At 50.0% G+C, this 230,686-nt stretch carries 203 protein-coding genes, 5 tRNA genes and 4 pseudogenes (1 of these 212 only partly in view); 20 read left to right on the forward strand and 192 right to left on the reverse strand.

All coding sequences use genetic code 11. The features are described from left to right. Nucleotides 1–26: 26 nt before the first annotated feature. From ylxM to I2H39_RS01285, 32 genes are all read right to left on the reverse strand, one after another. The gene (gene ylxM / locus I2H39_RS01130) at nucleotides 27–371 is read right to left on the reverse strand and encodes a YlxM family DNA-binding protein (protein WP_138306976.1); all 345 of its coding nucleotides are present in this window, start codon (nucleotides 369–371) and stop codon (nucleotides 27–29) included. A gap of 83 nt (nucleotides 372–454) precedes the next feature. Then, complete coding sequence (locus I2H39_RS01135; protein ID WP_319638390.1) at nucleotides 455–2,191, reverse strand: hypothetical protein; 1,737 nt, start codon at nucleotides 2,189–2,191, stop codon at nucleotides 455–457. A 199-nt stretch (nucleotides 2,192–2,390) separates the two neighbouring features. Continuing rightward, nucleotides 2,391–3,254, reverse strand: coding sequence for a MerR family transcriptional regulator (locus I2H39_RS01140; RefSeq protein WP_195625613.1), 864 nt, complete (start codon nucleotides 3,252–3,254; stop codon nucleotides 2,391–2,393). 80 nt (nucleotides 3,255–3,334) lie between these two features. Then, nucleotides 3,335–3,661 (reverse strand): PH domain-containing protein, encoded by a 327-nt coding sequence (locus tag I2H39_RS01145; protein WP_195625614.1) that lies wholly within the window; start codon nucleotides 3,659–3,661, stop codon nucleotides 3,335–3,337. Between the two features lie 97 nt (nucleotides 3,662–3,758). After that, nucleotides 3,759–4,022, reverse strand: coding sequence for a DUF4177 domain-containing protein (locus tag I2H39_RS01150; protein ID WP_227146903.1), 264 nt, complete (start codon nucleotides 4,020–4,022; stop codon nucleotides 3,759–3,761). 65 nt (nucleotides 4,023–4,087) lie between these two features. After that, complete coding sequence (locus I2H39_RS01155) at nucleotides 4,088–5,446, reverse strand: citrate/2-methylcitrate synthase (RefSeq protein ID WP_138306967.1); 1,359 nt, start codon at nucleotides 5,444–5,446, stop codon at nucleotides 4,088–4,090. Nucleotides 5,447–5,552: 106 nt separating this feature from the next. Beyond that, nucleotides 5,553–8,939: an SbcC/MukB-like Walker B domain-containing protein gene (locus I2H39_RS01160; protein WP_195625615.1), complete on the reverse strand. Its 3,387-nt coding sequence runs from the start codon at nucleotides 8,937–8,939 to the stop codon at nucleotides 5,553–5,555. Next, nucleotides 8,924–9,691: a DUF4194 domain-containing protein gene (locus I2H39_RS01165; RefSeq protein WP_207746761.1), complete on the reverse strand. Its 768-nt coding sequence runs from the start codon at nucleotides 9,689–9,691 to the stop codon at nucleotides 8,924–8,926. Before I2H39_RS01165 ends, I2H39_RS01160 begins: the two co-directional genes overlap by 16 nt. Nucleotides 9,692–9,699: 8 nt before the next feature. Then, nucleotides 9,700–11,082 (reverse strand): Wadjet anti-phage system protein JetA family protein, encoded by a 1,383-nt coding sequence (locus I2H39_RS01170; RefSeq protein WP_195625617.1) that lies wholly within the window; start codon nucleotides 11,080–11,082, stop codon nucleotides 9,700–9,702. Between the two features lie 38 nt (nucleotides 11,083–11,120). Continuing rightward, nucleotides 11,121–11,612 carry an NUDIX domain-containing protein gene (locus I2H39_RS01175; RefSeq protein ID WP_195625618.1) on the reverse strand — a complete coding sequence of 164 codons (492 nt, stop codon included), beginning with the start codon at nucleotides 11,610–11,612 and terminating at the stop codon, nucleotides 11,121–11,123. Nucleotides 11,613–11,665: 53 nt separating this feature from the next. Further along, nucleotides 11,666–12,328, reverse strand: coding sequence for a helix-turn-helix transcriptional regulator (locus I2H39_RS01180; protein WP_195625619.1), 663 nt, complete (start codon nucleotides 12,326–12,328; stop codon nucleotides 11,666–11,668). Nucleotides 12,329–12,436: 108 nt separating this feature from the next. Next, nucleotides 12,437–12,811 carry a MerR family transcriptional regulator gene (locus I2H39_RS01185; RefSeq protein WP_195625620.1) on the reverse strand — a complete coding sequence of 125 codons (375 nt, stop codon included), beginning with the start codon at nucleotides 12,809–12,811 and terminating at the stop codon, nucleotides 12,437–12,439. A gap of 34 nt (nucleotides 12,812–12,845) precedes the next feature. Then, a complete protein-coding gene (locus I2H39_RS01190; RefSeq protein ID WP_195625621.1) occupies nucleotides 12,846–13,718 on the reverse strand; it encodes a DUF362 domain-containing protein in 873 nt (290 codons plus the stop codon). A gap of 205 nt (nucleotides 13,719–13,923) precedes the next feature. Continuing rightward, a complete protein-coding gene (locus I2H39_RS01195) occupies nucleotides 13,924–15,489 on the reverse strand; it encodes a hypothetical protein (RefSeq protein WP_195625622.1) in 1,566 nt (521 codons plus the stop codon). A gap of 117 nt (nucleotides 15,490–15,606) precedes the next feature. Beyond that, entirely contained in the window at nucleotides 15,607–16,365 is a 759-nt protein-coding gene (locus tag I2H39_RS01200) for a GH25 family lysozyme (RefSeq protein ID WP_195625623.1), read from the reverse strand. Between the two features lie 156 nt (nucleotides 16,366–16,521). Continuing rightward, nucleotides 16,522–18,237: a carbon starvation protein A gene (locus tag I2H39_RS01205; protein WP_347708565.1), complete on the reverse strand. Its 1,716-nt coding sequence runs from the start codon at nucleotides 18,235–18,237 to the stop codon at nucleotides 16,522–16,524. 443 nt (nucleotides 18,238–18,680) lie between these two features. Then, nucleotides 18,681–20,219: a uroporphyrinogen-III C-methyltransferase gene (cobA, locus tag I2H39_RS01210; RefSeq protein WP_227146909.1), complete on the reverse strand. Its 1,539-nt coding sequence runs from the start codon at nucleotides 20,217–20,219 to the stop codon at nucleotides 18,681–18,683. Nucleotide 20,220: 1 nt separating this feature from the next. Further along, a complete protein-coding gene (gene hemC / locus I2H39_RS01215) occupies nucleotides 20,221–21,129 on the reverse strand; it encodes a hydroxymethylbilane synthase (RefSeq protein ID WP_138311458.1) in 909 nt (302 codons plus the stop codon). Then, nucleotides 21,122–21,772: a bifunctional precorrin-2 dehydrogenase/sirohydrochlorin ferrochelatase gene (locus tag I2H39_RS01220; protein ID WP_227146912.1), complete on the reverse strand. Its 651-nt coding sequence runs from the start codon at nucleotides 21,770–21,772 to the stop codon at nucleotides 21,122–21,124. The genes hemC and I2H39_RS01220 overlap by 8 nt, the downstream gene beginning before the upstream one ends. Before the next feature lie 134 nt (nucleotides 21,773–21,906). Then, complete coding sequence (locus tag I2H39_RS01225; protein WP_195625625.1) at nucleotides 21,907–23,343, reverse strand: D-alanyl-D-alanine carboxypeptidase family protein; 1,437 nt, start codon at nucleotides 23,341–23,343, stop codon at nucleotides 21,907–21,909. A gap of 249 nt (nucleotides 23,344–23,592) precedes the next feature. Next, nucleotides 23,593–25,776 (reverse strand): GGDEF domain-containing protein, encoded by a 2,184-nt coding sequence (locus I2H39_RS01230; RefSeq protein ID WP_227146915.1) that lies wholly within the window; start codon nucleotides 25,774–25,776, stop codon nucleotides 23,593–23,595. A 99-nt stretch (nucleotides 25,777–25,875) separates the two neighbouring features. Beyond that, nucleotides 25,876–27,399 carry a xylulokinase gene (gene xylB, locus I2H39_RS01235; RefSeq protein WP_195625626.1) on the reverse strand — a complete coding sequence of 508 codons (1,524 nt, stop codon included), beginning with the start codon at nucleotides 27,397–27,399 and terminating at the stop codon, nucleotides 25,876–25,878. Next, complete coding sequence (locus tag I2H39_RS01240; RefSeq protein ID WP_138311454.1) at nucleotides 27,400–28,122, reverse strand: NAD(P)H-dependent oxidoreductase; 723 nt, start codon at nucleotides 28,120–28,122, stop codon at nucleotides 27,400–27,402. A 31-nt stretch (nucleotides 28,123–28,153) separates the two neighbouring features. After that, nucleotides 28,154–29,218, reverse strand: a complete 1,065-nt coding sequence (locus I2H39_RS01245; RefSeq protein ID WP_195625627.1) for an aminopeptidase — start codon at nucleotides 29,216–29,218, stop codon at nucleotides 28,154–28,156. Between the two features lie 22 nt (nucleotides 29,219–29,240). Then, nucleotides 29,241–30,203 (reverse strand): translation initiation factor eIF-2B, encoded by a 963-nt coding sequence (locus I2H39_RS01250; RefSeq protein WP_138311452.1) that lies wholly within the window; start codon nucleotides 30,201–30,203, stop codon nucleotides 29,241–29,243. Nucleotides 30,204–30,227: 24 nt separating this feature from the next. Beyond that, complete coding sequence (locus tag I2H39_RS01255; RefSeq protein ID WP_138311451.1) at nucleotides 30,228–31,055, reverse strand: carbohydrate ABC transporter permease; 828 nt, start codon at nucleotides 31,053–31,055, stop codon at nucleotides 30,228–30,230. A 4-nt stretch (nucleotides 31,056–31,059) separates the two neighbouring features. Then, nucleotides 31,060–31,950 carry a sugar ABC transporter permease gene (locus tag I2H39_RS01260; protein ID WP_138311450.1) on the reverse strand — a complete coding sequence of 297 codons (891 nt, stop codon included), beginning with the start codon at nucleotides 31,948–31,950 and terminating at the stop codon, nucleotides 31,060–31,062. A gap of 53 nt (nucleotides 31,951–32,003) precedes the next feature. Further along, on the reverse strand, nucleotides 32,004–33,401 hold the full coding sequence (locus I2H39_RS01265; RefSeq protein ID WP_195625628.1) for a sugar ABC transporter substrate-binding protein: 1,398 nt from the start codon (nucleotides 33,399–33,401) through the stop codon (nucleotides 32,004–32,006). A 55-nt stretch (nucleotides 33,402–33,456) separates the two neighbouring features. Continuing rightward, complete coding sequence (locus I2H39_RS01270) at nucleotides 33,457–34,269, reverse strand: BtpA/SgcQ family protein (RefSeq protein ID WP_138311448.1); 813 nt, start codon at nucleotides 34,267–34,269, stop codon at nucleotides 33,457–33,459. Nucleotides 34,270–34,325: 56 nt separating this feature from the next. Beyond that, entirely contained in the window at nucleotides 34,326–35,096 is a 771-nt protein-coding gene (locus tag I2H39_RS01275) for a DeoR/GlpR family DNA-binding transcription regulator (protein ID WP_138311447.1), read from the reverse strand. A 155-nt stretch (nucleotides 35,097–35,251) separates the two neighbouring features. Beyond that, complete coding sequence (locus I2H39_RS01280; RefSeq protein WP_171042725.1) at nucleotides 35,252–35,398, reverse strand: hypothetical protein; 147 nt, start codon at nucleotides 35,396–35,398, stop codon at nucleotides 35,252–35,254. 22 nt (nucleotides 35,399–35,420) lie between these two features. Next, nucleotides 35,421–36,266, reverse strand: coding sequence for a DUF368 domain-containing protein (locus I2H39_RS01285; RefSeq protein WP_195625963.1), 846 nt, complete (start codon nucleotides 36,264–36,266; stop codon nucleotides 35,421–35,423). A 234-nt stretch (nucleotides 36,267–36,500) separates the two neighbouring features. On the opposite strand from I2H39_RS01285, the gene I2H39_RS01290 reads away from it, so the two are divergent. Next, entirely contained in the window at nucleotides 36,501–37,385 is an 885-nt protein-coding gene (locus I2H39_RS01290; protein WP_195625629.1) for an MBL fold metallo-hydrolase, read from the forward strand. A 62-nt stretch (nucleotides 37,386–37,447) separates the two neighbouring features. Here I2H39_RS01290 and I2H39_RS01295 read toward each other — a convergent pair whose 3' ends face one another. From I2H39_RS01295 to plsX, 11 genes are all read right to left on the reverse strand, one after another. Next, nucleotides 37,448–38,566, reverse strand: coding sequence for a hypothetical protein (locus tag I2H39_RS01295; protein WP_195625630.1), 1,119 nt, complete (start codon nucleotides 38,564–38,566; stop codon nucleotides 37,448–37,450). Nucleotides 38,567–38,712: 146 nt separating this feature from the next. Then, a complete protein-coding gene (locus I2H39_RS29425) occupies nucleotides 38,713–40,422 on the reverse strand; it encodes an ammonium transporter (protein WP_347708566.1) in 1,710 nt (569 codons plus the stop codon). Nucleotides 40,423–40,665: 243 nt separating this feature from the next. Then, nucleotides 40,666–40,959, reverse strand: coding sequence for a hypothetical protein (locus I2H39_RS01305; RefSeq protein WP_195625632.1), 294 nt, complete (start codon nucleotides 40,957–40,959; stop codon nucleotides 40,666–40,668). An 18-nt stretch (nucleotides 40,960–40,977) separates the two neighbouring features. Further along, nucleotides 40,978–41,568: a hypothetical protein gene (locus I2H39_RS01310; RefSeq protein WP_138311442.1), complete on the reverse strand. Its 591-nt coding sequence runs from the start codon at nucleotides 41,566–41,568 to the stop codon at nucleotides 40,978–40,980. A gap of 34 nt (nucleotides 41,569–41,602) precedes the next feature. Beyond that, nucleotides 41,603–43,189: a ClC family H(+)/Cl(-) exchange transporter gene (locus I2H39_RS01315; protein WP_138311441.1), complete on the reverse strand. Its 1,587-nt coding sequence runs from the start codon at nucleotides 43,187–43,189 to the stop codon at nucleotides 41,603–41,605. 34 nt (nucleotides 43,190–43,223) lie between these two features. After that, nucleotides 43,224–44,456: a threonine ammonia-lyase gene (gene ilvA / locus I2H39_RS01320; protein ID WP_138311440.1), complete on the reverse strand. Its 1,233-nt coding sequence runs from the start codon at nucleotides 44,454–44,456 to the stop codon at nucleotides 43,224–43,226. A gap of 45 nt (nucleotides 44,457–44,501) precedes the next feature. Continuing rightward, a complete protein-coding gene (gene ftsY / locus I2H39_RS01325) occupies nucleotides 44,502–45,470 on the reverse strand; it encodes a signal recognition particle-docking protein FtsY (protein ID WP_138311439.1) in 969 nt (322 codons plus the stop codon). 81 nt (nucleotides 45,471–45,551) lie between these two features. Beyond that, nucleotides 45,552–49,112, reverse strand: a complete 3,561-nt coding sequence (smc, locus tag I2H39_RS01330; protein ID WP_195625633.1) for a chromosome segregation protein SMC — start codon at nucleotides 49,110–49,112, stop codon at nucleotides 45,552–45,554. An 11-nt stretch (nucleotides 49,113–49,123) separates the two neighbouring features. Continuing rightward, complete coding sequence (rnc, locus tag I2H39_RS01335; RefSeq protein WP_138311437.1) at nucleotides 49,124–49,828, reverse strand: ribonuclease III; 705 nt, start codon at nucleotides 49,826–49,828, stop codon at nucleotides 49,124–49,126. Between the two features lie 100 nt (nucleotides 49,829–49,928). Continuing rightward, nucleotides 49,929–50,159 carry an acyl carrier protein gene (gene acpP / locus I2H39_RS01340; protein ID WP_021870576.1) on the reverse strand — a complete coding sequence of 77 codons (231 nt, stop codon included), beginning with the start codon at nucleotides 50,157–50,159 and terminating at the stop codon, nucleotides 49,929–49,931. Between the two features lie 49 nt (nucleotides 50,160–50,208). Then, nucleotides 50,209–51,216 (reverse strand): phosphate acyltransferase PlsX, encoded by a 1,008-nt coding sequence (plsX, locus tag I2H39_RS01345; protein ID WP_138311436.1) that lies wholly within the window; start codon nucleotides 51,214–51,216, stop codon nucleotides 50,209–50,211. A 267-nt stretch (nucleotides 51,217–51,483) separates the two neighbouring features. On the opposite strand from plsX, the gene I2H39_RS01350 reads away from it, so the two are divergent. Beyond that, the gene (locus tag I2H39_RS01350) at nucleotides 51,484–53,181 is read left to right on the forward strand and encodes a GGDEF and EAL domain-containing protein (protein WP_138311435.1); all 1,698 of its coding nucleotides are present in this window, start codon (nucleotides 51,484–51,486) and stop codon (nucleotides 53,179–53,181) included. A gap of 117 nt (nucleotides 53,182–53,298) precedes the next feature. On the opposite strand, the gene I2H39_RS01355 is transcribed toward I2H39_RS01350, so the two are convergent. The 5 genes from I2H39_RS01355 to I2H39_RS01375 form a co-directional block, all read right to left on the reverse strand. Beyond that, nucleotides 53,299–55,404, reverse strand: a complete 2,106-nt coding sequence (locus I2H39_RS01355; protein ID WP_138311434.1) for a sensor domain-containing phosphodiesterase — start codon at nucleotides 55,402–55,404, stop codon at nucleotides 53,299–53,301. 14 nt (nucleotides 55,405–55,418) lie between these two features. Next, the gene (locus I2H39_RS01360) at nucleotides 55,419–57,938 is read right to left on the reverse strand and encodes a transporter substrate-binding domain-containing protein (RefSeq protein WP_195625634.1); all 2,520 of its coding nucleotides are present in this window, start codon (nucleotides 57,936–57,938) and stop codon (nucleotides 55,419–55,421) included. A 151-nt stretch (nucleotides 57,939–58,089) separates the two neighbouring features. Next, complete coding sequence (locus I2H39_RS01365) at nucleotides 58,090–58,719, reverse strand: CatB-related O-acetyltransferase (RefSeq protein ID WP_138311432.1); 630 nt, start codon at nucleotides 58,717–58,719, stop codon at nucleotides 58,090–58,092. Nucleotides 58,720–58,801: 82 nt separating this feature from the next. Beyond that, on the reverse strand, nucleotides 58,802–60,043 hold the full coding sequence (locus tag I2H39_RS01370) for a GGDEF domain-containing protein (protein ID WP_138311431.1): 1,242 nt from the start codon (nucleotides 60,041–60,043) through the stop codon (nucleotides 58,802–58,804). 19 nt (nucleotides 60,044–60,062) lie between these two features. After that, nucleotides 60,063–60,599, reverse strand: coding sequence for a V4R domain-containing protein (locus I2H39_RS01375; protein ID WP_138311430.1), 537 nt, complete (start codon nucleotides 60,597–60,599; stop codon nucleotides 60,063–60,065). Nucleotides 60,600–60,813: 214 nt separating this feature from the next. Between I2H39_RS01375 and I2H39_RS01380 the strand changes: the two genes are divergently transcribed. Then, nucleotides 60,814–61,683 carry a radical SAM protein gene (locus I2H39_RS01380; RefSeq protein WP_138311429.1) on the forward strand — a complete coding sequence of 290 codons (870 nt, stop codon included), beginning with the start codon at nucleotides 60,814–60,816 and terminating at the stop codon, nucleotides 61,681–61,683. A gap of 170 nt (nucleotides 61,684–61,853) precedes the next feature. Here the strand turns inward: I2H39_RS01380 and I2H39_RS01385 are convergent, their stop codons facing one another. Beyond that, nucleotides 61,854–67,235, reverse strand: coding sequence for a SpaA isopeptide-forming pilin-related protein (locus I2H39_RS01385; protein WP_195625635.1), 5,382 nt, complete (start codon nucleotides 67,233–67,235; stop codon nucleotides 61,854–61,856). 432 nt (nucleotides 67,236–67,667) lie between these two features. Between I2H39_RS01385 and I2H39_RS29570 the strand changes: the two genes are divergently transcribed. Together I2H39_RS29570 and I2H39_RS01390 are read left to right on the forward strand one after the other, a co-directional pair. Further along, nucleotides 67,668–68,048 (forward strand): hypothetical protein, encoded by a 381-nt coding sequence (locus I2H39_RS29570; RefSeq protein WP_330640939.1) that lies wholly within the window; start codon nucleotides 67,668–67,670, stop codon nucleotides 68,046–68,048. Further along, nucleotides 68,039–68,878: a collagen-like protein gene (locus I2H39_RS01390; RefSeq protein ID WP_347708560.1), complete on the forward strand. Its 840-nt coding sequence runs from the start codon at nucleotides 68,039–68,041 to the stop codon at nucleotides 68,876–68,878. Before I2H39_RS29570 ends, I2H39_RS01390 begins: the two co-directional genes overlap by 10 nt. A gap of 371 nt (nucleotides 68,879–69,249) precedes the next feature. Here the strand turns inward: I2H39_RS01390 and I2H39_RS01395 are convergent, their stop codons facing one another. From I2H39_RS01395 to I2H39_RS01455, 12 genes are all read right to left on the reverse strand, one after another. Further along, nucleotides 69,250–70,638: a GntR family transcriptional regulator gene (locus I2H39_RS01395; protein WP_138311426.1), complete on the reverse strand. Its 1,389-nt coding sequence runs from the start codon at nucleotides 70,636–70,638 to the stop codon at nucleotides 69,250–69,252. Between the two features lie 294 nt (nucleotides 70,639–70,932). After that, complete coding sequence (locus I2H39_RS01400; RefSeq protein WP_138311425.1) at nucleotides 70,933–71,301, reverse strand: response regulator; 369 nt, start codon at nucleotides 71,299–71,301, stop codon at nucleotides 70,933–70,935. Between the two features lie 90 nt (nucleotides 71,302–71,391). Beyond that, on the reverse strand, nucleotides 71,392–73,512 hold the full coding sequence (locus I2H39_RS01405; RefSeq protein ID WP_138310126.1) for a hybrid sensor histidine kinase/response regulator: 2,121 nt from the start codon (nucleotides 73,510–73,512) through the stop codon (nucleotides 71,392–71,394). After that, nucleotides 73,509–74,846: an extracellular solute-binding protein gene (locus I2H39_RS01410; RefSeq protein ID WP_195625637.1), complete on the reverse strand. Its 1,338-nt coding sequence runs from the start codon at nucleotides 74,844–74,846 to the stop codon at nucleotides 73,509–73,511. Before I2H39_RS01410 ends, I2H39_RS01405 begins: the two co-directional genes overlap by 4 nt. Nucleotides 74,847–75,013: 167 nt before the next feature. Beyond that, the gene (locus I2H39_RS01415; protein ID WP_195625638.1) at nucleotides 75,014–77,251 is read right to left on the reverse strand and encodes an EAL domain-containing protein; all 2,238 of its coding nucleotides are present in this window, start codon (nucleotides 77,249–77,251) and stop codon (nucleotides 75,014–75,016) included. A gap of 32 nt (nucleotides 77,252–77,283) precedes the next feature. Beyond that, complete coding sequence (locus I2H39_RS01420; RefSeq protein ID WP_195625639.1) at nucleotides 77,284–78,411, reverse strand: cobalamin-dependent protein; 1,128 nt, start codon at nucleotides 78,409–78,411, stop codon at nucleotides 77,284–77,286. A gap of 287 nt (nucleotides 78,412–78,698) precedes the next feature. Then, entirely contained in the window at nucleotides 78,699–80,396 is a 1,698-nt protein-coding gene (locus I2H39_RS01425; protein ID WP_195625640.1) for an ATP-binding protein, read from the reverse strand. Nucleotides 80,397–80,453: 57 nt separating this feature from the next. Beyond that, complete coding sequence (locus I2H39_RS01430; RefSeq protein ID WP_195625641.1) at nucleotides 80,454–84,662, reverse strand: PAS domain-containing protein; 4,209 nt, start codon at nucleotides 84,660–84,662, stop codon at nucleotides 80,454–80,456. Nucleotides 84,663–84,972: 310 nt separating this feature from the next. Further along, nucleotides 84,973–85,701: a flavodoxin gene (locus I2H39_RS01435; protein ID WP_195625642.1), complete on the reverse strand. Its 729-nt coding sequence runs from the start codon at nucleotides 85,699–85,701 to the stop codon at nucleotides 84,973–84,975. A gap of 235 nt (nucleotides 85,702–85,936) precedes the next feature. Then, on the reverse strand, nucleotides 85,937–86,752 hold the full coding sequence (locus I2H39_RS01440; RefSeq protein WP_195625643.1) for a GDSL-type esterase/lipase family protein: 816 nt from the start codon (nucleotides 86,750–86,752) through the stop codon (nucleotides 85,937–85,939). A 14-nt stretch (nucleotides 86,753–86,766) separates the two neighbouring features. Beyond that, the gene (locus I2H39_RS29015; RefSeq protein ID WP_240305473.1) at nucleotides 86,767–88,494 is read right to left on the reverse strand and encodes an MBOAT family O-acyltransferase; all 1,728 of its coding nucleotides are present in this window, start codon (nucleotides 88,492–88,494) and stop codon (nucleotides 86,767–86,769) included. A gap of 207 nt (nucleotides 88,495–88,701) precedes the next feature. Further along, nucleotides 88,702–91,467 (reverse strand): transporter substrate-binding domain-containing protein, encoded by a 2,766-nt coding sequence (locus I2H39_RS01455; RefSeq protein ID WP_195625644.1) that lies wholly within the window; start codon nucleotides 91,465–91,467, stop codon nucleotides 88,702–88,704. 311 nt (nucleotides 91,468–91,778) lie between these two features. Here I2H39_RS01455 and I2H39_RS01460 point away from each other — a divergent pair, with 311 nt between their 5' ends. Continuing rightward, nucleotides 91,779–92,708, forward strand: coding sequence for a diguanylate cyclase (locus tag I2H39_RS01460; protein WP_138310136.1), 930 nt, complete (start codon nucleotides 91,779–91,781; stop codon nucleotides 92,706–92,708). Nucleotides 92,709–92,808: 100 nt separating this feature from the next. On the opposite strand, the gene rpmF is transcribed toward I2H39_RS01460, so the two are convergent. The 21 genes from rpmF to I2H39_RS01565 all read right to left on the reverse strand — a co-directional run bounded on the left by rpmF (nucleotide 92,809) and on the right by I2H39_RS01565 (nucleotide 111,315). After that, complete coding sequence (gene rpmF, locus I2H39_RS01465) at nucleotides 92,809–92,991, reverse strand: 50S ribosomal protein L32 (RefSeq protein WP_002564324.1); 183 nt, start codon at nucleotides 92,989–92,991, stop codon at nucleotides 92,809–92,811. Nucleotides 92,992–92,994: 3 nt separating this feature from the next. Beyond that, complete coding sequence (locus tag I2H39_RS01470) at nucleotides 92,995–93,522, reverse strand: DUF177 domain-containing protein (RefSeq protein WP_138310137.1); 528 nt, start codon at nucleotides 93,520–93,522, stop codon at nucleotides 92,995–92,997. Nucleotides 93,523–93,578: 56 nt separating this feature from the next. Beyond that, on the reverse strand, nucleotides 93,579–94,607 hold the full coding sequence (locus tag I2H39_RS01475) for a response regulator (RefSeq protein WP_138310138.1): 1,029 nt from the start codon (nucleotides 94,605–94,607) through the stop codon (nucleotides 93,579–93,581). A 2-nt stretch (nucleotides 94,608–94,609) separates the two neighbouring features. Further along, entirely contained in the window at nucleotides 94,610–95,941 is a 1,332-nt protein-coding gene (locus I2H39_RS01480; protein WP_195625645.1) for a PocR ligand-binding domain-containing protein, read from the reverse strand. A gap of 178 nt (nucleotides 95,942–96,119) precedes the next feature. After that, nucleotides 96,120–97,235: a 1-propanol dehydrogenase PduQ gene (locus tag I2H39_RS01485; protein WP_138310140.1), complete on the reverse strand. Its 1,116-nt coding sequence runs from the start codon at nucleotides 97,233–97,235 to the stop codon at nucleotides 96,120–96,122. A gap of 47 nt (nucleotides 97,236–97,282) precedes the next feature. After that, nucleotides 97,283–98,698: an aldehyde dehydrogenase family protein gene (locus I2H39_RS01490; RefSeq protein ID WP_195625646.1), complete on the reverse strand. Its 1,416-nt coding sequence runs from the start codon at nucleotides 98,696–98,698 to the stop codon at nucleotides 97,283–97,285. A 21-nt stretch (nucleotides 98,699–98,719) separates the two neighbouring features. After that, nucleotides 98,720–99,544 (reverse strand): ethanolamine utilization protein EutJ, encoded by an 825-nt coding sequence (gene eutJ, locus I2H39_RS01495; protein ID WP_138310142.1) that lies wholly within the window; start codon nucleotides 99,542–99,544, stop codon nucleotides 98,720–98,722. Between the two features lie 25 nt (nucleotides 99,545–99,569). Then, the gene (locus I2H39_RS01500; protein ID WP_347563859.1) at nucleotides 99,570–100,205 is read right to left on the reverse strand and encodes a phosphate propanoyltransferase; all 636 of its coding nucleotides are present in this window, start codon (nucleotides 100,203–100,205) and stop codon (nucleotides 99,570–99,572) included. A gap of 65 nt (nucleotides 100,206–100,270) precedes the next feature. Continuing rightward, nucleotides 100,271–100,549 carry a propanediol utilization microcompartment protein PduA gene (pduA, locus tag I2H39_RS01505; protein ID WP_002568818.1) on the reverse strand — a complete coding sequence of 93 codons (279 nt, stop codon included), beginning with the start codon at nucleotides 100,547–100,549 and terminating at the stop codon, nucleotides 100,271–100,273. 45 nt (nucleotides 100,550–100,594) lie between these two features. Beyond that, entirely contained in the window at nucleotides 100,595–101,779 is a 1,185-nt protein-coding gene (gene metK / locus I2H39_RS01510; RefSeq protein WP_138310144.1) for a methionine adenosyltransferase, read from the reverse strand. Nucleotides 101,780–101,806: 27 nt separating this feature from the next. Next, nucleotides 101,807–103,129: an aldehyde dehydrogenase gene (locus I2H39_RS01515; protein WP_264469626.1), complete on the reverse strand. Its 1,323-nt coding sequence runs from the start codon at nucleotides 103,127–103,129 to the stop codon at nucleotides 101,807–101,809. Nucleotides 103,130–103,156: 27 nt separating this feature from the next. Next, entirely contained in the window at nucleotides 103,157–103,420 is a 264-nt protein-coding gene (locus tag I2H39_RS01520) for a EutN/CcmL family microcompartment protein (RefSeq protein WP_002568821.1), read from the reverse strand. A gap of 66 nt (nucleotides 103,421–103,486) precedes the next feature. After that, nucleotides 103,487–104,065 carry a BMC domain-containing protein gene (locus I2H39_RS01525; protein ID WP_195625649.1) on the reverse strand — a complete coding sequence of 193 codons (579 nt, stop codon included), beginning with the start codon at nucleotides 104,063–104,065 and terminating at the stop codon, nucleotides 103,487–103,489. A gap of 21 nt (nucleotides 104,066–104,086) precedes the next feature. After that, nucleotides 104,087–104,938: a hypothetical protein gene (locus tag I2H39_RS01530; RefSeq protein WP_227146516.1), complete on the reverse strand. Its 852-nt coding sequence runs from the start codon at nucleotides 104,936–104,938 to the stop codon at nucleotides 104,087–104,089. Nucleotides 104,939–105,023: 85 nt separating this feature from the next. Then, the gene (gene pduA / locus I2H39_RS01535; RefSeq protein WP_002583259.1) at nucleotides 105,024–105,302 is read right to left on the reverse strand and encodes a propanediol utilization microcompartment protein PduA; all 279 of its coding nucleotides are present in this window, start codon (nucleotides 105,300–105,302) and stop codon (nucleotides 105,024–105,026) included. A gap of 44 nt (nucleotides 105,303–105,346) precedes the next feature. Further along, the gene (pduB, locus tag I2H39_RS01540; protein WP_138310149.1) at nucleotides 105,347–106,138 is read right to left on the reverse strand and encodes a propanediol utilization microcompartment protein PduB; all 792 of its coding nucleotides are present in this window, start codon (nucleotides 106,136–106,138) and stop codon (nucleotides 105,347–105,349) included. Nucleotides 106,139–106,165: 27 nt separating this feature from the next. Next, entirely contained in the window at nucleotides 106,166–107,083 is a 918-nt protein-coding gene (locus I2H39_RS01545) for a glycyl-radical enzyme activating protein (protein ID WP_138310150.1), read from the reverse strand. A gap of 37 nt (nucleotides 107,084–107,120) precedes the next feature. Continuing rightward, nucleotides 107,121–109,688 carry a glycyl radical protein gene (locus I2H39_RS01550; RefSeq protein ID WP_195625651.1) on the reverse strand — a complete coding sequence of 856 codons (2,568 nt, stop codon included), beginning with the start codon at nucleotides 109,686–109,688 and terminating at the stop codon, nucleotides 107,121–107,123. Nucleotides 109,689–109,872: 184 nt separating this feature from the next. Then, nucleotides 109,873–110,445, reverse strand: a complete 573-nt coding sequence (locus I2H39_RS01555; RefSeq protein ID WP_195625652.1) for a DJ-1/PfpI family protein — start codon at nucleotides 110,443–110,445, stop codon at nucleotides 109,873–109,875. Next, nucleotides 110,417–110,908: a EutP/PduV family microcompartment system protein gene (eutP, locus tag I2H39_RS01560; RefSeq protein WP_195625653.1), complete on the reverse strand. Its 492-nt coding sequence runs from the start codon at nucleotides 110,906–110,908 to the stop codon at nucleotides 110,417–110,419. Before eutP ends, I2H39_RS01555 begins: the two co-directional genes overlap by 29 nt. A gap of 26 nt (nucleotides 110,909–110,934) precedes the next feature. Continuing rightward, on the reverse strand, nucleotides 110,935–111,315 hold the full coding sequence (locus I2H39_RS01565) for a BMC domain-containing protein (RefSeq protein ID WP_138310154.1): 381 nt from the start codon (nucleotides 111,313–111,315) through the stop codon (nucleotides 110,935–110,937). Between the two features lie 225 nt (nucleotides 111,316–111,540). On the opposite strand from I2H39_RS01565, the gene I2H39_RS01570 reads away from it, so the two are divergent. Genes I2H39_RS01570 through I2H39_RS01580 form a run of 3 tightly spaced genes read left to right on the forward strand, consistent with a single transcriptional unit; the run spans nucleotide 111,541 to nucleotide 113,929 of the window. Then, nucleotides 111,541–112,893, forward strand: coding sequence for a 4Fe-4S dicluster domain-containing protein (locus I2H39_RS01570; RefSeq protein ID WP_195625654.1), 1,353 nt, complete (start codon nucleotides 111,541–111,543; stop codon nucleotides 112,891–112,893). Nucleotides 112,894–112,909: 16 nt separating this feature from the next. Beyond that, on the forward strand, nucleotides 112,910–113,455 hold the full coding sequence (locus I2H39_RS01575) for a BMC domain-containing protein (protein WP_195625655.1): 546 nt from the start codon (nucleotides 112,910–112,912) through the stop codon (nucleotides 113,453–113,455). A 15-nt stretch (nucleotides 113,456–113,470) separates the two neighbouring features. After that, a complete protein-coding gene (locus tag I2H39_RS01580; protein ID WP_195625656.1) occupies nucleotides 113,471–113,929 on the forward strand; it encodes a heme-binding protein in 459 nt (152 codons plus the stop codon). A 167-nt stretch (nucleotides 113,930–114,096) separates the two neighbouring features. Here I2H39_RS01580 and I2H39_RS01585 read toward each other — a convergent pair whose 3' ends face one another. Beyond that, nucleotides 114,097–114,267, reverse strand: a complete 171-nt coding sequence (locus I2H39_RS01585) for a hypothetical protein (RefSeq protein ID WP_195625657.1) — start codon at nucleotides 114,265–114,267, stop codon at nucleotides 114,097–114,099. Between the two features lie 92 nt (nucleotides 114,268–114,359). On the opposite strand from I2H39_RS01585, the pseudogene I2H39_RS01590 reads away from it, so the two are divergent. Together I2H39_RS01590 and I2H39_RS29575 are read left to right on the forward strand one after the other, a co-directional pair. Next, nucleotides 114,360–114,878 (forward strand): annotated as a pseudogene (locus I2H39_RS01590) (peroxiredoxin); the annotation flags it as partial. A gap of 54 nt (nucleotides 114,879–114,932) precedes the next feature. Next, nucleotides 114,933–115,145 carry a glutaredoxin family protein gene (locus I2H39_RS29575; RefSeq protein WP_319638382.1) on the forward strand — a complete coding sequence of 71 codons (213 nt, stop codon included), beginning with the start codon at nucleotides 114,933–114,935 and terminating at the stop codon, nucleotides 115,143–115,145. Here the strand turns inward: I2H39_RS29575 and I2H39_RS01595 are convergent. The 6 genes from I2H39_RS01595 to I2H39_RS01620 all read right to left on the reverse strand — a co-directional run bounded on the left by I2H39_RS01595 (nucleotide 115,142) and on the right by I2H39_RS01620 (nucleotide 121,604). Continuing rightward, the gene (locus tag I2H39_RS01595; protein WP_330640942.1) at nucleotides 115,142–116,026 is read right to left on the reverse strand and encodes a hypothetical protein; all 885 of its coding nucleotides are present in this window, start codon (nucleotides 116,024–116,026) and stop codon (nucleotides 115,142–115,144) included. The genes I2H39_RS29575 and I2H39_RS01595 overlap by 4 nt on opposite strands. A gap of 272 nt (nucleotides 116,027–116,298) precedes the next feature. Continuing rightward, nucleotides 116,299–117,495 (reverse strand): acetate kinase, encoded by a 1,197-nt coding sequence (locus I2H39_RS01600; protein ID WP_138310159.1) that lies wholly within the window; start codon nucleotides 117,493–117,495, stop codon nucleotides 116,299–116,301. Nucleotides 117,496–117,519: 24 nt separating this feature from the next. After that, entirely contained in the window at nucleotides 117,520–118,515 is a 996-nt protein-coding gene (gene pta / locus I2H39_RS01605) for a phosphate acetyltransferase (RefSeq protein ID WP_138310160.1), read from the reverse strand. Between the two features lie 272 nt (nucleotides 118,516–118,787). Continuing rightward, a complete protein-coding gene (locus I2H39_RS01610) occupies nucleotides 118,788–119,120 on the reverse strand; it encodes a cyclic-di-AMP receptor (protein WP_002564328.1) in 333 nt (110 codons plus the stop codon). 91 nt (nucleotides 119,121–119,211) lie between these two features. Further along, nucleotides 119,212–119,904 carry a propanediol utilization microcompartment protein PduB gene (gene pduB / locus I2H39_RS01615; RefSeq protein WP_195625658.1) on the reverse strand — a complete coding sequence of 231 codons (693 nt, stop codon included), beginning with the start codon at nucleotides 119,902–119,904 and terminating at the stop codon, nucleotides 119,212–119,214. 197 nt (nucleotides 119,905–120,101) lie between these two features. Further along, nucleotides 120,102–121,604: a trypsin-like peptidase domain-containing protein gene (locus I2H39_RS01620; RefSeq protein ID WP_195625659.1), complete on the reverse strand. Its 1,503-nt coding sequence runs from the start codon at nucleotides 121,602–121,604 to the stop codon at nucleotides 120,102–120,104. Between the two features lie 260 nt (nucleotides 121,605–121,864). Between I2H39_RS01620 and I2H39_RS01625 the strand changes: the two genes are divergently transcribed. Beyond that, nucleotides 121,865–123,253: a nucleotidyltransferase family protein gene (locus I2H39_RS01625; protein ID WP_243281768.1), complete on the forward strand. Its 1,389-nt coding sequence runs from the start codon at nucleotides 121,865–121,867 to the stop codon at nucleotides 123,251–123,253. 72 nt (nucleotides 123,254–123,325) lie between these two features. Here the strand turns inward: I2H39_RS01625 and I2H39_RS01630 are convergent, their stop codons facing one another. The 10 genes from I2H39_RS01630 to I2H39_RS01675 form a co-directional block, all read right to left on the reverse strand. After that, nucleotides 123,326–124,564 carry an SAM-dependent methyltransferase gene (locus I2H39_RS01630; protein ID WP_195625660.1) on the reverse strand — a complete coding sequence of 413 codons (1,239 nt, stop codon included), beginning with the start codon at nucleotides 124,562–124,564 and terminating at the stop codon, nucleotides 123,326–123,328. A 9-nt stretch (nucleotides 124,565–124,573) separates the two neighbouring features. Further along, complete coding sequence (locus I2H39_RS01635; protein ID WP_195625661.1) at nucleotides 124,574–125,209, reverse strand: HAD family hydrolase; 636 nt, start codon at nucleotides 125,207–125,209, stop codon at nucleotides 124,574–124,576. Between the two features lie 54 nt (nucleotides 125,210–125,263). Next, nucleotides 125,264–125,905, reverse strand: a complete 642-nt coding sequence (locus I2H39_RS01640) for a histidine phosphatase family protein (RefSeq protein ID WP_138310165.1) — start codon at nucleotides 125,903–125,905, stop codon at nucleotides 125,264–125,266. A gap of 40 nt (nucleotides 125,906–125,945) precedes the next feature. Further along, a complete protein-coding gene (locus I2H39_RS01645; protein WP_138310166.1) occupies nucleotides 125,946–127,316 on the reverse strand; it encodes a PFL family protein in 1,371 nt (456 codons plus the stop codon). A 57-nt stretch (nucleotides 127,317–127,373) separates the two neighbouring features. Then, nucleotides 127,374–127,646, reverse strand: coding sequence for an ACT domain-containing protein (locus I2H39_RS01650; protein ID WP_002583283.1), 273 nt, complete (start codon nucleotides 127,644–127,646; stop codon nucleotides 127,374–127,376). 58 nt (nucleotides 127,647–127,704) lie between these two features. Continuing rightward, complete coding sequence (locus I2H39_RS01655) at nucleotides 127,705–128,502, reverse strand: MBL fold metallo-hydrolase (protein WP_138310167.1); 798 nt, start codon at nucleotides 128,500–128,502, stop codon at nucleotides 127,705–127,707. 21 nt (nucleotides 128,503–128,523) lie between these two features. Then, nucleotides 128,524–129,150 carry a dephospho-CoA kinase gene (gene coaE / locus I2H39_RS01660; RefSeq protein ID WP_138310168.1) on the reverse strand — a complete coding sequence of 209 codons (627 nt, stop codon included), beginning with the start codon at nucleotides 129,148–129,150 and terminating at the stop codon, nucleotides 128,524–128,526. A gap of 69 nt (nucleotides 129,151–129,219) precedes the next feature. After that, the gene (polA, locus tag I2H39_RS01665) at nucleotides 129,220–131,967 is read right to left on the reverse strand and encodes a DNA polymerase I (protein ID WP_195625662.1); all 2,748 of its coding nucleotides are present in this window, start codon (nucleotides 131,965–131,967) and stop codon (nucleotides 129,220–129,222) included. Nucleotides 131,968–131,992: 25 nt separating this feature from the next. Then, nucleotides 131,993–132,322 carry a zf-HC2 domain-containing protein gene (locus I2H39_RS01670; RefSeq protein ID WP_138310170.1) on the reverse strand — a complete coding sequence of 110 codons (330 nt, stop codon included), beginning with the start codon at nucleotides 132,320–132,322 and terminating at the stop codon, nucleotides 131,993–131,995. 151 nt (nucleotides 132,323–132,473) lie between these two features. Then, a complete protein-coding gene (locus tag I2H39_RS01675; RefSeq protein ID WP_138310171.1) occupies nucleotides 132,474–133,298 on the reverse strand; it encodes a helix-turn-helix domain-containing protein in 825 nt (274 codons plus the stop codon). A 171-nt stretch (nucleotides 133,299–133,469) separates the two neighbouring features. Between I2H39_RS01675 and I2H39_RS01680 the strand changes: the two genes are divergently transcribed. Continuing rightward, a complete protein-coding gene (locus tag I2H39_RS01680; protein WP_227146521.1) occupies nucleotides 133,470–134,390 on the forward strand; it encodes a hypothetical protein in 921 nt (306 codons plus the stop codon). Between the two features lie 82 nt (nucleotides 134,391–134,472). Here I2H39_RS01680 and I2H39_RS01685 read toward each other — a convergent pair. The 7 genes from I2H39_RS01685 to I2H39_RS01715 form a co-directional block, all read right to left on the reverse strand. After that, nucleotides 134,473–134,555: transfer RNA gene (locus tag I2H39_RS01685), tRNA-Leu, on the reverse strand. A 179-nt stretch (nucleotides 134,556–134,734) separates the two neighbouring features. Then, nucleotides 134,735–135,616, reverse strand: coding sequence for an aldo/keto reductase (locus I2H39_RS01690; protein ID WP_195625663.1), 882 nt, complete (start codon nucleotides 135,614–135,616; stop codon nucleotides 134,735–134,737). Between the two features lie 14 nt (nucleotides 135,617–135,630). Then, the gene (locus I2H39_RS01695) at nucleotides 135,631–136,635 is read right to left on the reverse strand and encodes a beta-methylgalactoside transporter (RefSeq protein WP_195625664.1); all 1,005 of its coding nucleotides are present in this window, start codon (nucleotides 136,633–136,635) and stop codon (nucleotides 135,631–135,633) included. Then, entirely contained in the window at nucleotides 136,632–138,161 is a 1,530-nt protein-coding gene (locus I2H39_RS01700; RefSeq protein WP_138310175.1) for a sugar ABC transporter ATP-binding protein, read from the reverse strand. Before I2H39_RS01700 ends, I2H39_RS01695 begins: the two co-directional genes overlap by 4 nt. Nucleotides 138,162–138,179: 18 nt before the next feature. After that, entirely contained in the window at nucleotides 138,180–139,328 is a 1,149-nt protein-coding gene (locus tag I2H39_RS01705; protein ID WP_138310176.1) for a galactose ABC transporter substrate-binding protein, read from the reverse strand. A gap of 24 nt (nucleotides 139,329–139,352) precedes the next feature. After that, the gene (locus I2H39_RS01710) at nucleotides 139,353–140,210 is read right to left on the reverse strand and encodes a class II fructose-bisphosphate aldolase (protein ID WP_195625665.1); all 858 of its coding nucleotides are present in this window, start codon (nucleotides 140,208–140,210) and stop codon (nucleotides 139,353–139,355) included. 15 nt (nucleotides 140,211–140,225) lie between these two features. Continuing rightward, nucleotides 140,226–141,173: a carbohydrate kinase family protein gene (locus I2H39_RS01715; protein WP_138310178.1), complete on the reverse strand. Its 948-nt coding sequence runs from the start codon at nucleotides 141,171–141,173 to the stop codon at nucleotides 140,226–140,228. 206 nt (nucleotides 141,174–141,379) lie between these two features. Here I2H39_RS01715 and I2H39_RS01720 point away from each other — a divergent pair, with 206 nt between their 5' ends. Further along, entirely contained in the window at nucleotides 141,380–142,141 is a 762-nt protein-coding gene (locus I2H39_RS01720; protein WP_195625666.1) for a GntR family transcriptional regulator, read from the forward strand. Nucleotides 142,142–142,222: 81 nt separating this feature from the next. Here I2H39_RS01720 and I2H39_RS01725 read toward each other — a convergent pair whose 3' ends face one another. From I2H39_RS01725 to I2H39_RS01745, 6 genes are all read right to left on the reverse strand, one after another. Then, entirely contained in the window at nucleotides 142,223–143,299 is a 1,077-nt protein-coding gene (locus I2H39_RS01725; protein WP_195625667.1) for a 5'-3' exonuclease H3TH domain-containing protein, read from the reverse strand. Between the two features lie 180 nt (nucleotides 143,300–143,479). Further along, nucleotides 143,480–144,010: an O-acetyl-ADP-ribose deacetylase gene (locus I2H39_RS01730; protein ID WP_195625668.1), complete on the reverse strand. Its 531-nt coding sequence runs from the start codon at nucleotides 144,008–144,010 to the stop codon at nucleotides 143,480–143,482. A 29-nt stretch (nucleotides 144,011–144,039) separates the two neighbouring features. Then, nucleotides 144,040–144,246 carry a hypothetical protein gene (locus I2H39_RS01735; protein ID WP_138310182.1) on the reverse strand — a complete coding sequence of 69 codons (207 nt, stop codon included), beginning with the start codon at nucleotides 144,244–144,246 and terminating at the stop codon, nucleotides 144,040–144,042. A 376-nt stretch (nucleotides 144,247–144,622) separates the two neighbouring features. After that, a complete protein-coding gene (locus tag I2H39_RS01740; protein ID WP_138310183.1) occupies nucleotides 144,623–145,117 on the reverse strand; it encodes a macro domain-containing protein in 495 nt (164 codons plus the stop codon). Then, on the reverse strand, nucleotides 145,086–145,217 hold the full coding sequence (locus I2H39_RS29430; protein WP_264469627.1) for a hypothetical protein: 132 nt from the start codon (nucleotides 145,215–145,217) through the stop codon (nucleotides 145,086–145,088). Before I2H39_RS29430 ends, I2H39_RS01740 begins: the two co-directional genes overlap by 32 nt. Nucleotides 145,218–145,263: 46 nt before the next feature. After that, complete coding sequence (locus I2H39_RS01745) at nucleotides 145,264–145,488, reverse strand: helix-turn-helix transcriptional regulator (protein ID WP_138310184.1); 225 nt, start codon at nucleotides 145,486–145,488, stop codon at nucleotides 145,264–145,266. A gap of 188 nt (nucleotides 145,489–145,676) precedes the next feature. Between I2H39_RS01745 and I2H39_RS01750 the strand changes: the two genes are divergently transcribed. Beyond that, on the forward strand, nucleotides 145,677–146,501 hold the full coding sequence (locus I2H39_RS01750) for a DUF4163 domain-containing protein (protein WP_138310185.1): 825 nt from the start codon (nucleotides 145,677–145,679) through the stop codon (nucleotides 146,499–146,501). A 116-nt stretch (nucleotides 146,502–146,617) separates the two neighbouring features. Continuing rightward, nucleotides 146,618–147,247, forward strand: a complete 630-nt coding sequence (gene upp / locus I2H39_RS01755; protein ID WP_138310186.1) for a uracil phosphoribosyltransferase — start codon at nucleotides 146,618–146,620, stop codon at nucleotides 147,245–147,247. A gap of 132 nt (nucleotides 147,248–147,379) precedes the next feature. Here upp and I2H39_RS01760 read toward each other — a convergent pair whose 3' ends face one another. Next, entirely contained in the window at nucleotides 147,380–148,126 is a 747-nt protein-coding gene (locus tag I2H39_RS01760) for a UDP-N-acetylglucosamine pyrophosphorylase (RefSeq protein WP_138310187.1), read from the reverse strand. Between the two features lie 3 nt (nucleotides 148,127–148,129). Next, nucleotides 148,130–150,247 (reverse strand): DNA topoisomerase, encoded by a 2,118-nt coding sequence (locus I2H39_RS01765; protein ID WP_138310188.1) that lies wholly within the window; start codon nucleotides 150,245–150,247, stop codon nucleotides 148,130–148,132. A 204-nt stretch (nucleotides 150,248–150,451) separates the two neighbouring features. On the opposite strand from I2H39_RS01765, the gene I2H39_RS01770 reads away from it, so the two are divergent. After that, entirely contained in the window at nucleotides 150,452–150,706 is a 255-nt protein-coding gene (locus tag I2H39_RS01770; protein WP_138310189.1) for a hypothetical protein, read from the forward strand. Here the strand turns inward: I2H39_RS01770 and I2H39_RS01775 are convergent. From I2H39_RS01775 to I2H39_RS01825, 11 genes are all read right to left on the reverse strand, one after another. Then, nucleotides 150,693–151,757 carry an aldose epimerase family protein gene (locus I2H39_RS01775; protein WP_138310190.1) on the reverse strand — a complete coding sequence of 355 codons (1,065 nt, stop codon included), beginning with the start codon at nucleotides 151,755–151,757 and terminating at the stop codon, nucleotides 150,693–150,695. The two genes, I2H39_RS01770 and I2H39_RS01775, sit on opposite strands and share 14 nt — an antisense overlap. A 47-nt stretch (nucleotides 151,758–151,804) precedes the next feature. Continuing rightward, complete coding sequence (gene asd, locus I2H39_RS01780) at nucleotides 151,805–152,890, reverse strand: aspartate-semialdehyde dehydrogenase (RefSeq protein WP_138310191.1); 1,086 nt, start codon at nucleotides 152,888–152,890, stop codon at nucleotides 151,805–151,807. Between the two features lie 187 nt (nucleotides 152,891–153,077). Beyond that, nucleotides 153,078–153,803: a purine-nucleoside phosphorylase gene (gene deoD / locus I2H39_RS01785; RefSeq protein ID WP_195625669.1), complete on the reverse strand. Its 726-nt coding sequence runs from the start codon at nucleotides 153,801–153,803 to the stop codon at nucleotides 153,078–153,080. Nucleotides 153,804–153,823: 20 nt separating this feature from the next. Further along, nucleotides 153,824–156,058: a DNA topoisomerase (ATP-hydrolyzing) gene (locus tag I2H39_RS01790; RefSeq protein WP_138310193.1), complete on the reverse strand. Its 2,235-nt coding sequence runs from the start codon at nucleotides 156,056–156,058 to the stop codon at nucleotides 153,824–153,826. Between the two features lie 18 nt (nucleotides 156,059–156,076). Further along, the gene (locus I2H39_RS01795; protein ID WP_138310194.1) at nucleotides 156,077–157,996 is read right to left on the reverse strand and encodes a DNA gyrase subunit B; all 1,920 of its coding nucleotides are present in this window, start codon (nucleotides 157,994–157,996) and stop codon (nucleotides 156,077–156,079) included. A 203-nt stretch (nucleotides 157,997–158,199) separates the two neighbouring features. Then, nucleotides 158,200–158,270 (reverse strand) — tRNA-Gly (locus I2H39_RS01800). A 158-nt stretch (nucleotides 158,271–158,428) separates the two neighbouring features. Further along, entirely contained in the window at nucleotides 158,429–159,160 is a 732-nt protein-coding gene (locus I2H39_RS01805; protein ID WP_138310195.1) for an amino acid ABC transporter ATP-binding protein, read from the reverse strand. Next, nucleotides 159,150–159,830 (reverse strand): amino acid ABC transporter permease, encoded by a 681-nt coding sequence (locus I2H39_RS01810; RefSeq protein ID WP_002583318.1) that lies wholly within the window; start codon nucleotides 159,828–159,830, stop codon nucleotides 159,150–159,152. Before I2H39_RS01810 ends, I2H39_RS01805 begins: the two co-directional genes overlap by 11 nt. Before the next feature lie 283 nt (nucleotides 159,831–160,113). After that, nucleotides 160,114–160,962, reverse strand: a complete 849-nt coding sequence (locus tag I2H39_RS01815; protein ID WP_138310196.1) for a transporter substrate-binding domain-containing protein — start codon at nucleotides 160,960–160,962, stop codon at nucleotides 160,114–160,116. Between the two features lie 164 nt (nucleotides 160,963–161,126). Beyond that, nucleotides 161,127–163,088, reverse strand: a complete 1,962-nt coding sequence (locus tag I2H39_RS01820) for a fructose-1,6-bisphosphatase (RefSeq protein WP_195625670.1) — start codon at nucleotides 163,086–163,088, stop codon at nucleotides 161,127–161,129. 32 nt (nucleotides 163,089–163,120) lie between these two features. Then, on the reverse strand, nucleotides 163,121–164,368 hold the full coding sequence (locus I2H39_RS01825) for an AI-2E family transporter (RefSeq protein ID WP_195625671.1): 1,248 nt from the start codon (nucleotides 164,366–164,368) through the stop codon (nucleotides 163,121–163,123). A gap of 204 nt (nucleotides 164,369–164,572) precedes the next feature. On the opposite strand from I2H39_RS01825, the gene I2H39_RS01830 reads away from it, so the two are divergent. After that, a complete protein-coding gene (locus I2H39_RS01830; protein WP_138310199.1) occupies nucleotides 164,573–164,881 on the forward strand; it encodes a DUF3837 family protein in 309 nt (102 codons plus the stop codon). Nucleotides 164,882–165,092: 211 nt separating this feature from the next. Here the strand turns inward: I2H39_RS01830 and I2H39_RS01835 are convergent, their stop codons facing one another. From I2H39_RS01835 to pyrH, 22 genes are all read right to left on the reverse strand, one after another. Then, nucleotides 165,093–165,419 (reverse strand): hypothetical protein, encoded by a 327-nt coding sequence (locus I2H39_RS01835; RefSeq protein ID WP_138310200.1) that lies wholly within the window; start codon nucleotides 165,417–165,419, stop codon nucleotides 165,093–165,095. 167 nt (nucleotides 165,420–165,586) lie between these two features. Beyond that, nucleotides 165,587–165,659, reverse strand: a tRNA-Thr gene (locus I2H39_RS01840). A gap of 67 nt (nucleotides 165,660–165,726) precedes the next feature. Further along, nucleotides 165,727–165,798: transfer RNA gene (locus I2H39_RS01845), tRNA-Glu, on the reverse strand. 10 nt (nucleotides 165,799–165,808) lie between these two features. Next, a tRNA-Pro gene (locus tag I2H39_RS01850) sits at nucleotides 165,809–165,882 on the reverse strand. Between the two features lie 107 nt (nucleotides 165,883–165,989). After that, complete coding sequence (locus I2H39_RS01855; RefSeq protein ID WP_195625672.1) at nucleotides 165,990–166,184, reverse strand: heavy metal-associated domain-containing protein; 195 nt, start codon at nucleotides 166,182–166,184, stop codon at nucleotides 165,990–165,992. 123 nt (nucleotides 166,185–166,307) lie between these two features. Beyond that, entirely contained in the window at nucleotides 166,308–167,405 is a 1,098-nt protein-coding gene (locus tag I2H39_RS01860; RefSeq protein WP_138310217.1) for a hypothetical protein, read from the reverse strand. A 57-nt stretch (nucleotides 167,406–167,462) separates the two neighbouring features. Then, complete coding sequence (locus tag I2H39_RS01865) at nucleotides 167,463–168,941, reverse strand: MBOAT family O-acyltransferase (RefSeq protein ID WP_195625673.1); 1,479 nt, start codon at nucleotides 168,939–168,941, stop codon at nucleotides 167,463–167,465. Between the two features lie 33 nt (nucleotides 168,942–168,974). After that, nucleotides 168,975–169,280 (reverse strand): metal-sensing transcriptional repressor, encoded by a 306-nt coding sequence (locus tag I2H39_RS01870; RefSeq protein ID WP_138310219.1) that lies wholly within the window; start codon nucleotides 169,278–169,280, stop codon nucleotides 168,975–168,977. Between the two features lie 51 nt (nucleotides 169,281–169,331). Further along, nucleotides 169,332–171,716, reverse strand: a complete 2,385-nt coding sequence (locus I2H39_RS01875) for an HAD-IC family P-type ATPase (protein ID WP_195625674.1) — start codon at nucleotides 171,714–171,716, stop codon at nucleotides 169,332–169,334. A gap of 152 nt (nucleotides 171,717–171,868) precedes the next feature. Then, nucleotides 171,869–172,339, reverse strand: a complete 471-nt coding sequence (locus tag I2H39_RS01880) for a hypothetical protein (RefSeq protein WP_195625675.1) — start codon at nucleotides 172,337–172,339, stop codon at nucleotides 171,869–171,871. A gap of 12 nt (nucleotides 172,340–172,351) precedes the next feature. After that, on the reverse strand, nucleotides 172,352–172,678 hold the full coding sequence (locus I2H39_RS01885; protein WP_243281769.1) for a hypothetical protein: 327 nt from the start codon (nucleotides 172,676–172,678) through the stop codon (nucleotides 172,352–172,354). Beyond that, nucleotides 172,629–173,117, reverse strand: coding sequence for a hypothetical protein (locus tag I2H39_RS01890; protein WP_138310222.1), 489 nt, complete (start codon nucleotides 173,115–173,117; stop codon nucleotides 172,629–172,631). Before I2H39_RS01890 ends, I2H39_RS01885 begins: the two co-directional genes overlap by 50 nt. 2 nt (nucleotides 173,118–173,119) lie before the next feature. After that, nucleotides 173,120–173,320, reverse strand: a complete 201-nt coding sequence (locus I2H39_RS01895; protein ID WP_138310223.1) for a helix-turn-helix transcriptional regulator — start codon at nucleotides 173,318–173,320, stop codon at nucleotides 173,120–173,122. 332 nt (nucleotides 173,321–173,652) lie between these two features. Further along, nucleotides 173,653–175,026, reverse strand: a complete 1,374-nt coding sequence (locus I2H39_RS01900; RefSeq protein WP_138310224.1) for a sodium-dependent transporter — start codon at nucleotides 175,024–175,026, stop codon at nucleotides 173,653–173,655. Between the two features lie 166 nt (nucleotides 175,027–175,192). After that, nucleotides 175,193–179,866 (reverse strand): PolC-type DNA polymerase III, encoded by a 4,674-nt coding sequence (locus I2H39_RS01905; protein ID WP_195625676.1) that lies wholly within the window; start codon nucleotides 179,864–179,866, stop codon nucleotides 175,193–175,195. A gap of 15 nt (nucleotides 179,867–179,881) precedes the next feature. Beyond that, nucleotides 179,882–180,952, reverse strand: coding sequence for a flavodoxin-dependent (E)-4-hydroxy-3-methylbut-2-enyl-diphosphate synthase (gene ispG / locus I2H39_RS01910; protein WP_195625677.1), 1,071 nt, complete (start codon nucleotides 180,950–180,952; stop codon nucleotides 179,882–179,884). Between the two features lie 33 nt (nucleotides 180,953–180,985). Next, nucleotides 180,986–182,035, reverse strand: a complete 1,050-nt coding sequence (gene rseP / locus I2H39_RS01915; RefSeq protein ID WP_195625678.1) for an RIP metalloprotease RseP — start codon at nucleotides 182,033–182,035, stop codon at nucleotides 180,986–180,988. A 69-nt stretch (nucleotides 182,036–182,104) separates the two neighbouring features. Beyond that, nucleotides 182,105–183,250: a 1-deoxy-D-xylulose-5-phosphate reductoisomerase gene (gene dxr, locus I2H39_RS01920; RefSeq protein WP_347708567.1), complete on the reverse strand. Its 1,146-nt coding sequence runs from the start codon at nucleotides 183,248–183,250 to the stop codon at nucleotides 182,105–182,107. A 49-nt stretch (nucleotides 183,251–183,299) separates the two neighbouring features. Next, complete coding sequence (locus tag I2H39_RS01925; protein WP_195625680.1) at nucleotides 183,300–184,100, reverse strand: phosphatidate cytidylyltransferase; 801 nt, start codon at nucleotides 184,098–184,100, stop codon at nucleotides 183,300–183,302. Nucleotides 184,101–184,121: 21 nt separating this feature from the next. Next, nucleotides 184,122–184,841 (reverse strand): isoprenyl transferase, encoded by a 720-nt coding sequence (locus tag I2H39_RS01930; protein ID WP_195625966.1) that lies wholly within the window; start codon nucleotides 184,839–184,841, stop codon nucleotides 184,122–184,124. A gap of 131 nt (nucleotides 184,842–184,972) precedes the next feature. Next, on the reverse strand, nucleotides 184,973–185,524 hold the full coding sequence (gene frr / locus I2H39_RS01935; RefSeq protein WP_138310230.1) for a ribosome recycling factor: 552 nt from the start codon (nucleotides 185,522–185,524) through the stop codon (nucleotides 184,973–184,975). A 52-nt stretch (nucleotides 185,525–185,576) separates the two neighbouring features. Then, nucleotides 185,577–186,278, reverse strand: a complete 702-nt coding sequence (gene pyrH, locus I2H39_RS01940; RefSeq protein WP_138310231.1) for a UMP kinase — start codon at nucleotides 186,276–186,278, stop codon at nucleotides 185,577–185,579. Between the two features lie 205 nt (nucleotides 186,279–186,483). On the opposite strand from pyrH, the gene I2H39_RS01945 reads away from it, so the two are divergent. Further along, a complete protein-coding gene (locus tag I2H39_RS01945) occupies nucleotides 186,484–187,863 on the forward strand; it encodes a bifunctional diguanylate cyclase/phosphodiesterase (RefSeq protein WP_138310232.1) in 1,380 nt (459 codons plus the stop codon). Nucleotides 187,864–188,100: 237 nt separating this feature from the next. On the opposite strand, the gene I2H39_RS01950 is transcribed toward I2H39_RS01945, so the two are convergent. The 26 genes and pseudogenes from I2H39_RS01950 to I2H39_RS02070 all read right to left on the reverse strand — a co-directional run bounded on the left by I2H39_RS01950 (nucleotide 188,101) and on the right by I2H39_RS02070 (nucleotide 212,197). Beyond that, complete coding sequence (locus I2H39_RS01950) at nucleotides 188,101–189,543, reverse strand: family 1 glycosylhydrolase (protein ID WP_195625681.1); 1,443 nt, start codon at nucleotides 189,541–189,543, stop codon at nucleotides 188,101–188,103. A 23-nt stretch (nucleotides 189,544–189,566) separates the two neighbouring features. After that, complete coding sequence (locus I2H39_RS01955) at nucleotides 189,567–191,450, reverse strand: glucose PTS transporter subunit IIA (protein ID WP_195625682.1); 1,884 nt, start codon at nucleotides 191,448–191,450, stop codon at nucleotides 189,567–189,569. 132 nt (nucleotides 191,451–191,582) lie between these two features. Next, a pseudogene (locus tag I2H39_RS29020) lies at nucleotides 191,583–192,346 on the reverse strand (aldo/keto reductase). A gap of 53 nt (nucleotides 192,347–192,399) precedes the next feature. After that, nucleotides 192,400–192,966 carry a flavodoxin family protein gene (locus tag I2H39_RS01970; protein ID WP_195625684.1) on the reverse strand — a complete coding sequence of 189 codons (567 nt, stop codon included), beginning with the start codon at nucleotides 192,964–192,966 and terminating at the stop codon, nucleotides 192,400–192,402. Nucleotides 192,967–193,081: 115 nt separating this feature from the next. Then, a complete protein-coding gene (locus tag I2H39_RS29580; protein WP_319638383.1) occupies nucleotides 193,082–193,303 on the reverse strand; it encodes an aldo/keto reductase in 222 nt (73 codons plus the stop codon). After that, complete coding sequence (locus tag I2H39_RS01975) at nucleotides 193,279–193,947, reverse strand: aldo/keto reductase (protein ID WP_319638381.1); 669 nt, start codon at nucleotides 193,945–193,947, stop codon at nucleotides 193,279–193,281. Before I2H39_RS01975 ends, I2H39_RS29580 begins: the two co-directional genes overlap by 25 nt. 104 nt (nucleotides 193,948–194,051) lie before the next feature. Further along, the gene (locus tag I2H39_RS01980) at nucleotides 194,052–194,348 is read right to left on the reverse strand and encodes a Dabb family protein (RefSeq protein ID WP_195625685.1); all 297 of its coding nucleotides are present in this window, start codon (nucleotides 194,346–194,348) and stop codon (nucleotides 194,052–194,054) included. Between the two features lie 13 nt (nucleotides 194,349–194,361). Continuing rightward, entirely contained in the window at nucleotides 194,362–194,835 is a 474-nt protein-coding gene (locus I2H39_RS01985; RefSeq protein WP_195625686.1) for a flavodoxin, read from the reverse strand. Nucleotides 194,836–194,887: 52 nt separating this feature from the next. After that, entirely contained in the window at nucleotides 194,888–195,400 is a 513-nt protein-coding gene (locus tag I2H39_RS01990) for a nitroreductase family protein (RefSeq protein ID WP_195625687.1), read from the reverse strand. Between the two features lie 17 nt (nucleotides 195,401–195,417). Beyond that, complete coding sequence (locus I2H39_RS29025) at nucleotides 195,418–195,570, reverse strand: hypothetical protein (RefSeq protein ID WP_240305478.1); 153 nt, start codon at nucleotides 195,568–195,570, stop codon at nucleotides 195,418–195,420. Continuing rightward, nucleotides 195,567–195,788 (reverse strand): NAD(P)H-dependent oxidoreductase, encoded by a 222-nt coding sequence (locus I2H39_RS29030; RefSeq protein ID WP_227146544.1) that lies wholly within the window; start codon nucleotides 195,786–195,788, stop codon nucleotides 195,567–195,569. Before I2H39_RS29030 ends, I2H39_RS29025 begins: the two co-directional genes overlap by 4 nt. A gap of 19 nt (nucleotides 195,789–195,807) precedes the next feature. Further along, nucleotides 195,808–196,545: an SDR family oxidoreductase gene (locus I2H39_RS02000; RefSeq protein WP_207746744.1), complete on the reverse strand. Its 738-nt coding sequence runs from the start codon at nucleotides 196,543–196,545 to the stop codon at nucleotides 195,808–195,810. A gap of 28 nt (nucleotides 196,546–196,573) precedes the next feature. Next, nucleotides 196,574–197,434, reverse strand: coding sequence for an aldo/keto reductase (locus I2H39_RS02005; protein WP_195625689.1), 861 nt, complete (start codon nucleotides 197,432–197,434; stop codon nucleotides 196,574–196,576). Further along, nucleotides 197,412–197,678, reverse strand: a complete 267-nt coding sequence (locus I2H39_RS02010) for a hypothetical protein (protein ID WP_195625690.1) — start codon at nucleotides 197,676–197,678, stop codon at nucleotides 197,412–197,414. Before I2H39_RS02010 ends, I2H39_RS02005 begins: the two co-directional genes overlap by 23 nt. Before the next feature lie 153 nt (nucleotides 197,679–197,831). Further along, entirely contained in the window at nucleotides 197,832–198,713 is an 882-nt protein-coding gene (locus I2H39_RS02015; RefSeq protein ID WP_195625691.1) for a LysR family transcriptional regulator, read from the reverse strand. Between the two features lie 177 nt (nucleotides 198,714–198,890). Then, nucleotides 198,891–200,033, reverse strand: a complete 1,143-nt coding sequence (locus I2H39_RS02020) for an ROK family transcriptional regulator (RefSeq protein ID WP_240305481.1) — start codon at nucleotides 200,031–200,033, stop codon at nucleotides 198,891–198,893. A gap of 38 nt (nucleotides 200,034–200,071) precedes the next feature. Beyond that, nucleotides 200,072–201,106, reverse strand: a complete 1,035-nt coding sequence (locus I2H39_RS02025) for a substrate-binding domain-containing protein (protein WP_138310233.1) — start codon at nucleotides 201,104–201,106, stop codon at nucleotides 200,072–200,074. Between the two features lie 17 nt (nucleotides 201,107–201,123). Further along, nucleotides 201,124–202,071, reverse strand: a complete 948-nt coding sequence (locus tag I2H39_RS02030) for an ABC transporter permease (protein WP_138310234.1) — start codon at nucleotides 202,069–202,071, stop codon at nucleotides 201,124–201,126. After that, nucleotides 202,064–203,572, reverse strand: coding sequence for a sugar ABC transporter ATP-binding protein (locus I2H39_RS02035; protein ID WP_195625692.1), 1,509 nt, complete (start codon nucleotides 203,570–203,572; stop codon nucleotides 202,064–202,066). Before I2H39_RS02035 ends, I2H39_RS02030 begins: the two co-directional genes overlap by 8 nt. Nucleotides 203,573–203,582: 10 nt before the next feature. Next, nucleotides 203,583–204,536: an ABC transporter permease gene (locus I2H39_RS02040; RefSeq protein WP_138310236.1), complete on the reverse strand. Its 954-nt coding sequence runs from the start codon at nucleotides 204,534–204,536 to the stop codon at nucleotides 203,583–203,585. Nucleotides 204,537–204,541: 5 nt separating this feature from the next. Then, the gene (locus I2H39_RS02045) at nucleotides 204,542–205,825 is read right to left on the reverse strand and encodes a M24 family metallopeptidase (RefSeq protein WP_195625693.1); all 1,284 of its coding nucleotides are present in this window, start codon (nucleotides 205,823–205,825) and stop codon (nucleotides 204,542–204,544) included. 213 nt (nucleotides 205,826–206,038) lie between these two features. Then, entirely contained in the window at nucleotides 206,039–207,010 is a 972-nt protein-coding gene (locus tag I2H39_RS02050; RefSeq protein ID WP_195625694.1) for a Gfo/Idh/MocA family oxidoreductase, read from the reverse strand. Between the two features lie 157 nt (nucleotides 207,011–207,167). Next, nucleotides 207,168–208,049, reverse strand: a complete 882-nt coding sequence (locus I2H39_RS02055) for a mechanosensitive ion channel family protein (protein WP_138310239.1) — start codon at nucleotides 208,047–208,049, stop codon at nucleotides 207,168–207,170. 174 nt (nucleotides 208,050–208,223) lie between these two features. Next, complete coding sequence (locus tag I2H39_RS02060; protein ID WP_227146551.1) at nucleotides 208,224–208,517, reverse strand: Smr/MutS family protein; 294 nt, start codon at nucleotides 208,515–208,517, stop codon at nucleotides 208,224–208,226. 125 nt (nucleotides 208,518–208,642) lie between these two features. Further along, entirely contained in the window at nucleotides 208,643–210,262 is a 1,620-nt protein-coding gene (locus I2H39_RS02065) for a hypothetical protein (protein ID WP_195625695.1), read from the reverse strand. A gap of 48 nt (nucleotides 210,263–210,310) precedes the next feature. Further along, nucleotides 210,311–212,197, reverse strand: coding sequence for an ABC-F family ATP-binding cassette domain-containing protein (locus I2H39_RS02070; RefSeq protein WP_195625696.1), 1,887 nt, complete (start codon nucleotides 212,195–212,197; stop codon nucleotides 210,311–210,313). Nucleotides 212,198–212,342: 145 nt separating this feature from the next. Between I2H39_RS02070 and I2H39_RS02075 the strand changes: the two genes are divergently transcribed. Then, nucleotides 212,343–213,101 carry a DUF434 domain-containing protein gene (locus I2H39_RS02075; protein ID WP_195625697.1) on the forward strand — a complete coding sequence of 253 codons (759 nt, stop codon included), beginning with the start codon at nucleotides 212,343–212,345 and terminating at the stop codon, nucleotides 213,099–213,101. A 144-nt stretch (nucleotides 213,102–213,245) separates the two neighbouring features. Here I2H39_RS02075 and I2H39_RS02080 read toward each other — a convergent pair whose 3' ends face one another. From I2H39_RS02080 to I2H39_RS02165, 19 genes and pseudogenes are all read right to left on the reverse strand, one after another. After that, entirely contained in the window at nucleotides 213,246–213,602 is a 357-nt protein-coding gene (locus tag I2H39_RS02080) for a hypothetical protein (protein WP_138310243.1), read from the reverse strand. 488 nt (nucleotides 213,603–214,090) lie between these two features. Beyond that, nucleotides 214,091–214,279, reverse strand: a pseudogene (locus tag I2H39_RS29585) (hypothetical protein); the annotation flags it as partial. A gap of 243 nt (nucleotides 214,280–214,522) precedes the next feature. Further along, nucleotides 214,523–214,930, reverse strand: coding sequence for an ASCH domain-containing protein (locus I2H39_RS02085; protein ID WP_138311071.1), 408 nt, complete (start codon nucleotides 214,928–214,930; stop codon nucleotides 214,523–214,525). A 68-nt stretch (nucleotides 214,931–214,998) separates the two neighbouring features. Then, nucleotides 214,999–215,646, reverse strand: a complete 648-nt coding sequence (locus tag I2H39_RS02090; protein ID WP_195625698.1) for a phosphatase PAP2 family protein — start codon at nucleotides 215,644–215,646, stop codon at nucleotides 214,999–215,001. Nucleotides 215,647–215,755: 109 nt separating this feature from the next. Then, nucleotides 215,756–216,361, reverse strand: coding sequence for a helix-turn-helix transcriptional regulator (locus I2H39_RS02095; RefSeq protein WP_138311073.1), 606 nt, complete (start codon nucleotides 216,359–216,361; stop codon nucleotides 215,756–215,758). 53 nt (nucleotides 216,362–216,414) lie between these two features. Then, on the reverse strand, nucleotides 216,415–216,633 hold the full coding sequence (locus I2H39_RS29590) for a DUF6199 family natural product biosynthesis protein (RefSeq protein WP_240305483.1): 219 nt from the start codon (nucleotides 216,631–216,633) through the stop codon (nucleotides 216,415–216,417). A gap of 53 nt (nucleotides 216,634–216,686) precedes the next feature. Then, nucleotides 216,687–217,181, reverse strand: coding sequence for an AAA family ATPase (locus I2H39_RS02100; protein WP_138311075.1), 495 nt, complete (start codon nucleotides 217,179–217,181; stop codon nucleotides 216,687–216,689). A 249-nt stretch (nucleotides 217,182–217,430) separates the two neighbouring features. After that, nucleotides 217,431–218,468, reverse strand: coding sequence for a GGDEF domain-containing protein (locus I2H39_RS02105; protein WP_138311076.1), 1,038 nt, complete (start codon nucleotides 218,466–218,468; stop codon nucleotides 217,431–217,433). Between the two features lie 78 nt (nucleotides 218,469–218,546). Beyond that, nucleotides 218,547–219,066: pseudogene (locus I2H39_RS02110) on the reverse strand (MBL fold metallo-hydrolase); the annotation flags it as partial. A gap of 7 nt (nucleotides 219,067–219,073) precedes the next feature. Then, nucleotides 219,074–219,658, reverse strand: a complete 585-nt coding sequence (locus I2H39_RS02115) for a flavodoxin family protein (protein ID WP_195625699.1) — start codon at nucleotides 219,656–219,658, stop codon at nucleotides 219,074–219,076. Between the two features lie 77 nt (nucleotides 219,659–219,735). Continuing rightward, the gene (locus I2H39_RS02120) at nucleotides 219,736–220,284 is read right to left on the reverse strand and encodes a CD3072 family TudS-related putative desulfidase (RefSeq protein WP_195625700.1); all 549 of its coding nucleotides are present in this window, start codon (nucleotides 220,282–220,284) and stop codon (nucleotides 219,736–219,738) included. A gap of 237 nt (nucleotides 220,285–220,521) precedes the next feature. After that, a complete protein-coding gene (locus I2H39_RS02125) occupies nucleotides 220,522–220,989 on the reverse strand; it encodes an immunity 22 family protein (RefSeq protein ID WP_195625701.1) in 468 nt (155 codons plus the stop codon). 944 nt (nucleotides 220,990–221,933) lie between these two features. After that, the gene (gene tsf / locus I2H39_RS02135) at nucleotides 221,934–222,869 is read right to left on the reverse strand and encodes a translation elongation factor Ts (protein ID WP_138311081.1); all 936 of its coding nucleotides are present in this window, start codon (nucleotides 222,867–222,869) and stop codon (nucleotides 221,934–221,936) included. A gap of 29 nt (nucleotides 222,870–222,898) precedes the next feature. Then, nucleotides 222,899–223,651: a 30S ribosomal protein S2 gene (gene rpsB, locus I2H39_RS02140; RefSeq protein WP_171042715.1), complete on the reverse strand. Its 753-nt coding sequence runs from the start codon at nucleotides 223,649–223,651 to the stop codon at nucleotides 222,899–222,901. A 279-nt stretch (nucleotides 223,652–223,930) separates the two neighbouring features. Further along, nucleotides 223,931–224,719 carry a GTP-sensing pleiotropic transcriptional regulator CodY gene (codY, locus tag I2H39_RS02145; RefSeq protein WP_138311083.1) on the reverse strand — a complete coding sequence of 263 codons (789 nt, stop codon included), beginning with the start codon at nucleotides 224,717–224,719 and terminating at the stop codon, nucleotides 223,931–223,933. Nucleotides 224,720–224,874: 155 nt separating this feature from the next. Further along, the gene (topA, locus tag I2H39_RS02150; RefSeq protein ID WP_138311084.1) at nucleotides 224,875–226,962 is read right to left on the reverse strand and encodes a type I DNA topoisomerase; all 2,088 of its coding nucleotides are present in this window, start codon (nucleotides 226,960–226,962) and stop codon (nucleotides 224,875–224,877) included. A gap of 86 nt (nucleotides 226,963–227,048) precedes the next feature. Beyond that, a complete protein-coding gene (dprA, locus tag I2H39_RS02155; protein WP_195625703.1) occupies nucleotides 227,049–228,221 on the reverse strand; it encodes a DNA-processing protein DprA in 1,173 nt (390 codons plus the stop codon). Continuing rightward, a complete protein-coding gene (locus I2H39_RS02160) occupies nucleotides 228,212–229,747 on the reverse strand; it encodes a YifB family Mg chelatase-like AAA ATPase (RefSeq protein ID WP_195625704.1) in 1,536 nt (511 codons plus the stop codon). The genes dprA and I2H39_RS02160 overlap by 10 nt, the downstream gene beginning before the upstream one ends. A 237-nt stretch (nucleotides 229,748–229,984) precedes the next feature. Next, nucleotides 229,985–230,686 carry the 3' portion of a TIGR03915 family putative DNA repair protein gene (locus tag I2H39_RS02165; protein WP_195625705.1) on the reverse strand. The gene runs 84 nt beyond the window's last position, so the window shows 702 of its 786 coding nt (coding positions 85–786); its start codon lies beyond the right edge, outside the window; the stop codon is at nucleotides 229,985–229,987.

The raw sequence follows: 230,686 nt of genomic DNA on the forward strand, positions 1-230,686 counted from the left end.
TGCACTGCTTACAATGAATCGCTCCATTAAAGCGTGCTGGTGATTTCCGCGGACAATCGCCGGATTTGGTCCACAAGGGCCATGTCCCTGGTGCGTATGCATTCATCAGAGAGACGTTCCAGCTCGCCGGCCATCTCCTTGACTTTCATAAACTTGGCTACCAGATGAAGCTTGGCTTCATAATCCTTCAGTATCTTGTCGCATCGTTTTATCAAATCGTGGACACCCTGACGGCTGATGCCCTGCTCCCCTGCTATCTCGCTGGGAGAAAGGTCGCCGAACACCACATCCTCGTATATCCTGCGCTGATGTTCTGTCAGCAGTTCTCCATAAAAATCATATAACAAACCCTGTTCCACAATCTTTTCCATTTCAACCACCTGTGATATCATACACGATAGAAAAAGGATTGTCAAGCATTTTTACTTGACAATCCGAAAAATCTAAAAAAGAATCAGTCGTCGGTTACTTCTATGGCCTCATAATCCTTAATGGTATATTTTTGCCCTCCAATCTTAACGGTGCCCGACTTTTTCAGCTTGCCATTTTTGTTCACGACCAGGAGGCAATTTTTATGCAGCCTGCTGCTGCCTTTTTCTGCAATCTCCAGACCGGGACCAATCTCAATGATTTTATAGGAACCATCCCGGCTCTCCAACCTCAGGCCGTCAAAGTCATACAGGCAGCCGTCAACAATCATGCCGGCGTAGGCCCTGCCGTCATTGCGCAGATAACAGTGGAATCTGTCCCCCTCGCATAGGAAGCTCTGTTTACCGGTCATCATCTGGCCTTCTTTGGACCCACTGTCTGCGTTAAAGTAGTAATTATAGCCATAATCCGGCGCTGTTTTATTGACGCCAAGAGTGGGGCCGCCTTCACAGTTAACGGATACTAAATAGTAATAGCCGGTCATCATCCTGCCGTTCTCATCAAATAGATACGTCTTTCCATGAATCACTTTTGCGGCCATGCCTGTCTCTGCTTCACCAAAGTATCCCCCATCGCCAAGCTCTTTTACAAAGCTATTGCCGGAAGAATCCCTTCCCTGGTCGTTGAAGGGCACGCCGTTCTTATCCAGATAGTACCAGCCCTCTTCACCAGACTCATCCTTATCCTCCGGACCATACCCATAGTACCATCCGCCTTCCAGACTGCCTTCCTCTTCCCTGTACCGGGCATTGCTGTCATCAGGTAAACTATCGGGGATGGCCGGCCGGCCGGAGAGCCATTTATCCTGCATGACGCCATCCTCATCAAAGGTATAGTAAGAACCGTCAATTTTCTTTCTGGTATCCCTGTATGCTTTTCCGCTGCCGGGATTGAAGTAAAACCATTCCTCCGAATCATCAGACCCCGATGCGTCATCTCCGGGTTCCAGGTTCTGCCAGCCGGTACGGGCCCATCCCTCATCTCCTGTCCCTAAATAGTACAGATTATCATCACCGTCATAGGACTGCCAGCCGGACAGCATCTGGCCGTCCTCATCAAATATGTAATACCTGCCGTCAATCTTTTTTTTCGTATCCTGGTACGAGATGCCGCTGGTTCCAAAATAATACCAATAGGTACCGGGTTCATTTTTATGGGATTCCAGATTCTGCCAGCCAATATGGGCCCATCCTTCGTCTGCGGTGCCCAGATAATACAGATTGTCATTATTTCCATAAGGCTGCCACCCGGATAGCATATGGCCATTTTCATCGAAGATGTAGTATTTTCCATCAATCCGTTTCCTAATATTCCTATATGCCTTACCTTTGGAACCGAAATAGTACCAGGCCGTGGCGGCCTGCGTTCCCACCTGGCTGTTGTCATCGGATATGGATACCCACTGGTTCACCGCCTTTACCCCATTTATATCCACATAGTACAGGTCCCCGTCAGTTTTAATCAGACATTCAGTAGCCATCTCACCCTTCTCATCCAGGTAATAATAGGAATTGCCATGCCTTATCCAACTGTTTGTTATATAGTCTCCACTTTGGCCGGAATATCTCCACGTGCCGTTTTCTTCCGCCCACCCGGCGGCGTAGGACGCAATGTCCATAGTGATGCAACATGCAAGCAAAACACATATTGCCGCGGGATATTTCATTTTTCTTGTATTTATACCCATCTCTGTACCCTCTCTTTCTCCTGCCGCAGCAGACCGCCTGGTTATGCGGGGCTGAAAATGAACAAATCTGTTCATCTTCCTTAAAACGCCGAAATGCAGACACGCTTATCACGGGTCTGCATTTCCAACTGTCTCTATATACCTTTATTATATTCAATTTTTCAACACTTGGCAAGGAGAATCATTCTCTGTTCTCTCCTTTTTCGCGTCTGCTCAGAGGCGCCCGAAGGCAATATACATTTCCATAGCCTGTTTTCGGTTCTTATCCGTCATGTCACTGGTAATACACATTTTTATTTACAGATATAAACAGCAGGGCAGCAATGAAGCATCCTATAATAAGCATCCGGTATATCCCGGAAAAACGGGCTCCAAACTGGCTGTCAATAAGGCAGAACAGGATACTGCCGAATATCAGTATGGTGGGCAGCAGAACAAAAAACAGATACTTTCCTTTTGAAACACCGTGGGGAGGAGGCGTACACCGGGTCAGCTTTATGAGAGGCAGCCTGGCCAGGCGGAAACAGGGACCAAATGTGAAGGAAGCCTGGTAGGCAATTCCCTCCAGCCGGACCAGGGCATAGGTGAATTCCAGCCGGATGGTCTCATAATCCAGATTCCGTTTGGCTGCATAGAGGGCTGTCTCCCGGGCAAAGTCCTCCGGCGACAGAACTTCCCCTTCAGGTTCAAAATAGATGAACTGGGAGTGGAGTTCCTTCTGAAACATCCTCCAGTCTTTCCGTATATCCTCAAGCCAGGTATTCCTGCCGTTGTCATGGCTGATTTCCTCCAGGCAGCTTTCCACAATGGAAGGTTTCAGTGTCTGCTGCTCTTCCAGTCTGGTACACATCTGTTCCAGCTTCTTTAACTGCGACATCTCACCGTCAATCCGGTCCAGTCGCATACGCATCAGCTCCCTTAAGGCCAGCCTTCCCTCAAAATATCCGCGTATATCCCGGATGGGGATGCCCAGCTGCCGCAGGAAACGGATTTCCAGAAGACGCTCTATGTCCTCCTCGCTGTAATCCCGGTAGCGGTTTCCCTCGGTGCGCCGGGGAGCCAGAAGTTCCTCGCTCTCATAGTATCGTATATTCTTCCGGTCCAGGCCTGTACGGGCTTCGGCTTCTTTCATCTTCATATGCTCATCTCCTTTCTGTTTCTAATCTGATTGTAAGGTATCCAGCAACTGTACAGTCAAGGGAAATGAGCAAAAATATCTTATTTTAATTTCGACTCGATGAATTCCACCACGGATTTTCGTTTCAGCACTGACAGCTTGTAGGATTTTCCTCCGTTGACGGTTATTTTGATTCCTGTGGGCAGGAACTGGAGCAGGGGGCCCACATTGCAGGTGCGGACCTGTTCAATGTCGCAGTAAGGGATGTCCAGGGCAGCCGCAAAACCTCCCCTGAAAATAATCCGTTCATTTGTAAACCAGTATGTGCCTGTCTTCTGGCTGTACATACACAGGGTCTTTTCCCAGTAATCGCCTTTCAGCTCTTTTTCAACAACTTCTCCTTCATGCAAATCCAATTCAACGGCCATGTTATGAATCCTCTTTTCCTAATTGTATAATTAATTGCGCATTATATCATTATACAATATCTGGGAAGGAATTGATATACAAAAAAGGGAAAACAGTTCAGTTTTCCCTTTCAAAGACAATTTCATAATTGCTGTTGCCTGTCAGCACCCTTTTTTCACCGGAAGGACTTATAATCTGGACCAGACGCCATCCCTGGGCAGACTCCTTCCGGATAATATCTTTACACTTTTCAATTGTTTCAACATTGCCATTTTTCAGATTTCCGTCAAATGGAACTTCCACAAAATTATATTCATATTTACCCATATCCATAGCTCTTTCTCTTTTGATATTTGCGTTTATTATAGCGCCTGATATCATAAAGATGCTATTAGAATTTATAAAGGGCATATAAAGATTGTATATAGATTCAGGAATAATTCTTATTATCGGTCGCAGAGAGGTTTGTAATCCTCTTCCTTCATGATGCTTGTATAGGCAGGACGGATGATTTTATCCATATTAATCAATTCCTCGATGCGGTGTGCGCTCCATCCCACAATTCTTGCTATTGCAAAGATTGGAGTGAACATTTCTTCCGGAATATCCAGCATGCTGTATACAAATCCGCTGTAGAAATCCACGTTGGCGCTGACGCCCTTGTAGATTCTGCGTTCCTCGGTGATTACCTTGGGACCCAGCTCCTCAATCATGGAATAGAGGGCAAATTCTTCCATGCGGCCCTTTTCCTCTGACAGCTGGCGTACAAAGCGTTTGAAAATCTCGGCACGGGGGTCTGACTTGGAATATACGGCGTGGCCCATTCCGTAGATAAGGCCCTTGCGGTCAAATGCCTCTTTGTGAAGCAGCTTCTTCAGATAAGATTCCACCTCTTCCCTGTCCGTGATATCCTTTACCTCGCTCCTTAAATCCTGCATCATTTCCACTACCTTGATGTTGGCGCCGCCGTGCTTGGGGCCTTTTAAGGAAGCCAGGGCCGCGGAGATGACAGAATAGGTGTCCGTGCCGGAGGATGTAACCACATGGGTGGTAAAGGTGGAGTTGTTGCCGCCGCCATGCTCCATATGCAGGATTAATGCCAAATCCAGTACATGGGCCTCCACCTGTGAGTACTGCATGTCAGGCCTCAGAAGACGCAGCAGGTTCTCGGCCGTGGACAGATTCTCGTCCGGGCGGTGTATGTACATGCTTCCGTCTCTCTCATAATGGTTAAAGGCATGATAACCATAGACTGCCAGCATGGGCATTACGCTTATAAGCATCATGCACTGTCTGAGCACGTTGGGAACGGAAATATCCCAGGCCTTCTCATCATAGGAAGCCAGGGTAAGAATACTCTTACTCAGGGATATCATCATGTCTTTTGTGGGTGCTTTCATTACTACATCTCGGACAAAATTTGTGGGAAGTGTACGGCTGAATGCCAGGCTTTCTTTAAATTTTGTAAGCTGTTCCGCATTAGGAAGTTCTCCGAACAGAAGCAGGTATGCAATCTCTTCAAAACCATAACGGTTCTCTCTCACTACCCCGCCAATCAAATCATAGATATTATAACCTCTGTAAAATAGTTTTCCTTCGCAGGGGACTTTAACACCATCCACTACTTTGTTGGCTTCGATTTTGGACACCTTCGTCAGTCCCGCTACCACACCGTTTCCGTTTTTGTCACGGAGTCCGCGCTTTACGTCGTACGATTCATACAGCTCCAAATCAATCCTCTCATCACTCAGACAAATGTCTGACCACTGGCTCAAGTTGTCCATAAATTCCTTTGTTTCAATCATGCAAAACCTCTCCTTTCGAATGTTTGATTTTCTCTTATAAAATTCCTCCTGTAAAAGTGGTATTTTTACTATTTTATTCCATTTTTAAGATTTTTGCAAACTTTTTTTACTTTTTTGTATAAATATAAGATTCCGTGTCCTGCATCAGCTCTGCAAAACGCTCCCGTTCAAATTCCTGGATGGAGATGGATTTCTTGTTGGGATTGGCAAATACAAAGGTCTTGTCCACGTTTTCCACGTAGTTCTGGATTTTGTCATTGGTTGCACTGATAATGGCCTGGAATCCCAGTCCGCGGATGAGCTCGATACAGCTGGCCACTTTCTCCCCGTCCATTTTGGAAAAGGCTTCATCCAATACCACCAGACGGATGGTTGGGCTGCGCTCCACCTTGGATGGGACGTTGATGCGGTAGGCCTGGGCAAAGCTGGCCAGAAGGGCCACATACAACGGGTTCTGGCCCTCTCCGCCTGAATTCTTTTTAATCATTTTGCTCAGTCGGATTTTTATAACCTCGTCCTTGTTCTGGATGAGCTGCTGCATATCAAAGGACAGATAGGTGCGGTAATCCGAATACTTATCCATGTTCCGCCTGGCCTCGTCCATCTGCTCCGGTGTGGCGTTTTCCGGGGGGATAAAGATGCTTATGAGTTCATTCATCAAATCCCCGTACTGCTTTTCATGTTCAATGGTAAACAGGTCCATCTGGTTTTCATAGGAATAGTTCAGGTCAGCCGGATTGATGTCCAGGGAGTCATCCATGAACATATCATAGAAACGGCCGTCCGGACCTTTATTGCGGCCAATGACGAACTGGTATTTATCCTTTCCGAAATCCAGGCGGCTGATAATGCGGTTCAGCTCATCCTTGCGAATCAGCGCCTCCCGGATGGCGCTGCGGATTTTATACATGAAGTCATCCTGGAAATGCTCTACCGCGGATTTGGCCTGTTCCGTGGCTTTTTGCTTGTATTCTTCCAGATTATCACATTTCAGTGCGTCAAGAAGGCGGTCATAGACAGCGTTATCCCTGGCGTTTACCGGGAAATTGCGGTTGGGATAGCTTCTGATATAGCCGGCCCTGACAGACAAAAGCTCCTGGAAGGCTGCTTCCCTGGCCTCAGTGAGTCTGCTGCATCTGGCAGCATAGGTATCCTTCTCCCTGTCATAGCGCACATTATCCCTGGCTGAGAGATAGGCTGCCAGCTCATTGTCATAGTCCGTATTCCGTACCAGCTCCCGTTCCTTTGCAGTGAGAATGGACTGGCTGTCAATGGACTTGCTCCGGTAGTCTTCTATCTCCCGCTCCTTGTCGCGGATGAGCACATTCAGGCTGTCCCTCTCCCGCTTTTTGCTGTCGCAGAGCGTGATGACTGCCTGGCGGTCCCGCTCCAGCTGGTCCACATTCTGTTCCTTTAAAAGCTCCAGCTTCTGCGTCAGCTTTTTCTTTTCCCGTTCTTTGGCCTTATAGCTGTTTATATCCTTCAGCCAGTCCAGGTATTCCTGGGGCTCGGCTGAGAGCCAGGGAAGGCCCAGGATTCTAAGGGATTCCCTGACCGTCTCTTCCAGGGGCTTTCTCTTTTCACCCAGGGAAACCAGTTCCTGTTCCAGAAGGCGGATACGTCTGCGGATGCTGTCCTTGCCAATATAGGCGAACTTGGTGTAGCTGTCCGGGTTAATGTGCTGCAGGCGGAAGGTGTGGTAGAGCATACAGCTGCTGGTGATGCCGATACGGCATTCCCTCAGTTCATCTATGGTACTGCACTTGATGACCTTTCCGAGCAGCAGGTCCATATAGGGTCCTAAGTAGGATTCCCGCACAGTCACTTCCTCTGAGAGAGCGCCTTTTAGTACCTGGGGCTGGTTCCGGGATGCTTTTTCCGTGTCCAGCACAGCTACATTGTAATATTCCTTTTTATCCAGTTCACCGTAGATTTCCAGGGCGGTCCCGGCATATTTAGGCGCCACCACCAGATTTAACTTGTTGTTTCCAAGGTAGCCCTCCACTGCGCCCCGCCACTCGTCCCTTTTTACATCCAGAAGGTCGGCCAGCACATGCACGTCCACGCTTTTACCTGTTTCCTCCAGAAGGCGGCGCTGGATGTAGCTCCTGGCATTTTCCAGGTATTTGGGATAGGCTTTGCTGCCGGAACGAAGTTTTTCCAGCTCATCCTTTGTCTGCTTTTCCAGCTTTTTGAGTTCCCTGACAGCGGAGGAAGCGTCCTGATGCTGTTTTTCCGTATCTGAGCGCATGGATTCCATGGATTTTCTCAGGCGTTCCAATGTCTCCAAATCAATGGTGCGGTTTTCAAATTCCTCTATATCCCAAAGCGTCTGGTTGGAGGTGATATCCTCTTCTTCCCAGCGTTTCAGGGCTGCCGTGGTCTGCTGCCATCGGGCCTCGCTTTTTCCCAGCTGTTCCAGCAGCTCATTCAGGCTTTTAAGCTGGTTTTTAAGGTCCTCATATCCGGTGGAGGCAATGCGCCGCAGCAGCTCGTCACTCTGCCGGGTCAGTTCAATGATTTGTTCATCCACCGAGCCTCTGGCCTGTTTTTGTTTTTCCAGGTCCTCCCCTGCCAGCCTGACCTTGTCAGCCAGGGTGCGGACCTCTGACTGAAGCTGAAGAATCTCCAGTTTCTGCACAAAGTAGGAGCATTTTTTGATTTGCAGTTCCTTTTCTTCGTAGCTTTGGAATCGGTCCTTAATCTGCTTCAGGGATTCAATCTCCGCACAGGTATCCTCGATTTTTTTCCGCATCCGGCCGTACTGCATCACGCTTTCCTGCATGTCCTCAATATGGATGTCCTGCTCCATGCAGATATATTCCTTTACAAAATCCTCCAGCTTAATGTTCATTCTGAACGGGATGGCCCGTTTAAACAGAAGGGGGAATTTTTCGGGGTCCAGGCCGCCCAGATAGGAGTCATAGAGTATCCGGCGGAAACGTTCGTTGTGGGAGGTCAGGAAATACTCCTCCCTGCTGTAATTCGTCTGAAGGTATTCCTCTGTCTCTGCGATGGACATGGTCCGCTTTCCGCCCCTGTATCCATTGTCCCACATGGGGCCCTTGTGCCAGAAGAAACGGCGGGATATTTCATTGGTGGCAGTTTCCACGTCAAAAACGATTCCCACGCACTGGCACTGGCCTGTATCGCTGCGTTTCAGCTCCAATACAATGGTGGAGGAAAAATTCTGGTTGCGCAGATAGGAAAACTCGTTGTTATCGCCGATGTTTACCATACCTCTTAGATATTCTATCAGGCTGCGGTCAGAGTCATCGGCTGCCGCCTTGTTGAAGAAGCCCCGGCCGTCCGTGTTGGCGTAGAGCACAATCTGCATGGCGTCTATGACCGTGGATTTGCCGCTGCCGGAATGCCCGGTGAAAAAGTTGATTTCATCGTTAAAGGACAGGGTCCTTTTTGTTATGTAGTGCCAGTTATTCAAACATATCCTGGAAAGGGCGAGAAAACGCTCGTTTGCTATCTTCTGTTCCATGGTTCTCCTTCCTCTGATGTCATTTCTTCCTCTGTTAATCCCTCATCTGCTCCATCCGCGCCTTCCTCCTCCAAATCAGCCTTCATTTGGATTCCGTTATCACCTGCATCCTCCTCAAAGGATGCCAAAAGCCGGCGCACATCGTCTCCCATGAGCACCACGTTGATGCAGGGATAGATAATCATGCGGCTTTCGCTTTTTAAATCCTCCATCAGGTCCAGGGGTTCAATGACCTGGTATTTTTTCAGAAGGGTGACTGCCCGGCGGATGTCCGTGGCAGCGGGCTGCTTCCTGAACAGTCTGTAGCTGCCCAGTTTTTCATGGATTTCACGCAGGGAGGTATAGACATTGATGCTGGTGGAAACGCTTTCCATCTGTTCGTCGTAAATCAGCTTCAGGACCAGCAGATACAGGGTGGCAAGGCGGGGCAGCTTATCTCCCACCACGTTTTCCCCCTGGATGTACATAACTCCCATCTGGCTGTTTTCACGCAGCTCCACGCCGCTGATGGCAAAATAATGTTTGATGAATTCCAGGTGCTTGCTGCATACACGGTAGTCCCTGTTGTACTGGAATCTTCCGGTACGCTTGTCATATTTATGCTCCAGCAGGAAGGTCTGGCGCCATAGGAGACGGATGATTTCCGTTACCTCCGACTGCTCCGACTGCATCAGATTATCATAGTAGGGGATGCCGTTTCCCGCATATGCGGATGCCGGCGTTATGTCCGTCATGCTGTTTTCCAATTCCATGTTTTCCACTATCTCGTCCTCCTGACAAATACCAGCCGCGGGTAGGTATAGCCGCCGCATCGTACCATTTCCGAATCCTCCTCTTCCACCCTGTAGAGACTCTTTCTCCTGGTGGAATAGTCATAGGCCAGTATCAGTTTTTCAAAGTCCTGGTCTGAATGTATGGTTTGTTCGTCCACCACCATTTTCCCGTCCACCATGTTGTCTCCTATGAACGCTTCAATCTCCTTCTGGCTGTAACGGTTCCTGACCTTGTTCAGGTTCAGGACCTCCTCCATGGAAAGCTCCTCGGATTCTTCCTCATCCTTTAACTGTTCTGTAAAATCAGCCTTGGTTTTACGGCGTTTATACAGGGATTTTTCCGACAGCAGGGTCATCTGGGACAGATTCATCCTGGCGCCCACAGCTGTCAGTTCCTCATCCGGGCAGCCGTATTCCGACAAATGGTTCAGGAGTTTGATTACAAGCCCCTTCATATTGTCCTCCTGGTTTAACAGGTAATTGAGACGCGTGACCGTTGCCTTGACATAACGGGAGTGTTCCTTGTCCATATTGGAAATGCGGTGTTCAATATCGTCAAAACCACGCTCCAGCTGGTCCAGCTTTTCCACGATATCGTATTCGGTCAGGGGAGGCTTTTTCTGGCCCCTGGATGAGGCCGCGCTTTTGGCGCACATCTTATAAATCCAGGAACTGTCCTCCCGCATGGCGGCTATCCAGGATTTGATATCTGTTTTATAGAGATAAAAATTGTCCGAAGTCTTTAATATATGGTATTTCCGGTTGACGATTTCCGTCACATAACCTTCCAGATGCTCCTTTAACAGGGTCCCGTAACTTTTCTGTTCCAGCAGGCTGCCAAAAAACTTATCCATGTTGTGAAGCATGTCCTGAAGGGATTTGTTCAGTTTTTTTGTATTTACGAGAGCCGTATTTAGAAGGCTGACGCTGGAGCGGGGGTCATTTTTCAGAGAAAATAGAATGGCATAGACATTCTGAATATAAACCTGGGTCTCGTCCTCATCGTCGTTTGACAAACGGGAGAATGCCTCAATCATCACTGCGGCGTAATCCGGAATAACGATGTTGACGGTCATACTGGCGTAATCATCCACCTTGCGCAGCCAGCCGGTCCTGAGCAGCCAGTTAAGGACTCTGGTGGCAGGCGGTTCCAGTTCATCCCAGTCATCCTCAGTCTCATCCTGCCATATGACATATTTCTTCTGGGAGAAATATTCGCTTAAAAGCTGGATGCAGACTTCCCGGCTGAGAAAATAATTGCTGTACTCATACTCCTCATTGATTTTAAGAAGGGCTTCTATGTAAGTAGACCGGTTGACAGAGCGGAACAGGCTCCAGAACCGGTCTGGTATTTCATGCATCAGTATCATTTACAAACCTCCGTATTTCCCTATCATTATAACAGGAATCACCGGAAGTGACAATCAGAAATCCATTCGCCCCCATTCGTCCCGTCCTGGCCTGGCCTGCAAAGCCAGGTTTCCAGATATCCAAGAAGGACAGGCTGTATGTCCGGATAAGTCCAGTTTCCAGGCGGGTCCCGGAACAGTTCTGTGCGTTCTATTTCATACCCCTCCGGTATGGGACCCAGCTCTGTTATGCAGCCGTAATAGAGCATTCCGCAGCTTATTGCGGGAGCTTCCAGGCCGTCAAAGGCCTCATGGACTGAATAGGCGCTTACCGGCGTCAGGGTGAAACTGACTGCTCCGGTTTCTTCATACAATTCCCTGCGGGCCGTGTCTTCTATTGCCTCCCCCGGCTCCCTGTGGCCTCCGGGACACTCGTAGGTATCCCGCTCTCTGTGTTTGCAAAACAGCCATTTTCCCTGGTATCTGGATATAATGACTGCAAATTTCAGCAGGGAATCATCCGCTGTGTCGAGAAATTCAACTTCCGTCATGCAGCATTCTCCTTATTCAATATAGTTTATAGTTGGAAACAGCGATGATTTATTCACATGTCAAACCCAAGGTAAAAGAGCATTCCAATGAAAAAGAACAGGACATGCGGGAAAATGGAATAGGACAGCCGCCATATCCACAATGGGGCGCCCACAGGCAATGGAAGGGGGAAAAACAGCCACAGCATACAGAGCAGGTAGAGAACGGTAAACAGTCCTCCGGATACCAGGAGTTTTTTTCTCACAGATGGTTCGGATATCCCCACAGAGCCAGGCACATTCAGGACATGCATCAGGCTGATGGCAGCGCCTGCGCTTACAGGGGGTATGAGGCAGGTCTGCAGCAGCATATACGGCATGGAATTATAAGTCCGTGTCCTGAGTTCATCCAGATACCTGCCAAGTGCCGCCAGAATAAAATATAGGGCCAGTGTCAGGATGCCCCATGCAGCAGCCTTTACCAGATAGCGCCTTCTGGCGGCGGACCTGGTTTCCTCATCCTCACCCGCAGGCATCTGCCCGTATATGACAACAAGGATGTCGGTTCCAAAGGCGCCGGCCAGGGCTTCCAGCATATCCAGGCCCGGCTGGCTTCGTCCTGTTTCCCAATTGGACACGGCCTGGCGGGTAACATGAAGCTTCTGGGCCAGCTGCTCCTGGGACATACCCTGTTCCTTTCTTGATTTTACAATATTTTTTCCTACAGTGCTTTTCATAGTGATACCTCCCGGGACCATTTTATCATGGTCTGTCTTCTGCTTTTACATTACATGTTTTTGGTCCCGGTGTCACGCAATAATCGGTTGCATCCTTATGGATACAGCCTATTTTAAATGTTCCTCGCACTTAAGCATCCGTTCCTCATAACCGTCCAGCTTCCAGTCCAGTCTTGCCAGCACCTGGTTCAGCTCATGGATGCGGGCCACAATCTGCTCACGCTGTTCCAGCAGGAGGTTCTTCCTGGCCTGGATGGTGGAAGCGCCCTGATGGAACAATGTCACATAATCCAGCAGCGTTTCCACGGAAACGCCTGCGCTGCGCATACACTTGATATACTCCACCCAATGGCAGTCATCCTCCGAATAGTTGCGGATGCCGCCGGATGTACGCCCTACATGGGGAAGCAGGCCGATGCGTTCATAGTAACGCAGTGTATCGGCCGATATGTCATATTGTCTGCTGACTTCTGCTATGGTCAAACCTTCATCACCCTCCTTTGATGCTGCAATTTGATCAGTCAATGCACCTGAGTTCATATCTGCGGCTGCCAAGGCCATGGGTTTCAGCGGCTTCCACGGTATGAATCCCGTTTCTGGATTCCATGCGCTCTATCAGGGCTGCCTTTCCCTCATCCTCGGAAGCATACACCGCATCCACACACGCCTGGTCCAGGGCCACTGGGTCAGCGGATGCAAAAATGCCGATATCCTTCATCTCCGGGTCATGGGGATGGGCGTCGCAGTCACAGTCCACGGATAAACGGTTGGCCACATTGATGTATACTATGTTTTCACGGCCCATGTAGTCCATGACGGAGCGGTCCGCGTCTGCCATGGATTCCAGGAATGAATCGTGGTCCGCTGTAAACACATCCTCAAACCGGGTGCTGGTACCGGAGGAATGAATCCAAATCTTGCCGTACGAGGATGCCAGTCCAATGGACATGTTTTTCAAGGCTCCTCCAAAGCCGCCCATGGCGTGGCCCTTGAAATGTGAAAGCATGAGCATGGAATCATAATTTTGAAGATGGGTGCCCACATAATTCTCTTTCAGATGATAGCCGTCTGTGACTGGCAGGGGCATGTGGCCGTCCTCATCCAGGATATCACAGGGGGCAATGGCTGCGAATCCATGGTCCCGTATAGTCTCCCAGTGAGCCCTGGAAGTGTTCCTTCTTCCCTCGTAGGCAGTGTTGCACTCCACAATGGTGCCCTTTAGTTCCTGTACAAGGTTTCCGATAAGCTCCGGCTGCAGGAAGTTGTGTCCTCCCGGCTCACCTGTGGAGAGCTTTACGGCAACGCTGCCGGATAAAGCAGCGCCCAATGCGTGGTAAATCCGGACCAGGCTTTCCGGCGTGATTTCCTTTGTCATGTAAACAATAGACATAATGATAAGCCTCCTTGAAATGTTGTTGTCAGACCGCAGTCTGAATGGACTGTGATTCAGAATGTCCGGGACAGATAATCTGGGGCAGATAATCCCTGGGATTAGTCCGCGCAGTATGCTGAACCCCGGATATAATGAGAGTCTACAACTTAAAGTCAACTCCAAGTCAAGAGGTTTTTGTATATTTGTTTGTAAAATGTGACCGTCAGGTCCCGCTCTTTTCAATATCCCTGATATGGAATTTCACCACATCTGCCCCGCTGGAGTCTGAATCGCGCGTGACATCAATGGCAGCCTCCAGCCGCACATCTGCTTCCAGATACTGTGGCGCTGCCATTCCGTCCATTACAAAACCGGGGGTAAATTCCATTGTAACGGTTTGATTTGGCTCAAATGACACAAAATCAGTGTATATGACATCCCGGATACGGCTGCTGTCCAGGTCATCCAGGGGTAAGGATGCTAGTTTCTCCGACTCATCGTAGAATGTGACTGTATTTTTTTCTTTATCAAGTTTATAGGACAGACGCCGGGACAGCTGCTTTTCATAGTCCTCCGCCCGGAACTCATATGGCTCCAGATGTCCTGTATCATACCGCAGGAAGGCATAAAACTGGTCCCTGGACAGGGAAGTGCCTGTCATGGTATGGAAGGAAGCCTCCAATATGCCTTGCTCCTGGTTCCATCCGATTTTGGGAAGAATCAGCTGGGGAGAGGTATAGGAAATGGAGGGAAAGGAATTCATGTTGCCATCCCGGTCCAGGATGTAAATTCCCTTATAGAGATTTTCCGGTCCCACATAGCCGTAGATGCGGAATTGGTTCTGGGAAAGGGCTGATAAGAATACAACGCCCCGGATACCAGACCCGTTTCCAAGTTCTTCAAAGGAAAAGGGCTGAATCTCGCTCAGGGCAAATGCCTCTTCTGTTTTCAGGAATCCATCTGCTGTCCTGCCGGTATCTGCGGCTGCCTTGTCCGGGACCTTAAGGACTTCACCCGGGCTGTCTGCGGCTGCGGTACCGGCTGATTCAGCGGCTTTGCCTGTTTCTTCTGTCTCTGTTCCCGCTGTCTCCCATGTCCCGCTGTCACCGGTTACAACCCTGACGCCATAAATAGTATTATCATAATCACTCATGTGCACAAAGCCGTCAATGGGGTCCATGGCCGTGATATCATAAGTATCCTTTTCCGTGCCGGTGAGCATAATCCAGTGTACTGCCCCGCTTTTCCGCCTTACCTTTACAATGGGATACTTTTTTTCTGCCAGCAGGCGGTTGATGCTCTCGCTGGTACTGCTGCAGTCCAGCCGGACCCTGGCGCCGGGCAATGCCTGTTCCAGCTGTTTCCATACAATGGAGCCATGGTCGTTATAGACTTTATTTTCATTGAAAATCTGATTTAGCTCCCCTGGTGAAAAACTTTGTACCCCCTGAGCTGTCAGGGAGGCGGCGATACAGCAGGTCAGGCATCCGGAACTTCCCATGGTGTCTCTTGAGCTGCCAAGAGGACTGCTGCTCCAGCGTGTATCATGCTGGAAATATGAGCTATAGATTTTGTCATCCACAGCAGGCTCATAATAATCCATGCCGGCAATTACACTGCTGTTCTCCCTGTTCCTTGTCATAAAAACAGCCAGCGCTGCGGTTAGTACCAATACAGCAGCCAGGGCAGCTGCAATCAGGGCTCTGCCCCTGCCCGGCCTGTTGGTCTTATGCCTGCCGGGTTCTGTTTCCTGTCTTTGTTCTGTTTTCTCTTCTGTTGCTGGTTCCATGTGAAATCTTTATTCCTCCTTGCCTGCCTTTTTGCATGTTTCCGAAATGGACTGGTCCTGATAATGGTCTTTGCCAAAAGTATAGCAGGAGGAAAAGAAAAAGTCTTTGGGCACTCCTTACGATTTATTACGATTCCCGTACCAGTTGTCCCACTGTTCACGGCTTCCGTAAAACACATTCATGTCAATAAATGTCTCGTCTCCCTTATAGCCGTCCAGACGCTGCCGGTTTGTATACTGCCACAGCAGCCAGGGTTCGCCGTCCGTGCGGGGCTTTGTTTTCACATTGCGAATCCAGAGCGGATACCGGTCAAATCTTCCGCGGATGTAAAGATTCCAGGATTCCTCTGTGCAATAGATGACAGGGGCCATACCGTACTGTGTTTCCATACCTTCCAGCAAGGCTGCAAGCTCCTGCTCCACGTCCCTTGGATTGGGAGGGTTCGCGGCCTTGTCCCCGTAAAACTCCACGTCAACTGCCGGCGGAAGCATTCCGTCTCTGGCGGGCAGGCATTGGGTGAAATGCTCCAGCTGGTCTTTTCCGCTGCTGTCAAAACTAAAAAAGTGGTATGCTCCCACAGCCAGACCACTCAGGTGTGAACCGTACCAGTTCTGAGAAAATTTCTCATCCACATGGGAACTGCCCTCCGTTGCTTTGATATAAGCAAAATCAATGTCCTGCTGTCCCAGCACATCCCAGTCGATTTCTCCCTGATAATGTGACACGTCCACACCGCGTACCGGATACCGGGTCCTGGAGGGATGATTTAAAAGTATCCATCCGTTCCATACCAGGCAAACAAGGATGCCGGAAGCTATAGCTGCCAGGACAGCGAGCGCTGTCAGTATGCCAGTCCATCTGTATCTGAGTTTCATGTTTTATCCTGCTTTCCGGAACCTGTATCAGAATATTTTCGGAATTATCATAAGGTTCATCCCTTATTATTATGCGTTATCAGACTGGGTTTTTCAAGTTGAAAAAGGATGCATCCGCCTTTTTCAGCTTTTGCATCCTTTAAACAGCCGCATCCTTTAAGCAGCCGCACCTTTGCCTGAAGCAGCTTTATCATCCTCCGTGTCCTTATCCATAAGCTTGCGGATGCCCTCAAAAGCAACAATCACGCCCAGAATCAGCAGAAGGACTGCAAACACCAGCTGAAGCGCGTTACCGAATACAAACTGGTTTGACAGGGCTGATACAAGGTCCTTGATTTTAAGGGTCAGGGCTGTGAAGGTAACGCCCAGCATGATGACCATGGGACCCCAGAGCATAACGCCCTGTCTGTGGGTCTTCTTTAAGAATACGGCGCAGGCTATCAGAGCCAGTGCGGAAAGCAGCTGGTTGGCGGAACCGAACAGAGGCCAGATGCTTGCATAGCCTGCCCTGGATAATGCGTAGCAGAGCGCCAGGGTCAGTATGGTGGAGAAATATTTGTTGGTCAGCACTTTGTTTAAGGAATTCTGATTGGCCGGGTCAATCTCATCATTGGTAAAGAATTCCTGGAAAGCAATACGGCCCACGCGCGCCACGGAATCCAGGCTGGTCAGGGCAAAGGCGGATATGGACAGCGTTATCAGCGTGTAGCTGATGGAATCCGGCATTCCCAGTGTGGTAAGGAACATGGCAATGGCCTTTGCAAATACCTGGGGAGGCGTACCTGCGGGCAGCCCTTCGCTGGTGGCCAGCGCGCCGACGGCAATCAGTGCCGTGATGGCCAAAAGACTTTCCAGCAGCATTGCGCCGAAGGAGACGGGAAGCATGTTCTTTTCATTCTTAATCTGCTTGCTGGCTGTTCCGGAGGATACCAGTGCATGGAAACCGGATACAGCGCCGCAGGCAATGGTCACGAACAGGGTTGGGAACAGATAGGAAATATTTCCCTTTGCATCTGTAAATACAAATGATGTAAAGGAGGGAAGGTTGATGGCCGGATTATAGACACAGATTCCCAGTACCGCACCGATAATCATGGCCAGAAGCAGGTAGCTGTTCAGATAATCCCTGGGCTGAAGCAGGGCCCATACAGGGGTCACGCAGGCAACAATCACATACAGGAATACGAATATAAGCCATGCGCCCTGGGGTACATAGACCGGAAAGGCCAGTCCCAGTGCAACGGCCAGCACAAGAAGGCCGATAGCAGCCAGTGTGTTTACCAGCTTGCTGCATTTTCCATATTTCAGGAAACATCCCAGCGCCACTGCAAACACAATGAACAGAAGGGATGTGGTGGCAACGGCTCCGTTGGCAACGATTCGCTCTCCGGTGGCGGCATCAAAACCATTGAAGGTGCCTGCCACGATGTCGGCAAAGGCAGCCACAACCAGGATGGAGAACAGCCAGGTGAATAAAAGAAACAGTCTCTTGCCAAGCCTGCCGATATAAACCTCGATTATGTAGCCAATGGAACGGCCCTTGTTCTTTACAGAAGCATACATAGCCGCAAAGTCCTGAACCGCGCCAAAGAATACGCCTCCCAGGAGAATCCACAGCATGACGGGCAGCCAGCCGAACATGGCGGCCTGGATGGGTCCGTTGATGGGGCCTGCCCCTGCAATGGAGGCAAACTGGTGGCCGAACACCACATTGGTATCAGCCGGAACATAGTCCACACCGTCCTCCATCTCATAAGCCGGTGTCTTTGCATCGGGGTCAACCCCCCATTTCTTTGCCAGATATCTGCCGTAAATCAGATAGGCGCCGCCTAATATGACTACGGCTAAAAGCATCATCACTAAACCATTCATCATCAAGTCTCCTCACGTATATAAAGTAGGTTTCAAAGAGTTTGCCCAGTAAAAAGAAAAGGTCCCTGCACCTTGCGATGCAGAGACGAATCAATCCGCGTTACCACTCTGTTTGCCGCCCTTAACAGGCAGCCCCTTAAGTTCCCGCTGCTCTCAGTCAGCCGGAATCTTTGTTAACGGAAAGAAACCCGTCCATCCCTACTATCCTCTCTCTCAGGAAAGGAGTTCAGGACAGAAGCTGTTGGGTGAGGCCATGACTCCTCTCGCGCGCCCTTCCACCAGCCGGGCTGCTCTCTGTGCCGGAATCTGAAACCATGACATTTCCCAGTCATTGCTTTTCTCAAGTATCAAACTCTTGATGCCAAGAAGTTTACCACTTTACCGCGGAGAAATCAATAATATTTTAACAATTTTTTTATACTTTATTTATATATTTTTCATAACTACAGGTTATACGCAAGCTTTCCCTCTGTTTTGCCGGATATGACATCCTCTTCAATGGCCTTCACCAGGCCCTGAATATGGTAAGTTTCAGCCACAATATCCGCCTTCATTCCATGTTTTTTCAACTCCCCTGCCGTTATGTCACCGATACATGCCAGCCTGGTCTGTCCTGTCCTCGGTCCGGGATTCACCCTCAGGCCGCTTGAAAGGTACGCCCTAACCCCGGAGGCGCTGGCAAAGGTAATATAGTCAAAGCCCTCTCCGGCGGGTATACTTGAGTCCGCGGGCTTACCTCCCACCTCATAAAGGACAATATCATCATAAACAATCCCGGCTTCTCCAAGTATTACGGTAAGAATCGGGGAACCGCCCCTGGAGCGGGCAATGAGGAGGCGGTCGCTGGGGGTAAGGATGGATGCCAGCCCCTTTGCCAGCGCCCCGGCACAAAAGGAATCCGGCATATAGTCCGCGTGAAAGCCGAAATTCGCCAGTTCCTTTTTGGTGCCGTCGCCAATGACTGCAAATTTTATATGCCCCAGCAGGCGGTAATCCCCGCCGGAATGCAGCAGTTCCTGAAAAAACAGGCGGACTCCGTTGGCGCTGGTGAATATAAGCCATGTATACGCGGCAAGGTTCCTGTAAGCTTCCTGCATGGCCGGACCTGCTGCATGGGAAACTACTTCCATATCCAGGATGTTAGATACGTCCGCCCCTTTCTGCTCCAGGGCCGTTCCAAGGCTGTCTGTAAAATGACGTGTGCCAATCATACCGATTCTGCATCCGGCCAGCGGACCCACAAGGCTGCATTTCATGTCAAAGGAGGCTGTTTGTCCCACAACAATAATTGCCGGGGTGCCAATCCCCTCCTCCGTTACCCTGGCGCAAATTCCGGAAAGAGGCGCTCTTACCACTCTCTGGCCGGGCAGCGTGCCCTTTTCGATGACGGCCGCAGGCGTATCCGGCGGCATTCCTCCCTCAATCAGCCTGGCTGTGATGGAGGGAAGCTGTCCCAGGCCCATTAAAAACACCAGGGTGCCGGGCAGGGAGCCATAGGCTTCAAACCCAGGGGGAAGGCAGTCTCTTCCGTCCTGGGTATGGCCTGTAATCACGTGGAAACTCCGGCTTATGCCCCTGTGGGTCACAGGGATTCCCGCACATTCCGGGACCGCTATGGCCGATGTCACGCCCGGAACGGTTTCATAGGGAATTCCCCGGGCCTCAAGCGCCTGGATTTCCTCGCCGCCCCGTCCGAATACAAAGGGGTCCCCGCCCTTTAGGCGGACAACCGTAAGCCCTGAGAGAGCCAGCTCCACCAGCACGGCGTTTATCTCATCCTGTTTCATGGAGTGATGCCCGGCCTGCTTGCCCACGTAGATTTTACGGCAGGCGGAGGGCGCCCATTCCAGGAACCGTCTGGATGCCAGATGGTCATAGACCAGGGCGTCACAGGAGCTGAGAAGCGCCTGTCCTTTCAGGGTCATCAGGGCCGGGTCCCCCGGACCTGCTCCTACCAGATATACCATTCCCTTCTTCTCCATATCACATCAATCCTTTCCATGCTTCCAACGCCAGTTTCTCCACATCCTCCGGCAGGGTCCCGCCGGTCAGATGAACCCTTTTCACCTCTCCATTACGGCTGCTGACGCCCCATACCTCCATCTGTCCGTCCCTGAGGACGGAGTAAATGCCAATGGGTTCATGGCATCCCGCGTCCAGCAGCTTAAGAACCCTTCGCTCCAGGTCCAGGCACAGCCGTCCGCCGCCATGGTCCATGGACTGGGTGAGCGTGTGGGCCCTGGTTCCGGTTTTGGCCTCCACGGCCATCAGCCCCTGTCCGCCCGCAGGAATGAATTCCTCCGGGTTCAGAAAGGTATACTCATAGGTGTCCTGTTCAAGCAGCCCCAGCCTCTTTAATCCGGCCGCAGCCAGGATGATTCCGTCAAAGTTCTCTTCTTCCAGTTTCCTGAGCCGGGTATGCACATTGCCTCTAAGGGTGCTGCATTCTGCTCCGGCAGCCTCCGGCCACAGTGTTTTCTGCATCATCTGCACCTGAAGCTGCCGTCTTGGGCTGGAGGTTCCGACCCGGACCGTGCTGCCCGGACAGACCCCGCGTCCTCTCAGGGTGACCAGCACATCCCTGGGATCCTCACGGGCGGATACAGCTGCAATGTCCAGTCCCTGTGCCAGTTCCATGGGAAGGTCCTTGGCGCTGTGGACTGCCAGGTCTATGACGCCCTCCTGTATGGCCTGTTCAAACTCGGAAACAAAGACCCCCTTGCCTCCGAATTCCTGCAGGGGCTTGTCCAGTATCCTGTCGCCCAGGGTATCCTTTGTGACGATTTCAACCTGTATACCAGGACAGACCTGCCTTAATTCATCAGCGACCAGCTGTGTCTGAATCAGCGCCAGGGCGCTCTTTCTCGTTCCAATACGGATGATATCATTCATGTCCTTGTTCCAGCTTTCTGTTTATTATAATTTGTATCTGTTCCCGGGAGAGACAGCCTCCATGGCTGAGTCCCTCCTCCGCCAGCTCATAAAACAGGGCTGAGCGGACCCTGGGAGAGTCCGGAAACAGGTCTTTGATTGTCTGTCGGCAGGCCCCCAGCTGGGCTGTCAGCGCTCCCAGGCTGTCCGGCATCACAGATTGGATTCTTGCCTTCAGGTACCTGGCAATGACAGGACTCATGCCGCCGGTTGAGATTCCCACCACCACAGGTCCCTCCCGGACGATGGAAGGAAAAATAAAGGAACATTCCTCCTTCACATCCACCACATTGACAGGAATCCGTTTTGACCTGCACAGGGTGGATATACGGCTGTTAAGGTCAGGCTCAGATGTGGCTGCAATGACAAAGTCGGCCCCATCCAGGTCCCTGTCCTCAAAACCCCTTCTGGTCAGCGTAAGGCAGTCCGCGTAAGTGCTGTCCGCAGCCATCTCATCCAGACCAGGGGACATGTCCGGTGATACCACTTCTATGACTGCGCCGTAGGGAAGCAAATCCCGCACCTTTCTCAGGGCCACGCCTCCGCCGCCTGCAATCAGCCATTTCATTCCCTCAATATCTGCAAAAAACGGAAAATATGCCATGATGTTCGCTCCTCCCATTCCTTCCCTGGACCGGTCTGTCCAGGGTAAGTACCGAAAAAGACGCAGACAGCCATTCACGAAACCTCTTGTCTGCGTCTCTTTCCTGATTAATTTTATCTGCCCCTTGATGCGTTTCAGCGCATATCCTGCTGCCTTCTCCGCTCATCTAACAGCCGTTCAAAATCCTCTTCCGTATAACCGATGTCAGCCAGACGCTGTCTGCGCTTTTCCCTGAGAATGCGCTGGCGTTCCCGTTCCGCTGCCTGCCGTCTTTTAAACCAGAGGACCCCGCCGCCTGCAAGCAATGCCAGGACCAGGGCCGCGCCGCCGCCTATAAGCACTGCCCTGGGAAGCTTAAAGGCGGTTTTGGTATCCTGACCGTCCTTTGGGGACTGGCTCTCCTGAGGGGTATCCTCGCCTGGCTCAGACGGAGTTGCATTGACAGCCTGGGCCCTGGAGCTGTAAATCCATGCATCTCCAATCCTGCGCTCATTATAGGTGTAGACCAGTCTGGCCACGGCGCCCTCAGGATGGCCGGCCGGCAAATCTGTCTCAAGTTCCTTATCGGCATCTGAGAACTGTGCGTCATTGGGCAGTGTAATGACCGCCCCGCTGTCAAAGGAGAGTTCCGAAGGCTCATATGTCTCCCCGGCAATGGTCACAGGCCCGTCGCCTGTAACATATTCAATTTCATTGTCCGCTATATTTACATTCCTGAATCTTGCAAAGCAGAAATCCAGTATGGTCTTTGTATCGGAATAGTGGGTTTTCTGGGTGCTCTTAAGGGTGACTGCAATCTGTCCTCTGTTATCCCGTCTGGCATAGGTGACAAGGGTCTGCCCGGCCTGGGATGTCCAGCCTGTCTTGCCTGCAATTGCATCCGGATAATAATTGGAATCATCCGGCAGCAGCATCTTGTGTTCAATGGAAAAGGTCCGTCCGTTGGGGTTGTTTGCAGTGGCCGGTATGGATGAGGTCCTGGCTGAGGCAATTTCCAGCACGGCGGGGTTCCTGAAACAGGCTCTGGCTATAATGGCCATGTCATAGGCCGTGGTGCGCTGGGTGTCGTCGTTGAGACCGGATGGATTGGCAAAGTGGCTTTCATTGCAGCCAAGCTCTTTAATCCTCTGGTTCATCATGTCCACAAAGGCCTGCCTGCTTCCCGCCACATGCTCTGCCAGGGCATTGGCAGACTGGTTGGAGGACTGGAGCAGCATGGCGTAGAGACACTGGCGGACGCTTAACACATCCCCTTCCTCCAGGTTGAACTTGTTGCCGGCCCCGGATTCCACATTGTATATGGCATCGTGTGAAAATGTGACCGGCGCGTCCAAATCACTGGTGTTTTCAATGACAACAAGGGCTGTCAGCAGCTTGGTAATGCTGGCCGGAATCTTTTGTTCGTGTATGTTCTGGGCAAAGAGCACAGCCCCGGAATCCATATCCATGACAATGCCGGCCTCTGACTGCACACCTGTATCCATGGGCCAGTCCGGTTTTGCAAAGGCAGTGATGGTGGTCATTGAAAAGACCATGATTAGACTTATGATTATGTAGGATATACGACGCATAATTACCTCTTCTTTTTCATCAAAATAAAACAGCCTACCCATGATTATATTTTAATAAAGGGCTGCTGTCAATGAATTAAAATTTCTAAATTGTATCTCGTTGAAAAACGAATTACGGTATGCAGGCAGGAAGCACCAGCTCCCTGCCGCCCAGACAGTTATCCGGATACAGCTGATGGGCTTTCCTTACCTGTGCCGTATCCACTTCCCTCCGGTCTGTGGCAATCATGTTGAATGCGGTGGGAAAGCTTATGTAGCCCTGCCGTTCTCCGGCTCATCCAGAACAGAATCAATATGGTAATTATTTTTTCCGTCTTCTTTTGCCTTATATAAGGCATTGTCTGCCATACGGAACATTTCCTCATAGGATATCCGGCCTGCCCGGCCCAGGGCAATCCCCATGCTGCAGGTGGCGCTGAAATCAGGATTATCCTTTAACGCCTGATAGATACGGTTTGCAAACCGTGTCAGCTGGTCCGTATCCTTGATTCCGGCCATGAACAGCATGAATTCATCCCCGCCGATACGGCCGGCCACATCATCCTGGCGCACGCATTTGTGTATGGTATCCCCGAAGGCTCTGAGCACCACATCACCGGCCTGATGCCCCCGCTGGTCGTTAATATGCTTAAAGTCATCCAGGTCCAGGATGAACAGGGCGCAGACCTCCCCTTGGGCCTGTTCCAGACAGGCGCGGCACAGCTCCTCAGTGGTGCTTTTATTCGTCAGCCCGGTCAGGGCGTCAGTCTGCGCCTTACGCCTCAGAAGGGTCTGCATGGCAATGGCTGCTTTTAACTCCTCATTCTTTTTCTGCAGAATCAGGTTCTGCAGTTTCTGGTGCCGGGCATCGTAACGCATGAACAGGATTCCCACGCCCAGCAGTGAGACCGCTATGACCCCAAAGGCAAAGTACAGGGGATAAGACTGTATGAAGTAACTGAAATCCTTATTTTCCTTACTTGAAAGAATGGTGGCGTACACGGCTTCATCCATGGCGCCCTCTCCTGCCTTTGCAATGGACTTGGAGAGGACCTGGGCCAGCAGGGGACTGGCATTCTCCGATACTCCTATGTATACAGGCGCAGCTGCAGTGCTGCCATCCACCACCACCAGGTTCATGCCCAGGAGATTCCGGTCCGCTGACAGTTTAATGGCAGATACCATGGCGCAGTCAGCATTTCCCTCCTCCACAGCGTTGAGGCAGTCTTTCGGTGTTTCATAAGCGACGATTTCCCAATTGGGATACTTGTCTTCCAATACCTCCTTCAGGCCGTTTACCTTTTCCACCATTGCAATCCGCTGGTGGGAAGACAGGTTCAGGGGCTCATCCTTTTTGCCCACCAGGCTGAAGCTGCAGTCGTAATAGGGAATGGTGTATTTAAGGCTGCCGGATACCCCGCCCCTTTGCTGTTTAAATACGCTCAGGCGAATCTGGGCATTTTCCCCAAACAATTCTCCGGCGGAATCCTCTGCCGGGGCAAGGGGAATAAATTCAAATTTCAGGCCGCTGACCTTGGACAGGTGCCTCATATAATCCACATAAGCGCCCTTGCAGGTTTTTTCCTTTTCATCGTACCATTCAAAGGGATAGTCAGACCGGGCCACCAGTACGGTCACCGGGCCGCTTTGCTTCACAAACTGGCTTTCCTCCCTGGTAAACTCAGCAAACTGTCTGTCCATCTCATGATAATACTTTTCATAAAGACCGGCTGAGTAATAGGGATTGTCTATGAAAATCTGCCTCAGGGCCTTATTGAGCCGTACCATCAGGCCCGGCTTATCCACGGATGTGATGAAGTAGGCCGGCATATAGTCGATTTTAGCCAGAAGCTTCTGGTTCATGTTGTATTCCATATTGCCGTTAATAATGGCATCTACCTCTTCCCGCTCCAGGGCCTCTACTATCTGGGTGCCGGTATCATAATATATGGCTTCATAGGAAAATCCGTGGTTTTTTGAATACTCGTCAAACAAACCATTGAGGAAATTGTCCTTAATCATGCCCACCCGGATTCCCTGGAATCCCTGGTAATCATCATAAAACAGGCGTTCATCTGATTTTCGGCCAATCAGGGCGGCAAAATCAAAGCAGCACTCGTAGCTGCTGAAAAGAAAGTCCTTTGCCCGTTCCTCGCTGTATTCGGCAGGAAGCAGTATATCCAGCTCCCCACTGCGCAGCATATCCAGGCACTCTCCCCAGGGTGCCTGGACATACTCATATTCCCATCCTGCATATTCTGCTATTTTATTCAGATAGTCTGCCCCATACCCAATGGCATAGCCGTCCTGGTCCAGCTGGATGAAATTCCCGATGTCAACACAGCCTACCCGCACTTTCTCCGCTGCCCTGACAGGAAAAGCGTAAAGAAGGCACAAAAGGAACGCTGACATAACCAGGAATATCCTGTTTTTAACCGCCGCCAATTTTTTCATCCCATCACCCTACAGGTTATATTTTATTTACTATTACGTTATGTTGATTATAACATGCAACTGTGGAGGATTCCAGTATTTCCGGTAAAATTATGCCGGTCAGCGGGTGATTTCCCTTAACCTGTAAAATACGTCCTCAAGCCGGACATATATATCACGGTAAATATCCCAGTACTTCATATAGTTCTCATGATTTTCCTGATTAAATCCATTGCTCTCATTGCGTTTCACCATGCATCCTGCCGCCTCTTCCAGGGTTTTGTACAGTCCGCAGCCATAGGCAGCCAGCACAGCCGCTCCCATGGCTGCGCCGCTGTCATTCTGTACGGTTGACAGGTTATGTCCGTATACATCGGCTATGATGGTTCTCCAGAGGCTCCCCTTTGCCCCGCCTCCGCAGAGCACATAGTCGTCCAAAGCCACGTCCAGCTCCCTGAGGACAGATATGCCGTCCATCAGGGAGTAGGCCACTCCTTCCATGACAGCGCGTATGAAGTGGGCTCTTGTGTGGCAGGATGAGGCGCCAAGGAAAACGCCTTTGGCGGCCGGATTTAAATGGGGAGTTCTGTCTCCCATCAGATAAGGGAGAAAAAGGAGGCCCTCTGAGCCTGCTGCTATTTGCGACGCCTGACGGCTCATCTCGTCATACACATCCGTGTGGCGGAGCCTGGCGGTTTCAATCTCAGGGGTGCAGAAATTTTCCTTCATCCATTTGAGGGCAAAACCCGAAGTGATGCTGCAGGTTATGACGGACCATTTTCCCGGAACAGCGCTGCAATAGGTATTGACCCTTCCCTTCCTGTCGGTTCTTATACGTTCTGTATTCGTGCAGATGATGCCTGAGGTCCCCAGGGATGTAAAACAGCTGCCTTCCCGGATAACGCCTGTCCCAACGGCAGACACTACGCTGTCCCCGCCCCCTGCAATGACCGGTATGCCCTGGGGAAGGCCTGTCTCCCGCCCTGCCCGGGCCGTGGTCCGTCCCGCCACTTGGCTGCATTCCAGCAACGGTCCTGTGATTGCACTGTCCAGGTCCAGCTTCCGGAATAAGTCCGGGGACCAGGCTCTCTCCGGCACATTTAAAAGCTGCATGCTGGAGGCGGATGTGACGTCGGTCACACACTCCCCTGTCAGCCTGAACCGGATGTATTCATGGGGGAGCATGATGTGCCTGCACTGTTCATAAATATGAGGCTCATATTTTCTCACCCATAAGAGGGAAGAAACACTGGAACCGGAAAGCGCAGGATTTGCAGTGATTGAGAACAGATTTTCTTCACCGACCCGGTTGGTGATTTCAGGCAGCATCTCTTCTCCCCTGTGGTCGCACCATAAGATGGCCTTCCTGAGAGGATGATAATCCTTATCCAGCATTACCAGACTCTGGAACTGTCCCGATACTCCGATGGCCAGGATATCCTTCTTTAATTCCTCTGTCAGAACAGTCCGGATGCTTTTTACCGCTGCATCCCACCAGACAGCAGGGGCCTGTTCCGCAAACCCCTCCTGTTCCTGGACCATGCCGTATTCAATGCTGCAGTGTCTCAGGATTCTGCCGTCCCGGCTGATTACAATTGTCTTTAAACCCGTGGTTCCCACATCAAACGAAAGAATACAGCCCATTTACCATCCCTCCAGTAAGTCTTCTTTTTCAAAATAGTACCGGTATGCCTTGTCTTTTTCCAGGATGTCCCTGAGGCTGCTGCTGCCGGAACGGATGATGGCCGCCATTTCAACGGAACGCTGTATGATGCTGTGCGCTGTTTCCAGGGTCAGGCGGTAATCCTCTGTCATAAGACCTGCTTTTTCCTTCATGGCATTGCTGTGGGAGTCCCAGACCCATCCGCCTGAACCTATATAGGAGGCATCAGGCGGAATATACACACAGTTCATCATAGCTGCGTGGCGCATGATGTCCATCATGCAGAGCTCTGCGCCGCCTCCGAAGAAATCCCCGCCCTGGGATATGACGCCGATGGTCTTCATATGGCGCGCGCCTCTGATTTCAAGCCCGTAATCCGCATTGCTCAAACGGTCCATCAGGCATTTCAGCTGTCCGGGTATTCCAGCCACGTACACCGGTGTACAGTATAATATGCAGTCTGCCCTTTTCCACAGCCGCCGGACGCCCTCAAAGTCATCCTTCAGGACGCAGCAGCCGCTGTTTTTATAACAGGCCAGACATCCCATGCACGGCCCCACCTTTTGTTCGGATAAGCTGATGCGCTTTACATCCACCTCAAATTTCAATGTTTTTGTATATTCCAATACAGTATCCAGTAAAAATTGGCTGTTGCCCTTTTTTCTGGGACTTCCGGATATTGCCAGCAAACGGACCGGACCCATTATGCCATCCCCTTTCTGCTGCGCCTCCTGTTTAAATCAGCCAGACGCCCTTCTCCATTACCTTTTTTCCATCCAGATACACGGCGCCCTCCTTCCGGGTATCCTTAATGATATCCCAGTGCAGCGCCGACCTGTCGTTTCCCAGACATTCGGGGTACCCGCGGCCCATGGCAAAATGAATGGTTCCGCCTATCTTTTCGTCGTAAAGTATATCCCCGCAATACCCGGTGATACCGTAATTCAGCCCTATACCAAATTCTCCCAGGGTAGAGGCCCCTTCATCTGTTGCAAGAATTTCCCTCAGCAGTCCCTCATTGGTTTCAGCAGAAGAACGGACTAATTTCCCATCCTGGAAGGTCAGCCGTATTCCTTCAATATAGTTTCCTGCATAAGCGCCCGGAAATTCAAAGTAGATGGTTCCGTTCACGCTTGTTTCAACCGGACACGTATAAACCTCGCCGTCAGGCATGTTGATATGGCCGTCTGCAACCGCATAAATCCGTCCGGATGTGGTAAATGTAATATCGGTCTCCTTTCCTGTCACCCGGACGCTGCTGCCGGCCGCCAGCAATTCCTTCACTTTTTGAAGAGCCGCGCTTTCTTTTTCCCAGTCCACAAGAGTTGAGTTGAAATAAAAATCCATCATATCTTCCAGCGGCATACAGGACTGCTGTGCAAATGCCTCGTTGGGCACGCGGGTCAGGACCCACCGGGTGCGGTTTCTCTCAGCAGACACCCTTCCAAGGGAACGCTTATGGGCAGACAGCCTGGCTCCGGGGATACCGCCCCATTCATAAGGATTTCTTGCCCCTCTGAGCCCTATGTAGCAGTCAGCCCAGTCCATACCCTTAAGACACATCTCATTGACCCATTCCACCTGGTCCATGGTGCCGTGCAGCATCAGGTCCTTCTCCAGGTATGCGGACTGGTATTCGATGAAGGGATAGCCGCCAGCCCTGACCGCTTCCCGGTAACAGGCCCGTGCCAATGGCTCTGTCTCTGTCTCCATCATGGTAATCAACACCCGGTCCCCTGGTTTGACCCCGATTGAATAGTTTACTAAAATTGATGCAAGAGCATCCCAGCGTTTATCCATTATCCTTTACCTACCCCATAATCTATTTTAATTTGTCGCAGTTTTCCCTCCATTGCTCCAGCTTATGAATCATGCGGGGACTCATGTTCTCCGGCTTCATCATAAGCCCCACTGCATGGGGGGAAATCAGCCCCTTTTCCGTAATGATTCCAGTAATCAGCTTTGCCGGAATCAGTTCGAAACTGATATTGATAATTTCTGATATCTCCGGCACATCCATGTCCGTCACTTCGCAGGCAGGGCGCAGGCTGTCCTTGATGGGGAATCCCAGCAGGGACAGCGGGTCAAATTTACTGGTATCCGCTGCCACATAAAAGGGAATCCCAAATTCACTGCAGACCAGGGCAGCCAGATAGGAGCCTGTTTTTGCATATACCTCCCCGGTGGAAGTAATGGCATCCGCGCCTATAACAAACAGTTTGCTGCCAGGTACTAATTTACACAGCAGTGCATCGCATCCAAAGGTGACCGGAATGCCTAATCCGCTGATTTCCCGCAGCGTCCGGTATCCCTCTGCATTGGGTCTGGCCTCAAAGGCAGCAGCCGTTATCTCCCTGCCCTCTCCTGCTGCGCATGTAAGAATCTCCATGACGGACCCGCTGGTAGAGAATGTGGCCACCTTATCCCCACGGGCAATGAGCCTGGCCCCCACCTTTCCTATCTTTTCCACGCATTGGCGCTGTTCCTGCCTGATGTCCTCCAGCAGCTCCAGGAAAGCCGTCTTAAGTCCGCTGTTGTCCCGGCTCCCCGCAGCGTGCGCTTCCGCAAAACACATACAGCGGTTCAGCAGATGAATTAACGGAAGAATGGGCGATGTGACGGCCAGAATGCTGTCCACATACCTTTCTATCCCTTCCAGGATATCGTCCGGTTCCTCTGCCTCAATCTCACATGCCATGGCTGTGATGCCGTCTTCCACCAGCTCCACGCTTCCGCCGTAAGCATCATCCCGTACCCTGTCACAATATTCTTTTAATCTCAACATATCAATCTTCTCCTAATCCCTTTATTATCCTTTAATTCCGCCTGCGGTCAGTCCGCCTACAATAAACCGCTGGATGGCTATAAACATTATGATTGCAGGAATGGACGCCAGCATGGCTGTTGTCATGAGCCATCCGTAATCCACGCCGAACTGGGTGACTGCAGATGCAATGACTGCTGTTACCAGCTGCATGTCATTGGAGTTCATGAACGTGGTGGCAAACAGGTATTCATTCCATGTGAGGATGAACACGTAAATGGCGGTTGCCGCCAGACCCGGCGTCGCCACCGGCACAATGATTTTCCATATTACAGCCGAGCGGGACAGGCCGTCCACCATGGCGCTCTCTTCCAAATCCTTTGGCACCCCGTCAATGACTGTCTTGACATTCCAGATGGCAAAGGGCAGGTTCATCATGGTGTTGGCAAGAATCAGCGGTATATATGTGTTGTATAATCCGGCCTTTACCGCCATCACATACAGGGCGATGGCCAGAAGCAGGGCCGGAAATGTCCGCAGGTTGACGAGAAAGCTTAACAGGAATTCCCGCCCCTTAAAATAATATCTGGAAAAACCATATGCAGCCAGCAGCGACAGTATCATGGTTATGACGGTTGCCCCCACAGCCACCACCAGCGAATTGAAGAACGGCCGCAGCATGTTGGCGCTGCGGAATATATTTGCGTAATTGGACAGCGTAAGCTGTCCGGGAAGCACAGAGTTGGTGAAGGGGTCATTGGAGGCCCTGAAGGAAGAGATGAGCAGCCACAAATAGGGCAGCAAATCTATGAATAATATGAGGGCCAGTGCAGTCCCCACCAATATCCTCTGTCTCTGTTTCTTTTCATCCATGGCTTTACTCCTCACTCATCATCTTCATTGCCATCGTGGTAAATAGTATGGATATCAGGAAAATCAGCACCCCCACAGCCGAACCTTCCCCGAACCGGAAGTTCTGGAACGATGTCCGGTAGGCCAGGGTTGACAGTACCTCTGAAGAATTGAGAGGACCGCCCTTTGTCATAATCCATGTCAGGTCCATATAGGCGGCAGTGCTTACAAAGTCAAACACAGCTAAGGTGATGATGTAATTCTTCATCAGCGGAAGGGTGACATCACAAAACTGTCTCCAGCCGGAGGCCCCGTCCATGCGTGCCGCTTCGTATAACCCGTCATCAATGGCCTGCAGTCCTGCCAGCAGAATCAGAAAATAAAAGGGTGTGAATTTCCATATGTTTGTCAGCGTCACGGTCAGCAGTGACAGGGAAGGACTTCCCAGCGGATTAAATGCGATTCTGGGATTGAATGTCCTTAAGATGATTCCCACCGGTCCCACCTTGGGATGAAGCATAACCTGAAACATAATGGCCACCACGGACGGCGATATGGCCCATGGTATAAGGAACAGGGACCGGCCGATTGTAAGGGTCCTTCTCTTCAGCACCTTATTGTTCAGGAGCACTGCCATAAACAAACCGATGATGATATGGAACGCGGTTGCAAAGAAGGAATATAACAGCGTATTTGACAGTATCTTCACGAAATTCCTGGATGAAAAGACGGTCATATAGTTTTTCAGACCGATAAATTCCGGTGCCAGTCCAAGTCCCTTCCCCTCTGTGAAAAGACTCAGATAAATGACATACCCGGCAGGATAGATGACCATGATGCCAAAGAACAGGATGCCCGGCAAGATGAATAAGACTCCCCTGCTGAATTTCAGGTTTCCAATTTTTATATAATCCATTGCACGCCTCTCTGTTTTAGAAAAACCTGCAAAAATTTGCAGGTTTTAGCCTATTATTTCCATATTAAGTCAGCTGCGCCGGGGTCATACTTTTCCAATATTTCATTCCACTCTTCAGCTGCCGCATCCAGCGCATCCTTGGGACTCATTTCCCCAATATAAGCTGCCTGCAGATAATTCCGCATAATCTGGTTTAACGCGATTGACTCAGGATAATGGTTGGCGGGCACAATGTATTCATTGTCCTGCATGGCCAGTTCCTTCATCACCTGCCAGTCCCTGTCCTCTGCGTAATATGGGTCATCCCATGCGCTGTAAACAGGCGGCGCGTTTCCGGTTCCCTTATTCCATTTGAGCAGTACTTCGTCTGAGGTCATGAATTCGATGAATTTCCATGCCTCCTCCTTATGTTTGGATATGGACGACATGCCAAGTGAGGTTCCTCCGGAAAGGTTTCCAAAGGTTTTTGCGGTTGTCATGGGCAGGACACAGATATTCTCTTCCGGATATGTATTCCTCATGGTTGAGAGCATCCAGGGACCGTCTGTCCACATGCATAAGGTGTGTGCAATCTGCATGTCCTGAAGCATGTTCAAATCCGTGGTGGTTATGCCGGGAGGAATCAAATCATCCTGAATCAGGGAGCACACGTACTCCAGTGCCTCCACGCCCTCCGGGCTGTTGAACACGGCTTTTCCGTTTTCAATTATCCTGCCTCCGGCCTGGAACAGGAAGGGCCAGAACTGCCACTCCGTGCCGTTGGTGTTGCCGCCCACAATGCCGATGCCGTATGTTCCGGCATCCGGGTTTCTTAAAGCCTCTGCGTATTCGCGGAAGGTATCCCAGTTCCATTCCTCGCCAAAGGCCGGGATTTCAAGACCTGCTGCGTCCAGCATATCCTTGTTTGCAAACCAGGAATCAGGACCGGCCCTGAATGGCACCGCGTACAGGTTCCCGTCGTATGTATCCATCTCACGGCATGATTTCACAAAGCGGTTCAGATAATCTGTTTCATCCACATAGCTGCCCAGCAGCGGTTCAAGCATTCCATTGGCTGCTGCGTCCGGGGACCAGAAGGTCATGATGACATCCGGCGGGTTTCCCGCGTTGTGTGACAGGGCAAGTTTGTTATAACATTCCTCTGTGGGAACATCATCTGCCTGGACCCGGATGCCCGGATTCTGTGCTTCAAACTCCTTGATGAGTTCGTCTTCCACCTGTGTGTTTCCGGCCTGCCGCATATAGACAATGGTCACTTCCGCGTCCTGCTGTTCCTGCTGTTCCTGCTGTTCCTGCTGTTCCTGCTGTTCCTGCTGCGTCTGTTCTGTCTGGTTTGCAGTCTCCTTTGCCGTGCTGCTATCAGCTGCGCTTTCAGGCGCGCCCCCTTTTTGGCATCCGAACAATGACAGCGCCATTCCGATTGAGAGCATTACCGCTAATGTTTTTTTCATATAACCCTCCTTTTCCGACCCCATAAGTCGTTTGATTCATTGTCTTCTCCTGATTTTATTCCTGACCCCTGAATTTCCTGACCACATCCATGAATTCCCTGACCCGTTTCTCGTCCACTCCGTTTTCGAACTTTCCGTCCACCTTAAATGTAGTCCCAACCACGGCACCGTCTGCCACAGACAGCTGTGCTTCAATGGTATCGGGCCTGCACCCGGTATTTGCCAGTACCACTGTATCCGGTACGGCATCCTTGACTCTCTTCAGTATCTGGGAATTAGTCTCAGACCCGGCTGTCAGGCCTGAAACGCACAGCGCGTCTGCTTTGCAGTTAAACACCGTGGACCTGGCAATCTCCACAATATCCCTGTCAGCCACATACTTTGCCGCTTCCGGAAGAATGTTGAATATCAGCCTTACATTCCCCGCGTCAATGCTTTTTCTGTGCCTGGCCACCCTGCCGAAATCCGTATTCCACAGCCCAAAGTCACTGGCGTATACCCCGGAGTAAATCTCGCGTACAAAATCAGCGCCGCACGCTTTGGCAAGGTCCAGTGTCTTCTCCCCGTCCCACAGTACATTGACGCCAAAGGGAATCCTGATATAGCGTTTCAGCTCCCCGATGGCTGTTGCCATGGCTGCCACAGTAATGGTATCCACCTTGGTCAGATAAGGAAGACTGAATTCATTTGAAAACATGACAGAATCGACTCCGCCGTTCTGCAGAGCAATTAAATCCTCATACATGTTTTTTATGACCCAATCCATTCCTTTCTGCCCATCGTACCCGGGGTCACCTGGCATGGCCTGCATGTGGCACATGGCAATGATTGCTTTCTCTGTCCCAATCACCTCTTTTAACCAACTCATTTACCTTCTCCTGCTCCCTTCTGTTTGTTTATTGCAAATCTTGACCTTGTATACCCCTATACTAAAATCAAGTTTGTTATCTGATGAATGGCCTTTTCCATACCGCTGTCCAATCCATTGTCAGTGACAATGCAGTCTGCCTCATCCAAATCAAATACCTTGGATAATGCGGTTTTGCCGAATTTGCTGTGGTCGGAGGCCAGGACCGTCATCCGCGCTGCCTGTGCAGCCAGACGCTTTATGACAGCCTCGTCAAAATTAGAATCAGACAATCCGAAATTCACATCCACTGCGTCGCAGCCCAGGATGCTGATGTCCACCTTTATGTTCCTGAGAAAATCCTCTGCAAGCCGTCCTGTCATCAGGTTGTAATCAAACCGCCGTTCCCCTCCGGTTACTATCAGGCTGCTGGTAGGATGGATGGGAAGGAACTGCGCAATGTACAGGTTGCTTGTTATGATGGTCAGATTCTCAAGCCCGGCAATTTCCCGGGCCACAAAGTACACGGTGGTTCCGGAACCCAGATAGACATTGTCGCCGTCTTTGACCATCTTCGCCACTTCCTTTGCAATGCGCGTTTTTTCCTCCCTGCGCAGCTCCATCTTGGTGTCATATGTATATTCGATTATCTTTTCCTGCGGCTGTACCGCTCCGCCATGGGTGCGTTCAATTTCCCCTGCCTCCGCCAGATTATCCAGGTCACGCCTTACCGTTGCCTCTGATACCTCCAGATAGGATGCCAGTTCTTTAATATTGGCTCCCTCCTGTTTCCTTATATAATCCAGAATCATCTGTTGTCTTTGTGCAGGAATTTGCAATGTTCTCATCTCATCATCCCTATCTTTTTATTTGTTACCTTATTTATATCATATTACTGCATATATTTCAATATAAATTGAAAGATTTTGTAATTATTTTTAAAATATATTGCAAAATCTTTCAAATACACAGGCTGCGGCTTACTATCCTGTTTTTTAGGCCCTCATGGCGCTGAAGCACAAAAAAGGCAGACGGCCCATGGGGGCCTGTCCGCCGGAAGAAAAGGACTGATATTGGAAGGATATTTCATCAGGTTATGGGCCGGGCAGAGCATTTCCTCCCATGGCGCCAGAAGCACGATTTTTCCCATACTGCTTCCCTCTTATACGTTTCTACTGGTCCAGACGCTTCTTTAAAAATTCCAGCCCCGCCAGAATCACGCCGCCCAGTATAAAAAACAGGATACTGAAGGTGGAAAAACGCATGGGCTCCCTGGGCACATCCAGGGTGGTCGGCCCCATGGTAATGGCATAGAGAGAGCCTGTCATCAGGCCGATGATGGTATAGATGGTCTGGGAACGGTACCGTTCCAGGCACATCTTGATGATTTTAATAATACCTACGATTCCGGTGATGACGCCCAGGCCGAATACCATCAGAATGGGAAAATAATCCATATTCATGTGCAGGAATTCCTTCACAGCCCCTATGATGGGCACATAAAGCCCGAATATGAGAAGCAGTGTGGAACCTGAGATGCCGGGCAGCACCATGGCTGTTATGGCAATCATGGCTGTGAAAAACACATACACCACCAGCCCCAGTGAAAGGTGTTCCACGGATACACGGATGCCCTCTCCGCCCGAGGGATTAAAATAGGTGATACAGAATACCAGCAGGACTCCTGCCAGAGTAAAGATAATATTTCCGTATCTGCCCTTTAACACTTCCTTTTCCTCGCGAATCACCATGGGAATGGCGAACAGGGTCAGTCCCAGAAACAGGGAGCTGATTTGATAGATATGTGCCTCAAAGAGGCTGGACAGAATCAGAACCGACATGCAGAAGCCGGCGACCCATCCCACTCCCAGCTTTACCAAGAACAAAAAGGCAGTCTTTCTTCTGCTGTTGTCCCGGCCCATAAGGTCATTCAGGGATTCAATGAAGGTATCATAAAAACCCAGTAAAAAAGCAATGGTTCCTCCGGACACCCCCGGAACGCTGTCCGCCAGGGCCATGCAGAAACCTCTTATTCCATTTAATAGCACGTAATTTTCCTCCTGTTATTTTTCCGCCGCCCGGTTATACCGGAAAGCAGCGTGATTTTCTCTGAATAATTATACAGGAATTGACAGAAAGTTCAAGCATGGTTTTTCCGGGCTGCACTCCCATTCCCTATTTTCTTTCTTTCCTTTAAGCTGTTCCTGTGGTATCATAGTACTAATTTAAATTGTGAAAGGAAGGGAAATCCCATGTATGAATTGATTCAGGCCGGACCCAGAAGCTTCTATATAAATTGTCCGGTCAAAATAGGTGTGTATCTGATTGATGATGAGAAAGTCTGTCTGATTGACAGCGGCAATGATAAGGATGCCGGCCGCAAGGTGCGCCAGATTCTGGAGCGGGAGGGCTGGGGGCTCCACGCCATCATCAACACCCACTCCAATGCGGACCACATTGGCGGAAACAAATATCTGCAGCAGCAGACCGGCTGCCGGATTTACGCCAGCAGCATGGAAGCTGCTTTTACCAGATACCCCATATTGGAACCGGCTTTTCTCTATGGCGGTTATCCCTTTAAGGACCTGCGGCATAAGTTCCTGATGGCCCAGGAAAGCGATGTGATGGATGTGACCCAGCTGTCAAAGGACCTGCTGTTAAAAGATTTGGAACTGATTCCTCTTCCCGGCCATTTCTTTCAGATGATTGGCATACGCACCCCGGATGATACCGTATTTCTGGCCGACTGTCTCAGCAGCCACGCCACCCTGGAAAAATACCGGGTGTCCTTTATATATGACGTGGCGGCCTATCTGGAGACATTGGATAAAGTGGCGGCCATGAAGGCAAACCTGTTTGTGCCGGCCCACGCCGAAGCCTCCGGCAATGTAGCTGCCCTGGCAGACTATAACAGGGAATGCGTCATGGAGATAAGGGACCTGCTTCTGGAGCTGTGCCGCGTTCCCAAGACCTTCGAGACACTGCTTAAGGAGGTTTTTGACCACTATGGCCTGGTCATGACCTTCCAGCAGCATGTTCTGGTGGGAAGCACCATACGTTCCTACCTGTCCTGGATGAAGGACATGGGTGAAACAGAGGCTTACATAGAGGGTAACTCCATGTTTTGGAGAAGCTGACAGGCGGGTCCTATATCAGGTCCTTGAGGCTCATCTGCTCTCCCGCTCCCTTGTCCTCACATTCATGATGACGGACTGTCAGGCTTCGCTGCCCTCTTTTTGCCTGGCCTCATTGACCCCAGCCCTTTATAAACCACGCATCCTATATAAATCAATCCCATATAGCCAACAAAGGGATAAAATACATTGATTAAACGGCTGAAGGGAAGCATCCCCAGCAGAAACGCAGCCGCTGCCGCCGCAGCTGCTGTCATCCTGTTTCTGGCTGGGGTAAGGGATGGGATACGGCTGCAGACCGTCCACATCATAGTGGAGCAGGAAGAAAACATGCCCAGGACCAGAACAATGGAGAAGACAGCGCCCAGCACATAGGAAATGTGTTTGGCCAGGTACAGGGTGGGAATGGCCAGGGCCCCGGCATCCTCTGAGTGGAGTAAAATGGCGGTGTTCATGATGGCGATGGCCAGTATCATGGTAAAGGCGCCCCCTATTGCGCCCCACCTGGCTTCCTTTCTGCTGCGGGCCGCCATTCCCAGGGCTGTGAAATAGGTGCTGCCGCTGAGAAAATTCAGGGATATGTAAAGGACAGAGCTGACCAGCCAGCTGGGGGCTGACCGGGATGCGCCCGGCACCGCCTTATATCCGGGGATTTGGGACAGGTTTCCAAAACCGCGGATTACGGTGGTCAGGCCGACCATCAGGGTGAATGCGATAATAACAGGTCCGATGGTGGAAACAATTCGAATCAGTTTTTCAAATCCGGTCAGATAAGCACATAGGACCATGACAGCCATTATCACGGAACCCAGATAACGGTTTATGCCGTAATACTCTGATAGGGTGGCCCCGGCTCCGGAAATAAGCACCGCCATAATCATCAGAAGAGTGACCGGAATCAGCCATGAATAAAATCTTCCTGCCTTCTTTCCGCAGAAAAAGATAAAATGGTTGAAATCCCTCTCATCCCTGTGGTCATATCCGGTGGTAAGCAGTACCTGACCCAAAAATAAAAAGCCAAGGAGATTCAGCAGTACCACACCATAGCTGCAGTATCCATAACTGGAAAAAAACTGAAGAATCTCCTGACCCGTAGCAAAACCCGACCCGATAATCCAGGCAATAAAAGCTCCTGCAAACTTTATCACTGCCCTGATATCACAACTGTCCCCTGTCTCCTTCATTTTAACTCCCCCTGAGTGTCTGTTCCTGATTCCGTTATATTATAGCAGAAGGAATACAAAAAATACAGCATTGGATGCCATAATTCATATCCAATGCCATATTTGTCAAACAGTTGACTTATTCTCACAGGAGCACATTGATTGTCTTATTCTCCCTGGAGCGCGTCATATCCCTGCTCTCCGGTGCGGACCTTTACCACGTTCTCCACGTCGTACACAAATATCTTTCCGTCTCCGATGCTGCCTGTGTATAGGGCTTTTCTGGCTGTCTCTATGACATCCTCCACAGGAATCCTGCTCACCACCACTTCCAGCTTTACCTTTGGAAGAAGGGCCGCCTCCTCCACCCGGATACCCCGGTAGTAATTCACATGGCCTTTCTGTGTTCCGCAGCCCATGACCTGGGTGATGGTCATGCCGGTAACGCCCAAATCCGTAAGGGCGTCCTTAAGGGCAGTAAACCTGGCCTGGTTGAACACCATCACCACCTTTGACAATTTGACATCGGCGGACGCTGGTTCGGATGATGGATAATGTTCCACCGGCACGACCTTTTCCACGGGTACCCTGTCCGCCCCCGCGCCTTCTGCCTGACCTTGCGCCTTTCCGGTAAACACCATGGGCATGAAATCCGCATAGGAGCTGGCCAGATTGTGTTCTGTGACATCCAGTCCCTTGGTTTCCTCCTCCACACTGGCCCTGAGGCCGATGGTGTGCTTCAGCACATAAAAGGTGATAACCATGGTCACGCTCACCCACAGGATAACGGAAACAACGCCTAAAAACTGTATTCCCAGGAAGGAAAATCCGCCGCCGTATACAAGGCCTCCGTCCACTGCAAACACGCCGGTGAGAAGCGTTCCGGCTGCTCCGCACATGCCGTGGACCCCGATGGCGCCCACCGGGTCGTCAATCCTGCACACCTTATCAATGAATTCAATGCCGAATACAACCACAAAAGCCGCTGTCAGTCCAATGAAAAACGCGCCCGCAGGGCTGACCATATCGCAGCCGGCCGTGATTGCCACCAGACCGGCCAGGGAACCGTTCAGCGTCATGGAAATGTCCGGTTTCCCGTAGCGGAGCCAGGTGATAATCATGGTAGCAACCGTGGCTGTGGCAGCCGCCAGGTTGGTGGTTACAAAGATATTGCCTGCGGAATATACGGCTGCATCGCTGTCCATGGCAACTGTGGAGCAGCCGTTAAAACCAAACCAGCAGAACCAGAGAATAAACACTCCAAGGGCGCCCAGGGTAAGGCTGTGGCCCAGAATCGCATTGGGCTTTCCGTCCTCCGTGTACTTACCGATACGCGGTCCCAGCACCTTTGCCCCAATCAGGGCTGCGACGCCTCCGCACATATGGACGGCCGTGGAACCTGCAAAATCGTGAAATCCCATCCTGGCCAGCCATCCGCCGCCCCAAATCCAGTGCCCTGACACAGGATAAACCACTGCGCTGATGACCGCGCTGTAGATACAATAAGAAATGAATTTGGTGCGTTCTGCCATGGCTCCCGACACAATGGTTGCTGCTGTTGCGCAGAACACGGTCTGGAAAATCAGGTAGGCAGGAAGGGGAACGCCTGCCGGAAGGATTCCGGAATAATCCCCCCGCACCAGCGGGTCAAATCCTCCTATATAGGCCCCTGTCCCTCCGAACATGATACCAAAGCCTGTAAGCCAGAATAAAGGGGTCCCAATAGCAAAATCCATCAGGTTCTTCATAATGATGTTTCCCGCATTTTTTGCCCTTGTAAAACCAGTCTCCACCATGGCAAAGCCTGCCTGCATGAAAAAAACCAGGGCCGCGCCTAACAGGACCCAAATTGTGTTTACCGCTGAAAATTCCATAATGCATTCCTCCTTGAGGTTGATTGTTAATGGGGATGCGCATTCGTGGGGGAATACGCAGAAAGAGGTGCATTGCCCGCCCGGTACCTGGCTGCGGCAATACACCTCTTTGTGTATCTGTTATCTGCACAGAAAATAGAGAAAGCGCCGGCTGTCTAAGCACCGGCGCTTTTCTTTATGTGGCTTATTATAGTGCCCGTTTTCAGAAAAGTCAATGGGAAATTAAGATTTTGTTAATTAATTACTTTAACTGCGGCTTACAGTCTTCCATCTGGCTTTCTGGCCTTCAAACTGCTCGTTCAGCCAGTCCACCCCTTTCGCTATGCCGTCCGTATCAAAGGTCAGGACTATTTGTTCCTTTTGGTCCTCGGGCGTGGCGTCATAGCCGTATGGCTCAGGCCATATGGTGACACCCAGGCGCGGTCCGTCCGCGCCTTCCACATCCAGTTTTTCCATGCGAAAACGCATTCCCTTGTGACTGCCGGTAAATTTCTCCTTTTTCAGGAAATTTACCGGCATAAAATTCTTCAGTTCCAGCATAAGCCAACCTCTTCCAGACTACTTTTCATACTGGCTCAGTTCCACCAGCTTCATAGTCAAATCCGTAATGGTGTCATCCTCCACCTGGGCTGCCGTATAGAGCGTGTACTTGGTGCTCCCCCATGCCCAGGAAGCCAGGCGTCCGCCGCTGTCCGTGGTCTTAATCAGGACCTCCAGGCTGGTGTCGCCGTAATCATAGTTCTGGGTGATGGTCTCGTCCTTAAAACGTTCAAAAATTCCCGCAAAGTCCTCGGCTGTGTCGGAAGCCCTGTAGGTATATGCCACGCCGTCCAAGGTAAACTGGGCATCAGCCACCTCCTGGTTGATGATGAAAAAGCTGGCGTCCTCAGCCCCCTCAGGCAGCACCATATGGACGCCTATGGCCTCAAAGGCCAGTACATCCTTTACCTCTGTCATGGGATTTGGCAGTTCCTGGGATCCGGTTTCTGTCTCAGCTGTTGTGTCTGTCTCCGCCGGGGCGGATGTCTCTGCCTCAGAAGCCTTTGCAGGCTCTTTCTGGCCGCCCCTGCACCCTGCCGCCAGCAGAGCTGTCAGAGCTACAGCCAGCAGAATCCCTTTCCTGCCGAAAAGCCGTTTAAATTGATTCATATAATTCCTCCTTCCATCCGCCCATGTCCAGGCATTAACGCCCCTTCTGCATGGGAGCCACTGTCTCACAATACTCCTGCAGCGCCCTGTGAAGCTGCCCCTGGGAAGTCTCGTCGCACAGCACCACAATCTTGTCCCCTGCCCTGAGCACGGTATCGCCTCTGGGCACAAACTCAGCTTCCCCGCGCATAAGCGACACCACCAGGGATGTCCTGGGCCAGGCAATGGCTGAAACCTTCCTGCCCTCAGCCGCGCTTCCATGGTATATCATGCCTTCCACCAGCACCTTTTCCCCTGTTAGCGTAACCTTCTTGTCCGGATTCTGTTTTGCCAGAAGACGGTGAAGGAGCTGGTCGTACACCGGCGCGCAGTGGACCATATCCGGCACCAGATAGGCTGCCAGTGAAACCATGGATAAGGTCAGCAGATGGGAAAAGGACCCGGTCATCTCACTAATCAGGATAATGCCTGTGATAGGCGCCCGCACAATGGCTGAGAAATAGCCCGCCATGCCCAGTATGATGAAGTTCCCCACCAGACCGCTCAAAGAGGGGCTGGCCAGGAGGGCTACATTGTAATATATACTTCCTATGATGGCGCCCATGACCAGCAGAGGCAGGAAGATGCCTCCCGGCGCCCCGGAGCCAAAGCTTACCATGCTGAAGGTAAATTTGACCACCAGCAGCAGGCACAGGGCACCCAGCGCCATCTCCCCGGCGGACAGTTCTTCCACCAGGGCATGGCCGCCTCCCAGTACACTGCGGTATGTGAAGCCGAACACGCCTGCCAGCAAAAAGGGAATCAGAAGCTTCACTGTCCTCCAGGGTATCTTCCCGTATAAATCCTGGGTTTTGGACAGGGTGGTATTATATACCACGCCCATGGCGCCCATGAGCACGCCCAGAACCAGCACATGGCCATAGGTGCCCAGAGGCATCATATGGGTGATGTGAAAGGAAAATACAGGCGTTAGGCCAAACACATTCCTGGATACGAAATCCGAAGTAATGGACGCTGCCATGGAGGAAAGGAGAAGCTCCGGTGAAAAATGCTTATGTACCTCCTCCAGTGAAAACAGTATGCCTGCGATGGGCGCATTAAAGGCAGCCGATAAACCGGCGCTGGCGCCGCAGGTGATAAGGAGCTTTTCCTCTGTCTTTACGCGTCTGGTAATCCGGGAAAAGCCTTTTGCCGTCATGGCTCCCAGCTGGATGCTGGGTCCCTCGCGTCCCAGGGACAATCCGCATCCCAGGGATATAATGCCGCCTCCCAGCTTGGCCAGCAGCACGCGCCACCAGCTTTCATCGATTTCACCTATGATCTCCCCCTCAATCTGGGGAATGCCGCTGCCTGATATCAGGGAATCCCATTTAAGGAGAAGGGATACCACACATGCGGCGGCTGTCAGAATCAGAATCCACACCGGCACAAACCAGGTATGGCTCTTACCATAGTCCAGTATCATGTTCAGCAGTACATCTGCGGAACCAATGAGATAGCGGAAGGCAACCACCACGGCGCCTGCCAGGGCGCCCACCACCACTCCTTCTAAAATCAACTCATAACGAAAACTCCGGTAACGGTTAATGGTATGAGTAACCGTATGTTCTTCCGGCTGCATAACGTTTCCCCCTGTATCCTGTCCGGCCTGATGCCTACATCTCACTGTAGGTGCCCTTGAACTTTACAAGCTTTGGGCGGTAGCCCGCGCTGGTAAGGGCAGATACAATCTGGTTCTTATGGTCTGTTCCAAATGCCTCCATGGTGATGCGCAGCTCCACGGCAGCATTGCGGTTGATGCTGATGAACTGGTTGTGCTCCAGCTTAATGATATTGCCCTGCTCTTTGGCAAGAAGGGCGGAAACCCTGGCCAGCTCTCCCGGCTTATCCGGAAGCAGCACGGACACGGTAAACACGCGGTCCCTCTCAATCAGGCCGTGCTGTACAATGGAGGACATGGTGATGACATCCATGTTGCCGCCGCTTAAGATGGATACAATCTTCTTTTTCTGTACGTTCAGGTGCTTTAAGGCAGCCACGGTCAGAAGGCCGGAATTCTCCACAATCATCTTGTGGTTCTCCACCATGTCAAGGAAGGCCACAATCAGCTCGCTGTCCTCAATGGTGATGATGCCGTCCACATTTTCCTGTATGTAAGGGAACAGCTTTTCGCCGGGACGCTTTACAGCCGTACCGTCTGCAATGGTGTTTACCTGGGGAAGCCCCACCACCTTTCCCTCTTTAAGGGATACCTGCATGCAGTTGGCGCCTGCGGGCTCCACGCCGATGACCTTAATCTTGGGATTCAGAAGCTTGGCCAGGGTGGACACGCCGGTGCACAGACCGCCTCCGCCGATGGGAACCAGTATGTAGTCCACGGTGGGCAGCTCCTTGATGATTTCCATTGCAATGGTGCCCTGACCCGTGGCCACATCCAAATCGTCAAAAGGATGCACGAAGGTATATCCGAACTCATCCGCCAGCTTATACGCATGTTCGCAGGCCTCGTCAAACACATCTCCTTCCAGCACCACATCGGCGCCGTAGCTCTTGGTGCGGTTCACCTTCATAAGAGGTGTGGTGGTGGGCATGACCACAGTGGCCTTTACCCCCGCCAGCTTGGCTGCATAGGCCACGCCCTGTGCATGGTTGCCGGCCGATGCGGTAATCAGTCCCTTGGACTTCTCATCCTCGGTCAGGGTGTGTATCTTATAGTAGGCGCCCCTTACCTTATAGGCTCCTGTATACTGCATGTTCTCCGGCTTGAAAAATACCTTGTTTCCTGTCTGTGCTGAGAAATATTCGCTGTATACCAGCTTTGTCTCTGTGGTCACATCCTTCACAAGCTCGGAGGCTTCTTCGAATTTCTCCAGTGTCAGTTCTTCCATATCTTGGTCCTTCTTTCCCTTACTTTTATCCTATACTATAGCACGTCAATGCATTAAATTCAAGGATGGATTGTCCTCCGCCTGCTTCTGTACGTGGAACAGGGCATTGACGAAATCATCTGCATTAAATTTCTGCAAATCGTCTATCTTTTCACCGATTCCGATGTATTTTACAGGAATTCCCAGTTCGGACTGGATGGCCACTGCGATGCCTCCCTTGGCCGTGCCGTCCAGCTTGGTCAGGATGATGCCTGTGATGTCGGCCACCTCCATAAACTGGCGGGCCTGGGCCAGGGCGTTCTGTCCCGTGGTGCCGTCCAATACCACCAGAGTCTCCCTGTAGGCATCCGGATACTCCTTGTCAATGATGCGGTTGATTTTCTTAAGCTCTTCCATCAGGTTCTTCTTGTTGTGAAGCCTTCCGGCCGTATCACAGATAAGCACGTCCGCCTTCCTGGACTTGGCCGCAGCCACTGCGTCGTAGATAACAGCCGCCGGGTCAGAGCCTTCCTGCTGGGCAATGAGCTCCACGCCCGCCCGGAAGGCCCACTCGGTCAGCTGCTCAATGGCAGCTGCGCGGAAGGTATCGGCAGCTGCCAGTATGACCTTGCGCCCGTCGTCCTTAAGCTGTCCCGCCAGCTTGCCCACGGATGTGGTCTTGCCCACCCCATTGACGCCGATGACCAGGACAACGGACTTCCTGTGCTCAAATTCGTATGCATTTTCCCCTAAATCCATCTGCTCCTTGATGCTGTTGATTAAAAGCTCCTTGCACTCCTCCGGTTCCCGGATGTGCTGCTCCTTCACCTTCTTGCGCAAATCCTCCACAATGGACATGGTGGTCTGGATTCCCAAATCGCCCATAATAAGGGTTTCCTCTATCTCCTCATAGAAATCATCGTCAATGGCGGAAAAGCCGCTGAAGATGGAATCTATTCCCGACACAATGTTGTTGCGGGTCTTGGCCAGGCCCTCTACCAGACGCCCGAAAAAACCCTTCTTTCCCTCAGCCATAAATCATTCTCCTTTAACGTCTTATACATATTAGGTCTTATAATATATGAATATATATGAAACATCATATCACAACCTGCGCTATTTATCCAGGTCATCTGCAATGAGGTTCACGCTGACCAGCGTGGACACTCCCTTCTCCTGCATGGTAATTCCGTAGAGACGGTCTGCCGAGACCATGGTGCCCCTTCGGTGGGTGATGACAATGAACTGTGTGTTCCTGGTCAGCTTGTGAAGGTAGCCCGCGAAACGGTCCACATTGGAATCGTCCAGGGCAGCTTCAATCTCATCCAGAAGACAGAACGGGGAGGGCTTCAGGTTCTGGATGGCAAAAAGCAGGGAAATGGCTGTCAGGGCCTTTTCACCGCCTGACAGCTGCATCATGTTCTGCAGCTTCTTGCCTGGCGGCTGGGCTATGATTTGTATGCCTGCCTCCAGGATATCCTCCTCTTCCATCAGTTCCAGTGTGCCCCGTCCTCCTCCGAACAATTCCTTAAAGACCTTGTCGAATTCAGCACGGATTTCACCGAATTTTTCCTCAAACTGCCGCCGCATCCCGGTATCCAGTTCCTCTATGATTTTTTCCAGCTCTCCCTGGGCCGTGACCAGGTCCTCATGCTGTGTCCGCATGAACTCGTAGCGCTCCGACACCTCTTTGTAATCCTCGATGGCATTGACATTGATGTTTCCCAGACCCTTTATCCTGGATTTCAGCTCATCAATGAGCTTCTTTACCTCCGGAACAGACTGGTATTCCTCCCGCTTAAGCTCCTGGGCCGTGGAATAGGTCATCTCATATTCCGACCACATATAGGCAGTGGATACCTCCAGCTTTTCTTCCAGTTTTTCCTTCTGGGCCTGGATGCGGAACATATCCTTGTCCAGCTCTGCCAGGCGGGCGGTCAGTTCCTCACGCTTTGCCAGAAACGCCTTCTGTCTGGAGGTCATCTCCTCCTTCTCGGCCTCATAGCCCGCCATGACCTGCTCCAGCTCCTTCATACGCGCCTGGTTGTTCTGAATCAGTTCTCCCAGATGGGCAATCTCCCGGCGCTTGCCCTCAATTACCTGTTCGGAATTACCCGTTCCCTGGGCCAGGGAATCAAACTCCTCTGTCAGCTTCTTTATTTCCCCGGACACACGGTCTGCGTTCTCACGGATAAAGTCCTGCTTCTGGCGCAGGTTGGACGTCTCCATCTGCAGGGCCGACAGTGCCGCTGCAAGGGTTTCCCTCTCTTTACGGGAAGTTTCCAGGAGAACCGTCTTTTCCTCAATCTCCTGGTTGGCCTGGGTGCTCACCTGCTCCAGTTCCCGGGAGTCCTGGGTCAGGGCTGTACGGCTCTCGTTGATTTCCTTTACCTGTTCCTCCAGCTGGCCGTGCTCGCGCACCAGGTCCGTGGATGACTCCGCTATCTCTGCCTTCTTATCCTCCAGCTGGGATATGTTCATCCGGATGGTATTCTCACGGATGGCCATGGACTGGATATCGGTCCGCAGCTTTTCCAGCTCGCCCTTTTTCTCCTGGGCCAGGGACTCTTCCAGGTTCAGTTCCTTTTGTATCTTCTCCACCTGGACCAGCGCTTTGCTGCAGGCGTTCTCCAGTTCCTCAATCTCCCTGCGGCGGCCCAGCAGGTTGCTGGAATTCTTAAAGGCGCCGCCTGTCATGGAACCGCCGGCGCTTAAAAGCTCGCCCTCCAGAGTGACGATACGCAGGCTGTACTTATATTTCCTGGCCAGCGCAATGGCATTGTCAATGGTGTCAGCCACCACAACCCTGCCCAACAGATACCTGGACAGGCCCTCATACCTGGAATCCACCTGGACCAAATCGCTGGCCAGTCCCAGGACCCCCTTTTCCTTAAGGGCGGCCGGCTGGGAAAATGTCTGTCTGCCGTTTATGCTGGTCAGCGGAAGGAAGGTAGCCCTGCCGTATTTATTCTTTTTCAGATATTCAATGAGCTGTTTGGCCGTTGCCTCTGAATCCGTCACAATGTTCTGGATGCTTCCGCCCAGGGCTGTCTCAATGGCTGTCTCATATTTCTGGCTGGTGGTGATGATATCAGCCACCACGCCGTGGATGCCGTGTACCCGGTCCCGCACCTCCATGACCCTGCGGATGCTGTTGCCGTAGCCGTCGTAGCGCTCCGCCAGGTTCTTAAGGGATTCCAGCTTGGTATAAGCCATATGGTATTCCTGCTGGGTATCGTTTAAGTTCCGGTTCAGGCGGCGGGATTCCTGTTCCGCCTTAAGGAGGGCGTCCTCGGCCTCCTGGGCAGCGAACTGCTTCTGCTCCATCTCCTCATTCAGCTGGTCCAGCAAAGCCCGTTCCCTGCCTATAAGCTCGTCCTGCACCGACTCGTCGCTCTTGAACCTGAGAAGCTTCTGGGACACCTCGCTGCGCCGCAGATTCACCTGCTCCAGCATGGTCTCATAGCGCTGCTGCCTGGCTGTCAGGGAGGCCCGCTCGTTAAGGGCCTGTATGATGCTGGTCTTAGCCCCTTCGATGGCTTCCTCCAATCGGCGGATAGCCTCGTCCTGTCCCGCCAGGTCTGCGCCGGCTTCCTCCTGGCGCTTTAAGGCATCCCTTACCTGGCTGCCCATGGCTGTTAATTCTTCTTTGTAGGAGGCCAACTGCTGGTTTTTGGCAGCCAGTTCACCGGTAATCACGTCCCGCCTGTGCTCCAGATGCTCCTGGTTCATTTCTTCCGTATGTATCTGTTCGTTCAGGACATTAATCTGTCCTTCCAGATTGCCTTTTTGCACCGTGCCCCGGCTCAGCTCATCCCGGCCGGCCGCCATGCGGCGCTCCAGGTCCGCCAGGGTATGCTCCAGCTCCTGGTATCCGGCCTTCAGGCGCTCAGACTCCCTGCCCGTGTCCTCCATATCGCCGGAGAGAACCTGATAGCGCTTTTCCACCTCCTCCAGCTGCTTTCCTGTTCCCTCTGTCTCCATGAGGAACAGGTTGGCGTCGCATATCTTAAGGCTGTCCTTTAACTGAAGATACTCTCTGGCTGCCCGGGACTGGCGTTCCAGGGGACCCACCTGCTTCTCCAGCTCAGACAGAATGTCGCTTACGCGGACCAGATTGGCCTGCTCATCCTCCAGTTTTTTCTGCGCAATGGCCTTACGGCGCTTAAATTTAACGATACCGGCAGCTTCATCAAAAAGCTCCCGGCGTTCTTCCGGCTTGCCGCTGAGTATTTTATCAATCTGACCCTGTCCGATGATGGAGTATCCTTCTTTGCCGATACCCGTGTCATAGAACAGCTCGTTGATATCCTTAAGTCTGCAGGCGCTGCCGTTAATCATATACTCGCTCTCGCCGGAACGGTAGAGGCGGCGGGATACCGTCACCTGGTCATAGTCTATGGCCAGCTGATGGTCGCTGTTGTCCAGGGTAATGGCCACATAGGCAAACCCCTGGGGCTTTCTCATTTCGGTTCCCGCAAAGATGACATCCTGCATGCTGGCGCCGCGCAGCTGCTTGATGCGCTGCTCGCCCAGCACCCAGCGGACCGCATCGGCCACATTGCTCTTGCCGCTGCCGTTGGGGCCCACGATGCCGGTAATGCCGTTATGGAATTCAAATACCAGCTTATTGGCAAAGGATTTAAACCCCTGAATCTCAATACTTTTTAAATACATAGTCCACCTGCTTATTCTTCTGCTGCGGCCTCCTGGGCCTTAAGCTTCAGGATGCCGTTATAGGCAGCCACCTGTTCCGCCGCCTTTTTGGTACGCCCCGCACCGCGGCCCACCTCCTCATCCCCGATTTTGGCGCAGACCTCAAAGGATTTATTGTGGTCCGGTCCCTCCTCACGGATGATTTCATAGGACAGAGGCGCCTCCTGGCGGCTCTGCACCATCTCCTGTAAGATAGTCTTGCTATCATAAAAGAGCTGTTTGTGTTCAATGTCGTTCAGGATAAAACGATGAATGAACTCTTTTGCATTAGCAAAACCACCGTCCAGATAAATTGCGCCAATCAGTGCCTCCATGGCATCTGATACCACGGAATTGCGTCCCCGCCCGCCGGTGGCATCCTCACCCTTGCCCAGGTACAGGTACTGGCCCAGTTCAATGTCCCCTGCGCAGTACGCCAGGGTGGGTTCGCACACAATGCTGGCCCTGATTTTCGTCAGGTCCCCCTCCGGCAGCGTCTCATACTTGCGGTAGAGAAATTCGCTGGTCACGATTTCCAGGACAGCGTCCCCCAAAAATTCCAGGCGCTCATTACACCTGCTGTGGTCCAGACGGTGCTCGTTGGCATAGGAGCTGTGGGTCAGGGCCTGGGTAAACAGGTTCTTATTCTTAAACTCGTATGAAATCCTCTCTTCCAGTTCTTTTAAATGACTGTTCATAATTGTTCCTTCTTTCTTCAAATACCCCTGGGACAGGCATCCAAAACTTGCCTCTCAAACGCACAAAAAGGGCTGTGCTTACAGCCCCTGTGCCTGTCCGTTAGTTTAAAGCGTTCTTAATCTGCTCAACTGCATCGCCTACTGTCACAATCTGTTCTGCAGCTTCATTTGGAATCTCAATGTCGAATTCCTCTTCAATTCCCATGATAATCTGGAAAATGTCCAGTGAATCCGCACCCAGGTCATCTACGAATGTAGCTGCCATTGTCACATCCTCCGGTTCAATGTTCAACACTTCTGCGATAATACCCTGTAATTTCTCAAATTCCATCTCTTAGCTCCTCTTTCTTAAATCATGTTTTTTACTTCGTCCTTCGGACTTATTCTTCGTTCTGAACGTCCAGGCACTGACGGATTTTTCCATTGATATCCTGTTCCTTAAACGTCACACATTGAATAATGGAATTGCGCACCTCCGTGCGCTTTGAATTGCCGTGGGTCTTGACCACAAGGCCTTTCAGACCCAAAAGGGGTGCTCCGCCGTACTGGCTGCCGTCAAAGGACTTTAGCGTCTCCTTGAGGGCCGGCTTCACCAAAAGGGCGCCAATCTTGCTGCGCATGGTGGACATCATACCGCCCTTCACCATACTGATTAAAGTGGCCCCAACCCCCTCATACAGCTTCAGGATTACATTGCCCACAAATGCCTCACAGACAATGACATCCGCTCCGCCATGGGGAATTTCCCTGGCTTCAATGCTTCCGATGAAGTTGATTCCTTTACATTCCTTTAACAGCGGAAATGTTTCCTTCACCAGCGCATTGCCTTTTTCTTCCTCCGCACCGATATTGACAATGGCCACCCGCGGGTTCTTAATACCCATCACGTGCTCCATATAGACGGAACCCATCTGGGCAAACTGCACCAGGTGGGACGCTCTGGCATCCACATTGGCACCACAGTCAATTAAAAGTGATACGCCCTTCTCCGTAGGGATGAGCGGTGCAAGGGGCGGACGTTCCACACCCTTAATGCGGCCCACTATCACCTGTCCGCCTACCAGAATTGCACCGGAGCTTCCGGCGGACACAAAGGCATCGGCTTCCCCCTGTTTTACAAGGTTCATGCCTACCACAATGGAAGAGTCCTTCTTCTTACGGATAGCGTTAACCGGCGGCTCCTCGGTGGCAATGACTTCCGTGGCGTTCACCACCTGAATCTGGTCCTTGTCATAGGTGTGCTTTGACAGTTCGGAAACAACTGCCTGCTTCTGTCCCACAAGAAGTACCCGGATACCAGGTTTTGCGTTCACAGCCTCCACTGCTCCGGCTACCATCTCGCCTGGCGCATAATCCCCGCCCATGGCGTCTACCGCTACTTTAATCATAATGACTCTCCTTTCGGTCCTGCATACAACTTATAATATACTAGATATCATTCTATAAATCAATATGTTTTTTCACTGGTTTCAGGGGAATTGCAAGCCCCCGGATATGTCCGCCCGGGACGCACATACGGCAGAAATATACATACCCGCACAACTTTACAAAGTCGTTAGACAATCTGCCCATAACATGGTAAAATAGGTGCAATAGACCTTATGGGGGCATCTTTGCAGCAATGCCCCTCCCACTCCATTTTGCAGGTGAACGATATGACAAATGATAGAACAGATATTCTGGGACAATTCGGATTTGAACTGGATGCAGCCCTATTCTACGATGCCATTGTAAAGAGCACAGATGATTATGTCTATATCATCAATATGAAGACGGACACATCCCTGGTATCGGAAAACATGGTCAGGGATTTTGAACTTCCGGGCAGAATCGTGACCGGACTGGTGCCTCTCTGGGGCGGCCTGATTCACGAACGTGACAAGGCACGCTATGAAGAGTCCATAGAACAGATGCTGAACGGCCTTACGGATGTGCATGATGTGGAGTATCAGGTCCGCAACCGGAAGAACGAGTACGTGTGGGTTATATGCCGCGGTATCCTCCAGAGGGACAGGAATGGCAGTCCCGTAATGTTCGCAGGCATTGTGACAAACTTAAGCCACAGGGGAAAGGTGGACTATGTCACTGGCCTGTTCATGCAGCAGGAGTGTGAACGCGTGGTGGAGGAATGCCTGTGCGAAGGACAGGATGGCGGAATCCTGCTCTTGGGCCTGGATGATTTCTCAGGAATCAACAATCTGAAGGGCCACATATACGGCGATTCCGTCCTGCGCCAGTTTGCCCAGAACGTCCAGAGGCTGCTGCCGGATTACACCAGCATATACCGCCATGACGGGGACCAGTTTGTCATCGTGTGCAGGAACATGTCCTACGGTGAGATAGAACTGCTCTACGAGGTTATAAACAGCTACAGTGACTGCCGTCATGAGGTGGACGGAATCCAGTACTACTGTACGGTATCCGGCGGAATCGCGGTGTTCCGGCAGGATGGCTCCAGCTATACGGAGCTTTTGACCTGTGCCTCCGGCGCCCTGGAGGCTTCCAAGCACAAGGGCAAGAATAAGTGCACCCTCTACGACGAGGAGCTGACCCATACCAGGCTCCGCTCCCTGGAAATCATGGACCGTCTGAGAAGCAGCGTCATGAACCGTATGGAGGGATTCTCCGTGGTCTACCAGCCCATTGTGCGCTCAAGCGACACGAAAGTTGCGGAGGCCGAGGCGCTGCTGCGCTGGTCCTGCGAGGACATGGGGCCTGTCTCTCCCTTTGAGTTTATCCCCTTACTGGAATCCAGCGGCCTCATCATCCCGGTGGGAAAGTGGGTGCTGGAACAGTCTGTCCGCCAGTGCTGCCGGTGGCTTGCCTGCGCGCCTGACTTTGTGATGAATGTCAACTGCTCCTACCTGCAGATGCTGGATGAGGACTTTGTCCGGTCTGTCAGGGAAATCATTGAACGGTACGGCCTGGACCCCTGCCATATTGTGCTGGAGCTGACGGAGAGCCGGTTTGTCACGGACCAGGACCGTTTAAACGATACCTTTAAACGCCTGCGCAGCCTTAACATCCGGCTGGCCATGGATGATTTCGGCACCGGCTACTCTTCCCTGAGCTGCCTGTCCTGCACACCGGCCGACATTGTGAAGATTGACCGGGAATTCATACGGGGAATCTGCGACCAGTCCCATACCTTCAACCGTTCCTTCATCGGGTCTGTGATTAATCTCTGCCACAGCGTGGGTATATCCGTATGCGCGGAAGGGGTGGAAGAAAAAGGGGAACTGGAAACCGTGCTCAGCCTGCAGGCTGATTCCGTACAGGGATTTTATTTCTCAAAGCCTGTGAGCCCTGAGGAATTTGAGGAGCGGCATATGAAGCATATGGATAAGGGTTAACCGTACACAGGTTAAATATACAGAATCAAAGGCCCACTTCCGGCATTTTACTGCGGGAAAAGGGCCTTTTTGCAGTCCGTCCTATATTTTATTCTTGGTTTATATCTGCCTTAACCTTTAAATCCGTTCAAATTCTTCTATATCCAGAGGTCTGCTGTAATAGTAACCCTGGATGGCCGTGCATCCAAAGGAGGTCAGAAGCTCCAGCTGTTCCTGGTTCTCCACTCCCTCTGCCACACATTCCACCTGCAGGCTGTGGCACATCTCAATGATGCACTTTACCACGGTCTGGTTGGTCCGGTTCACCACCAGGTCATCCATCAGGGATTTATCCAGCTTCACCTCGTCAAACTGCATAATGGAAAGAATGGACATATTTGCATAGTTGGCTCCGAAATCATCCAGGGAAATCCGGAATCCGGCTTCCCTGAGCTTGGAACCAATGGATTCAATGACCTTGCGTTCAATGTCCCCTATGCTTTCCGTAATCTCAATCATCACCAGCCGGGGCGGTATATCGTATTTTTTCTGCATATCCGTAAGCACCTGGAACAGGTCCCGTTCAAGCAGCGTGATTCGGGAGAAGTTGACCGACACAGGAATAAGCTCCCTGCCCCTCTTCTTCCAGTCGGTGAGAAGCTTAAATACCTGTTCCAGCATATAAAAATCCAGATACCGTATCAGCTTTGATTTCTCCAACAGGGGCACAAAATTCAACGGCTGCCTGGACTCCGCTCCGGCAGACCGATACCGTACCAGGGCCTCGGCGGAGCATACCTTTCCGGTCAGGGGATTATACTTTGGCTGGAGGTAAAGGTGGTAACAGCCGTCTTCCATGCCCTGGAGCAGACGGTTCAGGTCCTCCGGCGAATAGTGTTTGCGCTCCTGGCTGCTGTCCTTATAATAAAGCTGTTTGTTTACCAGCATCAGCTCTTCCGCGTGACGCATCAGCCGGTCAAAGTCAGTCAGATGCTCCTCCCATGTACATCCCAGGGAGACGCCGTTGGGGGTGCGGTTATCCAGCGCCCATTCCATTTTCCTGACCTGTTCCATGAATTCCTCGTATCCTGATTCCAGGCTGACAATGATAAACTCATCCCCGCTGAGCCGGAATATGCTGCCGCCGGCAAAGTAGGAAGCCATGATGGACGACACTTCTGTGATGGTCAGATCCCCTTTTCTTTGGCCGTAATCCCGGTTTAACTGCTTTAAATCATTGATATCCCCGGCCACAATGCCGCAGGAAACCGTGGTGCCGCTTCTCACCAAATCATCCCGGAAATGCACGAAGCTGTCTCTGTTTAACAGGCCGCTGAGGTCGTCATGGGTAGCCTCATACTCCAGCCGTTCATAGAGCCGCCTCTTTTTTATCTCATTCGCAATATTGTAGGCAATGGAATCCAGCAGCCGGATAGTATCCTGGTTGATGTTGGGATTGTCGATTCCAATATATCCGCTGAAGGTAGACTCGTCTTCAAAGGGCACTGCAAAAAGGCTGCTGGTATTTCTGGCGGTCAGATACCGGTACTCGCTGGGATAGGAATCCCTAAGCTCACCGGTCCTGGAGATAATCAGATGCTGTTTCCTGTTAAAGGTCTCAAACAAATAGGGAATATCATCCAGGGGCACCCGCTGCAGGGCTGCTTTCTGGGATGGAATTCCGGCCCTGCACCATTCATAGGTATTGCGGGCATATCCCTGTACCCGGTCGATTTCTATGATATAGGCCCGCTCACCGTCGTAAAAACCAGCGATGATTTCCAGGGTCCGGTTGATGGCCTCATCCAGGCAGTCCGCGGTGTTCAGGACACGCAGCGTTTCCAGCATAACGGTCTCCAGGTGGTACTTGGATGTACGGTTATAGCGCTCCTTCATACGGTCACCCACATCCACCGCGATTTCCATGCGGGCAGACCTTCCCTGCCACTCCACCAGCTTATCCTTTACAATGAAGTTTTTGTTTAAATGGGGATTCTCATATTCCCACACATAAAAGCAGTCCTTATTCAGCTTGGCATTGGTACAGAAGGGGCAGGGTGTATCCCTTCCCTGAAGTACACTATGACATTTGCTGTTTATCACGTCTTCCTGCTTAAGACCCGTCAGTTCCCTGCCTGCCCGGTTAAGATAAAGCAGGCTGTAGTCACGGATATCGCTGACATAGATGATTTCTTCCAGCTCATCTAAAAGCGGTTTTTCATATAAATTCCTATCCTGCTCCATGATTCTCTCCCTCTTTACTGTACCGTGTGATGTTCCTGTTCCATGCCTGGATATGAATCCCTGTGCGCTTCCGCTTCAATCCGGTAACTGTTCTTGCCGCTCTTTTTTATTTCATAGAGCACGGCGTCCGCCCTCTGATAAAGGGAGGTATAGTCATCCTCCTTGCGGCTTATGGATATGCCCATGCTGACAGTTATGACCGGATGGCCTGCTGCCCTGCACCTGGCCTGCAGTGACTCAAACAGAGCATTACAGCGTTCCGTCAGAGGGCCGTTGCCTGTATAGGGGATACAGGCAATGAATTCATCACCGCCCAGGCGCGCAGTAACCGCCCCATCGCAAAAGGTTTCATTCAGTGCTTCCGCTGTATGAATCAGCACCTGGTCGCCTGTATAGTGGCCGTAGCGGTCATTGATTTCCTTAAAACCGTCTAAGTCAATAACAGCCAGCGCCAGTGCATGGGTGTGCTGGTCCATCATCTGCGTAATCTCTTTTTTTGCTGCTGCAATATTGTAGATTCCCGTAAGGCCGTCCCGCTTGCTCCGGTGTTCCAGGCGCTCCCTTTCCAGCTTCTCACCATGGATATTCTGCAGGCGGCCAATGGCTGAATCAGCCTGGTTTCCATCAAAAATCACCTTTATGACCGCGCGGTACCATTCAGGTCCCCTGTCCGGCAGCATAATCAGGATTTCCGCATCCACATCCTGTCTCTGCTCCAGAAGATGATACAGGGACGGAAGTCCCTCTCCCTCTATACTGCTGCTTTGATACCGGGAATACTGCTGTATGCTTTCAGCAGTACCGAAGATTTCAACCCCTTCCCTGGAAAGGGTCAGGATATCCCCTCCGTAGTCATAGGTAAAGGTTACCTCCTTCAATATGTCTGACAGGTAACGGTAACGCGTATTCTCCAGTTCAATCTGCTTTTTCATGCGCATCTGGCTCCTGTAGTGGGTATAAATCAGGGTCAGCAGGCCGGAAGCGGCCAGCAGGGTAAACAGCATGAAGGGAACCGAGTTATCCCTGATAAAGGTTCTGAAGGTCACCTTCTGTGCGCGCTGTGCATTGTTGTAGATATATTTTTCCAGTTCCCCTGTCTCAATAGAACGGATTCCCTTATTGAGGATTGCCAGAATCTGCTTGTCATCCTTTCTCAGGATACCGATGCTGTATTTCACGCTGTCGCCGCTGGCCTGGGGATAGACAACCACATGTTCATACTGATTACGGCTCTGATAATAGGAAGCCGTGTAGCTGTTGCTGTATGTGTAGTCACACTCCCCCTTCTCGACCGCGTCCAGGCTTTCCTCCAGGGAATCGTACAGACGCACATTATCCGTCTTATCCTCGGATTTGCGCGTACCCTTATAGACAGCCTGCACCTTACCGTTAAGGTTCAGCATGTCAACCCCTTCGTGGGCCACCAGCACGCTCTCTGTCTCCAGATATGGGTTGCTGAGGAGTGCCTCTCTTTTCTGGACCGTATCATAATCATACAGGATGGATAAGACCACATCCGCCTCGCCGTGGTTCAGAGCCTGTTCAAATGCGTCATAATCATCCGCATAGACATACTCCAGCTCCCATCCTGCCTTTTGGGCAATGCTGCTTAAAAGGTCCCTGGCCACTCCCTGTATCTTTCCCTCCTCATCGTAATACTGGATGGGACCAAACCCATCATGGACCAGGACTTTAAGCACAGGATGCTCCTGTATGTATTTCCGTTCCATGGCATTGAGAAACAGCTGGCTGCTGGACCTGGAAAAGTATTTATTATACAGATTCATCTGAAGGGTGGGGTTCGTCTCGCTGATATAGGAGATTGCCCGGTTCAGCTCGTTGATGATATGGGTGTTTCCTTTGGTGGTGGCAAAGTAAAACGGGGTCGGTGAAAACTTTGCCACAGGCCGGAATCCCTGGGGCAGGGACACGTCAACCGACAGCATGACATCCGCCTGGCCGGAAAGGACCAGTTCCGCCTGTTTTCCATCCTCCTGGCACCAGACCGGCTCATACTGTATACCGTTGAGCTTTGCATACTGGTAAAATTTTCCATTATGGTAATTCGCACGTTTAAAAAGGGCAATGCGCAGTCCCTTGAAATCAGAAAGATTATATTCATCAATGCGGTCATCATCGCCTCTGACCGCAATCACACTGTATGCATTGCCGTAGTTCTCGCTGGGAAAATCGAAAACAGCAGAAGTCTGCTCGTTATTATTCATGGCCCCCAGAAGGTCCAGTTCTCCCTTTTCCAGCATATCCATCAATTGAACCAGCTGCTGGTCCATGGAGCCTTCCGCTTCCACGAACTCATAGGTCCAACCGGTGTACTGGGCAATCTCCTTCAGATAATCGTAGGTGTAGCCGGTATAATTGCCGTTGTCATCCTTCATGGTTAGGCCTGACTGTGTGGGAAAACCCACCCGAATCACAGATTTTTCCTCTGCTCCGTAGGATACAGGGCCGCATGACAGCATCATACAAAACACCACAGCCAAAAACACCATATAGTTTCTAAACATTCGATTCATGGATATTCTCCCGGTCCTTTGCATCTATTATGTATGGACATAACATTCCATCCATTATATAACAGCTTCTTACATATAACAATGTAAATTATTCCCCATACAGTTAAGGCAGGAAGGGGGGATTCTCCCTTCTGGGAAAATCCCCTCTTTTTTATTTCAGCAAATCAATCCTGCCGGACTGTATCCAGCGCAGGTTTGCTGCTATCTGTTCTTTGGGCCAGTCCCACCATGCCAGCTCCAGGAGGGCATCCACGGTCTGCTGCAAAAAGCGCAGCCGGATAGGCCTGGCAGGTACGCCGCCCACAATCGTATATGGGGGCACATCCTTTGTCACCACTGCTCTGGCGCCGATGACGGCGCCGTCCCCAATGGTAACTCCTGCCATGATGACTGCCTCATAGCCAATCCATACATCATTGCCAATGACAATATCGCCCTTATTATCCCATGCTTGGGCAACATCCGTCCGGTCCAGTCCCCATTCTTCAAAGAACAGGGGAAATGGATAGGTGGAAAGGGAGCCCATGGTATGGTTTGCACTGTTAAACAGGAACCGGGCGCCACAGGCAATGGAACAAAATTTTCCTATGACAAGCCGGTCATGGTTGATGGGGTAATGGTACAGCACGTTGTTCTTTTCGAATAAAGCCGGGTCATTGACAAAATCATTATACATGGTGTAATCCCCCACTGTTATGGCGGGGTCTGTGATTACATTTTTTAAATAAATTGTTTCCTTATCTCCTGTGCGGGGATAAACTGTTTTCTCTGGAATAGTCACTTGAAATCCTCCTGTTATTCTTATAATCCCACTATAACCATTCCAGATAATGCAATGCAGAGCTTCATGGCGCTCCTTTCCTTCATGCTTTATGATATTTTTCTTTGTTGTTCTTTTTGCATTGATACATGGCGGCGTCTGCTTCCCTGATAATGCCGTCCATGGTCAAATTGCTGTTGGTTCCATCTATTTGTACCACCCCGTAGCTGAAGCTTACAGGGTATTCTTTGTCATTTTCAGCCACAAATTGTTCCAGCACCTCGGCAAACCTGCGCTCCACAGCATCCCTGTCGTTATTCGGCAGTATCACGCAGAATTCATCCCCGCCAATCCGGGCAAACACATCTGAGCTGCGGAAGGAATTTTCAATGACAGACACAAACCTGCGGATGTAGCAGTCACCTTCATTGTGTCCGAATTGGTCATTGACAAATTTTAAGCCGTCCAGGTCCAGATAACATAATGTAATGTCGGATTTCTTATTTAAGTGCGCCTCCATATATTCCTCAAAGAACAGACGGTTGCGGATTCCCGTGCCTGAATCGTAATATGCTTTGCTTGCCAGTCTGTTTTCCGTCATCTTTTCATTGGTAATGTCCACCACAATATGGGCAAAGGCGTTGTGGCCGGCCCATTCGATGGAAAAAGTGGTAATACGGTAAAAGCCGTGGTCCTCATCTCCGATTTCCCATATCTTATACTGTTCACTGTCCTGCCAGTTTAAAATACTGTTCCGGAAAAAGAAACGGTTGTTGCAGATTTCGCAGAAAGCAGGGTCAATTCGTATCTCATCCTTGCGTTTGTTACAATATGTGATATCGCGGGTGTCCGCATCCACCACCAGTATCCATTCATTCCTTTTCCTGGTCATCTCCACCAGAAGCTCATTGTACTCTTCGATGACCGCCGCCCTTTTTCTGGCGATTTCAGCCTCCTCTTTCAGAAGCGCTTCCCGTTCCTTGAGCTGGGCCGTCATGGTGTTGAATGCTTCGGAAAACTCGCCCAGATAGGATACATGCTGGGAATAATCCCCTGCGGCAACCTGTTTTGCCTGCCAGGTCAGATGATTTAAATTTGCGTGCAGGTTTTTCATGTTCACGCAGAGAAAGTTATCCCTGGAAGGACATGGACCCGAAAGATTTCCCTGTGATATATCGGCGGAAAAGGCAAGAAGCTCTTCCACGGCCTTCTGAAGAACCTTAAGTCCCTGCCCTAATTTACGGTATGGCTCATCCAGGCTTTCTATATCCAGGGTCTGGATATGACGGTCATATAAGATGCTTCTCAGGTATTCAAATAATTGGTCGCAATTATCATGTTCCATTTCCGTGCCTCATTATTCCTTATTCTTCCGGTTCTACGCAGAATCTGCATACCCGGTCGCCGGTCGCCCAGCAGTCAATCTCCACCGCAGAGTATTTGCGTTTCATGTATGTGGACATGATACCTGATATAAATCCCTCATCGTAATTGCAGACAGCTTCCCCCAGCAGGGGAAGGCCTGAGCAGTCTGCATCCTCGGAGACAGTCAGTATGAGTTTTCCGCTATTTTCCTCAAACCGTTCCACCCGCAGGACGCCTATCTTTAATTCCGCAAGCCGGGACTGAAGTGCTGCTATGAATGCGTTCAGCTCCTGGGATAAATCCAGCTGGTTTTTAACAAAAAACACGCCTGCACGGTATCCTGCACTGCGGAAAATCTGTTTCTGCTCTTCCGTCCCAAATCTGTCTTCCAGTTCCTCCTTCAGGGAGTATTCCATCAGACGGTAAACCGCCACCGGTATATCCCCGCCCAGGTTTCCGCGTCCGTCAGCGCTGAAATTCATGTAATCCGCCAGTTCTGGTTTCTTCTGCTCCTTAAGAAATATATTAGCTGTCATTTATCTGTACCCCGTATGATTTATATGTATATAAGCATATTGTACCCCTAATGTCTATAAACTTCAACGTGAAAATCCTTATGTTTCCAGTTTGGCCCTCCGGAAGGGTTCCGGCAGGGGTTTCCAAGTTTCGGATTGTGAACCGGCCTCCGGCGTGGTAAAATAAAAGCAGATAAAAACAGTGATACTTTTATGATTTTCAGGAGGGATTTCTATGAATTATGAAGGACAAATCTGCCGTGGTCCCATGGAACGTTCGTCCTATATGCTTCCGGTTGCCGTTGGCTGCTCCTACAACCGGTGTAAATTCTGCACTCTGTTCCGGCACCTGAAATACAGGGAACTTCCCATGGAGCAGATAGAGGCAGAGCTGGCGCGGGTCCGGAACCTGGGCGGCAATCCAATGCGCGTCTTTCTCGGAGACGGCAATGCCTTTGGGCTGGACACAGACCGTCTGCTGAAGATAACAGACCTGATTCACCGGTATTTTCCGGATTGCAGCGCCATCAATATGGACGCCACAGTAACCAATATACAAGCCAAATCTCAGGAAGAGCTGCAGGCCCTCCGGGCTGCAGGCGTATGTCATCTGTACCTGGGCATTGAGAGCGGTCTGGACGACGTCCTGCGCCGTATGGGAAAGGACCACAATCTGGACCAGGCATACCGTCAGATTGACCGGATTCAAAGTGCGGGATTCATTTTTGATGCCCATATCATGACCGGAATTGCAGGCCATGGAAGGGGGGCCGAAAATGCAGCTGCCACCGCAGAATTCTTCAACCGCACCAAGCCCAGGCGCATCATAAACTTCTCACTTTTTCTGTTTCACAGCGCCCCTCTGTATCAAGAGGCCCAGGCAAAAACCTTTGTTCCTGCCACGGAACTGGAAAACCTGCAGGAGGAACGGCTGCTTCTGGAGAGGCTGACTGCCGAAGAACCGCTGGAATATGACGGTTTCCACGACCGCATTGAATTCAGGGTGCGGGGAACCCTGCCCGGTGACAGGGAAAAAATGCTGGCCAGGCTGGAACAGGCCATTGAACAGTACCGGAACCAGGAGCCTGTAATTGCAATCGCTTAATATGGCTGCCTGTAAAATCTGCCCGGTACATGCTGAACCGTTTTGTGAAGTGCTATCGAAAATCCAGGAGGCGTTTGCTGACGCCTCCTGGATTGATTCATATAGCAACAACTTCCTGATATTTATTGCTATTATATACTATTTTGTGACCATAGTAAAGTATCATAAAGCTAATTCCTTCTCTTGGGGTCAGCCATCAGAAACAGCATTCCCATCAGGGATGCAGCAGCCAGACACCGCCACATGACGGTATTGTTGTTTTCTCCGGTCCTGGGCAGGGGGACAGGGCTGCTGTCCGTATCATCTGACATGGCGCTGTTAGGACCATGCCCTGGGGCCTGGTCCTGTTCCGGCGTCACGGCAGGTCCGGCCTGGGTTTGTGCGCCAGGGCCAGGTCCTGCATAATCCGTTTGCGCGGCCCCCTGTCCCGCCGTATGGCCGGATGAACCGGAACCGGAAGAACCGGAACCATGGGGCCGGCCGGAATCCTGTGAATTGTTTTCCGGGGTATCGGAGGGATTATCCCCATCCTCCGGAGCGGGAGGCGGCTCCGGCCTGCTGCTTTCCATCGCCACATGTCCGGACGCATCTGTCTCTGTGTTTTCACCTGTGGCAGCGCTATACACAGACAAATCAGGCAGATAACCTTCAGCCGGCTGTATTTCCATTATGTAGTAGGCGGTTCTGGGCTGCAGTCCTGTAAAGGTATGCATTCCATTTTCATCTGTCTCCGCCGCATCCCCGGCAGGTATTGTGCACGCAGGGTCATAAAACAGCTGCAGCTTTACACCTTTTAAAGGCAGGCCGGTCTTACGGTCCGTCTTAAGAATGGTCAGGGCTGCTTTGGCTCTTTCATTGTAAATCTCCACGGCTGCCGGAAGATTTTTTACCGCAACGGTTTCCGTTACACGGTCCGTCTTGACATAGCCGGCAGGAGCCTCCTCTTCCTTCAGCCAGTAGGTCCGTCCCGGATAAAGACCGGTAAAGACTGCTGTTCCGTCCTCACCGGTGACGGATGCCTCCCCGGCAGGCATGGCGCATGACGGGTCGGTATAGAGACAGAATACTGCATCTTTCAGGGCAACGGACGAATCTGCATCCATTTTTTTTACCAGAATGGCTCCTGCTGCCCCGTCTTCACTGGGAAGATTGGTAAATGTAAGCACCTCATCCTTTATCGCATCTGTTTTTATTTCATTCCACTGGTCATTGAGGGCGTAATGTTCAGGTGCTTTTATCTCTTTATAATAAATCCGGTCCAGGTTTCCAATCTGGCTCCTGGGCACCGCAAGGGTACAGATACCCGTGTTGTCGTCACATGGTGCGGACACCAGAAGGGCATCCTCGCTCCGGTCTGAATAAAGGCCGAACACAGCTCCCTTCAGTATACGCTGCTCTCCGTCAACCTTCCTGACTTGGATGGACAGGAATTTTTCCGAAGGCAGGGAAAAGCCGGCGGTGCCAAAGGATTTCTGGGTAAATGCAGCACTGGACCCGCTGTTGCCGGAATCCTCCGGGATTATACTTCCCACCAGTTTTACGGCATTGTTCAGCTTGACTCCTGACCGGACAACATAGGCACTGTAGGTAAGGATATAGCTTCCCTCTGCATCCGGTATCGGAACAGAGAATGAATTTTCCTTTGCATTGTAGTATATTTGGTCCAATGGCGGCGTCACGTCATTGCCCATGGTCAGTCCGGTCCTGTAATGGCCGCTGCTGTCCGGTGTAACCCTTTGGGACGGAAGGGCTTCATACAGTTTTACGGACTCCAAATCAATATAAAGCCCTGCATCCAGAGTGTCGTTGACGTACAGGTCCATATCCGGGTATCCTCCTGTCAGGCTGACGCCAAGAGGGTTGACCGATACCTGGTAGTTTACTGTATTTCCTGCATGGGATATATCCTTTTTATTTAAAATCTCATTTTCCAGTACCATCTTTGAAACAGCTTCCACGGTCTTTCCGGGATTGGCTGCAGCTGAAAGGACTGCTCTGTTTTCTACTGACACTTCCCTGCTATTGCGGAAATATGTATTATTTATATCAACCGTAACAGGAATGGTGATGGTATGTGCCTGCTTTACATCCTTCAGCCGTATAAGGATTCTCTTGTTGGGACTGCCTGAGTCATCCGGCCCAACGGTTATCCCCGCCTTTTGGCCAGCCTGAGAGCCGGCGTCTGTGCCTGTATCCTGCCCGGTATTTTCACCCTGCGGGAAAGCAGTATTGTCCAGCATGGCGTTTTTTACATTATCGGCGGTACAGCTTAAACCTTCAGGCAGGTCGTCCGTAATGGCAACATCACCCAGCGGAGCCTGGTTTTCATTGACCGTTAGCTTCCAGGTCAGTTCTCTGGTGTCCGGGCTATAGGATATGTGGGATTTTTTCAGTACATTGCTGGTGCAGGCGTACTGGGCAGCCGCTGTCCTGTCCTGACGGATGGGAGTATTTTCCACGGTTGTGCCGTCCCGTTTCATGGTTACCGTGTTATGGAATGTTTCATTTTTATTGGAAGCCCAGAAATCCGGGTCATCCACATAAGATGTAAGAGTAAAATCAAAGCTATTTTTTCCGATGTCTCCTAATCTGATATCCAGCAGGTCCAGTGCCAGGACAGGGGATGGATTACCGGACTGGCCCTGCACAGAGTCCAATGACACATTGTTTCTGTTAAAACAATCCGGATTTGCGCCGGTTATTCCTGCCTGTTCAAGCCCCTTTTCAATGGCGGCGCAGATAGCATCCAGGCAATCATCTTTGTTGGCCTCAACCTCTTCCGTTGAAGCCCCCGGAACAAACACATGCCTGTATTCTCCGGGAGCCGGCGGCGTAATCAGCTCATCTGTCAGATGTATGCTTGTCATGTTTACTTTATTGGGATTGACGGTCACGGTCCATGTGATTGTATGGGCCGATTTATCGTAAGCACGGGCTGATTTAAGTATCAGGTTATTATTAATGTTCAGGTCGCCGGGACCTTTGGAAACAGAAGGAGGCATCCGGTCGCTGCCAGGACCGCTGCCGTCCGGCCAGGCATAATCAAGGCTCACTTTATTGGACAGGTCCTCTGCTGTCAGTCCCTGTCCAGCCTGGCTATTCTGGTTGTTCTGGTCAAAATAATCCTGGTCAATGGCCGTGGTATAAGTTATTGTATAGACTGCTTCTGCTGTTTTGGGAGTACTGTTTTCTATCAGCTTGATTTCCAGCATTGTCTTTGCGCTGACCGGGTCAGCGGTTATTATTTTGTCTATTGTACTGATATCATCTGCGTTGATTCCATTTATTAAAATGCTGTCTTTGTCCAGTTCCAGTCCCTTACCCATTTCGTCAATCACATACAGGTGTTCAAAATCCCTGCTTACTGTATTGACGGTTACGGTCCAGTTGATTTTCCACTGGTCACCATCTGCTTGGGGTTCAATGGTTCTGCCGTGTTTTGCTATCATGTTCCGTCCCGGCCAGTCAGAGGGGACCTGAACTGTTTTTGCGGCCTGTATAGAAGGATTTACGGAAACGCCATTTTCATCCAAGGCCTCCGCTTGATTGGTAAAGCTTAAGCCTCCGCCTGGCCTTGCCCATATATTGGACAGAGTGTTATCTTTCAGTATGGTATCATAGGTGATTTCCACGGTCTCGCCGGGGGGCAGGCTGCTGATGTCACAGGTCAGGATTTGGGTATCCTTATCATATTGAGGGACGGATACTGTGTTTAAATGAGCCGCTGCCCGGGCTGTTCCGTCCGCATATTCCAATTCAGAAGGAATCCTGTCCCGGATGATTTTCGGAATGGAATCCTGGTTATCCTCTATATAACCTTTAACCGGCTGTGTGTATGTGATTTTCCAGTGTATTGTTCCGTCGGCATCCCATGTTCCGTCTTTTTCTAATTTGGGGGGCTGCGGTACACGTTCGGATATGGTGAAGGATACCTCCGTGCCTCCGGGCAGGCTGATTGTCACGATTCCCTTGTCGTCTGTATCCAGATTATCATGGTTCAGCTTACAGGAATAGTAGATTTCAACATCTCTTAAATCCTTATAGGTTATGGTCCCGCCGCTGACAGCAATTGGCCCGAAGTCAATAAATGTCACTTCCAGTACGGTGGAACCGGAGGTCCAGACAACTTCTCCGAATGTAGTGGATGATATTCCGTCCAGAACTTTTTCCAGGGACATACTTCCGTCGTCAACCGGAGAAAGGGCATCCGGAAGCGTTATCAGATATGTTGTTCCGGCATCCATATCCTTCAGGGATGGGATGGACATTTTAAGCCATAACGGGGTATTCAGACTGACAGCAGAGTTTCCCGTTATCCTCTCTCCCACTCCGCCATCTGAATCCTCTTTGTAAAGCTGGGATTTTAGTTCATTCAGGGCTGTTCCGTCCGCATCGTTTCCTGCGATTCGGATACTTAATCCTTCTATATTTATGGTTCCGTCCTCCGCGGCCTGTTCCGTATCAATGGTACAGGGCACTGTCAGGATATAATCCCATTCCCATGTGTCTGATTCTTCTGTCTTCTGGATGTTTTCATCATCTTCCTGTTTTATCTTTGCTGCCTGTGAATCTGTGCCGAGCGGAGCATCCTTCTCTGCTGATGTCAGAAGATGCCGGCCGCGGGGGCTTATAGACGCTTGAAGCGCCGGATGCGTGTGAATGGATGCAGAGTTACTGTATCCGGAGATTGTTTGGCTGTCATTGTTGTCCATTATGCCGCCGGATGAGCTTTCATTGCCTGGGTTTTCCTGGCTGTTGCCGGATGTGTTTTCGTTGCCTGGGTTTTCCTGGCTGTTGTCGGATGTGTTTTCGTTGCCGGGTTTTTCCTGGCTGTTGTCGGATGTGTTTTCGTTGCCGGGTTTTTCCTGGCTGTTGCCGGATGTGCTTTCGTTGCCTGGGTTTTCCTGGCTGTTGCCGGATGTGTTTTCGTTGCCTGGGTTTTCCTGGCTGTTGCCGGATGTGTTTTCGTTGCCTGGGTTTTCCTGGCTGTTGCCGGATGTGTTTTCGTTGCCTGGGTTTTCCTGGCTGTTGCCGGAGGCACTTTCGCTGCTGCCGTCATCTTCTGCGTTTCCTGGCTCCTGGCTTTCCGTCGGTGATATATTGTCTGATGGAAATAAATTATCCGGCGGGGTTATGATATCAGAATTCATTAATTTTTCATCTGACTTTTTCTGTCTCTCTTTCTTCTCATAATCCGGATTTTCCACAGTCAATATCCTTTGGTCCTCTGACAGGCTGGTTTTTGCCCTTACTGTTCCGTCCGGTCCTGCTAATGTGATAAGGGACCTGGCTTTGGAAAAGTAAAGCAGCCCTTCCGGTATCTCTATCTCCTCTGATTCCCCGGAAAAGCTTACTTCAGTGACCCATTCCAGGACATCCTGTTCTCTCACTGTATCCTGGTCCTTCAGATATCGGCCGTCCCTGTAGATTCCCGGTGTTCTGACGGTTTCGTCTGTACCGTAGTCTGCTCCTTTGGCTGTCAGCATGGTATTTTGCAGCATAAGAATTGTTACCAGCAGCCATGCAGCCACCTTCTTTATTGGTTTTTTCATACATTCCTCCTGTGTTTAAAAACCGGCTCCGCCTATGTGACAGGCCGGGCCGGTTTTTCTGTTACTGTCTGATTATATTATAAATAACAGGCGTAACATGACCGTTACATTTATGCAGTTAGAATGTTAGATTTGCGTTACTTATGATATAAACACCATCTTTTTGACAGACTGCTGTTCCCGCAGACCCATTCATATAGTTCCAAAAACACTAAAACAGGGACGCCCACATATAATATCTTAACTGATACCCTTGTCCTTACCAAATGGATTTTATGTGGTAGTTTTTATATGATGTTATGGATGTAAAAACGTCTAAGCGAATGGAAATTCAGACAGGTTAATTGTATTCAGTCTGCAATGAAATTGTGAAGGAGTGATATTGAATGAGATATGATTATGCAAACGGTATGAACTGCGGAGATTACCCTTATGGATGTAATTCCAACGGTTATTCCGAAAACAACGGCAGATATACAGAACCGGCAAATACAAATCTTAACTCTTTTTGCGGCGGATGCTGTCAGGGTCCAACCGGGCCAATGGGCCCCCGGGGCTGCCCTGGCGTTCCTGGTCCAATGGGTCCCCGGGGCTGCCCTGGAGCTCAGGGCCCCCAGGGGAATCCCGGCCCCAGGGGTATTCCCGGCCCCCAGGGTATTCCTGGCCCCAGGGGTATTCCTGGCCCCAGGGGTATTCCCGGACCCCAGGGTATTCCCGGACCCCAGGGTATTCCCGGGCCCCAGGGTATTCCAGGGCCAACCGGAGCCATGGGACCGCAAGGCTATGTGGGACCGACTGGCCCTATGGGACTAACCGGCGCAACCGGATTGACTGGTAGCACTGGTGCAACCGGAGCCACTGGTGTAACCGGACCGACTGGAGCTACCGGAGCCACCGGAATAACCGGGCCGACTGGTGCAACCGGAGCCACTGGAATAACCGGACCGACTGGTGCAACCGGAGCCACCGGAATAACCGGGCCGACTGGTGCAACCGGAGCCACCGGAATAACCGGGCCGACTGGTGCAACCGGAGCCACCGGCGTAACCGGACTGACCGGCCCCACCGGAGCCACCGGAATAACCGGGTCAACTGGTGCAACCGGGGCCACTGGAGCGACTGGCGTAACCGGCCCTGCTCCTCTATCCGCAGGCTGTGCCTGTGTACAACAGATGAGAAATATATTACAGCAGATAATCCAGCTTTACCCAACAGATAATGTAATTGTTGCCATGGAAAGCGGCAATAATGCCAGCGGAAGGCCGGGCTCGCTTTTGCCGGCGCCTGATACCAACCCTAATTCAGGGCTTTTCCAGCTGACCAATGCGCAGGGCGTTCCCCAGGAAGCACTCTCCATCTGCAGGATTGCCTCTGTCAGGGTCACAAGCGCTGAATATAATAACGCCATCACCTATCTTCCGGCACCCACCCCGGCACCCACAGGATGCGACGCTGACTGTCAGGCCGCCATACGCGCTTACCTGCCGGTTGGGACAGCAGGCGTAGATATCAACGCAGGAGGCCAGACCGTTGCACAGGGCACGGTCCTTCGAAATGAATTCGGTGTTTTGGTTCTGGCCGGATCAAATAACAGCGACCCCACCTTTGTCTCAACTTGCAAAGCTGAAATTATCACAACCTAAAATATGATGACCTTAACATAGCCACAGAGGATTACCAGTAAAGCGGTAATCCTCTGTGACTATCAGTTCTGCCCAGTTGATTCAAATCCTCAGGCATATCAGACTCTATTTGTTTAATAAGCTTGGGGTTATAGCGATACGTCAGAGAGATGGTTTCCTTGCTGCCAGTGTACGAGCAGACATGTGAGTAACCAAAAACCTCCGTCAAAGAGCATTCTGCGGGCATCCACCACCGTTACCTTGCCACTGTTTCAGGTCCGGAACCCGGGCGGAGCTGAAGCAGTGGACTCACTGTGCGAAGTTTCCCCGTATGTATTGCTGTTATATACTATTTTGTGACCATAGTAAAGTATCATAAAGCTAATCCCTACTTATTTTAGAAATGCAAATTTCAAATAAAAGTAATTTAACCTGTCCATAATAAAGAACTTCCATTCATCGGAAAACGAAGCCAAATCACCTGACTGTAAATCTTTTTCCAGCCGCCCAATAAAATCAGACAAATCATTGTCCAGCTGTCCGGTACTCATCAATACGGCAGATAAAATATATCCCCATACAGCCAGTTCTCTTAATTTATCATAGCATTCCCGTATCATTGCAGAAGGACATTCTCTGGAGATGAAGCTTAAAAGAACGTCAATGCACAGGATACTGCTGGTTTTTCCATGAAGTTTTCTGATTTCCTGCAGCAGTTCATCCCTCTTCTCCTTCGTGGCCGACTCCAATGTAAAGAGAGCCACGCCGCGGACCGTCAATGCCAGAATCTGCAATCCTTCTCCATGCAGCAGCATGTTTTCCCGGATTTCATCCTTCTTCAGGAGATTCAAATCCATGGGCTCCAGGCAGACTTTGGTTCCAATCCCCATATAGGTCCTGGTGACACCCAGAGAGTTCAGCACTGCAACCGTACGGCGCACCGTACTCAATGATACCTGGTACTGCTCTGCCATGTTAGGCAGGGACGGAAGATAACTCCCCACCGGATAACGCTCCCATATAATTTCACGTATGACCACAGTGGCCAGTGTATACCGTACCTGGGGACGGCTGCGATAAATATTCCACTTAAACGGAATCTGCGGAACCGCCTCAAGATGATACTCACCGCGTGCGGATTCAATGAAATCAATTACTTTATTTTGTGCGCTGTCAATATAGGAATCGAACTCCGTCTTTAAATCATCCATTGTTCGCACCGATAATACTTCCTCCGCTATGGTACCGGTTCTGATTTCACGTTTACTCGGATACAGAAAATTAAGGTAACGAAGGCATTGCCAGTAAAGGTTAAGAAGTAAATCATTGTGAAAGGTACGCAGGACATCCAGATACAGCTTTATGGGCATTGCTACCATCATTGCGCTTTCCGCTCCATGGATTTTCTTTAGATAATCCACTATGTCCGCATCAGGATTATGTATCGCTATCTCCCACATAGGATTAAATAGCAATTCACCTGCGTAGCAAAAATCCAGGATTCCTTCTTTGCGCGGCACAAAATACTTGGCGGTATTTTCTCTGAATACCTCTCTTGTTCCCCTGTATGCAACCCTGGCAATCTTCCGTTCCTGCGTTTCTATGTATCCGTTTTTTTCAAGCTTATCCAGTGCAGACTGAACCGTATTTCGCCCCATATGAAAGATATCTCGGAGTTGTTGTAACGACAGCAGCTGTTCATCGTATCTGTAAAATCCAAAGAGAATACGGGATTCAAAATACTCATATAGTAACTCATAAAGTTCGTTTGTCTTTTCCATCCCTCTCCTCCTGTGTGGAAATCATTTCACACTCTGTTCAGATAAAGTACTGGCATAATTGTATCACGATTAATAGAATGCTGCAATAAAGTGTGTTAACTATTGCGTATGCTCCCTGTTTCTTTGTACAGGATTTTACATACCCAGCTATAACTGTTCCCATTGCCTCTATATAATAAGTATATCAAAAAATCGCTGAAGTCACACGGCCTCAGCGATTTTTCTTTTGAGGGAGTTTTTTACAGCCCCAATCAGTCCTGCCCAGTTTATTCAAATTCTCAGGCGTATCAGAATCTATTTATTTAAATTGATAATTTCTTCAACCTCTCTTAAAAACAGCTTCCGGTCAATGGGATGTATGACAAAACGCGTATAGCCCTTTTTTATCAATCCCAAAATAGTTTCATCCACCTCACGATGAGGGGCCACAAAGAGCACAATCCTGCGCTGAGGACCTGAGAGAAATTTGAAAATATCTGTTAATTCACACGAAGGCAGTTCCAAATCAATGATGATAAGCTTGGGGTTATAGCGATAAGTCAGAGAGAAGGTTTCCTTGCTGTCAGTGGATGAGTAGACATGTGAGTAACCGGCTTGTGCTAAAAATGAAGACAGAAGATGGTGCAGTTCCTGGTTGTTTGAAGCGATTATAATGTTGCGCATAATCTCACCCTCTTTCTATTTACATTATACCACTTTAAAGTGAGTTAGTAAATAGATGCAGGCCGCACTGTGAACCATTCCTGTCCTATCTCACTGGTTTATATCCATGGGCGCTGTCCCGAGATATGTTTTAAGTATTTCGTACATATTTGCCAGTTCAATAGGCTTGGCCAGAAATGCATCAAAGCCCTCGTCAAAGAACATCCTGCGGGCATCCACCGTTGCATTGGCTGTCAGAACCACAATCGGAATGTGCCTGTACTTTTCCGCCTCTAATTTTTTAATCCGCTTCATAGATTCAACTCCATCCATACCGGGCATCATGTGGTCCATGAAAATCAAATCAAAATCCTGTTCCTGAATAAGGCGGATGGCCTCTTTCCCTGACTCTGCGCATACTGTTTCTGCACCAAAGGAATTCAGAAGAAGGGATGCAACCTCCAGGTTTATCCTGTTATCATCCACCACCAGTACCTTTCCGCTGTTTAAAGTCCGGAACCCGGACGGAGCTGAAGCTGCGGACTCACTGTACAAGGTTTCCCCGGACTCATTGCCGTCTCTATGTACCGGAACCTGGAGCAGCGTCACGGTGAATACAGAGCCCTTCCCGTATTCACTTTCCACCTGGATATTTCCTCCCATCATCTGACTTAAGGATTTTGAAATGGCCAGACCCAGACCAGTGCCCTCCTTGTTGTGGTTTTGGTAGGCATCCAGCTGGCTGAAGCTGACAAACAACTTTGATACATCCTGTTTTTTGATGCCGATGCCGGTGTCTGCAATCCTGATTCTGAGATAAAATTTTCCGTTTTCCTCCAAACATCCGGCGCTTAAGGTAATCTGACCCTGTTCAGTAAATTTGACGGCATTTCCAATCAGGTTCAGCAGAATCTGCTTAATGCGGTCCCGGTCGCCCACCAGACGGCACGGCAGTGCTTCGTCGATATCCGCTACAAAGTCCACCGGCTTATTGCCGATACGGGTTTCGGCCATGACCGCAAGCTCCTTTATCAGCTCCCGGATATCATATTCATCTGCCAAGATTTCAAACAGCCCCGACTCAATTTTAGACATGTCCAGGATGTCATTGATAATGGTAATCAGGCCGTGCCCGGAGTTCCGGATTCCCTGAACATACCGCTTCTGGACATCTGTTAAGTCGCTTTGGAGCAGCAGCTCGCTCATTCCGATGATAACATTCATCGGCGTTCGGATTTCGTGACTCACATTTGCCATAAATTCCGATTTGAGTCTGGAACGCTGACGCTGGTTCTGGGAATTCACCCAGGAAATGCCCGATGCAGCCAGAAGGAACATAAATACAACAATAAACACAATACACAGGGTTACAAGTTCCTTTGTAAGGACTGCGGTCTTCTGTGTAATGACTTTCCCGGACACAATGGTGAGAACCGTCCAGGAATCAAATCCCATAGGTGCATAATAGGCATATTGGGATGTTCCCAGCTGGCTGTATGAAAAAATGCCCGATTCGCCGGCGGCAATGCTTTCCATAATCTCCGCCTTGCTTTTCCCGTCTTCCAGCTGCACATTGTCCAGAACCTTATAAAAATTGTTGTAATCCATGCTCTTGTTATGGAGAAGAAGGCTGCCCTTTTCGTCAATGATATAAGAATACCCTTCCCCGCCAAAACTTTCAATATCCAGAGCTTCTTTTAACCGCGATGTTTCCAGCAAAGCAACCAAAGCGCCGATTGGTTTTCCATCCTTGTTTTTGATGGGGGCTGCCATGATGATTCCGGATACCGCACGGTCGGACAAAATACGCCGGACATGACCGGACATTGAGAATCTTCCTTCCATGGCCTCCTGATAGCAGGCCTCCCGGGAAATATCTGTATTCTGGGAAGGCTCTGTGGAGTGAAGCATACCGTCTTCCCAGGCATAACCCACATAGGCAAAACCGTGGCGGGATGCAACATTGTTCAGATAAATCAGCCTGTTTTCATCCCGGATAGCATAGGTTGCCAGCGCCGCTGTTTCAAGGGCATCCTGCGTATCGGTCACAATGGATTGGACATAGGCGGTGATATGGTCGGATATTTCCTCCAGACGCGCCTGGTTTTCCTCCTTCAGCGTCTGATTGAATTTTTTGATATAGGAGGCTGTGCACAGGATAAAACCCGCCAACATAACTGCGAAGAACAGAGCTGCCAGAACCACATACCATTTCTTATGCAAGTCTTTCATTGGGAAATCCCTCCTGAACCGTCTGCCGTCAGCTGGTTCAGGCGGCTGTCTCTCAGCATATCCATCTGTTTAAGGCATTCTTCTGCAGTCCATTTGTTATCCGGTTTCATATATTCCTGAATGACCGCTGCATCCATCTGGGAAAATCCCCTGATTCTCAGCCAGGCAGTGGATGACCTGTAGTTCCGTTCAATCAAGCGTTCCGCTTCCTGATATTGAGGGGTTGATATGCTGTTTATCTGGTTTTTGAATACAGGGGCAGTATAAATTCCTTCAAAGGCAGCGTTATAATTATAGGGGTCTGACAAAAAGGTAATGAAATTCAAGGCACTCTCAAGGCTCCTGCTGTTTTTATTTACAAGGAAAAGGCCAAGATTCGGCCCCTCATAGGTACCTTCTTCCGGTACGCCCACAAAAGCAGGCATAAGGCCAAACTCATCCGGATTCCCTTTGTAATCCGTATAAAGCCAGGTGTCCCAGCACAGCATCATGGCATATTGTCCGCTGCTCATTGCAGACTCCATGCCGGACCAGTCACCGGTAAGATAGGACTCTCCCATATATCCTTTATGGGCCATTGTCCTATACCATGAGACAATCTGCTTCATCTGCGGGATATCGCTGTAGGAAAGGCTTCCGTCATTCAGTCCATTAAGGATATCTGTATCCTCCACAATGGAATCCAGCGGAAACTGGTACAAAAACATGGATGGCTCCCTGCCCGGTATATAGAGCGGGGTGATTCCATGTTCTGAGAGAACGGCGCACAGTTCCATAAACCCCTCCTGGTTTTTGGGGATTTCCAAATGGTATTGCTTAAAAATGGTCTTATTATATAGGGTGCCTGAAATGGAAGCTTCCCAATGGGGAATGCCGATAATTCTGCCATTATAAACAGCCTGGTTAATGGAGGTATCAGTCAGGTCATCCACCCATGGGGCATCGGTAAAATCATAAAGGTTCTCATCGGGGTGATAAGCGTCAATATTGGTTCCCCCATAGCTGAGAATGACATCCGGCTCCTCTTCCAGCCCCTGGAAGCCCCTGGACATCCGCTGTTCAAACTCCTCACGGTCCACCTGGATAAGTTCCAGCTGATTGCCTGTAAGGGTTTCATAGCGTTTGAATGCCCTGTCAAGATAGGTTCTCTCCAAATCAGGATAAATGCCCAGAATCCTGAGGGGTTCGGGATACTCCTTCTGCCATTGGTACTGGGGACCTGAAAAAGCCTCAGCAGCCGGATTAACGCCGGAATCTGGCCTCCGGTTCCCACATCCTGTAATCAATGTGACGCCAATGAAAATGAGTGTAAGAAAAAATCCCCGTTTCTCCATCTTCCTGCTCCCTGCTTCCCTATTCTTTTTTAATAAAATATCAGGTCCCTGTTCACATAGGAACTAATGTCAGTATACCATAGCCACGTCAGCTCCGCAATCATTTAGGCATCACTGCCCTTTATTATGAGGCTTCCGTCACTGGAACAGGATGTGAGCCGCCGGTTTCAAGCTTTCCACAGACGGCATCCGCCCCGGCTTTCCCGCTTCACCTGGTACAATGCCTGGTCCGCCTTTTCAATTACTTCCTGAATCGGTTCCCTCAGATTCCAGATGGCGATTCCCGCCGAGCAGGCCGACGGTACCTCCTGGAACACCCAGTCCTCCTGGATGGCCCGGCAGATTTCCTCTCCCTTCTTAACTGCATCCTCCTCTGTCCTCATACATTTCATCACAACAACAAATTCATCGCCTCCATAGCGGGCCGCCACATCTGTTTCCCGGGTATGGGCGCGCAGAATTTCTCCAAACCGGCAGATTGCCTCGTCTCCTTTGCTGTGCCCATAGGTATCGTTGATTTTCTTAAGTCCGTCCAAATCAAAGAAAAATACTGCGCATGGCCCTTCTTCCATACGCACCATCTCCATTGCCATCATAAAACCTCTGCGGTTGAGAAGGTCCGTCATGTAATCCCTGTACGCTTCTTTCTGAAGGTCCAGCTCTCTTCTGCGGCATATTTCATCGGCAGCCAGCAGTATTTTCCTGTCATCATTGGGACAGGAAAATACCGCCGGTTCCAGGACCGACCGGCCTAAAAGAGTCTCAAATTCCTCACAGGGCATGGGCCTGGCAAAGTAGTATCCCTGGACATAATCGCAGCCAAACTGGCGGAGCCGTTCAAGCTGTTCTTTTGTCTCCACGCCTTCCGCTACCACATTTAAGTTCATGGAGCGAGCCAGTCCCATGATGAACCGAAGGATACCCTGGTGAACTGGTTTGGCTGTCTCATTCTGGATGAATTTCATGTCCAGCTTCAAAACATCCAGGGGCATCTGGTTAATCATGTTCAGGGATGAATACCCGCTGCCGAAATCATCCATTTCAATTACAAACCCCAGTTTGCGAAGGTGTGTTACCGTATCAATGATTTGTTTTGGATTTTCCGTATAAGCGCTTTCTGTAATTTCCAGATGAAGCCTTGACGGCGTAAGGCTGTATTTTTCCACCAGGCTCATCAGTACATCTGCAAGCTCCGCGTTATAGATATCAGCCCGGGACACATTCACTGATACAGACAGCTGAGGATACCCCTTCTGGTCCCATTCATGCAGCACGGCGCAGGTCCGGTCCCACACAAACTGGTCCAGCTTTGTAATAAAGCCGTTTTGCTCAAATATGGGGATGAACTGTCCAGGGGACTGAATGCCTAATTTAGGGTGGTTCCATCGTATCAGTGCCTCGGCTCCGGAAAGTGCATTGTCCCTGATTCTGTACTTGGGCTGCAGGTAAATCTTAAACTGCCCTTTTGCCAGGGCGGACTCCATGCTGTCTGTGATTGCCTGCTCAAGCAGAAGCCTGCTCCGCAGCTGGTCCCCGTAATAGGCGTAATATTTTCCATACTGGCCTTTGATGCTTTGGGCCGCCAACAGGGCCCAATCGCACATCTGCTCCACAGAAAGGCTTCTGTCCACCTTGGAATAAATGCCCCATTTCATCACAATATTTTTTACATTGGATAATTCATTGATTTTCCTTACTGCCTCCCTGAACCATTCCTCCCTGTACCGTGACTGGTGTTCAATCAGGCAGACAAATTTGTCCGAAGTCAGCCGTCCGCAGATTCCCCTTTCGCCTACCTGGTTTATGTACATATCAGCTATACCGCGGAGAATCTGGTCCCCTGCCGGAACACCGAAGATATCATTCACCAATTTAAAATTCTCAATATCGGAACAGATAATATCGTATTCCCGGTCTGGTCTTTGCTCTAAAAACGGCTTGACCCGCTGATAAAAAAATTCTTTGCTGAACAGCCCGGTGAGCCGGTCATACTGCAGGAGATTGACCATGGAGGCTGTTTCGCGCAGATTGATAATATTGGCTATCCTGTGAAGGATTACCTCTGCTTTATAAGGTTTGGTGACAAAATCCGTTGCTCCCCTGGAAAGTGCCGTAACCTCGTCGGACTCACTGTCGCTCTGGGTTGTGACAATCACGGGGACGGATGCGTATGCGGGGTCTTCTTTTATGATGGAGAGAAAGGTATATCCGTCCATAACCGGCATGACCAAATCCAGGAGAATCAGGGAAATTTCCTCCCCATACTGCTTTAGTATGCGAAGGGCTTCCTGTCCGTTCTCAGCTTCCAGCACTTCATAAATTGAGACGGATGTCACTATTTCACACAGCAGCATACGATTCATTTTGTTATCTTCTACCACCAGAATCTTCTTTTTAGAAATCATTTTTTACCTCTTTGCTGTTTGCCTTAAAGTAATTATATCGTTTCATCCGCCCATGTCACAAGTTCCTTGGCATCTTTTGTGTAGATATCAACATCCCAGTTTTTCCATATATCCGTATGTTCAAACGCCAGACCGCCCACCGCAATTCTCACCTGCGGACATGTTTTCCGCAGCTGTTCCACGGCAGCCCTGCACAGCGGCAGATGCTGGGGCATGGTGACGGATAAGGCAGCCAGGACCGGCTGATGCTCCATGATGGCGTTTTCAACCGACTCTACCGGAACAGCAGCGCCCAGGTAAATACTGTCCCAGCCATTGTATTCAAACATATCCGCCACCATGCGCGCGCCTATCTCATGGAGCTCACTGCCAATACATGCCACCAGTACCTTTTTGCCCTTCCGCTGCTGGTTGAAAATCAGCGGGTAAAGCTGGGACAGGGATAACTGGGTAATCGAGGTACAGTAATGCTCCATATCCACAGAAATCCGGTGGCTGTGCCACAAATCGCCTACCCTTCTCATTGCTTCGGCCACAATATCCACGCAGATGTCGCTCAGAGGAATACCGAGATTTACATATTCTGTTATAAGAGCCATGGAACCTTTCATATCGGACCGGAGCATGGAGGATAAATATTGTGTTATCTCCTGTTCATATGCTCCGCCCCGGTTTGTTTCCGTCCCCTTCGTTCCAGGCTCCTTTGTTCCGTCCCCCCGGCATCCCTCCTCCTGGTATCCGTCCTCCTTTTCATGGTAGCCGCCATGTTCATATTCCTCGGCCGTGACGCGGACAGCACAGTCCAGAAGGCGGTGAAGCTTGGGCCGTTTCTCTTCTTCCATGACTGCCTCCATGGAGCTGCGTATGAGCTCATAATGGTCCGTCATGATATCCTTCACCCTTTCCCTGGTGCAGTAGGGCATCAGCGGAACGAGAAGCTGGTAGAGCCATCTTGCGTACCGTTCAAAGATTCCTTCGTCCTCCAGCTCCATGGCAGTATAAAGAAAGTCCACATTATACTGTACATCCTGATACATTTTCTGCCTGGCACGGCCGTCCAGTTCCTTTTGCAAACGGGCGTCCTGCGAGAGCTGCCGGTTAAATATTTCATTTGTCAATCTCTGAAACTCCGGATTCTGCTTCATTAATAATAACCCCATAAATCCTCCGTTCTTTCGTTGAAATCGTATGATGTGCCACTGCCGTCCTCCTGCGGGACATCAGCCATCAGAGTTACAGTGACGGAGCAGATGGAAGGCAGTCATTCTAACTCTGCCCATGTATATTATACAAATTTTACCATAAGAAAGGCCCGGGCGCAAGCGTCCGGGCCAAACTTATGTCTTTTCCTAATCTGAAAGTCAGCGGAAACTGCCAGACTGAATGCAGGCAGGTTATCAGGCAGGAAAGAGGGAGCAATCCCTCTGGCCTGACCCACAGCGTCCTGTTAACATATATATTCCAGTATAGTCTGAATGAGCTTACCGACATCCACTGGTTTGGAAAGATGGGCATTCATTCCGGCTGCCCGGCTTTTTTCCCGGTCCTCGGTAAAGGCATTGGCCGTCATGGCGATGATGGGTATTGTTCCTGCTTTTTCACAGTCCAGCTTTCTGATGCTGCGGGCCGCCTCATAGCCGTCCATGACCGGCATACTTACATCCATTAAAATCAGGTTACAGGCCTCGGGCTGTAATTCCTGGAAACGGCGGACCGCCTCCTGTCCATTGGGCACAATTTCACATTCTGCTCCCGCTATGCGCAGAAGCTCTGAAAGGATTTCAGCATTCAGCTCATTGTCTTCAGCCGCCAGGATGCGGATTCCCTGTAATGGCAGGCTTCGGACCTCTGTTTTTTCGCCCTGTCCTCCTGCCCGCTGGCTGAATCCTGTCCCCCTTGTATCCTTTATGTCTGGACTATGCAGGTTTGAACTCCTCATATCTGAATTCTGCACATTCACACTCTGCAATTGGAACCGTACCGTAAATGTGCTTCCCTTCCCAGGTTCACTGTCCACTTCGATTGATCCGCCCATCAGGTCCACCAGATTTCTGGTTATGGCCAGTCCCAGCCCAGTTCCCTGTATCCCATCTACAAATTTATTTTTTTCTCTGGAAAAGGGCTCATATATGTTCTCCACAAAATCCCGTGATATCCCAATTCCGGTATCCCTGACCGTAAAACAAACCTCTGTCCTGTCCCCTGTCTGCAGCGGGGCTGTGCTGGCTATAAAATCAATCCGTCCTCCATCCGGTGTGTATTTGACTGCATTGTTTAAAATGTTCATCATGATTTGCGTGATACGAATCCTGTCTCCCAGAAGTACTGTATGGACTGTCTCTTCCAGTCTCACGCAAAATTCCTGCCTATGTTCCTGTGTCTGGGGACGTATCATGGTATCCAGTTCCTTCACCAGCTCCCCTAGGTCAATTTCCGATGTATTCAGCACGGTCTTTCCGTTCTCTATCTGGCTGATATCCAGAACATCATTAATGAGCGAGAGCAGCAGCCTGCTGGAACTGAGAATTTTCTCCGTATACTCCCGCACCCGTTCCTCGCTGTACGCCTCCTGTTCCAGAAGCGTGGCAAATCCCACTATGGCATTCATGGGCGTACGGATATCATGGGACATATTTAGAAAGAACAGGCTTTTGGCCTGATTTGCTTCTTCTGCTGTTTGTAAAGCCTTCTGCAATGCCTTTTGCTGCCGCTGCTGTTCCATATACAGGTCGGTCAGGTCAGTTCTGGACAGGAGCACCATCTGCTTATCCCGGTCATAATAACGGTATTCCAATTGTTTTCTTGTATATCCGCGCACCGGGTCCTCAACACCGCAGTAAATAACATGCCTTCCCCATTTCTCCAGTTCTTCAATGACCCGGCCCAGCCCCATTTCCCGGATTACATGCTCCCTGTCTTCCGGCACCACATAATCATTTGCATATTTGATAATTTCCGTGGAGTAATCCTGGCATTCAGTGGGAGGAAGGGGTGTTCCGGACTGACTGCCGCTGAACATGGTATAACGGTTGTTCTTCACATCCAGATAAATAAAATAGTCGCAGTTATTGTATACAAATAAATTGATAATGCTTCTTAAAAGGTTTTCCTGTTGATGCTCCATGTCCTCAAAATCTTTTATCATATGTGTTCCTTTCAGGGAAAATAAAATCGCAAATCAGCCGGATATATCCAGCCTCTTCTAATCTGCCAGCGCTGTTTTCAGCGTTTCCCGCAGTATTCCTATGTCAATGGGTTTTGCTATATGGGCGTCCATACCGGCCTCCATGGCTGCATGGATGTCCTCTGCAAAAGCATTGGCGGTCATGGCAATGATGGGGATTGTACCTGCGTCCGCCCTGGCGGCTGCGTATGCTCCCGCACCGGCACGCACGGCTTCAGCATCCAAACCAGCTCCCCCACGGATAGCCCGGGCAGCCTGGTAGCCGTCCATTTCCGGCATTTGTATATCCATCAGAATGGCATCATAGGTTCCCGGCTCCGCGGCAAAAAAGGCCTGTACAGTCAAGGCACCGTTTTCTTTTACTTCTGATTCCGCCCCATACATCCGAAGGATTTCACATAAAATCTCAGCATTTATCTCATTGTCCTCAGCCACCAGAAACCGTTTTCCTGCAAAGGGCTGTCCTGACGGTTCCTCAGGCTTCCTGATTTCAGCTGCCTCAGGAGCCGCGGCAATCTTCCCCTCCAGTTCCACTATAAAGGTGGAGCCCTTTTCCAGCTCACTCTGAACGGATATGGTTCCTCCCATGAGGTCCACCAGTCCCTTGACAATGCTAAGGCCCAGTCCTGAGCCTTCCACCCGGGACACCGCCCTGCTGCGCGTAAATGGCTCAAACAGATGTGCCAGGGTTTCCTCCGACATTCCAATCCCTGTATCGCTGACCGTAAAACGGTAGCGCACCCACTGTTTTCCCTTTACAGAGGGAATTTCTTCAACGGAAAAATGTACTGAACCGCCTTTCGGAGTAAACTTTACCGCATTTCCCAGTATATTAATCAAAATCTGGCTGGTGCGCAGCGCGTCCCCGCAGCAGCAGGGGTTCCGCATCCCGCTGATTCGGGCTTCATACTGCAGTCCGGCCGCCTCCGCCTGGGGCGCGATAATCTCCGTGGCCTGGGCAGCCAGCTCCGGCAGACAGAATCGTTCCCGGTTCAGCTGGATTTTGGCCTGTTCAATCCGGCTCATATCCAGGATGTCATTAATCAGGCTCAGCAGATGTCTGGAAGACATGGCTATCTTTTGCAGACAGCTTTGTACCCGGATGGAATCACCAATATTGGCATTTGCCAGCGTTGTCATTCCCATAATGGCATTCATGGGCGTACGGATATCATGGCTCATTGCGGACAAAAAGTCGCTTTTTGCACGGCTGGCCTCCCGCGACAGCGCCAATGCCCGTTCCAGTTCTGTTTTTGCCGCCCGTTCAGCGGCCAGCATATCCGTCACATCGGAACGCACCAGACAAACTGTCTTATGGTTCTGGTCACCCCATAATACATTGACCTGCTTGTACCGCAGTCCTTCCCCTGACCAATAGGGCAGGACAAAATCATACCCATCCGGCCTTTCCTCCAGTTCCCTGCGCAGGGTTTCCAGGCGGAACTGCTGCTTCACCGTTTCACGGTCCGCTGCTTTCTCATAATAGCCAGCCAGATTGTCCAATACCTCATTATAGTTTCCTGCTGTATGAGGCGGCAGGTTTTCCAGGACCATCTGCCTGGTATACATGACAAGACCGCCTGTGGAGACATCAATAAAACCGGCCAGCTCACAGGTATAGGCAATGACCCGAAGCAGCCGCTGCTGTTCCCGGATGGATTCCGTAATATCTGTTCTGGACAGGCAGACCCGTCCCAACCGCAAATCAACCGGAGAAACCGTCATGTTTTTCGTCCTGATTTCCCCGTCATCATCAATAAGGGAAAAGGCAAATGTATAGGCCCCGCCCTGTTCCAGACGCTGGGACATGCATCCCAGGCTCAGGCCGTTCCAGTATTGCTCCCGGTCCCTGGGAACCACCCTGTTCTTCATCATATAGTCCATCCACCGGGAGTGAGGCCCCTGCCGCGGGGGGACAAAGCGGGCATTGGCGTCCAGGGACAGAATTTTATATGTATCCCGCTTCAAATCCAAATCCGCCGCAAAATCATAGCCGGTAACCGAAAGCTGATGGAGAATCCGGTCTGCTACTGTCTGCTCCGTAATATCCGTTACGGTTAATATTCCTGTAACATCGCCGCTGTCCGGCGTGGAAACCATGTGCATCTCAAACAGCACATACCGGCCGATGTCCTCGCCGGGCAGCTGTATATAGAATTCATGCTTTTGTTCTGTTTCTCCCCGTTTAAAAGCGGCAAGAGCCGGCTCACGCATGTAGATATCCTTAAAAGCCTGCCGCTGGTCCCCGTCCTCAATCAGGGTTGAAAGACCGGTAAAAAACTCTTCACGGACAGACCCGAAGGTTTTCCGGAGTTCCATACCCGTGCGGTCAATGATTTCTATTATATTATCCTGGGTGATGTTGCAGTGGCCAAGCACCAGGGCGTTGGGGTCAGGCCGCTGGTAATGCTGCAGTATCAGGTCATTGTACTGCTGACGGACATGAGCCCGTTCCTCGTGCTCCTTTGTCATATCGCTGTACACAGAATAAATTTTCCGGACGCCATCCTCGTACCGGATAAGAGACAGGGTATTCTTGACCCATACATATTCCCCGGAACCGTTCAGAAGCCTGTACTCAATCTCCCAGCGGTTCTTACCGCTTGCAAGGTATTCCGCCAGCTGCGACAGCGCGTGTTCCCGGTCATCCGGATGAACGCCCGTCAATGCGTCTTTCTGATAGAGCTTCCAGGCTTCTTCCAGAGTCATTCCGGTGGTTGCTGCCAGTCCCTCTGAAATATACTCAGGGACCAGGCTGCCATCCTTTTCATAGCGCACCACAGCCACCCCGCCGGGCAGATTTTTTAACATGTTCTGAAAATACTGTTCCAGGCGGTCCCGTTCCCTGCGGGTCCTGACCTCCTCTGTGGCATCCCGGATATATTTCACATAGGCCGGTATGCCATTCCAGTCGATTTCACGAAAATGGGTGGTAAAAACACGGCCAGAGTCGTCTGCCATCATTTCATGTTCTTTCCCATCCGGCTTATGGCTTTTCAGGGTGCAGAAACCGCAGGGTTCACTTTTTCCATGCAGGACGGAATAACATGCCTGTCCCAGACAGGAACGGCCTTTGGAAAACAAATCCCCGGACTCGTTTAGGTAGAGCAGCTCATAATTTTCTTTTCCAATCACATAGATGCCGTCCGCCGTATCATTGGCCATGTTCTGGAACAGACGCGCTTCCTCGGACATCCCCGTGAACACGGCATAAAATCTTGCTGTTTCAGTCAACGGGCCCATGCGGCGGCCTCTGACATGTATCCAGATTAGGGTTCCGTTCTTATGATACATCCGATAGGAGATATCCAGAACTTCCCCGCTGCGCAGAGCGGTTTTCACAGCCTCACTGACCCGCTCCCGGTCCAGCTCATAGACAGTGTTGAGCGTGTTGTCCGCCACCAGGGCATTAAGCTCTTCCTTGCTGTGACCTGACAGGGCCGGAACCCCGTCTGAATAAAAGACCGGAACCAGCTGCTGGCCTTCCAGCCGGTAGCTGGCAATGCCTCCGGGAATGGAATTCAAAAGCTGTTCCATTTCAAACTGGGCGTCCTTTATGTCAGAAATATTGTGGAACACACAGTGAAGAAGCGGACAGCCATTCTCCTCCCCCATCCACTTGGCCTGGGCGCGGACCCATACAACATGGCCGTCACGGTGCTTTTTGCGGAATTCCAGCATGGCCGTTCCACGGCTTTCTATCACCTCGTTTGCTTTGGCTTTCACTATCCCGATATCTTCCTCATAAATTAAATTGGCTGCGTCCTGTCCTGCCAGTCTGCGGTACTCTTTTGCCGAATAACCGGACAGGGCCGAAACCCCGTCTGAGAAATATACAGTCTCAAAAACATCCGTGACACGATAAATGGCAATGCCTCCGGGAATGGAGTTAATAATGTTCTGGGTTTTCTCGCTGGCGGAAACCATATCCGTAATATCTGAGATATACTGGATATGTGCCGGTTCACCGCCCCAGTCAATCCGCTGGACGTTGAACCGGTAGATGCGATGGTTCACCGGATGCCGGTACTCCCCTGCCATGGATTCTGGGCCTGCGGGGAAAAAGCCGTTTTCGCCTTCCTCCAAGTCCTTTAAAAATACATCCTTTGCCAGGCGGTTCGCATATAAAAGCCGGTTGTCTCCGGCTGAACTGACTAAAACTGCCATGGGCGCAAGGTCCAGCGCCTCTTTCATCTGCGCCCCGGACGCGGAAATTGCCTGATTCATGCTGCACGCTCCTTTCATTTCCGTTTTCGGCCGTCTGCGGCCTTTGCCTCATTCTGTTATGTTCACGGTGTTATTGACAAGGATACATGAGGACGAATTCTCTGTCTATATTTGTTTATTATAACATCTGCGGCAATAACAGACAATGATTCCATTAAAAAGCAGTCTGAAAATCAACTCTGTCTATATTTGTATTCATTGTCCGGAGACTATGGGAAACAGGGCAGAATATGCAGAAAATCCTGAGGAACCAAATTATTCAGGTTCCTCAGGATTATATATTATTCTGGCTTGAATTTCTATTCCGGGATTACATAGGCCCCATTCCATCAGAGGAATTGCGGGCCATATCAAGTCCAAGGCCCTCTACCCATGCCATAATTTCCTCCTGGGAGCTCCCGCCCTGGAATCTCTGCCCTGGCAGCCACTGGGCCTTATCTGTCAATTCCTCCAGGTTTGATGCGCTGGACCCTATGCCGCTGCTGCCTGAGGTGCAGAAAGGAACGATTGTCTTTCCAGAAAAATCATAGCTCTCCATAAAGGTGCTTACAATTTTAGGAGCCTCACCCCACCAGATTGGATAACCAATGAACACAATATCGTACTGCTCCATGTTATCCACTGCGCCGGATATAGACGGACGCGAGGACGGGTCGTTCATCTCAATCGTGCTGCGGCTTTTATCGCTGCCGTAGTCTAAATCCGCATCTGAATAAGGTTCTTCCGGAACTATTTCATATAAATCAGCACCCAGTCCGCTGGCTATATGTTCTGCCACGCCTTTTGTGGTATTTGTGGCGGAAAAATAAGCAACCAGGATATTACTGTCATTTCCGGTATCATCATTCCCGCTTGCCTCTGTGACGTCGGGTTTGTCCGCGGCGCTGTCCGGTGTATCTGTCCCAGCCTCCCCACCGGCCTTAGCTGATATATTTCCCGCAGTGCCGGCAGCTGTACGTTCCGGTCTGCTGCTCCCGGTGCAGGCTGCCAGAGATAAGGTCATTGAGAGCGTAAGCAAAAGGGCCGTGATTTTTTTCATATTCTCTTGTCCTCCGTTTCTATCTGTGTTTAAATTAATATGGGCATAAAGAAATATAAACCATCTCCTTACACCCATATTATAATTAACAGCGTTGATAATGTCTAATGCTTAGATTCACTGCCTGCATCATGCTTTTAGGGCATGGCGCCTGCCGGACCTTCCCACCTTCCCAGGAACCGCCTTTCATCAACCCATGCCGCAAAGTATCCTCCATCCCTCTGCTCATCAGGGACTATGATTCCGCTGAATTGGTCCGAAGCCAATCCGCCCATACGGAATAGTATTTCCCCAGAATATGGGCGCCGTCAGTGGAGTAAGCAGCGGACAAATTTCCATTCCCGTCGTCAAAAATGGGGTTGACATCCAAATAGAGACAGCCGGTGTCCTCTGCTATTTTCCGGATGGCATTGTTCAGCTCATCGATTCTCTGGTTGTTATAAATACTGCTCCTGGCAGCTTTTTCCCCGGTGACATGTAAATTGGCCTCCAATATCAGGATTGCCCCAGGCTGTTTTCCACGAATCCAGTCCACCATATCCCGGTATTGGGTGACAATGCTTTGAATGTCATATCCCAGCTCATTGATGCCCAGCATGAGATAAATGGTTTTGAAATCTCCTGACGATAAAACCTGGTCCAGATTCTGCCTGTCTCCATTTTTAAGTGAAACCCGGGTATTCAGAAGGTTAAATACCGACATGCCGGAATTGGCAAACACCTCTGCCCGGCCTAAATCCCCATACTCATAAAGCCCCACTGTCCGCGAATCACCGATAAACAGGGCCTCTGAAAAATCGGTTTCTATACTGATTCCATCGGTTTCCCGGGCGGTTGTTTCCCGGGCTGCTGTTTCCGTGACTGATATTTCCCGGGCTGCTGTTTCCGTGACTGCGGTTTCCCGGACTGCCATCCGCAGGTCCGGCCCTGAATCTGTCCTGTCTGCTGCCTGGCTCACGGAAATGCTGCCATGTCTGTCCGGTGACAGATTTGCGGTTGCCATGACGACGATGCTGCATGTCAAAAAAATGCTGTACCAATATCTTCTCATCTCTACACCTCTGCCTAAAATCTGAAATACAGAAATGGGTCATCCATCCCCATATGCATACAGTACACGCACAGCCAAAAGACAGCCAGAAGCCCAGCCGCCGTAACCATGGAATATCTGAACCGGGCATAAAACCTCATGGGGATGCCGGTCATAAACAGCAGTCCGGCTGCCAGGGAGAATGCATAGAGTCTTCCGTACTTCATATAATCGCCGCTGAAATAGAAACATTGTTCCTGATGAAACGGGAACAGATTTTGCAAAAAAGGAAACAGTCTCTGGACATACAGTGCAGTCTGCTTCATATCCGTGACCGCAAACACAAGCCAGGTCAGCGGAATCATGCACAGCATGTAGAGATGGCCAATCACCTTCCACCGTTCCAATATCCTGAGAAGGCCCAGCCGCTCCACAGATATAATTAAGAACAATAAAAGGCCCCAGACAATAAAATTCCAGCTTGCCCCGTGCCAGAATCCGGTCAGAATCCAGACCGCAAACAGATTCCGGAAGGTGAGAAAGGTTCCGCACCGGTTGCCGCCCAACGGAATGTAAACATATTCACGGAACCAGCTGCCCAGAGTCATATGCCATCTCCGCCAGAATTCCGTCATGGACAGGGACATATAGGGTTCATGAAAGTTATCCGGAAGCTGAAAGCCCATCAGAGAGCCCAGCCCCTTAGCCATGAGGGAATACCCGCAGAAGTCAAAATAAATCTGAAGACTGAAAGCCGCCAGACCAAGCCAGGCCATGGGTGTGGAAATACTGTCATAGCCGATTGCCTGAACCTCGTTCCACAGTCCGCCAATCCGGTTGGCCAAAAGTACCTTGAATAACGGAATGTAAACATATTCACGGAACCAGCTGCCCAGAGTCATATGCCATCTCCGCCAGAATTCCGTCATGGACAGGGACATATAGGGTTCATGAAAGTTATCCGGAAGCTGAAAGCCCATCAGAGAGCCCAGCCCCTTAGCCATGAGGGAATACCCGCAGAAGTCAAAATAAATCTGAAGACTGAAAGCCGCCAGACCAAGCCAGGCCATGGGTGTGGAAATACTGTCATAGCCGATTGCCTGAACCTCGTTCCACAGTCCGCCAATCCGGTTGGCCAAAAGTACCTTGAATCCCAGTCCGATTGTGAAATCCCGCAGACCGTCCTCAATGGACTGAAACGTAATCCGCCGGAATCCAATCTGACGCCGGACAGAGGAATAGGTGACGATAGGACCTGCAATCAGCTGCGGAAACATGCTGATATACATGCCGAACCCCACCAGGGAGCGTTCGTAAGGAACTGTTTTCCGGTACACGTCCGCCAGATAAGAAATGGCCTGGAATGTATAAAAACTAATTCCCACAGGCAGTACCGGCGCAATGACCGGCAGCTCCGCGGGAATCCGGGCCAAACTCAACATCAGGTTCAGGTTCTGAACCAGAAAACCGCAGTATTTAAAAAGAATCAGCCAAAAAAGATTATATATGACTCCGTAAATCAGCCACCGTCTCCGGAATCTGCCGATTCTGCGTCTCCCAATCAATATCCCAATCCGGTAGTTCACCAAAATGGACAGAATCAGGAGGACAAAATAAAACGGGGTGTCTCTGACCCCATAAAAGTAAAAACCCAGACTGCCCATAAGCAGCCACAGATTCTTCCCTTTGCCCGGAATGATATAGTAAATAAACAGAAACGCCGGAAGAAACCGGAAGATAAATTCCAAACTGCTGAAAACCATTTTCCCACCCTCTCTTTTGTACACACTCATATCTTTAGACTCATTTAAGCGGTCAAAAGTTGCAGGACAATTGTTTTTATATGGCAGGGCAGTCCTGAAGGCATGGATTTAAAATGGAGTGCCTGCAAATTCCCACTGCAGACACTCCATTTATTATCATATGAATCAGTTTATTCCGCTCAGGCGGCTTTGCGGATTGTGCCGCTTCTATCCCAGGAACTTCCTCAGCACCCGGTTCAGTTCCCCCATCTCAAGGGGCTTTGCCAGATAGTCGTCAATCCCTGCATTGGCAGCCTTCCTTCTGTCCTCTGCAAAGGCATTGGCTGTCATGGCTGTAATAGGAATAGTCACTCCCATACTCCGTATTTGACGGGACGCTTCATACCCGTCCATTCGCGGCATCATAATATCCATGAAAATCAAATCATAGGTTTCAGGAGATGCCTTTTCCAAAATTTCCACGGCTTCCAGGCCGTCAGAAGCATAATCAACAGCAAGCCCGGTATGTGCCAATATAGTCCCCGCAATCTCCCGGTTGATTTCATTATCCTCCACCAGCAGGACCCGCCGGTTTTCATAATGAAGCTCCTGGTCTGTCCGGGACTCATCGTTCCTGCTGCTGGTGTCAATCTCAAGACAAAAGGATACCGTAAATTCCGTTCCCTGGCCCAGCTGGCTTTCCACATGAATCTCTCCGCCAATCATATCCACGATATGCTTCACAATGGACAGTCCCAGTCCAGTGCCTTCCAGCTTGCTGTCCGTACTGCTGTGTTCACGTTCAAACGGCTCGAACAGGTGCTGCTGGAATTCCTTGCTCATGCCTCTTCCATTGTCGCTGACCTTCAGCTGATACGCAGCCTGGTTTTCCTGACTGCATTCCTGTTCAGTCACCCTGACTCGGACCCATCCCCCGGGCCTTGTGAATTTGATTGAATTATTAATCAGATTCATGACAATACGGTTTAGATGGTACATATCCCCAATCACATTGTCATGACGGATTCCGGACATATCCATCTCAAATGACAGGGATTTATCCCTGGCCTGCTGTTCCATCATGCTGCCCATCTCCTGCAGCATTTCCGATATCCGGAATGCATCTTCCTTTTGCGTGAATTTTCCTTTCTCAATGGCACTCATATCCAGCACATCATTGATAATGGAGAGCAGATGAATGGATGATTTCTTGATTTGGCGGACACATTTGCGCATCTGGTCCAGGTTATCCTCCTCCATCTCAGCTATGGTGGCCATGCCGATAATTGCATTCATGGGGGTTCGGATATCGTGAGAAACATTGGCCAGAAAATCCGTTTTGGCCTGGTTTGCAATTTCTGCTTCATTCAGGGCTATCCTGATTCTATGGTGATACCTTCTCTGAATAAAGGTGGCCGTACACAGGATTCCAAATACAGCCAAAAAGAAAAACATGCCCACAACCAAAAAGGGATATTCATAAAATAAGCGTATCAGACTGAAGGGCCGTTCCCCCAGTTCCGTATTTCTCCGAACCACACTTTCTGTATAGTACTCATCCAGACTATTCACACCCTTATTTAAGATGGTAAGCAGACATGAATCCAAATCATTTCTGACTCCGAGGCAAAAACGTTCGTAGTGAGGCGTAAGAACCGTTGCCAGTTCATTGTGCACATCGTCGTACACATACCGCTCCGCCTGATACGTATAAGTATAATATCCGTCCGCCGCCCCGGTCCGCACCGCATCCAGGCAGTCCTGGGCAGAATCATAATAACAGACCCGGGCATCTCCTATCAGACCAGATAAAGCTGTGGTTGACGCTGAGCCGGGACCAATGGCTGCTACCCGTTCCATTTTACCGTTAAACTGTTTGCGGATGACCCATGAAAAATCCGTGGTCAGATAGCTGTCCGTAATTTCCATGCCCATGGATTCTGCCTTTGAAAAATCATCGTGGACATCTATGCATATATCCGCCCGGCTGGTATTCAGCAGCTCCACATACTCCGTCCTGCTGGCTGTTTCCATGATTTCGTACCGGATGCCTCCCCTTCCTGCTATTTCGGCAAACAAGTCCGGCATGATTCCTCTGGCCTCCCCCTTCTCAAACCAGGAATATGGATAACGGTCCGGATTTACTGCAACACGGAACACCCGGTCCCCCTCACTGTCCAGAAAGTCCTGCTCATCCGCAGTCAGATGAAGCTGTCCTCCCATATCCCTCTGGTAATACTTACTGTAGAGCCGCTCCCTCCACTTAGGAGAATCCGCATCCAGCTTCATGACAGCGTCGTTTACCATGGCCAGCCGCTTTTCATCTCCTTTTTTCACCATCACATAAAAGGGAACGTCCTCAAATGTCTCTATAATCCATTCCTCTTTTAATGACCTGAGGTCGCTGGTCAGTGCGCTGTCCACAGTGCCGTCGTGAAGCGCCTTTATCAGCTCTGAATCAGATGGAAAATACTGGGTGACATAACCGAATCCATGGTCCCTGGCAAAATCCGCAAAACGCTGGTTTCTGATATTGTCAGATACCATTCCCACGCACATCCCGTTGTAGGTAGGATAGTTTCCTGCTGCTATTTTGTTGTTCCCGGCCCTGACCGTCAGGATGGTATTACTGGTTCCTATATCACGCTCGGAAAAATCAAACCTCTCCATACGGTCCGGCGTCTTTTCGGCCGAGGTAAGGATATCCAGCTCTCCGGACTCCAGCATTTCCAGCATTTCACTCCAGGTTTTTTCATAACCTGCATATTCGTATGTAACATACTCATAACGGGCCAGCAGCTGTAAAACCTCATAACCATAGCCCTTCCTGTTTCCCTGGGCGTCCATCTCATGATATCCCTCATGTTCAAAGAAGCCCACCCGAAGCCTGTCTGGTTTTCCGCTTTCCTGCCCGTAAGATACCATGTCCATGGCCAGCAATATAAATGCTGTACACAAAAAAACAGTCATCCGGATGCTGGATTTTTCTCTCATTCGCCCTCCTATATACCATGAATTCCTGTACATTTCTGAAAATAGTATAACATATCACTGGTAATAATAAAAATGTTATTTTATATTATCCGGATTCGCTGTCTCAGGACCCGTTGCTTTAAAGCTGGCTGCGTTTGCCATTTTACCCTCCGGCAGCTTTTCATTACAGAACATATCCTAAAAAGTAACGGCTTATTCCAATGTTCCCTGTTCCATACCAAAAATATTGAAATAAATATATTTTCATGATAAACTGATAAATAATCTTTGTTGCCCGATGGATGCAAAATGAAGGAAAAAGAGGAAATTAGATGGTAAATGCAGCTACAGCCATGGAAGCAGTACATCAGCTGATTCGCGCATATGAGGCATTGGATATAGAAGGGGTACTCCGTCTTCTGACAAAGGATGTTGTCTGGATTGGCACCGGATGGCACGAACATTGCTTTGGGAAGGCTGAGGTCCTGCCTCTGCTGAAGGATGATTTCCTTGGCAATCCAACGCCTTATTCAGTAAAAATCCTGGACATACGTGAAACAATGCTGAAGCCGGACGTGTCCTCCATCTTTGCGCTTATGAGCTTTTCCAGAGGCAGTGAACTGAGCCTGTCTGTTGAATCACGCTGCACCTATGTATGTGTTGAAACAGAGGATGGATATAAAATCTCCTCCTGGCACTGCTCCGTGGGCACTGCTCTGCTGGACAAGGATGAGTATTTTCCTGTTAAATTCGCTAACAACATTATGCAGAAGGCCAGAGAGGACACCCTGACCCATCTGATGAACCGGGCCAGTTTTGAAGAGCTTGCTTCCAGTTATCTCCTGACCCGTTCCGACTCCATGGCCTGCATACTGATTGACCTGGATAATTTTAAATATGTCAATGACCAGTACGGCCATAGCTGCGGCGACAGCGTCCTGAAACTGGCAGCCGCACAGCTGCTCCAATCCTTTGGGGACACTGCCTCCATTGCCAGGCTGGGAGGGGATGAATTTGTGGTGCTGGTTCCCTCCGTGGAAAAGGAGGAGGACGTAATCCAATGCGTGACCGGTTTCCTTTCCCGCTTTTCCCAGCCCATAACCCTGAACACCCAGCTCTACACACCTTCTGCCAGCATCGGGGTATTCTTCCGGCAGGAAGGACAGCAGATACGCTACAAACAATGCTATGAAAAAGCGGATGCCGCCATGTATCAGGCAAAAAAAGACGGGAAAAACACATGGAAAATCCTGAGGAACTGAATATTTTATACAAAAGGCTTTTAATGTAAAAGACCTCCGGGGTTTTCACCCTGAAGGTCTTAATTCTACTACATTTTTACGACGCAAAGATTATGAAAAATTAATCTTCAACGCTTACGATTTCTCTCTTGTTGTAAGAACCGCAAGCCTTGCAAACTCTATGAGGCATCATCAGGGCACCGCACTTGCTGCACTTTACCAGATTTGGAGCGCTCATCTTCCAGTTTGCTCTACGGCTGTCTCTTCTAGCTTTAGAAGATTTATTCTTTGGACAGATAGACATGGTTTACACCTCCTTCGACTGTTTAAAAATATCCTGGATAACTGACATCCTTGGGTCAAGTGGCCTATTATCGCAGTCACAAGTCTCATGGTTGAGATTTGTGCCACATCTATCACAGATTCCCTTGCAGTCTTCACTGCAGAGAACCGCCATAGGCAGGTTCAAGGTTAACTCATTACCAACCAGCTGGTCGATATCCAGTTTATAACCATTTACGTAGGGCTGCTCGTCCAATTCTTCCACCCGTTCTTCATCACTCTGGTTCATGTCCAGTTCCTGGTCAATCTCCAGATGGAAAGGAACTCTTACAGGGTCAAGACATCTGGCGCATGGCATAATCAGAACCAAATCAACGGTTCCGGCTATGGTCAGCTTCTTATCTCCTTTGTTTGTTATCACGAATGATAACGGTCCCTTCTCTGCAATGTCGTATACAGCGTCGGCCATCCTGAACTGGTTCATCTCAAGCTCAGGCGTATATGTTTTGGACTTTCCCTCAACAGGAAACAGCTCAGATAAGTTAATTAGCATATTAACCTCCTAATACGCATCTCTTGCATTATACATACCATTGCACATTTTGTCAACTATATTTCCGTTTTTTTTCCAGAAGATTGACGTCGAATTTTGTTCTTATACTGCTTTACCGTCATATTTTCAAACTTTTTGAAAACTTTGCTGAAATAGCTGCTTTCATTGTAGCCTAAACGGAATGCAACCTCTGCAATACTGTCCTCTGTAAAGTAAAAATAGCCCTTGGCCAGATGCAGTTTTCTCATATGAAGATACTCCGTGACACTGACCTTGAACTGCTCCCTGAATATACGGCTCAGATAACCCTGGCTGATTGCGCAGTTCTCAATAATACGGTTGAGGGTGATATCCTCTTTTATATGTTTCTCTATATAAATAAAAATATTCTCCAGCAGCGGATAACGGCCAATGCTGTTTTGCCGGAACAGATAATCCATGACCCTGAAAAGCCAGAGCTCAGATGTCTTTCGGTCCGGAATCAGCACCTCGTTGATTGGAAACAGCTCCGATATGTTCCCGCTGTCGCCGTACATGCTCCTGGTATTTAACAGGTTCTGCCCCAGATAGGTAAACAGTTTAATCAAACGGACGGAATCCTCTCCGGCAATTGCGTAAATCTCATCTATTACGTCGGATATCCCGCCATAAAAATCCCCGAAATCCTTATTCCGAAGATAGGAAGCAAGGGTTTCCAGCTGGTTCTGCACGGAATCCTCATGCTCTGTTTTATAGTTTTCCAGGATTTTCCTCAGGCAGCTGTATGTAATCGGCTTTTCCAGAACATCCTTAATCTGGCTCTGGGCCGCGCTGCGAATCAGGACATTGGCCGCATGGGCGGAAAGGATATATATACTAATCCCGGGATTGGACTGATGAATGATTCTGCTGGCCTCCAGGCCGGTGATTCCCGGCATCTGCATGTCCATGAATACAATATCAATTACATCCTCTTTGCAGGCCCGCACCGCACTCTCGCCGGTGCCTGTCATGGAAACCACTTTGAAAGCACTGTCCTTTGCAATCATCACATTCAACGCTTCGCGCATCAGTATATCATCATCTGCTATCAAAACCCTGTACATGACTACTCAGTCCTTTCTTCATAATGCTCCGGCCACAGTAAGATACTTTTCGAACCCTTGTTTCTGTAATTCTCTGTAATAATGCTGTACTCCTTTCCAAACAGTCTCTTCATCTTCTCCTTTGCGTATTCCATGCCTATTTTAATATAACGGCCTTCATGTTTTTCCTTGTAGGCTTCATACCTGATATCCAATTCAGCTTCCGTCAGTCCCGGTCCTGTATCGCTTATCTCCAGAATCACATTGCCGTTTCGCACATAACCGGACACTGTGATTTCCCCGCCTTCCTTTTTCAGCATCACGCCGTTATAAAAGGCGTTTTGCATAAAGGGCATTAATATATCCGAGGGCATCTTCTGCATATGCAGTTCCTTCGGCACCTGAATGGAATACTTCAGCCTGTCCCCTGTCTTCTTTTTCTGGAATAACAGATACTGCTCCGCATGTTCCAGCTCCCCTGAAATATGGACAAAGGTGCCTTTTTCCGTGTACTTATATTTTATATAGTCAATATAGGAGGTCAGCAGTTCATTTGTCCTGCCGGCTTCTTCTATGATAGTAAGATTGAGCAGCGATGTCAGCATATCCAAAAGCTCATATTGATTGCTCTGCATCTCCAGCTCCAGTACCTGCCTGTTAAGTTGTGTGATTTCCTTGGCATAGCTGTGGTTCAATGCCTGTATCTTTTTAATCCGTTTCTTTAGAATATCTTCCTGAAGGTGCTGGCTGACCTCATTTTCGCTCAGCTGGTTGATTACCAGAAATACCAGGTTTGCTATATCCAGAAATTTTTCATATGAATAGAAGGGAATCTCCTCCAGCAGGGGTCTGTATTCCGCTACTGCCTCGTCTGCCCTGGCGGCATGCATAACGGATGACAGTCTGCTGACAGATTCCGGGGCATCGCTGCATCGTATCTGCCCCCCGATAAAACCGCCCAGATAATGACCGCGGACAATGATTGGAATGGCCACTTCCAATAGTCCGCAGGGGCAAAAGTACACGTTTGTCTTTTGTGTAACCGCTGCCTGGATGGAGCCAAAGGCATCCGAGGATTTACACCGTTCCATTGCCTCCGGGTTATTGCGGACCTTTTCGCAGTAGCGTGAAAAGGAAGTAGCCGATGTAATAGGTTCCCCCTTGAAATCCACTGTGATAAAGGCCAGTCCGGTTGCCTTGGAAAGACTCTCCTGTATTGTCTCCAGCTTCTCTTTTCCGAACAGGTGGATGATATCCAGCTGATTGATACTGTTTTCCTCATTCATGCTGAGATATTCATCCAATGCATCTGGTTCCATCTCATCCATATGCATCATCTTATGATATTCTGCCATCTGATTAATCCCTCTCTCTATGCCTGTAATTGTTATTTTAGCATCTTTTTACCATTTAAACAATCATAATCCGACCAGGGGCAAAGCGGTGTAGCGGCGTATGGAAAAAGGCCGTGCCAGCTCCTTTTGGGCAGCACGGTCTTATGTCCAGCTCGTCATAAGGCATCTTTTCTGTCAATCAATAGATACTTAGTAAGATTTTCTTAATGGCCTCTGTTCCCGCTTCCCTCGGATTTCCTGCAAGGCAGTTGTCCATCAGGGCATTGTCCGTCATGTTCTGCAGCTGTTCTTCGTATGCCTCCCTGCTGATTCCCAGCTCCCTGATTGAGGACGGCATCTCCATGCACCGCATCAGGGCGCGAATCAGCTCCTTGAAGGCACTGACAGCCATTGCCGGCGGCTCATTCATGTCAACCAGCCGGACCTTATATGCAAGGCCTGCATATTTGTTCATGATATCATGGTTCACACTGTTGTAATCAATGACCTTATCCAGCAGCATGGCATTGGCCAGTCCGTGGGGAATATGGAAGGTGCCCCCAAGCTGGTGGGCAATGCTGTGGTTCAGGCCCAGACCAGCTGTGTTAAAGGCCATCCCCGCCAATGTGGACGCCTCATGCATAAGGGTTCTGGCCTCCAGGTTCTTCCCGTCCCGGTAGCATTGCAGCAGGGCTTTAATCAGCAGTTCAACCGCTTTTTCCGACAATGCGTCAGAGAACACATTGCTTCCGTTTGCAACATAGGCTTCCAGGGCATGGGTCAGCACATCCATTCCGGTGTTTGCCGTAATGGAAGGCGGTACGGACAGTGTCAGCCTTGGGTCCAGGATTGCCACGTCTGCCAGGATATCATCCGATGATATCAGATGCTTGCTCTTGCTCTCTGAATCTGTTATGACAGCGGCAGAGGTAACCTCTGAGCCGGTTCCGCTGGTGGTGGGAATGGTGATGAATTTCGGCTTGGGAACCAGGTTCCTCACTCCGGCAAAATAAATCATTCCCTTGGCCGTGTCAATGGCGGAACCGCCGCCAAAACCAATGACAATTTCAGGGCGTACCTTACAGATTACGCTGAGCCCCTTTCCCACCACCTCGATGGTGGGGTCCGGTATGGCCTGGTCAAATATATCCACGGTATTGCTGGAATCCAGCGCATCCGTTATGTAGCTGATTGCCCCGCTCTCTGCAAGGAACTTATCACATACCACCAGGATTCTTTTTTTTCGTATTTTCCGCAGATACTCCATTGCATAGCTTCCGCTGCGTATCTTTGTTTTTATATATACATTTGACATTTGCGCTTCTCCTTCACATTCAGTCCATTTACTGCCCCGCTTAGGATTTAACGGATACTAAAGGCATCGGCCATGACACATTTGCGCTTCCTGCAGAAGGACCTGGGGGAGGTAAGTCCCTCTCCGGTAGGTCCGGCAATGGTGAACGTGGTATACCCCTCGCCGCCCATACCGATTCCGGCATAGGAAGGGGCATTTTTTACAAAAATAGTGGTTTCCATGATTTTGGCCATCTTGCTGAGCTTTTCCACATTCCTGGAGTGCATCATGGCGGTGTGGCGGTTGCCATGCTCTGCCTGGTGGGCGTACTCAATGGCCGTATCCACATCGGAAACCCGCACCACCGGAAGAATGGGCATCATCATTTCCTCCTGGACCAGCAGATGCTCCCTGGGAACTTCCATGATAATGACTCTGACACCGGCATCCGCCGTAATTCCCAGCTTATCCAGGATATAGCGGGCGCTCTTTCCCACAAAGGATGTCTTGGGACCGCCCTTTTCCGTGGTTACCAGGGTTACCAGCTGTTCCAGCAGGGCCGGGTCCGTGATTTGATACGCTCCGTTTTCCTTCATGTGGTGAATCAGGTAGTCGCAGATGGAATCCACGGCAAACACTTCTTTTTCTGCAATACACGGAACATTATTGTCAAAACTGCATCCATCCACAATATCCCTGGCAGCCTTTGCAATATCAGCGGTCTCATCAACCACAACCGGAGGATTGCCGGCTCCCGCGCCAATGGCCTTTTTGCCGGAGGACAGTACCTTCCTGACAATGGATGGACCTCCTGTGGCCACCAGCAGGCGGACACTTGGGTTCTCAATCATCTTATTGGTATTTTCTATGGACGGCCCCTCTACCATGGTAATCAGGTTGGCCGGGGCGCCGCACTCTGTCAATGCCTTGTTCAGCAGCTTCACTGTCATCTGTGAAACCTTTTTTGCCCTGGGATGAGGGCTGAATACAACGGTATTCCCTCCAGCAATCATGGAAATGGAATTGTTGATGATTGTCTCGGTGGGATTGGTGGTCGGGGTAATGGCGCCTATAACGCCAAAGGGACAATATTCCACTAAGGTCAGTCCGTTATCACCGGTCATGGCCTCTGTCAGCAAATCCTCCGTACCCGGAGTCTTCTCAGCCGCCAGACGGTTTTTAATCAGTTTATGTTCATAGTCTCCTATCTCTGTCTCTTCCACCGACAGCCTGGATATCATCTCCAGATTCTCCCTCTTAAGAATGGTCTGGCGAATCACATCCACATATTTCTGCCTGTCTGAAATGTTAGAGAATAACAGCTTTTTCTGGGCTTCTTCTGATGCTGCAATCGCCTCGTCCATTGTCCGGAACACGCCGTAAGGCTCCACCCTGGGACCTTCAAATTTCCGGGGCTGTTCTGCCTTTATCTCTTTTAGAGCCTGCTCAACCAGCTGTTCAATTACTTTTATATCCATATCCAAGCGTATCACACCTTCTTTCATTTATGCGGGGTCAGCAGAGGCATTCCATGCAATCCCCAGAGGGGTAACAAGGAGCGCATCGTTGGTCTTGACCGTTGTTATACCCAATGCCTTCTCAAATGCCTTCTCAAACTCGTCAAAACAACTGGCTCCGCCTACCACATAGACACAGTCCACCTCATACCCGGAAAGGAATCCTTTGACGATTGAGGCCATTTTTTCAACTACGGGCTTTATAATCGGAAAAACATCCCGTTCCCTGTCCTTATCTGTTTTCAGCTTTTCAGCTTCCTCAATTGAGATACCGTAATAGCCTGCAAGAACCAGGGTCATATGGGTTCCGCCGGTCGGCTCATCCGCTGTAAAGATTACCTTTCCGTCTTTCAGTATGCTGATTCCGGTGGTTCCTCCTCCCACATCCACCACGGCCCCGTCCCTGATTCCCAGAACCGAGGCAGCTGCTGTGGGTTCATCTATCACATGAATCACTTCGAATCCGGCGCCTTCCACCACATTGGAAATGCACCGTACGTTTCCCTCTATGATTCCGGGGGGGATTGCTGCGGCCGCTGTTTCCAGAGGCACTCCAAGCAATTCCTCCAGCTGTGCCTTCAGGCGGCGCACGGTCTGCATTGCACCCACAAAGTCCACTACTATGCCGTCTTTTACTACTTTGGAGACAGCAGTGGCGCCTGCAACGGGATGATTATTCTCATCCGTAACAGCGATTACTATGTTGGCGGTTCCCAAATCCACACCTGTCTTCAGGGGCCCTGAAAAGGGATTGCATTTGTTCTCCCTTATCAGCTCCGCGAATTCAGACAGCACTTCTTTGGTCATGAGCATATAACCCCTCTTTTCTAAATTTTATTCATCGCCGGATAATTACATAATCATTGTTCTTAAGCGCACATGCATTGGCTTCATCCACATCCACATGCATCTCCAGTTCAAACTGTTCCGACACCCGGATTAATACATCTCCAAACACTCCGTGCCTTTCACCAAATGTTTCCACCTCTACGATATCCTTATCCCATACTCCCATGGCTTCTGCCTGCTGCGGAGTCATATGGATATGGCGGAGCGCTATAATGGCTCCCTGGGGCAGTTTGACCGTTCCCTTTGGACCTGCCATTTCCAGTCCGGGCGTTCCTGTCAAATCCCCTGATTCCCTGATGGGGGCTTTGATGCCCAGACGGAAGCTGTCTGTTTTGGATATCTCTATCTGGCTCTGCTTCCTGACCGGCCCCAGTATGCGCACCCGTTCAAACTCACCCTTTGGTCCGCGGATGGTCACAGTCTCATTGCAGGCATATTGCCCGGGCTGCTTTAAATCGCTTTTTTTGGTGAGCTGATATCCTTTTCCAAACAAGGTTTCCAAGTCTTCCGAGGTCACATGAACGTGCCGGTTGGAAACTCCCACAGGGATTTTAAATGCATCATATTTTTTTACTTTTTCCATTACCCGTTCAGTAATCAGCTTCAGCAGTTCTTCGTTTACCATCATGTTCAACCCCTTCCGGAAGTTTGTATACCGGCTCCCGGAGCCGGTATACACTTACTGGCATATTATAATGATTTCGGTAAGATTTTCTCTACATCCGTGTGTGGTCTTGGGATTACATGCTGGGATACAACCTGGCCTACGTTTGCTGCCGCTGCCGCTCCTGCGTCAACAGAAGCCTTTACTGCGCCCACATCCCCGCGGACCATGACGGTTACCAGTCCGGAACCAATCTTCTCATAACCAATGAGAGCCACATTTGCTGCCTTTGTCATTGCGTCTGCCGCCTCAATTGCCCCTACCAGACCCTTTGTCTCAACCATTCCCAATGCTTCATTCGACATATTATTTTCCTCCTGAATGTTATGTTTTATTTAAAATATGAAATGCTAAAAAGCCAACTGTTTCAGCAGCCAGGCCTTGTCGGTTTCTTCCCATCTGAAACCCTGGTCATCCCTGCCGAAATGCCCGTATGCTGCTGTCTTTAAAAACTGGGGTGTCCGAAGATTCAGCTCCTCTATGTAGTCAGCCACCCCAAATGAAAATACGGATTTGACCAGCTCCTCAATGTGGCTGTCCGGAATCAGGCCGGTTCCAAAGGTATTGATGGTAATGGCCTCCGGTTCAATGCCTCCGATTACATAGGCCAGCGCAACCTCGCACCGGTCCGCCAGCTCCGCTGCCACAATATTCTTAGCCACATAGCGGGCCATGTAAGCAGCAGAACGGTCTACTTTTGTGGGGTCCTTTCCTGAGAAAGCGCCGCCCCCGTGTTTGCCAATGGTGCCGTAGGTGTCAACCATGATTTTTCTTCCAGTGACGCCCGTATCCCCGGCAGGTCCTCCGATGACAAAACGGCCTGTGGGATTCACATGTATTCTTGTCTCCGGCCTAATCCACCGGGAATCAATGACCGGCTCAATGACGGTGCAGCGTATGAATGCCTCCAGCAGCTCACGGGATACCGCTTCGCTGTGCTGCGTGGATACAACAATGCTGTGAATGCACACCGGTTTTCCCGCCTCGTCGTACTTCATGGTAATCTGGGTTTTGCCGTCAGGATATAGAAAATCCGTTTTCAGCACCTTCCTCACATAGGCCAGACGTTGGGCCAGGCGGTTAGCCAGGTGGCAGGACAGCGGCATCAGGCTTTCCGTCTCATTGACAGCATAGCCATACATAATTCCCTGGTCCCCTCCGCCCAGAACCTCTTTCCCGGTTTCGCTGCTTCTGGTGACTCCCATGGAAATATCCGGCGACTGGTTGTGGATATTGGTCAGTATCATACATGTATCGGCGTCAAACCCTTTTCCATGTTCCGTGTAGCCAATGTTTCTGATAATCTCCCTGGCCTTTGCCGCCACATCCACACGGCCCTTTGATGTGACTTCCCCTGCCAGCATCAGCGTATTGGCAGATGCCATGGCCTCAACTGCAACCCTGGATTTGGAATCCTGTTCCAGATATGCATCCAGTATGCCGTCTGCAATCTGGTCACAAACCTTATCCGGATGGCCTTCGGTTACAGATTCCGAAGTCACATAATAAAATCTGTCATCCCGTCCTTCCATCATTTCATCAACCTGCTTTCCTAATTACAATCAGCGAATCGAAAATCCACTTGTCAACGTGCATCTTCTTCTGCGGGCAAAATGCCTTGCCGTGGTAGTTCCCTCTCCTGTGGTGGTTGCGATTGTAAAGCTGGTATGACCTTCTTTATCAAAGCCGATTCCCATAAAGGAAGGACCGTTTTTAACAAATACGGAAGTCTGCAATTCCTTGGCGGCCCGGTTCAGGTGCTCAATGGACTCCGAATGAATGGTTGCCGTATGTTTATATCCCTGCTCCACTTCCAAAGCAATCTCCAGGGCCTCATCAAAATCAGCCGCCTTTACCAACGGCACAAGAGGCATCATAAGTTCTGTGGTGACAAAGGGATGCATACGCCCTGTCTCTGCCACAATCAGCTTTATGTTCCCGCTGCAGGAAATACCGGCATATTCAAGAATCTCATTGGCGCTCCGGCCTTCCAGTTTCTTATTAATCACAAAATCCCCGGTGACTGCAGCATCCAGAAGCTTCCGGATTTCCGTCTCATTCCTGACATAGTACACACCGTTTTTCAGAAGCTCATATATAAAACGGTCCGACACCTTATCCTCCACTACCATACACTTTTCCGATGTACACATCAGATTATTGTCAAACGCAGCTCCCCGCACAATATCCCTTGCCGCCTTCTCCAGATTGGCCGTTGCATCCACAATTGTCACTGGATTGGCCGGGCCGGCCCCAATTACCTTTTTGCCGGACGTCATGGCCTGGCGAAGGGAACCGCTGCCCCCGGTGCATACCACCAGGTCAACATCCGGATGGCTCATGACCTCTGTGGTAAATCCCATAAGGCTTTCGTGAAGGGTGACTACCAGATTGTCGATGCCGCTGATATCGCGGATAGTATTGCTGATAATAGTGGTCAGGAACTGTGAAACCTTAACTGCTCTCGGATGTGGGCAATGGATGATTGCATTCCCTGCAGCCAGCATACCGATGGTGTTGCTGATAAGCGTTGCACAGGGATTGGTGCATGGCTGTACCGCGCATACAATACCAAACGAGGACAGCTCATAGAGCGTCATTCCATGGTCACCTGTATTGACTTCCGTAATCAGGTCCTCCACGCCGGGCGTTTTCTCAATGGCAAGCTTTATTTTCTGCGCCTTGTCAGGGACAATTCCCATGCCGGTTTCCGCAACTGTCATGGCGGCAAGCTCATTTGCAATAGGACGAAGTGCTTTTTTCACTCCTTCCAGTATTTCCTGGCGTTCATTCAGGGTCAGCTTTGTATATCTGCCATAGGCTCCCTTTGCAGCAGCAGCTGCATCGGTCACGCTGGAATAAATACTGCTTTTCATGTCATTCATTACCTCCTTTCCTTTAAAATGATTACACTATATATCCATTGTATCTACGATTCCGATAATTGCCATATCAATGACAGCCTCCCGTTTGGACTGGTCCACACGTACAGAAGAGCCCGAACCAATCAGGACGGTTTCACCAATTCCGGCTCCCACATAATCCACAGCCACTTCCTCTGAATCAATGAAATTACCGTGTCCATCAATCCGTCTGATAATCATCAGTTTGTAGCCCACCAGGGAGTTATCCTTTCTGGTTGCCACCACTGTTCCTATTATCTTAGCTAATCTCATGCCATTCACATTCCTTTCACGGAGAATCCGGCTGTCCCCTGCCATTACCGGTATTCCTGATTTCAACTAACTCTTTTTTTGCCTTTCAGTGCCTGTGCCCTTGGCCGCTGAACCGCGCCTGGAAGCCTTCTTTGGTTTTTCCGGAAGTGCTGCCGGTTCCGGCCCGGCCGGCTCAGTTTCAGCTGTCTCAGCTTCGGATTGAACCCCGGTTCCTGCTTCCGTTACTGGCCTGGCTTCGTTTCCTGCTTCCGGCACCTCCACTGGCTCGGCCTCGGCCGCGGTTTCCGGTTCCGTCACTTTCTTGGCTTTGGCTCCGTTTTCCGTCTCCTCCTGCGCTTCTTTCTTCGGAGGGGAAGGCGGTACCGGCGGCTCAGGGCAGCAGAACGCATGCTCCACATAATCAGACGGCCTTGGAATGACCTTCCATGAAACCAGCTTATTGTTAGCTGCTCCTATCTGCTTTCCTGCATTGACGGCTGCATTGACAGCTCCCACCTCCCCGGCAATCTTAATGGTCATATAGCCAAGACCTTTTGTGTTTTCAATCTCCAGAATGCGGATATTGGCTGCTTTGGCCATGGTATCGGCTGCCACCACTGCTGTGGACAGTCCGCTGATTTCAACTAATCCCAACGCCTGTTTCATCCTGTCACCTCACTCTCCTGTTTATCTGAATACTATCTTTAAAAATTTCGCCCTGTCTTTTGCCAGGTCTGTGACGATATCTCCGGGCTGAAGATATATGACGCCCTCAGACGCAAGCTGCTCCACATTGGACGATGCTATCACTCTTTTTTTCTTCGGCTCTGCCATACATGTACCGGCTTCCCTCAGGCCCTTTTCTGCCCCGCCGCCCGTTACCCGGCCTGCTGCCCGGCCGGGTATTGTCCGGCTGCCGGCTGCCTGGCCGGCTGCTGTCCGGTCCGGTTCTCCAGGAGGAATTTCACAGGGCTCCCTGCCTGAAAACTCCTCTGCGCTGCAGATTTCGATTCCAAACTCCAGAGTCTGCCTGCAATACTCCATGATACGGTTCCGGTAGGCTGGCTTTTCCTTTCCGGAAAACCTTGCCAGGCCGGAACGAAGCAATACGACCCGGCCGCCTTGTTCCATGCATTCCGCTATCCATGATGTCTCATATGTATCGCTGATGCACAATGCTGTTTTCACCAGAACATCCCTGGGAACCACCGGCAGAAGAGTCACCGCCCGGTCCAAATCAGCCGGCTTTTCACCGGAACGGTACCGGATACTGCCGCAGACAGAAGACTGGCGGAGTCTGGCCTCATATCCCATATCCTTCCAGGAAGACGGAATGACAGGCACCACATCATAGGCGCCGCATTCTTCCATTTCCTTCAAAAAGTCCATATATTGTTCGCTCCACGGGGATACGCACAGCATATACAGTTTTTGTCCGGGATGGTTGGTGCATTCCGCCCTTTTTTCCGCCTCCAGGTCCCTTAAGACACGCAGCACCAGTTCTTTCAACTGTTCCTCGCTGATATTCAATTCCTTCACCTCGTTTCAGGGAATGCCCCTATCCAACGGATAGGGGCATTCCCCGCTGCAACCGCTGACAGATAACTGCTTCTATCTGCTGCCTTTATTCAAGATGCGGAAGAATCTTTTCAACATCTGTATGAGGACGAGGAATAACGTGGGTGGATACAACCTCTCCAACTGCTGCTGCAGAAGCTGCGCCGGCATCGGTAGCTGCCTTAACCGCACCAACATCACCTCTTACCATAACGGTAACAAGTCCGGAACCGATTTTTTCATATCCTACCAGGGAAACATTGGCAGCCTTAACCATTGCGTCCGCTGCTTCAATTGCACCCACTAATCCTTTTGTTTCGACCATACCTAATGCATCTGCATTCATATTAGAACCTCCTTAATTGATTCACATTCTCCAGACCGGACTTACTAGATGTATGGAGTTGTTGTAGACTTCGGTTCAGCGCCCAATGCACCCAGCATCTTCTTGCCTGCTTCGATGGAAGCTTTCACTGCCTGGCGTACGGCTCCGGAATCACCGGTAAATGTAAGGATAACCTCGTTGGAATAGCTGGTGCCGCTGGTGGGTGAGCAGTATCCTACCACCTCCACATTGGCTGCCTTCACCGCAATATCAGCCAGAACCGTACCGATTGCAGCCGGCCCCGCGCATGTCATGCCGAATGCCCTTCCAACCGGCGCGCCCAGCGCCTTCTCAAGACAGTAGCTGGCTCTTGCGGTATACTGGAACTCCAGATGGCCTGCATCGTTCCCATATACGTCGCCGAAATATTTGGGAAGAACCTGAAGGGCAATCTCAACTGCTCTTCTTGCATCTGATACATCATCCGCACCAATATAAATCAGGCTGCCGTGTCCGGCTCCGCCCTTTGTATCCCTTGGAAGCTCCACGGAAATAATCTCAGTGTTGGTTGCCTTTACAGCCTCGTCAACCGCCCAAATCTGAGGACCGGCTCCAACCCTGCCGCCTACAATGCCGATGGAACGGTATTTGCCTAATTTCATCACATCCACCAGCATGGGGTCCACACTGGCAATCACCAGCCCGATTGTATCTCCGATTGCGGTTCCTACGAACTCGGTCAATCCGATATTGGTGCTGCATTCTTCCTTTGGCGCCTCTGCCTTACACTCCTCCTGCCTGATGCCAAGCTCGTCGGAAACCTGCTTCATTACTTTCTCAATTAACTGTTGGTCCATTCTTCTTCCTCCATTCTAAAATCGTGTCTAACCGCCAATGATGCATTGAAAACCATAACTCTCCACCACTGCCCTGCATTCCTCCAAATCTTCCGGGGTCAGCGGCTTAACCTGCTTCAGCGCATAATCCTGGCCTAACAATCCATACTTATTCTCGCCAAAGGAATGATACGGCAGCAGATGTATGGTCCGTATGCCCACCAGGTTTCTTGCAAATTCTGAGATTGCCCTTATGTCCTCCACCGAATAATTAAATCCCGGAATCACAGGAACACGGATGACAGTATTGCTTATCTTACAGATTTCAGGGGCATTTTTAATGACCCGTTCATTGGTAACGCCTGTAAACTTTTTATGCTGCCCGCTGTCCATGTGCTTGATATCCAAAAGCACCGTGTCCACATAAGGAATCACCTTTTCAATGGCTTCCCTGCTTCCCACACCCGTGGTCTCAATGGCAGTATGCCATCCCTGCCCCTTACAGGCCTGCAGAAGTTCAGAAGCAAATTCATACTGCACCAGCGGTTCCCCGCCGGATAAAGTGATGCCTCCGCCGGAACGCCTGTAGGTCGTGGCATCCTTCTTCAGTTCCCGGATTACCTGTTGGATTGACATTGTCTTTCCCTTGAGCACCAGAGCGCCTGCCGGACATGCATTGGCACATTCGCCGCATCCGCTGCACAGCTCCCTGCTGACCCAATTTTTATGTTCCGGGCTGATTGCCCCCCTCTTGCAGGCCGTCATGCAACGGCCGCAATGGAGGCAGTCATCTGCTTTATACATAATAACTGGCTTGATACTTTGGGATTCAGGATTACTGCACCACTTGCAGGAGAGAGGACAGCCCTTTAAAAACACGATTGTCCGGATACCCGGCCCGTCATGCAGGGAAAACCTTTGTATGTCGAACACGGTTCCTGTTAAATTATAATTGATTGAATCCATGCCGAACTCCCTTCACTGTATTTATGCTGAAACCTCACTATAAGGTCTGCTCTGTACGGCTGATGATATCATCCTGAACTTCTTTTGCCAGAACCGTAAACTGCGCGCTGTATCCTGCGACGCGGACAACCAGGTCCTTGTAATCCTCAGGACGCTCCTGGGCTGCAAGCAGCGTGGCTCTGTCAATAACGTTAAACTGCACATGCATTCCTTTGTGGTCAAAGTAGGAACGCACAATGGATGCGAAACGCTTTAAGCCTTCGTCTCCTGCAAGTGCGGATGGAAGGAACTTCTGGTTGTACAAGGTTCCGTTGGAATAGTTTGAATGGTCCAGTTTTGCCACGGACATGGCTGCTGCTGTCGGCCCGTTGGTATCCTTGCCCTGTCTTGGGGATACGCCGTCAGCCAGAGGAGACTTGGCAAGCCTGCCGTCCGGAAGGGCGCCTACGTCCTTGCCGAATAATACGTTGGCAGATACAGGATAGCATCCTGCCTGGAACTGTCCGCCGCGCGGATTCTTATATTTCTCTACCTCGTAGGAATAAATCTGTCCGCAGCGCCTTGCAATCATATCCACTTCGTCGTCATCGTTGCCAAACCATGGCGTATTCTCCATCAGTCTCTTAATGTGGGCGTAATCCGCATTTACACAGGCAGCTTCTGCCTTGGCAGGCTCTGCTGCTGACGGCCAGCGGCATGCCTGTGCCGGGGCGGACAGCTGTGCCTGAAGGTCTGCCAGGTTGATGGAGCCGTTATTGCTCAGGATTCGCTTCACTGCTTCATAAATCCTTGCCTCGTCCGTGCCCGGGTCAGCTGCTGCCGGGGCGGAGGCATTGCACGCATAGCCGAAGTTATTGGCCAGGGCTTCCTTTAACTGGGCCATGGTCACTTCCTTGCTCTCAAATACATGCTTCTTGATAGCGCACAGGGAATCGCCGGAATCAGCTACGCCGAATGCCTGCGGCCCTGTAAAGTTATAGATTGCTCCGCCTTCCTGAACGCTCTTTCCTCTTCCGATACAGTCGTCAACCAGTGCTGACAGGAATGGAAGGGGTGCTCTCTCCGCATGGGCGAAGTCAACACAGTTGTCAGCCTCAGCCAGATGATACACAAAGTATTCCATCTGTTTTTTGTAAGCTGCAAATATGTCTTCCAGGCTGCTAAAGGAAGTGATGTCGCCTGTCTGCGGCCCTAACTGCTTGTCGCCCACCTTGCCGTTATTCAGGGTGATTTCCAGAACCTTGGCAATGTTAAAGAATGCGGCATCATGCCATCCCTCTGTCTTATGCGGGCACTGCGGCTCCACGCAGCCGATGATGCAGTAGCTTCTGGCGTCTGCCAGGGATACGCCTCGGTTGCACAGCGCGGGAATGATAACCTCGTCGTTATACATGGCCGGTACGCCCAGACCCAGGCGGGTCACTTCGCAGGCCCTGTAAAGGAATTCATCCGGTGTATTCTGGTGAACACGGATGGAGAAGGACGGGGCCGGCAGCGCCACATGGGCAACTGCTTCCATACACATATAAGATACGTCGTTGGTTGCATCCAGTCCGTCCTCGGTCTGTCCGCCTACAATCAGGTTCTGGAATACCGCGTATCCTGCAAAGGCCTGTGCGGAAACCTCGTCGCGCGTCTTGTTCACATCATTTAACTTAACCCAGATACAGTCCACCAGTTCCTGCGCGAATTCCCTGGAAATGTTCTTATCCGCCGCCAGATGGGGATACATATACTGGTCAAAACGTCCTGGTGAAATGGAATGTCCGTTGGCCTCAATCTGAAGAAGAATCTGTACAAACCAGAATGCCTGGCATGCCTCGTAGAAATTGGTGGCTCCTCTTTCAGGCACCCGGTCGCAGTTGGCTGCAATCTGAAGCAGCTCTGCCTTTCTTGCGGGTTCCAGGCAGGCGGCCGCCATTTCCCTTGCCTTTGCAGCATAGCGGTGGGCAAAATTGATTGCCGCTGTATATGTAATCACCAGAGCCTCATAGAAGTTTTTCTTCTTAATATATTCCGGGTCGCTGGTATCCAGCTTATCCATTGCCTCAATTACCTGTTTGATGATTCCTGTAAAACCGATTTCCAGAACCTTGCCGTAGTCCACGCACACATGACCTACGCCGCCGTAGAAGTAGTTGCCCACTGTAAATACGCCGTTGGCAATACAGTCCTTTGTCTCCTGGGACATGTAGGAGTCAGCCAGGGCGCTGGTGGTCTTTCCTTCCCAGTATTTAAACGCCTCATGCAGCTCTGCCGCCGTATCTTTTGGTATCTGGAAGGGGTCAGCCATTCTGGTGCCCATTGTCTCAAATTCCTTCTCAACCCAGTCATAAGAAAATTCAGGACAAATCTCTGTTGAACGCAGATTCTTTGTGATTGCGCCTACCACCAGCTCATCATCATGGATGGTGATGGGAAGATTGTTGAAAATCTTCTCAGCAGCCTTGGCACGACGCATAATAGGAGACAGCCCCTCTGTCTCTTTGTAGGACTCTGTTACGAGAACCGCCCTCTCAGACTCAACGTATGGAGTTGCGTCGACAATGGCTCTCTTAAGACGTTTCACTCTCTCGGTTGGTTCTGTAAACCCCTTTGCTATCATACAAATATCCTCCTTTATTTTGTTTTCGATTTATGGTTTCCGGTTTCCAAGAATGCCCCGGCTCATTTCCCGGGGCGTCCCTCCTCCCCATAATATCCTATGGAGCCGGAAAACAGGACATATTATTAAAACGTAAAAAAAGTAAAATCCAGACTTTTTGATGATTAAAGACCAGCCATTTTCACTACAGTGCCGTGACGCCCAGCAGCTTCAGAAACCCTTTCAGAATTTCCACATTGCCCGGCCAGGCAGGGGAAGTTACCAGATTATCACAAACCACCGCCTCGTACGGCTCCTTTTCCATGAAAATACCTCCTGCTGCCAGCACCTCGGGACGCACAGCCGGATAAGCCGTAACCTGCTTTCCTTTGAGCACCCTTGCCGCAGTCAGAATCTGCACCCCATGGCAGATAGCTGCAACCGGTTTTTTCAAATCCATGAAATAATGCACCATATCCAGAACCCTTGGATTCAGCCGGAGATACTCCGGCGCCCTTCCGCCTGTGAGGAACAATCCGTCATACTGCTCCAGCTTCAGGTACTGGAAAGAAGCATTGAGCACAAAGTTATGTCCCGGCTTTTCAGAATAGGTCTGGTCACCTTCAAAGTCATGGATGGCTGTCCTTATGGTATCGCCCGCAGCCTTATCCGGGCAGACCACATCCACCTCCACCCCGGTTACCAGCAGTGCCTGGTACGGGACCATTACCTCATAATCCTCCGTATAGTCACCTGCCAGCATCAACACTCGTTTCATCTGTTTCCTCCTCTCTCTCCCACGGCATCACATCGCCCTCTTCCCTCAGGTAATTCAGAATATCCCCCACCCCTTCGCCGGTCACGGAGCTGACATAAAATATCTTTTTGCAGCCCGTAAGCTCCAGCCACATGGCGGCCAGGTCCGGCCTGGCATCAGGCTGGTCTATCTGGGTCACGATTCCTATGACCTCCCTGGTTGCCATGGACACAATATTAGGGCTGTATAATGAATAATCCTCAATGGCGCTCATCAGCAGTCCCACGATATCCGCCTCATAGGAGTACAGAATCAGCGCCCTTGCCAGGGTTTTGTTTTCCGCGTACTCCCCCGGCGTATCAATAATCACATCATAGTTATTAATGTACTGGGTCTTATGGTATGTTGTCTTCCTGCCCTTCATGGCCTGCGTCAGCGTTGTCTTGCCGGCGCCGCTGCGCCCCACCAGCATAATTTTTTTCATTGCCCCTCCCTGCTTCTGGTATGGAATCAGGCCTTTGTTATTTTGCATACGGTAAAACCCAGCTCCGAGGACGTATACTCCAGAATACGCTCAAAGGCAATATTGACATCGGAAATGGTTCCCGTGATAATGAGCGTGCCGCTGAACCGGTCAATGAAACCAATCTGTATGGCCGAAGCCTTAATGGCCAGGTCCGCGGTTATGATTGCTGTCTCGCTTGGTGTAAGTGTCAGCACTCCGATGGCCGACCGGTGATAATCAACCTTTGGATCCAGTCCCAATTTTCTGTAAATAATCTCATCCGGGCTGGCTATTATATGAGCCATGGTAATCTGTTTGCCCGGCACTGATTCCTGTATAATCCGCATCAGGCCTTCCTGACCAGCCTTCCAGTCCTTTATTTCCATCCATTTCCATCGCCTTTCCAACTTTATTTTTATATTGTAACATTACACAAAGGCTTTCCCTTAGTAATAGACAAACTGATTTACTGTATTATCCAGACGTATCCTCCGGGAAGCAGACAGTATTGAATAATACCGTTTTTTAGACTGGCCATTCATTGTATAGGATGTCTTTTTTCTTTATAATTAATAAAAAAGGACCTTAATGGTATATGAAGGGAGATATATATGACACTGCTGGAACAAATAAAAGAAGCTGGAATCGTCGGGTGCGGCGGGGCCGGCTTCCCTGCTCATGTCAAGCTGAACTGTACCGTGGAATATCTGATTATCAATGCCGCTGAGTGTGAGCCGCTTCTGCGGACCGACCGCTGGCTCATGATTCACAAAGCAAAGGAGATTGCTGCTGCCGCCGGCATGATTGGCGACATGGTGCAGGCGGACAAACGTTATATCGCACTGAAAGAGACATACACGGAGGAGATTGCTGCCCTGGAAGCCGCTATTGCGGACCTGGGCAGTCCTGTCAGGCTGTACAGGATGAAAAACTTCTATCCGGCCGGAGATGAACAGGTCATGGTCTGTGACATCACGGGCCGCACGGTTCCTCCTTCCGGAATTCCTCTTGACGTGGGAGCCGTTGTCTCCAACCTGGCCACGGTCCACACCATTTTCAACGCTGCCCAGGGACAGCCCTTTACGGAAAAATATCTGACTGTCACAGGCGCCGTCGCCTCCCCCTGTATTGTCCGCGCCCCCCTGGGGACATCCTTTGCAGAATGTCTTGCCCTGGCGGGAGGAAGTCTGCTTACCTCCTATCATGTAATTGCAGGAGGACCCATGATGGGTAAATGCCATGATATGGAGGAGGCTGCTGCACTCACTGTCACAAAAACCACCTCCGGTTATATCATTGTGGCAGACCAGACGCCACTTGTGGAGAAACATAACATTCCTGTGTCTGTTTCCCTGAAGCGGGCTAAAATGTGCTGTATCCAATGTTCCTGCTGCACCCAGATGTGTCCGCGCTACCTTACAGGCCATCCCCTGAAGCCCCATATGATTATGAGGAAGCTGGCCTATGCGCAGTCTCCCCAGGATGTCTTGGAGGATGAGCATGTAAAACAGACCATGATATGCAGTGAATGCGGGCTGTGTGAAACCTATGCCTGCCCCATGGGCCTTCAGCCCCGCCAGGTCAATATCCATATCAAAAACCTGCTCCGGCAGAATCAGTTCCGCTACCAAAAGCCTTCCGGGACCTTCACACAGCTGGAAGAGCGAAGCTTCCGGAAAGCGCCTTCCAAACGTATGGCGGTCCGTCTGGGCGTTGACCAGTACTACGATTATCACATTGACCGCTGCGTAACCGCAGAGCCTGATACTGTGCGCATTTCCCTCAGGCAGCACATTGGGGCGCCCAGCGTACCCATGGTACAGCCGGGCGGCAGGGTTGAGCGCGGACAGCTGATAGGAGCAATCCCGGACCAGGCCCTGGGCGCCAATATCCACGCAAGCATATCCGGAACCGTTACCCGGGTCACTCAAACAGAAATTGTCATCTCTGCCGGCAGGCAGTAGTCAGGAGGAAAATCTTATGATTACCATTGGTTTTTTAGAGTTAAACAGCATTGCCAGAGGTATCCTGGCAGCAGACATGATGCTTAAGGCAGCGGAAATCAGGCTTGTTTCTGCAAGACCCAGCTGTCCGGGCAAATACCAGATACTAATAACCGGAGAGGTTTCAGCCGTGGAATCGGCTTTGAGGATTGGAGAGGAGAGCGCGAAAATCAATGTGGTGGACCGGCTTCTCATCCCAAGGGTACATCCCCAGGTAATCGAGGCCATCAACATGTCCTCCATGCCTTCCAGCCTGAAGGCCCTGGGCATCCTGGAATTCTTCTCCGTCACCGGTGCAGTCATTGCAGCCGACGCAGCAGCCAAGGCGGCCAATGTTTCCCTGATTGAAATCCGGCTGGGCACGGGCATCGGAGGCAAATCCTTTGTCACCTTTACAGGGGATGTGGGCGCAGTTGAGGAAAGTGCGGAGGCAGGGGCGAAAACAGCGGAGAACAGCGGCGCCCTGGTGGCAAAGGTCGTAATTGCGCATCCGGACAGGGAACTGTACCGCAGCCTGCTCTGATAAGGAGGTAACACCATGAATGACACTTATGCAGCAAAGGAAATAACAGCCGCTCTGGTGGACGCCCTGAAGCATCAGGGATTATGTCTGAAGGAAGCCCTGAGGCTGATTGAAAAGGGCGAGGAAATGGCGGAGCGCATCCGGGTTCCCATGGTCATCACAGTGGTGGACCAGGGAGGGAATATGGTTGCCATGCACCGGATGGATGATTCCCTTCTGGCCAGCATCTCCATCTCCTGTTCAAAGGCCTACACGGCAGCCGCCCTCCGCGCGCCCACGGAGGACGCTGCCAGGGACATCCTGCCGGGACAGCCCCTGTACGGGCTTCAGCAGACCCACCCCGGCAGGTTCTGTATCTTTGGCGGAGGACTCCCCATCATGAAGAACGGACGCTGTATCGGCGGCCTGGGTGTATCCGGCGGCTCGGTGGAACAGGATGTGGCTGTGGCCAGATATGCACTGTCACAGGACTGACCCGATTTTATCTTAGAAACAACAGCAAAAAAGACAGGATACACGGGAATTGATACCGTGTTTCCTGTCTTTCTTGATGCCGGGTCTTATATGCAGTTTTCTTGCCGCTGGTACTGCGCGCAGCCCCTGCTGCCTGTCTTACATGCGGCATTTGGCCCTGCATACAGCTATTCCTGTTCTTCCTTCTTTTCCTTGTTGGGAATGTAATAGCAGTTCGGGCATTCATCCGGGTCCTTTTCTGCCTTCTTATTCTGATAGATGCAGCTTGGACAATCGTCCGGGGGTTCTTCTACTTTGTCCGTCTTGTAGAAGTTGCCGGAATATTTTTTATCGCTCATGCTGTTGCCTCCTTAAAAACGTGGTGTATTTCTCCTCTTTCTGTGATATCATTATAACAGAAACCATCATTCAGATAAAGGAGGAATCAAGATTGAACCGAATCATTGGAAAAAAAGCTCCTGATTTTCATTTAAAAGCTGTCTCCGGAGATGGAGAAGATTTTTTTGACGTAAGCCTTGACACCTATAAAGGCCATTGGCTGGTCCTGTTCTTCTATCCCATGGATTTTACATTTGTCTGCCCAACTGAAATTACCTCATTCAGCAATGACCTGCATCTGTTTGAAGAGGCGGATGCCAGACTGCTTGCCGTCAGCACGGACAGCGAGTACACCCATCAGGCATGGATTAGAAACGGCCTGGGCCCTATCGGATATCCCCTGGGCGCCGACAAGACCCTGTCCATGACAGCTGACTACGGCGTTCTCCTGGAAGACCAGGGGGTTGCCCTGCGGGGTCTGTTCATCATTGACCCTGACCGGATAATACGTTACAGCGTGATACATGACAACAACATCGGCAGAAATACCCAGGAGGTCCTGCGTGTCTTGAAGGCGCTGCAGACAGGCTCCCTCTGCGGGGCCAACTGGACCATTGGAAGCCGGCCCCTGAAGGAAGACAGGCCCTCGCTCCCTCACACGGTTTCCTCTGACAAAACAGTACGGATATATACCCTTCCGGGCTGTTCCTACTGCCGCCAGGTCAAGGAATTCTTATCAGACAACGGCATTTCCTACAAGGAAATCAACCTGGAAAACGACGCCGAAGGCCAGGCTTTCATGGACAGCAGGGGCTATACCGCTCTTCCTGTAACCGTCATTGGCAGCCATGAGATTTCCGGATTCCGCCTGGATAAAATCAGGGATTTGCTGCTTTAAACGCTGAAGAATCCGTTTCCAAACAGTATATTCACAATGAACGTAAAGAGAAAGATGGTGAATGCAGGAGGGTCTATATGGGTGTCGCAGCAGCTGTTGAATGTCTTGCCCACAAAGTCACCGAACAGCGAGGTCAGTATTCCGAATACAATACCCATAACGGGATTTTGGGAGGAAACAGCTGCCAAAGCCGAAATCAGCGCAATGTGATGGGTTGCAGGCATGGCAAAGCCGGTCTGGGCAAAAATCAGGGAAACGGCTGCTATTCCGAAGCAGAGCACGGGATAGCTGCCTATGGCAGCTGCTGACGCCCCGCCGTCCAGAAGGGCCTGATACACAAAACCGGTTGTGGTTCCCAGGCCAAGACCAAGTATTACATTACAGAGCATTCCCTTTCCGCCGGTAAAATACTCCCTGGTTTCACCAGGCGCAGCCTTTCCGATAAGGCCGCTGGTGCCGAACACCAGGCGCGCAATGACGGCTGACAGGATAACGGTAAATCCGGGAAGGTCCGTATTCAGATGAAGAACCGTCCCTATCAGATAATGAATGAGAAAACCAATCACGCCGAACACACCGCCTACCAGCAATGTGGCCGGGTCTGCCAGTCCATTAAGACAGGACAGGATATCGGTTCCGCTTCCCAGCTTCTTTGCCCTGCCTGCGTAGGCGGAAGCAGCCACACCGCCGGCAAAGGCAATGTGCGGACCAAGGTAGGAGCCAAAGGCAATGAAACCCACTGTCGTGTCCGCTCCTCCTGCCATGGCGGCCACCGACCCTGCAATTGCAATCACGCCGGTCAGTATAAATGCAGGCAGTGCTCCCATGTATGCGCCTATGATTCCTCCTCCAAATGATGCTACTAATGCAAACAAATTCATATGTTTGTATTCTCCCTTCTCTTTTTTATCTGCCTGAAGGCAGTCCCCTTATATGTACCCTTCCCTCCTTTCCCTACCTTTTTGTTATTATGATTTTAACATCCCCTGTGCTGTTTTCCCTTATCCTATTCATGCTAAAAAAAGGTACTTTCAAGACATTTTCTTCCATATCACCCCATAAATACGCCGCAAAAAAACCGGTGCGCATGTTTTGAAATTACATGCACACCGGCCTTTTGCTGTTTTACCATACTGTTTTAATTATTTCTTCCTTAATGCTCCACTAATGCAAGTGTTTCCCTTGCAATTGCCAGCTCCTCGTTGGTAGGAATAACAAGAACGCTTACCTTGGAATCAGGGGTCGAAATCACGATTTCCTGTCCTCTCTTTGAGTTGGCCTCATCATCAATCTCAATTCCCAGGAATGCAAGATATTCGCACACTTTCTTCCTGGTTTCCTTGTCATTTTCGCCCACGCCTGCTGTGAATGCAATGGCATCCACGCCGCTCATAGCAGCTGCATATGCGCCTACGTATTTAGCTACCCTGTAAGCAAATGATTCCAGAGCAACCTCTGCCTTTTTATTGCCGTCCTTTGCAGCGGTCTCCACATCGCGGAAATCACTGGAAACGCCGGACATTCCGTATACGCCGGACTTCTTGTTCAGCACGTTCAGCATCTGGTCAATGTCCAGATTCTCTTTGTGCATGATGAACTGCAGGGCGCCCGGGTCCACATCGCCGCTTCTGGTTCCCATAACAAGTCCCTCTAATGGAGTAAGTCCCATGCTGGTATCCACGGATTTTCCGTTGAGAACAGCTGAGATACTGGAACCGTTGCCCAGGTGGCAGACAACTGTTTTAAGGGAATCATAGGAACGGCCAAGAACCTCGGCTGTTCTCTTGGACACGTAGCTGTGGCTTGTACCGTGGAAGCCGTATCTTCTCACCTTGTATTTCTCATAATACTCATATGGAAGTCCATACAGGTATGCCTTCTCCGGCATGGTCTGATGGAAGGCTGTATCGAATACACCTGCCATTGGAGTATTTGGCATCAGTTCCTGGCAGGCACGGATGCCAATCAGGTTTGCCGGGTTGTGAAGAGGCGCCAAATCGCTGCACTCTTCGATAGCCTTAACTGCCTCTTCCGTAATCAGGGTAGATGCTGTAAATGCTTCTCCTCCATGTACGATTCTGTGTCCCACTGCCCCTACTTCGTCCAGGCTCTTAATTACGCCTGTCTTATCGTTGGTCAGGGCATCCAATACCATCTGAATGGCCTGGGTATGGGTAGGCATAGGTGAAACGGTTACTTCCTTTTCTCCCCCTGCCGGCTGATAGGTAATCTGGCTTCCCTCAATACCGATTCTCTCGCAAAGTCCCTTTGCAAGCACGGCCTCTGACGCGGAATCAATCAGCTGGTATTTTAATGATGAGCTCCCACAGTTAATAACTAATATATTCATTGATATCTCCTCCTATATTCCGGCCTATTCAGCCTGTGCCTGAACGGCCGTAATTGCTACTACACCCACAATATCATCTGCACAACAACCCCTGGACAAATCGTTAACCGGTTTTGCAATTCCCTGGGTAACAGGGCCGTAAGCCTCTGCCTTTGCCAGTCTCTGAACCAGCTTGTATCCGATATTGCCGGCATCCAAATCCGGGAACATCAGTACGTTTGCCTTGCCGGCCACTTCACTGCCCGGCGCCTTGGAGGAAGCAACCTCCGGTACAAGGGCTGCATCCAGCTGGAGTTCCCCGTCCAGCTTAAGCTCAGGATAAAGCTCGTTGGCAATCCTGGTAGCCTCCACTACCTTGTCCACATCAGGATGCTTTGCTGAGCCCTTGGTGGAATGGGACAGCATGGCCACCCTTGCCTCCTTCTGTACCAGCAATTCAAATGAATCAGCGGATGATTTGGCGATAGCTGCCAGTTCCTCCGGATTGGGATTCTGGTTCAGTCCTGAATCGGCAAAAATAAAGGTTCCTTCTGCTCCGTATTCGCAGTCCGGAACTACCATGAGGAAAAATGCAGATACAAGCTTTGTGCCTGGCTTTGTCTTGACAATCTGCAGGCATGGCCTTAATGTATCGGCCGTGGAGTGGCAGGCGCCGGATACTAATCCGTCTGCATCTCCGTTTTTAATCATAAGACAGCCGTAGTAGGCATAATCGGACAAAATGATTTCCCTAGCCTTTTCCGGTGTCATTCCCTTTGATTTCCTCAGCTCTACAAATAAATCAATATACTCCTGAGTCTTCTCATAGGTTTGAGGATTAATCACTGTTGCACCTGATACATCCAGTCCCTTGCTGTGGTCGGCAATGTCCTCCGGTGTTCCTATAATAATCAGATTGGCGATGTCCTCTTTCAATATCGTCTCGGCCGCCTCCCAGGTTCTCCTGTCCATAGACTCTGGCAGTACTATGGTCTTTTTGTCAGCCCTGGCACGAGCTTTAACTAAATCGATAAATCCCATGATAAATTTACCCCTTTCCTTGGTGTATTTAAGCATACATCTTTATTATATACTGACAGAATTGGAGATACAAGCCGATTTTATCCAAATATTGCACTTTTTCGTATACCTGAGGACATTTTGTGTTTATTTTCCACCATTTCTGCAGTGGCAGCCGGTATGCAGCAGGGCCTGTGCCATTTCCCATGACACAATCAGCCGTTCTGCTGTCCCGGAACGCAAAAAATCCGCGGGGCCCCTGTGTCCTGCCCGCGGATTCAGATACCGGATGATTAAATTTTCTCGTAACGGTCCACGTTAATCACGAAGATAGTGGCGCCGCCCACATCCACCGTCATCGGCATCGTTGCATAATTGACCATGGTGGTGCCTGATATATACGGCATGTTGACTGTCAGCTTCTGATGCTGTCCGCATTCCTGCTTAATCACATCAATCACTTCCTGCACCTTATCATCTTCTGCACCAATCATCAATGTTGTATTCCCTTTTTTCAGGAAACCTCCTGTGGTGGAGAGTCTTGTAACACTGTAATGATGCTGGGTCAGCTGGCTTACAACATCATCTTCATTATCATTTCTCACAATTGCATACACTAATTTCATAAGCTGTACCTCCTTGGCGAGTTTATATACGTTAGTATAGCACATTTTCCAGTTAAAATCTGTAATTTTTTCGCAAATGTTTCTTAATTCCCTAAATCCACGGGGTGCCCAGGGAATGGGGTTCCTCCCCCATGCTGCCCAGAAGCTGCCTGCCCGCGCGGACCGCTGTCCGCAGCGCCTGTCTTACGGCTGCTGATTCCCCTGTAAAACACAGCACCACTTCATTGGCAAAACAATTGTCAAGGGGATGATGATAGCCTGTGACGGTTACAGGCGCTGATTTTACCGCCAAATCCGATACAACACATCCAATGGCCGCCGGACCGCAGCATATGATACCAAAGGCTTTTCCTTCCACTGCTCCCAGGGCTTTGACGCAGCACTGTCCGGCTCTGGCCGTATAGCTGAAGGACAGATGGCCCGCCTCATTGACGTAAACCTCTCCAAACTGCCTGGGAAGCTGTTCCAGGGCAATCTCCACCGCCCGTCTTGCGTCCCATACATCGTCTGCCCCAATGTAGAACAGGGTGCCGCACCCTGCCCCGCCTTTGCTGTCCCGGCAGGCTTCCATGGATATCAGCTCCGCGTTTGCTGCCTTTACCGCCTCGTCCACTGCAATCACCTGGGGGCCCACTGCCACCCGGCCTCCGAATATGCCGATGGAACGGTATTTTCCCAGCTTCATGAACCGTACAAGAGACGGGTCGATTCCGGGAATCACCAGACCGATCGTATCTCCGATGGCGGTACCTACAAACTCCGTTAACTGGCTGTGTTCTGACATATGTATCCTCCTGTTGATAAGGAGCCGCCGGTCTGCCGGCGGCCCTTATCCGGCTTATGATGATGGAACATGAATATTATACCATAGCCGTTTATCCAGATACATGCACAATCAAAACCATAAATTTGTAAAATACATGTATCTGTGAAGGTACTGTACAGATACAAATACATTTCTTCAGAATCCGGAGAATGCCATCAGCTCTGGGCTGCCGGCCTGGTCCCCAGGGTCACCTGCACATCGTGCTCCACGTATGCCCCGTCCGTCAGTGACTGGACGGTCAGGGTGACGGAAGCGCCGCCCTCATAGTAAGTAAGCATCTGCTTCAGTTCTTCCATGCTGGTGACGGACTGGCCGTCAAATTTGGTGATGATGTCCTTTTCTTTTAAATCAGAGGATGAGGCAGCTCCGCCCTCCACGATTTTGTAAACATAGATACCCACCGGCATTCCGTACATCTGCGATGTGGCAGCGTCAATGTTGGTTCCCTGAATACCCAGATAGCCCTGAGCGTCCTCGGATACAGCCACACGCGTCTTCTTTGTCATCAGGCTGTTTAAAATGTCCTGGGCCTTGGAAATCGGAATGGCAAAGCCCATTCCCTCCACTTCCGTGGATGCTGTCTTGGCTGCGTTGATGCCGATAACGTTTCCATTTAAATCAATGAGCGCACCGCCGCTGTTGCCCGGGTTGATGGCAGCGTCTGTCTGGATAAAGGTTCTGCTGATTCCTTTTTCATCTGTAATCTCACGGTCCAGGGCGCTTACATACCCGACGGTGACGGACTGGCCGTAGCCAAGGGCGTTTCCGATGGCGATAACCTGCTGCCCCACCTTGATTTCATCGGAGTTGCCCAGGGTTGCCACCTTAATCTTGCTCATGGTGTCCGACGGGATGTCCTTTAACTGCACTGCAATGATTGCCAGGTCAGATGCGGAATCCGTTCCCTTAACAGCCGCGCTTACGTCCTTGTTGTCCACAAATGTAACCTTTAAGTCAGAGGCTCCGTCCACCACATGGTTATTGGTGGCAATGAGAAGCTCTGTGTCGGTCTGGTTCACGATGATGCCGGAGCCGCTGCTCTGCGCCGTGTAGGTCTGGGGCATTCCGAAGAAATCCCGCTGCTCCACGGTCATGGTGTCATTGATGGCCACAATGGACGGCATGGCGTTTTCCACGATGCCCGACACGTCGGTGACAGCGGACACGGCCGTGGTTCCCTGGTTTCCGGATGCCTGTGTATTGGCCGGTACCGCCTGGCCTATCTGGCTCTGTGCCTGTGTCTCAGCCATTGTGCCTGCAGCAGCGTATGCACCGGTAAGCCTGTTTCCCAGATAATTTACGCCTGTCATCACTCCGCCTGACACGGTTCCAAAGAGGACTGCTGCTGCCGTGATTCCGGCCACCCGTTTGGCGAAGCGTCCCCTGTTTGAACGATTCTGACGTTTATCGCCGCTGCCCTGACAGCCCTGATAGGAATTTCCTCCATAGTAATCCTGGCGTTGGGGCTGGCTGCCGTAAGGAGGAAATCCGCCCTCCTGTCCCTGGCTGTGCTGGAACCGGGCACTCTGATTTCCCTGGCCCTGCTGGTTCCTCCCATCACCTGGAGTCGTCCAGTTCACGGTTGTCTCCGGTATATCCCTGTGTTCCACCGTTTCATTTCCCAAACCATTCATATTCTTATTTTCATTCTCGTACATAGCAAAGTCTCCTTTCATACTTTTCTCTATTTTTTATTAACTGTAAGGGCTGTCTCTTAATTGCTCTTCCTTTTTACATTTATTAATATAGCCGTCATTTATGGTGGAATTGTGAAACGATTGTGGAGAATCTGTGTTCTAATTATTATAGATTTATAAACTGAACATGAACAAATGCCATCTGGACGGAATGGATGTTTGCAGATATAATGGACATGATAAAATAAACCGGTAAACAATCAGGACAGGGGTAAATAAATTTGGGACAGTCAGTAAACTTGGGAAAACCAGCGGATTTCGGGAAAACAGCAACATGGGAAAAACCTGCGAATTCAGGGAAAACAGCAAAACAGGAACAGCCCCTAAGGGTAATCGGCATCATTGCCGAATATAACCCGTTTCACAGCGGACACAGATATCAGATAGAGGAAGCAAAAAAGCGGACCGGCGCGGACTGGTGCATTGTGGCCATGAGCGGTGATTTTGTACAGAGGGGCGGGCCTGCGGTCTACAGCAAATACCTGCGGGCAGAAATGGCTCTTTCCTGCGGCGCAGACCTGGTGGTGGAGCTGCCCTCCGCCTTTGCGGTCAGCAGTGCAGAGGACTTTGCCGCCTGCGGTGTGGCCCTGCTCACAGGACTGGGGGCAGTGGATGTGCTTTGCTTTGGCAGTGAGGATGGGGAGATACACAGGATTCAGACAGCTGCCCGTATTCTGGCGGAGGAAGGCGGGGACTTTTCCGCTCTGTTAAGCCGGGGGCTGCGCAGCGGCCTGAGCTGGCCCCAGGCCCGCAACCAGGCTCTGCTGGAAATGGCGGAAAAAGACAGGGATTTTCCGCTGAAACCAGAAGAAATGGGCCGGCTTCTGGGCTCTCCCAACAATCTTCTGGGAATCGAATACTGCAAGGCCATCCTGCGCCAGAACAGTCCCCTTATCCCGCTGACCATCCTTCGCCAGGGCCGGGGATACCACGATAAGGAACTGGAAGAGGGTCAGGCCTCCGCCTCCGCCATCCGGCGGATACTCCAAAAACAGGAGCCGCCCCATGATAGGGGCCTGTCCTCTCATGGAAAGCTGGCCCAGGAGGCCAGGCCGCACATTCCCCGGGCAATCTGGTCCCTGTACGGCCAGGAACCGCCAGTGGAGGCCAATGACCTGTCGGAGGTGCTGAACTTTTGCCTCCTGTCCCTGAAACGGGAGGGACAGGACTATACCTTATACGGGGATGTGTCCCCGGAAATGGCCCGGAGGCTGGACAACTGCCTTCTTCAGCAGACCAGCTGGGAAGGCCGGATTGAACAGCTTAAGACCCGCCAGTATACTTATACACGAATCAGCCGGGCCCTTCTTCACATAGTGCTTGGCCTGACCGCTGTCAAGGTGCAGGCCTACAAGGCCGCAGGCCGCGCCCCTTACGCCAGAATCCTGGGATTCAGGAGGGAATCCAGGGAACTGCTGGCCCTGGTAAAACAAAAAACCTCCATTCCCCTGATTACCAAGACAGCTGATGCTCCCCATATTCTCACCGGGACAGCCCTGGACATGTTCACACAGGACATCTACGCCTCCCACATCCGCCAGGCCCTGCTTTCGGAAAAGCTGGGTAAGCCTGTACGCAACGAATTTAACCAGCCAATCTGTATTTTATGATATAAAGGACAAAAGGGCGTGTCCGCGGATGCTTTGCATTGCCGCTGACCTGCCCTATTGTTTTCTTAATTACTATTTCCCAGACAGCTCCCATAACTCCGGGGCCAGCAGTTCCACCACAGTGGGCTTCACATCCAGAAAATCCACCAGCTCCCGTATCTGCCGGCCGTTGTCCCGTCTCTTTCCCTGGCGCACAGCCCGAATCAGAATATTCTTCGGCGTGTGCTCCATGTCAATAAATTCCAGAATCTGGGTCCGGTATCCCCTGTATTCCAGGACCTGGGCGCGGATGGCATCCGTGTAAAGAGCTGCCATGCGCTCTTTTATCAGGCCGTATTGAAGTACCGGCTTAAGGAGGCTGTTGGCCATCTGCCCGTTCAGCTCATGCTGGCAGCAGGGAACCGACAAAATGACCCTGGCTCCCCAGTTCACTGCCTTTTCAAGGGCATAATCCGTGGCCAGGTCGCAGGCGTGAAGGGTGACCACCATGTCCACCTGCTCCACTCCCTCAAAGGAGGCAATGTCACCATGGCAGAAGGTAAGCCCCTCGTAACCATACTGCCTGCCAAGGCGGCTGCAGTGCTCTATGACATCCTTCTTAAGGTCCAGGCCTATGATTCGGACCGGATATCCCTTTAATTCCTTCAGATAATAATACATGGCAAAGGTGAGGTAGGATTTACCGCACCCAAAGTCAATGATGGTGGACTCCCTGTTCTGGTCCAGGTTGGGGAGAATATCCTCAATGAACTCCAGAAAACGGTTTATCTGCCTGTATTTGTCATAACGGCTGTTTACCACCCTGCCCTCTTTTGTCATGACTCCTAAGTCCACCAGAAATGGAACCGGTATTCCCTCTTCCAGGATATAATGCTTTTTCCGGTTATGGGACAGCAGGCCGGAAAGCCCTGGTTCCCTGGGAGACTGGGTTCCGGGAGAGTGAATCCTGGCAGGCTGGGTTCCTCCCGGCCTCGGATTCAACTTCACCTTCACAGTTACCTTTCCCTTCCTGCTCACCAGGATAAGGGCCTTTCCAAGGCCGGATGCAATCTCAGCCTGTCGGAAGGAGCCATCCAGAAGCCCTGTTACATAATCAGCTGCCTGGACCCGGTCCAGATTGCGGTGAAACGCCTGTCTGCCGCACTGCTCCTCTGCCTGGAACATCAGCCTGCCCTTCATGAGCAGGGGACGGATTCTGGACCGGGAAATTGTTTCGCTGTCAATTGGGTTGCTCATAAGAATCCGTTCCAGGGATTCATTTAAGAATAGCTCCAGCGCCTGTTTGATTTCGTTACATTCTTCCTGATTCATTTCCAGCTCCTAATCCAGAAGTTTCTTGGCAAGAACAGGAAGCTGGCTTAATGACTCGATGGAGCCAGCCGGCCGCTCTGCCCTGCCAAACCCATATGCTGCATGTACAAAGGGGATTCCTGCCACACCTGCCGCTTCCTCATCCATATGGGTATCTCCCACATAAAAGCAGCGGTCCAAATGGTTTCTCTGCACCACCATGCGGATGTTATCTCCTTTTGGAAGGCCGGTATTGCCGTAACACTCAATATCACGGACATATTCCCGGAGACTGCAGCTCTTAAGAAGCACCTCGATATATCCGCACTGACAGTTACTGACAATATACAGGCCATACTGGCGGCTGAGCCGCGCCATGATTTCCCTTGCCTCCGGATACAGGATTCCGGGATGGGCCAGCAGGTAATGGTTCTCATAGGTCATGCACTCCTCCATTACCCTTCTGCACGCATCCTGGGCCAGCCCCGGAAACAATGTCTTACCAATATCCATCATGGTCTTTCCCATATTGTCATACATATCCTGAGCCGTAATCCTGACTCCCAGATGGGGATAACGCTCCAGCACCTCATTCCAGGATTCAGCCACCTGGGCAGCTGAATCCCAGAGTGTGCCGTCCACATCAAATAGTATCCCTTTATTCATACCCTGAAACCATCCTTTTCACAATCATTTAAAACCAGCCCCGTCCTGCTGTCCTTAATTCTCCGCGCTGACCCAGCCTTTTCGCAGCAAATCCGGATAAGGCTCCAGATGGGCATAGTCGTTAAAGCGCTCCAGGGTGAACCGGTCTGTTTTTCCATCCCAGTTAAGCTCTGTTATGCTGCAGTTTTCCAGGCTTTTTCCAAGTATCCTCCATGTTTTCATGGGAATTCCCAGGTAGTGCGCTGTCATGGAACGGATAACGCCTCCGTGGGTCACCACTGCTATGCGCTCATAGCCGCTTTCAGCCATTTCCCTGAACACGGGTTCCGCCCGCCGGACCACGTCCCCGGCGCATTCCCCGCCCGGATAGGGAAGGTCTTCCTCCATAAGGGACTGCTGCACCTTAAAATCCCTGTATTTTACCGCAATGTCCTGGTCTGTCATGCCCTCCATGCGGCCAAAGGATATCTCCCTTAACTCCGGCCGTATGATATGCTCCACATTCCAGTAGAGATTGGCTGCCTGAGCCGTTTCCACGGCCCGCAGCAGATGGCTGGAATAAACCACCTGTATGTTTTCATGAAACAGGCGCTCTCCTAAGAGAGACGCCTGCCTGTAACCTTCTTCACTTAAATCCACATCCACGTTGCACAGCTTGCTGCACTGCCTGCCGTGGCGTATCAAAAATATCTTCATCTGTTTTCCCTCCGTCCGGCTGTTTGAATCCCGGACAGCATTAATTCTTAAAGCTGTGGATTGGCGCCGGAATCCTTCCGCCCCTGGTCACGAATCTCCTGCAGGAGAATGTGTTCACAGGCATGACAGGCGCATATCCCAGCAGTCCTCCGAACTCGGCAGTTTCCCCAACCTTCTTGCCCACCACGGGAATCAGACGCACCGCTGTGGTCTTCTGGTTCACCATTCCAATCGCGGCCTCATCTGCAATGATGCCTGCAATGGTGCTGGAGGGCGTATCCCCCGGAATGGCAATCATGTCAAGACCAACGGAACAAACACAGGTCATGGCCTCCAGCTTCTCAATGGTCAGGGCGCCCATGCTGACCGCGTCAATCATTCCCTGGTCCTCGCTGACCGGGATGAACGCGCCGCTCAAACCGCCCACATAGGAGGAAGCCATGACGCCGCCCTTCTTCACCTGGTCATTGAGCATGGCAAGGGCTGCTGTTGTTCCGGGCGCGCCCACGCGCTCCAGGCCAATCTCTTCCAGTATCTCGGCAACACTGTCTCCCACCGAAGGAGTGGGGGCCAGGGACAAGTCAATGATGCCAAAGGGAATACCCATACGCTTGGAGGCTTCCTGGGCAACCAGCTGGCCCACGCGGGTAATCTTGAATGCAGTCTTCTTGATGGTCTCGCAGAGCACTTCAAAGTTGGCATCCCTTACCTTTGCCAGTGCAACCTTCACAACCCCGGGTCCGCTTACGCCTACATTGATGATGGCTTCGGACTCAGTTACGCCGTGGAAAGCGCCTGCCATAAACGGGTTGTCGTCAGGGGCATTACAGAATACCACCAGCTTGGCACAGCCAAGGGAGTCATGGTCCCTGGTGGCCTCGGCTGTCTCAGTCACAATTCTTCCCATCAGTTCCACTGCGTCCATGTCAATACCTGTCTTGGTGGAGCCTACATTGACGGAGCTGCACACGCGCTCTGTCTGGGACAGCGCCTGGGGAATGGAGAGAATCAGGTTCTTGTCAGCCCTGGTCATACCCTTGCTTACAAGGGCGGAATAGCCGCCGATGAAGTTCACGCCCACTTCCTTTGCAGCCCTGTCCAGAGTCTTGGCTATGGTGACGAAATCCTCAGGGCGCTTGCAGGCAGAACCGCCCACCAGCGCAATGGGGGTGACGGAGATACGCTTGTTGACAATGGGAATACCGAAATCAGCCTCAATATCCTGGCCGGTGGAAACCAGGTCCTTTGCCAGGGTCGTGATTTTCTTATAAATCTTTTCATTGAGAGCCTCAAGATTGCTGTCCACACAGTCCAGAAGGCTGATGCCCAGGGTAATGGTACGCACATCCAGCTTCTCATGTTCAATCATGTTGTAGGTCTCATTTACCTCGTACATATTTACGTTAATCATAGTTCTTTCGTCCCTTTCTTCTGAATTACAGGCCCGCCCTATCCTCTGGGGATGCCGTTAGATACGGTGCATCTTGAGAAAGATTTCTTCCCGCTGAATCTTCACGCTCACGCCGATTTCCTCTCCCACCTGTTCCAGCTCCCGGGCCACTTCGCCAAAGGACTTGGTTATGTTCTCCACGTCCACAACCATCATCATATTGAAAAATCCCTTGACAATGGTCTGGGTGATATCCAGTATATTAATCTGGTTCTCAGCCAGGTACGTGCATACGCCTGCAATGATTCCTACCCTGTCTTTCCCTACTACTGTAATGATTGCCTTATTCATCTTCATTCTCCTCACGCTTTTGTTTTATTGAAATCCGGTGAACGGATATCCATACGTTTTACAGATATATGATTTCACTCATGCAGTCCCTGCTGGCCACGGAGATGGAAAAGTCAGAGGCCCCGTAAGGGCAGTCTCCCTCGTCAATCTCCAGCCGTACAGTCTCGTAGGCCAGCTCCTCGTAATTGTTTTCCTTGCTGAGATGTCCCAATAGAATCTTTTTCAGTTTGTCATGGAGGACGCAGTTCAAAAGCCTGCCCGCATTTTCATTGGACAGATGGCCGTGGTCCCCTAAAATCCTCCGTTTCAGGTAATAGGGATAGGGGCCTGTCTCCAGCATTCTCACATCGTGGTTGGATTCCAGAAGCAGGGCATCCAGCCCCTGCAGGTGGTCTATGATATACTGGTCAAAATGTCCCATATCCGTGGCCACTGCCACGGATTTCTCCCCGTTCTGTACGCGGTATGCCACCGGATTGGCAGCGTCGTGGTCAATCTTAAAGGGCTTCACAGTCAAATCCCCTACCATGAAATCCAAATCCGGGCATACCGGAGTCAGAAGCCCTTTGTCAAATTTGCCCAGACTGCCTGCGGACGCAATCTCATCCAGGGTTTCCCGGGTCCCGTAAATAGGAATCTCATACTTGCGTGACAGCACTCCCAGCCCCTTGATATGGTCCGAGTGCTCATGGGTGATGAGAATCCCGTCTACGTCATTTCCCGTAAGCCCTATCTCATTCAGTCCCTGCTGAATCCGCTTGTTGCTGATTCCCGCATCCACCAGTATGTGGGTGCTGTCGGAACCTATGTATATACAGTTGCCGCTGCTTCCGCTGGCAATACTTACCATTCTCATGTTTTACAGTCCTTTGTCTTATTATTGCATTCTGATTTTGTTTTTCAGGAGCTGGCGAATCTGGTTCCCTGTCTCCTCCACAGAGCCGTTGTTGTCAATCACTGCGTCGGAAAATGCCCGGAACCCGGATTCAGACGCCTGGCTGTCCATGATGCTCTCCGTCTTCTCCTTGGTGTAGCCGCGGCTCTCCCTGAGACGGGCCGTGCGGTTCTCCCTCGATGTATAAACATACCACATTTCCCGGCAGTTGTCACGGAATTCTTTTGATGGGACGGCTGCCTCTATAACCACCAGCGGTTCAGGGCAGTCCAAGGCCTCCCGGAAGGCTGTTTTCCACACCAGGGGATGGGTCAGACGGTCCACCTGGCTGCGTTTTTCAGGACAGCCGAAGATGACCCCGGCCATGGCAGGACGGTTGATGGTTCCATCCTCATTCAGGATGGAAGGGCCCAGGCAGTCCACCACTGCCCGGTAACTCTCCTGCCCCGGTTCCATCAGCTTCTTTGCCACCTGGTCCGCCTGGATAACACGGAAGCCGTACTCCTCTTTCAGTATCTCCAGCACCCGGCTTTTGCCGGAGCCAACACCGCCTGTGATTCCCAATATAAATTTACCGCCTGTGGCGGGTGCATTTCCTATCGATTCCATATCCTGCCGCTGCCCTTCCGATACGTTGGTTTTTTGCGCGCTGTTTTTTCCGCTGTTTTTTCCGCACCCCTACTTTGCGTCAAACCAGGATTTTCCCACTTCCGCTTCCACCTCCAGTGAAACCCGTAAATCCGCCGCATGCTTCATCTTATCGGTCAGTATATCCTTAACCGTCTCAATCTCGTCCACGGCTGTCTCAATCAAAAGCTCATCGTGAATCTGAAGCACGATTCTGGATTTCAGGTTTCTCTTCTTCAGTTCCCGGTCCACTGCAATCATGGCAATCTTCATAACGTCTGCAGCAGTTCCCTGAATCGGTGAATTCATAGCCACACGCTCGCCGAACTGGCGCTGCATGAAGTTGGCGGACTTAAGCTCCGGTATGGGCCTCCTCCTGCCGTACAGGGTGGTTACATAGCCCTGTTCCTTGCCCTGCTTGACCAGACTGTCCAGGAATATCTTTACGCCGGGGTATGTCTCGAAATATTTATCAATATACTCCACGGCCTCCTTGCGGGAAATGCTGAGTCCCTCGCTGAGTCCAAAGGCGCTGATTCCGTAAACAATACCGAAGTTCACTGCCTTTGCATTGCGGCGCTGGAGGGGAGTCACTTCCTCAAGAGGTACATGGAATACCTGGGACGCAGTGATGGCATGGATGTCCTGGGCGGAACGGTATGCCTCAATCAGCCGTTCATCCCCTGACATATGCGCCAGGATGCGCAGCTCAATCTGGGAATAGTCTGCATCCACGAACACGCACCCTTCCTTGGGAACAAATACCTTGCGGATTTCCCTGCCCAGGGCCATGCGCACCGGAATGTTCTGCAGGTTCGGCTCCGTACTGCTGATGCGTCCCGTGGCCGTGATGGTCTGGTTGAACTTGCCGTGTATCCTTCCGTCCTCACCAATATAGGCGGCCAGCCCCTCCGCATAAGTGGAATTCAGTTTTGTCAGCTGGCGGTAATCCAGGATTTTCTGGACCACCGGATAATCAGGGGCCAGCTTTTCCAGTACATCCGCTGCCGTGGAATAGCCTGTCTTTGTCTTCTTTCCCCCCGGAAGCTCCATCTGTTCAAAGAGAATCTCTCCCAGCTGTTTCGGGGAATTGATATTGAATTCATGTCCTGTCTCCTGGTAGATTTCCTGTTCCAGCTTGGCAATTCCCACCTTAAGCCGGTCCCCGTACTCCTTAAGCTCGGCCCGCTCCACCTTTACGCCTTCCTGCTCCATATGGAAGAGGCTGTAAATCAGGGGCATCTCTATTTCCGTATACAGGGCATACATTTCCGTGTCTTTTAGCTGGGCTGCCAGAGGGGCTGCTGCCTTCCAAGCAGTATAGCCCATGTAGCATACGCAGTCCACGGCGTTTTTCTCTCCCCTCCACAGGGCGTCTCCCAGGTCCTCCTTGGCCAGCAGGTCCGCCCTGGACGGCACAGTAAGCCCCAGATAGTCCCTGGCCAGGTCATCGTAGGCATAGGTATCCTTCAGAGGGTTCAGAAGATATCCGGCCACCCCGGCGTCATACACAGGGTCGGTATCCTTCAGTTCCAGATACGGAAGCATGGACTTTAAATCCAGCACCCAGAATTCCTTAGCATCCCGGTTATCTCTGCACAGCGCCCGGAGCTGTTCCAGCAGATACTCCCCTGTAATCTGTTCTCCTGCGGCCAGGCAGTATATTTCCTCCCCGCCCAGGCAGAGGGCCAGGCCTGTGACGGGGTTCAGCCCGGACCTGGCCTTTTTCCCGGCCTTTACTTCCCCGTTCTCGTCAAAGCTGAAGGACAGCTGCTCCGCTGTTTCCTTTAACGCCCCGTCCTTTCCCAGTATGAGCTGGAAGCCTGCCAGAGACGCGCCCCTGGCCCTGCCGAATACGGCATCCGCTGTCTTCACGTCCTTCACCAGGGTGAAATGGGTTTTTACATCCGGCGCAGAGGCTTCCCGGGCAGCTGTCCCATCGAACCGGGCCAGAATGGACTTAAACTCCAGACGCTTCATATATTGATATGCTTGCGGTGTGTACAGGTCCTCAATCCTGGCATCCTCGTAATTAAATTCCACCGGGCAGTCCGTACAGATGGCCGCCAGCTTCTTGCTCATTTGGGCCATGTCATAATGCTCCTCCAGAGCCTTCCTTGCCCTGGGCGGCTTAAGCTCCTCCAGATGGGCGTAGGCATTCTCTATGGACTTGTACTGGGCGATGATGCTGGTAGCTGTCTTTTCCCCAATGGAAGGCACCCCCGGTATGTTGTCGGAGGAATCACCCATAAGTGCCTTTACATCAATGAACTCCTCCGGCGTTACCTGATACTCCTGCATCACATCCCCGGGGTAATAATCCTTAATCTCGGTCACGCCTCTGCTGGTTCTGGGAATCCGAATCTTGATGTGCTGGTCAGCCAGCTGCAGAAGGTCCCTGTCGCCGGATACAACGGATACCTCAATGCCCTGGGCCTGGCACCTCTTTGCCACGGTTCCCAGTATGTCGTCCGCCTCAAAGCCCTCCAGGGTCATGATGGGAATTCCCATGGCCTTGAGCACTTCCTTCATCACCGGAACCTGCTCATGAAGTTCCTCAGGCATGGGCTTTCTCGTCCCCTTATAGGCATCATACATCTCATGCCGGAAGGTCGGCTCCTTTAAATCAAAGGCAACCGCTGCATGGTCCGCCTTTTCCTCCTCCAATATCTTCAGCATGATATTTAAAAAACCGTACACTGCGTTGGTATGCAGACCTTCCGAATTCGTAAGGTCCGGTACCCCGTAAAATGCCCGGTTCATAATACTGTGTCCATCAATCAAAACCAATTTGTCCATTAATATGAGTTCCTTTCTGTCTCTGTCACCACATCCTGAACTGAAGCACCAGCACCACCAGCACGGCCCAGAAGCACAGGGTGTTCACCGCATAGCGGGCTGTCTCCAGGATTCCCAGGGTGTGCACCCTCTGCCGGGACAGCTCCAGGGCTGTCTCCAGGGCTCCCTTGATGTTATAGGTGCCTGTTTCCTGGTCCAGCTGGCGGATTCCAACGTCCACTGTGAAGTAAATCTCCAGCTCTTCCCTGCATTCCCCACAGGTCTCAATGTGTTTTAAAAATTCTTTCAGTTCCTCGTCCGTAATGCTGCCGTTGATATACGGCATTACCAGACGCTCCGCTTCCCTGCAGGTCACAGCCGGCACCTCCTGTCTATCATTTTAATCAAATTCTCCTTACATCATACAATAAATCAGCTTACTTTTCAATGAAAGATTGGGACTCCCGGGACCTGATTCAGGGCCGCATCCGGAGTCAGGCCCCGGCACGGCCCAGACGCCGGACCGTCTATCCCTTCCTGTATTCCCTGGGAGAAACGCCTGTCAGCCGCCGGAATACATCCCCGAAATAATTGCCGTCCGAGAATCCGCAGGCCATGGCCACACCGGTCACGGAAAGGTCTGTGTTGCGCAGCAAATCCGATGCTTTCTGCACGCGGATGTAATTCAGATACTCCTTAAAGCAAAGACCGGTGGAGCTTTTAAATTTCTTTGAAAAATAGGTGGGACTCATGTTGGCAAATGCAGCCACCACCCCCAGCGTCAGCCCTTCCTGATAATGCTGGTTCATATATCTGGCTGCCCTGACCATGGTTTCCTCGGTCTCCTCCAGCATGTGCCCGTCCCCGCGGGCGCCCTGGCAGCGCCCTAATATGACCAGAATCTGGTGAAGGAGGCTGCGAAGCTGTATCTGGCAGTAGCTGTCCCCCTGCTTTTCCTCATCCTGCATCTGTGCCAGCAGTTCCTCCGTCTTTGGGCGGAATTCCGGGGGAATGGTCCGTTTGGGCTGTGAAAAGATATGGTCAAATGCATCCTTTCCGCAAAGGCTTAAAAAGGAGCTGACCGTGTCCTTTGAAAAATAGACGCCGAACCGTTCTGCCTGCCAGTTTGGCTCATACAGCGCCTTGTGGACCTCAAGAGGAGGGATGATGGTCATATCGCCCGGTTCCAGGTAGTAGATATCCTGATTGATAAACATCTTGCATTTCCCGGATAACAGATAATAAATCTCATAATAAGAATGGTAATGAGGGCGCTTCATCACAAAACTGGAGGACCTTCTGATACGGCTGACCTGAACGCTTTTATCCTTTAAAACCATGGTGTTGCTCATACATGCATTCCCTCCTTCATCTTCGCCTGCATCCTTCCTCTGCATGGCCGGACCGCCATGGCAAGAAAACTGTAATTTTCGAAAAATATCCCATAAAATCCGTATTATTCCATCTGTTTTTGTTATACCATAAAGCCATCCAAAGGTAAACAATGAAATGGAGGAATGACCATGATACCCATGGCTGTGATGGTTGCCAATAAAAAAAGCCGCTGCCTTCGGGAAACAGCCGCCGAACAAAAAGGCCTGGGCCTGGCGGAGGTTCCCATGGAGGAGGCCGATATCATATATCTTCCGGATTACAGCAGTCTGGATTTCCAGCAGGTCCTTGCACTTCTGAGAGCAGGAAAGCATGTCCTGTTCGGTGCCATGGGAGCAGCGGATGCCGGTTCCTTAAGGACGCTGGCACAGACAGCGGATGAGCACGGCGCGGTGCTGCTGGAACATATCCATCTTGGGTTTAACCCATGTATGGCTCCCTTAAAGACAGCAGTCAAATGCCTGGGCCCCATACGCCGGATTCGTCTCCATTCCTGTGAGTACGCCTTCACCTGCAAGGGAATCCGCAGCGCTTTTGTCCATGCTCCGGCCCGCCTTCTCCCGGGAGGCGCACTGTTTCAAAGGGGATTGGACTGCATCTATCCTCTTGTGCATCTCTTTGGCATACCGGAGCATCTGGATGCCCGGATGGTGTTCACGGAAAACGGAATGGACGCAGCCGGCGCAGTCAGCGGATATCTGGGCGCTGCCCGGGTGGAGCTGGTTTATTCCAAGATATCCGGCAGCCATGTTCCCAGCCTCATAGAGGGAGAAAAGGGAAGCCTGTTAATCCGTGATATACAGAATTTCAGGGAAGTAACCTATTTCAACCGTTTCGCGGCAGAGGAGCCGCTGGTCTCCTTTTCAGACAAAGCCTGCCGCAGCAGGGAGCTGGAACAGTGCATGGAATATATAGAAGGAAAAAGGGACTGGCGCAGGCACCTCGCAACCTCCTTCCTGGTCTTTCAGATGATGGATGAAATCCGCGGATGCCGGAATCCGGATGCTGGATATAGAAATCCATTCCAGGGGTCCTGTGCGTCTGCCATTTAGATGCGTATAGCGGAACAAACCACAAAACACAAAAAACCGCCGAATCCCTTGATTTCATCAAGGTTTCAACGGTTTTTTCTTATGCCGGCAGCGGGACTTGAACCCGCACGCGGTTACCCGCAACAGATTTTGAGTCTGCATCGTCTGCCATTCCGACACGCCGGCTTACAACGCTGATTATTTTATCACAGGATACATATTTTGGCAAGTGTTTTTTGAAAAAACCTGCGGGACTCTTCACCCCTGACCGGCTGCGCCGCAGGCTGACGGGAATGGACCGGCTGGAGAAAGACTGTCAGGACCGGCTGCTGCCCATTCCCAACAGTCCCCTTCTCACGTTTGTCCTACCGGATTGCCTGCTGGCCGCTGGCCTTGTATATTTCATACCACTCATAATGCTCCAGCCGGAGGTCCAGGGCCTTGACGGCCATATCCAGACGGTCCGGGCGGTTGCTGCCGGAAATAGGGATTGCCCCTGCGGGATGGTACATAATCCAGGCATATATGACAGTGGCTGGGTCTGTGTCATGTCTCTCTGCAATTTTCTTAATGGTTTTCATGGCTGCGGCGCAGAGGCTGTCATTGGGGTCAAACATCCTTCCGCCCGCCAGAGGCGACCATATCATGGGATGGATTCCGGACGCAGTCAGGTCGTCCATCATTCCTGAATTAAAATGCTCAAAGCAGACCGGATTCCACTCAATCTGGTTGGTTACCAGCTGTCCGCCCACTGCTTTGTTAAGGCCGTGGAATTTGCGGGGGTCAAAGTTGGAAACGCCCATCTCCCCAATCTTCCCCTCCCTCTTAAGCTCTGTCAGGGCTCTGGCCGTGGACTCAAAATCAATGCAGGGGTCCTCCCTGTGAATCAGATACAGGTCCAGACGGTCTGTGTGAAGCCGCTTCAGGCTTTCCTCACAGGACTTCTTTACCCTGTCGTATCTTGTGTCATAGTATCCGAACCCATTCTCATTGAAAATTCCGGTTTTGGATACCAGCTGGATTCGGTGCCGGATGGAGGCGTCCTGTTCAAAGGCCCGGCCCATCAGTGTCTCGCACAGCGTGCCGCCGTAGATTTCCGCTGTGTCAAAGGTGGTTACCCCCCGCTCAATGCATTCATTCATGAACCGGGCCAGCTCCTTTGCAGACCAATTCCAGCCGTCCAGTCTCCAGAATCCCTGTACCACGGCTGACAATGACAGCCCTTCTGATAATTTGACTTTTTTCACCTTGTTCCTCCTAATTAAGAATTTTTTCTCATATCCAGGGCAACAGCACTGCATATGATAAGTCCCTTTACAATCAGCTGCCAGTTGGAGTTAACCCCTATGTAGGCAAGTCCATAGCTGATGAAGGTAAATATAAGCACGCCTATGATAACGCCGGATACTTTTCCCACGCCTCCGCTCAGGGATACGCCTCCCACCACGCAGGAGGATATGGCATCAAATTCATATGCATTTCCATATGCTGAGTTGGCGCCTCCGGTCCTGGCCACTTCCAGGATACCGGCCAGTCCCACAAACATGGATTCAATGATGAACACAGTGATGATTACCCTGCTCACATTGATGCCGGATACCTTGGCTGCCTCCGGGTTGCCTCCCACAATATATATGTTCTTCCCGAACACGGTTTTATTGAGCAGGAACCATACCCCGGCAATGGCAATGATGGCAATGACCACCAAAAAGGAAATCTGCCCGAATACCTTGAAACTGCTGAGCACGGTCAAATCCTCCCTGATGCCTCCGATGGGCTGGGAATTGTTGGGCTTCTTGGCAAAATACAGACAGTTGATTCCGTATACAATGGTGCTCATGCCGAATGTGGCGATAAAGGGGGCCATCTTAAGCTTTGCAATCATGAAGCCGTTAATAGCTCCAATCACGGCAACCAGTGCCAGGGTCATGATGACCGGAATAATGATGGGAAGCTCAGGAAGGCCCGGCCAGAACTTGTTGGAATAGTGCACCATCTGCGACAGGGACGCCACCATAACGGCCGCCAGGCCCACCTGACGGCCGCCGGACAGGTCGGTCCCACCTAAAAGCAGGGCAAACATCAGTCCCAACGCACATATCATTTTAACGGCAGACTGGGTCAGTATGTCTGTCAAAACCCTTATCTGCAAAAAAGAAGGTTCAATTATGATGATTCCTATAATCATAAATACCAGCACGATGATAAGGGCTTTATCCATCATAATCTGTTTTATGTCCTTTGCTGTCAAATCCTTTCTTTTCATACCGACACTCCTTCTTTCGTCTTATCGTCAAATTGGGTGGCATACTTCATCACCTCAACCTGGGTGGCTTCCTTCCTGCCAAGGATGCCGGTCTGCTTTCCGGCACACATAATCATGATGCGGTCCGACATCCCCAGTAACTCCGGCATCTCAGAGGAAACCATTATGATTGCCTTTCCCTTTTTCACTAAATCCTGCATGATTCTGTAAATTTCGTATTTGGCTCCCACATCCACGCCCCTGGTGGGTTCATCCAGCATAATGACATCGCAGTTTGCCAGCAGCCATCTGCCAATCAGCACCTTTTGCTGATTCCCCCCCGACAGGTTCTTGATAAGGGTCTTTGTCCCGGCCATGCGGACATCCAGGTCCGTACACACCTTGTCAACGCTGGGAGACAGCTTTTTCGCATGGATGTATCCCAAGACATTGCCGGTCAGCTTCTTATAGGCAACCGCCAGGGTGTTGTCCCATACCGACAGCATGGGAATGATTCCCGTTGCCCTGCGTTCCTCTGTCAGAAGGGCAAATCCGTTGCGTATGGCGTCCTGGGGAGAATGGTTGACCACTCTTTTTCCGTTGACGGACAGCTCCCCGCTTACGATTTTGCGCAGGCCGAATATGGCTTCTATCAGCTCTGTCCTCTGTGCTCCCACCAGCCCGCCTATGCCCAGTATCTCGCCCTTATGCAGGTCAAAGGATACGTTCTTAAAGGAGCGCGGGTCCGCGCTGGTAAAATTCCTTACCTGCAGCATTATCTCGTCTGTCAGGGTCTTTTCACAGACAGGAAAGCGCTCGTCCATCTTCCTGCCCACCATCTGCCCAATAAGCTGGTCTATGGTAATGTCCCCGATATCCCATGTGCCTATGTACTGGCCGTCCCTCATCACGGTTATCTGGTCTGCTATCTCAAATATTTCCTCCAGCTTGTGGGATATGTAGATAATGGAACGCCCTTCCTTCCTCAGCTTGTCAATGATTTTGAACAGATGCCGGGTTTCCGCCACGGTCAGCGAGGAAGTGGGCTCGTCCATGATGATGATTTTTGCATTGTAGGAAACAGCCTTTGCTATCTCGATTGCCTGCATCTGTGAAACAGACAGGTTCTTTGCAAAGGTTGTCACGTCTATATCAAAATCCAAATCCCGAAGCAGGTTCCTGGTCTTTTCCATCATCTGGTTTTCATCCACCACAATACCCTTTGTCTGGAACCTGCCCGCCCATATATTGTCCACCACATTCCGGTAAGGAACCGGATTCAGCTCCTGGTGAATCATGGAAATGCCGCTTTTCAGCGCATCGTTGGGGTCCTTGATATCCATGACCCGGCCATCAATTTCAATGGTCCCGCTGTCAGGATGATAGAGGCCGAACAGACACTTCATCAAAGTGGATTTGCCGGCCCCGTTTTCGCCAATCAATGCATGTACACTTCCAGGCTTCACCGCAAGCTTAATATTGTCAAGGGCTTTTACTCCGGGGAAGGATTTAGACATGTTTTCTATCTTCAGCCTGTATTCTTCCATCTGCTTCCTCCAGGTTCCTTATTCGGACTGGGCCACTGCCAGCATGTCCTCCAGGGTTGCGCTTAAATTGCTTTCATCAACAATCACGTAGGGCACCCATACATACTTCCCGTCAACCGTGCAGTCCACGCCAACCACGTCCTCCGTGATTTCCGTTCCTGCATGCACTGCCTTGATTACATTGATAATGGCGTCGGACTGGCTCTTCCTGTCATTCAGCACAGTGCCCAGAAGGGAACCTGCCTTCATTGCCTCCAGGGCGTCAATATTTGCGTCGATTCCTACAATTGGAACAAATTTTCCGGCATCCCCTGAATTGTAGCCGTTGTTGATGCAAGCCTGCACCGCGCCCATGGCCATGGAATCGTTGTTGCAGAGAACGCCTTCAATTCCGTCGATTCCGTAGGCCGTAATCCATGCGTTCATCTTATCCAGCGCCTGGGCCTGGTCCCAGTTGGCTGTATCGCAGGCCAGAATCTCGTATTCAATCCCGTTCTTTTCCAGGGTTTCTTTATAGGCATCGGTACGCAGGGTAACGTCCTGCTGGCCGATTTCCCCCTGCAGGATAACCAGCTGAAGCTTGCCGTCCCCGTTTTTATCCGCAATGTCCTTTTTGCTGTTCCAGTAGTTAATCAGCGCCTGGGCGCACATTTCACCTGACTGCTTGGCCTGGGCGCCCACATAGCAGATGTTGTCGTACCGTTTCATGGTATCTTCCATTGGCTCCATGTTGAAGAATACGGCCGGCACGCCGTCTGCGTCGCATTTCTTCATCATGTTCTCAATGCTCTCCCTGTCAGGCGCGCATATGGCAACCACATCCGTTTTCTTGCTCAGGGCCACCTCTAATTTGGAATTGGCCGTGGATACGTCATTTGCAGCATCCTGCATATCAAGGGTAATACCGCCCAGCTTCTCGGCCTCGTTCTGCATGATGATGCGGAATCCGCTCTGGAACTGGTCGTCAAAAGCTCTCCAGATAACGGTGGCCTTCATATCCTCCCGGACCTCCCCCTGCTGTCCGGCGCTCTCTGCATCCCTGGCTGTTTCACTGCCTGCCGGCGGCGCTGGCTGTGTCTCCCCCTGACCTCCAAAACAGGCTGTCAATGTTCCCATCATCACTGCTGCTGTCATCCCACATACGATTCTGTTCATACTTTTTTTCATAAGTTATCTTCTCCTTTTAATAGATTAATCCATCAGTGCAAATTCTCTCATTTTCCCCTTAATGAACTCCCTGGCGCAGGCCTGGGAATTTACAAACATGCCTGTGTTGTACTTAAAGTCCGGCTTCTGCTTCATATCCCCAAAGGAATTGGCAACTGCAATCAGTACATCCGTAGCAATGTTGATTTTCCTGATGCCGTTCCTGATGGCTTCCTGTACCTGCTCCTTAGGAGTGCCTGAGCCGCCGTGAAGCACAATGGGGACATCCACTGCATCATGGATTTTCTTAAGCCGTTCAATGTTCAGGTGTGGAGCCGCCACATACACACCGTGCTGTGTCCCGATGCTGACAGCAATGCAGTCAATGCCCGTGCGCTCCACGAATTCCTTTGCCTGGTCCGGGTCTGTCTGGGCGGATTCAGGGTCGCCTTCCACCTTGAAGTTTCCTTCTTCTCCCACCAGCTTGCCCAGCTCGCCTTCCACTGTGATGCCGTAACAGTGGGCGTAATCCGCCACTTTTTTGGTCAGAGCCACATTTTCCTCAAAGGGCAGGGAGGAACCGTCTATCATGACAGAGGAATATCCGGCCTGTATGGCCTGTACGCATTCATCATATGTACGGCAGTGGTCCAGGTGAAGGGCAACAGGGACTTTGCAGTCAGCTGCCTTCATGGCCCTTCTGACGGTTTCCACGGTTCCCTCAAAACCTCCCATCAAATCACAGCAGTCCGTACCCGTGATAAAGATAACCGGAATATCCAGCTGGGTCCCTGCTTCAATTGCTGCCAGGGCAGTTTCATAGGAAACAGTCACATAGGCGCCGTAGGCAATGTTTCTCTCCTCAGCCATCTGCAAAATGTCTTTCATCGGTGATAATTTCATACTCTTTTTTCTCCTTTATTTATGATTTTTATGATGATTGTATAAATACAACTCTTCTTTATAGGGCAGGATGCCGTTTGCCGCCCCCATGTGCTGGACGCTGTGGGAGGCAACCGAGCTTCCCAGTGCCGCGCTTTCAAAAAATGTAAGTCCGTTAATCATGCCTGCCACCAGTCCGGCCATAAAGGAATCACCTGCCCCCGTGGTGTCCACGGCCCGGATTCCCCGGGGGCACTCTATGTATTGCTCACTGGTAAAATCCGTGGCATAGCATCCCTTTGCACCCAGCTTTATTCCAAAATATCTGAGCCCCAGAGGTTTTAAGGCCCTGCGGATTTCCGGTATCTCCCTGCATCCGGTTATGGCCGACGCCTCCTCGTAGCTTGGGAAAAAAATATCCGTATAGGGCAGGACTTCCTTAAACATATCCATCCAGCGGCAGCAGGATGCCCGCTGGTTAAAGGCCGCATCCATAACCGTCATACTGCCCTGGTTCCTGGCCCTTTTAAGGATTCTGGCAAGACCGCCCTGGTTCATCCGGTTAAAACTGCATGCAGAGCCAATGTAAACAATATCTGCATTTTCCATGGCTTCCTCCGGCAGGTCCCTGTCATCCACCTCGTCAAAAATGGATACATCCGACAGAAAATGCCGTTCCCCGTTTTCCTCAATCAGGGCAAAACTGGAAGCAGTCGCATGAACCGGGTCAGTCACCACATGGGAAACATCAATTCCCAGGGTTCTGCATTGGTCCAGAATGAACCTTCCGTTCAGGTCATCTCCCACCCGCCCCGCCATTGTAACAGGAATGCCCAGGCGCGATAAACCAATAGCTGTATTGAGAGCATCCCCGCCGCAGGCCTGCACCGGCTTTTCTATCATGGTGCAGTCTCTGCTTAAGACATCCCGGTCCACGGGTCTTAAAAGGGTATCGCACACCATCATTCCAAAACTAAGTACCACCTTTTAAACCACCCCTCCTTCATCCATATGTCCGTACATACATATAATTGCACAATGTGATATGTTTGTCAAGTACTTGTGGCAAAATTATGATAAAATGTTATTTTTTCAAATTTTCTCTTGCATTTTTCACAACATGCTTTACAATATAATTGATGTTTCGTTTGTACATACATATGCATCTAAAGCTGAAAGGATTTTAAATTATGACTATGTTCACGAAAGAAATAAATAAGGATGTGCCCATTCCCCTTTATTACCAGCTGAAAAATATCATCAAAACAGATATTGAAAACGGCAATCTGAAAACCGGGGATACCATCCCCACTGAGATGGAAATCATGAACCATTACAGCATCAGCCGTTTTACGGTGCGTCAGGCGATTTCCGAACTGGTAAATGAGGGCTACCTGGTCAGAAAGACGAGCAAAGGCACCTTTGTTACGGAACCCAATAAAAAGACCAGCTTCATCAAGTCCTTTGAACCCTTCCACCAGCAAATCCAGGAACTGGGCAAGACCCCGCACACGGAGCTGTTAGATATGTCCGTCATGACGCCGGACGACCGAATCAGGGGACTTCTCCGCCTTGGGGCCAATGAGAAGGTTATATCCCTGTTCAGACGGCGCTTTGCGGATTCAACGCCTGTGGTGACGATTCAGAATTATCTTCCCTACAGCCTCTGCCACTTTGTACTGAGTCATGACTTTAAGGACGTATCTCTATACAATCTCTTCATGTCCCGGCCCGAAACCTGCATTGACAATACCCGTACCATTGTCTCCGCCGAGACAGCCACGCCTGAGGATGTCAAGCTGCTGGAAGTAAAACCAGGCAGCCCCATGCTCTGCTTCAATAATATTTCCACCACCAGCGACGGAACCATAATCGACTATGCCTATGCCCATTACCGCGGGGATATGAATAAGTTTGAAATCAACGAAAGCCCCAAATACCCCCGTTCATAATACAATCCGTCATATACCCGCGCAAAAAAGCAGCGGGACCGGAATAACATCATCCGGCCCCGCTGCTGCGGTTCCCATATCTTAATTTTTCCCAAACACAGAAGCTGTCTTAATATCCAGCTTCCTGCACCACTCCTTCAGTACATCCTCCTTATAGAATGACACGGAAAAATCCTCCAAATCATGGTCAAGGGGTATGTCTGTCTTGATGGTGGCCAATTCCTTTGACAGCCTTGCGGCCGCTTCCCCGCACAGTTCCCCTTCCTCACCTGTTTTAGTCAGGGATTTGTAGGGAGAACGGCTGATTCCCAGGCTGTTCTTCCAGAAGTCCTGCAGCTCCTTCAGCTCCTTTTTGTCCTGCTCCGCCTCATGTATCACCTGGTAAATGTTCTCCACGGTGCCGTATTCACCCAGCAAAAGAGGGGCTGCGCTGGCAACGCCCCTGACTCCCGGAATGTTGTCGGAGGTGTCGCCCTGTATTCCCTTCAGGTCCGTAATCTGCTCTGGCCACACTCCCTCCTCGGAGTACACGGTTTCCGCCGTAAACTCAAAGGTTTTTTCCGGCAGGTTTACCGACGTTTTATCCAGACCGTAAAGCCCGTAATATTTTCCGTAAAGCTCCTCCGCCTTCTCCTGCCTGGCCTGGACCATCCAGGCCCTTACATTGTACGCGTCGTTTACCAGCTGCAGGTAGTCATGGTCCTTGGTCATCACCACCACAGGTACCTGCTCCCTGAATTTATAGACAAGGCTTCCGGCGTAATCATCCGCCTCATACCGGTCGCTGTAGAGCACCTTAAAGCCCGCCTCCTCCAAAATCCGCTCCATCAGCACAAACTGCTGCTTAAGGGGCTCCGGAGTCCTGCTTCTGGTGCCCTTATACTCAGGATACAGCTCCCTGCGGAAGGTATCCCTTGTCTTGTCAAACACAAAAGCCATGTAGGCCGGCTGCTGCTTTTTCAGCAGGGACGCCACGGCCTTCAGCACCCCCATGATGCCGTTGGTGTAGGTCCCGTCCGATGCGTGAAGGATTTTCCCGTAATGCTTTTCCTTCTCCTCGTCGGTCTTGGCAAACATAATTTCCCTGGGCAGTACTGCATAATAACAGGTTGACAGCAGGGATGAGCCGTCAACAATCACGAATTTTCTTTCTGACATCCTGATTCCATCTCTTTCTTGCGTATTCTGTCATTGCGCGGGTTCTCCATCCTTATCTGCGGTGATGCCTGTCCCAGATTCCTGCAAACAGCAGGGCGGCTACAATGAATACCAGCACAATCATCCGTTCCATCTGTCCCATATGGCTCCTCCTCCCGGAGACATGATTTTACCCGGAAGTCACAGCTTCCTCAAGACTGTATCATACACCAGTTTTGTCCTGGCGTCAAAGAGAACCCACAGAATCTCTTCCAGCTCACCCGGATGCCCTTCTGTAAATTCCCTGGCTGTCCCAATGGCGGTTTTGGCTGCCAGCTCCACCGGGAAGTGGTATATGCCGGTGGAGACAGAGGGAAACGCAATCCGCTTCACCCCGTGTTCCACTGCCAGCAAAAGGGAATTGCGGTAACAGGAGGCAAGCATTTCCTGCTCATTGTGCTCCCCTCCGTTCCACACAGGGCCAACCGTGTGGATGATGTACCTGCAGTCCAGATTGTAAGCCTTTGTAAGCCTGGCCTGTCCTGTCTTACAGCCGCCTAGCAGCCTGCACTCATGCAGCAGTTCCTTTCCCGCGGCCCTGTGGATGGCCCCGTCCACCCCTCCTCCTCCAAGGAGGGATGAGTTGGCCGCATTTACGATTGCATCCATTCCGGTTATCTTCGTTATATCACCTAATACAGTACCTATGACTGTGCTTTTTTCATTCTTCATGGCTGGCCTCCTCTGATACCTTTTTTTAATTATACCATATAACCCCTCAGTCCTGACAGCAGTAATTCCCCGATTTTTCCTGCCCCGCTGTCAGCCGCAAAGGTATGGACCAGACAAGCCTTATCTCTGCCCAGGATGTTCTCCAGTTCAGCAAAGGAAAGCAGGCCTTTGAGATACAATTTTACAATTTCCATGGGTCCGCTGCCGATTTCCGCCACCAGCTCTAAATGTGTCATGATTCACCTTCTTTCTGCCTTTTTCAACCCTCTGTTAAAAATGCCGGCCTAATAATATATGCATGCATTTTCCAGAATATTCCTGCTGGCAGCCATTTGATTCCTGTGAAATCATGAAAATCTTTCGTTTTACCTATGGTAAAGATTAATCATTCCATTGAAAAAAGTCAGCTTTTTGTAAGAAACATTACGCTTCATTACATTTCGCTGACTTCCGTTGCAATTCATCCTGAACTATGGTATATTCACATCAGGTCAGAAATGACGCTAGCCCGGCAGCTTCCACAGCCCCATGTTGTGGAAGCGCCGGGCTCCCCCCAAAAAGAATTCTTACCCGAATCTTTGCCGAAGGTTTCTTCCTTCAAATCACGGCCCGTTATTCTTCGTATTTCCAGATTTGCACCTCACCTGAATACCCCTCAAACGTACGCTTAATGATATCCTCCACAATATTCCAGTCGCCGCCTGCACTGCCGCATCCTATTTTGTAGGGAAACGCCACTGTCTCGTTTTTGTCCCTGGCTTCCAGAAAATTCCGGATTTCCCCCATGGCCTTTTCCAATGCATCATAATCGGTATAGACCATTTTTTTCCTGCCGTAATCATTCTGCCCGTACAGATTTCCAATGAGGAACCAGCGTCCGTCCTTTTCCACCGGCTGGGCAGATACCCTTCCCAGCAGTCTGGACGTGTCCCCGTGTTCTTTTTCAATCCACTGCTTTGTAATCCTCTTATAGGTTTTCTCCACCTCAGGAAACAGCTTTTTTACCTGTCCAGCGATGCCATAGCCGAATGCGCCCTGGCAGTTCACCTGATGGCACAGGATGTCTGCCTTTGAATCAAATATGCTGCCATTGTAATACTGAATCATATGTTCCTCCTCTGTCCGTTGTTTTCCATCGTATTTCTCTCTCCACATCCACGATTTCCGCTTCTGTATTTTCCTCCAAAAAACGCACAATTTCTTCCATAATACTGTCCGCCTGGGCATATCCTCCCTGTCCATAGCCCGCCGGTTCATGACATGTCCCGCTTTTCCGTCCTGCCCAGCAGGTAGTCCACGGAACAGCCGAAGTAGTCCGCCAGCTTTACCAGCGAAACCGCATTGGGCACGCTCCTTCCGTTTTTCCAGTCGCTGATATTTCCCATAGATACATCCAGCTCCCTGGATACCTGGCTGGTGCTGCCCTTGCGTCTGATTTCCGCAAACAGATTTTTCAAGTCAATCCTGTCCTGTACCACATTCCATCCCCCAATTCCAGTAAAAAGTTGTGTCGAATCTATCATAAATGCTGAGAGGAAAATTGTAAATGAAAATATGCACAAAAGTCCTTCAATAATTTGTAAGTATTTCTTCAAACTCCGTCCATGAATATCATGTATAATAATTACAATCCGGGTGCTGCCCGGAATACAAAGGAGGATTTATTATGGATACAAACAAGAAAATTTTAATAGGAGCCATTGGCGCTGCTGTTGTCATTGGCGGCGTTGCCATCGGTCTCCTACTCAGCAAAACGCCGGAAAAGGCAGACCTTTCCACCATACACACGGAGGCTCCCACGGAAGCTCCCACGGAAACCCTTCCCCCCGCCACCCAGGCTCCTGAGACAGAGGAGTCCCAGGAAAACCAGGAAGGCGCTGTTTCCAGTGTTTCCGCATCCATTGAGACCTATACATCCGGAAAGGTAACCATCCAGTATCCTGTGGTGGACCAGATGGATGACGCCTCAAAAAAGGACAGGATTAATGAATTATTAAAAGCAAACGCCCTGTCAGTCATAAAAGCCAATGACATTGACGAGGCCAGCGATACCCTGGACATCAAGTGCAAGGTGATTTCCGCGGACCGCAAGCGTCTCACCGCCACTTACACCGGCCTTCTGACTGCAAAAGGTGCTGCCCATCCGGTCAATATGTTCTATTCCAACACAGTCAACCTGCTCCAGGTCCAGAACCTGGGACTGGATGATTTTACCGATGCCTACACCATGGCCGGCTATGTGCTCAGCGACGACGTGAAGTTCTCAGGCATTTCCTCTGATGTGGAGGCCGAGGTCCTGAGCTACCGCTCTTCCCTGGATTTGGATTCCCTGACAGCTGTCTTTAACAGCGCGGATTTCCCCCTGTCCTCAGAATCCCAGTGGCCTGAATCCTTCAGCTATGAAAAACAGGGAACCATCTACTTTTCCCTGCCTGTGCCCCATGCCCTGGGAGACTACGTACTGGTGGCATTTGACCCAGCTACAAAATAGTCCCTTTGACGGGATTTGTCTTGTGCGTATTTAAAGACAAGCCCCGGGGTTGATATCATAAGATATTTGATATATAATTATCATTAATTCTAATAGATAAAGGAGCAGCAAAACTTATGGATAACGTAATGGTATTTGACCACCCTTTGATTCAGCACAAGATTTCCATTCTGCGCAATAAAGCCACAGGAACCAACGAGTTCCGTGCCCTCATTGAGGAGATTGCCATGCTGATGGGCTATGAGGCCCTCCGTGATCTTCCTCTGGAGGATGTGGAGGTGGAGACTCCCATCGAGACATGCATGACTCCCATGATTGCCGGCCGCAAGCTGGCCGTGGTTCCGATTCTCAGGGCGGGACTTGGCATGGTGAACGGCATACTGGCCCTGGTTCCCAGTGCAAAGGTAGGTCATATCGGTTTATACAGGGACGAGGTAACCCATGAACCTCACGAATATTACTGCAAGCTTCCCAACCCCATTGAGGAGCGCACCATCATTGTCACAGACCCAATGCTGGCAACCGGCGGCTCCGGCGTTGCTGCCGTTGACTTCATCAAGGAGCACGGCGGAAAGAAAATCAAGTTCATGGCTATCATAGCTGCTCCGGAAGGCCTTAAGCGTCTCCATGACGCTCATCCCGACGTGCAGATTTACGTGGGACATCTGGACCGCTGCCTGAATGAAAACGCTTATATCTGTCCCGGGCTGGGAGATGCCGGGGACCGTATCTTCGGAACAAAATAGCAGGTATCTTCGGAACAAAAATAACAGAAAGCCGGACGCTGCAATCACTTCGTCCGGCTTTCTGCTATTTACCGCTTATTGTTATTGTCGGATTTTCTGCTGAGTCTTAGGATTCCGTCTCTTCCGCCCGGTCTATTTTACTACCTTAAGCCCGCCTTTTCCCTTCTCAGGCGCCTCGGTAACTTCCGGCTCTGCTTCCACTTCCCTGGCCTCTTTCACAGCAATGTTGCCCTGGCCCTTATAAATGGAATCAGACGGAACACAGCCCCTTACGCTGGACAGCGGGTATACATTGGAATTACGTCCAATGACAGTTCCGGGATTCAGCACGCTGTTGCAGCCAATCTCAGCATGGTCGCCCAGGATGGCGCCGAATTTCTTACGCCCTGTCTCCACATCCCCATCCTCAGCATGGACCTTTACAAGCCCCTTGTCAGCCTTCACATTGGAAGTCACTGCGCCTGCGCCCATATGAGCCTTATATCCCAGGATGGAATCGCCCACATAGTTGAAGTGGGGGACCTGTGCCTCGTCAAAGATGATGGAATTCTTGATTTCACAGGAATTACCGATGACAACGTGCTGGCCGAGGATAACGCTGCCCCTTAAAAAGGCTCCGTTTCGTATCTGTACCTTTGGCCCGATAATCATAGGACCGCCCATGGCAGTGGTGGGAGCCATCTGAGCTGTCTTGTGAATCCAGATATTCTTTCCAATCTTCTTGTATTCGTTCTCCGGAAGGCTGGCGCCCAGACTCTCGATGAACCCACTGATGTCACCCAGAACTTCCCATGGATACTCATGGCCCTCAAACAGCTTTTCAGCGATTGTATGGCTTGTGTCTAAAAGTTCTTTGATTTTCATCTGTTCCAGTTTCATAAATTAATTCTCCTTTTTTGTTTTATAGAATGCGGCTGCCGCGTCAAAATAACCTCTCATGTTATATTGGTTATTCATGCGGATGACATTGACTGTCCTGCCGGCAACAAAACGATTCAGCTTTTCCATATATTCATCTGATGTTATGGACCCCTCCGCAACATAGGTGAGTCCCTTCTCCCAGCTGGCTGTCAGCTCCGGATTCAGAAGCTGCCGGATAGACTGGTCCACCACGTCGTATACCATCTCACCCAAAAGGGATGGGGTGATGACCTGGGTTTTCTTGTTCAGGTTCAGATACTTGATGTTAAACAGCTTCTTAAGTATCTCTGCCCTGGTAGCACTGGTACCAATGCCGCTGCCCTTTATCTGGGCCCGCAGCTCCTCGTCCTCTATGAGCTGGCCTGCATTTTCCATGGCCAGAATCATGGAACCGGAGGTATAGCGCTTGGGAGGCGATGTCTCGCCCTCCTTTATGTTCAGCTCCACCAAAGTAAGTATATCATTTTTTTTCAATTCTGCAAGCATCTGGAGCAATACTGTCCTGTCAACTTTTGGAGAAACAGCGTTTCCGGCGCCTTCCTGGCCCCGGTTTTTATCCTCGTCTGCTGTTTTTCCTTCCTCTGCCCCGTCTTTGGCATCTTCCCGGGACTCATCAAAGGATTCCTCCACCCCGTTCTTCTTTGCCAGGTTCACATCCGCCACCTTGAGATAGCCGGGCTCTGACAAAACCTTGAAATTGGCAAAGAAATGTTCCTTCTGCCGTTCCAGCTCCAGACTGTACTTCTGGTATATGGCCGGAGGATAAAATATGCTTAAAAACCTTCTGCATATAACCTGAAATACCTTTTCAGAAAGAGGCGTCAGCCCCCGCAGGTTCCCCAGCCCCTGTCCGGTGGGCACAATGGCATAGTGGTCCGTTATCTGCTTGTCATTGACATAACGGGTCTTGGCAATCCCCTTATATGAGCCCAGGTTCAGCACCTCATCCGCAAATGCCGCCATGGGGGCATAATTCTTAAGGCCGCCGATGTTCTTCTGAATCTCCTTGGAAACAGCTGTGGACAGAACCCTGGCATCGGTTCTGGGGTAAGTGACCATCTTCTTCTCATACAGCTCCTGGACCACCTTAAGCGTCTCATCCGGGCTGATTTTAAACATCTTGGAACAGTCGTTCTGAAGCTCCGCCAGGTTGTAGAGAAGAGGCGGGTTCTTTGTTTCCTTTTTCTTCTCCTTGGAGAGCACGGTGGCTGTGAGAGGCGGCTCCGCCGTCAGGAAAGCGGCCAGCTCCTCTGCCTGCTGCCTGTCCTTAAAGCCGTTGTCCTTGTACAGATAAGGGGTTCCGAAATAGCGGGAGCCTTCCACTGCCTTCCACTCCGCCTCAAAGGGAACCGGCTGGCCGTCCCTGCCTGCCGCCTCAAAGGAACCCATGACCCTGTAAAAGGGAGTTTTCACAAAACTGCGTATCTCCCGTTCCCTGCGCACCACCATTCCCATGACACAGGTCATGACTCTGCCCACGGACAGGACCGTGAACCTGGTTCCCAGGTAATTTGACAGGGCCGGGCCATATTTAAGGGTCAGCACCCTGGAAAAGTTGATTCCCATAAGGTAGTCCTCTTTTGCCCTTAAGTAGGCGGAGGCGGACAGATTGTCATACTCTGTTTCATCCTTGGCCTCACGGATTCCCCTGAGTATCTCTTCCTCTGTCTGGGAGTCAATCCACACCCGCTTCTGTTTCTTATCCTTTACCCCGGCCATCTGGGCCACCAGGCGGTATATGTACTCTCCCTCGCGCCCCGAGTCCGTGCAGACATAGATGGTATCAATATCAGCCCGGTTCAAAAGTCCCTTGACGGTTTCAAACTGCTTGGATACATTGTCTATGACTTCGTACTTGAATTCCTTTGGAAGGAATGGCAGTGTCTGCAGGCTCCAGCGCTTAAACTTCATGTCATAGGCCTCCGGATAACTCATGGTCACCAGATGTCCCACGCACCATGTCACAACTGCCTGGTCAGACTCTATATACCCGTCGCCCCGCCTTCCCCGTATCTTAAGTGCATCGGCAAACTGCTGGGCCACGCTGGGCTTTTCTGCTATGTATAATGATTTTGACATCCAATCCCTCATTTACTTTCTTCACACGCGCTCCGGTCCAGGTTCCTTCAACGGATTTTCCCGGCGGCAGAGCGCGTATTTTAATAGTATACCATTAAATTCCCTTTGTAGCAATCAAAAAAAAACCATGAAGCGCCGGCTATGGCGGAACCCTCATGGTTTTCCTGCATAAACTACTGTAACGACATTCCGGAGGTGACTTCCATGCCTGGAAGCTGGCAGTATCAGCCATATCTCACCACATATGATTCATTCATCTTTTACAATGCAATCGGGGAGCATCCCGATTACTTCTACCGGCCCATCGCCGTGGCAAAACAGGTGGTAAACGGAACCAACTACCGGTTCATGACCATAGCGGAGCCTGAGCAGCCGGACCTGACTCCCCATTTTGCCATTGTGGAAATCTATCAGCCCCTTAACGGCAAGGCCTATGCGACCAGCATCACGCCTGTTTAGCCAGGAATTTATACACGGTCCTGGTCCTGTACTCGTCCCCTGCCTTCAGTAAGGGGGACGGAAACTGGGGCTTGTGGACTGCGTCCGGGTAATACTGGGTTTCAAAACAGAATGCGTGGCGGCAGCCATAATGTGCTCCGCCCTTCCCCGGCATCTCATCCTGAAGGAAATTAGCTGTGTAGAACTGGATTCCGGGCAGATCCGTATAGCATTCCAGCACCCGGCCGCTTGCCGGGTCCATGGCCTTTGCCGCCAGGGCCAGCTCTCCTTCTTCCTTATCCAGCACCCAGTTGTGGTCATACCCTTTTCCGAATACAAGGGCCTCAAAATCAGCGCCTATATCCCGTCCAATGGCCTTCATCTCAGTAAAGTCCATGGGAGTGCCTGCCACAGGAGCAATCTCTCCCGTTGGAATGGAAACCTCGTCTGCCGGCGTATAGCAGGATGCATTGAGCCATACCTCCTGCTCCATCACCTGGCCGCTGTCATGCCCTGCCAGGTTAAAATAGCTGTGGTTGGTGAAATTGGCAACCGTATCCTTATCGCAGACCATGTGATAATCCAGTACAAGGCTGTCCTCATCCGTCAGGGTATAGCTCACTGTAATTCTGGCATTGCCAGGATATCCCTGGTCGCCGTCCGGGCTCTCCAGATAAAAGTCCAGCCTGCTGCCAGCCTCTGTCTCAGAGGAACTGCAGTCCCAGACCCTGTCATGGTACAGGTCCGGTCCGCTGTGGAGATTGTTGGGACCATTGTTGGCCTCCAGCTTATAATCCCTGCCGTCAATGGTGATGACAGCCCCGCCGATTCGGTTGGCATTGCGGCCAATGGGCGCCCCGAAGTGGGCTGGATTCCTGCGGTAGCTGTCCAAATCATCGTATCCCAGCACCACATCCGCCATGGTGCCCTCCTTATCAGGCACCACCATGGAAACCCATACGCCTCCCAGGGTGATGAATGATGCGGATACCCCGTTCTTATTGGTCAGTGTGTATCTGTAAACTTCTGTACCGTCGGGCATTTTCCCGAATGAATTTTTCTCAATTGCCATGATTGTCTGCACTCCTTCTCCATGATGATACGGAATCCTTCCGCGTCCTATTTAGGCTGGATATATCCCCTGGCAGTGAGCAGCTCTGCACAGAGTACGGCGCCGCCTGCGGCTCCCCTTACCGTGTTGTGGGACAGGCCGATGAATTTATAGTCGTATACAGAATCCTCCCTGAGACGGCCCACAGAGATACCCATGCCTCTCTCAAAGTCCACGTCTGCCGTTACCTGCGGACGGTTATCCTCTTCAAGGTACTGGATGAACCGGGACGGGGCGCTGGGAAGCTTAAGCTCCTGCGGAAGCCCCTTAAACTCTCTGAGCTTCTGAATCAGCTGCTCCTTTGTCACCTTATTCCTGAACTTTACAAATACGGCAGCCGTGTGGCCGTTAAGCACAGGCACCCTTACGCACTGGCAGGTGATGACCGGGCTTTCCGCCTTGACAATGACACCGTCTTTTATGGTTCCCCAGAGGCGAAGGGGCTCCTGCTCGCTCTTTTCTTCCTCGCCGCCGATGTAAGGGATGATATTCCCCTCCATCTCCGGCCAGTCCTTAAATGTCTTTCCCGCGCCGGAAATAGCCTGGTATGTAGTGGCCACCACCTCGTATGGCTCAAATTCCTTCCATGCCGTCAGTACAGGGGCATAGCTCTGGATGGAACAGTTGGGCTTTACTGCGATGAATCCCCTCTCTGTTCCAAGTCTCTTTTTCTGGAAGGGAATCACGTCAAAATGCTCCGGATTGATTTCCGGCACCACCATGGGAACGTCCGGCGTCCAGCGGTGGGCGCTGTTATTGGATACCACAGGCGTCTCTGTCTTTGCGTACGCCTCCTCAATGGCCTTGATTTCATCCTTTGTCATATCCACGGCGCTGAACACGAAATCAACGCCTCCCGCCACCTTCTCCACCTCATTTACATTCATCACAACCAGCTTTTTGACAGCTTCCGGCATGGGGGTGGTCATCTTCCAGCGGTCACCCACTGCTTCCTCGTAGGTCTTGCCGGCAGAACGGGGGCTGGCAGCCACTGTCACTACCTCGTACCACGGATGGTTCTCCAAAAGGGCGATGAAACGCTGCCCTACCATACCTGTTGCGCCTAATATTCCAACCTTCAGCTTCTTTTCCATCAATCATTCTCCTCATCATCCTGATTTTCCCGCCCACCGGAACTGCCGCATTTATTCACAGCAGGGGCGAATCTTTCCCTATCCTATACCAAACAACGGAAAAAATCAAGATTTATTCGCTAGAAAAATACATTTGTACGCAGCAGAAAGACATTTCCGTTTTTTTGTATGCAACATCCCCACTGCATCAGGGTACCAGGGACAATGCCACCTCCATCATCTGTGTAAAGCTGGTCTCCCTCTCCCGGGCAGAGGTGGCCTCGCCGGTGACCATGGAGTCGGATATGGTCAGCACCGCCAGGGCATTGGCACCGGCCGCCGCTGCATTGGCATAGAGGGCCGCTGCTTCCATCTCCACAGCCAGGACACCCATGTCCGCCCATGTCATTCCTCCCTGCGCCTGCTTCGCAGGGGCGTAAAACATATCGGAGCTGAGTACATTGCCCACATGGTATGTCAGTCCCATCTCCCTTGCCGCTGACACGGCCCGCTCCAGCAGGCGGTAGCTGCACACCGGGGAATAATCCCCCGGCAGGCCAAAAAGACGGACAAAATTGCTGGTGGTGCAGGCTCCCATGGCAAACACCATGTCCCGCACATGGACATCCGGCATCAGGGCGCCTGCCGTGCCCACCCGTATCAGGTTCTTACAGCCGTAAAAATGAATCAGCTCATAAGAATAGATGCCGATGGAAGGACACCCCATTCCCGTGCCCATGACAGATACCGGCCTGCCTTCATAAGTTCCCGTGTAGCCAAGCATATTCCTGGTGCCGTTAAACTGTTTCACGCCCTCCAGGAAATGCTCTGCAATGTACTTTGCCCGCAAGGGGTCTCCCGGAAGCAGGATAGTCCCGGCGATTTCCCCCTGGCCTGCCCCGATATGGGGCGTGGGTATGTTGGATGCTGACATGGATTATACCTCCTTTTCTGTTACAGACGCACTTTGCTGCCTTTCCCGTCTCTCTTAGCCAGTTTCAGACGGTTTAAATGGACTTCCTTGCCTTTGTAATCCACAATGGGATTCTCACCAATCAGATACAGCTTCTCCAGCTCCTCGTTCTTGGACAGCCGGATTCCCCGGACGCCCCTGGACGCTTTTTTCAGCACGGATATCTCCTCCAGGGCAAACCGCAGGAACACGCCTCCCGTTGTCTGAATCACCACCTCGGTCTGGCCCTCCACCGGTATGACGGCCGCCAGTTCATCCCCATCCTGGAGCTTGGTGGCTGCCACCACCCGGTTATTGGTTTCAAATTCTTCTGCCGGCACCTGTTTGACCATGGCCATCCTGGTGGCGAATATAAATGTCCTGCCCTTCATGTCCCCGGCGCTGGTCAGATAAACAATGGTATCCTTGGTGCCGTCGAATTTGCTCAGGTTTTCAATAGGAGTTCCCTTGTCCCTGAGCTTGCCGGCCGGCACGTCCATGGCCTTAATCTGGTACAGGCTGCCGCTGGCTGCAAAGAGACAGATTTTGTCCGTATTCAGGCATCTCACCACATGGACCTGTTCATTGTCCACGGTTTCCTGGTTCCGCTCATAGGTGGATTTGTCCAGCAGCTTGCAGTATCCGAAGCGGTCCATCACAAAGACCATCTCCTGAACAGCCACAGCGCTCTCATCGTACACTGCCTCAGGTCCGTCCTCTATCAGTGTGCGCCTGGGAGCTGCGAATTCAGCCTTGATGGCAGCCAGGTCTTCCTTTATGACACGGTCCATCTCAGCCCTGCTTCCCAGGATTTTCTTATACTCGGCAATCTTCTTTAAGGTTTCCTTGTGCTCCTTTTCCAGGGCCAGGATTTCCAGTCCGATTAACTTATAAAGACGCATTTCCAGGATAGCGGAGGCCTGGCGTTCCGTAAAGGCCAGCTTCTTTGCGTCCTCCTCAAAGCCGGGAACCCTGAATCTGATGTTGGTCACATCGCCGGTGGTAAGGCATGCCTTGGCATCCTTCAGGTTCTTGGACCCCCTCAGGATGGCTATAATCAGGTCTATGCAGTCGCAGGCTGTAATGAGACCTTCCTGGACTTCCTTTTTGTCCATTTCCTTCTGGAGCAGGACATTGTATTTGCGCTCCGTGTTCTCATACTGGAAGTTGAGGAAATTTCTCAGAATGCCCTTCAGGTTCAGGGTTTCCGGGCGGCCGTCCGCAATGGCCAGCATGTTGACGCCAAAGGTATCCTCCAGCTTTGTCTTCTTATAGAGGATGTTCTTTATCTTGTCAATGTCCGCGTCCTTGCGCAGCTCCAGCACAATACGGATACCTTCCTTGTTGGACTGGTTGGAGATATCCACCACATCCGTAAGCTTCTTGCTCTCCACCAGGTCAGCCACATCCACCAGGAATTTATTGATTCCGGCGCCAATCATGGTATAGGGAATCTCCGAAATGACCAGTTTATCCTTGTCTGCCTTGCGCTTGCCAAGCTCCACCTCGAACTTGCCCCTGAGCTTGATTTTCCCCATGCCTGTCTCATATATCTGCGGCAGCTCGCTCTTGTTGGCAATGACGCCGCCCGTGGGAAAATCCGGTCCCGGCATCAGCTCCATCAGCTCCTGTGTCGTCACCTCGGGGTCATCAATGTATGCCTGGACCGCGTCCACCACCTCCCCCAGGTTGTGGGGAGGAATACTTGTGCTCATACCCACGGCAATGCCCTCGGCCCCGTTAATCAGCAGGTTGGGAACCCTGACCGGAAGCACCTCCGGTTCCTTTTCCGTCTCATCGTAGTTTGGCACGAAATTCACGGTTTTGTCCAGGTCTTTTAAGTAGACCTCCTCTGCAAACTTCTCAAGCCGGGCCTCCGTGTAACGCATGGCAGCCGCCCCGTCCCCTTCTATGGAGCCGAAGTTGCCGTGTCCGTCCACCAGGGCCATGCCCTTTTTGAAATTCTGGCTCATAACCACCAGTGTCTCGTAAATGGAGCTGTCGCCGTGGGGATGGTACTTACCCATGGTATCGCCCACGATACGCGCCGATTTCCTGTGGGGCTTATCGTGGTCCAGGCGGAGCTCCCTCATATCATAGAGGACCCGGCGCTGCACCGGTTTCAGGCCGTCCCTTGCATCGGGGATGGCCCTTGCAGTGATGACGCTCATGGAATAGTTCATGTAGCTTCTCTGCATTTCCTCACTGTATTCAGTCCGTAATATCTTTTCAGCCATGTTCTAATTGTCTCCTGTCTATGCGTCAATCTCCGCTTCATCCGCATGTTCATAAATGAACTGGCGGCGCGGTCCCACCTCGGTGCCCATAAGCATCTCGGTTATCTCCGTAGCCATTCTGGCATCCTCTATCTCCACGCGCTTCAGGACCCGGCGCTCCGGGTCCAGGGTGGTCTCCCACAGCTGTTCTGCGTCCATTTCACCCAGACCTTTGTAGCGCTGCAGCGTAAAGTCGCCTGTATGCGTCTTGCGGTAGCGTTCCAGCTCCTTTTCATCGTACAGATACTGCTCCTCCCCCCGCTTGGGTATCACCTTGAACAGGGGCGGCATGGCAATATACACATGGCCGTCGTAAATCAGCTCCGGCATGAAACGGTAGAGGAAGGTGAGAAGCAGGGTGTCGATGTGGCTGCCGTCCACATCGGCATCGGTCATCAGGATGATTTTGTCATAGCGCAGCTTTGTGATGTCAAAGTCATTGCCGTAGCCTTCTGAAAAACCGCAGCCAAAGGTATTTATCATGGTCTTGATTTCCGCGTTGGCAAGAACCTTATCCATGGACGCCTTCTCAACGTTGAGGATTTTTCCCCTGATGGGCAGGATGGCCTGGTACTGGCGGTTTCTGGCAGTCTTGGCGGAGCCGCCGGCGGAATCTCCCTCCACAATGAATATCTCGCACCTGGATGCGTCCCGGCTCTCGCAGTTTGCCAGCTTGCCGTTGCTGTCAAAGGAAAATCTGGATTTGGTCAGCATGTTGGTCTTGGCCTTTTCCTCGGCCCGGCGAATCTTGGCCGATTTTTCCGCACAGCCGATAACCCCCTTTAGCACCTCCACATTGCGGTCAAAGTAAAGCTGCAGCTCATCCCCTGTCACGGTGAACACGGCCTTGGTGGCGTCGGCGCTGGCCAGCTTTGTCTTGGTCTGCCCCTCAAAAATGGGGTCAGGATGCTTTACAGCGATGACGGCCGTCATGCCGTTTCTGGTATCAGCTCCCGTAAAATTGGTATCCTTATCCTTCAGAATGCCCAGCTCCCTGGCATAGCTGTTAATCAGGGCCGTAAATTTAGTCTTGAAGCCGGCCAGATGGGTGCCGCCCTCCTGGGTAAAGATGTTGTTGCAGAAGCCCAGTATGTTCTCCTCAAAGGTATCCACAAACTGGATGGCGGCCTCCACCTCCACCTTGTCCACGGTTCCCTTGAAGTAAATCGGGTCATGGACAGGCGCCTTGCCGGAGTTCAGCTCCCGCACATAGGCAACGATGCCCTCCGGTTCATGGAAGGTCACCTTTTCTCCCTCTCCGGGCCGTTTGTTCTCATAGTAAAGGGTCAGGCTGGGGTTTAAGTATGCGGTTTCATGAAGACGGCTCTTAAGCCAGTCCGCCTTGAAACGTGTTTTCTCAAATATATCGCCGTCAGGCAGGAAATTGATACAGGTACCAGTCTCCCTTGTCTTTCCAATCACAGGGAGGAGCCCGTTCTCCAGCTTAATGACCGGCCTTCCCTTCTCATACACATCGTGATAGATGCAGCCGTCCCTGTAAACCTTAAGGTCCATATGGGCTGAAAGAGCATTAACTACGGAGGAACCCACACCGTGAAGTCCTCCGCTGGTCTTATAAGCGTCGTTATCGAATTTACCGCCTGCATGAAGGGTGGACAGTACGATTCTTGCAGCGGATATGCCCTTCTTGTGAAGTCCCACCGGAATGCCGCGGCCGTTATCACGGACCGTACAGGAACCGTCGGCTTCCAATGTCACCCATACGCTGCTGCAGAATCCGGCCAGGTGCTCATCCACCGCATTGTCTATGATTTCATAAATCAGATGGTTTAACCCCTTGGAGCCCACGCCTCCTATATACATACCAGGACGCTTACGGACCGCCTCCAGCCCTTCCAGCACCGTAATACTGTCCGCATTATATTGTTCCTTTGCCATTCTATTCCTCCATATTGCTATGTACAGATGCGTACATATGTTTCGTCTTATAGTATTAAACCATATTTAAATTGTTTTGGCAAGTTCCGGCCGTGAGAAATTCCCGCATACACCCCGCGGCGCCTTCTGTATCCCGGACTTACAGACCGGAATACCCTGTCCCGGGACAACAAAAAAGCCCTGCACACTTGCAAGGCCTTAAAAGCAGATGACGGGAATCGAACCCGCCTCCCCAGCTTGGGAAGCTGGTGTTCTACCGATGAACTACATCTGCACAACACTGATATTATACCATGTATTTTGGAAAATTCAAGTGTATTTTCTTATTTTTGTAAAATTTTCTGCATTATTTTCTACAAATCCGGTTCAGGCCCCAGGCCGGGATAAAAACAGGCCGTCCGGTCCGCCGGGACCGGGCAGCCTGTCTGCTGCCTAAAGCACCTTATCCAGAAAGCTCCTGGTCCGTTCCTCCCTGGGATTTCCGAACACTTCCTCGGGAGTGCCTTCCTCCACAATGTAGCCGTCATCCATAAACACCACGCGGTCCGCCACTTCCCTGGCAAATCCCATCTCATGGGTGACCACCACCATGGTCATTCCGTCGGCCGCCAGCTGCTTCATGACCTCCAGCACCTCCCCTACCATCTCAGGGTCCAGGGCGGATGTGGGCTCGTCAAAGAGCATAATATCAGGATTCATGGCAAGGGAGCGCGCTATGGCCACTCTCTGCTTCTGTCCGCCGGAGAGCTGTCCCGGATAGGCCTCCGCCTTATCCGCCAGACCCACCCTGGCCAGCAGTTCAAGGGCCTTTTTACCGGCCTCCTCTTTTCCCATGATTTTAAGCTCCGTGGGAGCCAGCGTAATATTCTCCCTCACCGTAAGGTGCGGGAACAGGTTAAAATGCTGGAACACCATTCCGATATTTTCCCGCACCTTGTTGATATTGGTGTTAGGGTCGGACATGGGATGGCCGTCCACCACCACATGGCCGGATGTAATCTTCTCCAGGCGGTTCAGACACCGCAGAAAGGTGCTCTTGCCGGAGCCGGAGGGGCCTATCATGCACACCACTTCCCCCTCCCTTATCTCAATGCTGATATCCTTAAGGACTTCCAGCTTTCCAAAGTTCTTTTTCAGGTTATGGACTGAAATCTTATTTTCCATAGGACACTCTCCTCTCCACATACTTGGCAATTCTGGACAGAATGGTGCAGACTACCAGATAAAACAGGGCCACGCAAATCCAGATGGGCATGACCATGGAAGCGGAATTGGCCGCAATGATTTTACCGTTCTGGGTCAGCTCCCTGGGGCCGATGACAGACACAAGGGATGTGTCCTTCAGGGAAATAATGAACTGGTTGATAATGGAGGGCAGCATGGTCCGGAAAGCCTGGGGCAGGATTACCTTGCGCATGGCCTTGCCGTAAGAAAGCCCCAGGCTTCTGGCTGCTTCCATCTGTCCCTTGTCAACAGCCTCTATGCCTCCGCGGATAATTTCCGCCATATACGCTCCCGCGTTAAGGCTCAGGGCCACACAGCCGGCTGTAAATGCGCCGCCTATATTGCTCCACTGGAAACCATAGGGCTTCAGGACGCTTCCCACGCCGTACATCATAATCATGACCTGTACCAGCAGGGGCGTTCCCCGGATGATATCAATATAGACATCGGCGATGAGTTTTAATATCTTAAAGTCAGAGACCTTGAACAGGCCGAAAATAACACCCAGCACCGTTGCGCAGAGCAGCGATATCACGGTCATCTGCAGGGTGATTCCCAGGGCCTTAAAAAATGATGGGTAATACTGTGTTATGATGTTTACTATCTGCATACTATCATCCTTTTCTGATTATTCGTTGACGTGCGTCATTCCAGGGAGGTGCTTTGCACACATGGAATGTTATAGCCAAATTTAAAGCACTTAAGCAAAGCCTGCCATGGCCTTCGTGTAATTGCTTTAAATTCATCCATAACCCGCCGGCATTGAAAAGACGGCATTCATAAGGCGGTGTTGAAACACCCGCCTTAAAAATACCGGCATTGAGGCGCCGGCCCTGCAACCCGCAGGAGCCGGCGTCTGGCAGCACTGCCTGACGGCTTTTGCCCGGCAGTCTTTATTTTGCAATATATGTATCCAATATCTCGTCGTACCTGCCGCTTGCCTTGATGTTCTCCAGTCCCTTGTTGAACATCTCCACCAGCTCCGGATTAGCGCCCTTTAAGGTTGCGAAACCATAGGAGGAACCCTTTTCCATTGGTGTGGGAAGGGTAAGTCCCAGTCCCCTGGATATCTCATAACCAATAACCGGATAATCCTCAAAGCAGGCAGCTGCCTCTCCGGCCAGTACGGCCTGATACATATCGGATGAGCTCTCATACTGTATTACCTCAAAACCATACTGGTCCGCAATGGACTCTGCAAAGGTGCAGCCCTCTGTACCAATCTTGGCAGCCACCTTACGGTCCTTTAACTGGTCGTAGGAGGTAATATCGGAATCAGACAGGACAGCCATGCCAACGCCGGAATCATAGTAGGGTTCTGAAAAATCATATTTCTGTACCCTCTCATCTGTGATGGACATGCCGGCAATCACGCCGTCGCACTCGCCGGCCTCCAGCGCGGTCACTGCTGCGGAGAATCCCACCGGAACCACCTCATATTCAAATCCCTGGTCCTGGGCAATTGCCTGTAAGATATCCAGGTCAACACCTACCATCTCGCCCTTCTCATTCTCAAACTCAAAGGGGGCAAAGGTGGTATCTGTATTGATGATATACTTCTTGCCCGGGGCGGCTGCGCTGGTTTCACCGGCCGCTTCCGTGTCTGCTGCCGTGGTATCTGCTTCTGCTGCAGTCTCTGCCGCCGTGGTGCCTGCTGCTGTTGTCTCTGCCGGCTTGGAGCCGCATCCCGACACAGTGAACGCCATGATGGCGGCCATGGATAACGCCATAAATTTCTTCATAATTACTTCCTCCTCTATTGATTTAAATAAAATAAGGGCGACTTTAATACATCATGTCTCCCTTGACCTGTGATGCACCTGCATCATCCTGATTACTATATCACAAAGATTTGTCAAAGTCAACTTATTGTGACGGCCACAATCTAAAAATTGTGCCTATCCTTTTATCTCACAGGAAAGCGTTCCACAATCGCGCCTGTGTGGTAGGCTTCCAAAAGCATTTCCAGGTCTTTAATCTTTGTCCTGAGCTGTTTGCCCACATCCGTATCCCCCACCAGCTTCCGGCTGGACACGCGTTTTACAATGGTACTCTCTGAGTGTATGTCACTCTCCTTCTCAATTGCAGCCTCCGTGGACTCAAAGGGCTCATGGGCAGCCAGAATCAGGCCGTAAGAATTATAAATCAGCGTATATCCTGCGATTCCTGTCTCCTTCTGGTATGCCCTGGAAAAACCGCCGTCAATAACCAGCACCTTTCCGCCGCATTTTACAGGATTCTCCCCATTTTTGGACTTGACCGGCACATGGCCGTTGACAATATGTCCTTCCTGGGGTGACAGGCCGAATTCCTCCAGGATGCGGCCCACTGTATTCTCATCCTCCAGCATACAGTAATATGGATTTTTCTCCTCCCTGTGGGTCTCCTTGTCCGCCAGGAAATAGCGCTCAAAGGTGGCCATCTTATCCTTGCCGAACAAGGGGGAGTCCTGATGAAGCCAGATATACCAGCATATATCCCTGCCCTTTGCCCGCTCCACCGGGTCCACTGCCATAAACGCCTTCCTCACATAACTGTCCAGACACTCATAGAGGGGCTTTCCTTTATATTTCCGGCCGTATATGTCCACCTCTTTAAAGCTGCCGTCCTTGTTTAAGGGGATGCAGCCGTGATACAGGAGATTGCCGTTATATACTTTGTAAAGGCTGCCCTTTGCCAGCAGGAAACGCATATGCTGCTGAAGCTTTTCACAGTTCTGGAACGCGGCCGCCAGGCGTTCCATGATGGCTCCCTCCTCAGGCGTAAGCCTGTAAGGGTCTGCCGGGTCAATGGTGGGAAAATGGCAGTCAAGCATCTCATGGTCGCCGCTTTCCAGCCGGACTGTCCCCTTGCCGAAATCAATGCGGTGGAGCATGTTACGGTCATCCAGGCAGAATTCCGGGTGCTCCTTTATAATCTGTCCCTCCACCTTGAACTGGATGACAGATATAGCTTTATGCATCCTGATATTCAGTTCCGTCTCACTGGGACTGCTGGCATTTGCCCCTTTAAGCTGGAAACAGGCACAGGGGTCATTTCCGTAGGTATCCAGGGCAAAGGTTGCCAGCGGCAGCAGGTTGATGCCGTATCCGTCCTCCAGGATATCCAGGTTGCCGTATCTGGCGCAGATGCGGATTGCATTGGCAATGCACCCCTTCTGGCCCGCGGCAGCCCCCATCCACAGCACGTCGTGGTTTCCCCACTGGATATCCAGGGAATGGTAGGTCATCAGCTTGTCCATAATCATGTGGGGCCCCGGCCCCCTGTCATATATATCCCCCAGAATATGTAAATGGTCCACAATAAGGCGCTGAATCAGTTCACAGAGAGCCACAATGAACTCTCCTGCCCTGCCCACCCGGATAATGGTCTGTATAATGGCATTGTAATAGGACTCCTTATCCCTTACATCCACTTTTTCCGTAATCAGCTCCTCAATCACGTAGGCAAATTCCTGGGGAAGGGCCTTGCGCACCTTGGACCTGGTGTATTTGCTGGCAGCGCGCTTGCTCACCTCAATAAGGCGGTACAGGGTAATCTTGTACCAGTCCTCCCGGTTCCTGGCATGTTCCAGTATCTGGGCCATCTTCTCCCTGGGATAATAAATCAGGGTGGCCAGGGTCTGCTTGTCCTGGCTGCTCAGGGTGTTTCCGAACACATCGTTTACCTTGCGCCGTACAGCTCCCGAACCGTTTCGCAGCACATGGGAAAACGCCTCGTACTCACCGTGGATATCCGTGAGGAAATGTTCCGTCCCCTTTGGCAGGTTTAAGATTGCCTCCAGATTAATCACCTCTGTGGAAGCGGCCGCTATGGTTGGATACAATTCAGCAAGCCGTTCCAGATACCTTGTCTGCAAATCACTCATTGCTTTCCTCCCTCAATACTTATATGATGTTTTTACTCCTCCCTCTCCCGGTCAACATAATGCCTGTCTTCTTCGTCAATATAATCCAGGCTCAGGTAATCCTCTGTCCTGGCTGATAAATCCTTCTTTTTCAGCGCGCTGCTCACATAGGTGGCTGTAAGCCTGTAAATGACGGCAAACAGCGGCACCGCAATAATCATTCCCACAAATCCGAACAAGCCGCCGAACAGCAGGATGGAAAACAATACCCAGAAGCTGGGAAGTCCCGTGGAATCCCCCAGGATTTTCGGCCCCAGGATATTGCCGTCAAACTGCTGGAGCACCAGGATGAAAATAAGGAAATACAGACATTTCATGGGGCTCACCAGCAATATGAGAAAAGCGCTGGGCACGGCTCCGATAAAGGGGCCGAAAAACGGAATCACATTGGTCACGCCTATAATCACACTGACCAGCAGCACATAGGGCATTTTTAAAAACTGCATGGCAAAAAAGCACATGATTCCTATAATCAGGGAATCCAACAGCTTTCCGGTTATAAAACCTCCGAATACAGTGTGGGCAAAACGCACCTCGCTTACCAGCCGGTTGGCGTCCTTAAGCTTCAGCAGGCTGTAGACAATCTTCTTGCTCTGGGCCGACAGGGTGTCCTTGATGTTGAGGAAATAAACCATGACAATGACGCCAATCAGTATGTTCTTCACAACTGTGACCACGCTTAAAATGCCGGTGGAGAGCTCGCCTATGATTTTAGACATATTGGGCACCAGGTCTGTGGTCAGCCAGTTCTGGAACTCCGTGGCGGCCTGCTCATAAAAAGGCATGATGGTCTGTTCAATGGCGGGGTTATCCTCAAACATCTTCATGAGCCAGAAACTCAGGTTATTGATGTTCTCTCCCAGGCTTTCCTGAAGGCCGATAATACTGGTGTAAATCTGGGGAATGACCATCCAGAACAATCCGCAGACAATGGCAACGAGCAGAAGCAGGCTTACCAGCGTACCGGCGGCCTTAGCCAGACCGTCTGCCGTGCGTGCGTCCTTAATACAGCGTTTCAGTTTTCCTGCTGTATAGGCCCTGGTCTTGTTATAGATAGGCAGCATCAGATAGGCCAGCACTGCCCCGTAGATAATGGGCATCAATATGGATACGATTTTTCCCGCTGCCCTTGATACAATTTCAAAACGCGACAGGAAAAATCCAAATGCAACGCTGCAGGCAACCACGGCCAGCGCCGTTGTTCCCCAGTATATATAATTTTTAAATCTTGGGTTTTTCATACATCTTTACTCCTATGTCTAAAGTATTCCGTCATTTCGGCAAGTCATTCACCCATATATCATATCATAAGCTGAAACTAACAGCAATTAGGATTTAAATTACTGCGCCTGTTCCCCAGGGATTTTTACGGAATCTTAACGGGGAGGACAAAGCGGGATTTTTGTGGTATGATATTCCTATCTTTGAAAAAGAGGTGTTGAGACATGTCTTATATCATAAAAATGGCCCTGGACATCAAGGCCCGGTTTGAGCCTCCCGCTCCCATGACGTCCCCGCTGGAAGCCTATTGCGCCATCGGGACCATTGCCAAGGCAATGAAGCTTCCGATGCCGGAGAAAAAGGATACGCTCTTTGAGATGCGCGACCAGCTGGATGCGGATATGGGCGGCAATGAACCGGAGGACAGCCGGACAGCCAGGATTCATTCCATCCTCAAGGGCTTTATACGAAATGAGGAAACCACGGACCAGATGATGGAGTACGTGAAATACGGCTATGAAAATGAGAGGTGAGGAAATGGCGGATTTTTTGGCGCCTGTGCCCGCCGGGGTAATGGCGCTGATGGAACGGCCGGAACAGTGGTATTGCTGCATCAGGCCGAAAAACAGAGCAGAATGTCAGAAAGGGGAATGCCGTTGTCATAGCATTCCCCTTTGATTTTATGGTGTGGTTATACGGCCTTTGGCTCTGCCGGCTTCCGCAAAACCATGATTTTAACCCTTCTCACATCCCCAATATGGAATCCGTATCAGGACGGATGATATTCCAGGCGGAAACCAGGGCCTCTTTCAGCTTTTCTTCCCCTGCAAACTCCTTTTGCCTCTTTAAAGCATATGCGGTTTTTTCTTCCGGCGGCAGTATGTAGTACTCACTGTCATCCCGGTATGTATCGCTTAAAAAGATATAGTTTCTCGAAGGCGGCCTCCGGTAGGCAATATCGGCTATGGACCACTGTACATGATATCCCTCGCTGTACACCTCATTGTAATCCACAAAAATAATGATGTCTTCCTTCTTGTCGGTCTGGTACTTTAATGCCTCTATTCTCATAAATTCCATCCTTCCTTGCAGCCGCTGGCCCCTGTTCATCCATTGCCCGTGCAGATGTATTAATTAGAATTTACCATATCACCCGGTATTTTTCAATACAATTTACATGGTTGGGCTTAAAGTTACAGAAAACAAAAAAAGCCCTTGATTTCACAAGGGTTTCACAGAGCCACTGGCCGGACTCGAACCGGCGACCCACGCATTACGAATGCGTTGCGCTACCAACTGCGCTACAGTGGCATCCGAACAGCAATTGCCATTCCTTTGATGCAACAAGGCTGCTGCCTAAGCAACAGCCTTGCCATCATGACCTGACCGGGAATCGAACCCGGGTTTACGCCGTGAGAGGGCGTCGTCTTAGCCGCTTGACCATCAGGCCTTAAGGTAAATCGAGGCGACGTGATTCGAACACGCGGCCTCTGCGTCCCGAACGCAGCGCTCTACCAAACTGAGCCACGCCTCGATACCTTTGGTAGTATAATACATTTATTCCAGAAAGTCAACTATAAATTGTCAAAATTTTTAAAATAACTTTGATAATTTCTGTAACCCCTGGCTGCAGGCTCAGTACTACACTTCCACGGCTGTAAATCCAAGGTCATCTAAAATCTCCACAGCCCTGGCTTCAGCGTCCGTGTCTCCGTCAACAGTCACTGTCTTGACAGATAAATCCACGGTATTCTTAATGCCGGCTCCGTCCAGCCCCTTCTTAATCCGGTTTACACAGCCCCCGCACATCATTTCCTCACACTTATACGTCTTCATATTCATTCTCCTTTACTATTTTTATTAACAGGCCTTCCCTGATTCCTGCTCCGGGGCGCCATCCTGTTTCACTGTCATCGCTGCATCTGCAAAAGACCCTGGCGGTTTTCGCTTATTCTTCCCTCATTCATAAATGCTGTCATAATCATAGTTTGCGTAAAAATCCGTGATTCTATCAAAATACCCATCCACATTTTCCCTGGTCAGCCTGTGCTCGCCAGCCGCCATCCATTCCAGAAGCCGGTCCCCTATGTCCTCCGAGTAGTGAATCACGTCCATGTAATGGTCCAGATTGCAGGTAATGTCAAACTGGTCGTCAAAAGCAAAGAGCCGGATATTGCTGCATTCCAGGAGCATGGAGGCCATGAGCCGGTATCCCTCCATCTGACGTTCAAACTCCCCCTTTACCATCAGTTCACTGTCCCACCAGCTGATGCTGTAGGGCGGAATGAAGTAATAAAAGGTGACCTGGGGATTAGCCCTTGCCGTGGCCAGCACATTCTGCTCCAGATTCTCCATAACCATCCGGCGGTCCTCTTCGGTAAAGAGGGCTGTTTCCTCCCTCCGGGGCTCCCGCTCGTATGTCTTTAAGACAGCCTCCCTGCCCCAGTCCCGTTCCGGCGCCCAGTGCATGTATTCGTCAAAGGTGGTGGTCTGCTCCCCCGCCCTTGTCCTGGCAAAAACGCCCGGAATGGTACCGAATATCACTTCTTTATTGAAAATATAGTTCACATCATTAAATGGGTTTCCATCCAGCAGATAAGCGGGAGAAGGGGCTGCCGGATTCCACTCATCCTTGGGATAAAACAGGAAACTCCTGTCCAGGCTCCTGCACACCACTCTAATCCGGGGCTGGTAGGCAATGGCCCGTCTGACAGCCTGGTCCACCTCCTTATAGTATCCCCCTGCATAAGGTATTTTGATGGATGTCACGCCGAAAAGACTGTCAAAACGGCTGGCCTTAAAATTCTCCATCATGGATGTTCCTGTGAGCACTGCATCATATGTAAAATTGCGGCTGATTCCGTCATTCTGGTACCGCTCGCTGTCAATGGGATATGCCAGATGCCCAAGGGGCTTATGATAATGGAAAAAGGGGTCCACATAAACCACCATTCCCCCAATTAAAACCAGCATGGCCAGTACGGTTCCCAAGGTAAACCGAAGCCATCTGCCATAGCTGTTATCTTCTGTCCCTTTCCTCTGCTTTTGTGTCTCCAATCCTATCTCTCCTGTAGCTGTATATTATGCCTTACTGTCTGTAAGCCGCAAACCTGTTTAAAATTGAAAATAAATAAAGCTGGATATCCCTGCCAGTGACAGAACCGACCACACCAGAAGAACCGCTGTTCCCGCCCCCCTGAGAAGGGTGGGGCGAAGCTCGGTCTCTCCCATATTCCTGGCATTCATCACCAGACAGAACACGGCTCCATACAGTCCCAGCACGGTAAATACCCGGTGCTCTGTCAGCCATAGAGGCAGCTCCGCCATCTTAAAACTGTCCATGAAGGATGGGTTAATCTGCATGTTTCCAAAATCCAGCAGCCGTTTAAAAAACAGCTTTGCCTGGGCTATGCTTTCTGACCTGAATATAACCCAGGTCAGGTTTACAAACAGAAAGGTGGCCATCCATTGAAACGCCGTGTGAAGATTCTCCCACTGCTGTTTCAACATCCGGTTAAGGGCCTGGGCAGCTCCGTGAAGGACTCCCCAGAGAATGAAGGTCCAGGCAGCTCCATGCCAGAAACCGCTTACCAGGAACACCACCATGATATTTATGCAGGTGCGCATAGGTCCCTTCCTGCTTCCTCCCATGGGAAAATAGATATACTTCCTGAGAAAACGGGTCAGTGTCATGTGCCAGCGCTTCCAGAATTCCACGGGAGACAGCGCCTTGTAGGGCGAATTAAAATTAAGGGGCAGTTCCAGGTTAAACATCCTCGAAATTCCCATAGCCATATCGCAGTAGCCGCTGAAATCAAAATACAGCTGGAAGGTATAGGCCGTCATAACCAGGAACGCATCCGTGGAACTGAGTATCTCCACCTGGGCAAATCCCCAGTTTACCGGTCCCGCAAAAAACTCTGCCAGGATAACCTTTTTAAACAGCCCCACTGCCAGTATCATCAGCCCCTCGGCCAGATGACCGGAATCCGCCTTCCGGCGGCGCGGTTCCCTGAGCTGGGGAATAAATTCCCCGTGCAGGAGAATCGGCCCCATGGCAATCTTGGGAAAATACACGGTAAACAGGAAATAATCCCAAAACCCATATCCCTCTGTCTCCATGCGGAAGGAATCCACCAGCCATGCAATCTGCTGAAAGGTAAAGAAACTGATTCCCACCGGAAGGAGAAGCCTTGTAAAGGCAATGTCCTTTCCCAAAAATGCATTCAGGTTTTCTATAAAGAAATTCATGTATTTAAAATAAAACAAAAGGGCCAGGTTGGCGAAGATGCCGGATATCAGCAGCAGCTTCCGGCCCTGTCCGCGGCCCGGGCCGCTGTCCGCTCCGCCATGCCCTGTATCTGTCCCCCTGCTTCCGTCACGCACCAGCATCCTGGAGACAGCCCAGTTAAACACTGCGCTGCCCACCAGAAGTCCCAGATACCATGGATTCCCGTATGCGAAAAATACCAGAGACATGGCGGCCAGAAATCCTCTGGCCCAGGTATAGCGCTTCATCCGGCACAATCCGAAGTATCCGGCCAGCACAGCCGGAAGGAACAACAATAAAAATAAATATGAATTAAACTGCATGTATCTTCTGTTTCCTTTATCTCAGGTTTCCTGTTATTTCATCATTTTCTGCAGGGTTCTGCAAAGCTCCTCCACCGTTGCGTCGCTGTCGCCCTTAAGTATGTCATCCACCACGCAGGTCTTGATATGGCGCTCCAGCAGCACCTTGTTAAAGCTGTTGAGAGCGGCCTGGACAGCGGCAACCTGGGTGATGATATCCACGCAGTAGCGCTCATCCTCCACCATGGATTTAATGCCTCTTATCTGTCCCTCTATCCGGTTCAGCCGGTTCATAAGCCCGCGTTCTTCCGAAACTTCCCTGTGTTTATGGCGGCAGCCGCAGCCTTCTTCCTGATTCATGTATTCCTCTCCTTCTGCCTTCCTGTTATCCCGGGCATGTTAAGACATACCCTACAGCTTCAGATTCCTGAGCCTCAGGGCATTTCCCACCACGCACACCGAGCTTAAGGACATGGCAAATCCTCCCAGCATGGGGCTTAAAAGAGGACCGCCCAGCAGGTACAGCACACCGGCTGCCACCGGAATGCCCAATGAATTGTAGAAAAATGCCCAGAACAGGTTCTGCTTGATATTGCGGATGGTTGCCTTGCTCAGTTTAATTGCCCTGTAAACATCCATCAAATCCGACTTCATCAGCACCACATCCCCGGACTCCAGGGCGATATCGCTGCCGTTTCCAATGGCGCAGCCCACATCCGCCTGTACCAGCGCCGGCGCATCGTTGATGCCGTCACCTACCATCATAACTGTTTTTCCTTCATTCTGCAACCGGTTTACAACCTGGGCCTTGTCTTCCGGAAGCACCTCAGCCACCACCTGGTCCACATGGGCCAGCTTTCCGATGTACCGGGCTGTTCTCTCATTATCGCCTGTAACCATGTACACAGCCACGCCCAGGCTCTTTATCTTTTCCACTGCCTCCACGCTGGTTTCCTTGATGGTATCAGCCACGCACACAATGCCGGCCAGCCGTCCGTCAATCACCACATACATAGGGGTCTTTCCTGTATTGGCGTACTCTGAAGCTCTCTTTTCCGTATCCTGGGATACCGGCACATGCAGATGGTCCAGGAGACGCCGGTTGCCCACCGCCACCTTCCATCCCTTCCATGTTGTGATGATGCCTGCTCCGGTAATGCTCTCAAAGGCCTCGGGCATCACCAGGTCCATCTGCTTCTCCCTGGCCGCCTGTACAATGGCCTGGCCCAGGGGATGTTCCGACATCTGCTCACAGGAAGCCGTGATTCCTAAAAGATGTTCCTTGTTCTCATCGCCGGAGGTCTTTGCTTCCTTGGTGCTGTCCTTTGCGGCTATTCCCTCCTGGTTCTCATCCGCGGCAGGCGGCACAGAGCCGGGCACAGAGGAAGATTCCAGCTTCCACACCTGCTCCACCACAGCAGCGCTGATTACATTCACATCCGTCACCCTGGGTTTTCCCTCTGTAATGGTCCCTGTCTTATCCAGTATGACAGCGTCCACCTTATGGCAAATCTCCAGGGCCTCGCCGCTCTTAATCAGGATGCCGTGTCCGGCTCCGACCCCGGTTCCCACCATGATAGCCGTGGGAGTGGCAAGCCCCAGGGCACAGGGGCAGGCAATGACCAGGACCGCCACAAATATGGTCAGTACAAAGGAAAGCTCCTTTCCTCCAAAAATCCACCACAGCAGCGCTGCTGCCAGGGCGATTCCCATGACAGCGGGAACAAAATATCCGGCCACCTTATCCGCCAGTTTGGAAATAGGCGCTTTCTTGCCCTGGGCATCCTCAATCATTTTAATGATTTTTGACAGGGTGGTATCGCTTCCCACATGGGTCACTTCCACCTCCATGGCCCCGTTGTAGTTCATGCTTCCGCCAATCACACTGTCCCCTGTCTGTTTTTCCACCGGGATGCTCTCCCCGGTCAGCATGGACTCGTCCACGCTGCTGTTTCCCTGTACAAGTATACCATCCAGGGGTATACGGCTGCCTGGTTTAATCAGAATATGCTGCCCGACAGCCACTGTGGATGTCTCCACTTCCCGCTCCGTACCGTTCTCATAGAGAATGGCTGTGTCCGGCGCCAGCTCCATAAGCTTGCGGATGGCCTCGGAGGTCTTGCCCTTGCTGCGGCTCTCCATGAACTTGCCCAGCATTACCAGGGTAACTACAACGGCTGCTGATTCATAGTACAGCTGATGGGCCTTCATGTGGTCCCCCGGAATACCTATGGTCATCACAAGGCTGTAGATAAATGCGCTTCCCGTACCAATGGCCACCAGGGAATCCATGTTGGGATTGCCCTTAAGCAGGGAACGGATTCCCACCAGATAGAACCTGCGTCCGCAAATCAGGACCGGCACAGTCAGTATAAGCTGGGCCAGGGCAAAATTAAGCGGATTCTTATCCATCTCCATGAACGCGGGTAAGGGCAGGGTAAAAGGCAGCATATGTCCCATGGAGATGTAGAGCAGGGGCACTGCAAAGCAGACAGCGGTAATCACCCTGCGCTTTACGGCTGCCAGCTGTTCCTCCTGCTGCTGCCATTCCTCCTCTTCCTTTTGCTTGTTCTGTTCTTCCTCCACAATCAGGCTGGCAGAAAAACCTGCCTTGGATACCTTCTCGCAAATCATCTCAGGCGTTACCTGTCCTTCATCATAGGTAATCACCATGCGGTTGGTAGTCAGGTTCACATTACTGCTCTCCACGCCGGTTAACTTTCTCGTAACGCGCTCCACCGCGCTGCTGCATGCCGCACAGGACATTCCGTCTATGTGATATTGTTGCGTAGTCATATGTTTCACTCCTTCCTTATACCCCACCTGGGTATATTGCAATTATAGAGCACTAACTGCACATTGTCAATAGGTAGTATGCCCAGGAATGAAAATCTTTACTATTTTTGCTGATTCTTATTGATTTTCCAAAAAAAACAGGCAGATGCCTGTCATTTCTTGGGCGCCGTCACTGCCATGCAATACCTCGCCAGCGCATAGAGGGTGAGGAGAACTGCTATGATGGTTTCCGCAGCAACGGCATATGCCAAAGCTGGCGCCGGATGCCCCATATTGCCAAGACAGGCCATGGCCATCTTAAGGCCAATGGCTGTGATGACAAATGGAAATGTGAATGCTGCATAACTGGGATAAAATTTCATCTTCAGATATGCCGGTGTCTTTATTAGCACTGCAATGTATATGACTAAGGTTCCTGAAACACTGGCCATGATGGGATTCTTCACGTCCTCGGCAAACTGGCCGGGGTATAATATGTTTTTAGCCACAATCAGAAGCCCCAGAACCAGGGATACTGCCCCGCACAAAAGGCGGACTCCCTCGGAATAGGACTGGAGCAGATTTCCCAGGGCCGCCATGCCCAGCATGACGCCTGTGGCCGGAAGAGGTATTCTTTTTATCATCTGCGTACGCTCCTATTCGTCAATATTCGTAAGACCCTTTTCCCATATAATCATCTCAGCCACCTTGCCTGCCACCAGGCCCGTGAAGCGGATGCACTGTTCCTTATGCTCTCCTGCGCCCATATCAAATTCCTTTGTGAGAATACGGCAGCACAGCGCATAATTGCTGCGGATGGTACAGACAACTGCTTCCGAACAGAAGAAGCCTCCCCGGAATAAATCCTCTGCGTCCTGTGTCCCATTGTTTTTAATAATACAAAACCAGATGCAATAGAGAAAAACAATGCCCTTACATGGCCTTCTCCAAAAGCCGTCTGAACACCAATAACAGTACTGCAAACAGTGCAGCCACAAATATCAGCGTCTTTGCAACTGTCATACTGATAAACCCGCTTACCAGGACGCCTATATAGAGCATGAACATCATGGTATATCCTGTGTAGGCCCAGCACCGCAGACCCAGCATACGGTTCCTCTCATCCGTCTCATATATCCTGCGTTTTTCTTTAAGCTCCGGGTTTCTCAGATACTGCAGGTTGCGGATAATGGATGCCGTACCGGCTGCAGCCAGGCCAAAGCCGGTCCCGCCGTAAAATCCCGGCATGAATTCCCGGTATCCCTGCTCCAGATACATCACCATGGCACGGTTCCTGACTGCAAAGGACAGCCCTATGGCCGCTGCGCCCAACAGGATAAAGCATATCCCAAATACAATCCTGTTCCTGCATCTCTTCTCAAAATCAATGGGATTTTCAATAAATAACTGGTTCAGCCACATATTCACTCCTCCTCTTCAAATAAAAATATATCCTCAATGCTTTTTCCGAAAAATCTTGAAATCTTAAAAGCCAGCTGCAGGGAAGCATTATACTTCCCGTTCTCAAGGGATATTATGGTCTGCCTGGTCACTCCCAGGGCAGATGCCAGTTCCTCCTGGGTGACCTTGTTCTGTTTTCTCAGTTCCTGTATCCTGGTCTTCAATCACACCACCCTTTCCTCTTTGTATTTTTACATAGGATTCCTTTCCGGTTTTGTATTGTCTGCTCCGGCCTTTTAATATTGCCTGCTGGGTTTTTGTATAGCCTGTTTCCCTTTCCGTGCAGCCGGCCGCATATCAAAAGTATGGTTTCCTTTACATTTTTAGTATAGTATACTTTACATCAAATGTCAAGCTGATTTTACATTTCGTTTCCTGTCCGGCTAAAATTCCACCGCACAAAAACAGCCCCCGGGGATTCCATTTACAGCGAATCCCCAGGGGCAGCCCTGCGCATCAATTCCGATTTTATCTGTTTATCCGTTAAAAATCACACCTAATTCCCCATAAACTTGGAAGCATATCCCTGTATAAATATGCCGAGCACAATCAATGGAAGGATATAGCTCACATAAACCCTGGCCCATGCAGGAAAAGGAATGCCCTCCCCTTCATTGGCCTCTGCCATGAATTTCTTAAAGCCCCACCCGTAACGGCTGGTGCAGAACAGCAGATAAAGCATGCTGCCGATGGGCAGCAGGTTGTTGCTGAGGATAAAATCCTCCAAATCCAGAACCGTGCTTCCCTCCCCCAGGGGAGCAAAGCCGCTCCACAGGTTAAAGCCCAGCACACACGGAACAGACAGGATAATGACGGCTGCTATGTTGCAGAGAACCGCCTTCTTAATGGTGCACCCCGTCAAATCCGTTGCAAAGGAAATGATGTTCTGGAACACTGCAATGATGGTGGAAAAGGCAGCAAAGGACATGAACAGGAAAAACAGCGTTCCCCAGATTCTGCCGCCTGCCATGTGGTTAAATACATTGGGCAGGGTAATGAAAATCAGGGACGGCCCTGCTTTGGACTCAATGTTATAGGCAAAGCAGGCCGGAAATATGATAAGTCCCGCCATGAAGGCCACCAGGGTGTCCAGCAGGGTGACGCTGATAGCTTCCCCTGTCAGAGTCCTCTCCTTGCCGATATAGCTGCCGAAGATGGCCAGCGCTCCGATACCGATGCTCAGCGTAAAAAAGGATTGTCCCAACGCGGCAAACACGGCTTCTCCGATGCCCGCCTCCACCATCTTGCCAAAATCAGGCTTCAGGTAAAACTCCAGTCCGGGACCTCCTCCCGGCAGAACCATGGAGTGAATGGCCAGAACCACCAGAAGCACCAGCAGACACACCATCATGACCTTTGTAATGCGCTCCACGCCCTTCTGAAGGCCCATGGCGCAGACCCCAAAGCACATGAGGACAACCACCACCATGAAACCGCCCATGAGTCCTGGATTGGCCAGCATGTTTCCGAATTCACCGGCCACTGCCTCTGAATCCATACCGCCGAAGTCCCCCTTAAGGGTCTTGAAGAAATAGAGCATCATCCATCCGCCCACCGTGGTGTAGAACATCATAAGGATGTAGTTGCCTGCCATGGCAATATACTTGGTCAGATGCCACTTGCTGCCCTCCGGCTCCAACAGGTCAAAGGACAGGGCTGCGCTCTTGCGGCTGGCCCTTCCAACTGCAAATTCCATGACTACGATGGGAAGTCCCAGTATCAGCAGGAATACCAGGTATACCAGCACAAAAGCGGCCCCTCCGTATTCGCCTACAATATAAGGGAACCGCCACACATTGCCCAGACCAATGGCGCATCCTGCGCTTATAAGGATGAAGCCCAGCCTGGACGAGAACTTTTCGCGTTCCATCTATATATCCCCCGTTTCGTAATATGACATGAGTTACCGGACTGTTTCGGACAGCCGGACTCAATAAAAGAGCCCTTAATCCTAAGGACTCTTTCATATACTACCATAATATTACACAAATATCAACCTGTCTCTGTCCTTTGTCATAGGGAACGCCGGAGGCTGCCTATAAATCAAACAGGGATAACTGATTGGATTTTGGAAGGTCCTTCAGCAGTCCCAGGTCCGACATCAGGGAACAGAGGGTGCCGTTTACCTTGGAACGGTTGCTGAAATCCTCGATGGACAGGAAGGCGCCGTCCTTGACCGCGTCCACCACAGCCTCCGCCGCCTTCTCACCCAGTCCGTCAATACTGCTGAGGGAAGGCATCAGCTTGCCGTCTATGATTTGGAAATGCCTTGCCTTTGCCCGGTAAATATCAATGGGCGTAAATTCAAAGCCTCTGGCATACATTTCCTGGACAATACGCATGTCCCTCAGGGTATCCTGCTCCTTCTTGGACAGGGTGTCCGCCCTCTTCTTATAATCCGCCAGATAGTATTCCAGCTTATCCCTTCCCTGGCACATGATTTCATAGGAAAATGCGCTGGCGCGGATACTGAAGAACGCAGCGTAATAAGCCAGGGGATAGAATATTTTACAGTAAGCAATACGCCACGCCATCATAACGTAGGCAGCCGCATGGGCTTTGGGGAACATGTACTTGATTTTCTTACAGGACCAGATATACCAGTCCGGAACCCCGTGGGCCTTCATCTCCTCCTCCCACTCCGGCTTTAATCCCTTTCCCTTTCGCACGCTCTCCATGATGGTAAAGGAAAGTCCCTGCTCCAGGCCCTGGGCAATCAGGTAGACCATGATGTCATCCCGGGTACAGATGGCTGTCTGAATGGTGGCCTTTCCCTCCTGAATCAGGGTCTGGGCATTGCCCAGCCACACATCCGTACCATGGGCCAGACCGGCGATACGCACCAGGTCGGAAAAGTACTTGGGCTTAGTGTCAAGAAGCATCTGCATGGCAAAATCCGTACCGAACTCAGGTACGCCCAGGGCGCCCAGAGGACAGCCCCCGATATCGTCCGGCATGATTCCCAGGGCAGATGTGTCCTGGAACAGGCTCATAACCTCCCGGCTGTCCAGGGGAATATCCTTTACAGGGTCAATGCCAATCAGGTCCTGCAGCATACGAATCATGGTAGGGTCATCGTGTCCCAGTATGTCCAGCTTCAGCAGGTTGTGGTCAATGGAATGGTAATCAAAATGGGTGGTGACCGTGGAGGTGGTCATATCGTTGGCAGGGTGCTGTACCGGGGTAAAGGAATAGATTTCCTCCCCCAGCGGAAGCACGATGATGCCTCCCGGGTGCTGTCCCGTGGTTCTCCGCACCCCCACACAGCCCTGCACAATACGGTTAATCTCACAGTTACGCTTCCTGGTTCCCCTTTCCTCATAATATTTCTTTACATAGCCAAAGGCTGTCTTATCCGCCAGGGTGCCAATGGTTCCCGCACGGAAGGTCTGGCCCTTTCCAAAGATAACCTCCGTATAGTCGTGGGCCTTACTCTGGTACTCGCCTGAAAAGTTAAGGTCGATATCAGGCTCCTTGTCTCCTTTAAAGCCCAGGAAGGTCTCAAACGGAATGTCAAACCCGTCCTTTTCCAGAGGTGTTTTGCACACAGGGCATTCCTTATCCGGCATATCGCATCCGGCCATACCGGAGAACTGCTTCACTTCTTCGGAATCAAAGTCATAGTAACGGCACTTGGGGCAGTGGTAATGGGGGCTCAGCGGATTTACCTCCGTGATACCGGACATAGTGGCCACAAAGGAGGAGCCTACGGAGCCACGGGATCCCACCAGATATCCGTCCTCATTGGACTTCCACACCAGCTTCTGTGCAATGATATACATAACCGCAAATCCGTTGGTGATGATGGAATGAAGCTCCCGCTCCAGCCGGTCCACAACGATTTTAGGCAGGTCCTCCCCGTACATCTCATGGGCCCTGTCATAACATATCTTGGTCAGCGTCTTGTCGGAATCCTCGATAACAGGCGGACACTTGTCCGGCCGCACCGGTGCAATCCGCTCGCACATATCCGCAATCTTCCTGGTGTTGGTAACTACCACCTCATGGGCCTTATCCGGCCCCAGATAGGAAAATTCCTCCAGCATCTCCTCTGTTGTCCTGAGATACAGGGGGGCCTGGTCATCCGAATCCTTAAATCCCTGGCCGGCCATAATGATTCTGCGGTATACCTCGTCCTGGGGGTCCAGGAAATGAACGTCGCAGGTGGCGCAGACCAGCTTGTTAAACTGCATTCCCAGTTCCACTATCTTTTTATTGATATCTATCAAATCCTCCTGGGTTTTCACCGTGCTCTTCTCGTCCCGGAGCATGAATGCATTGTTTCCCAGAGGCTGGATTTCCAGGTAATCATAGAAATTCACAAGCCGGGCAATCTCTGTGTCCGGTGCGCCGCGAAGCAGGGCCTGGTACAATTCCCCGGCCTCACAGGCTGAACCGATAATCAGTCCCTCCCTGTACTTCTCCAGCAGACTCTTGGGAATCCTGGGCCTTCTGGCATAGTATTCCAGATGGGACCAGCTCACCAGACGGTACATGTTCACACGCCCGATGTCATTTTTAGCCAGAATGATAACATGGTGGGTAGGGAGCTTGCGTATGGTATCCGTGTCCATGGTGCTGAGGGCATTGAGCTGGTTTAAGTCATTTACATCCCGGTCCCGCAGCATCTTCACAAAGGCGGCGAATATTTCCGCTGTGGCGCCTGCATCATCCACCGCCCTGTGATGGTTCTGCAGGGAAATGTTCAGGGCCTTGGCAACCGTGTCCAGCTTAAAACGGTTCAGGTTGGGCAGAAGAAGCCTGGCAATGGCAACCGTATCCAGCACCGTGGGATTGAAAGGAAGCTCCAGTTCCTCCGCAAAATGGTCTATGAATCCCACATCAAAGCTTGCATTGTGGGCTACAAGGACTGCATCCCCCACAAATTCCAGAAATTGCGGCAGAACCACATCAATTTTTGGGGATGGAAGCACCATGGAATCGTTGATGCCCGTCAGCTTCTCTATGTCGAAGGGAATGGGGACATCGGGATTCACAAAGGTGGAGAATTTATCCGTAATCCTGCCGTCCGTCACCTTCACGGCGCCAATCTCAATGATTTTATTCTTCTTGGGGCTGAAGCCGGTTGTCTCAATATCAAAGACCACAAAGGTATCCTCAAACCCCTGGCCCCTGGAATTCTCCACCAGCTGTTTGGTGTCGTCCACCAGGTACCCTTCCACCCCGTAGAGGATTTTAAAGGTATCCCCCTTGTCCAGGGCATGGTTGGCGTCCGGGAATGCCTGGACACAGCCATGGTCCGTAACGGCCACGGCAGGCATGCCCCACTGCCTGGCCCTTCCTATGATGCTCTTTACCTCGGACACGCCGTCCATGTCGCTCATCTTGGTATGGCAGTGCAGCTCCACCCGCTTCTCCAGGCTGGAATCCATGCGCTTGCTGGTAAAATCATCCGCCTTTTTAATCCCCACGATAGAGCCAAGGGTCAGCTCGCCGTCAAACTTATCAATGGTGGTAACGCCCTTTACCTTGATAAACATGCCCGGTTTGATGGCGGATTTCACCTCGTCAAATATCTCCGGGCGGATGAACATCTTCACTGTGATGGTATCCGTAAAATCCGACACATCAAAGGTAAGGATGAATTTGCCGCTTCGCAGCTCCCGGTTTTCACAGGTCAGCACCTTGCCTCTTAAGGTTACCTCGCCGATTTCCCCGTCAATCTTCTCAATCTCCATGGGCTCGTCCTCAAAATCCCGCCCATAGAGCACATCCGGGTTGTTGGAACGCTTGACGGAATATTTCTTATCATCGCCGAAACCATTGTCCTTATCCCTTCCCCAGCCTTTGCGCCCTTTGTTGAGCTGGGGCTTATCTCCCTTAAAGCCCTGCTTCTGGCCGCCGCCCTGGCCTGGCTGGCCTCCGTTTCCCGCATTGCCGGGCTGGGCAGCAGCGCCTGTCTGTCCCCCATTTTCTCCTGGTGCAGCTCCATCTCCCACGTCGCCGGAGGCAGCCTGGGCCATAAGCACATCCCATGGAGCGCCCTCCGGTCCCTGGCCCGCATCCAGATAGGAATCCTGACCGGACTTGCCGTCCTTTCCCGCCAGCAGCTCCTGGCCTTCCAGTCCCTGGGCGGAAAAGGAGGCGTCCATTGCTTCCAGCTCTTCCTTGTGGTTCTGCCAGTATATGGCCTGGGCCTCCCGCTCCATCTTAAGCTCAATCTGTCTCCTGCGGTCGCTGCCCTGAGGCTCCACATAAGCAAAGCGCACCTCCACAGGCAGCCCGCAGCGCTCCGCAAAGACCTTTTCCAGGACACGCTTCAGTTCCCCTGTCCTGTCCCGGTTCACCATGGTATCCTCCACAGTCAGAACCATGATATCCTCTTTTTCAAAGGTAATCTGAGCCTTGCGGAACATGGTATATTCGATGATGCTGTAATTTTTAAGTTCCAGAAGCAGGCTGTCCTTATACACATCCAACAGCTTCTTTGGCGTGTACTGGTCTGACAGCCTGTATTTTTCCTGAATCTTGATAGCCACCTGCTTGTCCGGGAACAGCTGGTCCCGTATGCCCTTTTCCAGGTCGTATATGTTCTGTTTATGTATCAGTCTTGCGCTCTTCAGATAAATGCGGATAGAGCTTCTATCCCTGGTGGTGGTCACCTTCTCCACCTGGGCCAGGCCTAAAAGCTCCTTTAATGATTCCGCTATATTGAGGGTTGGAAATACTTCCAGAAAATTCTTTGCCATATATCCGTCTTCCTTCTATACATCACGTTCCCGGCTCATGGATTGCAGTTCTTCCCGCAGCACTGCCAGAAGCTCAGACTCAGGCACCTTGCGTATGATTTCGCCCCTGCGTATCAGCAGGCCCTCTCCCACACCGCCTGCAATGCCTATATCCGCCTCCCTGGCCTCGCCCGGCCCGTTGACAACACAACCCATGACAGCCACCTTTACATTCAAGCTGTCAAACTCTGTCACCATGTTTTCCACCTGGTTTGCCAGACCAATCAGGTCAATCCGCGTGCGGCCGCAGGTGGGACAGGACACCACCTCAATGCCGCCTTTTCTCAGTCCCAGGGTGCGCAGAATCAGCTTGGCGCTCTTTATCTCCTCCACCGGGTCCCCTGTCAGAGATACACGGATGGTATCCCCGATACCCTCATGAAGAATGATGCCAAGTCCCACAGAGGACTTGATATTGCCGGACATCAGAGTGCCGGACTCCGTGATTCCCACATGGAGGGGGTAATGGGTCTGCATGGCAATGAGCTCATGGGCCTTTACGCACATAAGCACATCTGAGGACTTGATGCTGATAACCAGATTGTCATATCCCATGTCCTCAATAAGCCTCACCTTGTCCAGGGCGCTCTCCACAATGCCTTCTGCCGTAACTCCCCCGTATTTTTCCAGAAGCGGTTTTTCCAGGGAGCCGCTGTTGACGCCCACCCGTATGGGCACCCCGTATTCCCTTGCCCGGTCCACCACTGCCTGCACCTTGTGACAGTCGCCGATGTTGCCGGGATTGATGCGGATTTTATCGGCTCCGTTCTCCATGGCGGCAATGGCCAGACGGTAATCAAAGTGGATGTCCGCCACCAGCGGAATACGGATTTCCCTCTTGATGTCAGACAGGGCAGCCGCTGCTTCCATGGTGGGAACCGCCACGCGTATGATGTCGCAGCCGGCCTGCTCCAGCCTGTGAATCTGCTCCACCGTGGCCCTTACATCCTCTGTCTTTGTATTGCACATGGACTGAATCAGGACAGGGTTTCCCCCGCCGATGACCCGGTCCCCAATCTTAATCACTTTTGTATCTTTCCTGGTCATATATACCCTCTTTTCTGATATGGAACAATGTCTTTAAAATAATTTCCGGACATCGTTAAACATGATAAGCACCATAAGGGCCAGAAGGACCATCATTCCCGCCATGTGGACCATGCCCTCCTTTTCCTTGTCTATGGGCTTTCCCCTTACGGCCTCAATGATGAGGAACACAAGGCGTCCCCCGTCCAGGGCCGGAATAGGCAGCAGGTTCATGACACCCAGGTTGGCGCTTAAGAGTATGGTAAAGTTAATCAGCATGAGCACCACAGCCGACAGCCCATAGGGCGCGGTCTCATCCACCGTTGTGTCAATGGCGTTCACGATTCCCACGGGACCGCTGATGTCATTGACCGATACCATGCCGTGGAACATCATATAAAAGGTGTCGAACACATAGTGTATCCAGTACTGGACTTCGTAGGCGCTGTGCACCAGAAGCTGCCCTAAGTTCTCCACTGTATTGGGAACCGGGTCAAACTGGACACCCATCATATACTGGTTGTTCTCCGCTGAAAAAACAGGCGCCAGCTCTGTGCTGAAGCGCTCCGTCCCTCCGTTCTCCCCTGTCCTTTCCCAGGAAACCTTAAGGGATTTCCGGGGATGGGTAAAGAGATACCAGTTGATGTCCCTGTAAGAATGGACATTTCTCCCGTTAATGGATTTAATCACATCTCCGGCCTCCATACCGGCTGCCTGGGCCGGATATCCGTCCACTACGCCTGCCAGGCGGGTGGTGTCAAATCCAGTGATGCCGATGAGCACCATGGAAAGGCCGAAAGCCAGGATAAAATTAAACACAGGCCCGGCTGCCACCACGGAAATCCTGGCCCATACGGACTTGTTATTAAACGCACTTTCGTCTGTTACCCCCTCGTCTTCCCCCAGCATCATGCAGGAGCCGCCAAACGGCAGTATCTTAAAGGAATACCGGGTGCCGCCTTTTTCAAAGCTGAACAGCCTTGGCCCCATGCCAAGGGAAAATTCAATGACCCCTATCCCATTTAACTTTGCAAACAAAAAATGGCCGAATTCGTGAATCATGATAATGATTCCCAGCATCAGCATCGCAATAATCAAGCTCATCCGGCTCTCACCTGTCCATCCGGCGCACTGCCGCCCCTGGTTTCGTGCGGCATGCGCCTCCTTTCTGTCTTAATTCCATTTTGATTTTATATAATCGTATGTTTCCTGTTCCGCCTCCAGAATTTGTGCCACATCCGGGGCAGGCTTCACGCAGTGGTGCTCCATGGCTCCCTCAATCATATCCACAATGGTAAGGTAACTGATTTTCCGTTCCAGAAACATGGCGACCGCCATCTCGTTGGCTGCATTGAATACCGTGGGCAGGGTGCCGCCCCTGCGTCCCGCATCGTAAGCCAGCTTAAGCCCGCGGAAGGTATCCATATCCGGCACCTCAAAGGCAATCTGTGAAAGCTTTGTGAAATCCAGCCTGTCTCCCGGAAGGAAACGCCGTTCCGGATAATAGAGCGCATACTGGATGGGCAGCTTCATGTCCGGCGTACCTAACTGGGCTATAACAGCCCCGTCTTCAAATTCGACCATGGAATGGATGACGCTGGCAGGCTGTACCACCACCTGGACCTGGTCCATTTCCACCCCAAAGAGCCAGTGGGCCTCCATGACCTCCAGTCCCTTGTTGACCATGGTGGAGGAGTCTATGGTTATCTTATGTCCCATGGACCAGTTGGGATGCTTCAGCGCATCCTCCAGCCTGACCTTTGCCAGCTGGTCCCTGGTAAATCCGCGGAAAGGACCGCCGGAGGCAGTGAGCAGTATCTTGTGCAGCGCATTGCCTGCCGCCCCCTGCAGACACTGGAAGATGGCTGAGTGCTCTGAATCCACGGGCAGCAGCTTAACGCCCTTTTCCGCGGCCAGGGGCATGATGATATGTCCGGCCGTCACCAGGGTTTCCTTGTTGGCCAGGGCAATGTCCTTTCCCGCTTCCATGGCTGCAATGGTGGGACGGATTCCAATCATTCCCACCACAGCCGTCACCACCAGGTCTGTTTCCTCTGCCGTGGCAGCCTCCATCAGGCCTTCCATGCCGCTTGCAACCTTTACATCCAGGTCAGCCACCGCTGTGCGCAGCTGCTCTGCCTTTTCCCGGTCCCAGAGACAGGCCAGCTTAGGCTTAAACTCACGAATCTGTTCCTCCATAAGTGTTACATTGCCGCCCGCAGCCAGGGCTGTCACCTGGATATCCTTATTGTATCTTACCACTTCCAATGTCTGGGTGCCTATGGAACCAGTGGAACCCAGGATTGCAATCCTCTTCATCATAACTTATATTCTCCCTATCCTGAAGAAATACTCAAAAAGCCCATCCTTATTTTAAAAATGTGAGGGCAAAGTAAATGGCAGGGGCCGTGAATATCATACTGTCAAACCGGTCCAGGATGCCTCCGTGGCCAGGAATCAGATGGCCGTAGTCCTTAATGCTGTGGTTTCTCTTAATGGCGGAAGCCGCCAAATCCCCTATCTGGGAAATAACTGCCGAAATGGCGCAGGCAATGGCGCAGGCCGCCTGGGGATTCTCAAGCTCCGCCATGCTGCCCCCAAAAAGGGATGCGTAAATAAAGCCCAGAAGGGCTGCGCCGGCCACGCCTCCCACTGCTCCTTCTATGGATTTCTTCGGGCTCAGGACAGGCGCCAGCTTATGCCTGCCAAAAAGCATGCCTGTACAGTAGGCAAAGGTATCACAGCCCCAGGAGCTTAAGAATATAAGCCACACCAGATATGCCCCGTCGTTCATTTCCCTGGTCTGATACAGAAATGACAGCATAATGGGCACATAGCACACGCCGAAAAACGCGCCGGTCACTTCCTCTGTCTTATACTCAGGGAAGGTAAGCACGTAAAGAGCCATCATCGCCATCAGACAGGCGATAATCATAAGCGTCACATAACGCTGTCCCTCAAACCACAAAAGCCCGTAATAGGAGCAAGCAGTCACATAGCCCACAACAGCCAGGGAACGCCGCTGCATGCCAAGAGCCCTGTAAAGCTCAAATAAACCAATGACGGATATAAGGGCTGTAACGGCAAATAGCAGGATTCCTCCCTGCCCAACAATGACGATGGACAGAAGCACCAGTATGATACCGCTGATTAACCGGGTCGTAAACATGGCCTTCTCCTTTCCCTCTCCTTACTTTACAGCGCCGAACCGCCGTTCTCTTTTATTATACTGCACAATGGCCTTTTCCAATTCCTCCTGGTTGAAATCCGGCCAGAGACAATCCGTCACCACGATTTCCGTGTAGGCCAGCTGCCACAGCAGGTAATTGGAAAGCCTCAGTTCCCCGCTGGTGCGGATTAAAAGGTCCGGGTCCGGCATTCCCGCCGTATCCAGATAGGATGCAAAAAGCGCCTCATCCACCTGGTCCGGGTCCGCCTTTCCAAGTGCGCAGTCACTGGCCAGCCTGGCGGCTGCCCTGCGGATTTCGTCCCTGCCTCCGTAATTCACCGCTATGACAAAGGTCAGCCCTGTGTTATCCATTGTCTCGGATTCCAGACGGTTGATTCCCTCTATAATATCCCTGTCAAAACGGCTTCTGTCGCCAATCATCCTTACGCGCACATTGTTGGCAGACGCAATCTTTAAGAGCCGCACCATATAATAGCGGAACAGCTGCATCAGCGCTCCCACTTCCTCCGCAGAGCGTTTCCAGTTCTCAGTGGAGAATCCATAGACAGTCAGATAACGGATTCCCATCCTGGCTGCAATTTCAACGGTTTTCTCCACGGTGACGCAGCCTTCCTTATGCCCCATGGTGCGGGGAAGTCCCCTTTTCCTGGCCCAGCGGCCGTTTCCGTCCAATATCAGGGCCACATGCTCCGGTATAATCATATCCTTATCCAATGCCATTCTTTCTCTGCCTTTCTTGTCCAAATGTATCTCTCCCAAACAATATCTTTATCATGTCATATCGTTCCGGAATCAAAAAACAAATTAAGAGGCAGGAGTCCCTCCTGCCTCCCATATTCATTTATCACAGATTACACGGTCATGATTTCCTTGGTCTTCTCTTCCACTGCCTTGTCAACCTTCTCTGCCATCTTATCCGTAAGCTTCTGCATCTTCTCCGTCATCTCGGTCAAATCGTCCTCGGAAATTTCCCCTGCCTTCTCTGCCTTTTTAAAGGCCTCGTTGGCGTCACGGCGGATATTGCGCAGGGCTACCTTTGCATTGTCGCCCTTTTTCTTAACATCCTTGGAAACTTCCTTTCTGCGTTCCTCTGTCATCTCAGGGAACACCAGGCGGATGCAGTTTCCGTCATTGGTAGGATTGATGCCCAGCTCAGAAGTAAGGATGGCTTTCTCGATTGGCTTAAGAAGGCTCTTCTCCCATGGCTGAATCACAATCATGCGGGCTTCCGGAACAGAAACATTGCCGACCTGCTGGAGGGGCGTAGGCGTCCCGTAGTAGTCCACCTTAATCTTGTCCAGCACATGGGGATTGGCACGTCCTGCGCGGATGGTACCGTAGTCAGACAGCAGCACATCCAGTGTCTTATTCATCTTGTCCTCATAAAATTTTAATTCTTCCATAAGTTCCTCCTGTTAATGCAGCCTTCCCTGCTGCTTAATAATGTTCGCTTTATTACGCAGTAACGATGGTTCCGTTAATCCGGCCCTGCATGGCGTTTGCAATCCCGTCCTTCTCATTGAGACTGAACACTGCCATGGGCATCCTATGCTCCATACACATGATGGACGCGGTCAAATCCACCACGGCCAGCTGCTTGTCAATGACTTCCTGTATGGTAATCGTGTCATACTTCTTTGCCTGGGGATTCAGCTTGGGGTCGCTGTCATATACCCCGTCAATGGCCTTGGCCAGCAGGATGCAGTCAGCCTCCATCTCAATGGCCCTGAGGGCAATTCCCGTGTCCGTGGAAAAATAGGGATGTCCTGTTCCGCCTGCAAAGAATACCACCATGCCCTTTTCAAAATACTTATTAGCCCTGTCCTTGGAAAACAGCTTGGTCATGGAACCGCACTCAAAGGGCGTAAGAATCTGTGTCATCATACCGGCATTCCTGAAAATCTCAGAAACATAAATACAGTTCATGACAGTGGCCAGCATGCCAATCTGGTCTGCCTTTGTCCTGTCAATGGCCTCACTGGTGCGGCCTCTCCAGAAATTACCGCCGCCAATGACGATTCCCACCTGTATGCCTGCATCTACAGAGAGCTTTACCTGCCTGGCCACTTCCTTTACCGTGTCCTCGTCAAACCCGGTCTTCCTGGGGCCTGCAAGGGCCTCTCCGCTTAACTTTAAGAATACACGTTTCATCTTCATAAAGATTTATCTCCTTGCTGCAATATCTGTGGCTATTATAGCATAGTTAGGTCAATTTGCAAAGAAAAAGAAATTATTTATCCTTTTTTCCATTTCGTCTAACATTTCATAAATAAAAATTGAGATTTTCTGGCTTTTATATTATAATAAAGGAAATGCTAATGCAGACAAACGCTGTCTGTGAATGACAAAGGAGGAAACAATCATGGGTTTGTTTCAGCATAAAAAAGAAAAAGGGGCGGCAGAGCTTCCGCCGTCACAGCCTTCCTTTACCCCGTCTGAACCGGACGGCGCCGGCGAAGGCCGTGCTGCCTGCATCAGCAGGCTGGAGTCCCTGTTAGGCGCACCCTCGTCCAAAGGCGTGGTGTTAAAGCTTTATCTGGAGAATTTTAAGAGTCTGAATAAGACATTCGGATATGATTACTGCGAGGAACTTCTGTCCCAGATAAAAAGCTATCTGAAGGAAGTGGCTGAGGGTAATATCTACCGTTACATAGGCGTGGAGTTCATCATTATATTGGAACAGCTCTCAGAGGGGCAGGCTTCCGACCTGGCGGACGAGATACTGGAGCGCTTCGGTAACGTGTGGAAAATCCGCGGCGTGGACTGTCTGTGTTCCGCACAGATAGGCCTCTGCTCCTATCCCGGCCACGCCGCCAACACAGACGAGCTGCTCAAGCGCCTGGACCTGGCAGTGTCCGCTGCATCCGACTGCGGCCCCAACCAGATGGCTGTATATGACAGCAACATGCATACCCAGTTTGTCCGCCGCCAGGCTGTTGCCATGTATCTTCAGGCTGCCCTGGAAAAGAATGAGCTGGAGGTCCGCTACCGCCCCACCTATAACCTGAAGGAAGGCCGTTTTACAAGGGCGGATTCCTACATGAGGATTTTCATTCAGGGAATCGGACTGGTGGGCGCTGCTGAGTTTATGCCCATTGCAGAGGATTCCGGCCAAATCAGAGCCATTGGATACTACGCCCTGGACCACGCCGGCAAATGCATAAGCGAGCTGATGAAGACAGGACGGGACTTTGATTCCATCTGTATCCCTGTTTCCCCTGTGCTTCTGGTACAGGAGGATTTTCTGGACCAGGTTACGCAGGTCCTTGAGACCTACCAGATACCCAAGGGCAAGCTGGCTCTGGAGGTGGATGACAGCGCCCTGTCCAATGTCTATCTGAACGTTAACATCACCATGCAGGAGCTCTCCGACATGGGAGTGGAGCTGGTGCTCAACAACTTCGGCTCAGGATGCGCTCCTGTCAGCAGTATCCTGGACCTTCCCATCAACACCGTGAAGCTGGAGCGCATGTTTGTATGGCAGCTGGAAACCAATCCAAAGTCAGCCTCCATTGCCGGCGGCCTGATTCAGATTGCCAGGGAGCTGGGCATCCATATCATTGCTGAGGGCGTGGAGACAGAGAACCAGCTGAACGCCCTGAACAGCTACCAGTGCGAGTATCAGCAGGGCTTCTACTACGCTCCCACCATGGAGCAGGATGTGCTCATGAAGGTCATGGGTACCACCCTGGATGAATCCAGGGTTACCATTGAGGAAGAGAAGCTTAAGATGAAAATGTAAGGCTGAAGATGCATAAAGGGGATGTTGCAAAACTAGCATCAGCTAGTTTGAACCTCCCCCGTCAAGTAGACAAATAAAAAATATATCTTTTTTGCCGGCTGGATTTATTCCAGCTGGTATTTTAATGCTGCTTCGCGATATAACTGATGTTTTCCAATTTCAGTATTTCCTTTCTTATTTACTGAATCCGTTTTATTATCTGTTATACCTATAGTATATCTTTATGCACTGGTTATTTTACAAAGCCAAATCTTCTCCATTCGTCTTTATGACTTTCTGATACCAATAGAATGAATCCTTACGTCTGCGGGATAAATCCCCGGTTCCATCATCAAACTTATTGACATATACAAAACCGTACCGTTTTGCCATTTCCCCGGTAGACGCCGAAACCAAATCAATACAGCCCCACGGGGTATATCCGATTAAGTCAACCCCATCTTCCTCAACGGCCAGTTTCATCTGCTCAATGTGCTGCCGCAGATAGTCTATCCTGTAGTCATCATGGATTCTTCCGTCTGCCTCCACCGTATCATGGGCTCCCAAACCATTTTCCACTACCATCATAGGCAGATGGTAACGGTCGTAAATTTCATTCAAACTGTAACGCAGGCCGCTGGCGTCAATTCCCCAGCCCCAGTCTGAAACCTGAATATAAGGATTTCTCAGCCCTCCTACAATATTACCTGCTCCCTGCTCCACCGTTTCCCCTGCTCCCACACAGTTGGAGGAATAATAGGAAAATGTATAAAAGTCAACGGTTCCTTTTTTCAGAATTTCCAAATCACCCGGTTCCATATGCAGGCTCACTCTGTTTTCTTTCCAGATACGTTTCGCATAAAACGGATATTCCCCTTTACACTGGACATCGGAGCAGTACCAGTTCATGTACTGCATCTGGTGCTGTGCCTCCAAAATGTCCTCTGGCTTACAGGTATAGGGATAGGATACGATGCAGCAGACCATATTTCCCATCTTAAAATCCGGATAATGTTCATGGGCATATAAAACCACTTTAGCCGATGCGACAAACTGATGGTGCATTGCCTGAAAACGTGTCGGCGGGTCATCCGGGAAGTCAAACACGGTTCCGGAATATCCCTTTACCGTACTGGTGGAAAGGATATTTCCCATCTGCTGCATACCGGAATTGATTTCGTTAAAGGTCAGCCAGTATTTCACTTTATCCTGATACCGCTCAAATATCACCTTGCAGTAATGTTCAAAATATCCGATACACTCTCTCGATGCCCAGCTATTGTATTTCTCAACCAGTGCATAAGGCATTTCGTAATGGGAAATCGTAACCAGAGGTTCCATGTCATATCTCCTGCAGCAGTCAAATACCCTGTCATAAAATGCAAGTCCCTTCTCATTCGGCTCTCTCTCCATACCGGTAGGAAAGATACGCGTCCAGTTAATGGACAGGCGGAAGCACTTATATCCCATCTCGGCCATCAGGGCAATATCTTCCTCATAATGGTGGTAAAAGTCAACCGCTTCGTGGGATGGATACAGAGTACCTGTTTCTAACTCAGAAGTAATCCTCTTTGGCGAGGTAAGAGAACCGTTGGTACACAAATCGGAAACAGAGATTCCCTTTCCATCCACATTCCATGCTCCCTCAAATTGGTTGGCAGCCGTAGAGCCGCCCCATAAAAAACCATCTCTAAATGCCATAAATAACACCCCTTTCAACAGATTTATAATGTAATTATCTTATCTCCATGAACGGCAGTTCCAAGAATCACCTGCAGTTCCGGGTATTGAGCCGTATTGGAAACAACTACCGGAGTTACTATCGGAAGTCCTTTTGATTCTATGAAATCCATGTCAAACTCCAGCATAAGCTGGCCTGCGGTTATATGGTCGCCGGTCTTAATGTGTGCCTGAAACCCTTCCCCATTCAGCGTTACGGTATCCATGCCTACATGTATCAAAACCTCCGCTCCATTTTCTGCTGTGATACCAATGGCATGAAGCGTATCAAACAAGCAGGTGACTACGCCGTTGCAAGGCGCATACACTTTACCTTCCGATGGCTCAATTATTACACCCTTACCCAGAACGCCGGCTGAAAACACCCCATCCGGGCATTCCTTTAAATCCTTTATCTCTCCTGAAACAGGGGCAGTAATCACATTCTGTACAGAAAGCGCCTCTGCTTGTGTTTTTATATCTGAGTCCGGCTCCCCAGCCTCTGCTGAGTCCTTAAAGAAAATCAATGTAAACACAAATGTAAGAACAAAACCGGCAGCTACGGCAATTATTATAAAAACCAGATTAGAGATGCCCTTCTCCCCAATAAAGGTTGCCAGGCCCAAAAAACCATAACTCCCCGCAAAGGCATAACAGACACTCTTTGTTAATCCGGCAATCACACCGCCCAGAAAGTTGCCTGCCATAACTCCAATCAGTGCAGTACGGTATTTCAACACAATACCAAATAATCCCGGTTCCGTAACACCACAGACACAGGCGGTAACACCGCAGGAGGCCGCCTCGGTCTTTGTGTCCGTAACTTTGGATTTCATACTGATTGCCAGACAAGCAGCGCCGATATTGATGTTGTCGATAAAGGTTGCCGGAGACGCCAGCGCTTCAAAACCGGAAGATGCAAAGCTGCTGAACAGATACGGCCCCATGGCATGGTGCATACCGGTCATAACCATAAGAGGATGGATTGCCGCCAACAACGCAACCCCCGCAAAACCGGTCGTTTCATACAGCCAGATAATTGCATTGGCAATGTATGTACCAAGGACAGAGCCAATGGGAAACAGCAGGCACAATGATAACGGTGTCATAACCAGAATCGTGCCAAAGGGAACCAGCATGGTTCTCAGGAAATCCGGGGAGTGTTTTTTCATAAACCGTTCCACATAGCCGGCGGCCCAGACACTTAAAATAACCGGGAATATGGAACTGGTATAAGTACCCGCATAAACAGGAATTCCAAATACGGAGCCAGCCGCACCCTCTGCGCACATGCCCACAAAGGACGGATGCACCAATACGGCCCCGAGAAACATTCCAACAAACATGTTCATCTCAAATTTTCTGGCCGCTGCCGCACCTGTATAAACAGGCAGGAAATAAAAGGCTGCATCCGCGACAAAATTCAAAGTGGCATAGGTGTCCCCCTCCCCATGAATCAGGCCGGTCATCTCAAGCACCAGCATGACTACTTTCAGCATACCTGCGCCAATCAGAACCGGCAGAACCGGCGCCATGCAGCCAGATATCACATCTACAAGAGACATCGGAGAAAAATTCTTCTTTCTGGGCGCCGTACCTCCTTCGGATGCCGAAACCTGCGAACCCAGCCCCGTTTTCCGGCAAATCGCCGCATATGCTTCATCAACCGTCTGCCCAATGATAACCTGCAGCTGGTCGCCGCTCCACTGCACTCCCTTTACGCCTGGAAGCTTCCTGACTTTTTCGGCATCCACATTGGTTGTTTCCTTTAGCGTAAAACGCAGGCGGGTCATACAATGAGTAAAATAGGATACATTATTTACGCCGGCAATAAGCTCCGGAATCTGGTTTGCCAGTTCCTCATACCTGCTGTTGTTTTTATTATTCATGAATTTCCACCCCTCGAAATTGTGTTTTTGGTACAAAAAGCCTTCAGCACATAGACTGAATCCGTATCGTCCATAGGCTGAAGGCAATGTCATCATTATTATGTAATAGCCCTATGCCGCCCCTATCTGCTGCTATCTACCAAATACCGCCAAATCCATGGTGTCCAACAGCGTATGTATTTCTTTGGTTTCATAATCCTTCAGCATAATTTCTGCCGCTTTTGCATTTTCAATAATCCGTTCGGTTTTGGTCGAACCGGGTATCGGTACAATCCACGGTTTCTGGGCCAGCACCCATGCAAGAGAAATCTGGGCAGGGGTTGCGTCCTTTTCCACTGCCAGACGATTCAGCAGTTCCATCAGCTTACGGCTTTTTTCCATCTCTGATTTCTCAAACTGGGGCATTCTGGAACGGAAATCAACTCCCGTTTCATATACTTCTGCTTTCTGCACTTTGCCGGAAAGAAATCCGTTTGCCATTGGAGAGTAGGCCACAAAACCAATCCCTAACTCCTCCAGCATGGCAAACTTTTCTTCATTCCAGCGGGCCATCATGGAATAACGCTCCTGAACCGCCGTTACCTTACACACTGCATCTGCCCTGCGGATGTAATCATCGGACGCATTGGAAATTCCCCAATAACCTCAATGGATTTCCGGATAGAAGCCGGACTCCCATCCTGGTAAAGCTGATGATTCTCGTCCCAGAAGTTTCCAAACTTTGTAGCGAGGATTACTTTTTCACGGATTGGTTTCAGGGCCTCCCCAACCACCACCTCATTGGGAGCAGGTGTTCCGTCCGAAAACTGCCCCACATAAAGCTCCGCTGTATCAAAAAATGTATATCCCTGTTCATACGCTTCGTGGATGCGCTTCACAGCCACACTTTTTTCCACAGTCGTTCTCCCTTTTTTACGCGGATTCGCACCATCCTGATAACGTTCGATTCTTACTCTGAAAGCCAGGCCGCCAGCTCATGGAGCTGTGTCAGATATTCTTCATGGTCTCTTATCTCGCCCCTGCCCGGGATTCCTCCAAATATAAGAGATTTGAATTTTTCTGCTCCCATCTGGGATAAAGTTTCCACTGACCATGCGGCATACGTTTCGTAAATATCTGCCGGGCCGCCCCAAAAGGAAAGGATAAGCGCTGCCTTTTTTCCACGCTTGGAGGTATTGGACATATTTTCCTTCTCCACATGAAAGAACGGGTAGAGACGCTCGATAAACAGTCTGGCCATGGAACTCATCTGGTGATTATAAACCGGTGAAGCAAGCACAATTCCATCGCAGGTATCAATCAGCGGAAACAGGTCTGTGATGTCATCGTTCTGGATGCACTTCTGTGTCTCCTTTCCCTGACAGGCGCCGCAGGCAATACAATGATTGCACTTATGCTCACGCATCTTAAACACCGTCACTTCGCAATTTTTCAATTCCTCTGCCATTCGGTCCACGATGGTTTCCGAATTTCCATCCCTTCTGAGGCTTGTATCAACAAGCAATAATTTTCTCATAAAAAGCCGACTCCTTTTATATTTTATCCATAACGCTTGGGCTGCTTTTCCGGTCAAGAAGATGAGCCGTCCTGAACAGTTACATTCATTCGTTTAAATCCGTCTGTCCGCAATTTTAAGATTTTGCCGTATCAGGGTCAAACATATACCCGCAATATGGGATATAATCAATCACATCCATATCCTCCGCACTCAATTCAAAATCGAATATCTCCGTATTAGAAATCATTCGTTCGACATGAACGCTTTTGGGCAGCGGAACAATCTGTTTTTGCAGAAGCCAGCGTAAGGCGGCCTGTGCAGGCTGTTTTCCTATTTCACCGCAATACGGTTTAATTCTTCATTTTTCAGCACGGCAGCTCCGCCTCCGCCAAAGGGACTCCACGCCTCTACAATGATTCCGTTTGCCTGACAATACTCGGCTCTTTCTTTCTGTCCAAATCCCGGATGGTATTCAATCTGGTTTACCATGGGCTTTATTTCGCTGTCTTCTATCAAAGCCTTAACATGATGTGCCAAAAAATTGCTGACGCCAATGGCTCTAATCCGTCCCGCCTTATAAAGTTCCTCCAGCGCCTTCCATGTGGAGGCATTCAGTTCACGCCAATCCCTGTGCCATTTTGCATTTGCCGGCCAGTGAATCAGATAGAGATTCAAATACTCCAGCCCCAGTTTATCCATGGATTCTTCAAACGCCTGCAGTGTTCTTTCATATCCCCGATGGTCATGCCAGGCTTTGGTACTGATAAACAACTCTTCCCGCTTTACGCCAAATTCTTCGGCGGCCTGTCGTATCGCTTCTCCCACACTTCTCTCGTTCTGGTATGCGGCGGCGGTGTCGATGTTCCGATACCCTGTTTTGATTGCATTCTTTACGCCTTCCAGTGTGTCCCTGCCGTCAGGAACCGCACAGGTTCCATAGCCAATACAGGGGATTTTTATTCCATTATGTAACTCATAAGTATCCGTAATGCTGTTCATTAAACCCCTTCCTCCTTGTATTTATTTTTCCCTATGGAACGCCTACCGGCTTTTGCATGGAAACTGGTGCCGCCAGCCGGACACAAGCATTTTTAAGACATGCTCTAAAGTTCAATTTGCGCCATCACGAAATTATCGGTACGGAACGCCTCATCTGCTTTGTCTGCGACTTCACAATGTGCCGGGCTTGCAAGCAGCGCGTCAAATCCCGCCTTATCCTTTACATCAATAATCATGGTGACTACATTTGCAGGACCAGCCCAACCCAGATTCCTTGCCACAGTGATTGCCTGGATTGCAGGAACGCTGTCTTTCATTGCACGCATTTCATCCATTTTCCGATTGATTACTTCATCGGGAGTTCCTTCTTTTACAGTAGCCATAAAAATATGCCGTATCATTGGTGATTCCTCCTTAAAATTTTTCAGCCCAGGCTTTCAGCTCTGTGGCTTTTACATTTGTATTGAACCGCCTGCCATCGCAGAGTACGGCTCCTTTACAGGACTCCGTAAGTTCGGCATTGGTATTTCCCATACCGCTGCTCCCGGAGGTGGCAAACGGAATGACCTTCTTGCCGGTTAAGTCGTACTGCTCCAAAAAGGTATTGATGATTGTAGGGGCCACATACCACCATATGGGGAACCCTACAAACACCCGATTGTACTGTTCCATGTTCTCCACTTTGTTTGCAACAGCGGGGCGGGAGGATTTATCGTTCATCTCCACACTGCTGCGGCTCTTTTTATTCATCCAGTCTAAATCCGAGGTTGAATAAGGTTTTTCAGGCTGGATTTCATGCAGATCCGCACCAATCGTATCTGCTAACAATTTTGCCAGCTTTGCAGTTACCCCGCTGGCAGAGAAATATGCTACCAATGTTTTACTCATGATTATTTCCTCCGGTTTCTCCATTTTTTATTGTTTACATCACTTTTATTGTTTACATATAGCTGACGGTTTCAGAAATCTCTTTACGCTGACTGTGAGCTGCAAGGGGTTTTGTCCCCTCTGCTGCATATCCCAAATCCAGCAGCATCAGTACTTCTTCGTTTTCGGGAAGTCCCAGTTCCTTTGCCATTTCCTCCGGATCAAAGAAGTTAATCCAGCAGCTGTCCACGCCCTCAGCCTTGGCCGCAAGCATCATATGCGTTGCCACGATACTGGCGTCCTCAACTCCGGAATCCCGTTTTTCACCCGGATAAGTAAAGACATTGTTTTTATCAAACGCTACAACAGCAACCGTTGCCGCGCCATAGCGGCAGGGAGTTGCCTTGTCAAGTTTGGCAAGAGCTTCTTCAGACTGCACCACATAGATGCGCTGCTCCTGAAGATTTTTTGCGGTGGGGGCCAGCCGTCCTGCCTCCAGAATGGCATGAAGCTGTGATGATTCCACCGGGCGGCCGTCAAACTTTTTGCAGGCATAGCGTTCTTTCATTACTTTCTGAAATTCCATATCGTTTTCCTCCTGTTTTATAATGATTTACCAAGCTCATAGGCTTTTTTCATGTGGCTGGTTTTGCAGGTCATATCAGGGCTGCCGCATCCGGTTCCCAATATCATACCCATATCCTGAAAGTGCATATAGCCGCACAAACCGGTGTAGTAATCGCGAAGATAACTCATCGTTTTAGGGTCGGGATGATGATGTTGTCATCCTTATGGACACAGGCTCCATTTATGCCGCAATGCCCACAACCAAGACACGGATTAATTTCCATGTGTGCAGCATCCACAATCTGCACCATATGTCCCGCCTCCTCCGCGCCTTTGATAAACTGCTCCGCCAAAAGATTTGAGGATCCCTTTTTATGAGGGTTTCCCTCAAGTACTACAATTTTCATCGCAATTTTCTCCTTTCCATTAAGCGCGTACACCGCCGTCTACCGCAAAATCGGCTCCGGTTACAAACTTTGTTTCATCCGAAGCGAGGAACAGAACGGCTGATGCTACATCATTTGGTTCCCCATAACGTCCCATCGGAATTGTGCCAAGGACAAACTCTCTATGCTTTTGGGCACCTTCATCAGACAAATCCGTTTTATCATAGATAGGAGTTTCAATCGGGCCTACTATCACATTGTTAAAACGGACACCGTCTTTTGCCATCTCTTTAGCCCATGATTTGGTCAGGGCACTCATCGCGGCTTTACTTGCGGAATAAATGGACATATTGGGAATGGGCTTTTCGGCGGCAGTAGACGAAATATTGATGACATTACCCCTGACTGCTTTTAACATAGGAAGCGCCTGCCTCGTCAGGTCTACTACAGCGCGTACATTTGTTATAAATGCGGTATCATATTCCTGCAGCAAAACTTCAGCCAGCGGGGTAACCGGCGCAACTCCCGCGTTGTTTATCAAAACGTCCAGTCTGGCGTAGCGTTTCTTAACTTCATCGATGATAGCGGTTATGTTCTCGTCTATGCTGATATCCGAGACCAGATAAGAAATATTTTTATTTAGTTCTGCTGTTTCTTTTAAAGTGGATTCGGTTCTGCCTATAATCACCACAGTGGCACCAGCTTCCGCCAGATATTTGGCTATGGCCTGACCAATCCCGGAACCGGCGCCGGTAACCAGTGCAACTTTTTCCTTCATGTGTATCGTCATAGTCTATCTCCGTCCTTTACTTCACGCCAAACCGGGCAAAGAAATCTTCAATCTGAGCCGCATCTTCATGGTTCATAAATAGATTCACGCCTTGGTCCAGAGCCTCAATCTGCCCCATTTCTTCGGCATTCAACTGGAAATCAAAGATATCTAAGTTTTCAGCCATACGCTCTTTATGAGTGGACTTCGGAATCACAGGAATGCCGCTCTGTACAAGAAACCGCAGTGCAACCTGTCCGGTTGTCTTGCCATACTTCTGGCCAATGGATGTCAGAACCGGGTTTATAAAGATGCCTTTTTCCCCGCGGGCGAAAGGAGCCCATGCCTCCACCTTTGCTCCATATTTTTCTATAAATCTGCGGTCATTCTTATGCTGCTGGAACACATGGGTTTCCAGTTGGTTGACCATCGGTCTGACTTTGCTGAACAACGCTAAATCCATGAAGCGGTCGGGATAAAAGTTGCTGACACCGATGGCTTTCACCTTGCCGTCCCTGTATGCTTCCTCCATCGCCCGCCATGTACCATAATAATCACTGAACGCCTGATGGATAAGCAAAAGGTCGATATAACTGGTCTGCAGCTTGCGCAGGGACTCGTCAATCGAAGCCTTTGCCTTTTCATATCCGGCATTCATAATCCAGACCTTGGTGGTAATGAACAGTTCTTCCCGTTTCACCTTTCCTGCGGCAACCGCCTTGCTGACAGCGTTTCCTACCCCTTCTTCGTTGTAGTAAGCCTGTGCCGTGTCAATCGCCCGGTACCCGACCTCGATGGCATCTGTGACACAACGCTCACACTCCTGCGGGCTGATTAGGAAACAGCCGTACCCCAGCATCGGCATTGCTGCTCCGTTACTTAATGTGACATACTCCATTTGATGTTCCTCCTGACTGTAATTTTTTGTTTCTGATGTCATTTCGCATGGTGTCCATGCTCATGATAGCGCTCTCTAATCTGTGGATTTCATCCAAGGCTGCCTTACGTTTCTCGCCAAGAATCCGCAGCCTTTCGGGATTAGAGCATTCTCCGGCAGAAAACAGTTTCAGATAATATGCAGCTTCTGCTTTAGAAAATCCCATCTCCTGAAGTTGCCCTGCCAGTTTTTCCGTTTCGTCCATAGCACCTCTCCCCATAAAAAAAACTGTAGATGCACCGTTTTTCTTGGTACACCTACAGTATAAGATGATAATTTCAAAATGTAAAATGCCTATATTGAGTGCGTGGAAATTCATTTTTTGTATTGCGGTTTTTACTCCTTACCTTCTTCCCCTTTACCCCGCTTCTTCCTCCTGCTGCTGTAAAAATTGAAGGAAGGCTTTCGCCGCTCTGGAAACAATCCGCCCCTCTTTCCATGCAAGAGCGGAACCAACGGAAAGCTCCGGCTCTAACGGCAAAAACTTCATATCATCATAGTGGCAGTCCTGCTCCAAGCAAATGACCGCGCCTTTTCGTTCACGGGCAATAATAACCGCATTGTGCAGCACATTATAGTTGGCGGAAAAATCCATATCCTTTGCAAAATCTCCGGACCACTGGCGCAGTTCCGCATGTGCAGGAGTATTGACATGAATCGTCATGACAAGCGTTCCCACTAGGTCTCCAGGATGAATCGTATCCTGTGCAGCAAGGGCGGCTTCCCGATGAATGAGCGCGCCCCAACGCTCTTTCGTCTGCATGGAAAAGGTTGTATATTTCGTAAGGTTAAACGGTTCCAGAAATAAGCCAATGTCCAAAGATCCCTGTTCAATGCGTTCCTGTATTTCTTCATTGGAGCCGCTGTACAGTTCGAATTTCACCTTGGGGTAACGGCTTTGAAACGCAGTCATTGCCTGTGCTAATTCCTGAACGCTGCGAAGTTCGTTGCAGCCAATAGAAATAATGCCAGAAAGTGTTTCTTCATTCTGGGCCACCTCACTCTTTGCTTTTTCTGCCATAGCAACAATGTCCTGCGCTCTGCGCCGGAATAAGAATCCTTCATCAGTCAGCAGAACGCTGTGATTGGTTCTCTCAAACAGCTTTACACCCATTTCATCCTCTAACTGCATTAACTGACGGGAAAGGGTCGGCTGTGTCATATGGAGAAGCTGCGCTGCTTTTGTAATATTTTCTTCTCTGGCTGCCATGAGAAAGTATTCTAAAACGCGGATATCCATTGGATTACCTCCTTTTGAGAACACTATATCATGTTCGAAATTCAGAATCAACATGCAAGATGCCTTGGTATATATAAATTGTATTCCCATTTTTAATAAACTTTTAGGGGGATGCTACAAAACCAGCTGACGCTAGTTTTGCAACATCCCCTCTTGCATTGTTATGATTTTTATCACCTACGGCTTCCACTGGGCATAAATGGATTCATTGATGCCTGAATGTATGGTCAGCTCGCTGTGGTCATCCTTTACCAGCTTTACCCTCCTGTTGCCGTACAGGAAACAGCGTTCCTGCACCACCTGATTCATATTTGCAAACAATTCATCATAGATGTCCGTAATCTCCCCGCCTATGTAAATGTATTCAGGGTCCATCATGGTAATCAGGACAGAAATCAGCCTGCCCAGGTATCCGGCGGTTTCCAGAATCATATTGGCTGCCTTTGTCTCACCCTTCTTCGCATCAATAACAAACTGGTTCCAGGCTTCCAGAACATCCTCCTGCTCTTTTCCCCAATAATCCGCCACAATGTCGGGAATGGCAAGCTCATTCTCAATGCAGCCGTAAGCCCCGCATTCAGAACAATACTTATGGGGATTGCCCAAAGGTGTATGGGCCACCTCTCCGCCGTACCCGTGATGGCCCCTCAGCAGGGAGCCTTCACAGATAATTCCCACCCCCACCCCCTCGGAGATATGGAGGTAGACCAGGTTCCTGCACTCTGTTATGGTATGCTTTAGGCTTAAAGCGCAGAGATTGGCCTCGTTGTCAACATAGCCCGGCAGCTGGAAGGCTTTTTCTACAATGGCCTTCAGCGGCACGCCCTCATACATTTTCACAGCGCAGTTTACAAGTGTCTGGGTAGCCAAATCAAAGATTCCCGAAACCGCCGCCCCCACTCCGATGTACACACGGCCGCTGTCTTCCCTTGCAATCTCATCAAACCGCTTCCTGGCAAAATCAATGACTTCTTCAGGCGCATCCAAACCGGATATATCGTATTTTTGATGGAATACAATTTCATTTCTGATATTCAATACCGCGATTCCCAGCACGCCTTTCATCTGCAGGTTCAGACACACTGTACAGAATCTGTTATATGCCAGGTTAACCGTAGATGGAGTCCTTCCCACGGACATGGAGTTCTTCTTAACGATTTCAACAATTCCTCTCTCCAATAACTCATTGCACAGATTGGAAACCGTGGCAAAGCTCAATGCTGTTCTGTCAGCTATATCGCGCTTTGTAAGACCGCTCTCCCCTGCTGAAAACCTCAACACATTTACAATACTCTTAACATTGTGCTGTTTAATATCCATTACGTCTAAAGATTCCATCGTTTTCTCCATCTATCCTCTTAATTTACTGCTGGAGGATTCTGATATTTTGCCAGTACGGCCTCGTCCTTTAGCATCTCGCCTGTGAGCAATGAGCTGCCACCGTAAATAATAGGAGGGACATGGCCAAAAGGCGGATTTGCTGAAGGGATTTCTGTGGGGTGTGCCGCTGCATATGCCAGCATCATTGCCTCGTATCCAATTAAATACGGGTCGTCCACGATTGTCCCTTCAATATCCCCAGCCTGCAGCAGTTCAATAACCGCTGAACTGTAATCACTTCCAATTATAACAACATTTTCTAAAATATTCAATGTTCTAGCCGCTGCTGCCGCACCCGGCGCCCCATATCCATGGGTGCTGAATATTCCTTTAATCTGCGGATTTGCCTGGAACAGGGCTGCGCATACGGTTTCCGACTTTGCGACATCTCCTTCATCGTTTAATTCAGATACGACCTGGACCCCCGGCGCATTCTCTGCCAGCCATTCCTTAAAACCAGAAGCCCTTTCCTCCTGTGCAATGGAGCCCGGAACCAGGCATATAGCCACCTGTCCCTCTCCCCCAATCATCTCAGACATGGCCTTTGCTGCGTTGGCGCCAAAATCATAGTTATCCGTGCCCACATAGGACAGCCTTCCGCTGTCGGCAGCATCACTGTCAAAACCAATCACAGGCACACCGGCGCTTAACGCTTTTCCTATGGCTGAATTCAGGGTGGTTTCATCTGCAGCGGATACCAGTATGCCTGCCGGTTTTTTGGCTGTCACCTGCTCCACCGCCCTTGCCTCCAGTGACGCATCCCATTCCGCCGGCCCCTGCAGCTCCACACTTATATGGCTTCCCAGCAGCGTTGCCGCGTCCTTCATACCCGCATAACACCAATTGAAATATTCAGCTCCTTTTGTAAATACCACCATGGAGTAAAGCTCTTTTTCCCTGGCGGCCGATGCATCCTGCCCGGCCGGCGGCGCTGCTGCTCCCGATGCGCTGCTGCATCCCGCTGCACTTGCCAGCATGATTCCTGCCATACACAATGCGATAATTTTCTTCATGAAATTCTCCTCCTCTTTTATGAATGCCTCTTTTTTAATAGGTTCATCCCCTCGCTTAACAACACTGCCACAATCAGGAAGGCCCCCGTCACCACATCCTGATAATACGTGGAAATTCCGCTCATGACAAAGGCATTGTAAATCATGGCCATGAACAGGGTTCCCAGCAAGGTTCCCGTAACCGAGCCATATCCTCCGTGGGTCAGGCTTGTCCCGCCTATTGCCACTGTTGTAATTACCCTCAGGTCCGCATTGGTGCCGTAACTATAGCTTGCACTGCTGTAGGTCATGGCTGTGAGGATACCGGCTGCCGCTGCAAGAACAGCAGATATGATATATACATTCCGGTACACTCCCTCAACCTTTATTCCGGACAGACGGGCAGCCTCCTCATTACCGCCCACAAAATATATCTGCTGGAATGATTTTTTGTTTTTTGAAAAGTAAATAAAGACAGCTGCCAGCACAATGTACACAATCCAGCTCAAAGGCATTCCCGCAACCCTGCATGTGCTCCACTCAGAAAAACCTTCTGAAAAATTAGAAATTGCGCTTCCGCCGGTAAGGGTCAGATTCAGTCCTTTTAACACAGCTGCAATTGCCATTGTCACCACCATGGGATGCAGATTCAGTTTTTTTCTAAACAGATTGGTCACGCACCCAACGCCTGCTGCCGCTGCCAGCACCAGCAATATGGCTGCCGGGAATGGGACTCCCTGTATCATGAGCAGTGCAAGGATGATGGAAGAAAAGGGAAGGACGCCTGCCACGGTCAGGTCAATTCCCCCGGATATAATTACCAGGGTCATTCCCAATGCCATAATTGCCTCCATAATAAAATTATCCACCAGCACGCAGAGATTGGCCGCTGTGAAGAAATAAGGGGAACAAAATCCCATGAATACCCCCAGAAGTACAATAAGGAAAACCAGCACCGCATAATGAAGATTGATTTTTTTAGCCATTTCCTTCCACCTCCTCCCGGAACGCCGCCTTCATCACAATCTCCTCTGTCAGATTATCATTCTCCAGAACTGCCTGGCACCTGCCTTCGTGCATTACTATGACTTTATCTGAAACTCCCAGGATTTCAGGCAGTTCAGAAGAAATCATCCACACCGCCATCCCGCTGTCCGCCAGTTTTCGCAGAATTTCGTGAATCATAGCCTTGGCTCCCACATCCACGCCTCTGGTGGGTTCATCCACAATCAGCAGCCTGGGATTCGCGGCAAGCCATTTGCCGAAGAGTACCTTCTGCTGATTCCCGCCTGACAGATTGGATAACCGGTTTTCCATGCACTGCGCGGGATGGATTTCCAGTTCCTCAATATATTTTTCTGTTATACTCCTGCTTTGGTCCTCCTTTATAAACTGCATTGGGCTGCAGATGGATTTCAGACAGGCTGCAATGGTATTCTCCCTAACGGTCATGTCAACAAATAGCCCGATAGCCTTCCGGTCTTCCGACAGGTAGCACACGCCTTCTTTTATGGCCTGGGCCGGATTGGAAAATTTCACCTCCCTTTCCTCAAAAAATACGTTTCCTGAATCAATCTTGTCCGCCCCGAAAACTGAGAATGCGCACTCGGTCCGTCCTGCTCCAACCAATCCGAACATTCCTGCAATCTCACCATATCGGATTTCAAAGGATACATTTTCAAATTTATCCTTCCTGCTGATATGCTCTGTCCTAAGTGCACATTTCCCGTTTCTGTCCTTTGCTTTCGGAGGATACAGACTATCAATATTACGTCCTACCATCATTCTGATGATGGTCTGTACATCCATATCCTCCCTTGTCAGGGTCCCTGTGCAGGTTCCATCCCTCAGCACCGATACCTTGTCTGAAATCCTTGTGATTTCATTTAATTTGTGGCTGATAAATATAATCAGTTTTCCCTTTTTCCTTAAATCAAAGAGCAGCCGGAACAGATTCTCAATTTCTTTATCCGAAAGAGCGCTGGTGGGCTCATCCAGAATCAATATGCTGACATCCTTTGACAATACCTTTGTGATTTCTATCATCTGCTGCAGACCGACGCTCAGGGTTCCGGCCTGGACCCTTGGATTGATGCTGGCCCCTATTTTCCGAAACTCTTCCTCTGTATTTTTGTAGAGACGGTTCCAATCTATAAATCCCAGCCGGTTGACAGGCTCATTGTTCACAAACACATTCTGGGCCACAGTCATATTTCCTGCAATGCTCAATTCCTGATGGACAATTCCTATTCCATGGGCATAAGCCTCCGCCGGATTTTGCATGGATATGCTCCTGCCGTCCAAGAGGATTTCGCCGCTGTCAGCCTGGTATATACCTCCGATTATTTTCATGAGGGTGGATTTTCCGGCTCCGTTCTCACCTATGATGGAGTGAATCTCCCCCTTTTCAAAATCAATGGAGATATCTTCCAGTACTTTGTTATTTCCAAAGGACTTTACTACATTTTTGACTTGTAAATAACTCATACCCCATCTCCTATCTCGGCTTTCTTCTGCGGCGCAGGGCGTCAAAGGCCACTGCCGCCAGAAGCATCAGGCCGCTTATTGCAGATGACCAGTTAGGCGAACCGTTAAACATGATAAACACATTATTTACCAGTGCCACCAGTATGACCCCAAGAGCGGTTCCCAGAAAACTTCCGGAGCCTCCGTGCATATCAGCGCCGCCTATGACCGCCGCCGAAATCGCCTTCATCTCAAAAGAAATGCCATACCCTGCATGTCCCATACCAAGACTGCTGGTCATCAGTATGGCTGCTATTCCAGCCATGAGGCCGCTTATCATATATCCAAGAATAATTGTAAGCCCCGACGGAATCCCTGAGATAAAAGCCGCCTGCCTGTTGCCTCCCACGTAGAACATGTTGCGCAGGGGCCTGAAGCGCCTGGACAGAAATGCCAGCAGCAGCATGATAGTGATGGATACCAGTATCTTATTGGGTACTCCGGCCAGGCTGCCCCTGCCAATGTTGGTATAGGTATCTGTCAGTCCTGCCACAAAATAACCGCTGGTCAGAACATAGCAGGTACCCCTGCAGATGGACTGGCTGCCCAGCGTGGCAACAAAAGGAGCCACGTTGGCTTTGGAAACAAGAAGGCCGTTAACCGCCCCCACGGCTCCTCCAAAGAGAATGCCGGCGCCAACTGCCGCAGCTGTATTTACTCCCTTTTGAATCATTAAGGTACAGATGATTCCGGCCAGCGCAAGGACAGCTCCCACGGACAGGTCCACACCGCCCAGGATAATGACGAACGTCATGCCGCAGGCCAGCAGCAAATCATAGGCAAGGTTGGAAAATATGGCTTCAATGTTGCTTCTGGCGTAAAAAAGCTCTCCCTTGAGAATACACATTAAAACAAAAATAATTGCTATTGTAATAATTAATGTTCCTTCCCTGTTATTGACAGACAGTTTCATTTTGTCTTTCATTCACATCACATCCCTCTGCCTACCAGCTCCTGGACATCCACCGGCATATCAGAACACTTGACAGCAGTCCTTCCCCGTTTTATATATGCATCCTCAACACAGCCTCCTGCAATCTCAGTGTTGGGATAACCGTAACAGCCAAGGTCCAGCATGATACCTACATTCTCTCCGTAGGGTTCCTCCTTGTCCGGGGTAATGACCATTGGTTCCAGGCACTCTGTCAGCCCGGTTCCATGGCACGTACTATAAAAATGGAACTGCTTCATATTAAGCCCGTCAATGGTCTGTGAGGCAAAATAGTTCCTGGCTGCCAGGTCAATACGGTTAGACGGAAGATGTTCCCGGCAGACATGGTAAATTTCCTGTTCCGCCCTGCGGTAAGCCTCGTTCATGCATTCAAAATATGCATTCTGAAGCCGGCTTCTCTCTCCCATGACAAAAGACCTTCTGCACACACCCTTATATCCCTCAAAGCTTGGGCTGCAGCCTATCTGTACGATTTCACCTTCCTCTATTACTTTATTGGAGGCAGGTCCAATCACGGTTTTACAGCGGTCGCCTGAATTTACAATGGTGTCAAATCCGAATCCGGTTCCCCCAAGGGATTTGACGGTAAAATCTCCCACCGCCGCCACTTCGCTTTCCCTGATTCCCGGTCTGGCAACCACCAGCATGGCCCTGACTGCTGCACAGGCAATGGTGTCCGCCTGTTCCATGCACTTAAACTCATTCTCTGTTTTCTCATACCGCAGCTGCGACAGAATATCTGAGGCATCCGCCACCTCCACTTTTCCAAAGCTCGTGTGAAGAAAATCCATGAATTTGGCCGGAACAACATCATCACTTGTCATATAGCCGATACGCTTGATTTCATGCCCTATGTAACGGGAAATCACTTCATTGAGCTCATCCCTCTCCACTCCCTCATAATACTCATCGGGAATACTGAATTCATTTACAAAGCTGGTGTCCAGTCCCAATCCTGCTTCCTTTGAAAGGATACCGGATTCAGGTCCGGCCAGAAGGAGGGGACGTTTTCCGGGAGCAATCACTCCGCTGGCCCTTTCGATGGTTGGATTATATCCGGTCAGATAGATGCCGTCTCCCGGCATCTCCCTGTACCAAAAGAAAAAACCCATATCAATCTCCTTTTCCTCCAGCCTTTTCCATACATTCCGGTACCGCACTTCATATTCCTCCGGCGGAATCTTGAAATCCTTGTCAATGCGCCCTTCATACGCCTTCACAATTTTCATAACCCTCTCAAACTCCATTGTACTTATCCCCATAACTACCTCCTTGATTTATTTGTTTCTTATTATTTTAAACTAATTATTATAATACTTATTATAATTATTATATAAATATTTGTCAATACTGCGGGGGGATAAGAATCTGATTTCCGTAAATTTTCATAAATCGCGGCAAAAATCAGCAAAAAACAAAAAACCTGCTTGGATTTAACCCCAAACAGGCTTTCTTCTTAAACACAACACCTTTCTTTATTTCTCCATAGGATAAACCAGGCCCCACTGCCTGCGCAGCTCATCCATCCACCTCATCATACGCAGCGTTTCCTCATGAGGCATTTCAGGGCATTCCAATGCCCCCTCCCTGATTGCCCGCAGACAGGCTTCCACCTCATATTCATACCCGCTAATCTGCTTAGGTGTGTCATAGGATGCAATCAGATTCCTGGAACGGTCATAAACTTTGATGGCCTCACAGTTGTTGATGTTCTCAACTTCAATGAATCCATTGTCACCATAGATAATGCCACGGCGGTCGCTGAGTCCCATTGCGCTGCTGCACAGAACTGCCATCCTGCCATCCTTGTAGGTAATGGTGATGCTGTTCTGGGCATCCACGCCGGTTTCTGTCATCACCGCTGTACCGGTTATGGACTCCACCTCGTCCCCAAACACCATGGAGGCAAAATTAAGCGGATAGATTCCCACATCCAAAAGGGCTCCTCCCGCCAGCTCCGGACGCATGATGCGCTCCTTTCCGCTGATAATATACCCCAGATTGGCCGTAAGCATATAAGGCCTGCCTATGACGCCGACTGACAGCACGTCGTCCAGGGTTTTTCTCATGGGCATGTACCGGGTCCAGATAGCCTCTGTCAGGAGCAGTTTCTTTTCCCTGGCCATTTCAAGCACTTCCCTGGCCTGTGATTCATTGACCGTAAATGATTTTTCGCACAGCACATGTTTTCCGTGATTCAGGCATAATTTAATATGCTCATAGTGATGTGAATGGGGCGTGGCAATGTACACCAGCTCTACCTCAGTATCCTCCACCAGCTCCTCATAGGAGCCATAGGCTTTCTCAAAGCCGTATGTTTTTGCAAATTCAGCCGCCCTCTCATAGTCCCTGGCAGCCACTGCGTAGTTTTGCGCGCAGTCCATCTCTTTAATGGTTCCTGCCATGGTCCCTGCAATTGCTCCGGCTCCAATGATACCTACCTTCATATTTATAATCCTCCTGCCGCAATGTTTTTATGGACCTGATGCACAGGCCCGGTCATTATGCTCTTCTTTGTATTCCGGCTCTCTCTTATATTCCAGCCCTCTCTTAAATTCCGCATTCCTCCTAAATTCCGCTTTCCTCCTAAATTCCACTTTCCTCTTATATTCCGGTTTTCTCCGATATTCCGGTTTCCTCCGATATTCCGTACTCCGTTATCTTCCCGTTTTCCTGCGGTTCTCTACACGCATTCCCCGTAACCACATGGACATGCCTGTATGGAATGGAAATACCCGCAGCGTCGAAATTCGTTTTAATCAGGCGGCGGATATCACTGCAGGCGGTAAAATTGTCATCAATGTTCCGGGTCCAGACAGTGGATTTAAGGATGATTCCGTCGTCTCCCAGCTCCTTTACCGCCACATTGACCTTATTTCCCTCTGAGGGGTCCGGGCGTATGTCCACCACCAGCGGATAGGAGGCGATTGTCTCCCTCATCACTTCGATGGCCTGTTCCAGGTTGCTTTCATAGCTGACGGAGACCTCCATATAATTGCCAATATAGTCATTGTTGTAGTTGCTGTTTTCCACAATTGCCTTATTAATGACACTGTTGGGAATAATCATGCGGCTGTTGTGATAGGTCCTGATTACAGTATGACGCACCGTCATATCCTCCACTATTCCGGAGATACCCAGACTGCTTATATTCACCTTCTCGCCCAGATTAAAGGGGCGGGACCAGCTGAGCATGACTCCGCTTATAACATCTGCCAGAACCTGCTGGGCCGCAAAACCCACAATGGCAACTAACAGCGAGGAACTGGTAAGCAGGGTAGCGCTCAGCGCCTTTGTGGTATTGAAAAGGCCGCTGATGCAGATAAAGGCAATGATTGTCAGTATGACCTTTGACATGCTCCTGAGAAACTTGATGTGAATCTGTTCCTTCCGCTTCAATATCATCCCGAATATCTGATTGAGTGCGAACATTCCCCCACTCCAGAATACAACAATCACCGCTATCTTAATCAATAAAATCTGCATTCAAATATGTCCTTTCATATTATGTCTCTTATGTGCCATGGCCGCATTAGTAGTCTACCATACGGACCTGATTCTTGCAATCTCCAGATTCTGTCCATTATTGCAGCGCCATACCGTGCCTTCCATGCTTAAGCTCTTCAATCTCATCCGTAAATCCTTTATTCCTCATAATAATTAGAATTCCCTGAGCACCAGCTCTGTAATCCCCTGGTTGCTACCCATCTCGATTCGTTTCACCGCCGGCTCCCTGCCGTATCCGTACTCCTCCCGGAGCATGCTGCGAATCCGCGTACCGCCGTTATATCCATGAATGACACGAAGCCGGTAGATACTTTTACCGGCAGTATGTATCTGGATGTCAATTGCCTTTTTCGCTTCCTCTATGTTTTTCCCATGTACATCTATCTCTATAATTCCGCCTGTCATCTGTCCATCATCCCTCGCTTCTTCTGTCGCGTTACGGGGCATATCCTGTGAGTCCTGTATCTTGTGAGTCCTCTGTCCTGTGAGTCCTGCATCCTATAAGTCCTGCATCCTATAAGTCCTGCATCACATTAAGCTTATATTTTATCACACAAATAATCTCTGTCAAATCACGACACAAACTTTAAATCAAACAGAATATCCCCGGCTAACTCCTGAGGTACTGTATCCGCTTCCTCTGCCAACACCTGTTTAATAAAAGCAGCCTGTTTCCTGTCCACCCTTGCGTAAAGACTTCTGAACCGCAGCGCCCCCAGCAGCTTATCCCTGTATTCTTCCAGTGAGGCATCCTTCAGCAGATAAATCAGATAGGGCAGGCGGTCCCAGGAGTTCTCCTGCAGGAGAAGGAGTATCAGGTATCTTCTGACATGATATATGGTATACGGACCTGTTGCGTCTGCGCTCTGTGCTCCGGCTGCCGCCGCTGTTCCCTTTGATTCCCTCCATTTATCCTGTTCCTCATAAAGCATTCCGGCGCCGGGATGAACCCCATTTTTCCGGAGACACATGTAAGCTGCCTTGGATACGCAGGGCCTGGTGTCAAGAAGATACTTCCAGTATATCCCTTCCCCTTCCGCCCCCAGCAGCATACCTAAGGATTCCAGGGCGCTTCTAACCACTTTTTCTGATTCATGCTCCAAAAAAGGAAGGACAAGGCCAGTCACCTCCTGGTCCCCTCCCTGTTCCCCGATACCTAAAATGGCTGTTACCAGGTCTGGTCCCTTCAGATGGTCCTTATAAAATGCCAGTATATCCATCCGGCTGTGCTTCCTCATTATGTAGACCGCCAGGTCCCGTATACCGTGATTGGCGTCCAGCAGCAAATTCTCCGCCCCCGGCCAGGCGCATCCGAATACATGGTACTTATACTCCAATGCCTTTCTCCTGATACAGGAACTGCGGTGCATCAAGTAACGGTCAATCATTTCCATAGGGCATTGGTAATGAGTCAGCAGACCGGTCCATATGATGGACTGGCAGAAGCTGTGTCTTTCCCGGTCAAGAAGGTTTTCAGCGGTTTCCAGGTCCAGTCGTCTGCCCCCAAACAGGAAACGGTATACACTCTTTCTCATGTCATAATCCATGCCCAGAATGGATGGCACTGACAGGGCTCCCGCCTCTGCATCCAGCCGTTCCCCTATGGATTTCCCTATGCGCTCCACAGTCCGGTGGTCCTTTCTTCCGGAGCACCTTACCTTATCTAACGCCGTCATGGCCATGAACACTTCATTCAGCTGACACATTTCCAGGCGGTCTGATACTGCCCGGGCAGCAGCCAGACGCACCTGTTCCACCCAGTCGTTAAGGCGCAGTACCAGGAAAGGAAGGGCTCCAGGATAATCCGTCATTTCCTCCAGGCAGACCTGGCGGTAATATCCGTTGGGATGGAAGCTGCCCAGGGCCAATACCCAGTAATAATCCTCTTTTGACTGGAACCAGTCCCTTTTTTCTCTTATATCCAGGCTTCTCCAGTCAATTTCCCATTCCAAAGAAGTATACTGCCGGAATTTCTCACTGAGCTGTATCACCTGTCTCATGGTCATAGGCTCCATAACCAACCGTATAGCCCTTCCACCGCGCCGTATCAGCTCCCGGTCCTTTGACGCCATTGCACAATACGCCTGGGAAAGGCTGGACATATCCGTTTTTTCCAGTCTGGATATGGCTTGGGACAGTCTGGCATAATACCCTCGTTCCAACCGCTCCTTCCCGCATTTTTCCCAAAACATTAGGAAACCTCCCTTCTGACCATTACCTTCCGGTACATTGGCTTCTGTCTACAGAATCCCCACCTCCAGAGCTGTTTCCAGCCATTCCATACAGGCCCGGTGCCATTCCTCCCAGGCCTGTTTCAGACACTGGCATTGGTCTTCATATTCATCCATCTGCGCCCATACTCCGCCATTCCAGTATTCTCCGGAATCCTGCCACACGGACCGCAGTTCCGTCACCTGTCCCGCCAAATATTCCACTGCCTTTCCGGCAGGCTCCAGGCGCTGGGCGGCCAGACCCATTTTCCACTCCCTGTATGCATCTTCCTCCGGTATTTCCCTTAACCGGTGGCGTTCTGCTTTTGGCACGGCGCGGATGCCTGCTATCAGGGCCTGTTCCTCGGCCCTTATCTGCGCTGCCATGGAACCGCCCTGTTCCTCCCTGGACTTCCGCTCCAGATAGTGCTCATATCCAAAAGGATAATACATTACGGACTGGTTTTCAAATATCATCACTGCATCTGCAACCTGCTGTATAAAGTACCTGTCGTGCGATACAAATAAAACAGTTCCCTTATAAGCCCGGAATGCGGATTCCAGTGTCTCCTTTGCCTGAATATCCATATGGTTGGTAGGCTCGTCCAGAACCAGAAAATTAGGCCGGCTCTGCAAAAGTTCAGCCAGCACAAGCCTTGCCTTTTCACCGCCGGAAAGAGAGCTGACCCTCTTCTGGGCGTCTCTTCCCCAAAACAGATAAGCTCCAAGAATGCTCCTGGCCTCCTTCTCAGTCAAAGAGGGGAACTGGGCTGAAAAATGCTCCAGCACTGTCTGCTCCGACCGGATAGCTCCGCTGTGCTGGTCAAAATATCCAATAGTGGTCTGGTTTCCAAGGGAATAAATTCCTTCCAGCGCTGGCAGGAAACCTGCTATGGTTTTTAAAAATGTAGTTTTTCCTGCTCCATTGGGTCCCAAAAGGGCAATCTTCTGTCCGCGCCGTATGCGCATTGTAATTTCAAGCAGCGGTTTCTCATAGCCGATTTTCAGGTGTTCGGATGTGAACACCCACTTGCTGCCAGGTATCAGAGGATTAATCTCACCTGTAAAAATATGAACATCATCCTCCTGAGGTTTTTCCACCCGTTCCATATGTTCCATGGTCTTCCGCTTTGCCCTGGCAAATGCAGCTTTGTTTGGTTTGTGTTTAAAGCGTTCCACCAGATGTTCCAGACGGTCCAGCTCCTCCTGCTGGCGTTCATACGCCTTTTTTTGAATCCGAATCTGTTTCAGCTTTTCTTCCCGGTAATGGGTATAATTGCCCGGATAGCGCCTCAGTGATTTTCCGGACAGCTCATAGACAACATCCGCAACCTGGTCCAGGAAAAAACGGTCATGGGATACCATTACCACTGCCTTTGGGTAATGCTTCATATACTGTTCCAGCCATCCGGCTGTCTCCATATCCAGATGGTTGGTAGGCTCATCCAGCAGCAATATATCCGGCTTTTGAAGAAGCAGACGGATTAAGGCTATCTTGGTCTGTTCTCCGCCTGAAAACCGGCTAATGGGCTTTTTCTTATCTTCCTTTGGAAATCCGAAACCGGTAAAAAGGGTATCGTACTCACGCTCGTATTCAAACCGTTCCCGCTCAAAGGTGTCCCGGCAGGGACAGGCCTCCAGAAGCTCCTCCTCCACGGTCCTGTTTCCGTCCTTAAACGCCTGCTGGGACAGCATTCCCACAGTGAGCTGGCGGGAACACCGGATTCCCGGTCCCCGGCGTCTGTCATCCCGGTCCAGGGAAAGTTCCCCTGACACAAGCTTTAACAGGGTGGTCTTTCCAGCTCCGTTTCTTCCCACCACTGCTATCTTTTCATTGCCGTGTATCTCAAAATCAATGTGGGAGAGAATCACCCCGCCTCCCACTGATACGGTTCCGTTTGAAATTTGGTATAACATGACTGTATCCTCTATCTGTAATATTCTTATTTTGCTATCTGTATTATATCATGCCGCGCCTGGATATAGTATAACATACTTAAGATTGTAATTCCTTCCCAATTATTTTATACTATAAGCAGCTTGTATGAAAAGGAGAACTGATATGGAACAGGTCAGACGCGGCTATGTGCCGGAAGATGAAGCATTCTTTTACAGGGAGGACAGTCTGGGCAGGCTGCGTCTTGCCCAGGCAGACCTGCTCTACCTGATTGAGCGGGGCTATCCCATAAAAAACGCCTCTGTATTTACAGGAAATCACTATCTGCTCTCCGAACGGCAGCGCCTGGCGCTGGTGCGTGCAACCTCCTCCCGTCAGGCAGTGGCCGCACGCAGGAGCAGGGAAATCCCAGGTCCTGTTACGGGAAAGGAAGTTCACATAGACGGCTTCAATATTATCATCACCCTGGAAATCGCCCTTTCAGGATCCACCCTTCTCAAATGCATGGATGGCACAATCCGGGATTTGGCCGGACTTCGGGGAACATACCGAATCATTGACAAAACCCATGAAGCCATTGGTCTTTTGATGTGCCGGCTGAAGGAGCTGGAGGCAAAAAAGGCTTTCTTCTACCTGGACAGCCCCGTGTCCAACTCAGGCCGGCTGAAAAGCCTGATACTGGACACTGCGGCGGAAAACAGCCTGGATTGCCAGGTACACCTGGTTCCCAATGCCGATGCAGTCCTAAAGGAACAGGAGTATGTCATCACCAGTGATGCCATTATTCTGGACCACTGCAAAACCTGGACGAATCCCCTCCCCGGCCTTTTATCATCTTCTCTTCCCGGACTGCGTTATGTGGATTTGAGCATGCAGGGCACAGGGGCCAATTGGGATTGTGATTCCCGGCAGAAGGAGCAATGATAATACCATAGGCAGGCATGACAATATATTTGGTATACACTGAAACCAATTTCCTTCTCTCTTTCAGCTGTAATGATATGTCCATTCAAAAAAGAGAGGTCAGATAAACCATCCATCCCTCTCTCTGTCCGTCCTGCCAGCCGGTTATTTCTTTTTATCCCTGTCATTAAAGGATTTAAGCACCATCTGCGCCGGATAACAATAGGCATAAATACAGCTTTTCATAAGCTCCTGCTCCTGCTGGTTCTTACATACGCTGAGAATCATCTCTTTCTCATCTGCCTGGAGGTATGCCTCTCCGCTGTTGCCTCCCATTTCCCGGATTTCCTTATAAATACGGTATTTCTTGTAGTAATCCAGGCCGTTGAAATACTTTGCCTTCACTGGCTCCGGTACAATGTTCAGTTTATACCGTTCTGACATCCTTGCCAGTATGTTATGTATCTTCTCACAGTTTTCCCTGGTGTTGTTCAAATCAGGCATGCAATACAAATAGTCCATATGGAACCCCTTCTTCTGTAAACAAATTCTGATGATATTATGACAGATTTTTCCTTTGTATGCAAGGAGTTTTTTAAAGCCACATCAATGAGGCATTAAAAACTGCATTGAAAAGATTTCAGCACAGAGTCTGGCCGCAATAATATCCGCCAGTCCCATTCCTCCTCTGACTGCGTTCCCAGCCCCTCTTCTTTTGTTATTATTGTAAAATTATGGTATTATGGAGTATTAATAGTATCCGGAGTCAAGACCACCGGCTTAGCCGGTGGTCTTGACTTAATACTGAAGTATATTTTCTCAAATGTTTTGATTTTGTGGAAGGGTACTGGCTATGGAGCGTTTACGATTTGACGCTTACGTATTGACTCCATAACATTAAAAATAACTCCAGATAAGTAAAGGGTGCCAGATAATTAACATCCGGCGCCCTTTTAACTATTTGCCTCTGCAAACTGAAATTTGTCAATTTAATCGTTGTGGTTTAGATACTTTATATATTCACTTTGACTTCCGTCCCAATAACAATATATACATCTCCCATTTTTGAAAGTATGGATACAATTTTGGTAGCCATACAGAACATGCGTACATTTGGGGCACAACGCCGCCATTTTAGAACTTAATTTTATAAATTCACTTCCACATTCGTCACAAATAGAAACAGCATCTTCTTCCACTTCAAATACTCGAACCGACTTTGCTAGAATATTTAAAACCAAATCATCATTCGCATTAAAAAAAGCCCGCTTCAAGTATAATTCCAATTTTCCATTTTCCAAGCATAAGTTTGTAATTCGTTTTTGACCATATAAACTTTTCTATAAACGACACCTCCTACGCAGATTCAAATTTTTCTACCCGACAACCTGGGAGTTGACATTCCTAAAGGCTTTTGTGCAGAGTGTTACCTCTTTTATTCGTTACAGCACCTCAACAACTTCAAAACGCTCAAACGTAATAGGTGTTTGATTGGTAAAAGTATAACCGCGCCTGGCAGCGTCTCGTGTCCAATAACGTATATTGCCCGACTTCCATTGTTCAAAGTTTTCGTCCTCACCCTCAAGTTTGACCATATTCCAGGTTAAATCGCAAAACTTGACCGTATCAAGATACACCGTCTTTATCACACAGGCTGGATTGCCGCGCCCATCGAGTACAAGCGATAAATCGCCAACACTTGGGGTCTGTTCGTCCTCCAATACAACGGAGACTGTTGCAGTTTTCTTTCCGGTAAGTACCAGCGCCAAAAGTTCATCCGCCATTTCGGGACTATCGCCAAAAGCAAAGCATTCAAAATAGCTTTTATTTGTATTTTCTATCGAATCCATTTCTTATTTAATCTCCCTCAAATTCAAATTTTCTACCTATCAAATTGGGATTTGAGCATTTAGCACCTTTAATGCTTAAATTCCGTAATTAATGTCCTATATAACATAACTAATGATATACTCAATAATATTCCACCAATAATATCGGTCAGCCAATGAACCCCTGATATGGTTCTTCCTACCACCATAAATAATGTGAACACCGAAATCACTAAAACTATTATATTTTTAACTACTACACTTTTAATGCGATTTTTTAACTGAAGGATTGCTGTCGGCATTACACAAAGTATTAACAACGTTGTTGATGATGGATAAGAAGACTCTAGCCTGCCTTCGATGATAACTGGTCTATAATTAATAGCAAACTCTTCAAAAACCACATACCCAATTATTACAAGAATATAAAAGACCCCAAGTATTATTATATCTGAATCTACCTTGAACAAATTTCTACGTCTTATCAATTGAATTAATCCTAATACTCCAAATCCAAGTACAAATACAATAGCAACAAGCCCTAACCAATCCGTAACCTCATAATACCACAAATGCACCCCAGTCATTTTATGGAATGCATCATTTAATGTTGCAAATCCAACAACAGTTCCTCTTGGTCCAATTGCTTGCAAATCAATTTTTGTGATTGCCACCGTCCATAATACAAATGCAATAAAAGCAGTTAAAGTGATTCGTACATTTTTCTTTGTTTTCATTTTGTTACTTCCTTTTCGTTTTTATTTTGGCTCAGCACCTAAACTAACACTAACAAAAGAAGTTAAAAAACAAAAGAATTGCTTTGTCACATACAAGATACGATTCGTGTCATTCCCATTTTATCAGCATTATCGCCTTTATAATCAAGAAAAGTAATGTGAATCCAGCAGCATATGGCTGCGTACTCATGATAAAGAAAAAAGCTAATACCGTACTTAGTATCAATGATAATTTAGAATTATTCTTAACCCATATCACCTTATTGCAGTTCTGTAACGCCAATGTAAATATTCCTAAAACTACAATAGCAACAATTCCAATTATATAAGGGACTTTTATATATGAATTAACTTCGATAAAATTTAAAAGTGAAACCTCCTGTATCACACCATTTATGTTCTGTCCAAAAAAAGGCAAGAAGAAAAACATAATCAAACTGCAATCCAATGTCCCATAAATAATATCTCTATTTTTCTGTTCCTTTACTTTCTGCTCGTTTTCGGCCACGTCCAGCAGTTCCTCATTGGAAAGCAACTCATCCAATGATACGGAAAAATATTTCGAGATTACCTTCAAAGAATCAATATTCGGATAGCCTTTTCCAGACTCCCATTTTGAAATTGCGGTTCTTGATACATATAAATCGTTTGCAAGTTCTTCTTGCGTCAGTCCTCTATTCTTTCTAAGTTCTTTTAATTTTTCACTAAATTCCAAGTATTTTACTCCTTTACAACTTCCAATTTTTCTGCCCGATAAGCTTGAAGTTGTCACTCCAAAATCAACGGTAGCATAATCATTATGGCTCCTAATAGAGCAAACAAAATACCGCCAAATTTTGTACTTTTTAAATAGATGTCAGACGGTTCATCTGCACGATAAGATTTCCATTCTTCTGTTAATTTCCAAACCAAATGTGGCTTCAAAAAGATAAACATTCCTAACCCAAGGAATATTATTCCGCCACAAACACACTCCAACACATTCACACGCTCCTTTACAAATTCATATTTTTAGTTCTACAACCTGGAAGTTGTCGGTATTAAAGCGCCATTATTTTATCCACTATTTCACGAACGGTTTTATTGCTTGTTTCAATTTTTATCGTATCAAGAACTTGATACATAGAAATTCTTGCAACACTTCTATCAATAACATCAGCGGTGCGAACCTCTCGTGCCACATCTGCCCTTAATCTGTTTTGCAGATTCATTTCATCGACAGTCAGTGAGATTATCTTAACCATGCAATTTTCTGTATCAAGTTCGTTTAAAATGCTGTCAATAATAGATTGCTCGTGCATTACCCAACAAAAAATGACATTTTCATAAACAGAACAGTGAATAAAACTATTCAGCAAATAACAAATATTGCGTACTACCATCGCTTTAGTTTCATCGGTCACTTGAAATGGACTGGCATCCCAACACCAATCACCATCAAGGAATACGCTTTTATTCAAATCTCTTTTTAACTGTTGGCTTACTGTTGTTTTGCCAACTCCCATCGTTCCGCCAATTAAATAAAGTGTTTTCATAGATAGCCTCACAAATTCAAATTTTTCTACCCGACAAGCTGGGATTTAATGCATGGCATAATTTATCTTTACCATGTGGATATGGTCTTCCCAAACGCCATTGATATTTAAATAATATCTTGAAATTCCCTCGTTGATAAAATTATTTTTTTCCAACACGCTTAACTTCCAATTTTTCTACCTGACAAGCTGGAATTCGCTTTGTTCAACCTCAAAACTACCCATTGGGCACGACTGTCTGCCATAGCATTATCTAGCGTGTTTATCCATTTGTGGTTCATAAAAACTGCAGCCACTTTTTCCGTTTCTTTTTGTTTCATACAACGCACAATCCGCATGATGAAACAGTTCCTTTGAATATCCATGTGTAGAAAAAGCGACTCCTACTGATAATGATACGGGCGGCAGCTTATCAATCGGGTTTTTCAATCTATCGTTTATCTGTTTGATTTTTCTTGTTATGAAGTCTTTCTTATCGTATGTTAAATTATTCAATATTATGGCAAACTCATCTCCTCCGATTCTGGACACGATATCAGATGAACGGAATGAACTGCTTAGAATCTTTGACGTTTTAAATAGTATTTTATCTCCGATTTCATGTCCATAGGTATCATTAACGGATTTGAAAGAATCCACATCCACAAGAGCAAAGGCCAGCGGAAACTGCTCATTTTCAAGAAGATACGTCACGTTATCAAAGCCGCTTCTATTTAGAACGCCAGTCAGAGCATCGTGTTCTGCTTTATACTTCATCACCTCTCCTGCACGCAAAGATTCAAACAAATTATCATTGAGTTCACTTGCCAATTCTTTATTGAAAATAAGCCCATACACTCGCCCTAGCTTGATTAACGCCTCTTTTTCCTCTTCAGACCATATATGCTTTTTGAATTGCTGAAAACCAATGGAACCATCATATATCTGATTATTGCATCGGACATATCCATAATGGAGTACATTATCTGAAATGGCATACTGCTCTGAATCCTTAACATTATAACCACATACACGCTGATTATCGTACATATGGATTGCATCTTCATATGCGTCCGGAGGAAGCTGAATTACCTGTCCTACCGTATTATATTCTGGTTTACTAACACTCATAAATCGAAATACAAATTCTCTTTCAAGAGAAATCTTCTCTAGTGTATACACAACATCTAACTGAAAACTCTCCCTGATATTATTCAATAATTCCTGAAATGCACTTCCATTTAGTTTATCCTCTTCCATCAATGTACTCATAAATTTCTTTATAAACTCGTCTATTCTAGTCACCATAAGCTCTCCCCCCAATTCATGTTTCCATCTCGGCAAATTCCAATTTAAAAACTTGACCAACAAGGATTTGACTTACAGTCAGATTGACCAATCACCATAGCTGAAAGTTCCGCTACCATGATGAAGTTGTCCGCCTGTCTTGAGTTTTCTAAAAGCGTCTCGTATACGAATTACAATTTCCGGTTGAATGGCAAGCGAATGATGTGCGGGGAATATCCGCTTTGCATGTAATTTTGCAATCTTTTCAAGCGATTGCAAATAGGCATTGGGGTCAGTGGACGTAAACCACGCTGTTAGTGTGTCTTTGTAAACCAAATCACCCGTATTGAGATAGCCCTTTTCTTTTCCCCAAAAGCACATATGCCCTGGCGCGTGTCCGGGCGTATGCAATACATCAATCTTCCTACCGCCAATATCTATACATTCATTACCATACAATATTTTAGTAGGTATTCCTTGAAAAAGGTCGTACGTATTTACATCATAGCCGTCTGGCAAATTACAACGGTCAACCACATTACTCCTTTATTGTTTCTAACGGTTGCGGAAAACCGCCAGTAAGCCACTCAAGCTCTGCCTCGTGTGCATAAAAATCGGGAACTATACTATTCCTTATAAATGTTTTTTCCAAAATCGTAGGCCTCTATAAGATGGTTTGTTTTATCAATTTGTGGTTTTCCATTTGTGTCACCACATCCACCAGCAAGTAGCATCCCTTTATCATTAAAACCAATATAATTTATGATTGCAAATTTGTAATACGATACTGCTTGTTCATATGTCCAAAAGAAATTGTCGGCTGATGTCATCAATAAAGCAGCATCTTTTATTGGATATCTTTCATATCTTCCTAAAGGCGGATTAGAATCTTCTTCTGCGATACAATAAAATCTCTCAATAAATGCCTTGATTTTAGAAGATAGTGTCCAAAATAATAATGGAGATGCAAACACAATTAAATCTGCAGATTTAATTTTAGGTACAAGTTCATTGAATCCATCCTTTTGCACACAAGGTTTTCCATAACGACAAGCATTACAACCAATACAACCTTTCACTTCCGTTTTATTAAGGGGAATTTTTTCTACAGAATGTCCAGCTTCTTTTGCCCCTCGAATAAAAGCGTCTACCAATTGACTGGTATTACCATTAGCTCGTCCTCCACCTTGTATAACTAATATATCCTTCATTTTTTATATTTCCTCATCAACTTCAAATTTTTCTGCCCAACAAGTTGGAAGTTGTGCAATATCGCTCTATCCATTTTCTACCATTCTGTAGTCATAAACCGTTGAAGTTTTTCTTGTATATTGTCAGTTCCTTTTATACCTATCATCGGAATAGAAATTTTTTCTTGTAAAAGCTGGTAAGAAATTCTTTCTACAAACAGTCCCATTCCATTGATTTCTGCATTGTTGTCAGATGTTGTTTCTACACCACAATTTGGAGAACGATTTGCTCCAATAATGCCAATAATTTCAAATCCATATTTTTTATATTCTATGATTTGTTGTACTACATAATCAGCCAGCCTTGTTAGTTTTGCATTCGAGCTGTCACTTTTCATTGCCGAACGTATTCGTGTATTCTCTACCACTACAGGACTATCAACGCCATGAATATTCCCCCTATCAAGTCCTAAGCAGCAAAACTCTGGGCAGGGCATTTGGATAATACCAATATTAGCATTTAAGAAAAAATCTATAACATCTCTAAATACTGCCGGATAAACCGCCGTTCCATCAGAAATAGAGTTTTGATTTAAAAGGCAATGTGCGATAAAAATAACTTTTTTACTTCTTCCATCATTAAACATATTACATCCTCACAAAATTCCAATTTAAAAGCTTGACAAACAAGGATTTGACATTTCAATTAAAACTGTCCATAATGATTCTCCTTGAAAACACCTTCATCGCAGCTTCAAACTTTCCAGCACCACCAACCTATCGTTTTTCGGGGTCATTCGAGCCGCTGCAAAATTTTTTATTCAAGTATAGCTGAAACACGTTGTTTAGGCCTATGTATCCTTTTGTAATGTGATGTCGTAAAGTCACATAGGACAAGGAGCTTCTAAAACGCCGCCATCATATTTGAAATTATATAAAGCAACTGCCGTATTACACTCCGAAAAACGGCAGCTCGCCAAGCCTTTTACTTTATCCTGGAACGATTCACAATCAGAAAATCCGTCAAATAATTTTTCAAAATCCTTTGTGTCGTAGTCCAGGACGCACGCTTCTCGAAAATCTTCATCAAATGATAATCCAAAATCGTATTCAAATTGATTAAAAAACTCATAATTAAACAGTTCCTTCCGTTCATTTTCACAATCTCTATGCCGATTGGCAGGAATAAACAGATTCTTCCATATATCACTCTGTTCTGCTCTTTCCATGTCCCCATTAAAGTCATCGTCAAAATATACCGTTGACAGGTATTCATCAACCATATTGTAATTTTTACATTTACCTATCCAAAGCGAAACATACCCCTCCTTTTCACTGTAATCATAAATCATAAGTCAGTCTCCTTTACTACTTTGATTTGTTTTCCAGCATTTTATATAGACGCACAAAAAGATTATCCCGACTTTTAGAGGAACTGGAGATAACCACTGTTTTTATGCCTATATTCTACCATAAAGCCAATCCCCCGTCTATCTCATTGCCTGCCAGTCATGTTTTCCTTCATAATAGTCTTATGAATATACTACAAACGATTTTTACTGACCATTTCGAAGAAATGATTTATCTCCAACACCCTCGTGACTCTGTCATCGAGAATGTAGAAAAAATGATTCTCTGCGGTAATCCTGCCTTTGGTGGTGCCATGTATACCTGTCCTTTCTGTGGGAATTTCAAATATGTTCCTTTTCGATGCCATTCCCGCTTCTGCCCTTCCTGCGGTAACATGTATTCCATTGACAAGACTACTTCTATGTCCTTTAAAATCATTGATGTCCCGCACCGGCACTGCGTCTTTACAATCGCCTGTGAACTACGCCCCCTTTTCCTTCAAGACCGTACTCTTTTAAACTGCCTGTTTTCTTCTGTCAACAGCGTCATCACTCGCTTGTTTCATAAAGATAATAAATCAGAACGTTTTACTCCCGGCTTCATTTGTGTCCTCCATACCTTTGGCAGGGATTTGAAATGGAATCCTCATATCCATTGCTTAGTCTCGAAAGGCGGCGTTGGTATCTCGCTCCTGTGGCGTCACAAAACGCACTTTAATTACAAGCTCGCATACAATATATTCAAAATCCTCCGGAAGGGATGACCTCTGATGAAGTTCATGACATGAGTGATGAGGACCTTTTGGATATGGATAACTTTTTACAGTAAAAAAGACCCAAAGCATGCAAAAAACATACTTTAGGTCTCTATTTTTTCTTTTTATTTCCCAAAAACGGTCTGTTTTACGGGAGAATCAGTCGATTTCCAATGGGAGAACAACAACAGATTACATTCCCATCTGCTTAGCTACCTCAGCAGCAAAGTCTTCGTTCTTCTTCTCTAAACCTTCGCCGGTCTCGAAACGTACGAACTTCTTTACCTTGATGGAAGCGCCGTTAGCCTTAGCCACAGATGCAACGTACTGTGCAACGCTCTGCTTGCCGTCTTCTGCCTTTACATATACCTGGTCTAACAGACAGGTTTCCTTCAGCTCTTTGTTGATACGGCCCTTTACCATTCCCTCGATAATCTTATCATTGGCATCCGGCTTCTCATTCTTAGCTGCAGCGGTAAGGATTTCAGTCTCCTTTGCAATGTAATCAGCGCTTACTTCGTCTCTGCTGGTGAACATTGGCTTTAAGGCTGCTGCCTGCATAGCCACGTTCTTAGCCATATCCTTGATATCGTCATTGACAACATCGGTCTCTACGTCTACCAGTACGCCAATCTTTCCGCCTGCATGGATATAGGATGCAACAAAGCCGTTTGCCTCCACAACCTGCTCAAAGCGGCGGATGTTCATGTTCTCGCCGATGATTGCAATCTGGGAAGCAAGAGCTTCCTTTACGGACAATGACTCGTCCTTAGCCCATCTCTCCTCCATGAATGCATCTAAGTCCTTAGCGGAAGTGGCAAGTGCCTGTGCTGCAACGTCTGCAACATAGGTCTGGAACTTCTCGTTCTTGGCAACAAAGTCAGTCTCAGCGTTAACCTCTACGATAACAGCCTTCTTCTCATCATCAGCTAATGCGGTAGCTACGATGCCTTCAGCTGCAATACGTCCGGCCTTCTTGGCTGCTCCGGCAAGACCTTTTTCCCTTAAGAACTCTACTGCCTTATCCATATCGCCGTCAGTAGCTGCAAGAGCTTTCTTACAGTCCATCATTCCGGCACCGGTCATCTCTCTTAACTCTTTTACCATTGCTGCGGTTACTGCTGCCATTTCATCTTCCTCCAATTTTAAAGTTTTAATTAAGCCTCAACAGCCTCTGTCTCGAAAGCCTGGGCAGGAATCTCGATTTCCATTGCGCCCTCTAAAACTTCACCCTGCTTTGCCTCGATGACAGCATCAGCCATCTTGGAAACAATCAGCTTAACGGCTCTGATAGCATCATCATTGCCAGGAATTACATAATCCAGTTCTTCCGGGTCACAGTTAGTATCAACAATACCGATTAACGGTATACCCAGTGTGTGAGCTTCCTGTACGCAGATGTGCTCCTTCTTTGGGTCAACGATGAAGATTGCATCAGGCAGTCTCTTCATATCCTTGATTCCGCCAAGGTTTCTCTCTAACTTGTCCCACTCCTTCTTCAGGGCGATTACTTCCTTCTTAGGAAGAACATCGAAGGTTCCGTCCTGAGACATGGTCTCGATTTCTTTCAGTCTGTCGATACGGCTCTGGATGGTCTTGAAGTTGGTCAGCATGCCGCCCAGCCATCTCTCGTTTACATAGTACATTCCGCAGCGCTCTGCCTCAGCCTTGATGGCTTCCTGGGCCTGCTTCTTGGTGCCTACGAACAGGATGGTGCCGCCGTCTGCGGCAATGTCGGATACGGCCTTGTAAGCCTCATCTACCTTGCCTACGGACTTCTGTAAGTCAATGATATAGATACCGTTTCTCTCGGTATAGATGTATGGAGCCATCTTAGGGTTCCATCTCCTTGTCTGGTGACCGAAATGTACACCAGCTTCCAGTAACTGCTTCATAGAAATTACGCTCATGTTATTTACCTCCATTTGGTTTTTAGCCTGCTCCGTCGCGTATGGGAGTTCAGACTCTTCCGCCTGCTTCTGACACTTCCCGGAAGACCTGCCAAACTACTGGTCAGGCACCGTCCCGCAGAATCCACAGACGTGTTTTTTGTCAGCCTTTCAAATATATCACAAAATATGGCAGCTTGCAAGCACTTTTAATAAGTTTTCCTGCAAACTGCCCTATATATTATCTGACATTATCTATACGGCTGCCTTCCGGCCGTCCTTTAGCTGTTTCAGATTTACCTATTTCAGATTTGAGTTGGACGCCTTGATTGTCTTCAGCTCGTCAAACACCACGTCATTCAGGACCTTGATATAGGTTCCCTTCATGCCCGAGGAGCGTGATTCAATGACACCGGCGCTTTCAAACTTGCGGAGCGCATTGACAATCACGGAACGGGTAATGCCCACGCGGTCGGCAATCTTACTGGCTACCAGAATTCCCTCGTTTCCGTCCAGTTCCTCAAAGATGTGGATGATGGCCTCCAGTTCGGAGAAGGACAATGTGCTGATGGCAGATTTTACAATCTGCACCTTTCTTGTCTCCTCTGCATTCTCCTCATTGACAGAACGCATCATCTCCAGGCCCACCACAGTGGTTCCGTATTCACTTAAAATGATATCGTCGATATCATACTGGGAATCAGACTTGTAGATGAAGAGCGTGCCCAGTCTCTCTCCCGCTATATCAATAGGGGTAATGATGGCCTGGTACTTCTTCACATTCTCTTCAGCAAAGCCAAGGGTGGCGAGGTTTACGTTCTCCTTGGTGGACAATACGCTTAAAAGACGTTCGTTCAGCATCTTATCCACGTAACCGCCGACCTGGTCTTCGATGAGTTCCTCTATCTCATCTACTCCAGGACAGATGCTCACCCCCAGGACCTTGCCCTTTTTGCTGATTACCAGGATATTGGATAACAATATCTCACTTAGTACTTTACAGATGTCATTAAAAACAACTTTATGAGAATTATTGTTATGCAATAGCTTGTTGATTTTTCTTGTTTTGTCCAACAATTGAACACTCATCTCCGAAAACCTCCTTATCCAAATTGTATATCGCCCAAAAATACTCTACCAATAATAGAATTTTAACACAATTTTTAAGCAATAACAAGAGTTTTTTGAAGTTTTCGATTATTTTAAGATTTTGATAATTTTCCTTTTTGTATTTACAAATTTTTCTATTTTTCAGCCTTATCCATACGGTAGCCGCAGGTCTCGCTGGCGCATAAAAGCTTATTTCCCTTCTCTACCATATAAGAACCACAGACCGGACATTTCTGGGTGGAAGGTTTCTGCCAGGACATAAAATCGCAGTCAGGACTAGCCTCACAACCATAGTAAAGGCGTCCCTTCTTTGTCTTTCTTCGCACCAGCTCCTTGCCGCACTTTGGACAGGGAATCCCGATTTTCTCAAGGTAGGGCTTGGTGTTCTTACACTCCGGGAATCCGGGGCATGCCAGGAACTTGCCGTGAGGTCCGTACTTAATCACCATCTGGCGTCCGCACAGGTCGCAGACCACATCGGATACCTCATCCGCAATCTTTACGGACTCCAGCTCCTTTTCAGCAGTTTTAACCGCCTCGTCCAGGTCAGGATAGAAGTTGCTGACAACCGTCTTCCAGGCAACGGTACCGTCTGCCACCTTATCCAGAAGGGATTCCATATTGGCTGTAAAGTTGGGGTCCACAATGCTTGGGAAGGAATTCTTCATGATGCGGTTTACCACATCTCCCAGCTCCGTCACGTACAGGTTTTTATTTTCCTTCACCACGTATCTTCTGGCAATGATGGTGGTTATGGTGGGCGCATAGGTACTTGGACGGCCTATGCCCTGCTCCTCCAGCGCCTTTACCAGGGATGCCTCCGTATAATGGGCCGGCGGCTGGGTGAAATGCTGGCTTGGGTCCAGCTGTTCCAGCTTAAGGATGGTTCCCTTTTCCAGGTTGCCAAGCACCTGATTTTTTTCTTCTTCATCATCTGCTTCCACATAAACGGACATGAAGCCTTCAAAATCCAGCTTGGATGCCGATGTGGTGAACAGATGGCTGCCTGCTCCTATCTTCACAGAAGTGGTTTCATATACAGCCGGCGCCATACGGCTGGCTGTAAAGCGTTTCCAAATCAGCTGGTACAGGCGGAACAGGTCTCTCTGAAGCGATTCTTTTACAATGGTGGGAGTCAATGTTATGTCCGTGGGACGGATGGCCTCATGGGCGTCCTGTATCTTAACGCCCTCCTTCTTGGCCTGGCTTCCCTGAGCAACATAGTTCTCGCCGTAATGCTCTTTTACAAATGCCCTGGCTGCTGTGTCGGCTTCGTCTGCGATTCTGGTGGAATCCGTACGCAGGTAGGTGATAAGACCCAGGGTCCCCTTGCCTTTTACCTCCACGCCTTCATAGAGCTGCTGGGCCAGACGCATGGTCTTTTGGGTGGAAAAGTTAAGTACCTTGGAGGCTTCCTGCTGCAGGGTACTGGTTGTAAATGGGATAGGTGCCTTCTTTACCCGCTCCCCTCTCTTTACTTCCTCCACCTCGTAGCCGCATCCCTCCAACTGGCCCAGAATCTGGTCCAGTTCCTCCTTGTTACGGATGACTGCCTTGCCGCCCTTAGAATCCCTGGTCCCATAATACTTTGCAACCAGGGGCTTCTTACTTCCCTTCATGAGAAGGTCTGCCTCCAGATTCCAGTATTCCTCAGGAATGAATGCATTGATTTCATCCTCACGGTCGCAAATCATGCGAAGGGCAACAGACTGCACGCGGCCTGCGCTTAATCCCCTCTTGACCTTTGCCCATAAAAGAGGGCTGATCCGGTAACCCACCATACGGTCCAGCATCCTTCTTGTCTGCTGGGCGTTCACCAGGTTCATATCAAGCTCCCTGGGGGTCTTAAAGGATGTCTTTACCGCGTTCTTTGTAATCTCATTAAAACTGATACGGTACACATCCTTGCTCTTAAGCTCATCCAGCTTAAGCGCCTTCATCAGGTGCCATGAAATGGCCTCTCCCTCACGGTCAGGGTCCGTTGCCAGATAAATCTTGTCTGCCTTCTTTACTTCCTTGCGCAGCTTGGCCAGAACATCTCCCTTTCCTCTGATTGTAATGTACTTGGGCTCATAATCATGCTCCGCATCAAATCCCAACTGGCTCTTTGGAAGGTCCCTGACATGGCCTCCCGATGCATCCACCTCATAGTTGGCGCCCAGAAACTTCTTGATGGTCTTCACTTTTGCTGGTGACTCCACAATTACCAGATAATTCGCCATTGTAAAACTCCTTACTCCCTGTTCTTTATTTTCACAAAATGGAGATGCCTCCGGCATTTGCCGGAGAATATCCATACTCCTGACACTTATGTGATTGTTTTCATGTAGTGCTGACCCGATGTCCTCACTGCGAATCCTTCCAATTCCAGCTCCAGAAGAGCACTCATACAGTGTCCTGCCGGAAGTCCTGTCTGTACCATAATCTGTTCCAGATGTCTGGGTTCGGAATCCAGGCAACTATACACCATTTTTTCAATCTTGGCAAGTCCCTTCTCGTCTTTTTCACGGTTAATCCCCTTTTTTTCGTGAAAAATGCCCATATAGTCCAGTACATCTTCAGGACAGGTCAAAATCCCTGCCCCTGACTGTATAAGCTCATTGCACCCCGCGCTCAAGGCGTCCGTTATCCGGCCCGGCAGTGCGAATATCTCTTTTCCCTGCTCCAGTCCCAGGCTGGCTGTTATGAGAGAACCGCTTTTTTTCCGGGCCTCCATCACCAGAATTACGTCTGAAAGACCGCTTATGATACGGTTTCGCATGGGAAAATTCCTGGCCAGGGGCTCCTCATCCGGTCCAAACTCGGAGAGAATACCTCCCTGGGACGGAATGGCATCATACAGATGGTAATTGCTTCTGGGATAGCAGATGTTTACCCCGCATCCAAGAACTGCGTATGTCCTTCCATTTCCTTTCATAGCCCCCTCATGCCCTGCTCCGTCAATACCCAGAGCCAGGCCGCTGATAATCTGTACACCGGCTTTCGCCAGCTCCCTGCCCATGTATCCGGCTGCCTGTCTGCCGTAGTCCGTACAGTTCCTGGCTCCAATGATGGCTGCAGTGGGGCGTTTTTCATCCGGCAGTCCACCCTTTACATAAAGTCCCATGGGATAGTCATAAATATGCAGAAGCCGGTTCGGATATTCCCTGTCAAGGGGCGTTATAAAACGGATTCCCTTTTCCTGCAATTGCTCATATTCCTGGGTCATGCAGGAAAACCGTTCCTTCCACCGGTCATAGGTGCGGCATTTTTCCCCGCTTTGTAAGATTCCCAGTTTCTTTAATTCCATTCCTTCTATATAATATGCCCGCTCAAAGCTTCCCGCCAGCTCCCATATGCGCCGCAATGTCACTGCCCCAAAGCCTGGAATACGGGTGAACCAGTACAGGTACTGTTTTTCACGTCTTTGCGCTAAATCCGGTTCCGGGCCGGATGCTGCATTTTGTCTTAATTCCTGCTCCCTTCCGCTCTCTATCCCCATATCTGTTCCTCCAGTCCCCCATACCCCAATGCCTCCGCCAGATGTTCCTTCCTTATATCCCTGCTGTCCTCCAGGTCCGCAATGGTCCGCGCTACCTTCAGTGCCTTATGGTATCTTCTCGCACTGATGCCTCCTGATTCATAAATCCGCTGTGCAAAGGCCCTTTCCTCCGGTTCCAGCCTGCAGTGCTGTTCTACCTCTTTCATCCCCATGCGGCTGTTAAAACGTATCTTTGTACCGGAAAACCTGTGTTCCTGCCGTTTTCTGGCATCTTCCACCCGTTCCCGGATGGATGCCGAATCCTCATTTTCTCCCTGGACCGGATTCAATTCCCCAAAGGTCACCGGGGACGCCTGGGCACAGATATCGAACCGTTCCAAAATAGGCCTGGATATATGCCCCAGGTATCGTTTGATTTGGCTCTCCGAACAGCTGCAGCGGTTCCTGTCCGGATAAAAACCGCAGGGGCATAGATTCATGGCAGCCACCATCATGAAGTCCGCCGGGAATTCATAATTGCCGGACACCCTGGTTACCGTAATTTTCCGTTCCTCCAAAGGCTGTCTCAGCATCTCCACCGCAGAGCGTCCAAAATGGGGCAGTTCATCCAGAAACAGCACGCCCCCTGAAGCCAGTGACAGTTCTCCTGGTCTGGGCGGAATCCCTCCCCCTGCCAGCGCCCTGGCTGTTACGGTGTGGTGAGGACTTCTGAACGGCCGTTCAGACAACAGGGGACGTCCTGCCGGCAGAAGGCCGCATATGCTGTAGATTCTGGATATCTCTATATCCTCCTCCCTTGTCAGAGCAGGCAGGATGGTAGGGATTCTTCTGGCTATCATTGTCTTGCCGGTTCCGGCGCTGCCGGTGAGAAGCAGTCCGTGCATACCGGCTGCCGCCACCTCCGCCGCCCTTCTCAGCAGAGCCTGCCCGTTGACCTCCCTGTAATCCGGGGCAGCCTCCCAGTGACGGCTGTCCGCAGGCCGGTAAAGAGCTGACCGGCAGGGTTTAGCGGAAAACGCGCCCTTAAGAATGCCTGCCATATGGCTCAGGGACTCAACCCCTACCATATCAACCCCCTCCATCACAAGACCCTCTTCTACGTTACCCAAGGGCAGGAAACACCTTCTGATGCCCTCCTCCCTGGCCATGGATGCCAGGGAAAGCACTCCGCTTACAGGCTTTACCCTGCCGTCCAGTCCCAGTTCTCCAATCACCATACTGTCCTTCAGCACATCGGTCCTCACCATTTGAAATGCCCCCAATATAGCCACAGCAATTGGAAGGTCATAGGCAGTACCGCCTTTACGTATGCCCGCCGGAGACAGGTTAACGGTTATCTTTTTAGCCGGAAGCCGAAACCCCGAATTCTTAAGGGCGGTCCTGACCCTTTCCTGGGACTCCCTTACCTCCGAAGCCAGCTGTCCTGATATGGAAAACCCAGGAAGGCCGTCAGACACATCTGCCTCCACCGAAACCAGGACGCCTTCCACAGCCCGTATTCCTCCGCTGTTAATTTGCGTAAACATCCATCCGCCCCTTTCAACTTGTACTCTTCATGTAATATACTTTCATAAATCAAATGGAACTTTGGCACGATACCGTACCGGATTAAAACATAAGACAGGATAGGAAGAACCCTATCCTCCTGAATGAAAGATATAATCACTATACTAAAAGAAGCTCGGAATTACAAGGGCAATATGGACTATTTTTCGTAAAGCCAATTCATGAAACCCGGCTATGGGTCCCGGCTATGAACCATGCTATTTTTTAAACTCCGTCATATAAGGCCGGAAACGCAGGGGCAGATGGGCTCTCTGACATGCCGGATTATGCCGTTCCCTGATGGCAATGGTATCGCAGAACATGCGCCACATGTCCCCATAGGTTTCCTCGTCTGTCCGCTCTTTAAGCCAGCAGCTCCACCCCTGGTCGCTGTGCTCCTGTTCCGGTTCAAGGGGCTGGTTTGCCAGAAACCAGGAACAGCCTGCGGGATGGACTGCCGCCCTTTTATGGTTCTCATCGTAAATGACCCAGTTTTCCTCCGGAAGCCTGTCTGCAAAATGAGGCGCCAGAAGGGTCATAACATCGTTTTTCGGCCCAATGCGTGACACCAGTATGCCCCCCTGTGTCTCTGAAAAGCGCAGGAATTCCGTGAGGAGATGATTTTCATTGTAAACATTCCGGCACAGCTCAAATATGTCATAACAGGCCGGCAGCTGAAGCATGTCCAGCACAGAGGGACCATACCGGAACGCCTCTATCAGAAACCTGTATATCTTATCCGCCCGGTCTTTGTCCTGGCTCAGGGAGGCAGTATACACCTTCCTGTATATCTCCTGGGAAAGCTTTCTGCACACGGAACGGATAACCTTCTCTGCCTTCTCCGGGCAGACCGGCACATCCCTGTACTCTGCAAAAAGCTCCAATTCCTCATACTCACCCTTTACGGCCAGCCGGACATT

It is taken from the genome of Clostridium sp. 1001283B150225_161107_B6 (assembly GCF_015556325.1).
Classification (GTDB): domain Bacteria; phylum Bacillota; class Clostridia; order Lachnospirales; family Lachnospiraceae; genus Enterocloster.

Bases quoted from the DNA above. Each gene is read 5' to 3' on its own strand.
- I2H39_RS01945 (WP_138310232.1), top strand. From the start codon at position 186,484: ATGGGTTTGTTTCAGCATAAAAAAGAAAAAGGGGCGGCAGAGCTTCCG.
- I2H39_RS01170 (WP_195625617.1), bottom strand. From the start codon at position 11,082: ATGATACTGATGCATGAAATACCAGACCGGTTCTGGAGCCTGTTCCGC.
- rpsB (WP_171042715.1), bottom strand. From the start codon at position 223,651: ATGAGCGTAATTTCTATGAAGCAGTTACTGGAAGCTGGTGTACATTTC.
- I2H39_RS02065 (WP_195625695.1), bottom strand. From the start codon at position 210,262: ATGTTTTGGGAAAAATGCGGGAAGGAGCGGTTGGAACGAGGGTATTAT.
- I2H39_RS01195 (WP_195625622.1), bottom strand. From the start codon at position 15,489: ATGGAACCAGCAACAGAAGAGAAAACAGAACAAAGACAGGAAACAGAA.
- ftsY (WP_138311439.1), bottom strand. From the start codon at position 45,470: ATGGCTGAGGGAAAGAAGGGTTTTTTCGGGCGTCTGGTAGAGGGCCTG.
- I2H39_RS01425 (WP_195625640.1), bottom strand. From the start codon at position 80,396: ATGATAAAAGATTTTGAGGACATGGAGCATCAACAGGAAAACCTTTTA.
- I2H39_RS01400 (WP_138311425.1), bottom strand. From the start codon at position 71,301: ATGCGCAACATTATAATCGCTTCAAACAACCAGGAACTGCACCATCTT.
- I2H39_RS01905 (WP_195625676.1), bottom strand. From the start codon at position 179,866: ATGGCAAAGAATTTTCTGGAAGTATTTCCAACCCTCAATATAGCGGAA.
- I2H39_RS01765 (WP_138310188.1), bottom strand. From the start codon at position 150,247: ATGTCAAAATCATTATACATAGCAGAAAAGCCCAGCGTGGCCCAGCAG.
- deoD (WP_195625669.1), bottom strand. From the start codon at position 153,803: ATGTCAGCATCCAACATACCCACGCCCCATATCGGGGCAGGCCAGGGG.
- I2H39_RS01190 (WP_195625621.1), bottom strand. From the start codon at position 13,718: ATGTCTATTGTTTACATGACAAAGGAAATCACGCCGGAAAGCCTGGTC.
- eutJ (WP_138310142.1), bottom strand. From the start codon at position 99,544: ATGCTCATGACCAAAGAAGTGCTGTCTGAATTCGCGGAGCTGATAAGG.
- I2H39_RS02000 (WP_207746744.1), bottom strand. From the start codon at position 196,545: ATGAAGGAAAAAGTTGCACTGGTTACCGGCGCCGGTTCCGGGATTGGT.
- I2H39_RS01740 (WP_138310183.1), bottom strand. From the start codon at position 145,117: ATGATTCAGTATTACAATGGCAGCATATTTGATTCAAAGGCAGACATC.
- I2H39_RS01565 (WP_138310154.1), bottom strand. From the start codon at position 111,315: ATGGAAATAAAGGACTGGAAGGCTGGTCAGGAAGGCCTGATGCGGATT.
- I2H39_RS01890 (WP_138310222.1), bottom strand. From the start codon at position 173,117: ATGTGGCTGAACCAGTTATTTATTGAAAATCCCATTGATTTTGAGAAG.
- I2H39_RS02075 (WP_195625697.1), top strand. From the start codon at position 212,343: ATGGAACAGGTCAGACGCGGCTATGTGCCGGAAGATGAAGCATTCTTT.
- I2H39_RS01700 (WP_138310175.1), bottom strand. From the start codon at position 138,161: ATGGAAGAATACAGGCTGAAGATAGAAAACATGTCTAAATCCTTCCCC.
- I2H39_RS02010 (WP_195625690.1), bottom strand. From the start codon at position 197,678: ATGGACGAAACGGAAAAACTGGCAGGGCAACTTCAGGAGATGGGATTT.
- I2H39_RS01820 (WP_195625670.1), bottom strand. From the start codon at position 163,088: ATGAGTGATTTGCAGACAAGGTATCTGGAACGGCTTGCTGAATTGTAT.
- plsX (WP_138311436.1), bottom strand. From the start codon at position 51,216: ATGATTAAAGTAGCGGTAGACGCCATGGGCGGGGATTATGCGCCAGGC.
- acpP (WP_021870576.1), bottom strand. From the start codon at position 50,159: ATGGAATTTGAGAAATTACAGGGTATTATCGCAGAAGTGTTGAACATT.
- rpmF (WP_002564324.1), bottom strand. From the start codon at position 92,991: ATGTCTATCTGTCCAAAGAATAAATCTTCTAAAGCTAGAAGAGACAGC.
- I2H39_RS29430 (WP_264469627.1), bottom strand. From the start codon at position 145,217: ATGGAAGAAATTGTGCGTTTTTTGGAGGAAAATACAGAAGCGGAAATC.
- I2H39_RS01360 (WP_195625634.1), bottom strand. From the start codon at position 57,938: ATGAATCGAATGTTTAGAAACTATATGGTGTTTTTGGCTGTGGTGTTT.
- tsf (WP_138311081.1), bottom strand. From the start codon at position 222,869: ATGGCAGCAGTAACCGCAGCAATGGTAAAAGAGTTAAGAGAGATGACC.
- I2H39_RS01220 (WP_227146912.1), bottom strand. From the start codon at position 21,772: ATGGCATATTTTCCGTTTTTTGCAGATATTGAGGGAATGAAATGGCTG.
- I2H39_RS01735 (WP_138310182.1), bottom strand. From the start codon at position 144,246: ATGACACATTTAGAGCTGGTGGCGGAAATCGGCAGCGGACCCATGGAA.
- I2H39_RS01775 (WP_138310190.1), bottom strand. From the start codon at position 151,757: ATGGCAATTGAGAAAAATTCATTCGGGAAAATGCCCGACGGTACAGAA.
- I2H39_RS01240 (WP_138311454.1), bottom strand. From the start codon at position 28,122: ATGGGTCCGGTCCGTTTGCTGGCAATATCCGGAAGTCCCAGAAAAAAG.
- dxr (WP_347708567.1), bottom strand. From the start codon at position 183,250: ATGAAGAGGATTGCAATCCTGGGTTCCACTGGTTCCATAGGCACCCAG.
- I2H39_RS01585 (WP_195625657.1), bottom strand. From the start codon at position 114,267: ATGAGCGATAAAAAATATTCCGGCAACTTCTACAAGACGGACAAAGTA.
- pduB (WP_138310149.1), bottom strand. From the start codon at position 106,138: ATGGACCAACAGTTAATTGAGAAAGTAATGAAGCAGGTTTCCGACGAG.
- I2H39_RS02015 (WP_195625691.1), bottom strand. From the start codon at position 198,713: ATGGATATCCGCGTTTTAGAATACTTTCTCATGGCAGCCAGAGAAGAA.
- I2H39_RS01730 (WP_195625668.1), bottom strand. From the start codon at position 144,010: ATGAAGAATGAAAAAAGCACAGTCATAGGTACTGTATTAGGTGATATA.
- upp (WP_138310186.1), top strand. From the start codon at position 146,618: ATGGATAACGTAATGGTATTTGACCACCCTTTGATTCAGCACAAGATT.
- I2H39_RS01790 (WP_138310193.1), bottom strand. From the start codon at position 156,058: ATGGCTGAAAAGATATTACGGACTGAATACAGTGAGGAAATGCAGAGA.
- I2H39_RS01645 (WP_138310166.1), bottom strand. From the start codon at position 127,316: ATGATTAACGTAAATATGTACGAGGTAAATGAGACCTACAACATGATT.
- I2H39_RS01810 (WP_002583318.1), bottom strand. From the start codon at position 159,830: ATGCAGATAGTAAACATCATAACACAGTATTACCCATCATTTTTTAAG.
- I2H39_RS01675 (WP_138310171.1), bottom strand. From the start codon at position 133,298: ATGAGCAACACCATGGTTTTAAAGGATAAAAGCGTTCAGGTCAGCCGT.
- I2H39_RS01455 (WP_195625644.1), bottom strand. From the start codon at position 91,467: ATGAGAGAAAAATCCAGCATCCGGATGACTGTTTTTTTGTGTACAGCA.
- I2H39_RS01285 (WP_195625963.1), bottom strand. From the start codon at position 36,266: ATGGCCCTGGCGGACAGCGTTCCGGGGGTGTCCGGAGGAACCATTGCT.
- I2H39_RS01405 (WP_138310126.1), bottom strand. From the start codon at position 73,512: ATGAAAGACTTGCATAAGAAATGGTATGTGGTTCTGGCAGCTCTGTTC.
- I2H39_RS01650 (WP_002583283.1), bottom strand. From the start codon at position 127,646: ATGAATAAGGCAATCATTACAGTAGTAGGGAAAGACAGGGTAGGAATC.
- I2H39_RS01355 (WP_138311434.1), bottom strand. From the start codon at position 55,404: ATGGAGCAGGATAGGAATTTATATGAAAAACCGCTTTTAGATGAGCTG.
- I2H39_RS01950 (WP_195625681.1), bottom strand. From the start codon at position 189,543: ATGGCATTTAGAGATGGTTTTTTATGGGGCGGCTCTACGGCTGCCAAC.
- polA (WP_195625662.1), bottom strand. From the start codon at position 131,967: ATGGACAAATTGGTTTTGATTGATGGACACAGTATTATGAACCGGGCA.
- I2H39_RS01710 (WP_195625665.1), bottom strand. From the start codon at position 140,210: ATGAAATTATCACCGATGAAAGACATTTTGCAGATGGCTGAGGAGAGA.
- I2H39_RS01805 (WP_138310195.1), bottom strand. From the start codon at position 159,160: ATGGAAAATAAGATTTCAGTCCATAACCTGAAAAAGAACTTTGGAAAG.
- I2H39_RS01205 (WP_347708565.1), bottom strand. From the start codon at position 18,237: ATGAATGGTTTAGTGATGATGCTTTTAGCCGTAGTCATATTAGGCGGC.
- I2H39_RS02050 (WP_195625694.1), bottom strand. From the start codon at position 207,010: ATGAAGGTAGGTATCATTGGAGCCGGAGCAATTGCAGGGACCATGGCA.
- I2H39_RS01835 (WP_138310200.1), bottom strand. From the start codon at position 165,419: ATGAGAATAGAGGCATTAAAGTACCAGACCGACAAGAAGGAAGACATC.
- I2H39_RS01720 (WP_195625666.1), top strand. From the start codon at position 141,380: ATGACTATGTTCACGAAAGAAATAAATAAGGATGTGCCCATTCCCCTT.
- I2H39_RS01245 (WP_195625627.1), bottom strand. From the start codon at position 29,218: ATGGATAAACGCTGGGATGCTCTTGCATCAATTTTAGTAAACTATTCA.
- I2H39_RS01980 (WP_195625685.1), bottom strand. From the start codon at position 194,348: ATGATACGGCATATTTTTATGGCTACTGTAAAAGAAGGAACTCCCGAT.
- frr (WP_138310230.1), bottom strand. From the start codon at position 185,524: ATGGAAGAATTAAAATTTTATGAGGACAAGATGAATAAGACACTGGAT.
- I2H39_RS01440 (WP_195625643.1), bottom strand. From the start codon at position 86,752: ATGAGAAGATATTGGTACAGCATTTTTTTGACATGCAGCATCGTCGTC.
- codY (WP_138311083.1), bottom strand. From the start codon at position 224,719: ATGAGTGTTCAATTGTTGGACAAAACAAGAAAAATCAACAAGCTATTG.
- I2H39_RS01140 (WP_195625613.1), bottom strand. From the start codon at position 3,254: ATGAAGATGAAAGAAGCCGAAGCCCGTACAGGCCTGGACCGGAAGAAT.
- rseP (WP_195625678.1), bottom strand. From the start codon at position 182,035: ATGAGCTTGATTATTGCGATGCTGATGCTGGGAATCATTATCATGATT.
- I2H39_RS01250 (WP_138311452.1), bottom strand. From the start codon at position 30,203: ATGTTGAGATTAAAAGAATATTGTGACAGGGTACGGGATGATGCTTAC.
- I2H39_RS01390 (WP_347708560.1), top strand. From the start codon at position 68,039: ATGGGACTAACCGGCGCAACCGGATTGACTGGTAGCACTGGTGCAACC.
- hemC (WP_138311458.1), bottom strand. From the start codon at position 21,129: ATGAATGATATCATCCGTATTGGAACGAGAAAGAGCGCCCTGGCGCTG.
- I2H39_RS01420 (WP_195625639.1), bottom strand. From the start codon at position 78,411: ATGGGGTTATTATTAATGAAGCAGAATCCGGAGTTTCAGAGATTGACA.
- I2H39_RS01705 (WP_138310176.1), bottom strand. From the start codon at position 139,328: ATGAAAAAAAGTATGAACAGAATCGTATGTGGGATGACAGCAGCAGTG.
- I2H39_RS01830 (WP_138310199.1), top strand. From the start codon at position 164,573: ATGTCTTATATCATAAAAATGGCCCTGGACATCAAGGCCCGGTTTGAG.
- I2H39_RS02100 (WP_138311075.1), bottom strand. From the start codon at position 217,181: ATGAAAACACTTTATTTAATTGGCGGAACGATGGGAGTTGGCAAAACA.
- I2H39_RS01290 (WP_195625629.1), top strand. From the start codon at position 36,501: ATGTATGAATTGATTCAGGCCGGACCCAGAAGCTTCTATATAAATTGT.
- I2H39_RS02045 (WP_195625693.1), bottom strand. From the start codon at position 205,825: ATGGGGATAAGTACAATGGAGTTTGAGAGGGTTATGAAAATTGTGAAG.
- I2H39_RS01265 (WP_195625628.1), bottom strand. From the start codon at position 33,401: ATGAAAAAAACATTAGCGGTAATGCTCTCAATCGGAATGGCGCTGTCA.
- I2H39_RS02025 (WP_138310233.1), bottom strand. From the start codon at position 201,106: ATGAAGAAAATTATCGCATTGTGTATGGCAGGAATCATGCTGGCAAGT.
- I2H39_RS02115 (WP_195625699.1), bottom strand. From the start codon at position 219,658: ATGAAGGATATATTAGTTATACAAGGTGGAGGACGAGCTAATGGTAAT.
- I2H39_RS01270 (WP_138311448.1), bottom strand. From the start codon at position 34,269: ATGAGTTGGTTAAAAGAGGTGATTGGGACAGAGAAAGCAATCATTGCC.
- coaE (WP_138310168.1), bottom strand. From the start codon at position 129,150: ATGGAATCGATAGGAAATGCACCCGCCACAGGCGGTAAATTTATATTG.
- I2H39_RS01350 (WP_138311435.1), top strand. From the start codon at position 51,484: ATGACAAATGATAGAACAGATATTCTGGGACAATTCGGATTTGAACTG.
- I2H39_RS01380 (WP_138311429.1), top strand. From the start codon at position 60,814: ATGAATTATGAAGGACAAATCTGCCGTGGTCCCATGGAACGTTCGTCC.
- I2H39_RS01485 (WP_138310140.1), bottom strand. From the start codon at position 97,235: ATGTCAAATGTATATATAAAAACAAAGATACGCAGCGGAAGCTATGCA.
- I2H39_RS01135 (WP_319638390.1), bottom strand. From the start codon at position 2,191: ATGAACAGATTTGTTCATTTTCAGCCCCGCATAACCAGGCGGTCTGCT.
- I2H39_RS01260 (WP_138311450.1), bottom strand. From the start codon at position 31,950: ATGGATTATATAAAAATTGGAAACCTGAAATTCAGCAGGGGAGTCTTA.
- ilvA (WP_138311440.1), bottom strand. From the start codon at position 44,456: ATGGAAGAACTGACACTGGAGAAATTCGAAGAAGCCTCCGAGCTTGTG.
- I2H39_RS01525 (WP_195625649.1), bottom strand. From the start codon at position 104,065: ATGAAACAGGCGTTGGGATTAGTTGAAATCAGCGGACTGTCCACAGCA.
- pyrH (WP_138310231.1), bottom strand. From the start codon at position 186,278: ATGAAGATGAAACGTGTATTCTTAAAGTTAAGCGGAGAGGCCCTTGCA.
- I2H39_RS01370 (WP_138311431.1), bottom strand. From the start codon at position 60,043: ATGGAACATGATAATTGCGACCAATTATTTGAATACCTGAGAAGCATC.
- I2H39_RS02160 (WP_195625704.1), bottom strand. From the start codon at position 229,747: ATGTTTACGCAAATTAACAGCGGAGGAATACGGGCTGTGGAAGGCGTC.
- I2H39_RS02040 (WP_138310236.1), bottom strand. From the start codon at position 204,536: ATGAAAGACAAAATGAAACTGTCTGTCAATAACAGGGAAGGAACATTA.
- I2H39_RS01280 (WP_171042725.1), bottom strand. From the start codon at position 35,398: ATGGGAAAAATCGTGCTTCTGGCGCCATGGGAGGAAATGCTCTGCCCG.
- I2H39_RS01395 (WP_138311426.1), bottom strand. From the start codon at position 70,638: ATGGAAAAGACAAACGAACTTTATGAGTTACTATATGAGTATTTTGAA.
- I2H39_RS01550 (WP_195625651.1), bottom strand. From the start codon at position 109,688: ATGATAGCAAAGGGGTTTACAGAACCAACCGAGAGAGTGAAACGTCTT.
- I2H39_RS01600 (WP_138310159.1), bottom strand. From the start codon at position 117,495: ATGAATATATTAGTTATTAACTGTGGGAGCTCATCATTAAAATACCAG.
- I2H39_RS01480 (WP_195625645.1), bottom strand. From the start codon at position 95,941: ATGGCAGAATATCATAAGATGATGCATATGGATGAGATGGAACCAGAT.
- pduA (WP_002568818.1), bottom strand. From the start codon at position 100,549: ATGTCGAATGAAGCATTGGGAATGGTTGAGACAAAGGGTCTGGTAGGG.
- I2H39_RS01900 (WP_138310224.1), bottom strand. From the start codon at position 175,026: ATGGAACGCGAAAAGTTCTCGTCCAGGCTGGGCTTCATCCTTATAAGC.
- I2H39_RS01870 (WP_138310219.1), bottom strand. From the start codon at position 169,280: ATGAATCAGGAAGAAGGCTGCGGCTGCCGCCATAAACACAGGGAAGTT.
- I2H39_RS01310 (WP_138311442.1), bottom strand. From the start codon at position 41,568: ATGAATCAATTTAAACGGCTTTTCGGCAGGAAAGGGATTCTGCTGGCT.
- I2H39_RS01460 (WP_138310136.1), top strand. From the start codon at position 91,779: ATGGTAAATGCAGCTACAGCCATGGAAGCAGTACATCAGCTGATTCGC.
- I2H39_RS01500 (WP_347563859.1), bottom strand. From the start codon at position 100,205: ATGGTAAACGAAGAACTGCTGAAGCTGATTACTGAACGGGTAATGGAA.
- I2H39_RS02005 (WP_195625689.1), bottom strand. From the start codon at position 197,434: ATGGAGTATGTCACATTAAGTAACGGAGCAGCAATGCCGATGCTGGGG.
- cobA (WP_227146909.1), bottom strand. From the start codon at position 20,219: ATGGAGAAGAAGGGAATGGTATATCTGGTAGGAGCAGGTCCGGGGGAC.
- I2H39_RS01180 (WP_195625619.1), bottom strand. From the start codon at position 12,328: ATGAAAAGCACTGTAGGAAAAAATATTGTAAAATCAAGAAAGGAACAG.
- I2H39_RS01760 (WP_138310187.1), bottom strand. From the start codon at position 148,126: ATGAAACTGGAACAGATGAAAATCAAAGAACTTTTAGACACAAGCCAT.
- I2H39_RS01725 (WP_195625667.1), bottom strand. From the start codon at position 143,299: ATGTCAGAAAGAAAATTCGTGATTGTTGACGGCTCATCCCTGCTGTCA.
- I2H39_RS01930 (WP_195625966.1), bottom strand. From the start codon at position 184,841: ATGGCATTGGATAAGGATATGATTATACCGGAGCATGTGGCCCTGATA.
- I2H39_RS01295 (WP_195625630.1), bottom strand. From the start codon at position 38,566: ATGAAGGAGACAGGGGACAGTTGTGATATCAGGGCAGTGATAAAGTTT.
- I2H39_RS01925 (WP_195625680.1), bottom strand. From the start codon at position 184,100: ATGTTTACGACCCGGTTAATCAGCGGTATCATACTGGTGCTTCTGTCC.
- I2H39_RS01815 (WP_138310196.1), bottom strand. From the start codon at position 160,962: ATGAAGAAATTTATGGCGTTATCCATGGCCGCCATCATGGCGTTCACT.
- pta (WP_138310160.1), bottom strand. From the start codon at position 118,515: ATGGGATTTATCGATTTAGTTAAAGCTCGTGCCAGGGCTGACAAAAAG.
- I2H39_RS01145 (WP_195625614.1), bottom strand. From the start codon at position 3,661: ATGGCCGTTGAATTGGATTTGCATGAAGGAGAAGTTGTTGAAAAAGAG.
- I2H39_RS01415 (WP_195625638.1), bottom strand. From the start codon at position 77,251: ATGATTTCTAAAAAGAAGATTCTGGTGGTAGAAGATAACAAAATGAAT.
- I2H39_RS01635 (WP_195625661.1), bottom strand. From the start codon at position 125,209: ATGAATAAAGGGATACTATTTGATGTGGACGGCACACTCTGGGATTCA.
- I2H39_RS01595 (WP_330640942.1), bottom strand. From the start codon at position 116,026: ATGAATTTGTTTGCATTAGTAGCATCATTTGGAGGAGGAATCATAGGC.
- I2H39_RS02060 (WP_227146551.1), bottom strand. From the start codon at position 208,517: ATGCCCCGTAACGCGACAGAAGAAGCGAGGGATGATGGACAGATGACA.
- I2H39_RS02085 (WP_138311071.1), bottom strand. From the start codon at position 214,930: ATGGATTCGATAGAAAATACAAATAAAAGCTATTTTGAATGCTTTGCT.
- dprA (WP_195625703.1), bottom strand. From the start codon at position 228,221: ATGGGGATAGAGAGCGGAAGGGAGCAGGAATTAAGACAAAATGCAGCA.
- ylxM (WP_138306976.1), bottom strand. From the start codon at position 371: ATGGAAAAGATTGTGGAACAGGGTTTGTTATATGATTTTTATGGAGAA.
- asd (WP_138310191.1), bottom strand. From the start codon at position 152,890: ATGGAAAAGAAGCTGAAGGTTGGAATATTAGGCGCAACAGGTATGGTA.
- I2H39_RS01230 (WP_227146915.1), bottom strand. From the start codon at position 25,776: ATGAAAAAATTGGCGGCGGTTAAAAACAGGATATTCCTGGTTATGTCA.
- I2H39_RS02020 (WP_240305481.1), bottom strand. From the start codon at position 200,033: ATGGATATTAAACAGCACAATGTTAAGAGTATTGTAAATGTGTTGAGG.
- I2H39_RS02055 (WP_138310239.1), bottom strand. From the start codon at position 208,049: ATGCAGATTTTATTGATTAAGATAGCGGTGATTGTTGTATTCTGGAGT.
- I2H39_RS02070 (WP_195625696.1), bottom strand. From the start codon at position 212,197: ATGTTATACCAAATTTCAAACGGAACCGTATCAGTGGGAGGCGGGGTG.
- xylB (WP_195625626.1), bottom strand. From the start codon at position 27,399: ATGGGCTGTATTCTTTCGTTTGATGTGGGAACCACGGGTTTAAAGACA.
- I2H39_RS02080 (WP_138310243.1), bottom strand. From the start codon at position 213,602: ATGGACTATTTGTATTGCATGCCTGATTTGAACAACACCAGGGAAAAC.
- I2H39_RS01985 (WP_195625686.1), bottom strand. From the start codon at position 194,835: ATGAGTAAAACATTGGTAGCATATTTCTCTGCCAGCGGGGTAACTGCA.
- I2H39_RS01975 (WP_319638381.1), bottom strand. From the start codon at position 193,947: ATGAACAGCATTACGGATACTTATGAGTTACATAATGGAATAAAAATC.
- I2H39_RS01435 (WP_195625642.1), bottom strand. From the start codon at position 85,701: ATGAAAAAAATCACGGCCCTTTTGCTTACGCTCTCAATGACCTTATCT.
- I2H39_RS02030 (WP_138310234.1), bottom strand. From the start codon at position 202,071: ATGGCTAAAAAAATCAATCTTCATTATGCGGTGCTGGTTTTCCTTATT.
- I2H39_RS01580 (WP_195625656.1), top strand. From the start codon at position 113,471: ATGAATGACACTTATGCAGCAAAGGAAATAACAGCCGCTCTGGTGGAC.
- I2H39_RS01165 (WP_207746761.1), bottom strand. From the start codon at position 9,691: ATGGAATTGGAAAACAGCATGACGGACATAACGCCGGCATCCGCATAT.
- I2H39_RS01795 (WP_138310194.1), bottom strand. From the start codon at position 157,996: ATGGCAAAGGAACAATATAATGCGGACAGTATTACGGTGCTGGAAGGG.
- I2H39_RS01695 (WP_195625664.1), bottom strand. From the start codon at position 136,635: ATGAAAAGAAAGGATTTGACAGCAAAGGACATAAAACAGATTATGATG.
- I2H39_RS01555 (WP_195625652.1), bottom strand. From the start codon at position 110,445: ATGAAACGAGTGTTGATGCTGGCAGGTGACTATACGGAGGATTATGAG.
- I2H39_RS01990 (WP_195625687.1), bottom strand. From the start codon at position 195,400: ATGGAATTTCAGAAAGTAATGAAAGAACGCTATGCCTGCAAAAAGTTT.
- I2H39_RS01970 (WP_195625684.1), bottom strand. From the start codon at position 192,966: ATGAGAAAATTATTGCTTGTTGATACAAGCCTCAGAAGGGATGGAAAT.
- I2H39_RS01515 (WP_264469626.1), bottom strand. From the start codon at position 103,129: ATGAATGACATGAAAAGCAGTATTTATTCCAGCGTGACCGATGCAGCT.
- I2H39_RS01620 (WP_195625659.1), bottom strand. From the start codon at position 121,604: ATGTACGAGAATGAAAATAAGAATATGAATGGTTTGGGAAATGAAACG.
- I2H39_RS01150 (WP_227146903.1), bottom strand. From the start codon at position 4,022: ATGATATCAGGCGCTATAATAAACGCAAATATCAAAAGAGAAAGAGCT.
- topA (WP_138311084.1), bottom strand. From the start codon at position 226,962: ATGGCGAATTATCTGGTAATTGTGGAGTCACCAGCAAAAGTGAAGACC.
- I2H39_RS29570 (WP_330640939.1), top strand. From the start codon at position 67,668: ATGGATGTAATTCCAACGGTTATTCCGAAAACAACGGCAGATATACAG.
- I2H39_RS01305 (WP_195625632.1), bottom strand. From the start codon at position 40,959: ATGCTGGAACTGAAGAATTTTATGCCGGTAAATTTCCTGAAAAAGGAG.
- I2H39_RS01680 (WP_227146521.1), top strand. From the start codon at position 133,470: ATGATACCCATGGCTGTGATGGTTGCCAATAAAAAAAGCCGCTGCCTT.
- I2H39_RS02120 (WP_195625700.1), bottom strand. From the start codon at position 220,284: ATGTTTAATGATGGAAGAAGTAAAAAAGTTATTTTTATCGCACATTGC.
- I2H39_RS01610 (WP_002564328.1), bottom strand. From the start codon at position 119,120: ATGAAATTAGTGTATGCAATTGTGAGAAATGATAATGAAGATGATGTT.
- I2H39_RS01955 (WP_195625682.1), bottom strand. From the start codon at position 191,450: ATGAATAATAAAAACAACAGCAGGTATGAGGAACTGGCAAACCAGATT.
- I2H39_RS01545 (WP_138310150.1), bottom strand. From the start codon at position 107,083: ATGGATTCAATCAATTATAATTTAACAGGAACCGTGTTCGACATACAA.
- I2H39_RS01880 (WP_195625675.1), bottom strand. From the start codon at position 172,339: ATGATAAAAAGAATACCTCTTCCGGCCACAGGCGTCATGCTGGGCATG.
- I2H39_RS01520 (WP_002568821.1), bottom strand. From the start codon at position 103,420: ATGAGATTAGCTAAGATAATAGGAACAGTGGTGGCAACCAGAAAGGAT.
- I2H39_RS01825 (WP_195625671.1), bottom strand. From the start codon at position 164,368: ATGAAAAACCCAAGATTTAAAAATTATATATACTGGGGAACAACGGCG.
- I2H39_RS01750 (WP_138310185.1), top strand. From the start codon at position 145,677: ATGGATACAAACAAGAAAATTTTAATAGGAGCCATTGGCGCTGCTGTT.
- I2H39_RS02035 (WP_195625692.1), bottom strand. From the start codon at position 203,572: ATGAGTTATTTACAAGTCAAAAATGTAGTAAAGTCCTTTGGAAATAAC.
- I2H39_RS02125 (WP_195625701.1), bottom strand. From the start codon at position 220,989: ATGATTTATGATTACAGTGAAAAGGAGGGGTATGTTTCGCTTTGGATA.
- I2H39_RS01385 (WP_195625635.1), bottom strand. From the start codon at position 67,235: ATGAAAAAACCAATAAAGAAGGTGGCTGCATGGCTGCTGGTAACAATT.
- pduA (WP_002583259.1), bottom strand. From the start codon at position 105,302: ATGAATGCAGATGCATTAGGTATGGTCGAAACAAAAGGATTAGTGGGT.
- I2H39_RS01255 (WP_138311451.1), bottom strand. From the start codon at position 31,055: ATGGATGAAAAGAAACAGAGACAGAGGATATTGGTGGGGACTGCACTG.
- I2H39_RS01225 (WP_195625625.1), bottom strand. From the start codon at position 23,343: ATGCGTCGTATATCCTACATAATCATAAGTCTAATCATGGTCTTTTCA.
- I2H39_RS01470 (WP_138310137.1), bottom strand. From the start codon at position 93,522: ATGCTAATTAACTTATCTGAGCTGTTTCCTGTTGAGGGAAAGTCCAAA.
- I2H39_RS29025 (WP_240305478.1), bottom strand. From the start codon at position 195,570: ATGAGTTATCTTCGCGATTACTACACCGGTTTGTGCGGCTATATGCAC.
- I2H39_RS01200 (WP_195625623.1), bottom strand. From the start codon at position 16,365: ATGAAACTCAGATACAGATGGACTGGCATACTGACAGCGCTCGCTGTC.
- I2H39_RS29030 (WP_227146544.1), bottom strand. From the start codon at position 195,788: ATGAAAATTGTAGTACTTGAGGGAAACCCTCATAAAAAGGGATCCTCA.
- I2H39_RS29015 (WP_240305473.1), bottom strand. From the start codon at position 88,494: ATGGTTTTCAGCAGTTTGGAATTTATCTTCCGGTTTCTTCCGGCGTTT.
- I2H39_RS02105 (WP_138311076.1), bottom strand. From the start codon at position 218,468: ATGGTGACTAGAATAGACGAGTTTATAAAGAAATTTATGAGTACATTG.
- I2H39_RS01570 (WP_195625654.1), top strand. From the start codon at position 111,541: ATGACACTGCTGGAACAAATAAAAGAAGCTGGAATCGTCGGGTGCGGC.
- I2H39_RS01375 (WP_138311430.1), bottom strand. From the start codon at position 60,599: ATGACAGCTAATATATTTCTTAAGGAGCAGAAGAAACCAGAACTGGCG.
- I2H39_RS01430 (WP_195625641.1), bottom strand. From the start codon at position 84,662: ATGAATCAGGCAATTTCCGCGTCCGGGGCGCAGATGAAAGAGGCGCTG.
- ispG (WP_195625677.1), bottom strand. From the start codon at position 180,952: ATGACCAGGAAAGATACAAAAGTGATTAAGATTGGGGACCGGGTCATC.
- pduB (WP_195625658.1), bottom strand. From the start codon at position 119,904: ATGTCAGAACACAGCCAGTTAACGGAGTTTGTAGGTACCGCCATCGGA.
- I2H39_RS01770 (WP_138310189.1), top strand. From the start codon at position 150,452: ATGCCTGGAAGCTGGCAGTATCAGCCATATCTCACCACATATGATTCA.
- I2H39_RS01855 (WP_195625672.1), bottom strand. From the start codon at position 166,184: ATGAAGACGTATAAGTGTGAGGAAATGATGTGCGGGGGCTGTGTAAAC.
- eutP (WP_195625653.1), bottom strand. From the start codon at position 110,908: ATGAAAAAAATTATGCTGGTGGGGCGCAGCGGCGCCGGCAAGACAACG.
- I2H39_RS01630 (WP_195625660.1), bottom strand. From the start codon at position 124,564: ATGAATCAGGAAGAATGTAACGAAATCAAACAGGCGCTGGAGCTATTC.
- rnc (WP_138311437.1), bottom strand. From the start codon at position 49,828: ATGAACAGTCATTTAAAAGAACTGGAAGAGAGGATTTCATACGAGTTT.
- I2H39_RS01275 (WP_138311447.1), bottom strand. From the start codon at position 35,096: ATGAGAACATTGCAAATTCCTGCACAAAGACAACAGATGATTCTGGAT.
- I2H39_RS01865 (WP_195625673.1), bottom strand. From the start codon at position 168,941: ATGCAGTTTAATTCATATTTATTTTTATTGTTGTTCCTTCCGGCTGTG.
- I2H39_RS01160 (WP_195625615.1), bottom strand. From the start codon at position 8,939: ATGGAACAGAAGATAGCAAACGAGCGTTTTCTCGCCCTTTCCAGGATA.
- I2H39_RS01575 (WP_195625655.1), top strand. From the start codon at position 112,910: ATGATTACCATTGGTTTTTTAGAGTTAAACAGCATTGCCAGAGGTATC.
- metK (WP_138310144.1), bottom strand. From the start codon at position 101,779: ATGATGGAAGGACGGGATGACAGATTTTATTATGTGACTTCGGAATCT.
- I2H39_RS01875 (WP_195625674.1), bottom strand. From the start codon at position 171,716: ATGACTACGCAACAATATCACATAGACGGAATGTCCTGTGCGGCATGC.
- I2H39_RS01475 (WP_138310138.1), bottom strand. From the start codon at position 94,607: ATGTACAGGGTTTTGATAGCAGATGATGATATACTGATGCGCGAAGCG.
- I2H39_RS01155 (WP_138306967.1), bottom strand. From the start codon at position 5,446: ATGATTGAAACAAAGGAATTTATGGACAACTTGAGCCAGTGGTCAGAC.
- I2H39_RS02090 (WP_195625698.1), bottom strand. From the start codon at position 215,646: ATGAAAACAAAGAAAAATGTACGAATCACTTTAACTGCTTTTATTGCA.
- I2H39_RS01655 (WP_138310167.1), bottom strand. From the start codon at position 128,502: ATGAGAATGGTAAGTATTGCCAGCGGAAGCAGCGGCAACTGTATATAC.
- I2H39_RS01175 (WP_195625618.1), bottom strand. From the start codon at position 11,612: ATGACGGAAGTTGAATTTCTCGACACAGCGGATGATTCCCTGCTGAAA.
- I2H39_RS01315 (WP_138311441.1), bottom strand. From the start codon at position 43,189: ATGCAGCCGGAAGAACATACGGTTACTCATACCATTAACCGTTACCGG.
- I2H39_RS01640 (WP_138310165.1), bottom strand. From the start codon at position 125,905: ATGAAGATATTTTTGATACGCCACGGCAGGCAGTGCAGCAAGCTGTGC.
- I2H39_RS01410 (WP_195625637.1), bottom strand. From the start codon at position 74,846: ATGGAGAAACGGGGATTTTTTCTTACACTCATTTTCATTGGCGTCACA.
- smc (WP_195625633.1), bottom strand. From the start codon at position 49,112: ATGTATTTAAAAAGTATTGAGATTCAGGGGTTTAAATCCTTTGCCAAT.